Annotated in this window: 156 protein-coding genes and 1 riboswitch; of the genes, 94 read left to right on the top strand and 62 right to left on the bottom strand. The window is 67.5% G+C overall.

Features of this window, described 5'->3' with window-relative positions; all coding sequences use genetic code 11:
• Positions 1 to 388: 388 nt before the first annotated feature.
• Entirely contained in the window at positions 389 to 1,285 is an 897-nt protein-coding gene (gene phhA, locus AC1DCJ_RS07935) for a phenylalanine 4-monooxygenase (protein WP_478070704.1), read from the bottom strand.
• 127 nt (positions 1,286 to 1,412) lie between these two features.
• On the opposite strand from phhA, the gene AC1DCJ_RS07940 reads away from it, so the two are divergent.
• From AC1DCJ_RS07940 to AC1DCJ_RS07960, 5 genes are all read left to right on the top strand, one after another.
• Positions 1,413 to 1,895 (top strand): Lrp/AsnC family transcriptional regulator, encoded by a 483-nt coding sequence (locus tag AC1DCJ_RS07940; RefSeq protein ID WP_038691453.1) that lies wholly within the window; start codon positions 1,413 to 1,415, stop codon positions 1,893 to 1,895.
• A gap of 529 nt (positions 1,896 to 2,424) precedes the next feature.
• A complete protein-coding gene (locus AC1DCJ_RS07945) occupies positions 2,425 to 5,133 on the top strand; it encodes a type VI secretion system Vgr family protein (RefSeq protein WP_478070623.1) in 2,709 nt (902 codons plus the stop codon).
• Positions 5,130 to 6,041 carry a hypothetical protein gene (locus AC1DCJ_RS07950; protein ID WP_478070624.1) on the top strand — a complete coding sequence of 304 codons (912 nt, stop codon included), beginning with the start codon at positions 5,130 to 5,132 and terminating at the stop codon, positions 6,039 to 6,041. Before AC1DCJ_RS07945 ends, AC1DCJ_RS07950 begins: the two co-directional genes overlap by 4 nt.
• A 1-nt stretch (position 6,042) precedes the next feature.
• Positions 6,043 to 8,796: a T6SS effector BTH_I2691 family protein gene (locus AC1DCJ_RS07955; RefSeq protein ID WP_478070625.1), complete on the top strand. Its 2,754-nt coding sequence runs from the start codon at positions 6,043 to 6,045 to the stop codon at positions 8,794 to 8,796.
• A 19-nt stretch (positions 8,797 to 8,815) separates the two neighbouring features.
• Positions 8,816 to 9,883: a DUF6708 domain-containing protein gene (locus AC1DCJ_RS07960; RefSeq protein ID WP_478070626.1), complete on the top strand. Its 1,068-nt coding sequence runs from the start codon at positions 8,816 to 8,818 to the stop codon at positions 9,881 to 9,883.
• A 539-nt stretch (positions 9,884 to 10,422) separates the two neighbouring features.
• Here the strand turns inward: AC1DCJ_RS07960 and AC1DCJ_RS07965 are convergent.
• Positions 10,423 to 11,415, bottom strand: a complete 993-nt coding sequence (locus AC1DCJ_RS07965) for a patatin-like phospholipase family protein (protein WP_038691445.1) — start codon at positions 11,413 to 11,415, stop codon at positions 10,423 to 10,425.
• A 117-nt stretch (positions 11,416 to 11,532) separates the two neighbouring features.
• Complete coding sequence (locus AC1DCJ_RS07970) at positions 11,533 to 12,558, bottom strand: TIGR00266 family protein (RefSeq protein WP_478070627.1); 1,026 nt, start codon at positions 12,556 to 12,558, stop codon at positions 11,533 to 11,535.
• Positions 12,559 to 12,781: 223 nt separating this feature from the next.
• Here AC1DCJ_RS07970 and AC1DCJ_RS07975 point away from each other — a divergent pair, with 223 nt between their 5' ends.
• From AC1DCJ_RS07975 to AC1DCJ_RS07985, 3 genes are all read left to right on the top strand, one after another.
• The gene (locus AC1DCJ_RS07975) at positions 12,782 to 15,049 is read left to right on the top strand and encodes a TonB-dependent receptor (RefSeq protein ID WP_313423423.1); all 2,268 of its coding nucleotides are present in this window, start codon (positions 12,782 to 12,784) and stop codon (positions 15,047 to 15,049) included.
• Between the two features lie 280 nt (positions 15,050 to 15,329).
• A complete protein-coding gene (locus tag AC1DCJ_RS07980; protein WP_478070628.1) occupies positions 15,330 to 15,824 on the top strand; it encodes a hypothetical protein in 495 nt (164 codons plus the stop codon).
• Positions 15,812 to 16,291 carry a hypothetical protein gene (locus AC1DCJ_RS07985; RefSeq protein WP_478070629.1) on the top strand — a complete coding sequence of 160 codons (480 nt, stop codon included), beginning with the start codon at positions 15,812 to 15,814 and terminating at the stop codon, positions 16,289 to 16,291. The genes AC1DCJ_RS07980 and AC1DCJ_RS07985 overlap by 13 nt, the downstream gene beginning before the upstream one ends.
• 102 nt (positions 16,292 to 16,393) lie before the next feature.
• Here AC1DCJ_RS07985 and AC1DCJ_RS07990 read toward each other — a convergent pair whose 3' ends face one another.
• Positions 16,394 to 17,239: an acid phosphatase gene (locus AC1DCJ_RS07990; RefSeq protein WP_478070630.1), complete on the bottom strand. Its 846-nt coding sequence runs from the start codon at positions 17,237 to 17,239 to the stop codon at positions 16,394 to 16,396.
• A gap of 258 nt (positions 17,240 to 17,497) precedes the next feature.
• On the opposite strand from AC1DCJ_RS07990, the gene AC1DCJ_RS07995 reads away from it, so the two are divergent.
• On the top strand, positions 17,498 to 18,379 hold the full coding sequence (locus tag AC1DCJ_RS07995) for a lipase family protein (protein ID WP_478070631.1): 882 nt from the start codon (positions 17,498 to 17,500) through the stop codon (positions 18,377 to 18,379).
• 10 nt (positions 18,380 to 18,389) lie between these two features.
• Positions 18,390 to 19,595, top strand: a complete 1,206-nt coding sequence (locus AC1DCJ_RS08000; protein ID WP_478070632.1) for a DUF4785 domain-containing protein — start codon at positions 18,390 to 18,392, stop codon at positions 19,593 to 19,595.
• Positions 19,596 to 19,666: 71 nt separating this feature from the next.
• Here AC1DCJ_RS08000 and AC1DCJ_RS08005 read toward each other — a convergent pair whose 3' ends face one another.
• Entirely contained in the window at positions 19,667 to 20,497 is an 831-nt protein-coding gene (locus tag AC1DCJ_RS08005) for an ABC transporter ATP-binding protein (RefSeq protein ID WP_478070633.1), read from the bottom strand.
• A gap of 149 nt (positions 20,498 to 20,646) precedes the next feature.
• Here AC1DCJ_RS08005 and AC1DCJ_RS08010 point away from each other — a divergent pair, with 149 nt between their 5' ends.
• The 6 genes from AC1DCJ_RS08010 to AC1DCJ_RS08035 all read left to right on the top strand — a co-directional run bounded on the left by AC1DCJ_RS08010 (position 20,647) and on the right by AC1DCJ_RS08035 (position 28,313).
• A complete protein-coding gene (locus tag AC1DCJ_RS08010; RefSeq protein WP_128096470.1) occupies positions 20,647 to 21,849 on the top strand; it encodes a DesA family fatty acid desaturase in 1,203 nt (400 codons plus the stop codon).
• A gap of 72 nt (positions 21,850 to 21,921) precedes the next feature.
• Entirely contained in the window at positions 21,922 to 22,221 is a 300-nt protein-coding gene (locus AC1DCJ_RS08015; protein ID WP_478070705.1) for an EF-hand domain-containing protein, read from the top strand.
• Positions 22,222 to 22,275: 54 nt separating this feature from the next.
• Entirely contained in the window at positions 22,276 to 23,088 is an 813-nt protein-coding gene (mutM, locus tag AC1DCJ_RS08020) for a bifunctional DNA-formamidopyrimidine glycosylase/DNA-(apurinic or apyrimidinic site) lyase (RefSeq protein WP_141058997.1), read from the top strand.
• Between the two features lie 65 nt (positions 23,089 to 23,153).
• Positions 23,154 to 23,717, top strand: a complete 564-nt coding sequence (locus AC1DCJ_RS08025) for an ECF-type sigma factor (protein ID WP_038691429.1) — start codon at positions 23,154 to 23,156, stop codon at positions 23,715 to 23,717.
• 67 nt (positions 23,718 to 23,784) lie between these two features.
• Complete coding sequence (locus AC1DCJ_RS08030) at positions 23,785 to 26,616, top strand: protein kinase domain-containing protein (protein ID WP_478070634.1); 2,832 nt, start codon at positions 23,785 to 23,787, stop codon at positions 26,614 to 26,616.
• A gap of 95 nt (positions 26,617 to 26,711) precedes the next feature.
• Positions 26,712 to 28,313 carry an OpgD/OpgG family glucan biosynthesis protein gene (locus AC1DCJ_RS08035; protein WP_137191429.1) on the top strand — a complete coding sequence of 534 codons (1,602 nt, stop codon included), beginning with the start codon at positions 26,712 to 26,714 and terminating at the stop codon, positions 28,311 to 28,313.
• Between the two features lie 50 nt (positions 28,314 to 28,363).
• Here the strand turns inward: AC1DCJ_RS08035 and AC1DCJ_RS08040 are convergent, their stop codons facing one another.
• The gene (locus AC1DCJ_RS08040; protein ID WP_038691423.1) at positions 28,364 to 28,984 is read right to left on the bottom strand and encodes a thymidine kinase; all 621 of its coding nucleotides are present in this window, start codon (positions 28,982 to 28,984) and stop codon (positions 28,364 to 28,366) included.
• A 130-nt stretch (positions 28,985 to 29,114) separates the two neighbouring features.
• Here AC1DCJ_RS08040 and AC1DCJ_RS08045 point away from each other — a divergent pair, with 130 nt between their 5' ends.
• Positions 29,115 to 31,091 carry a UvrD-helicase domain-containing protein gene (locus AC1DCJ_RS08045; RefSeq protein WP_038691421.1) on the top strand — a complete coding sequence of 659 codons (1,977 nt, stop codon included), beginning with the start codon at positions 29,115 to 29,117 and terminating at the stop codon, positions 31,089 to 31,091.
• Positions 31,092 to 31,243: 152 nt separating this feature from the next.
• A complete protein-coding gene (locus AC1DCJ_RS08050; protein WP_478070635.1) occupies positions 31,244 to 31,807 on the top strand; it encodes a GNAT family N-acetyltransferase in 564 nt (187 codons plus the stop codon).
• Between the two features lie 140 nt (positions 31,808 to 31,947).
• On the opposite strand, the gene AC1DCJ_RS08055 is transcribed toward AC1DCJ_RS08050, so the two are convergent.
• Positions 31,948 to 32,616, bottom strand: coding sequence for a YceH family protein (locus AC1DCJ_RS08055; RefSeq protein ID WP_478070636.1), 669 nt, complete (start codon positions 32,614 to 32,616; stop codon positions 31,948 to 31,950).
• Between the two features lie 102 nt (positions 32,617 to 32,718).
• On the opposite strand from AC1DCJ_RS08055, the gene AC1DCJ_RS08060 reads away from it, so the two are divergent.
• The 5 genes from AC1DCJ_RS08060 to plsB all read left to right on the top strand — a co-directional run bounded on the left by AC1DCJ_RS08060 (position 32,719) and on the right by plsB (position 39,500).
• Positions 32,719 to 33,660, top strand: coding sequence for a 5'-nucleotidase, lipoprotein e(P4) family (locus tag AC1DCJ_RS08060; protein WP_478070637.1), 942 nt, complete (start codon positions 32,719 to 32,721; stop codon positions 33,658 to 33,660).
• Positions 33,657 to 34,388 (top strand): orotidine-5'-phosphate decarboxylase, encoded by a 732-nt coding sequence (pyrF, locus tag AC1DCJ_RS08065; protein ID WP_313423399.1) that lies wholly within the window; start codon positions 33,657 to 33,659, stop codon positions 34,386 to 34,388. The genes AC1DCJ_RS08060 and pyrF overlap by 4 nt, the downstream gene beginning before the upstream one ends.
• Before the next feature lie 375 nt (positions 34,389 to 34,763).
• Entirely contained in the window at positions 34,764 to 35,588 is an 825-nt protein-coding gene (locus AC1DCJ_RS08070) for a S1 family peptidase (protein ID WP_478070638.1), read from the top strand.
• A gap of 232 nt (positions 35,589 to 35,820) precedes the next feature.
• Positions 35,821 to 36,798 carry a hypothetical protein gene (locus AC1DCJ_RS08075; protein WP_141059609.1) on the top strand — a complete coding sequence of 326 codons (978 nt, stop codon included), beginning with the start codon at positions 35,821 to 35,823 and terminating at the stop codon, positions 36,796 to 36,798.
• A complete protein-coding gene (plsB, locus tag AC1DCJ_RS08080) occupies positions 36,798 to 39,500 on the top strand; it encodes a glycerol-3-phosphate 1-O-acyltransferase PlsB (RefSeq protein WP_478070639.1) in 2,703 nt (900 codons plus the stop codon). Before AC1DCJ_RS08075 ends, plsB begins: the two co-directional genes overlap by 1 nt.
• A 302-nt stretch (positions 39,501 to 39,802) precedes the next feature.
• Here plsB and AC1DCJ_RS08085 read toward each other — a convergent pair whose 3' ends face one another.
• Complete coding sequence (locus tag AC1DCJ_RS08085) at positions 39,803 to 40,006, bottom strand: YdcH family protein (RefSeq protein ID WP_038691406.1); 204 nt, start codon at positions 40,004 to 40,006, stop codon at positions 39,803 to 39,805.
• 96 nt (positions 40,007 to 40,102) lie between these two features.
• Here AC1DCJ_RS08085 and ttcA point away from each other — a divergent pair, with 96 nt between their 5' ends.
• The 3 genes from ttcA (at position 40,103) to AC1DCJ_RS08100 (ending at position 43,009) form a co-directional block, all read left to right on the top strand.
• Entirely contained in the window at positions 40,103 to 41,017 is a 915-nt protein-coding gene (ttcA, locus tag AC1DCJ_RS08090; RefSeq protein ID WP_478070640.1) for a tRNA 2-thiocytidine(32) synthetase TtcA, read from the top strand.
• A gap of 46 nt (positions 41,018 to 41,063) precedes the next feature.
• Entirely contained in the window at positions 41,064 to 41,969 is a 906-nt protein-coding gene (locus AC1DCJ_RS08095; protein ID WP_038691402.1) for a recombination-associated protein RdgC, read from the top strand.
• 251 nt (positions 41,970 to 42,220) lie between these two features.
• Positions 42,221 to 43,009: a M48 family metallopeptidase gene (locus tag AC1DCJ_RS08100; RefSeq protein WP_137191421.1), complete on the top strand. Its 789-nt coding sequence runs from the start codon at positions 42,221 to 42,223 to the stop codon at positions 43,007 to 43,009.
• A gap of 210 nt (positions 43,010 to 43,219) precedes the next feature.
• On the opposite strand, the gene AC1DCJ_RS08105 is transcribed toward AC1DCJ_RS08100, so the two are convergent.
• The gene (locus AC1DCJ_RS08105; RefSeq protein WP_478070641.1) at positions 43,220 to 44,092 is read right to left on the bottom strand and encodes a methylglyoxal synthase; all 873 of its coding nucleotides are present in this window, start codon (positions 44,090 to 44,092) and stop codon (positions 43,220 to 43,222) included.
• 168 nt (positions 44,093 to 44,260) lie between these two features.
• Between AC1DCJ_RS08105 and AC1DCJ_RS08110 the strand changes: the two genes are divergently transcribed.
• Positions 44,261 to 44,551, top strand: a complete 291-nt coding sequence (locus AC1DCJ_RS08110) for a hypothetical protein (RefSeq protein WP_137191419.1) — start codon at positions 44,261 to 44,263, stop codon at positions 44,549 to 44,551.
• Positions 44,552 to 44,653: 102 nt separating this feature from the next.
• On the opposite strand, the gene AC1DCJ_RS08115 is transcribed toward AC1DCJ_RS08110, so the two are convergent.
• The 3 genes from AC1DCJ_RS08115 to AC1DCJ_RS08125 all read right to left on the bottom strand — a co-directional run bounded on the left by AC1DCJ_RS08115 (position 44,654) and on the right by AC1DCJ_RS08125 (position 51,258).
• Complete coding sequence (locus AC1DCJ_RS08115; RefSeq protein WP_478070642.1) at positions 44,654 to 46,099, bottom strand: FAD-dependent oxidoreductase; 1,446 nt, start codon at positions 46,097 to 46,099, stop codon at positions 44,654 to 44,656.
• Between the two features lie 125 nt (positions 46,100 to 46,224).
• The gene (gene gltB / locus AC1DCJ_RS08120; RefSeq protein ID WP_478070643.1) at positions 46,225 to 50,679 is read right to left on the bottom strand and encodes a glutamate synthase large subunit; all 4,455 of its coding nucleotides are present in this window, start codon (positions 50,677 to 50,679) and stop codon (positions 46,225 to 46,227) included.
• 177 nt (positions 50,680 to 50,856) lie between these two features.
• Entirely contained in the window at positions 50,857 to 51,258 is a 402-nt protein-coding gene (locus AC1DCJ_RS08125) for an I78 family peptidase inhibitor (protein ID WP_137191416.1), read from the bottom strand.
• Between the two features lie 136 nt (positions 51,259 to 51,394).
• Between AC1DCJ_RS08125 and AC1DCJ_RS08130 the strand changes: the two genes are divergently transcribed.
• Positions 51,395 to 52,459 (top strand): DNA topoisomerase IB, encoded by a 1,065-nt coding sequence (locus AC1DCJ_RS08130; protein ID WP_314404011.1) that lies wholly within the window; start codon positions 51,395 to 51,397, stop codon positions 52,457 to 52,459.
• A gap of 9 nt (positions 52,460 to 52,468) precedes the next feature.
• Here the strand turns inward: AC1DCJ_RS08130 and AC1DCJ_RS08135 are convergent, their stop codons facing one another.
• Complete coding sequence (locus AC1DCJ_RS08135) at positions 52,469 to 52,810, bottom strand: hypothetical protein (RefSeq protein WP_128097639.1); 342 nt, start codon at positions 52,808 to 52,810, stop codon at positions 52,469 to 52,471.
• 158 nt (positions 52,811 to 52,968) lie between these two features.
• Here AC1DCJ_RS08135 and AC1DCJ_RS08140 point away from each other — a divergent pair, with 158 nt between their 5' ends.
• Together AC1DCJ_RS08140 and AC1DCJ_RS08145 are read left to right on the top strand one after the other, a co-directional pair.
• Positions 52,969 to 54,078: an SDR family oxidoreductase gene (locus tag AC1DCJ_RS08140; RefSeq protein ID WP_478070644.1), complete on the top strand. Its 1,110-nt coding sequence runs from the start codon at positions 52,969 to 52,971 to the stop codon at positions 54,076 to 54,078.
• A 96-nt stretch (positions 54,079 to 54,174) separates the two neighbouring features.
• Positions 54,175 to 54,570, top strand: coding sequence for a hypothetical protein (locus tag AC1DCJ_RS08145; RefSeq protein ID WP_478070645.1), 396 nt, complete (start codon positions 54,175 to 54,177; stop codon positions 54,568 to 54,570).
• Here AC1DCJ_RS08145 and AC1DCJ_RS08150 read toward each other — a convergent pair.
• Positions 54,507 to 55,652 carry a serine hydrolase domain-containing protein gene (locus AC1DCJ_RS08150; protein ID WP_478070646.1) on the bottom strand — a complete coding sequence of 382 codons (1,146 nt, stop codon included), beginning with the start codon at positions 55,650 to 55,652 and terminating at the stop codon, positions 54,507 to 54,509. The genes AC1DCJ_RS08145 and AC1DCJ_RS08150 overlap by 64 nt on opposite strands.
• A gap of 202 nt (positions 55,653 to 55,854) precedes the next feature.
• Between AC1DCJ_RS08150 and AC1DCJ_RS08155 the strand changes: the two genes are divergently transcribed.
• The gene (locus tag AC1DCJ_RS08155; RefSeq protein WP_038691382.1) at positions 55,855 to 56,241 is read left to right on the top strand and encodes a BlaI/MecI/CopY family transcriptional regulator; all 387 of its coding nucleotides are present in this window, start codon (positions 55,855 to 55,857) and stop codon (positions 56,239 to 56,241) included.
• Positions 56,242 to 56,244: 3 nt separating this feature from the next.
• Positions 56,245 to 58,041 (top strand): M56 family metallopeptidase, encoded by a 1,797-nt coding sequence (locus AC1DCJ_RS08160; RefSeq protein WP_478070647.1) that lies wholly within the window; start codon positions 56,245 to 56,247, stop codon positions 58,039 to 58,041.
• Between the two features lie 60 nt (positions 58,042 to 58,101).
• Here the strand turns inward: AC1DCJ_RS08160 and AC1DCJ_RS08165 are convergent, their stop codons facing one another.
• From AC1DCJ_RS08165 to AC1DCJ_RS08175, 3 genes are all read right to left on the bottom strand, one after another.
• A complete protein-coding gene (locus AC1DCJ_RS08165; RefSeq protein ID WP_141058275.1) occupies positions 58,102 to 58,422 on the bottom strand; it encodes an I78 family peptidase inhibitor in 321 nt (106 codons plus the stop codon).
• A 79-nt stretch (positions 58,423 to 58,501) separates the two neighbouring features.
• Positions 58,502 to 59,614, bottom strand: coding sequence for a ribonuclease H-like domain-containing protein (locus AC1DCJ_RS08170; RefSeq protein WP_478070648.1), 1,113 nt, complete (start codon positions 59,612 to 59,614; stop codon positions 58,502 to 58,504).
• Positions 59,611 to 62,091, bottom strand: a complete 2,481-nt coding sequence (locus AC1DCJ_RS08175; protein WP_448134949.1) for a DEAD/DEAH box helicase — start codon at positions 62,089 to 62,091, stop codon at positions 59,611 to 59,613. The genes AC1DCJ_RS08170 and AC1DCJ_RS08175 overlap by 4 nt, the downstream gene beginning before the upstream one ends.
• A gap of 204 nt (positions 62,092 to 62,295) precedes the next feature.
• On the opposite strand from AC1DCJ_RS08175, the gene AC1DCJ_RS08180 reads away from it, so the two are divergent.
• The gene (locus AC1DCJ_RS08180; RefSeq protein WP_137191408.1) at positions 62,296 to 62,733 is read left to right on the top strand and encodes a hypothetical protein; all 438 of its coding nucleotides are present in this window, start codon (positions 62,296 to 62,298) and stop codon (positions 62,731 to 62,733) included.
• A 38-nt stretch (positions 62,734 to 62,771) separates the two neighbouring features.
• On the top strand, positions 62,772 to 63,449 hold the full coding sequence (locus AC1DCJ_RS08185; RefSeq protein WP_478070649.1) for a hypothetical protein: 678 nt from the start codon (positions 62,772 to 62,774) through the stop codon (positions 63,447 to 63,449).
• Between the two features lie 60 nt (positions 63,450 to 63,509).
• On the opposite strand, the gene AC1DCJ_RS08190 is transcribed toward AC1DCJ_RS08185, so the two are convergent.
• The 11 genes from AC1DCJ_RS08190 to AC1DCJ_RS08240 form a co-directional block, all read right to left on the bottom strand.
• A complete protein-coding gene (locus tag AC1DCJ_RS08190) occupies positions 63,510 to 65,711 on the bottom strand; it encodes an IgaA/UmoB family intracellular growth attenuator (protein WP_478070650.1) in 2,202 nt (733 codons plus the stop codon).
• Positions 65,712 to 65,951: 240 nt separating this feature from the next.
• Complete coding sequence (locus AC1DCJ_RS08195; protein ID WP_478070651.1) at positions 65,952 to 66,290, bottom strand: hypothetical protein; 339 nt, start codon at positions 66,288 to 66,290, stop codon at positions 65,952 to 65,954.
• 116 nt (positions 66,291 to 66,406) lie between these two features.
• Positions 66,407 to 68,233, bottom strand: coding sequence for a hypothetical protein (locus AC1DCJ_RS08200; protein WP_478070652.1), 1,827 nt, complete (start codon positions 68,231 to 68,233; stop codon positions 66,407 to 66,409).
• Complete coding sequence (locus AC1DCJ_RS08205) at positions 68,230 to 70,410, bottom strand: hypothetical protein (protein WP_478070653.1); 2,181 nt, start codon at positions 70,408 to 70,410, stop codon at positions 68,230 to 68,232. The genes AC1DCJ_RS08200 and AC1DCJ_RS08205 overlap by 4 nt, the downstream gene beginning before the upstream one ends.
• Positions 70,407 to 71,528, bottom strand: coding sequence for a BatA domain-containing protein (locus tag AC1DCJ_RS08210; RefSeq protein WP_478070706.1), 1,122 nt, complete (start codon positions 71,526 to 71,528; stop codon positions 70,407 to 70,409). Before AC1DCJ_RS08210 ends, AC1DCJ_RS08205 begins: the two co-directional genes overlap by 4 nt.
• A 2-nt stretch (positions 71,529 to 71,530) precedes the next feature.
• Positions 71,531 to 72,427, bottom strand: a complete 897-nt coding sequence (locus tag AC1DCJ_RS08215) for a DUF58 domain-containing protein (RefSeq protein WP_478070654.1) — start codon at positions 72,425 to 72,427, stop codon at positions 71,531 to 71,533.
• Between the two features lie 7 nt (positions 72,428 to 72,434).
• The gene (locus tag AC1DCJ_RS08220; RefSeq protein ID WP_478070655.1) at positions 72,435 to 73,418 is read right to left on the bottom strand and encodes an AAA family ATPase; all 984 of its coding nucleotides are present in this window, start codon (positions 73,416 to 73,418) and stop codon (positions 72,435 to 72,437) included.
• Between the two features lie 61 nt (positions 73,419 to 73,479).
• Positions 73,480 to 74,181, bottom strand: a complete 702-nt coding sequence (locus tag AC1DCJ_RS08225; RefSeq protein WP_038691357.1) for a DUF4159 domain-containing protein — start codon at positions 74,179 to 74,181, stop codon at positions 73,480 to 73,482.
• Positions 74,182 to 74,188: 7 nt separating this feature from the next.
• Positions 74,189 to 75,523 (bottom strand): TldD/PmbA family protein, encoded by a 1,335-nt coding sequence (locus AC1DCJ_RS08230; RefSeq protein ID WP_038691355.1) that lies wholly within the window; start codon positions 75,521 to 75,523, stop codon positions 74,189 to 74,191.
• A 21-nt stretch (positions 75,524 to 75,544) separates the two neighbouring features.
• Positions 75,545 to 77,179 carry a TldD/PmbA family protein gene (locus AC1DCJ_RS08235; RefSeq protein ID WP_141058265.1) on the bottom strand — a complete coding sequence of 545 codons (1,635 nt, stop codon included), beginning with the start codon at positions 77,177 to 77,179 and terminating at the stop codon, positions 75,545 to 75,547.
• A gap of 134 nt (positions 77,180 to 77,313) precedes the next feature.
• Positions 77,314 to 78,942, bottom strand: a complete 1,629-nt coding sequence (locus AC1DCJ_RS08240; protein WP_478070656.1) for a TldD/PmbA family protein — start codon at positions 78,940 to 78,942, stop codon at positions 77,314 to 77,316.
• 142 nt (positions 78,943 to 79,084) lie between these two features.
• On the opposite strand from AC1DCJ_RS08240, the gene AC1DCJ_RS08245 reads away from it, so the two are divergent.
• The gene (locus AC1DCJ_RS08245; RefSeq protein ID WP_478070657.1) at positions 79,085 to 79,705 is read left to right on the top strand and encodes a DUF938 domain-containing protein; all 621 of its coding nucleotides are present in this window, start codon (positions 79,085 to 79,087) and stop codon (positions 79,703 to 79,705) included.
• On the opposite strand, the gene AC1DCJ_RS08250 is transcribed toward AC1DCJ_RS08245, so the two are convergent.
• The 3 genes from AC1DCJ_RS08250 to AC1DCJ_RS08260 all read right to left on the bottom strand — a co-directional run bounded on the left by AC1DCJ_RS08250 (position 79,706) and on the right by AC1DCJ_RS08260 (position 85,273).
• Positions 79,706 to 81,031: a type II toxin-antitoxin system HipA family toxin gene (locus AC1DCJ_RS08250; RefSeq protein ID WP_478070658.1), complete on the bottom strand. Its 1,326-nt coding sequence runs from the start codon at positions 81,029 to 81,031 to the stop codon at positions 79,706 to 79,708.
• 2 nt (positions 81,032 to 81,033) lie between these two features.
• Positions 81,034 to 81,291: a helix-turn-helix domain-containing protein gene (locus AC1DCJ_RS08255; RefSeq protein WP_137191396.1), complete on the bottom strand. Its 258-nt coding sequence runs from the start codon at positions 81,289 to 81,291 to the stop codon at positions 81,034 to 81,036.
• 280 nt (positions 81,292 to 81,571) lie between these two features.
• Complete coding sequence (locus tag AC1DCJ_RS08260) at positions 81,572 to 85,273, bottom strand: indolepyruvate ferredoxin oxidoreductase family protein (RefSeq protein WP_478070659.1); 3,702 nt, start codon at positions 85,271 to 85,273, stop codon at positions 81,572 to 81,574.
• 161 nt (positions 85,274 to 85,434) lie between these two features.
• On the opposite strand from AC1DCJ_RS08260, the gene AC1DCJ_RS08265 reads away from it, so the two are divergent.
• Positions 85,435 to 86,097, top strand: coding sequence for a tetratricopeptide repeat protein (locus AC1DCJ_RS08265; RefSeq protein WP_414715960.1), 663 nt, complete (start codon positions 85,435 to 85,437; stop codon positions 86,095 to 86,097).
• 104 nt (positions 86,098 to 86,201) lie between these two features.
• A complete protein-coding gene (locus tag AC1DCJ_RS08270; RefSeq protein ID WP_141058261.1) occupies positions 86,202 to 87,116 on the top strand; it encodes an AEC family transporter in 915 nt (304 codons plus the stop codon).
• Between the two features lie 730 nt (positions 87,117 to 87,846).
• Here the strand turns inward: AC1DCJ_RS08270 and AC1DCJ_RS08275 are convergent.
• Positions 87,847 to 89,331, bottom strand: a complete 1,485-nt coding sequence (locus AC1DCJ_RS08275) for an AAA family ATPase (RefSeq protein ID WP_137191393.1) — start codon at positions 89,329 to 89,331, stop codon at positions 87,847 to 87,849.
• 130 nt (positions 89,332 to 89,461) lie between these two features.
• On the opposite strand from AC1DCJ_RS08275, the gene AC1DCJ_RS08280 reads away from it, so the two are divergent.
• The 9 genes from AC1DCJ_RS08280 to AC1DCJ_RS08320 all read left to right on the top strand — a co-directional run bounded on the left by AC1DCJ_RS08280 (position 89,462) and on the right by AC1DCJ_RS08320 (position 98,465).
• Positions 89,462 to 90,094 (top strand): ParA family protein, encoded by a 633-nt coding sequence (locus AC1DCJ_RS08280; RefSeq protein WP_038691342.1) that lies wholly within the window; start codon positions 89,462 to 89,464, stop codon positions 90,092 to 90,094.
• 17 nt (positions 90,095 to 90,111) lie between these two features.
• The gene (locus tag AC1DCJ_RS08285) at positions 90,112 to 90,588 is read left to right on the top strand and encodes a SixA phosphatase family protein (RefSeq protein WP_038691340.1); all 477 of its coding nucleotides are present in this window, start codon (positions 90,112 to 90,114) and stop codon (positions 90,586 to 90,588) included.
• Positions 90,589 to 90,591: 3 nt separating this feature from the next.
• Entirely contained in the window at positions 90,592 to 91,182 is a 591-nt protein-coding gene (locus AC1DCJ_RS08290; protein WP_478070660.1) for a YceI family protein, read from the top strand.
• On the top strand, positions 91,179 to 93,233 hold the full coding sequence (locus tag AC1DCJ_RS08295) for a phospholipase D family protein (RefSeq protein ID WP_314403950.1): 2,055 nt from the start codon (positions 91,179 to 91,181) through the stop codon (positions 93,231 to 93,233). Before AC1DCJ_RS08290 ends, AC1DCJ_RS08295 begins: the two co-directional genes overlap by 4 nt.
• 25 nt (positions 93,234 to 93,258) lie before the next feature.
• Entirely contained in the window at positions 93,259 to 93,696 is a 438-nt protein-coding gene (locus tag AC1DCJ_RS08300; protein WP_137191389.1) for a hotdog fold thioesterase, read from the top strand.
• A 181-nt stretch (positions 93,697 to 93,877) separates the two neighbouring features.
• The gene (locus AC1DCJ_RS08305) at positions 93,878 to 94,669 is read left to right on the top strand and encodes a lysophospholipid acyltransferase family protein (RefSeq protein ID WP_137191388.1); all 792 of its coding nucleotides are present in this window, start codon (positions 93,878 to 93,880) and stop codon (positions 94,667 to 94,669) included.
• A gap of 56 nt (positions 94,670 to 94,725) precedes the next feature.
• Entirely contained in the window at positions 94,726 to 95,715 is a 990-nt protein-coding gene (locus AC1DCJ_RS08310; RefSeq protein WP_038692689.1) for a YheT family hydrolase, read from the top strand.
• Positions 95,716 to 95,773: 58 nt separating this feature from the next.
• Positions 95,774 to 97,843 carry a tetratricopeptide repeat protein gene (locus AC1DCJ_RS08315; protein ID WP_478070661.1) on the top strand — a complete coding sequence of 690 codons (2,070 nt, stop codon included), beginning with the start codon at positions 95,774 to 95,776 and terminating at the stop codon, positions 97,841 to 97,843.
• A gap of 10 nt (positions 97,844 to 97,853) precedes the next feature.
• On the top strand, positions 97,854 to 98,465 hold the full coding sequence (locus tag AC1DCJ_RS08320; protein ID WP_478070662.1) for a YbhB/YbcL family Raf kinase inhibitor-like protein: 612 nt from the start codon (positions 97,854 to 97,856) through the stop codon (positions 98,463 to 98,465).
• Between the two features lie 143 nt (positions 98,466 to 98,608).
• On the opposite strand, the gene AC1DCJ_RS08325 is transcribed toward AC1DCJ_RS08320, so the two are convergent.
• Both AC1DCJ_RS08325 and AC1DCJ_RS08330 read right to left on the bottom strand, forming a co-directional pair.
• A complete protein-coding gene (locus tag AC1DCJ_RS08325; protein WP_478070663.1) occupies positions 98,609 to 99,445 on the bottom strand; it encodes an META domain-containing protein in 837 nt (278 codons plus the stop codon).
• Between the two features lie 72 nt (positions 99,446 to 99,517).
• Positions 99,518 to 100,312, bottom strand: a complete 795-nt coding sequence (locus tag AC1DCJ_RS08330; protein WP_038692685.1) for an undecaprenyl-diphosphate phosphatase — start codon at positions 100,310 to 100,312, stop codon at positions 99,518 to 99,520.
• Positions 100,313 to 100,533: 221 nt separating this feature from the next.
• Here AC1DCJ_RS08330 and glnA point away from each other — a divergent pair, with 221 nt between their 5' ends.
• The 8 genes from glnA to AC1DCJ_RS08370 all read left to right on the top strand — a co-directional run bounded on the left by glnA (position 100,534) and on the right by AC1DCJ_RS08370 (position 108,141).
• A complete protein-coding gene (gene glnA / locus AC1DCJ_RS08335) occupies positions 100,534 to 101,943 on the top strand; it encodes a type I glutamate--ammonia ligase (protein ID WP_038691327.1) in 1,410 nt (469 codons plus the stop codon).
• A 408-nt stretch (positions 101,944 to 102,351) separates the two neighbouring features.
• On the top strand, positions 102,352 to 102,690 hold the full coding sequence (locus AC1DCJ_RS08340; protein ID WP_026070924.1) for a P-II family nitrogen regulator: 339 nt from the start codon (positions 102,352 to 102,354) through the stop codon (positions 102,688 to 102,690).
• An 18-nt stretch (positions 102,691 to 102,708) separates the two neighbouring features.
• Positions 102,709 to 104,145, top strand: a complete 1,437-nt coding sequence (locus AC1DCJ_RS08345) for an ammonium transporter (RefSeq protein ID WP_478070664.1) — start codon at positions 102,709 to 102,711, stop codon at positions 104,143 to 104,145.
• A gap of 191 nt (positions 104,146 to 104,336) precedes the next feature.
• Positions 104,337 to 105,077, top strand: a complete 741-nt coding sequence (locus AC1DCJ_RS08350) for an N-acetylmuramoyl-L-alanine amidase (protein ID WP_478070665.1) — start codon at positions 104,337 to 104,339, stop codon at positions 105,075 to 105,077.
• Positions 105,078 to 105,348: 271 nt separating this feature from the next.
• Positions 105,349 to 106,500 carry a murein transglycosylase A gene (mltA, locus tag AC1DCJ_RS08355; protein WP_478070666.1) on the top strand — a complete coding sequence of 384 codons (1,152 nt, stop codon included), beginning with the start codon at positions 105,349 to 105,351 and terminating at the stop codon, positions 106,498 to 106,500.
• Between the two features lie 92 nt (positions 106,501 to 106,592).
• Positions 106,593 to 107,498, top strand: coding sequence for an NAD(P)/FAD-dependent oxidoreductase (locus AC1DCJ_RS08360; protein ID WP_478070667.1), 906 nt, complete (start codon positions 106,593 to 106,595; stop codon positions 107,496 to 107,498).
• Positions 107,499 to 107,577: 79 nt separating this feature from the next.
• Entirely contained in the window at positions 107,578 to 107,928 is a 351-nt protein-coding gene (locus AC1DCJ_RS08365) for a VOC family protein (protein ID WP_478070668.1), read from the top strand.
• Between the two features lie 6 nt (positions 107,929 to 107,934).
• Complete coding sequence (locus AC1DCJ_RS08370; protein WP_478070669.1) at positions 107,935 to 108,141, top strand: hypothetical protein; 207 nt, start codon at positions 107,935 to 107,937, stop codon at positions 108,139 to 108,141.
• On the opposite strand, the gene AC1DCJ_RS08375 is transcribed toward AC1DCJ_RS08370, so the two are convergent.
• Complete coding sequence (locus tag AC1DCJ_RS08375; RefSeq protein WP_478070670.1) at positions 108,124 to 109,164, bottom strand: hypothetical protein; 1,041 nt, start codon at positions 109,162 to 109,164, stop codon at positions 108,124 to 108,126. The genes AC1DCJ_RS08370 and AC1DCJ_RS08375 overlap by 18 nt on opposite strands.
• Positions 109,165 to 109,703: 539 nt before the next feature.
• Here AC1DCJ_RS08375 and AC1DCJ_RS08380 point away from each other — a divergent pair.
• The 4 genes from AC1DCJ_RS08380 to AC1DCJ_RS08395 all read left to right on the top strand — a co-directional run bounded on the left by AC1DCJ_RS08380 (position 109,704) and on the right by AC1DCJ_RS08395 (position 113,560).
• On the top strand, positions 109,704 to 110,777 hold the full coding sequence (locus AC1DCJ_RS08380) for a two-component system sensor histidine kinase NtrB (RefSeq protein WP_478070671.1): 1,074 nt from the start codon (positions 109,704 to 109,706) through the stop codon (positions 110,775 to 110,777).
• Entirely contained in the window at positions 110,767 to 112,215 is a 1,449-nt protein-coding gene (ntrC, locus tag AC1DCJ_RS08385; protein ID WP_478070672.1) for a nitrogen regulation protein NR(I), read from the top strand. Before AC1DCJ_RS08380 ends, ntrC begins: the two co-directional genes overlap by 11 nt.
• Positions 112,216 to 112,307: 92 nt before the next feature.
• Entirely contained in the window at positions 112,308 to 112,874 is a 567-nt protein-coding gene (locus AC1DCJ_RS08390; protein ID WP_038691308.1) for a superoxide dismutase family protein, read from the top strand.
• 50 nt (positions 112,875 to 112,924) lie between these two features.
• Positions 112,925 to 113,560, top strand: a complete 636-nt coding sequence (locus AC1DCJ_RS08395) for a superoxide dismutase family protein (protein ID WP_137191375.1) — start codon at positions 112,925 to 112,927, stop codon at positions 113,558 to 113,560.
• A 131-nt stretch (positions 113,561 to 113,691) separates the two neighbouring features.
• Here the strand turns inward: AC1DCJ_RS08395 and AC1DCJ_RS08400 are convergent, their stop codons facing one another.
• On the bottom strand, positions 113,692 to 114,579 hold the full coding sequence (locus AC1DCJ_RS08400) for a hypothetical protein (protein ID WP_478070673.1): 888 nt from the start codon (positions 114,577 to 114,579) through the stop codon (positions 113,692 to 113,694).
• 92 nt (positions 114,580 to 114,671) lie between these two features.
• Between AC1DCJ_RS08400 and AC1DCJ_RS08405 the strand changes: the two genes are divergently transcribed.
• Positions 114,672 to 115,967: an acetyl-CoA C-acetyltransferase gene (locus tag AC1DCJ_RS08405; protein WP_123731054.1), complete on the top strand. Its 1,296-nt coding sequence runs from the start codon at positions 114,672 to 114,674 to the stop codon at positions 115,965 to 115,967.
• A gap of 187 nt (positions 115,968 to 116,154) precedes the next feature.
• Here the strand turns inward: AC1DCJ_RS08405 and AC1DCJ_RS08410 are convergent, their stop codons facing one another.
• The 3 genes from AC1DCJ_RS08410 to AC1DCJ_RS08420 form a co-directional block, all read right to left on the bottom strand.
• Positions 116,155 to 117,516, bottom strand: coding sequence for a heme biosynthesis protein HemY (locus AC1DCJ_RS08410; RefSeq protein ID WP_313423274.1), 1,362 nt, complete (start codon positions 117,514 to 117,516; stop codon positions 116,155 to 116,157).
• Entirely contained in the window at positions 117,513 to 118,496 is a 984-nt protein-coding gene (locus AC1DCJ_RS08415; protein ID WP_141058243.1) for a uroporphyrinogen-III C-methyltransferase, read from the bottom strand. Before AC1DCJ_RS08415 ends, AC1DCJ_RS08410 begins: the two co-directional genes overlap by 4 nt.
• Before the next feature lie 108 nt (positions 118,497 to 118,604).
• Positions 118,605 to 119,381: a uroporphyrinogen-III synthase gene (locus AC1DCJ_RS08420; RefSeq protein WP_478070674.1), complete on the bottom strand. Its 777-nt coding sequence runs from the start codon at positions 119,379 to 119,381 to the stop codon at positions 118,605 to 118,607.
• A gap of 43 nt (positions 119,382 to 119,424) precedes the next feature.
• Between AC1DCJ_RS08420 and AC1DCJ_RS08425 the strand changes: the two genes are divergently transcribed.
• The 5 genes from AC1DCJ_RS08425 to AC1DCJ_RS08445 all read left to right on the top strand — a co-directional run bounded on the left by AC1DCJ_RS08425 (position 119,425) and on the right by AC1DCJ_RS08445 (position 122,597).
• Positions 119,425 to 119,895, top strand: a complete 471-nt coding sequence (locus AC1DCJ_RS08425) for a YiiD C-terminal domain-containing protein (protein ID WP_478070675.1) — start codon at positions 119,425 to 119,427, stop codon at positions 119,893 to 119,895.
• A gap of 30 nt (positions 119,896 to 119,925) precedes the next feature.
• Complete coding sequence (locus AC1DCJ_RS08430) at positions 119,926 to 120,360, top strand: hypothetical protein (RefSeq protein ID WP_137191369.1); 435 nt, start codon at positions 119,926 to 119,928, stop codon at positions 120,358 to 120,360.
• Positions 120,361 to 120,491: 131 nt separating this feature from the next.
• The gene (locus AC1DCJ_RS08435; RefSeq protein ID WP_137191529.1) at positions 120,492 to 120,929 is read left to right on the top strand and encodes a rhodanese-like domain-containing protein; all 438 of its coding nucleotides are present in this window, start codon (positions 120,492 to 120,494) and stop codon (positions 120,927 to 120,929) included.
• A 106-nt stretch (positions 120,930 to 121,035) separates the two neighbouring features.
• Positions 121,036 to 121,551, top strand: a complete 516-nt coding sequence (secB, locus tag AC1DCJ_RS08440; RefSeq protein ID WP_137191368.1) for a protein-export chaperone SecB — start codon at positions 121,036 to 121,038, stop codon at positions 121,549 to 121,551.
• Positions 121,552 to 121,571: 20 nt separating this feature from the next.
• A complete protein-coding gene (locus tag AC1DCJ_RS08445) occupies positions 121,572 to 122,597 on the top strand; it encodes an NAD(P)H-dependent glycerol-3-phosphate dehydrogenase (RefSeq protein WP_478070676.1) in 1,026 nt (341 codons plus the stop codon).
• Between the two features lie 329 nt (positions 122,598 to 122,926).
• On the opposite strand, the gene AC1DCJ_RS08450 is transcribed toward AC1DCJ_RS08445, so the two are convergent.
• Positions 122,927 to 123,499 carry an OmpO family porin gene (locus AC1DCJ_RS08450; RefSeq protein ID WP_181406195.1) on the bottom strand — a complete coding sequence of 191 codons (573 nt, stop codon included), beginning with the start codon at positions 123,497 to 123,499 and terminating at the stop codon, positions 122,927 to 122,929.
• A 449-nt stretch (positions 123,500 to 123,948) separates the two neighbouring features.
• On the opposite strand from AC1DCJ_RS08450, the gene AC1DCJ_RS08455 reads away from it, so the two are divergent.
• Positions 123,949 to 132,159 (top strand): ESPR-type extended signal peptide-containing protein, encoded by an 8,211-nt coding sequence (locus tag AC1DCJ_RS08455; RefSeq protein WP_478070677.1) that lies wholly within the window; start codon positions 123,949 to 123,951, stop codon positions 132,157 to 132,159.
• Between the two features lie 94 nt (positions 132,160 to 132,253).
• Here AC1DCJ_RS08455 and AC1DCJ_RS08460 read toward each other — a convergent pair whose 3' ends face one another.
• The 5 genes from AC1DCJ_RS08460 to AC1DCJ_RS08480 form a co-directional block, all read right to left on the bottom strand.
• Positions 132,254 to 132,895 (bottom strand): response regulator, encoded by a 642-nt coding sequence (locus tag AC1DCJ_RS08460; protein WP_137191365.1) that lies wholly within the window; start codon positions 132,893 to 132,895, stop codon positions 132,254 to 132,256.
• Positions 132,896 to 132,923: 28 nt separating this feature from the next.
• Complete coding sequence (locus AC1DCJ_RS08465) at positions 132,924 to 136,079, bottom strand: hybrid sensor histidine kinase/response regulator (RefSeq protein WP_478070678.1); 3,156 nt, start codon at positions 136,077 to 136,079, stop codon at positions 132,924 to 132,926.
• A gap of 122 nt (positions 136,080 to 136,201) precedes the next feature.
• Positions 136,202 to 136,873, bottom strand: coding sequence for a response regulator (locus tag AC1DCJ_RS08470; protein WP_478070679.1), 672 nt, complete (start codon positions 136,871 to 136,873; stop codon positions 136,202 to 136,204).
• Entirely contained in the window at positions 136,870 to 138,090 is a 1,221-nt protein-coding gene (locus AC1DCJ_RS08475; protein WP_137191362.1) for an EAL domain-containing response regulator, read from the bottom strand. Before AC1DCJ_RS08475 ends, AC1DCJ_RS08470 begins: the two co-directional genes overlap by 4 nt.
• Entirely contained in the window at positions 138,087 to 140,912 is a 2,826-nt protein-coding gene (locus tag AC1DCJ_RS08480; protein ID WP_478070680.1) for a response regulator, read from the bottom strand. Before AC1DCJ_RS08480 ends, AC1DCJ_RS08475 begins: the two co-directional genes overlap by 4 nt.
• Positions 140,913 to 141,090: 178 nt before the next feature.
• On the opposite strand from AC1DCJ_RS08480, the gene AC1DCJ_RS08485 reads away from it, so the two are divergent.
• From AC1DCJ_RS08485 to AC1DCJ_RS08500, 4 genes are all read left to right on the top strand, one after another.
• Positions 141,091 to 141,822: a class I SAM-dependent methyltransferase gene (locus AC1DCJ_RS08485; RefSeq protein ID WP_478070681.1), complete on the top strand. Its 732-nt coding sequence runs from the start codon at positions 141,091 to 141,093 to the stop codon at positions 141,820 to 141,822.
• Positions 141,823 to 142,090: 268 nt separating this feature from the next.
• On the top strand, positions 142,091 to 142,372 hold the full coding sequence (locus AC1DCJ_RS08490) for a hypothetical protein (RefSeq protein WP_038691275.1): 282 nt from the start codon (positions 142,091 to 142,093) through the stop codon (positions 142,370 to 142,372).
• 13 nt (positions 142,373 to 142,385) lie between these two features.
• Entirely contained in the window at positions 142,386 to 143,006 is a 621-nt protein-coding gene (locus AC1DCJ_RS08495; protein WP_478070682.1) for a DUF3011 domain-containing protein, read from the top strand.
• A 73-nt stretch (positions 143,007 to 143,079) separates the two neighbouring features.
• A complete protein-coding gene (locus AC1DCJ_RS08500) occupies positions 143,080 to 143,559 on the top strand; it encodes a lysozyme inhibitor LprI family protein (protein WP_478070683.1) in 480 nt (159 codons plus the stop codon).
• Positions 143,560 to 144,007: 448 nt separating this feature from the next.
• Here AC1DCJ_RS08500 and AC1DCJ_RS08505 read toward each other — a convergent pair whose 3' ends face one another.
• Both AC1DCJ_RS08505 and AC1DCJ_RS08510 read right to left on the bottom strand, forming a co-directional pair.
• Positions 144,008 to 144,391 carry a nuclear transport factor 2 family protein gene (locus AC1DCJ_RS08505; RefSeq protein WP_478070684.1) on the bottom strand — a complete coding sequence of 128 codons (384 nt, stop codon included), beginning with the start codon at positions 144,389 to 144,391 and terminating at the stop codon, positions 144,008 to 144,010.
• A gap of 304 nt (positions 144,392 to 144,695) precedes the next feature.
• The gene (locus tag AC1DCJ_RS08510) at positions 144,696 to 145,799 is read right to left on the bottom strand and encodes an alkene reductase (protein ID WP_478070685.1); all 1,104 of its coding nucleotides are present in this window, start codon (positions 145,797 to 145,799) and stop codon (positions 144,696 to 144,698) included.
• Between the two features lie 102 nt (positions 145,800 to 145,901).
• Here AC1DCJ_RS08510 and AC1DCJ_RS08515 point away from each other — a divergent pair, with 102 nt between their 5' ends.
• The 3 genes from AC1DCJ_RS08515 to AC1DCJ_RS08525 all read left to right on the top strand — a co-directional run bounded on the left by AC1DCJ_RS08515 (position 145,902) and on the right by AC1DCJ_RS08525 (position 148,713).
• Positions 145,902 to 146,864 (top strand): LysR family transcriptional regulator, encoded by a 963-nt coding sequence (locus AC1DCJ_RS08515; protein WP_478070686.1) that lies wholly within the window; start codon positions 145,902 to 145,904, stop codon positions 146,862 to 146,864.
• Between the two features lie 293 nt (positions 146,865 to 147,157).
• Positions 147,158 to 148,069 carry a CPBP family intramembrane glutamic endopeptidase gene (locus tag AC1DCJ_RS08520; protein ID WP_478070687.1) on the top strand — a complete coding sequence of 304 codons (912 nt, stop codon included), beginning with the start codon at positions 147,158 to 147,160 and terminating at the stop codon, positions 148,067 to 148,069.
• Positions 148,070 to 148,314: 245 nt separating this feature from the next.
• On the top strand, positions 148,315 to 148,713 hold the full coding sequence (locus tag AC1DCJ_RS08525; protein ID WP_478070688.1) for a hypothetical protein: 399 nt from the start codon (positions 148,315 to 148,317) through the stop codon (positions 148,711 to 148,713).
• Between the two features lie 36 nt (positions 148,714 to 148,749).
• On the opposite strand, the gene AC1DCJ_RS08530 is transcribed toward AC1DCJ_RS08525, so the two are convergent.
• Complete coding sequence (locus AC1DCJ_RS08530) at positions 148,750 to 149,514, bottom strand: EAL domain-containing protein (protein WP_414715959.1); 765 nt, start codon at positions 149,512 to 149,514, stop codon at positions 148,750 to 148,752.
• 183 nt (positions 149,515 to 149,697) lie between these two features.
• Positions 149,698 to 150,645 (bottom strand): alpha/beta fold hydrolase, encoded by a 948-nt coding sequence (locus AC1DCJ_RS08535; protein ID WP_478070689.1) that lies wholly within the window; start codon positions 150,643 to 150,645, stop codon positions 149,698 to 149,700.
• 174 nt (positions 150,646 to 150,819) lie between these two features.
• Here AC1DCJ_RS08535 and AC1DCJ_RS08540 point away from each other — a divergent pair, with 174 nt between their 5' ends.
• The 6 genes from AC1DCJ_RS08540 to AC1DCJ_RS08565 all read left to right on the top strand — a co-directional run bounded on the left by AC1DCJ_RS08540 (position 150,820) and on the right by AC1DCJ_RS08565 (position 161,277).
• Positions 150,820 to 151,452 (top strand): TetR/AcrR family transcriptional regulator C-terminal domain-containing protein, encoded by a 633-nt coding sequence (locus AC1DCJ_RS08540; RefSeq protein WP_448135000.1) that lies wholly within the window; start codon positions 150,820 to 150,822, stop codon positions 151,450 to 151,452.
• A 50-nt stretch (positions 151,453 to 151,502) separates the two neighbouring features.
• Positions 151,503 to 152,603, top strand: coding sequence for an efflux RND transporter periplasmic adaptor subunit (locus AC1DCJ_RS08545; protein ID WP_137191352.1), 1,101 nt, complete (start codon positions 151,503 to 151,505; stop codon positions 152,601 to 152,603).
• Positions 152,600 to 155,677: an efflux RND transporter permease subunit gene (locus AC1DCJ_RS08550; RefSeq protein ID WP_478070690.1), complete on the top strand. Its 3,078-nt coding sequence runs from the start codon at positions 152,600 to 152,602 to the stop codon at positions 155,675 to 155,677. The genes AC1DCJ_RS08545 and AC1DCJ_RS08550 overlap by 4 nt, the downstream gene beginning before the upstream one ends.
• A 199-nt stretch (positions 155,678 to 155,876) precedes the next feature.
• The gene (locus AC1DCJ_RS08555) at positions 155,877 to 156,707 is read left to right on the top strand and encodes a carboxylesterase family protein (RefSeq protein WP_478070691.1); all 831 of its coding nucleotides are present in this window, start codon (positions 155,877 to 155,879) and stop codon (positions 156,705 to 156,707) included.
• Between the two features lie 74 nt (positions 156,708 to 156,781).
• Positions 156,782 to 159,142 carry a TonB-dependent receptor gene (locus tag AC1DCJ_RS08560; protein WP_478070692.1) on the top strand — a complete coding sequence of 787 codons (2,361 nt, stop codon included), beginning with the start codon at positions 156,782 to 156,784 and terminating at the stop codon, positions 159,140 to 159,142.
• Between the two features lie 17 nt (positions 159,143 to 159,159).
• Positions 159,160 to 161,277, top strand: coding sequence for a phosphocholine-specific phospholipase C (locus tag AC1DCJ_RS08565; protein WP_448136826.1), 2,118 nt, complete (start codon positions 159,160 to 159,162; stop codon positions 161,275 to 161,277).
• 66 nt (positions 161,278 to 161,343) lie between these two features.
• Here AC1DCJ_RS08565 and pnuC read toward each other — a convergent pair whose 3' ends face one another.
• From pnuC to AC1DCJ_RS08590, 5 genes are all read right to left on the bottom strand, one after another.
• Positions 161,344 to 161,928 carry a nicotinamide riboside transporter PnuC gene (gene pnuC, locus AC1DCJ_RS08570; protein WP_181406194.1) on the bottom strand — a complete coding sequence of 195 codons (585 nt, stop codon included), beginning with the start codon at positions 161,926 to 161,928 and terminating at the stop codon, positions 161,344 to 161,346.
• Positions 161,925 to 164,096, bottom strand: coding sequence for a TonB-dependent siderophore receptor (locus AC1DCJ_RS08575; protein ID WP_478070693.1), 2,172 nt, complete (start codon positions 164,094 to 164,096; stop codon positions 161,925 to 161,927). Before AC1DCJ_RS08575 ends, pnuC begins: the two co-directional genes overlap by 4 nt.
• 65 nt (positions 164,097 to 164,161) lie before the next feature.
• Positions 164,162 to 164,258: riboswitch (TPP riboswitch) on the bottom strand.
• A 39-nt stretch (positions 164,259 to 164,297) separates the two neighbouring features.
• On the bottom strand, positions 164,298 to 165,434 hold the full coding sequence (locus AC1DCJ_RS08580; RefSeq protein WP_478070694.1) for a phosphotransferase enzyme family protein: 1,137 nt from the start codon (positions 165,432 to 165,434) through the stop codon (positions 164,298 to 164,300).
• A 115-nt stretch (positions 165,435 to 165,549) separates the two neighbouring features.
• The gene (locus AC1DCJ_RS08585) at positions 165,550 to 165,954 is read right to left on the bottom strand and encodes a glycine zipper 2TM domain-containing protein (RefSeq protein ID WP_478070695.1); all 405 of its coding nucleotides are present in this window, start codon (positions 165,952 to 165,954) and stop codon (positions 165,550 to 165,552) included.
• Between the two features lie 164 nt (positions 165,955 to 166,118).
• Positions 166,119 to 166,757 carry a response regulator gene (locus AC1DCJ_RS08590; RefSeq protein ID WP_137191347.1) on the bottom strand — a complete coding sequence of 213 codons (639 nt, stop codon included), beginning with the start codon at positions 166,755 to 166,757 and terminating at the stop codon, positions 166,119 to 166,121.
• A gap of 78 nt (positions 166,758 to 166,835) precedes the next feature.
• On the opposite strand from AC1DCJ_RS08590, the gene AC1DCJ_RS08595 reads away from it, so the two are divergent.
• Positions 166,836 to 170,426 (top strand): ATP-binding protein, encoded by a 3,591-nt coding sequence (locus tag AC1DCJ_RS08595; protein ID WP_478070696.1) that lies wholly within the window; start codon positions 166,836 to 166,838, stop codon positions 170,424 to 170,426.
• 16 nt (positions 170,427 to 170,442) lie between these two features.
• Here AC1DCJ_RS08595 and AC1DCJ_RS08600 read toward each other — a convergent pair whose 3' ends face one another.
• The 3 genes from AC1DCJ_RS08600 to AC1DCJ_RS08610 all read right to left on the bottom strand — a co-directional run bounded on the left by AC1DCJ_RS08600 (position 170,443) and on the right by AC1DCJ_RS08610 (position 173,317).
• Complete coding sequence (locus AC1DCJ_RS08600; RefSeq protein ID WP_478070697.1) at positions 170,443 to 170,829, bottom strand: c-type cytochrome; 387 nt, start codon at positions 170,827 to 170,829, stop codon at positions 170,443 to 170,445.
• A gap of 89 nt (positions 170,830 to 170,918) precedes the next feature.
• Positions 170,919 to 172,595: an electron transfer flavoprotein-ubiquinone oxidoreductase gene (locus AC1DCJ_RS08605; protein ID WP_478070698.1), complete on the bottom strand. Its 1,677-nt coding sequence runs from the start codon at positions 172,593 to 172,595 to the stop codon at positions 170,919 to 170,921.
• A 221-nt stretch (positions 172,596 to 172,816) separates the two neighbouring features.
• Positions 172,817 to 173,317 carry a GNAT family N-acetyltransferase gene (locus AC1DCJ_RS08610; RefSeq protein ID WP_141058225.1) on the bottom strand — a complete coding sequence of 167 codons (501 nt, stop codon included), beginning with the start codon at positions 173,315 to 173,317 and terminating at the stop codon, positions 172,817 to 172,819.
• 117 nt (positions 173,318 to 173,434) lie between these two features.
• On the opposite strand from AC1DCJ_RS08610, the gene AC1DCJ_RS08615 reads away from it, so the two are divergent.
• Positions 173,435 to 174,598 carry an acyl-CoA dehydrogenase family protein gene (locus AC1DCJ_RS08615; RefSeq protein WP_313423220.1) on the top strand — a complete coding sequence of 388 codons (1,164 nt, stop codon included), beginning with the start codon at positions 173,435 to 173,437 and terminating at the stop codon, positions 174,596 to 174,598.
• 380 nt (positions 174,599 to 174,978) lie between these two features.
• Here the strand turns inward: AC1DCJ_RS08615 and trmL are convergent, their stop codons facing one another.
• Both trmL and AC1DCJ_RS08625 read right to left on the bottom strand, forming a co-directional pair.
• A complete protein-coding gene (gene trmL / locus AC1DCJ_RS08620; RefSeq protein ID WP_141058224.1) occupies positions 174,979 to 175,455 on the bottom strand; it encodes a tRNA (uridine(34)/cytosine(34)/5-carboxymethylaminomethyluridine(34)-2'-O)-methyltransferase TrmL in 477 nt (158 codons plus the stop codon).
• A 43-nt stretch (positions 175,456 to 175,498) separates the two neighbouring features.
• Positions 175,499 to 175,966 carry an XAC0231 family protein gene (locus tag AC1DCJ_RS08625; protein WP_137191340.1) on the bottom strand — a complete coding sequence of 156 codons (468 nt, stop codon included), beginning with the start codon at positions 175,964 to 175,966 and terminating at the stop codon, positions 175,499 to 175,501.
• Positions 175,967 to 176,370: 404 nt separating this feature from the next.
• Here AC1DCJ_RS08625 and AC1DCJ_RS08630 point away from each other — a divergent pair, with 404 nt between their 5' ends.
• The 4 genes from AC1DCJ_RS08630 (at position 176,371) to AC1DCJ_RS08645 (ending at position 181,737) form a co-directional block, all read left to right on the top strand.
• Positions 176,371 to 179,235, top strand: a complete 2,865-nt coding sequence (locus tag AC1DCJ_RS08630) for a M16 family metallopeptidase (RefSeq protein ID WP_478070699.1) — start codon at positions 176,371 to 176,373, stop codon at positions 179,233 to 179,235.
• Between the two features lie 101 nt (positions 179,236 to 179,336).
• A complete protein-coding gene (locus AC1DCJ_RS08635) occupies positions 179,337 to 179,654 on the top strand; it encodes a DUF4156 domain-containing protein (RefSeq protein WP_137191338.1) in 318 nt (105 codons plus the stop codon).
• Between the two features lie 114 nt (positions 179,655 to 179,768).
• Positions 179,769 to 180,785: a 3-oxoacyl-ACP synthase III gene (locus AC1DCJ_RS08640; RefSeq protein ID WP_038691210.1), complete on the top strand. Its 1,017-nt coding sequence runs from the start codon at positions 179,769 to 179,771 to the stop codon at positions 180,783 to 180,785.
• A 61-nt stretch (positions 180,786 to 180,846) separates the two neighbouring features.
• Complete coding sequence (locus AC1DCJ_RS08645) at positions 180,847 to 181,737, top strand: alpha/beta fold hydrolase (RefSeq protein WP_478070700.1); 891 nt, start codon at positions 180,847 to 180,849, stop codon at positions 181,735 to 181,737.
• 397 nt (positions 181,738 to 182,134) lie between these two features.
• On the opposite strand, the gene AC1DCJ_RS08650 is transcribed toward AC1DCJ_RS08645, so the two are convergent.
• Entirely contained in the window at positions 182,135 to 182,560 is a 426-nt protein-coding gene (locus tag AC1DCJ_RS08650; protein WP_038691207.1) for a YkgJ family cysteine cluster protein, read from the bottom strand.
• Between the two features lie 103 nt (positions 182,561 to 182,663).
• Between AC1DCJ_RS08650 and oleC the strand changes: the two genes are divergently transcribed.
• From oleC to AC1DCJ_RS08665, 3 genes are all read left to right on the top strand, one after another.
• Positions 182,664 to 184,319 carry an olefin beta-lactone synthetase gene (gene oleC / locus AC1DCJ_RS08655; RefSeq protein WP_478070701.1) on the top strand — a complete coding sequence of 552 codons (1,656 nt, stop codon included), beginning with the start codon at positions 182,664 to 182,666 and terminating at the stop codon, positions 184,317 to 184,319.
• On the top strand, positions 184,316 to 185,326 hold the full coding sequence (oleD, locus tag AC1DCJ_RS08660) for a 2-alkyl-3-oxoalkanoate reductase (protein ID WP_137191334.1): 1,011 nt from the start codon (positions 184,316 to 184,318) through the stop codon (positions 185,324 to 185,326). The genes oleC and oleD overlap by 4 nt, the downstream gene beginning before the upstream one ends.
• Positions 185,327 to 185,387: 61 nt before the next feature.
• Complete coding sequence (locus tag AC1DCJ_RS08665; RefSeq protein ID WP_038691201.1) at positions 185,388 to 185,543, top strand: DUF1328 domain-containing protein; 156 nt, start codon at positions 185,388 to 185,390, stop codon at positions 185,541 to 185,543.
• Between the two features lie 81 nt (positions 185,544 to 185,624).
• Here the strand turns inward: AC1DCJ_RS08665 and ddlA are convergent, their stop codons facing one another.
• Positions 185,625 to 186,731, bottom strand: a complete 1,107-nt coding sequence (ddlA, locus tag AC1DCJ_RS08670) for a D-alanine--D-alanine ligase (RefSeq protein ID WP_478070702.1) — start codon at positions 186,729 to 186,731, stop codon at positions 185,625 to 185,627.
• A gap of 143 nt (positions 186,732 to 186,874) precedes the next feature.
• Here ddlA and AC1DCJ_RS08675 point away from each other — a divergent pair, with 143 nt between their 5' ends.
• The 4 genes from AC1DCJ_RS08675 to AC1DCJ_RS08690 are packed head-to-tail and all read left to right on the top strand — an operon-like array spanning position 186,875 to position 190,544.
• Positions 186,875 to 187,516: a ubiquinone biosynthesis accessory factor UbiJ gene (locus tag AC1DCJ_RS08675; RefSeq protein WP_478070703.1), complete on the top strand. Its 642-nt coding sequence runs from the start codon at positions 186,875 to 186,877 to the stop codon at positions 187,514 to 187,516.
• Complete coding sequence (gene ubiB, locus AC1DCJ_RS08680; protein WP_038691196.1) at positions 187,513 to 189,171, top strand: ubiquinone biosynthesis regulatory protein kinase UbiB; 1,659 nt, start codon at positions 187,513 to 187,515, stop codon at positions 189,169 to 189,171. The genes AC1DCJ_RS08675 and ubiB overlap by 4 nt, the downstream gene beginning before the upstream one ends.
• A 1-nt stretch (position 189,172) precedes the next feature.
• Positions 189,173 to 189,757 (top strand): O-methyltransferase, encoded by a 585-nt coding sequence (locus AC1DCJ_RS08685; RefSeq protein ID WP_137191330.1) that lies wholly within the window; start codon positions 189,173 to 189,175, stop codon positions 189,755 to 189,757.
• A gap of 55 nt (positions 189,758 to 189,812) precedes the next feature.
• The gene (locus AC1DCJ_RS08690) at positions 189,813 to 190,544 is read left to right on the top strand and encodes a pseudouridine synthase (RefSeq protein ID WP_478070707.1); all 732 of its coding nucleotides are present in this window, start codon (positions 189,813 to 189,815) and stop codon (positions 190,542 to 190,544) included.
• Positions 190,545 to 191,488: 944 nt separating this feature from the next.
• On the opposite strand, the gene AC1DCJ_RS08695 is transcribed toward AC1DCJ_RS08690, so the two are convergent.
• Complete coding sequence (locus AC1DCJ_RS08695) at positions 191,489 to 192,052, bottom strand: DUF2059 domain-containing protein (protein WP_137191329.1); 564 nt, start codon at positions 192,050 to 192,052, stop codon at positions 191,489 to 191,491.
• A gap of 139 nt (positions 192,053 to 192,191) precedes the next feature.
• On the opposite strand from AC1DCJ_RS08695, the gene arfB reads away from it, so the two are divergent.
• The 3 genes from arfB (at position 192,192) to dcp (ending at position 195,530) form a co-directional block, all read left to right on the top strand.
• Positions 192,192 to 192,623, top strand: coding sequence for an alternative ribosome rescue aminoacyl-tRNA hydrolase ArfB (arfB, locus tag AC1DCJ_RS08700; protein ID WP_038691194.1), 432 nt, complete (start codon positions 192,192 to 192,194; stop codon positions 192,621 to 192,623).
• A gap of 4 nt (positions 192,624 to 192,627) precedes the next feature.
• Positions 192,628 to 193,230 (top strand): lysophospholipid acyltransferase family protein, encoded by a 603-nt coding sequence (locus AC1DCJ_RS08705; protein WP_137191328.1) that lies wholly within the window; start codon positions 192,628 to 192,630, stop codon positions 193,228 to 193,230.
• Positions 193,231 to 193,373: 143 nt separating this feature from the next.
• Positions 193,374 to 195,530 (top strand): peptidyl-dipeptidase Dcp, encoded by a 2,157-nt coding sequence (gene dcp, locus AC1DCJ_RS08710; RefSeq protein ID WP_313246881.1) that lies wholly within the window; start codon positions 193,374 to 193,376, stop codon positions 195,528 to 195,530.
• The last annotated feature ends 329 nt before the right edge of the window (positions 195,531 to 195,859 follow it).

The following is a 195,859-nucleotide window of genomic DNA, read 5'->3' on the forward strand; positions in this document are numbered from 1 at the left end:
CGGCTAGGCTGCTCCACATCCAACCCGCCCGCGGCACTGTCGCGCGAACGGCAGCCGACCAACGGTCGGCTCTACCGATCAGACGTCGCGGCCGTCTTCCAGCCTTCGCCGGTTCCCTTCTGAAGCAGGCCCAAGCCAGCGGGTAGAGCCGACCGTTGGTCGGCTGCTCCACATCCAACCCGCCTGCGGCACTGTCGCGCGAACGGCAGCCGACCAACGGTCGGCTCTACCGATCAGGCATCGCCGCCGTCTTCCAGCCTTCGCCGGTTCCCTTCTGAAGCAGGCCCAAGCCAGCGGGTAGAGCCGACCGTTGGTCGGCTGCTCCACATCCATACCGCCCGCGGCAATGTCGCGCGAACGGCAGCCGACCAGCGGTCGGCTCTACCGATCAGACATCGCCGCCGTCTTCCCAGCCTTCGCCGGTGCCCTTCTGGAACACCGTGTCGCCGTCGTGCACGTCACCGGCGGGCAGATGGTCCTTGGCTTCCAGCGCCGCATAGATCGGGGTGAAGTCCGGCGCGGTCGCCTCCATCAACTGCTCGAAGCTGTCGATGACGAAGTAGGTCTTCTGGAACGTGTCGATGCGGTAGCGGGTACGCATGATCCGCTCCAGATCGAAGCCGATCCGGTTCGGCGCCGCCGACTCCAGCGAGTACAGCGATTCGCCCTTGGACGACACGATGCCGGCGCCGTAGATGCGCAGGCCTTCGTCGGTGTTGATCAGCCCGAACTCCACCGTGTACCAGTACAGGCGGGTGAGGTGCTGCAGCGCCTCGGGGCCGATCGCATGCGCCTTGACGCCACCGCGGCCGTAAGCGGCCATGTAATCGGCGAACACCGGGTTCATCAGCAGCGGCACATGCCCGAACAGGTCATGGAACATGTCCGGTTCGGCGATGTAGTCGATCTGGTCGGGGCGGCGGATCCACCAGGTCACCGGAAAGCGGCGGTTGGCCAGGTGGTCGAAGAAATCCAGTTCCGGCAGCAGCCCTTCCACCCCCACCAGCGTCCAGCCGGTGGCGGCGCCCAGCACCTCGTTGAGCTGGTCGAAGCGCGGAATCATGTGCGCGCTCATGCCCATCTCGTCCTGCGCGTGCAGGAACTCCTTGCTGGCACGGCCTTCCAGCAGCGCACGCTGGCGCTGGTACAGCGTGCTCCAGGTGGCGTGGTCGTCGGCGGTGTAGGTGTCCCAGGGCTGTTCCACGATCGCGGTGGTATACACCGGCACGTAACCCTTGTCGGTCTGCTGGTGTTCGACGCGGCGCGGGGCGGTGGCGGTTTCCATCGTGGTGGTCTCCTGGGAAGTCATCTGACGATGCTAGGGCATGGGGCGCGCAAGAGGTTTGCAAAGTTGCGCGGATATGCCCAACTGGCGCAATATCATTGCGTCCACCTCATGTTGCGGAGCAGCAATGGCCGGAGAACCCCAGTTCGACCGCACGGATCTGCGCCTGTTGGCTGAAATCCAGCAGCACGGCCGTGCCACCAACGCCGAACTGGCCGCCCGGGTGAACCTGTCCCCGTCGGCCTGCCTCCGCCGCGTGCAGCGCCTGGAGAACGAGGGCGTGATCGCCGGCTACGGCGCGCGGCTGGAACCCCGGCGCATCGGCCTGGGCCTGCAGGCGTTCGTCCGCGTGCAGCTGGAAAAGCACGACCAGCACGCCATCGGCGTGTTCGCCGACAGCGTGGTGGAGTGGGACGAAGTGGTGGCCTGCCACGCCCTCACCGGCGACATGGACTACCTGCTGCACATCTACGTGCGCGACCTGGAGCACTTCTCCAGTTTCCTGTTGGACAAACTGCTCAACGCCGCCGGCGTGGCCGACGTCAATTCCAGCTTCGTGCTGCGCACGGTGAAGGATTTCCGCGCGCTGCCGTTGTCGCAGCTGGAATAACGCGGATCGCAAACACGATCACGTGGGGGAACCAACCGTTGGTCGCCCACACGGCCATTCCAACACGGTAGAGCCGACCGTTGGTCGGCTGCGCGACCACACCAAAGCGGTAGAGTCGACCGTTGGTCGACTGTGCACTGCGTCGCAATGCTCAACATTGAAACGCGTTTAATCCTGCTCCGATAAACAGGCGTCCTGCCGTTGTGTGCGCAGTATCCGCGGCCTCGCCCTTTCTCCTGCTGACGCAATTGCCTCTGTAACCCCCAACGCCGCGCGACGCACCATGCGCGCGTGCGTTAGGGAGATGACGGATGGAACAGGGTGCCGGAGCGCCACGCCACGGGGCAGTGGGAAACGGATCACAACATACGCCAGCGGATTCATGGTTGAATCCGTACTTGGATGAACGTGGCGGAGCCACGGCGGACCATTCCGCCGGCGGTGCCACGCGCAAGACAAACCCCAGCATTACACCGGCCGCTGAGCCGTTGAATGCGAAGGCTGTCGGCGAATCAACAAGGATGTGAACATGGACAGTTCAATGACGGCCGCCTTGGTGGCGGCGCTGCGGGCAGGTGACGCGCGCCGGTTCCTGCGCCTGCACACGGCGCTGGGCTCTGGCGTATTGGTAGCCGAAACATTCGATGGCCTCGAGCAGATCGATGGCGCGGGGTTTCAATGGTCCATCACCGCGCTCTCGCTGGAGGCCGGCCTCCCACTGGATGAGTTGATCGGCCAACCGGCGCTGTTGCAGCTGGAGCTGGCCAATAGCGACCTGCGCGCCTTCCATGGACGCATCACTGCTGTCGAACGCATCGGCAGCAATGGCGGGCTGGCGCGTTATCGCCTGCGCCTGCAGCCATGGCTGGCCTTCCTGGGCCAGCGCGTCGACAGCTACGTGTTCCATGACGCCAGCGTGGTCGACATCGTCGAGAACGTCTTCGCCGACTACAGTGGCCTGGTACCGGCATGGCGCTGGGACCTGACCGACCGCAGCCTCTACGCCAAGCGCAGCCTGACCACGCAGTACCAGGAAACCGACCTGGCCTTCGTGCAGCGCCTGCTGGCCGAAGAGGGCATCTATTACTGGTTCGAGCATGCGGGCGAGCCGGCCAGTGCGTCGTTGGGTGCGCATACCTTGGTGCTGGCCGACCACCAGCATGCGGCTGCGCAGCTGGGGCCGGTTCGCTTCCATCGCGGGGATGCGTCCGAACGCACTGACAGCGTGCAGCAGTGGTCGGTGTCGAAACGTTGGTGTACTGCGAAGGTGACCCGCACTACCTGGGACCATCGCAGTCTTGAACTGCGACACGCCAGTGCCGAAGCACTGACGCCCTATGAGGGCATCGGTGAGGACGCCGACACCTGCGGCCCGTACGGCTGGCAGGACAACGCGCGTGGCCAGCGTCGCGCGCAGCAGCACCTGGATGCGCTGCGCGTGCGCGCGCATACGATTGAAGGGCAGGGCAAATGGCGCCAGCTCGCGCCCGGGGCGCAGTTCCAGCTGGGGCAGCATCCCGGCGTGGATGCGGGCACCGCGTTCCTATGCCTGTCGGTGCAGCACCAGGCGCGCAACAATTTCGAGGCCGATGTGTTCGACGCGCTGGAGCAGCAGCTTGGGCCGGCCGCGCAGGCGCCGCTCAGCTTGCCGGGCGCGTTGAGTGGCTTGTCGGTGATCAACTCGACGGCGACTCTCACCACCACCTTCTACGACAACCGCTTCGTCGCCATTCCGGCCGACGTGGTGTATCGCCCGCAGACCGAAGACGGCCACGGCACGCGTTTGCATCCGCGTCCGTCGATCACCGGCACACTCAGCGCCATCGTGGTCAGCGACGGCGAGCCACTGCAGTCCGATCGGGACCATCGCATCAAGGTGCAGTTCCCGTGGCAGCGCGGTGGTGCATCGAGCACCGGCTTGGCCCATCCCGGCGGCGATGACAACGCCCCGGCCAACGGTGGAGCGTGGACCTGGATGCGAGTGATGACCCCCTGGGCCGGCGACAACTGGGGCGGCGTGGTGCTGCCCCGTCGCGGCCAGGAAGTGCTGGTGGCGTTCCTTGAAGGCGACATCGACCGGCCGGTCGTGGTCGGCGCGGTCTACAACGGCCGCGGCCAGACCGATGCCGCCCATAACCAGGTCGCCAGCGGCGGTGCCGACGCCACCGGCAATGCGCCGGCGTGGTTCGACGGCAATGAACACCCTGCGGTTTACACGGGTTTCAAGAGTCAGGCGCTAGCCGACAGCCAGGGCGGGCAGGGCGGTTACCAGCAGATGCGCCTGGATGACACGCCCGGTCAAGGCCGTGCGCAGCTGTCCACCACTCAACACGCAACCACGCTGACCCTGGGCCATCTGAAAGGCGGCGAAGACAACGTGCGCGAAACCGAGCGCGGCTTCGGCGCCGAGCTTTCTACGCAGGCCTTCGGGTCACTGCGTGCCGGGCAGGGGTTGCTGCTGAGCACCGAGTCTGGCGAACCGCAGCTGGCCGCCAATCAGGCACTGACCCAACTGCAGGAAAGCGCCGAACTGCTGCATTCGCTCAACGAATCGGCAGTGAACCAGCAGGCCCAACTGCCCGAGGAGCCGACCACGCTGCAGGCGCACGACGCGCTGGAACAACTGCAGGAAAGCCTGCGCGCCACCCAGAGCGGCAGCGCGGCGGGCAGCATCAGCGGCGGCGACGGCGATGCCCCCGGCTGGGACAAGCCGGTGCTGATGGGCAGCGGCGTGGCCGGTGTGATGAGCCTGACCCCGGCCGACCAGGTCTGGGTGAGTGGCACGCACACCACGCTGGCCTCAGGCGTGGCGTTGAACTGGCTGAGCCAGGGCTCGATCACGATGGCGGTGGCCGGCGGGCTGGTGCTGTATACCGCCGGTGCCGAGCCGAAACCCGACAGTCCGAACCAGGAACGCGGGATCGCGTTGCACGCCGCGCAGGGCAAGGTCAGTGCGCGTGCGCACAAGAACCAGGCGATCCTCGCGGCCAAGACCAATGTGAAGATCACCAGTACCCAGGCCGATGTGCAGTTGTCTGCGCCAAGCAAGCATCTGCTGGCGACGGCGGCCGGCGCCTACATCCGGATCGAGGGCGACAATATCGAACTGGGCGCGCCCGGGAAGGTGGAGTTCAAGGGCACGCAGCGGGAGTGGACCGCGCCTAGCGCAGCGACGCTGATTTCGGACCATAGCGATGGGCACCTAGGCGGCTGTGATTATAAGGACAGTGCCGGATGAGAGAAATCAGCATTGCTGTCCAATCGGCGGGGCGAGGTGAAGAACATCTGATCGCAGACACCTGCTATCTGATAAGCAGAACCACGTCGCTGCAAAGCGATCTGTATGTCTTACTCGATGCAACGGTCGGGCTCAGCTCGGTATTTGGCGCAGAAACATCGGCTGAACATGTCTCGATAAAGATCGATGGATACCGCAATGCACCTCTTCATCTGGTCAAAATCGAGCGCAAGAACGAACAGGTCTTGCAGGAGTCCGTATCGCTCTACCGGGCCGCAAGAAAGAGGAGGTCCAGGTCGCAGGTGATCGCGTGGATCAGGTCGTCAACAACTACTGAATGCCTCAAGGGAACTTTGGAGAGGGTGATAGACAACGAAAGACGCATGGGATCAGGCGACCCTATGAGAGTCTTCGACTCCAAGTCCGTGCCGCACTGGCCCTACGCGATGTCACGTCAGCAAGTGCAGTTTGTGAGTCGATCACTCTCTGGACTGGCCTTCTTGGACTTCCAGGCAGATTTGCAATGGTCGTGCATGGACGGTAGACCCGAGCAGGCAGTAGAACGGTCGATACGAAACTCCTTCAACTACGAAAGGGTGCAGTTGATCAATGAGACGCTTGAGACCTTGCGTAAACTCGATGTACTCGAAGTCAATATCGAAAAGGCCCACCGTTTTGCCCAGTCCATAATGAGCAGGCCGTGCCGAATGAACATCTTGGACAGTGTGATCCTTCTTGCTCACGCGCTCATGCTCGACTGCGACTTTCATACGTCACCGAGCATATCCGCGCTCCTCAATGGAAAGCCGAGTACGGGTAATTCATTGATCCAAACCCTTGGTAGGTTGGGGCCGGAAGAGCTTGATCGAATCAGAGATACGCTAATCATCAAGCATGGAGCAGGCTGATATGACGTGGATGAAGAACAGAATTGTGGAGGCGGCCGTCAATTCGACATCACCCTGCGAGCAAGGAGCCTGCAAGAATTGTGACAAGCCGGGTCTGCTGATCCATCCATTCCGTTACTCCGCGTTCTTTAGCGAAGACTCATACGTTATGGACATGGTTCCGAACCTCGGACCGAGCGCAGGGGAGTCTTTGCCGGAATTGAAGACCTCGAAGTATGCGATCAGGATGATGCGGGAAGGTTACATATACATAGTGCTGGACCGCGGCGGCTTTCGTCACTTGGACAGCTACTACGTTCGACCCAGTGGACGTCTGATGCGTTTTCGAGGTGAGCCGCCGGATAGGAAGACATCGGACATCGCCTGTAAACGGATGGCAGAATCGGCCAATGCACTCATGGTGGCTATTGAATCGCCCGAAGAGGTGAGCATGTCGTACTGGCTCTTCACGCCCGACCCTCTCTCTGAGAGCAAGGAAGCCGAGCTCATCGAGCAAGCGCCCGCGTTTCTTGCTAACGGTTCTCTACAGGGGTTTAGCCCACAACAATGGATGAATCAGCAAGGGGTTCAAGAGTTCGCGATCTCGCCACGAGCAATGTCATCCTTTGTCCTTGAGTACATGGCGACTACAGACATCAATAGCATCGCCAAACTCCGAGAACCGATGGTTGCAGCATTGAATGAACAACCCTTCCCCGCCCTTTGCGACTCGCAAGAGCCTCGGCCCGCACCGCAGTTTGCAGGGCGGCCAGGTGGACCCTATCGATCGAAGCTCGATGAATCCCTGAGTGTTCTGAAAGATGCACTGCAACTTCTGCAAAGCACTGGTGGGGTCGGAATCGCGCTACAGGATGCAATTGGGATTACCCAAGAGCTCAATGCATGGCGTAACCGCGCCATGGAGGGCGTTGAGGAGTGGATGCACATTGTCGACAAGAATGGTGTCGACAATGAATGGAAGTATTTGGCTGCACACCAGTATGCGGAGCTCAGAGACGGTGTGCTCGAAAATCGCCTCAAGGTGGCGACAGATTGGGCGGTTACGGTCAGCAATGCACCATACGACCAAACCGAGCGGGAGCTTGAGGAGCTAAAAAGAAAAGGTGGATTCATTGACCCAGGCCCGACCATAGCCATCGTTCGGGCGGCGCGCGAAGCAGACATATTTGGACAGCGGAAAAGATCGATCGAGGAGGCGCATGCGCTGACCAAGTCTCAGTTCGCCAAGATAGAATCGCTTTTGGATGGAGAGCAAGCAAGTATCCTGAACGAGTTCAACGTCTTGGCGACGCCTTGCGAGCAGAAAATGCGCGAACGAGCGCCTGATCATCTGGCGTGGTTGACGAGTCCGATGCTGAAGTTGGCATTGCGCAGCTACGATCAAGAAGATCTTGAAAGGGGTTGGGCCTTCGCGGTGCAGGTAGGTATGGCAATGTCCGGCATGGAGTCAGATGAGAGCTCGCGCCTGGTTCTGGACGGGTGGTGGAAGAATTTGCAGCTATTGGACGAGGGAGCGGATCAGATCGCTGAAGGGAATCTCGCCTGGCGAATATACTCGCTCAACCACCTCCCGCTGGCGAAGCAACTGCACCAAGCACTGGAGTTATCAAGACGCGAACACCCGTCGGTAGATGGCTGGGAGATCGCTGCGTCCGCACAGGAGTTCACATCCAAAGCGCTGGAGCTCTTTGACAAATCGAATGCTGCACTCCGTGCATGCGAAGACGCAGGACAAGTGACGTGGTTCAAGCGTAGTCTGCTTGGTGTGCTGATGAGCTGGTACGCACAGCTTGGACGAGTGGCATACAACACAGCGACCAACACGGTGGTTGATCAAGCACTGATGAGGCTGCTAGTGAGGGCAATGCAGCTTCGAATGGGGTCATATGCTCAGCAATTTYCGGTCGCGGAGTTCCATGCAAGCTCGGCCGGCAATGGCATGTCAGCCTACTGGCGAGGACAGATGAATCGGTTCATTCGCGAGGGCATCGAAAGAGAGTTGGCAAAGGGGCGTTCTGGTGGCGCCTACCAAGGGCGTGTCTTAGCAATGGCTACTCTATTCGAGTCTGTGAATCTCATCATCAAAGGGAAGAGCATATTCAAAGATGATGCCACCGCCCGCGAGGGAGCCGAGTTCATTGCCTCGGGTATGGCGCTTACTGGCGGGGTCATTGCTATTTTCGAAGAAGGGGCGAACTGGGTCGCAAACAACTTCAATAGGGGAGCGCAAACATCCGCGTACTCGCGGGTATGGGGGGGGCGGCTTGGTTTGTATGGTGGGGCTTTAGCCGGTACGGCAGGACTGATCGGTGCGGTGCTCGATGGGTCTTCCGCTCATGACAGCTACCGCCGGGGACACCAGATTCTTTCGCTGGCCTATGCGTCCAGAGGCGTAGTCGCGGCGTCTGCGGCCGCAATCGGCGCAACAATCTCCTTTGCCGGTTCGGCCCCATTTCTACGGGTAATGATGGGACGTGCGCGGGATCCACTTCTACGCATCATGCTGACGCATTCAAGCGGCTTGGCAGCTCGATTGCTCGCGCGCGAAGCAGTGATCCTAATGTTGAGGACGTGGGGCGCGCGTATGGGGTGGGCCGCCGCAGCACTCACAGTCTTTATAATTCTCTTGAGCCCAACGGATCTTGAAGAATGGTGCGACAGGAGTGTTTTTAGGAAAGACAAAAGTAGGCGGCAATATCGGAGCTCAGCGGAAGAACTTCTTGCGATTTTTCAACTTACAAAGCAGGGCGCGTAAGACGATGTACCTTTTGGAAATGATCTATTGGGAATCAAAAATCACCTGTTTTGATGAGGAATCAAAAGAGAATATTCGCATTTCAGCGGCAGAGGGCAATTCACAAATTCTGGTAGCATTGAATACAGCGCCTCACGATGAGCAGGCAATATTCGCAGTCAACGAAAGATTCATGGATGTGCAGGCTGCCTGGCAGGAGGATCGGCGAGGCGTAGTTGCATTCCTATTCATTGGATTGATGTATTTTCTTCAATGCCAGATATTTTTCAATCTAGTTCTCCCGGGCATTCGGAGCATCTTTTCGGGCATAGGCCCTATGGGATATCCCCTTACTACTGAGGGATATATATTCGCTCCCCTTTCTATCCTTGTTTGGCTTGCGGCCAACATTGTTCTGTTCCGATTCGGCTGGCGCTGGATTCGCTTGGAGATCTTCACTCAGCGACGGCTTGTGATTCGCTTTAACAGACTCACCCGGCAGGTGCACATAAATCGTCCCTCCTATGCCGGCGGAATCGTGACATTTCCCTGGGAGTCTACCGTTGCGGATATAAGCGGCGGTGACAAGGGCTCGCGTCTTGGCGATGGCGTGCTCGCACTAGTTTGGCCGGCGCGTTACAGCGGTGCAGGTTTCGACGATTTTAGTCTGGTCGGCGGTACTCTGTCAGACCGCGATAGGGCTGAAGCACTATGGGAGTACATCCGGCGTTACATGGAGGAGGGCATCAATGCCGTTCCTAGTCCGACCAGGCTTCGTTCGATGTTTCCTTGGCCATGGGATTCTGTTCGATCAACTTTGAGTTTTATGAAGCCTTCTTGGCACAACGGTGACAAGGGGATGGTGCTCACATTCGCGCTTCTGCTCTCGCCCTTGCTGCTAATGCACAGCATCTGCCATTGGCTCTCGCTGCTTCTGTGCTGGCCTGCATGGTGGCCCAGGATCATTCGTCGCGCCGGACTGCCCGGTGCGCCCGTGCCGAAGCTGACTACTGCCGACGACTACGGCCCGGAGATGGCGGCAAAGCTCAGAGCTTCGGCAGTCAAGGTTGTCGACAAGTCGGAAAGCTCTGTCGGTAGGCCAACCTAGACACAGTGCGTAGTAGGCAAGAACGCGTGAAGGCGCCCTTCGGCGATGCCCATGGCTGCCGAGGGAGTGTCTGCGCTGTGACAACACAAGGTCATGAACATAGCGGTGGTGATCTTCATTGGCTATCGGATAGGGCGACGCTTCAAGAAGATGATCCGTACGGCAGAGTCGATCTTCTCCATGCTCGGCTGGCCAGATGGGTGAACCTGCGCAAGGAGGTCGCGGCCCGTCGCCAATCCGGCGACCCGCCTCAACTGGGCGACACGTATTCAGATACTTACGTAGTTGAGGCTGACGGAGACGGTGCTCCAGAGCCCGCGTCCCCTTTGCCGGGGTCAGGAGCTTAAGACATCGGGTACTACGCGGCACCGGTTGCACTGTCCACGCGTCGTTCAATGGCATCTATCGGAACCGGCACTTTGCCGCTGGGTCCAATGGATTGAACGCGGCGAGCGGCAGTGCAGCGTAGGCAGGGGCCCGTGCCATTGCGTCGTTTGGGGGAGAGCAGCCGGGCAGAGCCCGGCGCTAAAGAACCTTGATCAGCACTTTTCCTTGCGCCCCATCAGCCGGCCCACGCGCGACGGTTCATCGCACTTGGGCTTCGGCGGCGGCGGCGCAACCGCGGCCGCCCGCGCCCGCTGCAGCTGCTGCACCTTCGCGCGGATCTGGGGCATCGCCGCCATCGCGGCCTTCTCGCCTTCCAGGATCGCGTAGCCGCGCTGGCTGAAATCGGCGGCGCCGATCTCCAGCACCTTGGGGCGGATGATGATGTCCGCGCGGGCAAGTTCCTGCTCGCCCAGGCGCTGGCCCATGATCGAGATGGACTGGTTGACGATGCCCAGCATGCCGGTCGGCGACTTGCCGCTGGCCTTGCTGGAAATGTCCACGGCGATGACGAAGTCGGCGCCCAGCTGGCGTGCGGCGTCCACCGGCACCGGGCTGACCACGCCGCCGTCGACGAAGCTGTTCTTGCCGATCTTCACCGGCTCGAATACGCCGGGGATGCTGCTGGACGCACGTACCGCCTGGCCCACGTTGCCGCGCACGAATACGGCGCGGTCGCCGGTGTCCAGGTTGGTGGCCACGGCCGCGAACGGCTTCTGCAGTTTTTCGGCGGGGCGGTTGCCCACCTGCGCGTTTACGTAGTCCTGCAGCTTCTGGCCCTGCACCAGGCCGCCGGAGAACAGGCGCACGTCGCGGATGCTGGCTTCGTCCAGGGCCACGGCCTTGGACTGCATCTGGAACGCGTCCATGCCGCTGGCGTACAACGCACCGACCACGCTGCCGGCGCTGGTGCCGGACACCACGACCGGCTCGAAGCCGTTGGCTTCCAGCATCTTGATCACGCCGATATGCGCAAAGCCCTTGGCCGCGCCGCCGCCCAGGGCGATGCCGATCTTGACTGGCTTGGCCTGCACCACCGGGGTGGCCACCGGTGGCGGGGTCGGGCGCACGGGGTCACCGCCGCAGCCGGCGAGCAGGCCGAGAGCGGCAACAGACAGCGTCAGGCGAATACGGTGCAGTGATTTCATCGGCGTGGCAGAAAGTGAATGGGCATCGAGGGCGTCAGCATACCGGTACTGCCGGCCGTTGGACGGCAATGGCGGGGCGCCGGTTTATATCGGGTTGCCGGCCATCGGCCAGCCCCCTCAGAACCGGTTGTCGCCGTCCAGGATCCGGCCGATGCCGCCCAGCACCGAACCCTCGCCACGGCTCTGACCGCCGGCCTGGGGCGCGGCCATCCACATGCGCCCGGCCAGGCGCGAGAACGGCAGCGACTGCAGCCACACCTTGCCCGGGCCGGTCAGCGTGGCCAGGAACACGCCTTCGCCGCCGAACACCATGCTCTTGATGCCGGCCACGCGGCGCACGTCCATGTCCACGCTGGCGTGGTAGGCCACGATGCAGCCGGTGTCCACGTCCAGTCGCTCGCCGGCAGCCAGTTCCCGCTCCACCACGCAGCCGCCGGCATGCACGAACACCCAGCCGTCGCCCTCCAGCTTCTGCATGATGAAGCCCTCGCCGCCGAACAGGCCGGTCATGATCTTGCGCTGGAACTGCACGCCGATCTGCACCCCGCGCGCGCCGGCCAGGAAGCTGTCCTTCTGGCAGATCAGGCGGCCGCCGTGCTGGTCCAGCTTCATCGGCAGCACCGTGCCGGGGTAGGGCGCGGCGAAGGCGACCTTGGCCTTGCCCTGGCCGGTGTGCGTGTACAAGGTGGCGAACAGGCTTTCACCGGTGAGCACGCGCTTGCCGGCGCTCATCAGCTTGTCCATGAAGCCGCCGCCCTGGCCGCTGTGCGAGCCGTCGCCGAACACGGTGTCCATCTGCACCGCAGCGTCCTTGAACATCAGCGCGCCGGCCTCGGCGATGGCGCTTTCGCCCGGGTCCAGCTCGATCTCCACGAACTGCATTTCATGGCCGACGATGCGGAACTCGATGTCGTCGGCGCGCTGGCTGCGGCCACCGGGGCCGGGCAGCGGTGGCGGCGCACCCTGCGGGGCGACGCTGCCGGCCAGCAGCTCGGGCACCTCGCCGATCGCCATCCAACCGCTCATGCCCTCGCACCAGACCAATGCCCGCGGGTTGAGGTGGGCGTACTGGCGGGCGGCGGCATTGTCGAGGGGGCCGGTGCGGTCGGCCTGGCCGGACGTATGGAAATACCACTGGGTCATGGCGGTGTGCCTGGCAGACGGAGGAGGGAGCCAGTCTAGGGCGGTCGACGGAGGGCTGAGTGGGCCGGAAGTCGTGATCGGCGTCGAAAACCGCAATCCGCCTTCACATCCGGGTGGCCGGATCTTGGTAATGAATGACCGGAATTTGCGACGCTGTTGCTGTACTGCAACAATTGTCTGGTAGCGCCGGTCCACCACCCCTCCCAACACAGCCTAAAACGCCATGTTCCCGAACCGCACTGCCCACGGCCGGTTTCCGTCCGTGCACCCGCTCGTCATCGCCCTTGCCGCCCTGCTGCCATTGACGGCCGCAGCCCAGGACGCCCCCGCCACCAAGGATCCGGTCGCCCTCGACACCCTGCAGGTGACGGCCCAGCGCCGTGTGGAAAACGCCAAGGACGTCCCGGTGTCGATTTCGGCCATCCAGGGCGAGAAGCTCGACGTGCTCGGTTCGGCCGGCGACGACATCCGCTTCCTGTCCGCGCGCGTGCCCAGCCTGAACATCGAATCGTCCTACGGGCGTGCCTTCCCGCGCTTCTACATCCGCGGCCTGGGCAATACCGACTTCGATCTCAATGCCTCCCAGCCGGTTTCGCTGGTGTATGACGATGTGGTGCAGGAAAGCCCGCTGCTGAAGGGCTTCCCGCTGTTCGACCTGGCCGGTGTGGAAGTGCTGCGCGGCCCGCAGGGCACGCTGTTCGGGCGCAACACCCCGGCCGGCGTGGTCAAGTTCGATTCGGCGCGTCCGTCGCAGGACGCCGACGGTTACGTCAAGGTGGCCTACGGCAGCTACAACACCTGGAACACGCAGGGCGCCTACGGCGGCCCGCTGACCGACCGCTGGTCGGCACGCGTGTCGGCGCTGTACCAGCGCCGCGATGACTGGGTGACCAATACCCGCGCCAATGCACCCGCGCAGGGCTTTGAAGGCTATGACGAAGCCGCCGCCCGCCTGCAGTTCCTGTACGAAGGCGACGACCTCGAAGCGCTGTTCAACGTGCACAAGCGCAAGCTCAACGGCACCGCGCGCCTGTTCCGCGCCAACATCCTCAAGCCGGGCACCAACCAGCTGGTCGAGAACTTCGACCGCGACGAGGTCTCCACCGACGGCCAGAACTTCTCGGAACTGGAAACCTGGGGTGCCAGCGCGCGCCTGAAGTGGGACCTGGGCCGGGTGACGCTGCACTCGATCACCGGCTATGAAACCGCCGAATCGCTCAACCATGGCGACATCGACGGCGGCTACGGCGCCAGCTTCCTGGGCGCGGGCAACTATGGCCCGGGCAACATCCCGTTCGCCTCCGAGTCGGCCGATGGCCTGCCGCACCACCGCCAGTGGACCCAGGAATTCCGCATCGAATCCAACGAATGGGGCCGCTTCGATTGGCAGGCGGGGCTGTTCTACTTCGATGAAGACGTCACCATCGACAGCTTCAACTACGACTCGCTGGCCCCGGGCAACCCGCAGAACGGCCATGCCGTGCAGAGCCAGCGCAACAAGGCCTGGGCGGCGTTCGTGTCCGGCGATTTCGACGTGACCGAGCGCTTCAAGCTGCGCGGTGGCGTGCGTTACACGCAGGACAAGAAGGACTTCAGCGCCAGTGTGCTGCAGGCCGTGCCGTTCGGTACGCCGGTCAGCGGCCCGTACCTGGCCAACACCGACGTCAACGACGTCAGCTGGGACCTGAGCGGCGTCTACCAGATCACCGACAACCTCAACGCCTATGCACGCGTGGCCAAGGGCTTCCGCGCGCCGTCGATCCAGGGCCGGCTGGCCTTCGGTGGCGTCTCCCAGGCCGACTCGGAGAAGGTGATTTCCTATGAAGCCGGCATCAAGGCCGACCTGTTCGACCGTCGCGCCCGCCTGGGCTTCAACGTGTTCCGCTACAACGTCGATGGCCAGCAGCTGATCGCGGTAGGCGGCAGCAACAACACCGCCACCCTGCTCAACGCCGACAAGACCCTGGGGCAGGGCGTGGAACTGGACTTCGAGGCCTACCTCACCGACCACGTGCTGCTCACCCTGGGCAGCAGCTACAACGACACCGAGATCAAGGACCGCGACCTGGCGGTGGCGATCTGCGGTGGCGGCTGCACCATCACCGACCCGACCACGGTCATCGACGGCGCCACCTACGCACTGGTCAACGGCAATTCGCTGCCGCAGGCGCCGAAGTGGATCCACAACCTGACCCTGCGCGCCGGCTTCCCGATCAACGACGCCAGCGAGCTGTACGTGTACACCGACTGGGCTTACCGCAGTGAAGTGAACTTCTTCCTGTACGAGTCGCCGGAGTTCCGCAGCCGCTCGTCGCTGGAAGGTGGCCTGCGCCTGGGCTACAACTGGGATTACGGCCAGTACGACGTGGCCGTGTACGGCCGCAACCTGACCGACCAGGTGCGCGTGGTGGGCGCGATCGACTTCAACAACCTCACCGGCTTCCTCAACGAACCGCGCACGTTCGGCGTGGAGTTCACCGCGAAGTTCTGATGCACGTCATGCGGTAGGTGCCCACCGTTGGTGGGCAGGCCCCTGAAAACGAAAACGGCGCGGAGAAATCCGCGCCGTTTTCTTGTGTGCCGCCATCGTCGCGCCGACCGCCGACCGCCGACCGCTGTATCGCTGTGTCACCAATCGGTACCGCCGTATCGGTAGTGCCGGGCCCCGCGTTGCAAGTTATTGCATTCCCGGCACCGTCCTACGCTCGGCATACTCGCGGATAAAATACCGGGTGCGGCACAGCGCGCCTTTCCCAGAGGCCGCTGGAACGATGGAAACTACTCAACGCAAACCATCGACACGCGGCGGGGCACTGGTGCTGTGGGGCTGCATGGATGCAGCCCAGATACTCATCTACCTCGTATCCGCGCTTCGGCAAGGCCGCACCCCGTACCTCCACGATATCAGTGGGTCGGTCGCGGTGCTGGACAGCCATGGATGGGCGGCACTGATGTTCCTCGCGCCCAGCTGGGTACTGCAGCTGAGTCTTTTCGCCTCCTGCGCGTTGCTGCTATGGCGCAGCAGGCTCGGTGCCTATCTTGCGTACGTGCAGATGCCGCTGCGGCTGATGGTGTTGATGCCATCCGTGCCGTTTGCGCTGACGCTGGTTCGCCATCTGGATGTCGCCCCAACCARCCTGTTGGTGCTGAGCGGGTGCCTGCTACTGCTCGTGGAGTTGCTGAAGTTGAGGATGCTGCGTCGAGAGCTCCGCCCGGTCTCTTCTGCCAGTGTCAACGCCAGGAAGGGCTCAGCATGTGGTATCTGAAAGAGCTTGTTTCAATGGTCTTTCTCCTACTCTTCGCACTCCCGCTGTACGTCATCTCGCGCCTCGTCAGCACGTTTCTCAAAATGATGTCCAGATTCGGTGCGGTGCAATCGGTGCGAAGCAGGCGAACGCTCGTCCGCGTGCTACGCGCTGTCCCATTCCGTCAGTTCTACCGGAGCGATGCTCGCATGCGTCGGCTGCTTGCCAGGCCATTTGCCTTGGATCTGCATGCTACCGATCCGGCTTCCTTCATTGGGAAAACAGAGTCAGAGATCACCCGGCTATTACGTGCGGAACCCGTGTTCAACAACAGTGAACGCGGGCATGAGCACATCGAATGGAGGAGAGGGAGCCAGCGCGTTGAGTGTCTCAGCTATTACGTCTGCACCGATTGCTACTTCTATGTGAGGGGCGGGGATGGGCACTGGGTGTTGATTGCCAAGGCACGAAAGGTCGATCTTCAATAGCAGTCACTGCCTAGCTCACGCCGGAACCACAAGCCCGGCGCCGCCGCATCTCATGACCATCGAGGAGCCGGCCAGCGGCCGGCCCTACCTCTCCCTGCGGCCTTACAACGCGCTCGCCGGCCGCACCTTCAACACCGCTTCTTCAGCCGCGCAATCCCGTGCCGAATGCAGCCCGGCCTTGCGTGCCGCGGCGATCTCCCTGCGCGCAGCCAGCAGATCTTTATTGAACGCGGCGTTGTCGTGCAGGCGTGCCACGGCGGCCGCGCCCATGAACCGCCCTTCCAGGATGTCGCTCTGCCAGTGCACGTTGCACACCAGGCGGCTCTCGCCGTAGTTGCGGCCCCGCAGCTGGATCGCATCGGCGCGGTCGGGGGCGATCTCGGACAGGATCAAGGCCCACGCCCAGCCGATGGACGTATGGCCGGACGGGTACGACCCGTTGCCGCGCAGGCCTTCTTCATCGTCGGGCGTGCAGGTGGGTTCGCCGTTGACCATGAACGGGCGCGCGCGCTGGTAGTGCTTCTTGGCGGTGCGCGTGGCCGAGCTGGCATCGATCCGGCTGCGTTCCAGCAGGCGGTACAGCGCGGGCGTCTTTACCGCGTCCACGTCCATGTCGATGGCGCAGGAGAACTGGTTGGCACCGGCCGGAAAGCCGAGTTCGGCATCGATATGGGCCTGCGCGAAACGGGGGCTGCCACGCAGCGCGCGGGCTTCACGGCTGACCTGTTCATCCAGCGCGAAGCCGGCCGAGCCGGCCGCCGGCGGCGCCGGCACCAGCGCCAGGCTGGCCGGCACTGCGTCGGCCTGCAGGTAACCCACCGCCTTGGTCGTGACCGATGCTTCCACGGCCGTGGTGCGCGGTATGCCGGTGGTCGTACAGCCGGCCAGGGCCACCAGCACGGCAACGGTCAGCAGGGGGCGCAGGACGGGGGCGGCAGACGACGACATCGGCAGGTCTCGCAAAGGGGGAGCCGGCATGATCGCAGCTTCACCCGGCCGCGACAGTGGCCGTTGGTCATGCGGCCAGATCCGGCACGCCCGGCAGATGGATGACGGAAACCCGCTACTGGTTCACGGAATTGAACCGCTGCGCGACATAGCTTCGGCGCAGGCGCCATCACTCGTCATATCTCTATGGATAGATGCACTGCATGGCAACGCGGTAGCGCCGGTCATCAGGGGGATCACCTGCAAGGGAGCAAACGGATGCGAAGCAACGCGGGATGGACGGGCGGTGGACTCGCCCTGGGCTTGATGCTGGCGTGCGGCACCACGCACGCGGCCGATGTGGTGGGCGTGGCGTTCGTGCACGGCACCGGCAAGCAGACCGACGCACGCACGGACTACTGGCAGCCGGGCATCATCGATACCGTGCGCCAGGGGCTGCCCAACAGCAGCAACTACACGGTCATCAACTGCGATTTCGAACAGTACATGTGGAAGCCCGAGGCGGCCGGTTGCCTGGCCGGGCAGCTGACCACCTTCATCAACAGCCGTGGCATCACCAAACTGGTGGTGATCACCCACTCCAACGGCGGCAACGTGGTGCGCTGGATCCTGTCCAACCCCACCTACGACAGCCGCTACCCGAAGATCATCCAGACCATCGGCAAGGTCACCGCGCTGGCACCGTCCTCGGCCGGTACGCCGCTGGCCGATGCCGCGCTCAACGGCAATACCTTCGAGACCTCGGTGGGCTGGCTGCTGGGCTACAAGAGCGATGCCGTGCGCCAGCAGCAGGTGGGTCACATGGCCACCTACAACGCGCAGAACCTGTATGGCACCGCCGGGCGCCCGGCCCTGCCGAAGCCGTTCCGCGCGATGGTCGGCTCGGACGTGGAGTCGGCGGTGTGGGACAGCAACAGCTACTGCGGCGGGTACGCGCAGAACGTGGGGCTGGAGTTCACCCAGAACTGGTTGAACAGCTGCTCGGACGGGTTCCTGGAGTGCAGCAGCCAGAAGGCCGCCGGCACCCTGTGGTTCACCGACAAGGCGCGCACCCAGGGCGCCGAGCCGCTGAGCCACAACCAGAGCCGCCGCGAGTGCTTCGGCCTGGGCACGATCCTGCGCAACGACCTGACCCTGTGAGGAGCACGCCATGACTTCAAGACTGACGATTGCCGTCGCTGTTGCCGCGGCGCTGGTGGCCCTCCCGCTGCACGCCGCGCAGCCGCTGCTGGCCCGCAGCAGCGACCAGCTGGCGCCGCGCGTGGAAAGCGCGCCCCTGCAGGCCGACGGCATCGAGCGGGCCCCGGTGAGTTTTGCCTGGGCACTGGACCCCACCGCGACGTTGACCGCGCCTGCGCCTTTCGTGGCCAGCAGCCGCAGCTACTGGGAAATGGTGGATGCGGCCACCCTGCAACGCGGTCTGGACCTGCCGCTGACCGCACCGGATGCGGTGATCCAGGTCAGCCCGGCGCCAGGCGCCCGCGCGCTGGCACCGCAGCAGTGGCAGGTGCGCGACCCGGCCGGCACGCTGGCGGTGGACAAGGTCGTGGATGACCAGCAGCTGCGTGCGGCCGGCATGGCGGTGGGGCAGGGCAGCGCGATGGTGCGCACCGGGCGCAGTGCAGCGGTGGGCACCTACCGCCTGCAGAGTGCCCAGGCGCAGGGCCGCTACGTGGTGCAGGTGCTGGAGCCCAACAGCACGGTGGCATTGCAACTGCAGGCCAGCCGCCAGCAGGTGCTGGCCGGTGGCAGCGTGGAACTGAGCGCGCGCCTGGTGGATGACCGTGGCACGGCCACGCTGGCCGGCGCCACGGCGGCCGCGCGCACCCTGCCGGCCGGCGGCGAGGCGTTGCTGGTGGCCCCGGATGGCCGCAGCTGGCCGGTGCCGCTGGTGGCCGGCAAGGACGGCCTGCGCGCACGCGTGACGATTCCGCAGGACATTGGCCCGGTGCAGGGGCTGTGGGAACTGCAGGCCTTCGTCAGCGCCAACGGGGTGCAGCGCGATGGCAAGGTGGCCTTCGCGGTGGCCCAGCCCACCGCGCGCTTCACCGGGCAGGCCGAGGTGGACCTCGCCCGGCGCACGGTGACGTTGCCGCTGCAGATTGGTGCGCCCGGTCGCTACGAGGCGCGCGGCACGCTGTACGCCACCGGCCCGGACGGCCAGCTGCGGCCGGTGGCGCAGGCGCACAGCGCGGCGTGGTTCGACCGCGTCGGCGCGGGTGCCATCGCGCTGCCCTTCGCCAGCGTGGCGTTGCCGCGCGGGTATGCGGCCCCGTTCGAGCTGCGCGACCTGCAGCTGCAGGACCAGGGCCGTATGGCACCGATCGAGTCACGCGCGGTGGCGTTGAAGTTCTAGGCAAGGCGGGCGACGGAGGCGATACCCTCCGTCGCCCGGCGGTAGAGCCACCCCATGGGTGGCTGCGCGACCTATCCCGCGAACGCGCTCAGCCGACCCTCATGCTCCACCACCTGGATCGGGCCGCCGAACACCTCCGACAGCGGCGCGTCGCGCAGCAGGTCGTCGCGGGGGCCATCGGCGATGATCCGGCCGCCGCGCAGCAGCACCACCCGCGCGATCTCCGGGATGACCTCCTCGATGTGGTGGGTCACCAGCACCAGGGTGATGCCTTCGGCGGCCAGCCGGCGCATGGTGGCGATCAGGTGCTGGCGGGCGATCAGGTCCAGACCGGTGGAGGGTTCGTCCAGCAGCAGCGCCTGCGGCCGGTTGACCAGCGCCCGGGCGATGAGCACGCGCCGGGTTTCACCGGCCGACAGCTCTGCATAGCCCCGCGCCAGCAGCGGCAGCGCGCCGGTCAGGGTCAAGGTTTCACGCACGCGCTGGCGCATGTCCTCGGTGACTTCACGGAACGCCGGCACCACGAAGCTGGCGAAGAAGCCTGACAGCACCGCTTCCTCCACGGTCAGCCCGGGCATGTCGGCCAGGTTGCTGCTCAGATCGCCGGTGACGATGCCCAGCTGCGAGCGCAGCCGGTCCACCTGCCAGCGGTTCTGGCCCAGCACCCGCACCGCCACGCTGCCGTCGGCATGCGCCAGCGGGTACAGCTCGCGGGTGATCAGCTTGATGAAGGACGACTTGCCGCAGCCGTTGGGGCCCAGCAGCGCGGTGTGCTGGCCCTGGGCGATGCGCAGGCTGAGGTCGTGCAGAACCCGGACCTGGCCGCGGATCACGCAGGCACGGTCCAGCTCGATCAGGGGGACGTTGGCGGCCTGGGGCGCCGAAGAGGCTGCGACTGTCATGAATGCGGGGGCATGCTCACGAAGGAGGAAAACAACTGAATGACTGCGCAAAAATCGCACCAGACGGATGAAGTTTGCAACTGCAGGCCCCATCATGTCCGAAGGTGTACCTGTTCCCTTGCTGGCCGTCCGCGGCCCGGAGTCCTGCGATGCTCGATACGCTCCTCAACTTCCTGACCGGCGGTGTCGTCGGCCTCGGCTGGTGGGGCATGGCACTGGTGCTGCTGGTGTTCACCCAGCTCACCATCTTCGCCGTCACCCTGTACCTGCATCGCAGCCAGGCGCACCGTGGCGTGGATTTCCACCCGGTCATCGCGCATTTCTTCCGCTTCTGGACCTGGCTCACCACCTCCATGATCACCAAGGAGTGGGTGGCCATCCACCGCAAGCACCACGCCAAGGTGGAAACCGACGAAGACCCGCACAGCCCGGTCACCAAGGGCATCGGCATGGTGTTCTGGCGTGGCGTGGAGCTGTACCGCGAAGCCCGCGCGATGCGCGCGGACATCGAACAGTACGGTCGCGGCGCACCGGACGACTGGATCGAACGCAAGCTCTACACCCCGCATGCCAACCTCGGCCCGGTCGCGCTGCTGGCCATCAACAGCCTGCTGTTCGGCCTGCCGGGCGTTGCCCTGTGGGCGATCCAGATGGCGTGGATCCCGTTCTGGGCCGCCGGCGTGGTCAACGGCCTGGGCCACTGGTGGGGCTACCGCAACTTCGAATCGGCCGACACCTCCACCAACCTGACCCCCTGGGCGTTCTGGATCGGCGGTGAAGAGCTGCACAACAACCACCACGCCTTCCCCAGCTCGGCCCGCTTCTCGATGCGCCGCTGGGAGTTCGACATCGGCTGGGCCGCCATCCGCGGCCTGCAGGCTGTGCGTCTGGCCAAGGTGCTGCGCGTGGCCCCGTCCATGGACGTACGCCCGAACATCGCCGTGCCCGATGCCGAAACCCTGAAGGCACTGCTGTCGCATCGCTTCCAGGCCATGACCGACTACCAGCGCAACGTGTTCGTGCCGGCCCTGCGCGAAGAGGCGGCGATGGCCGGCGCCAAGCTGCGCAAGCTGCTGCCGCGCCGCATGCGTCGCGGGCTGGTCAACGACGGCCGCTGGCTCAAGCCGGACTGCCGCGCCCAGCTCAGTACCTGGGTCGAGCAGCGCCCGCGCATCCGCGTGCTGGTCGAACACCGCGCGCGTCTGGCGGCCCTGCTGGAAGCGCGTGGCAACGATGCCGCCGAGCGCCTGAAGCTGCTGCAGGCGTGGTGCCACGAGGCCGAAGCCAGCGGCATCGCCGCGCTGCAGGCCTACGCCGCCCGCCTGAAGGGCTACGCGCTGACGGCGCACTGACCGGTGCGCCTTGGCGTGATGAACCGTGGAGAACGCCGCCTCGTGCGGCGTTTTTCCTGCGTGGCCCTGCTGATGGTCGCCGGCATGGCGCAGGCGCAGGTGGCCGACACCGGCAGCTACCTGCAGCGCATGGATACCGACGGCGATGGCCGGGTCAGCGTCGAGGAATACGTGCAGTGGATGATGTACGCCTTCGAGCGCATGGACCGCAACGGCGACGGCGTGCTCAGCGCCGATGAACTGCCCGGCGGCAAGGGTGCCCCGATCACCCGGGAACAGCAGCGGCAGACCCTGATGCAGCGCTTCCACAAGCAGGACGCCAATGGCGATGGGTACCTGAGCGCGAAGGAACTGGCCGCGCCGCCGCGGTGAGCGTGACGTTCGGACAGGCAGCGGTTCACCGGGGGGACGGCTTAGAATCGCGCCATGCCTGAACTGCCCGAAGTAGAAACCACCCGCCGCGGCCTGGCCCCGCACCTGGAAGGCCGCCGCGTGCATGGCGTGATCCTGCGCCGGCCGGACCTGCGCTGGCCCATTCCCGATGAGATCGGCGCGCTGCTGCCCGGGCAGGCGATCGAGGGCGTGCGCCGCCGCGCCAAGTACCTGCTGCTGGATACCGCCATCGGCAGCGCCCTGCTGCACCTGGGTATGTCCGGCAGCCTGCGGGTGCTGCCCGGCGATACGCCCGTGCGCGCGCACGACCACGTCGACATCAGCCTGGACAACGGCCGCCTGCTGCGCTTCAACGACCCGCGCCGGTTCGGCAGCCTGCTGTGGCAACCCGCCGGGGAAACCCACGAACTGCTGGCCGGGCTGGGTCCGGAGCCGCTCGACGACGCCTTCGATGGCGATTACCTGTTCCAGCGCAGCCGGGGCCGCAAGGCGCCGGTGAAGACCTTCCTGATGGACCAGGGCATCGTGGTCGGGGTGGGCAACATCTACGCCGCCGAAAGCCTGTTCATGGCCGGCATCAACCCGCTGCGCGAGGCCGGGAAGATCTCGCGCGCGCGCTACCAGCGCCTGGCCGATGCCGTGAAGCAGATCCTGGCCTACGCCATCACCCGCGGCGGCACCACCCTGCGCGATTTCATCAACCCCGACGGCGCCCCGGGCTATTTCGAGCAGGAACTGCTGGTCTACGGCCGTGAAGGCGAGCCCTGCCGCCAGTGCGGCCGGCTGCTGCGCCACGCCACCATCGGCCAGCGCGCCAGCGTCTGGTGCGGCTACTGCCAGCGCTGAACCCTCGCACGCCCGTCGCCTTGGCGGCGGTATAGTCCGCCCAACGTCACCGGCGGGGGTGTGCGATGGACGAAGCACCGGATATCACCGTATGGCTGGATTCAGCCCGCGCGGGCGACCGCGCCGCCCTGGACCGGGTGCTGACCCTGCTCTACCAGGAGCTGCACAGCATGGCCCGGCGCCAGTTGGCCGGCCAGCAGGGGCGCACGCTGGATGCCACCTCGCTGGTCCACGAGTCCTACCTGAAGCTGCTCGGCGCACGTGGCGCGGCCCGTTTCGAAGACCGCGCGCACTTTTTCGCCTATGCCGCCTCGGCCATGCGCAGCGTGGTCGTGGATTACGCGCGCAACCGGCTGGCGCGCAAACGCGGGGGCGACCTCAAACGGGTCGACCTGCCCGAGAACAGCAGCAGCGGCGTGCGCCTGGATGAAGACCTGCTGGCGCTGGACGTGGCCCTGGCCCGGCTGCAGGCCGTGGACGGCCACCTGGCCAAGGTGGTGGAACTGCGCTATTTCGCCGGGCTGTCCGAACAGGAGATCGCCGATCTGTGCCAACGCTCGGAGCGCAGCATCCGCCGCGACTGGCAGAAGGCGCGCATGTTCCTGCTGGCCTCGGTGCGCGACGACTGAGCACGGCGGGCAATGACGGTCCCGCGTGGCGGCGCGGGCGGTGGTACATCGTTCGGGGAGCAGATCGATGGAGGCGTCGCGCTGGCGGCAGGTGTCTTCGCTGCTGGACCAACTGCTGGAACTTGCCGACGGCCCGCGTGCGCAGCGGCTGGCGCAGCTGCGGCTGGCCGATCCGACGCTGGCCGACGATCTGGAGCGCCTGCTGGAACACGAGCGCGACAGCCACGAGTTCATGGCCCAGCCGTTGTGGACCGCGGCCCCGCCGGACAGCCGTGCCGGCACCCTGATCGGGCCGTACCGGCTGCTGCGCGCGCTGGGCGAGGGCGGCATGGGCGAAGTCTGGCTGGCCGAACGCGCCGATGGCCTGTACCAGCGCCAGGTGGCCCTCAAGCTGCTGCGCAGTGGCTATGCCGACCCGGGCCTGCGCCAGCGCTTCAGCCGCGAGCGCGAGATCCTGGCGCGGCTGCAGCATCCCAACCTGGCCGAACTGCTCGATGCCGGCGTCGACCTGCAGGGCCAGCCCTATCTGGCGCTGGCGTACGTGGAAGGCGAGCCGATCACCGACTACTGCCAGCGGTTGCAGCTGCCGCTGGAACGCCGCCTGCAGCTGATGCTGCAGGTGTGCGCGGTGGTCACCCACGCGCACGCCAACCTGATCGTGCACCGCGACCTGAAGCCCTCCAACATCCTGGTCACCGCCCAGGGCGAAGTGAAGCTGCTCGACTTCGGTATCGCCAAGCTGCTTGACGACCCGGAGGCACGCGACAACGCGCAGCACCCGGCCACCGAGGCGCGCGCGTTCACTCTCCACTACGCCGCCCCCGAACAGGTGCGCGGCGAACCGGTCACCACGCTCACCGATGTGTACTCGCTGGGCGTGGTGCTGTTTGAAGTGATCACCGGGCGCAAGCCCTACCGGTTGCGCCGGCACAGCGACGCCGAATGGGAGCGCTCGATCCTGGAGGTGACCGCACCACGCGCCTCGGCGGTGGTGCTGCGCGGCAGCGCCGGGAGCCCGCCCACGCTGGCCGATCGGCGGCTGGCCCGGCGCCTGCGCGGCGATCTGGACACCCTCCTGCTCAAGGCCCTCCAGAAGGAACCGGCACAACGCTATGCCTCCGCCGAAGCGCTGGCGCAGGACCTGCGCCGCTTCCTGGAAGGCCGCCCCATCCACGCGCGGCCGCAGCGCACGCTGTACCGCCTGCGCAAGTACATCGGCCGGCACCGCTGGGGCGTGGCGGTGGGCTCGCTGGGGGCCGTGGCGCTGGCCGGCCTGGCGGTGGTGGCGCTGTGGCAGATGCAGCAGGCACGGCGCGAAATCGCCCGCGCCCAGGCCATGCAGGAATTCACCGTGGGCCTGTTCGACCGCGCCGCCGGCGTGCGCCATGGCAGCTTCGACGTGCGCCAGCTGCTGGCCACCGGGCAGCAGCGCGGCGAGGCCGAGCTGGCCGACCAGCCGTTGTCGCTGGCCGATCTGCAGGGCGTGATCGGACGCCTGCGGATCGGCATGGGGGACTATCACCTTGCGCTGCAGACGCTGGACCGCCAGCGCGCACTGCTGGAGCAGGCGGGCGAGGTGCCGCCCCCGCTGCAGCTGGAAGCGGTGACCCAACGCGGACGCGCGCTGCGCATGCTGGGCCGCTCGCGCGAGTGCGTGGCGCACATGACCCCGATGCAGTCGCTGGCCGCGCAACAGCGCAGCGCGCTGCCCGGCCTGGTGGCCGAGTACCACGCCCAGCTGGGCCGCTGCCAGCAGCTGTTGGGCTACCGCGACGAAGCGCGCGCGGCCTTCGCGCTGTCGCTGGCGGTGCGCCGCGATGTGCTGCATGACACCGCCGGCACCGCCGAGAGCCTGTCCGACCTGGCCGCGCTGGACAGTGACGACGGCCGCCCGCACGCCGCCCTGGCCGGCTACCAGCAGGCGCTGCAGCTGCTGCAGCTGCGGCCCGGCGAGCGCCAACCGCAGCTGATCGTCCTGCGCCGCCACTTGGGTGAAACCCTCGCCGCGCAAGGTGACCTGGCGGCCGCCGAGCAGACCCTGCACATCGCCTGGTCCGATGCGGTCAGCCTGTATGGGCCGGACCATCCGGAGACCCTGTCGATCCGGCGCCTGCGTGGCGTGCTGGCCCTGCAGCGCGGTGACCTGCGCCAGGCGGACGCGACCCTGCAGCAGGTCCATCGCCTGACCCGGCTGGCGCTGGGCGAGCAGCACCGCGACACCGGCCTGAGCTGGCACGCGCTGGGCCTGCTGGCGCTGGAGCGCGGTGACAGCAATGAGGCCGTGGTCGATTTCGAGCATGCCGTGGCGATCTGGCGGCAACCGGACTGCGTGCGGTTGTTGCCGCAGGGCCTGTACGACTACGGCAGCGCCCTGGCCCAGGCCGGGCGCTGGCAGGCTGGGCTGGCTGCCCTGCATGAAGGCCGCCAATGGCAGGCCGCGCAACGCGGCGACCACGATCCGTCGGTGCTGCAGGCCGACCTGCGGATGGCCGAGATCACCAGTGCCTACGGCGACCCGCGCCAGGCCGGCGACCAACTGGCGCAGTTGATGCTGCGCCACCGGCAGGGCGGTGCCGAGGCCATGGCCGGGCAACAGGCCCTGCAGTTGGCGTGGGGCAGCAACCTGGCCCGCATGGGGCAGGACGTGGAGGCCGAGCGCGCCCTGTTGGCGGTGGCCGACAGCCGCGCGCCGGACCCGGCCAGCACCGCCGTGCGCTGGCAGGCGCGCACCCGCCTGGCCGCGCTGCACTGCGCGCAGGCGCCGCTGCGCAGCCGCGAGGCGCTGCTGCGGCTGCAGGGCGAGGCCCGGGTGCAGTGGCCGCAGGGCGGCGCCGTGCCGCGCGACATCGACCAGGCGCTGCAGGCCTGCGCCACCGCGACGCTGGCCACCACCCGCTGAGCGGCGGGCTGGCTGAACGCCCCGCGCACGCCACCTCGGCGATTTAACGTTCGCCTGCCTATGATGGCCGGCCCTTTCCTGCCAGTGCTGCCTGCATGCAACGTCGCGACTTCATCCGCAATGCCTCCCTGGCCTTGGCCGCGATCGGCTTCCCGGCGCTGCCTGCCTGCGCCGCGCAGGGCAGCCAGGTGGGCCTGCGCCGGCTCGGCCAGCCGCAGCCGTTCGATTTCGCCACCCTCAAGGGCCAGGCGCGCGCGCTGTCGCAGGCCGCCTACCAGACCCACAAGCGCACGTTGCCCGGGCCGTTGGAAGCGCTGGACTGGGACCAGTACCAGTCCATCGGCTACCGCCAGGACCATGCGCTGTGGGCCGACAAGCCCGGCAAGTACCAGGCCAAGTTCTTCCACCTGGGCCTGTACTTCCATTCGCCGGTGCGCATGTACGACGTGGTCGACGGCACCGCGCAGGAACTGGCCTACGACCCGGCCGCGTTCGATTACGGCAAGAGCGGGCTGAAGGGCAGCCACCTGCCGGCCGACCTGGGGTTTGCCGGCTTCCGGCTCAACACCCGCCAAGACACCAACCGTGATTTCGCCGCGTTCCTGGGCGCCAGCTATTTCCGTGCCGTGGGCAAGGAAGGCCAGTACGGCCAGTCGGCGCGTGGCCTGGCCATCGATACCGGCATGGGCAAGCCCGAGGAGTTCCCGGACTTCATTGCCTATTACCTGGAACAGCCGGCGGCCGATTCCAACACCCTGGTCGTCTATGCGCTGCTGGACTCGCCCAGCGTGGCCGGCGCGTACCGGTTTGCGATCACCAATGGCGACACCCTGCTGATGGACATCGACTGCGCCCTGTACCCGCGCAAGGCCATCGAGCGGCTGGGCATCGCCCCGTGCACCAGCATGTACCAGGTGGGCGAGAACGATCGCCGCATGGCCTGGGACTGGCGCCCGGAAATCCACGATACCGACGGCCTGTCGATGTGGACCGGCAGCGGCGAGTGGATCTGGCGCCCGTTGTGCAACCCGCACAACCTGCGCTTCAACATGTTCGTGGACAACAACCCGCGCGGCTTCGGGCTGCTGCAGCGCGACCGCAACTTCGACCACTACCAGGACGACGGGGTGTTCTACGAGAAGCGCCCGTGCCTGTGGGTGGAACCGAAGGGCCAGTGGGGCAAGGGCTCGGTGCAGCTGGTCGAGATCCCCACGGTGGATGAAACCTTCGACAACATCGTGGCGTTCTGGAACCCGGAGGCCAAGCCGCAGCCGGGCCAGGAGCTGTTGCTGGGCTACCGCCTGTACTGGGGCGCGCAGCCGCCGGCCCGCACGCCGCTGGCGCATTGCGTGGACAGCCGCACCGGGTTGGGCGGGGTGATCGGCAAGAAGCGGGCGTACTTCTCGTGGCGCTTCGCGGTGGATTTCGAAGGCGGCGAGCTGGCCGCGCTGATCGACAAGGGCGAGGTGGAAGCGGTGGTCCAGGCCAGCCGAGGCCGCGTGGAGATCGTGTCGGCGCGCCCGCTGCGCGAGATCAAGGGCTACCGCGCCATGTTCGACCTGGTCCCGCCGGACGATTCCACCGACCAGATCGACATCCGCCTGTACCTGCGCAGCGGCGGCAAGACCCTGACCGAAACCTGGCTGTACCAGTACAGCCCGCCGCCGAAGGGCGCGCCGGAGCGCACGCTGTACTGAGGGCAGGCGGACGGTTCCTGACGTAGCGCCGGGCTCTGCCCGGCTGCTGCTCACATCGGCAACTGTGCCTGGGCCGGTTCGATCTTGCCTTCGCCCCGCGTGATCTTCTTGAACTCGGCCCGGCTCACCGACACGTAGCGCTCGTTGCCGCCAATCTCCACCTGCGGGCCGTCCTGTACCGCATGGCCGTGCTCGTCCACCCGCACGGTCATGGTGGCCTTCTTGCCGCTGTGGCAGATCGTCTTGATCTCCTGCATCTCGTCGGCCCAGGCCAGCAGGTATTGGCTGCCTTCGAACAGCTCGCCGCGGAAATCGGTGCGCAGCCCGTAGCACAGCACCGGAATGCGCAGCTGGTCGACTACCTCGCTGAGTTGCCAGACCTGGCTGCGGCTCAGGAACTGCGCCTCGTCCACCAGCACGCAGCCGAGCTTCCCGTGGGCGTCCAGGTCCTGCGCAATCAGTCGCTGCAGGTCGGTGTCGCGGTCGAAGGCCACGCCGTCGGCCTTCAGCCCGATCCGTGAGGCCACCACGCCCCGCCCGGCGCGGTCGTCCAGCCGCGGGGTCAGGATGGCCACGCGCATGCCCCGTTCCCGGTAGTTGTGCGCCGACTGCAGCAGCGTGGTGGTCTTGCCGGCGTTCATCGCCGAATAATAGAAATAGAGCTTGGCCATCGGCCAATTCTAGACGCCCGGCCGGCTCCCGTGGCTGCCCGGCGTGGCCGGCGGACGCAATCGTCCGCCGTGGCCGGGCCCTCCGACCCGGCCTGACGGCCCGGTACAATGCTCCTCCCCCGGAGATGGCATGCACGGTCTCAATCCCCCCCAAAGCGCCGCAGTGCTGCACTGCGAAGGTCCTCTACTGGTGCTCGCCGGCGCCGGCAGCGGCAAGACGCGCGTGATCGTGGAAAAGATCGCCCAGCTGATCGCGACCAAGCGCTACCCCGCGCGGCGCATCGCGGCGATCACCTTCACCAACAAGTCGGCCAAGGAAATGCGCGAGCGCGTGGCCAAGCGCCTGCACGGCGGGGACGCCGAGGACGTCACCATCTGCACCTTCCACGCGCTGGGGCTGAAGTTCCTGCAGATCGAGCACGCGGCAGTGGGGCTCAAGCGCGGCTTTTCGATCTTCGATGCGGACGACGCCACCTCGCAGGTCAAGGACCTGATGTACGGCGCCAAGCCCGACGACATCGAGGACGTGAAGAATCTGATCTCGCGCGCCAAGAACGCCGGGCTGTCGCCCGAACAGGCCATGGCGGCGGCGCGCAGCACCCGCGAGAAGGAAGCGGCCAGCGTCTACGAGCGCTACCAGCTGCGCCTGACCGCGTTCAACGCGGTCGACTTCGACGACCTGATCCGGCTGCCGGTGCAGGTGCTGGAAGAGAACCCGGAGATCGCCGTGGCCTGGCGCGAGCGCATCGGCTACCTGCTGGTCGACGAATGCCAGGACACCAACGATGCGCAGTACCGGCTGCTCAAGCAGCTGGCCGGCAGCAAGGGCAACTTCACCTGCGTGGGCGACGATGACCAGTCGATCTACGCCTGGCGCGGCGCCAACCCGGAAAACCTGCAGCAGATGGCGCGCGACTACCCGGCGCTGGAAATCATCAAGCTGGAGCAGAACTACCGCTGCTCCAACCGCGTCCTGCGCGCGGCCAACGCGCTGATCGCCAACAACCCGCACGAACACCTGAAAAAGCTGTGGAGCGACCAGGCCGACGGCGAGCGCATCCGCGTGTGGGAGTGCCGCAACAGCGAGCACGAAGCAGAAAAAGTAGCCGCCGAGATCTCCTTCCTGGCGACCTCGAAAAAGATTCCGTGGAGCGATTTCTGCATCCTGTTCCGCGGCAATTTCCAGTCACGGCCGCTGGAAAAGGCGCTGCAGCTGGTGCGCGCGCCGTACCACATCACCGGCGGTACCGCGTTCTTGGAACGCCAGGAGGTCAAGGACACGCTGTCGTGGCTGCGCCTGCTGGTGAACCCCGACGACGATACGGCGTTCATGCGAGCGGTGCAGTCGCCCAAGCGCGAAGTGGGCGCCGGCACCCTGGCCAAGCTGGCTGAACTTGCCTCGGAAAAAGAGCTGCCGATGGCGCACGCGGCTGAAGCCATTGGCGCGCTGTCGCAGCTGCCACCGCGCGCGGCCAATGGCCTGAGCCGCTTCACCGACATCCTGCGCGACCTGCGCGCGGAGATGCCCAAGCTCAGTTCCGGCGACCTGGTGCGCAAGCTGGTGAAGGAATCCGGGCTGGTGTCCGAACTGCGCAGCGCGTGCAAGGAAGAGTCGGTCTACCAGCGCCGGCTGGGCAACCTGGAAGAACTGGCGCAGTGGTTCGAAGGCGGCCCGCGCGGCGCCACCACCGCCGACCTGGCCGCGCAGCTGGCGCTGCTGTCGCGCAACGACAAGGACGACGGCGGCAACCAGGTGCGGATGATGACCATGCACGCCTCCAAGGGCCTGGAATTCCCGTACGTGTTCATCATCGGCTGCGAGGATGGCGTGTTGCCGCATCAGGTCAGCCTGGACGAAGGCAATCTGCAGGAAGAACGGCGCCTGCTGTACGTGGGCATCACCCGTGCCAAGGTGCAGCTGTGGATGAGCTACAGCAAACTCACCCGCAAGTTCGGCGAGCACGTGCGGCTCAAGCCGAGCCGGTTCTTCGATGAAATTCCGGCCGAGGAAATGCAGCGCGACGGCGCAGACCCCGTCGCTGACGCCGCGCGCAAGAAAGAGCGTGCCAGCGCCGGGCTGGCGGCGATCCAGGCACTCTTCGACTGACCCACCGCACGGGTAGAGCCGACCGTTGGTCGGCTGCCCGAAGCGCGTCGGTTGCCGTATCCCGGCTCGAAGAGCAGCCGACCAACGGTCGGCTCTACCGTGTTCGGGGCGCGCATTGCACAATCGGTATATCGCCTTCCACCGGTACCCGCATGTCCGCCGTGATCCAGACCGAACGCCTGCACCTGCGCCTGATCGATCCTGATCACGATGCGGCCGACATGCTGGCCCTGCTCAACGAGCCGGGCTTCATCCGCAATATCGCCGACCGCGGCGTGCGCACCCTGGCGCAGGCGCGCGACTACACCGCCGAGCGCGTGCTGGGCAGTTACACCCTCAATGGTTTCGGCATGTACGCGATCATCCGCCGCAGCGACGGCGCGTGGCTGGGCAATGCCGGACTGGTGCGCCGCGACGGCCTGCCCGCCCCGGACATCGGCTACGCGCTGCTGGCCCAGTACGAGGGCAACGGGTACGCATTCGAAGCCGCGCGCGGGGTCATGCACTACGCCCGCGACGTGCTGGGCCATACCGATCTGTACGGCATCGTCTCACCGGACAACCTGCGTTCGGCCGCGCTGCTGCGCAAGCTGGGCATGGAAGACCGCGGCGACCTGCTGCTGCCGCCACCGCATGGCGGCGATGTAGTGCTGCTGTTCGCCACCCCGGGCGCCCCGGCCCCTGACGCCGACAACCGGGCACACATCAAGGGGTAGAGCCGACCGTTGGTCGGCTGCCCTTAGCCCGACAGACCACGCAAACACCACGAGGTAGCGCCGACCGTTGGTCGGCTGCCCTTAGCCGGACAGATCACACAAACACCACGAGGTAGCGCCGACCGTTGGTCGGCTGCCCCTCACCCCCCCAACTGCGCGCGCAACTCCGCCAGCTGTTCCTGCAACTCCGCCACCGTGGCCTCCAACTGCTGCACGCGCGCTTCCAGCGCCGGGCTGCCACCACCACCGCCACCGCTCGACGACGACCCCTTGTAGCTCTCCGCCAACGCCTGCACGTCCACCGGGCCACCCAGCAGGTGCATGTACCGGTCCTCGCGCTGGCCGCTGGCGCGCGGCAGCTGCACCGCCATGCCGCGCTGGATCATGCGTTCGATGTGGTGGCGCACTTCCTCGGCGTCCTGGAACTGGAACAGGCGCTCGCTGCGGGTCAGCAGCTCGTTCACCGTCTGCGGGCCGCGCAGCAGCAACAGGCCCACGATGGCCAGCTGTTGCCGGGTCAGATCCAGCGCGCTGCCGGCGCGGTGCTCGTAGCGCTCGGCCCGCGAGGAGAACTGCTGGCGGGCCAGGCCCAGGCTTTCCAGCTGGCGCAGCGCGTGGTGCACATCGCCGGCCGACAGCGCCATCACCGGCTCGCGCGCGGTCTTCTGGTTGGCGGCCACCTGGGCGGCATTGACCGTCAGCGGGTAGGCGTCCGGGGTGGTCGCCTCCTTCTCGATCAGGCAGCCCAGGGCGCGGGCCTGGGCCGCGTTCAGCACGGGCAGGGCGGGGGTCTGGGTGTCGTCGGTCATGGCGCGCTCCGGGGTGTTTCAGGGGCGTGCAGCATAGCCGAGCCCTGCCGATGGCATGAACCGGGCCGGACAAGCCGGTAAACTGGCGCGACTTTGTTGCTGGTGACCCCGATGCGTCGTACTGCTGCTGTTTCCCTGTCCGTGCTTGCCTGCGCCGTGATGGCGTTGAGTGCCTGCAAGCGCACCGAAGCCCCGGCCGATGCCGCCCCGCCCGCCGCCGCCGCCGCCGCTCCGGCAGGCGCGCCCGTTGCCAGCGCCGATGCCGCTGTGTCGGCCAACGACAACCTCAACGCGGTGCTGTGGATGCAGCGCGCGCAGGAATACCGGGCCATCACCGAGCAGACCTACCGCGCCGCCGCCGACCACCTGGACAAGGCGCTGAAGGAACCCAACTGGGACGCGCTGGTGTCCGAGGAGCGCGGCAACGCCGCCAAGGGCCTGAAGCCGGCCGTGGTGCTGGACGTGGATGAAACCGTGCTGGACAACTCGCCCTACCAGGCGCGCCTGGTGCGCGACGGCAAGGAATACGACGAGATGACCTGGGACCAGTGGGTGGCCGAAAAGAAGGCCAAGGCGATCCCCGGCGTGGTCGATTTTGCCAAGGCCGCCAATGCCAAGGGCGTGACCCTGCTGTACATCTCCAACCGCGCCGTGCACCTCAAGGAGGCCACCCTGGCCAACCTGCGCGCCGAAGGCCTGCCGGTGGCCGACGACAGCGTGTTCCTGGGCCTGGGCACCGTGGTGGAAGGTTGCGAGCAGGCCGGCAGCGAGAAGAACTGCCGCCGCCGCCTGGCCGGCCAGAAGTACCGCGTGCTGATGCAGTTCGGCGACCAGTTGGGCGACTTCGTGGAAGTCACCGCCAACACCAACGACGGTCGCGACGCACTGCTGCAGCAGTACCACGACTGGTTCGGCGAGCGCTGGTGGATGCTGCCCAACCCGACCTACGGCGGCTTCGAGCCGGCGCAGTTCAACAACGACTACAGCCAGTCGCGCCAGGCCCGCCACGACGCCAAGCGCGCCGCGCTGGACTACGCACCGTGAGCCGCGCCCCGCTGCCGCTGCGCGATGACGAGCGCCTGATCTTCGCGCTCGATGTGCCGGGCCGCGACGAAGCGCTGGCGTGGGTGGACCGGTTGGGCGACAGCGTGTCGTTCTACAAGATCGGCATGGAACTGCTGGCCTCCGGCGAATACTTCCAGGTGCTCGAAACGCTGGCCGCGCGCAACAAGCGCGTGTTCGTCGACCTGAAGTTCTTCGACATCCCGGCCACCGCCGCGGCGGTGATCAAACGCCTGTCGCAGTGGCCGGTGAGCTACGCCACCATCCACGGTTGGCACCCGGCCATGATGGAGGCGTGTGCGGCCGCCAACGGCAGCGACATGCGCCTGCTGGCGGTTACCGTGCTGACCTCGATGGGCCATGAGGACCTGCGCGGCATGGGCATCGACCGCGAACCGGTGGACGTAGTGGTCGAGCGTGCACTGGCCGCCCAGGCCGCCGGCATCGACGGCGTCATCGCCTCCGGGCAGGAGGCCGGGCCGATCCGCGCCGCCACCGGTGCCGGTTTCTCCATCGTGTGCCCGGGCATCCGCCCCGGCGGCCCGGTGGGCGACGACCAGAAGCGCACCGTGGGCGTGGCCCAGGCGTTCGCCGACGGCGCCGATGCCATCGTGGTGGGTCGCCCGATCCGCCTGGCCAGCGACCCGCGTGCCGCCGCCGACGCCATCCAGCTGGAAATCGCCACCGCCTGGCGCGCCCGCCAGGCCTGAGTCCGCGGGCCCGCTCGACCCGCCGCCGCGACGTTGTGCGGCGGGTGGGCGACCACCCGCCGGGCACGCCCCACGTGCCATGACGGCATGATCCCCGAACACCGCCGACGGCTTTCACAGCAGGCCATCGGCCGCCCGGCACACCGGTAGGGTCGCGCCCCAGCCGACCGCCGCGATGCACCCCACATGCGATGCCGGCATGACCTGGAACACCGCCGACGGCCTTCCCGGACGCCGCGCCCACGCATCAGGAAACGCCGCACTCCCGGTGAACTGGGATTACGCACCCGTTCCGCTGCCCCTCCCTGCGATGGAATCGATCCTGCCGGTGCATTCCTGCCCGGCCTGTTTCCATCAATGCAATGGAGGTGCCGCATGCATGTCTTCCCCCGACTGGCCCTGGCCGCCGGTTTCCTTGGCCTGTCCCTTGCCGCACAGGCGGCACCCGCGTCGCCCGGGGTGCCCACACGCCCGCTGATCATCGGCGGCGAAGACGCGCTGCCCGGGCAGTACCCGTTCATGGTCAGCCTGCAGCGGCTGGACTACGGCGACTCCGACCACGCCCGACACTGGTGCGGCGGCACGCTGATTTCCCCCTCCTGGGTACTCACCGCCGCTCACTGCGTCGAGCGCGCCCAGCCCGGCGGGTATGCGGTGCTGGGGGGCACCACGACGCTGGACACCACGGTCGGCAACCGGGCGTCCAACATCCGCGCGATCCATGTGCATCCGGCGTTCGACCGCAGCACCCTGGTCAACGATGTGGCCCTGATCCAGCTGCGCGAACCCCTGGCCGACGTCACCCCGGCGCAGCTGCTGGAGGGCAGCGACGCCGGCTACCTCCGAACCGGGCGCCGGTTCGATGTGATCGGCTGGGGCAACACCGGGCTGGAGGGCGATGCCGCGTCCCCCACGGTGCTGCAGACCGTCAAAACGCCGTTCGTGCCGTTCCGCACCTGCCGACAGGCCTATCCCGGGCTGCAGGCGGGGGCGGTCATCTGCGCGGGGGAAGAAGGCATCGACAGCTGCCAGGGCGACTCGGGCGGCCCGCTGCTGGTGCAGCGGCGCGGGGCCTGGGCGGTGCTGGGCGTGGTCAGCTGGGGGCAGGGCTGCGCCCAGGCCGGCTACCCGGGCGTGTACGCGCGGGTGGGCGATGGCTACATCAAGGACTTCATCGCCGCGACCTGGACCGGCGACTGACACGGGCGGGAAATACGTGGCGCTGTACTGTTGGCTGACGCAGCGTGGCAGCGGGAGGGCGGCGCAGGGGCGCCGCCGTCCGGCATGGTCGAGCATGAAGACATCCTGATCGCCACCGATCGGGTCGCGTTCTGTTCCATATCAGTGCGCTGGGCCGGGTTGGCCGGTGGGTGGCTTGCCGGTTCAGGGGCGTAGGCCGCAAGATGCGATCCGGTCCGGGGAGTCCGAATTCATGTCCATGTCGTCCAAGTCGTGGCAGTACCGGGGGCAGGCAATGGCCTTGGTCCTGTGTGGGGCGCTGTTGGTCGGTGCCTGCAAGCGGGACCGGATCGATCCGGATGCGCCGGCCGCCGAACCGGTAGCCGCGCTGCAGCAGCTGGCCCGGCATGTGGCCGACAACGACCTGCTCGGCTACGCCCGCGCGTCGGTACCGCCGGCCCACTACACGCGCCTGCAGGCCGCCTGGGCGCAGGGGCACAGCCGCTGGCCGCTCACCGAGCTGCCGCTGGATGGCCAGCTGTTGCCGATGCTGGCCTCGCTGTCCCGGCCGGACGCACCGCAGCGCCTGCAGCGCTCCTTCGATACCCAGATTGCCGGCCAGGCCACCGGCGTGCGCCAGGCGGCGCACTCGATGGGCCTGTTCGGCGTGCAGTATCTGCGCAACCAGAGCGACTACACCGATGCACAGCGCGCCCATTACAGCCAGGTCGTGGATGCCCTGAGCAAATGGGCGGCGGCCGCGCCGTTGACCGACAAGCAGCGCGCCCGCACCACCATCACCCTGCTCACCGCCACCGCGCGCACCGCCGGGCTGTCCACCGATGCGCAGCTGCAGGCGGCCGGCATGGAGGAATCGCTGCGCCGCCTGGCGCCCTTCTTCAAGGCATTCAAGACCGCGCTGGCCAGCTATGGCCTGCTGCTGGATGAGGCCCTGACCGGCCTGCGCGGCGAACTGGTGTCCGAACTGGGCAACGACGCCGTGGTGCGGGTGCAGTACCCGTTGGCAGGCGAGCAGATCGAGGCGCAGGTGCGCATGACCCGGCGGGATGGCCACTGGTACGTGGCCCGCACGCTGGAACAGGCCGACGCGCTGCTGCAGGCCGCCGACGCCGCGCAGGCCGCGCAAGCTGAACATGACGCCGCCGAGGCGGCCAAAGCAGAGGCCGCCGCGCAGGTCAAGGACGGTGCTTCTGCACCGGCTAAGCCATAATGAAGCCGATGCCGAACCAGAATCCCCTGCCTTTCCCCGGCGAAGAGCCGCCCAAGACCCCGGACGCTTCGTCCGCGTCGCCCGACAGCGTGGCCGCCACCGGCGCCCCGGCCGATCCCGGCCAGGCGACGGTTGCCCCCTCTGCTGAGGTCGACCCGGCCACCGTTGCGCCGTCCGCGATCGTGCCCGGCACCCGCGCCCCGGTTGGCCGCCGCCCGTGGTGGGCGCGCCTGCTTGGCCGCCTGGTCGAGCCGTGGCTGTCGCTGAAGATCGAACCCGAACACCCCGGCCAGTACAACGACGGCCGCCCGGTGGTCTACGTGCTGGAAGACTACGGGTTGTCCAACGCGCTGATCCTGGACAAGGCCTGCCGCGAGGCCGGCCTGCCGTCGCCGCTGGTGCCCATCGCCGGCGACCCCACCGGGCGCAAGCGCGCCTACGTGGCGCTGTCGCGGCGGAGCAGCAGCAACTCGCTGATTCCCGAGCAGCGTGGCGCCAAGACCCATTCCGATTCGCTGGCCAAGGTGCTGCAGGCCCATCGCGCGCGCGATGAGCTGGACGTGCACCTGGTGCCGGTGTCCATCTTCGTCGGCCGCGCCCCGGACAAGCAGAGCGGCTGGTTCGCGGTGCTGTTCTCGGAAAACTGGGCGCTGGTGGGCCGCTTCCGCCGCCTGCTGGCGGTGCTGCTCAACGGCCGCAGCACCATCGTGCGGTTCGCCCCACCGATCTCGCTGCGCAGCACGATCGACGAGGGGCTGGACCCCGAGCGCACCGTGCGCAAGCTGCAGCGCGTGCTGCGTACCCATTTCCGCCGCATCCGCGAGTCGGTGATCGGGCCGGACCTGTCCACCCGCCGCCTGCTGGTGGACAAGGTGCTGGACGCGGACACCGTGCGCGAGGCGATCGCCTCGCAGGCCAAGCGCGACAACTCCAAGCCGGCCGATGCCTGGAAGAAGGCGCACGCCTACGCCTGGGAAATCGCCGCGGACTATTCCAGCCCGGTGGTGCGTTCGGCCAGCTTCATGCTCAGCCATGTCTGGAACCGTATCTACGCCGGCGTGCTGGTGCATCACCTGGACAAGTTCAAGGCGGCCGCGCCCGGGCACGAAGTGGTCTACGTGCCCAGCCACCGCAGCCACATGGACTACCTGCTGCTGTCCTACCTGCTGTACGACCGCGGCATCGTGCCGCCGCACATCGTGGCCGGCATCAACCTGAACCTGCCGGTGGTCGGCACGCTGCTGCGCAAGGGCGGTGCGTTCTTCATCCGCCGCTCGATCCGCGGCAATGCGCTGTACTCGGCGGTGCTCAGCGAATACGTGGCCCAGCTGGTGGCCGGTGGCTATTCGATCGAGTACTTCGTCGAAGGCGGTCGCTCGCGTACCGGGCGCCTGCTGCAGCCCAAGGGCGGCATGATCTCGATGACGCTGCGCGCGTTCCTGCGCCAGCCGCGCAAGCCGGTGCTGTTCCAGCCGGTCTACATCGGCTATGAAAAGCTGATGGAAGGCGGCAGCTACCTGGACGAACTGTCCGGCCGGCCGAAGGAAAAGGAATCGATCTGGTCGCTGCTGTGGTCCATTCCCAAAGTGCTCAAGCAGAACTACGGGCAGGTGGTGGTCAACTTCGGCGAGCCGATCGCGCTCAACGACGTACTGGCCCAGCAGGCGCCGGACTGGAACGGGCAGCCGGTCAGCGAAGACGAGAAACCGTCGTGGCTGTCGGGCACCGTCGACCACCTGGCCGAACGTATCCAGGTGCACATCAACGGTGCCGCCGACGTCAATCCGATCAACCTGCTGGCGCTGGCGCTGCTGTCCACGCCCAAGCACGCGATGGGCGAAGCGGACCTGATCGCGCAGATCGAGCTGTGCAAGACGCTGCTGGTTGAAATGCCGTACTCGGACCGGGTCACGGTGACCCCGCATTCGCCGGACCGCATCATCGCCCACGCCGAGGAAATCAACGTCCTCACCCGCATCAAGCACCCGCTGGGCGACGTGCTCAGCGTCAGCGGCGACACCGCGGTGCTGCTCAGCTACTTCCGCAACAACGTCATCCACCTGTTCACCGCGTCGTCGTGGGTGGCGTGTTGCTTCCAGAACAACCGCCGCATGAGCCGCACCGGCCTGGTCCAGCTGGGCCGCACGGTGTACCCGTTCCTGCAGGCCGAGCTGTTCCTGCCGTGGACCGAGGAGGAGTTTGCCCAGCGCATCGAGCAGACCATCAACGTGTTCGTGCGCGAGGGGCTACTGCAGAACGTCAACGACGACGACGGCGGCATCCTGGCGCGCAATACCGGGCAGACCGATGAAGTGTTCCGCCTGCGTGCCATCGGCCATTCGCTGCAGCAGGCATTCGAGCGCTATTACATCGCCATCTCGGTGCTGGTAAAGAACGGCCCCGGCACGCTGGGTGCGGCCGAGCTGGAAAGCCTGTGCCAGCAGGCCGCCCAGCGCCTGAGCCTGCTTTATGCGCCGGCCGCGCCGGAGTTCTTCGATCGCACCCTGTTCCGCGGCTTCATCCAGAAGCTGCGCGAACTGCGCCTGGTGTGGCCGGACGAGAACAGCAAGCTGCTGTTCGACGACCGCCTGGACGCGTGGGCCAAGGACGCCAAGTTCATCCTCGGCCGCGAGCTGCGCCACACCATCGAACGGGTGAGCCCGGAAGCAGCCAAGCCGGAAGAGCCGGTCAGCACGGATTGACGGACGCGGATGCGCCAAGGCGCATCCAGACGTATCCCGACGCATCCGGACGTATCCGGATCTTATTGCGTTCGCCAGCAATTCGTAGGTACCGACCGTTGGTCGGTACCCGCGCGCAAGCGCGGCACAGCGTCCGGAGACGAAGCAACACGGCGTGCACCGGTTGTCCGGCGTTGACCACCGTCCAAAGCCGCATGACAGGGTTCATGTCGCCGGGACGGACGGCAGCCGACCAACGGTCGGCTCTACGCCCGGAACATGCGCGGTGATCGGGACGAACGGCAGCCGACCAACGGTCGGCTCTACGCGGGTTCGTCCGGGATCAGCATGTCCGCCAGCTTGGCGATGCAGTCTTTCAGCTGCAGCTTGCGCCGCTTCAGGCGCTTGGCTTCCAGTTCGTCTTCGCCGTTGGCGGCCATGCGCTGGATCTGCTCGTCCAGCACGCGGTGTTCCTGCCGGAGTTCGGCAAGGCGGACGCTGATCTGCTCGGGTGTGAGGGTATCCACAGCTGTCGAGCATACACATCTGCGATGACGCCCGGGAGTGAACGCAGTCACGTCGGGGTCCCTGTGAGCGTGCCCCCCAGCCGGTAGAATGACACCATGCATTCCGCCGTCATCCGCCTGCCCGATCCCGTCCCGCGCGCCCGCGATCCGCGCGCGGCCGACGCCGTGCAGGACAAGCTGGCGCGGCGCCTGCGCCGCCAGGTGGGCCAGGCCATTGCCGACTTCGGCATGATCGCCGACGGCGACAAGGTGATGGTGTGCCTGTCCGGCGGCAAGGACAGTTACACCCTGCTGGACGTGCTGCTGCAGCTGCAGAAGAAGGCGCCGGTGCGCTTCGAGCTGGTGGCGGTCAACCTGGACCAGAAGCAGCCGGACTTCCCCGCGCACGTGTTGCCGCAGTACCTGGAATCGATCGGCGTGGCCTACCAGATCATCGAGCAGGACACCTATTCGGTGGTCAGCCGGGTGATTCCGGAAGGGCGCACGATGTGTTCGCTATGCTCGCGGCTGCGGCGCGGCGCGTTGTACCGCCACGCGGCGGAAAACGGCTTCAGCAAGATCGCCCTGGGCCACCATCGCGATGACAGCGTGGCCACCTTTTTCCTCAACCTGTTCCACCACGCCAAGCTGTCGGCCATGCCGCCCAAGCTGCGCAGCGACGACGGCCAGCACGTGGTGATCCGCCCGCTGGCCTACGTGGCCGAGGACGACATCCGCGCGTATGCGCAGGCCCGCGCGTTCCCGATCATTCCGTGCAACCTGTGTGGCAGCCAGGACAACCTGCAACGCCGCCAGGTGGGCCAGATGTTGCAGCAGTGGGAGCAGCAGCACCCCGGCCGCATCGACCAGATCGCCCGCGCGCTGGGCACTGTGGAGCCGTCGCAGCTGGCCGACCCGGCCCTGTTCGATTTCATGGCGCTGGCCCGCAGCCCGGCCACCGCCGTGCCGTCCCCGCCGTCGGCCTGGACCGACGCCACCCCCGACATCGGCGGCGCGCGCGGGCCGGCCTGAGCCGCCCACCGCCCCGCCTTCCCTTCACGACCTACTTCGGACTTCCATGTTCTTTCGCAACCTGACGCTGTTCCGCTTCCCGACCGCCACCGATTTTTCCGAAGTAGACACCCTGCTGCCGCAGGTGCTGCTCAAGCCGGTGGGTCCGCTTGAAATGAATTCGCGTGGCTTCATCTCGCCGTTCGGCCGCGAGGAAAAGACCGTGTTCTCGCACCGCATCGGCGATGCGCTGTGGCTCACCGTGGGCGGCGAGGACAAGATCCTGCCGGGCGCGGTGGTCAACGACCTGCTGGCGCGCAAGCTCGAGGAGATCGAGGAGAAGGAAGGGCGCAAGCCAGGCGGCCGCGAGCGCAAGCGCCTCAAGGACGACCTGCTGCACGAACTGATGCCGCGCGCCTTCGTGAAGAGCTCGCGCACCGACGCGCTGATCGACCTGACCCACGGCTACGTGGCGGTGGACAGTTCCAGCCGCAAGACCGGCGAGAACGTGATGTCCGACATCCGTGGCCTGCTCGGCAGCTTCCCGGCGATGCCGCTCAACGCCGAAGTAGCCCCGCGCTCGATCCTGACCGGCTGGATTGCCGGTGAGGAACTGCCCACCGGGCTGAGCCTGGGCGAAGAGTGCGAGATGAAGGACCCGGCCGAGGGCGGTGCGGTGGTCAAGTGCCAGCACCAGGAACTGCGCTGCGACGAGATCGACAAGCACCTGGATGCCGGCAAGCAGGTGACCAAGCTGGCGCTGGTGTTCGAGGACAACCTGTCCTTCGTGCTGGGCGACGACCTGATCGTGCGCAAGCTGAAGTTCCTGGACGGCGCGCTGGACCAGCTCGAACACGCCGACGACGACGGCCGCCGCGCCGAACTGGACGCCCGTTTCGCCCTGCAGAGCGGCGAAGTACGGCGGCTGTTCCTGCTGCTGGAAGAAGCCTTCAAGCTCAGCAAGGCCGACTGAGCCACCGGCGCCATCGCGTAGAGCGGGGCTCTGCCCCGCTGCTTCAAGCACCAGGTAAAGCGGGGCTCTGCCCCGCTGCTTCCGCCCGGTACCAGACCCGGTAGAGCGGGGCTCTGCCCCGCTGCTTCACGCACGTGGCACCCGACCGGAAAGGCAGCGGGGCAGAGCCCCGCTCTACGTCCTGGGTACCCGGCAGCGCCCTGAACAGCGCGCAGTCATGCGCCGGTCACTGCCGGCGCTATGCTGTACCCATGTCCGGATTCCTCCGCCGCCTTATTTCGCCGGCTGCCCCCACCCTGCAGCGCGACACGGTTCGACTGCGGCTGGAAGATGCCGAGATCGACGTGCTGCGCGTGCGCGATCCGCGCGCGCGCCGGATCAAGCTCAGCGTCGATGAGCGGGGCGTGCGCCTGACGCTGCCGCCGCGGGCCAGCCTGGTGATGGGCGAGCGTTTTCTCGAACTACACCGTGACTGGTTGTCCACGCAGCTGCGCAGCTACCAGGCGCAGAACCTGCCGCCGCCGCTGGTGATCGGCGAGCCCGGCGTGCTGCCGTTGCGCGGTGCGTTGCTGCCGTTGCGGTGGGAAAGCGGTCGCTTCGCGCACATGCGCGTGGATGGCGAGGGCGCCTGCCTGCACTGGCCGGCGCGCGGTACCGACGCCACGCTGCGCCGCACCCTGCGCGAATTCTACGAAGCACAGACCCGTGCCGATGTGGGTCAGTGGCTGCCACGCTACCTGCCCGCGCTGCCGCGCGCACCGGCACGGCTGCGCTTGAAGGTGATGTCCTCGCAATGGGGCTCGCTGGCGCCTGACGGCAGCATGGCCCTGGACCTGGCGCTGGTACTGGGCCGGTCATCGGCCTTCGAATACGTGCTGGTGCACGAGCTCTGCCACCTGATCCAGGCCAACCATTCGCCGGCCTTCTGGGCCGAGGTGGAACAGCGTTTCCCGGCGTGGCGGCAGGAGCGCGATTATTTCCAGGCCGAAGGACGGCGGTTGAAGGCCATGCTGCGGCAGCTGCTGACCCCCACCCCGTAGAGCCGACCGTTGGTCGGCTGCGCATGACATCCAACCCCGCGATCCTGGCGTACCGACCAACGGTCGGTACCTACCGGTGTGTGGCGCATCGGCCGACCGTCGGTTCACCGGTGTTTGGCGTACCGACCAACGGTCGGTACCTACCGGTGTGTGGCGTATCGACCGACCATCGGTTCACCGGTGTTTGGCGTACCGACCAACGGTCGGTACCTACCGGGGGGCGCGGGCGGTGGCGGCCTGGGCCCAGCGGGCGGCCACGCGGGGGGCGGTGATGCACACGGCCTGGTCGGTGACGGTGGTGACGGCGCGTTCCAGCAGCTGGATGTCGGCCTCGTGCTGGCGCGCCACGTGCGGGTCTTCGAAGAAGATCGCGCGCTGGCAGTGGCCTTCCAGCACGCGGTCGGCGATCTGCGCGTCGCCGCCCATCGGGCCGCTCTGGTAGCGCTGCACCCATGGCCGGTCCTGCGGCCAGCCGCGGCTCCAGGCCAGCTCGTTGAGGCGCTGGCCGGTGGTGCCGGTGCCCACGCGGTGGGCGAAGCGTGAGAGCAGGTCGAAGTGCTCGTCGGCAAAGGCCAGGATGGCCGGCTTCATGGCGTCGTGCGCAATCAGGGCCAGGGTCTGCCGTTCGAACGCATGCAGGTCGTCGGCGCCCGGATCGGGGGCCAGCCCGGCGTGCACGCGCTCCACTTCCACCCAGTCGCGCGCGGTGGCCACGGTGGAAATGAACGGCTTGCCGTGGATCACGCACTGGCGCTTGAGCGCGGTGGCCTCGGGGAAGATCGACGAGGGGTCCACCGGGTCCATCAGGTAGATCGCGCCGTCCAGGGTGCGCTCGGGCGAGCCCATGCCGACCACTTCGGCCACCAGCTTCATCAGGCCGCCCTCGCGCCCGTTGGGATAGCGCTGCAGCGGGGTGAAATCGGGCAGGAAGCCCAGCCGCTGGATCGCATCGAAGGTGCGCCCGACCGCATGCAGCTCCACGCCCAGCTCGCGCAGGCCACCGTCGCAGGCGCGCAGCCAGCGGAACAGGGCGGCGTGCTTGTCGTGGTGGTGCAGGCGGTTGGCGGCCAGGCCGATACGCATGGGGATCATCCGGTAGGGAGGTGGGGCAATCGGCATTCTATGTCGCTTCCCGTGCTGCGGAACTGCGAACCCGGGCACGCGTCTTCACGCATTTTCGTATTAGTTGCATAGCCCGGCAGCGGGCCATAACCGACAGTGGAGGTCGTCAGTCAATCAGGAAAACCCGCCATGGCTCTCTCCCCGGTTCCCAAGGACATGTCGGTCCAGTCCCTAGCTGCCGACCGCAGTGCCCGCATCCGCGCGCTGGGCCGGCTGCTGCGGCATGCCGCCAGCGGCGATGCCGACGTGCTGCTGGCAGGGCTGGCACGCATGCTCGACGCGCACATCGACAACGACCATGCCGATGACGCCAGCAATGGACGTATCCGCGACCAGCTGGATGAAATTGAACTGCTGCTGGCGCTGGAGATCGAGCGGGCCGGGGTGCGCGCGGCCGCGCCGTTGTCGAAGGCGGCGTAAGGGCAGCCGGGCAGAGCCCGGCTCTACGGCGCCGCGCATTTCGTGGCCTGCCGGGCCACGTTCGGCAACCGCGCGCAGCGCGGCCGCTGCATCGGTCCTGCGTTACACCGCCAGCAGCTGCGCGATGCTGGCCGCCGCATCGCGGCCTTCGGCCACGGCAGTCACCACCAGGTCGGCACCGCGCACGGCATCGCCGCCGGCGAACAGGCGCGGGTGCGCGGTCTGGAACGGCAGGCGGTCCTTGCCACCGGCGATGATGCGGCCGTTGTGGCCGGCTTCCACGCCACGCTCGGTCAACCACACCGGGGTGCTGGGCGAGAAGCCGAAGGCGATGATCACCACGTCCGCTTCCAGCAGCGATTCGCTGCCTTCGATCGGCACCGCGTTGCGGCGGCCCTGCGCGTCGGGGTCGTCCAGGCGGGTTTCCACCACCATCACCCCGATCACCTCGTCGTCCGCGCCGGCTTCAATGGACAGCGGCTGGCGGTTGAACAGGAAGCGCACGCCTTCCTCGCGCGCATTGGCCACTTCGCGCGCGGAGCCGGGCATGTTGGCTTCGTCGCGGCGGTAGGCACAGGTCACCTTGGCCGCGCCCAGGCGCACCGCGCTGCGCACGCAGTCCATGCCGGTGTCGCCACCGCCCAGCACCACCACGCGCTTGCCCTCCAGGTCGGGCAGGGCGATCTGGTCTTCCCAGCCGGCAATCGGCCGGCCGTGCGCGTCGCTGCCGCCGACGATGCGGCTGTTCTGCACCAGGAACGGCAGCGCCGGGAGCACGCCCTTCAGGTCCTGGCCGAGCAGCCCGCCGTCGGTATAGCGGTAGGCGCCGGTACCGACGAACACCGCGTCGTACTCGGCCAGCAGCTGGTCCACGCTGACGTCGCGGCCGATCTCCACGCCCAGCCGGAACTGCACGCCCATGCCTTCGAGCACGTTGCGGCGGCGGCTGATCACCGCCTTGTCGAGCTTGAAGCTGGGGATGCCGAACTGCAGCAGCCCGCCGATCTGTTCGTAGCGGTCATACACCACCGCCTGGATGCCGGCATGCGCCAGCTTGTCGGCGCAGGCCAGCCCGGCCGGGCCGGCGCCGATCACCGCCACGCGCTTGCCGGTGGGCTCCACGGCGGTCATGTCCGGGCGCCAGCCGGTGGCCAGCGCGGTGTCCACGATGTACTTCTCGACGGCGCCGATGGTGACCGCGCCGAACTCTTCCAGCGTGCAGCTGCCTTCGCACAGGCGGTCCTGCGGGCACACCCGGCCGCACACTTCCGGCAGCGGGTTGGTGGAGTGGCAAAGCGTGGCCGCTTCGTGGATGCGGTTTTCCTGCACCAGCTGCAGCCACTGCGGGATGGCGTTGTGCACCGGGCACTTCCAGCTGCAGTACGGGTTGCCGCAGTCCAGGCAGCGGCCGGCCTGGAACTGGGCGTCTTCCTTGCCGAACTTGCCGTACAGCTCGCCCCAGTCGCCGGACGTGCGCAGTTCGACGGGAATGCGCTGCGGCATGGTCCGGGGCAGGTCGAGGAACTGGAAGGCTTGCTTGCGGCTCATGGGTGGGCCCTGCGTTGTTCGGTCGCCGGGCAGAGCCCGGCGCTACGGAATGTTCGGGTTGCCGGGCAGAGCCCGGCACTACGATTTTTGGGTTGCCGGCCAGCGGCCGGCACTACGTGGATGGGTCAGGCGGCGCGGCGCAGCGAGTCGGTGAGCGATTCGATGCTGGCGGCCTTGGGTTTGACCAGCCAGAACTTGCCTACGTAATCGCGGAACTCGTCGAGGATCTGCTGCGCCCAGATGCTGCCGGTCAGTTCGCGGTGGCGGCTGATCAGCGTATGCAGGTGCTGGCGATGGTTCTCGAAGCCTTCGGCGGAGATGCGGTGGATGTCGATGAGCTCGTGGTTGTAACGGTCCACGAAGTCACGGTCGATATCCAGCACGTAGGCCAGGCCGCCGGTGAAGCCGGCACCGAAGTTCAGGCCCACCTTGCCCAGCACCAGCACGATGCCGTCGGTCATGTATTCGCAGCAGTGGTCACCGGCGCCTTCGATCACCGCCAGCGCCCCGGAGTTGCGCACGCCGAAGCGCTCGCCGGCACGCCCGGCCGCGAACAACTCGCCGCCGGTGGCGCCGTACAGGCAGGTGTTGCCGATGATCGCGGTGTTGCGGGCTTCGAAGCGCGCCCCACGCGGCGGGCGCACCACCAGGCGGCCGCCGGCCATGCCCTTGCCGACGTAGTCGTTGGCTTCGCCTTCGACCTCCAGCTGCAGGCCACCCACGTTGAACGCCCCGAAACTCTGCCCGGCGGTACCGCGGAACCGCAGGGTCAGCGGTGCGTCGCTCATGCCCTGGTTGCCGTGCACGCGGGCGATCGCACCAGACAGGCGGGTGCCGATCGAGCGGTCGGTGTTGTGGATCAGGAAGCGGTGTTCGCCGCCGAGCTTGCCGGCAATGGCCGGGGCCAGCAGGCCGTCCATCTGCGTGGCCAGGCTGTCCGGCGATTCGTACAGGCGCTGCGCGGCGCAGTGGCTGCCTTCGTACCGGGCCGGATTGAGCAGGCGCGACAGGTCGACCTTGACCCCGGGGCGCGGCGCTACTTCCAGCTGCTGCAGCAGGTCGGTGCGGCCAACGATCTCGTCCAGCGAGCGCACGCCCAGGTAGGACAGCCAGCCCCGCACTTCCTCGGCCAGCAGGCGGAAGAAGTTCTCCACGCGCTCGGGCAGGCCGGTGAAGTACTGCGCGCGCAGGCGCTCGTCCTGGGTGGCCACGCCGGTGGCGCAGTTGTTGAGGTGGCAGATGCGCAGGTACTTGCAGCCCAGCACGATCATCGGCGCGGTGCCGAAGCCGAAGCTGTCCGCGCCCAGCAGCGCGGCCTTGATCACGTCCAGGCCGGTCTTCAGGCCGCCATCGGTCTGCAGCAGGGTGCGCCCGCGCAGATCGTTGGCCACCAGCGCCTGGTGCGATTCGGCCACGCCCAGTTCCCACGGCACGCCCGCATAGCGGATCGAGCTGACCGGGCTGGCACCGGTGCCGCCGTCATGGCCGGACACGGTGATCAGGTCGGCGCCGGCCTTCACCACACCGGCGGCAATGGTGCCCACGCCGGCATGGCTGACCAGCTTCACCGACACCAGCGCGTCGGGGTTGACCTGCTTGAGGTCGTAGATCAGCTGGGCCAGGTCTTCGATGGAGTAGATGTCGTGGTGCGGCGGCGGCGAGATCAGGCCGATGCCCGGCTTGGCATAGCGCAGCCGGGCGATCAGTTCGTTGACCTTGTGGCCGGGCAGCTGGCCGCCTTCGCCGGGCTTGGCGCCCTGGGCGACCTTGATCTGCAGCACTTCGGCGTTGACCAGGTACTCGGCGGTGACGCCGAAGCGGCCCGAGGCCACCTGCTTGATCTTGCTGCGCTTCTCGGTGCCGTAGCGCACCGGGTCTTCGCCGCCTTCACCGGAGTTGCTGCGCCCACCGAGCCGGTTCATGGCGATAGCCAGCGCTTCGTGCGCTTCGGGCGACAACGCACCCAGGCTGATGGCGGCGGTGTCGAAGCGACGGAACAGGTCTTCGGCAGGGGCCACCTCGTCCAGCGGGGTGGGCGTGGGCGCTGCCTTGAGCTGCAGCAGGTCGCGCAGCGCCGACACCGGGCGGCCGTGCACGGCCTCGCAGTAGCGCTGCCAGTCCGCGGCATCACCACTGCGCGCGGCACGCTGCAGGGTCATGACCACGTCCGGGTTGTACATGTGGTATTCGCCGCCGTGCACGTACTTCAGCACGCCGCCCACGTCCGGGCGCAGCAGGTCGTTCCAGGCACGCACGGTGAGTTCGCGGGCTTCGTCGTCCAGGCGTGCAAAGCCCACGCCGGCCACGCGCGAGGCGGTGTCGGGGAAGCACAGGTCGACCACCTCGTCATCGAGGCCGACGATCTCGAACAGCTGCGCGCCGCGGTAACTGGCCACGGTGCAGATGCCCATCTTGGAGATGATCTTGGACAGGCCCTTGTAGATGCCCTTGCGGTAGCGGCGGCCGATCTGCGACTGCTCGCCGCCCTTGCTCAGCTGCAGGATGCCGCGCCGGCCCAGGTCGAACAGGGTCTGGTAGGCCAGGTACGGATACACCGCGGTGGCACCGAAGCCGAGCAGGCAGGCCATGTGGTGCGCGTCGCGCGCGGTGCCGGTTTCCAGGATCAGGTTGACGTCGCAGCGCAGCCCGGCGTTGGACAGGTGGTGGTGGACCGCGCTGGTGGCCAGCAACGCATGCACCATCGGCCGGTCGGCGACCGGGTAGCGGTCGCTCAGCAGCAGCATCACGATGCCCTCGCGGGCAGCCGCCTCGGCCTCGGCGCAGATGCGCTCGATGCCCGCCTTCAGACCTTCGTCCAGGCTGTAGGACAGGTCGATCAGGCGGTTCTTCTCGACGTACTGCTCCATCTTGATCAGCTGGCGCAGCTTGCGCTGACTGAGCACCGGCGAATTGAGGATGACGTGGTTCACCGTCTCCGCGCCGGCATGGAAGATGTTGGTCTCCTTGCCGAGCTGGGTGGTCAGCGACATGACGCAGTCTTCGCGCAGCGGGTCGATCGGCGGGTTGGTGACCTGCGCGAACGCCTGGCGGAAGTAGTCGTAAAGCGGACGACTGTGCTGGCTGAGCACGGCCATGGGCGTGTCATCGCCCATCGAGCCGGTGGCTTCCTGCTCGGTTTCGGCCAGCGGCCGCAGGATCTGCTCGACCTCTTCGGTGCTCAGCTGGAACAGCTTGTGGTAGCTGCGCAGGGTGCGCTCGTCGAACGGTTCCTCGACCAGCGAGGGATCGATCAGCTCGGTCTGCAGGTAGGTCACGCCCTGCTGCAGCCACTGCTTGTACGGCGCGCGGCCGCGGTTGATGCGGTCGATGGCATCCGAGTCGAGCAGGTCACCGCGCTTGAGGTCGATGGCCATCATCTCGCCCGGCCCCAGCTTGCCCTTGCGCACCACGCGCTCGGCCGGCACTTCCCACACGCCCGCTTCGGAGGCGACCAGGAAATGACGGTCGGAGGTGAGCATCCAGCGCGCCGGGCGCAGGCCGTTGCGGTCCAGCGTGCAGGCGGCATAGCGCCCGTCGCAGGCCACGATGCCGGCCGGGCCGTCCCACGGCTCGCTGTTGAGGCCGTAGAACTCGTAGAACGCGGCCAGGTCGGGGTCCTTGAACTCCAGCGACTGGGTCGCCGGCGGCACCAGGATGCGCAGTGCCTGGATCAGGTCCATGCCGGCGCTGACCATCAGCTCCAGCATGTTGTCCAGGCTCTGGGAATCCGAGCCATGCATGGAGATCACCGGGTCGAACTCGCCGATGTCGAAGCGCGGGGTCTTCCACACCTTGCTGCGCGCCTGCGCCCAGCGGCGGTTGCCCTCGATGGTGTTGATCTCGCCGTTGTGGGCGAGCATCCGGAACGGATGCGCCAGCGGCCAGCGCGGCAGCGTGTTGGTGGAGAAGCGCTGGTGGAACACGATGGCGCTGGAGGCCAGATCGTTGCGCTGCAGATCCACGTAGAAGCGGCTCAGCTTGTCCGGCAGCACCATGCCCTTGTAGCTGATCGCATTCGGGCTGAGCGTGGTGACGTAGTAATCGGCGTGCTCGCGCAGCTGCTGTTCGCTGCGGCGGCGGGCCAGGAACAGGGCCAGGGTGAAGGTGGCCTCGTCCTGCTCTGCACCGGCATCCACGAACACCTGTTCGATGCGCGGCAGGGTGTCGCGCGCCAGTTGCCCGCACACGCTGGAGTCGGTGGGTACCAGGCGCCAACCGACCGGTCGACAGCCGGCATCGCGCAGCTGCTGTTCCAGGGTGTCGCGGCAGGTCTGGGCGGCCGCTTCGTCGTGCGGCAGGAACACCACGCCGGCAGCGAAACGCGCCCCCAGGCTGAGCCCGGCTTCGGCGGCAAGCGCTTTGAGGAACACGTCGGGGCGGCGCAGCAGCAGGCCGCAGCCGTCGCCGGTGATGCCATCGGCGGCCACGCCACCGCGGTGGGTCATGCGCGAAAGTGCCGCAATGGCGGTGTCCACCAGCAGTCGGGACGGCTGGTCGTCGAGCTGGGCAACCATGCCGAAACCACAGGCATCGCGCTCATCTTGCGGGTCGTAAAGCCCTTGGCGGTTGCGGGGGGCCATCTCTGCCTCAATGTCGGGTGAGCGGCGACACTCGTCCCCGCTCAATCCGTTGAGCGCATCTGGAGGCACCGGATGACTCGACTAGATCACAGTTGCTGCAACGCCGCAATACACGGTTGCAGGCGCAACCAAACCCCTTCAAAAACCGCCTGGAACCAAGGTTCCAGGCGTCCCTGTTCAGCCGCAGCGCAGGCCGCTGATGGCGCCCTTTTCGTCCACTTCGATGTTCAGTCGTTCACCGACGAACTCCATGGTGGTCATGTCGTTGGGCTTGAGCACCCGCAGCTGCTTGGCGCTGGCATCCTGCTGGGCCTGGCTGCCGATTTTGTCGGTATAGGCCTGGCCGACCAGGCTCTGCACCTGGGTGGCATCACAGGTGCCGACCGGCGGCGCTTCCAGCGCCTTGCCTGTTTCATCGGTCGGGGCCGCGGCGGCTTCGGCCGCCTTCTGGGCATGGGTGCCCACGGCTTCCTGCTCGTCCATGGGCGGCGCCTGGCAGGCGGCCAGTACGAGCAGGGCGGGAATGACGGCCACAAGGCCAATGGAACGCCGCAGGCGGCGGAACGACAAGGACGGCATCGAGACTCCAGACATCGAACCAGGGAAACCTTGGAGGATATCGCCAAGCGGGGCGTGAGGTGTTCGTGTTGTGTTATTGACGCGCCCTCGCACCGGTACCGGGTATCACTGCAGGCCCTTACCGCCGCCGCCTCCGATGAGCCCCAGTCGTCGCGTTACCCCCGAAGTCGCCGCCGCCCGCGAGGCCGGCCTGCGCTATGTCAGCGATGAAATGCCGGGCCTGCAGCGGCGCCGTGCCGGCAAGGGCTTCAGCTACCGCGACGCCGATGGCGCGGCGGTGCGCGATGCCGCTACCCTGGACCGGATCCGCGCGCTGGCGATTCCGCCGGCCTACACCGACGTGTGGATCTGCGCGCTGCCCAATGGCCACCTGCAGGCCACCGGGCGGGACGCGCGCGGGCGCAAGCAGTACCGCTACCACGCCGACTGGGCGCGGGTGCGCGGCGACGGCAAGTTCGACCGCATCATCGCCTTCGGCACTGCACTGCCGGTGCTGCGCCGCCGCCTGCGGCGCGACCTGAAGCTGCCCGGCTTCCCGCGCGACAAGGTGCTGGCCATCGTGGTGGCGCTGCTGGCGCAGACGCTGGTGCGCGTGGGCAATGAGGTTTACGCGCGCGACAACCGGTCCTACGGGCTGACCACGCTGCGCAACCGGCACCTGGCGCTGGTCAAGGGCGGGCGCGCGCAGATGCGCTTCCGCGGCAAGTCCGGGCAGGCGCATGAGGTGGACGTGGATGACCGCCGCCTGGTGACGTTGATCCGCGGCTGCCAGCAGCTGCCCGGGCAGGCGCTGTTCCAGTACCGCGATGATGCGGGGGCGGTGCAGCCGGTGGATTCGGGCATGGTCAACGACTACCTGCACGACGCGATGGGCGAGGATTTCAGTGCCAAGGACTTCCGCACCTGGGGCGGGACGCTGGAAGCCATCCGCCAGTTGGCCGTCACCGAGCTGCCCGAACCGTCCAGCGAACGTGCGCTTGCGGGGTTGCAGAAGCAGGTGGTGTGCGAGGTGGCGACCCTGCTGGGCAATACGCCGTCGGTGTGCAGAAAGTCCTACATCGATCCGTGCGTGTTCGACGGCTGGCGCGCCGGCTCGCTGAAGGCGCTGGCAGGCCTGCGCGGCGAGCGGCAGTGGGAGCAGGCCACATTGAAGGTGCTCAAGGCCGCACGGCGCACGGTCAAGCGCGCGCGGGCGGCCTGAGCGGGTCGATCAGCCGCAGTAGAGCGCGGTGATGTTGTTGGTGCGGCCGGTTTCGATGGTCAAACGCTCGCCGCCGGTTTCCGCGCCCGGAGTGGGGTTGGCCGCACCACTGGCGGTGGGGCCGCTCTCGGCGCGCTGCCCGCGCACCACGTTCACCTGCAGGCTGTCGCTGTCCACGCGGGCACGCTCGATGGTGGCCGCCGATGCGGCCAGGCCCACCGCACCGCGCACTTTGTCCACATGGCACTGGCCGGAGATCACGCCGTCGATGGGTTGCACCTGCGCCACCGGGGTGCTGCTGCAGGCAGAAAGGGTGGCCAGGGCGGCCGCGGCGAAAAGGGTGCGGTACATGGGGTGACTCCAGCAGGTTTTCCGGCCTGCAGCGTGCCCCGGCACGCGTATGCGGCGGATGAAGCCTGCACGGATTGCCCACATCGCACTCACTTTGCGTGGCCGCGCGGTTGGCCACACTGCCTGTGCACTTGAACGCTTTCGCAAAGGAGCCGCAGATGGCCACCCGCAAGACTCGCACGCCCACCTCGCCCGCCGCCGCCGACAAGGCCGCCAAACCCCAGGCTGAGCGCACGCCCGTGGTGAAGACCGCCACCCGCAAGGCGGCAGCGAAGGATCCGCGCGCCGCCCGCGTGGCCGCGCGCCAGCGTCGCCTGCAGGATCAGGAGAAGGCCAAGGATGCACGCGTGGCCAAGCAGGCCGCCAAGAAGCAGGTGGCGAAGAAGGCGACCAAGAAGGCCACCCAGGCCGGCGCGCGCAAGCAGCCGGAGACGATGCCGGCGCAGCAGATCGCCAAGCCGGGCAATGAGCACGAACTGGCGCTGGCGCCGCGCTTCCTTGCCCCTGACTACAAGGGCAGCGGCAAGCTCGCCGGCAAGCGCGCGATCATCACCGGCGCCGATTCGGGCATCGGCCGCGCGGTGGCCGTGCTGTTTGCCCGCGAAGGCGCCGACGTGGCGGTGCTGCACCTGGACGAAGCGGCCGACGCCAAGGTCACGCGCCAGCATGTGGAAGCCGAGGGCGGTCGCTGCCTGGTGATCGCCGGCGATGTGCGCGATCCCGCGTTCTGCAACAAGGCGGTCAAGCAGGTGGCCAAGGCCTTCGGCGGGATCGACATCCTGGTCAACAATGCCGCCTTCCAGCTGCATTGCGAGCGCCTGGAAGACCTCGAGGACGCGCACCTGCAGGAGACCCTGCAGACCAACATTGGCGGCTACATCCAGATGGCCCGCGCGGTGCTGCCGCACCTGCAGGAAGGCGACTGCATCATCAACACCGGGTCGGAGACGGGGTTGTTCGGCAGCAAGGCCCTGATCGACTACTCGGCCACCAAGGGCGCCATCCATGCCTTTACCAAGGCGCTGGCCAGCCAACTGCTGCCGCGCGGGATCCGGGTCAACGCGGTGGCGCCGGGCCCGGTCTGGACACCGCTCAACCCGGCCGACAAACAGTCCGCCGACGTGGCCGAGTTCGGCAACGACAGCGACATGGGCCGCCCGGCGCAGCCGGAGGAGTTGTCCCCGGCGTATGTGTTCCTTGCCTCGCCGGTGACCGCCAGCTATATCAGCGGGGTGATCCTGCCGGTGATGGGCGGGCCGCGCGGCTGAGCGCGGCGCGGTAGCACCGCAGGCTGACGCGCGCGATCTACGCCGCGTCAGCCGCCGGTGGGTGGAGTGGGACGGACATGGACAAGGAGCGCAACGATGGGGGTCGCCGCAATCGGGTTAGGACTGCTGCTGGCGGGCGTGGCTGCCGCGCCGCTGACGTCGATAACCACCGAGGACGGTGTGACGGCCACGCACTACGTCTCCCGCCACCAGCTGCACTGCGGTGACAGTCGCTTCGACATCACCGTGGAGGCGGGGCAGGCCGCGCCGGTGACTGCGTTCACGGTAAACGACGTGGCGCTGCCGCCGGAACAGGTACAGCAGATCAATGCTCAAATCGGTGCGCGCTCGGGCTTTCTGGGCCTGCGCAGTTCCTGCACGCGGCAGCGCCAGGCGCTGACCCTCCAGTTCACCTCACCGACGCGGACCTACGGGGTTGCCGTGCGCTTCGTCGATGGCCGCCTGGCATCGGTGGCGGGCGCAGCGCCGTAGAACGCGGCGATCGGGGCGATGAAGTCCTGCGGGTTGGCACCAACCAGGTTGGTCAACACGACTACCGCCAGGCGGCGTTCGGGATAGACGATGAACGCCGCGCGTGCGCCGCCCATGCCACCGACCTGCAGGTCGGGTGTGGTGCCCATGATCGGCCAGCCGGCTGACCAGGCGCCGGGCTCACCATTGTTCAGGCGTTCGGGCGTCCACATGCGGCGCACGCCCGTGGTCTTGAGCAGCTGCCCCTGCGACAGCGCGATGATCCAGCGGCCCACCTCGTCGGCGGTGGTGAGCATGCCCGCACCGGCCCACAGTCCCGGCGACAGGTCGTAGAACCAGTGCGACAGCCGTTGCGGTGCATCGGCGGCGTCGGTCCTGCGGGGAAACCAGCTGTAGATGGTGGCCGCGTCGGCGACCAAGTCGTAACTGTCGCCGAAGGTGGTGCGTGGCATGCCCACCACGTCGAACTGATGCCGGGCCATGTACTGCGGATACGGCATGCCGGCCTGCCTGGCGATGATCCGCGCCAGCAGCACGTAGTTGGTCTGGTTGTACCGGAAACGCTCCCCTGGCGCTGCTTCCACCGGCAGGGCGGTCACCTGCGTCCACGCCTGCTCTTCGGTGCTGCCGCCCAGCAGGCCCTGCGCATCGAGGATGTCCGGCAGGCCGGAGGTATGGGCGAGCAGCTGGCGCACCTGCACCTTGCCCCACGCCGGCGGCAGATCATCGAGGTAGCGCGACACCGGTGCCTGCAGATCCACGCGCCCGGCCTGGGCCAGCTGCGCCATCGCGACCCCGGTAAAGGACTTGGTGGCCGAGTTGAGCGGGAAACGCGTGTCGCGCGTGGCGGCCACGCCGTTCTCGACATTGGCCAGTCCATAGGCCTCGGACAACACCAGCTGGCCGTCCTTGACGACTGCGATCTGCAGGCCCGGAATGCGCCGGGCCTGCATCGTGTCCTGCACGAACCGGCGCGCCTGCGCGTTGGCGGGATCCCAAGCGGTGGAAGGAGCGGCGAAACACGCCAAGGGCACTGCGAGCGCGGCCAACAGGACGGGGGTGCGGAGGGCACTGAAACGCATGCAGCTTTCCTTGGGCGGGTGCACCGGTCGCCGCGCGCCGGTGGAGCGGCGGACAGTCCGGGCTCGCAGGCTTGGATGCGGCCCCGGGCGAAAAGGTTTAACCGGCGCGCAGGCGACCGTTCGTCGGCGCGCGCCGTCCGGCACTTGACGACAGTTGTAGTCACTGGCACGGTGACGACACGTGTAGTCATCGGAGAGTGTCATGCGCGGCAAAACCATCGGGGACCAGGAACTGGCCCTGTTGCAGTACGTAGCAGAGCAGGGCGGCGCCACCGTCGGTGAAGTGGCGGCGGGGTTTGGCGAAGAGCGCGGGCTGGCCCGCTCGACCGTGCTGACCATGATGGAACGCCTGCGCGGCAAGGCCTACCTGCAGCGCAAGCAGGTGCAGGGCGTGTACCGCTATGCGGCCACCAGCGGCCAGGACAGCGTGGTGCAGGGCGCGGTGGCCAGCTTCGTGGAAAAGACCCTGCAGGGCTCGGTATCGCCGTTCGTGGCCTTCATGTCGCACAAGGCCGAGGTCAGCGACCAGGAACTGGCCGAGCTGGAAGCGCTGGTCGCGCAGTTGCAGTCACGCAAGCGGGAGGGCTGAGCCATGGAGACGCTGATGATGGAACTGCTGGTGCGGCTGGGCTGGACCAGCGTGCAGAGCGCGGTGCTGGTGGGCCTGGTGTGGGGCGTGTGCCGACTGCTGCCGGGCCTGCCGCCGTCCACGCGGGTGCGTTTGTGGTGGCTGGTGGCCCTGCAGGCGGTACTGGGCCTGGTCTGGAGCAGTCCGCTGGAGCTGGCGGTGTTGCCCGCACCCGCGGCGCAGACCACGCAGGTGATCGCGCTGCCTGCCATGGACACCGCCGTTGCGGTGGCACCTGCGGCCGCCGACACGGTTGCGATGGCGGCGCCGGCCTCGGTGCTGTGGTCGTGGCCTGCCGTGCTGCTGGCGATGTGGGCGGCGGGTGTGCTGGTGATGCTGCTGCACAGCCTGCGTGGCTATCGCCACAGCCGCGCGCTGGTACGCGATGCAGTGGAGTGCACCGATGCCTCGCTGCAGGACGCATTGCAGCTGGCGGCCGAAGCACACGGCCTGCGCCGCGCGCCCGCCTTGAAGATCTCCGCGCAGATCCGCTCGCCGCAGCTGATCGGACCGTGGGCCCCGGTGCTGCTGCTGCCGGCGCGCGAACTGCCGGCGATGGCGGCCGATGACCTGGACATGGCGCTGACCCACGAGCTGGTGCACCTGCAGCGCCGCGACCTGTGGTGGGGCTTGCTGCCTGCGTTGGCGCAGCACCTGTTCTTCTTCCATCCGCTGGTGCATCTGGCCGCCCGCGAATATGCGCTGGCCCGCGAAGAAGCCTGCGATGGTGCGGTGGTGGCCGGGCATGGTCACTGCCGGCACGACTACGGCCGGCTGCTGGTGCAGCTGGGTGTGGCCCCGCGCCCGGCGGTGGGTGTGGCCAGTGCGTCGCCGAACTTCCGCAGCCTCAAGCGTCGCCTGCTTAGCCTGCAGCAGACCCGCCGGTTCCCGCGCATGGCGGCCGTGGCGATCACCGCGGTGTTCGTGCTGGTCGGTGTGGCGCCGCTGCGGCTGGTGGCGGCGGTTGCGCCACCGCCGCCGCCGCCGGCTGCACCACGCGCCCCGGCCACGCAGCCGCCGCCTGCGCCCTCTGCGCCTGTCCCTGCGCCGGCCCCGGAACCGATGACGGCCCCTGCGGCGCCGGCACCGCCGATGGCACCGCAGGCCCCGCGCGCGCCGGCCTCACCGCAGGCGCTGGACGATGGCATGCCGCTGGTCACCCACGGCCAGCTCACGCTGTCCCGGCAACCGACGCAGGCCTTCGTGCTGATGGGGGACGGCGACAACTTCGTGAATGCCTCGCTGGCCGACCTCAAGCAGGCGCGGCGCGATGCCCGCGACGGCGAACCGGTGCTGTGGGTTCGGCGCGGGCAGGCCCGCTACCTGATCCGCGATCCGGCCGTGCTGCGCCAGCTGGGACGCAGCCAGAGCGAAGTGGCCGCGCTGGGGGACGCCCAGGCGGACCTGGGCGATCGCCAATCGGAGATCGGCGAGCAGATGGCCAAGGTGAGCATGCAGGTCACCGCCGACGTCATGGCGCATCTGGATGTTGATGCAGTGACCCACGCGGCCGCGCAGCACGCCACCCTGGATGCGGCCGCCGAGGCCAACCAGGCGGCACGTCAGGCGCGCAAGGCCTCCGCCAAGGCCGTGGATGCGCAGCAGCTCGCCCGGGTGGCCCGCGAACAGGCCGAACTTGGCCGCGAGCAGGCGCGCCTGGCGCAGCAGCAGAGCCTGGCCTCGGCCCGCGCCGCACGTGACGTGCGCGCGGCGATCGACCAGGCATTGTCCAGCGGCAAGGCCGAGCGCCTGCGCGACTGACTGGACGGGAACGGCGGCCTGCGCAGCGACGCAGGCCGCCACCTTCATCGGCGCACGCGATCAACCGCAGTTGGCGCGGACGATCTTGTTCTGTTCGTCCACTTCGATGCTGACGCGGTCTTCGCGGTAATCCATGGTCATGGCCATGCCCGGCTTGAGCACGCGCGCATGGCGGGCGCCGCTGTCCTTGACCGCCTTGGCAACCACCGCCTCGCTGGCGGTCTGGCCCACCAGGCCATTCAACTTCTCCGCATCGCAGCGGGCGGCACTGTCGGCACCGGCGGCCATGGGTTCGGACGTGGGGGCGTTGGTTTTCGGCGGCTGGCTGCAGGCGGCCAGCGGCAACGCACAACCTAGGGTCAACAACAGGGCAAGGCGCATGCGGTACTCCTCCCGGGGTCAGTAGGGAGCAGTGTGGTGGGCGCGTGCTTCACACCGCGTCAAAAGCCCACCGCCGCGTTCATTCACCCTGCAGTGCCAGCGTTTCCCGCGCGCGCTGTTCCTCGGCCACCAGCCGCAGCATCAACAGCGACAGCGTCACCACGTCCTGGTGGTTGTGCTCGGCCACGCGGCGCAGGTTCACCGCGCTGCCGCCGCGCAGGTAGTTCAGCCATGCCGCCGGGGCTTCCGAACCGGGCAGGTCGTCTTCGCGGACGATCTGCAGCAGCTGCCGTTCGATGGTGGCCAGCCGGCAGTTCTCCCAGGTGCCGCGGTAGCGGCGGCGGGTCGGGAACAGCAGGTCCACGTGGTCCAGCGGGGTGATCGGGCAGCGCTGGCGGGCCAGCCGGTAGCGGGTCTTGAGCAGGGGCGCGTCGTAGCAGCGGCCGTTGTAGCTGGAGAACACGGTGGTGGGCTGCAGCCAACCGGCGAACTCGCGCAGCATCGCGGTTTCGGCAGCCATGGTGGTCATCAGCAGCTGGCGGATGCGCAGACCCTCGCCCTGTTCGGGATGGGCATGCCAGTCGGCCGCGCCGATCATGAAGGCGCGGGTGCCGGTACCGCCGGCCAGGCCGGTGGTTTCGGTATCGAAGAACATCAGGTCCTGCGGCTGCACCTGGTCACCCTCGCGTTTGGCGAAGGCCAGCGACAGCGGCTGGGTGGGAATGGGCTGGGGCAGGAACGATTCGATCAGGAACAGCCCGGGCGCGATCTCCTCGCCGGGCACATGGCGGTCCTGCGCGTTGGCACGTGGCGCGGGCGCGGCGGCGCCGCGACCACGCAGGCCCAGCAGCCGGTGCAGGCTGCCCACGTCGGGCGTGCGCAGCGCCGGCGTGGGCGCTGCCGGCGTGCTGCTGGCCGCACCGGTGGGCTTGTGGCGGATCTCCTGTTCGACCCAGGCAAACACCGAGGCCGGCGCAGGCGTACGTGCGCGCGCATCGTTGGCGGCCGCGGGGAGCGCGGCGGCGTGCGCGGGCCGAGGGTCGGCACCGGCCGTTTCGCTGGGGGCAGCCATGCCGGTGTCAGCGGCGCGCGGCGCACCCTCGGTCGCCTTCATCCGCTCCCCCGCAGGCGCGGGCGTGGCCTCACCGGCCTGCCGGCGCAGCAGGCGCAGCTTGTCCAGGCTCAGGCTCACTGCGGCACCACCTCGGCATGCACGCGGTCCTGCGCGTCGGCGCCGGGCAGCGCCTGGGCATCGAACAGGTCCAGCACCTTCAGCGCCAGCGCCCGGGGCGTGGTGGCATCGTCTTCCTGCCCGGCCAGCACCGGACCTACGCAGGCCGGGCAGCCGGCCTTGCAGTCGCAGCGCTGCACCAGCTCGCGCGCGCGCTGCAGCAGTTCGTCCTGGCGCAGCCACAACGGCTCGCTCAGGCCTACGCCACCAGGGAAGTTGTCGTACAGGTACACGGTGGGCACGAACTGCTGCTGCAGTTCGATCGCGCTGGCATCGAACTCGGCGCCACGCAGCTGACCACGGCCGCTTTGGTCGGCCACCGCGAACCACGCGCCGTCGCCGTTGCCCACCGCCTTCTGCAGGTCGCGCGCGTCGGCCATCACCGCCACGGTGGCCACGATGTGCAGCGCATATGCCGCGCCCAGGAAACCATCCAGCGCTTCCTGCTTGCTCTCGAACGCAGTCAGCAGCAACGCCTGCGGCAGCTGCCACCACACCGCGGTGGTGTGCAGTTCCTGGTCGGGCAGGTTGACCGGGCCGTAGCCGATGTTCTCGTGGGTGTAATAGCGGATCTTCTTGTAGCCGGCCACGCGGCGCACCACGTGTACTTCGCCATGGTGCGCATCGCCCTGCCCGGCAATGCAGCCGTCGAAGCGGTCCAGCACCTTGAGCTTGGTGAAGTCGATGCTGTCGGTGTAGTAGTCCACGTGGGTGCGGGTGACGTAGGCCTTGCGGCCGTCCCAATCCAGCCGCTCCACCTGGTACGGCGTGGACTGCACCATGTGGATGGCGCCCTCATACAGGGTGAGCGCGGCCGCCGAGTAATCCACCTCGGCGATGATCTGCTGCTTGCCGTCGCTGCGGTCGACCACCACGAAGTTGCCGTCGGCCACCGAGCGCAGGCTCACCGCGTTGGCCGGGTAGCTGTCGGCGATCCACTCCCAACGGTCGCCTTCGCGGTGGATCACCTCGGTTTCGGCCAGCGCTTCCAGGAACACCAGCGGGTCGATCGGTCCGAACGGGTCGCCGGCCAGGAACGGCAGTTCGAAGGCGGCGCAGCGGATATGGTCGAACAGGATCAGCGGCTGGTCCGGGGCGATGCGCGCGTGCTCGGGCGAGGCGTCGGCGAAGAAGTCCGGGTGGCGCACCACGTACTGGTCCAGCGGCTGCGAACTGGCCACCATCACCCCCAGCGCGGGCTGCTGGCGGCGCCCGGCACGGCCGAAGCGCTGCCAGGTGGCCGCCACGCTGCCGGGGTAGCCGTTGAGCACCACCACGTCCAGGCTGCCGATATCCACGCCCAGCTCCAGCGCCGAGGTGCTGACGATGCCGTCGATCAGCCCGGCCCGCATGGCACGCTCGGTCTCGCGGCGCTCGGTGGGCAGGTAGCCGCCGCGGTAGGCGCGGATGCGCGCGGGCTTGCGCGGGTCGTGGTCGAAAATGTCCTTGAGGTACTTGGTGAGTACTTCAACCATCAACCGGCTTTGCGCGAAGATCAGCGTCTTCAGCCCGGACTTGATCGCGATGCGGGCGATGCGGTTGCTCTGCGAACGCGCCGAGGCGCGCAGGCCGAGGTCGGCGTTGACCACCGGCGGGTTCCACAGCAGCACATGCTTCGGCCCGCTGGGCGCGCCGGATTCGGTGATGGCGGTGACCGGGGCTTCGATCAGGGCCTGCGCATGCGCCTGCGGGTTGCCGATGGTGGCCGAGCACAGGATGAACTGCGGCTCCACCCCGTAGAACGCGCAGATGCGCTTGAGCCGGCGCAGCACGTTGGTGACATGGCTGCCGAACACGCCGCGGTAGGTGTGCACTTCATCAATGACCACATAGCGAAGGTTCTCGAAGAACTGCGCCCACTTGGTGTGATGCGGCAGGATCGCCTGATGCAGCATGTCCGGGTTGGAAACCACGATGTCGCCATGCAGGCGGATCGCCTGGCGCGCATCGCCGGGCGTATCGCCGTCGAAGGTGAAGGCCTTCACCCCCAGGTCGCCAGCGCGGTTGAGCTCCAGCAGCTCGGCCACCTGGTCCTGGGCCAGCGCCTTGGTCGGGAACAGGTACAGCGCCTTGGCCTTGCCCTGCATGGCCGCACTCACCACCGGCAGGGTGTAGCACAGCGACTTGCCGCTGGCGGTGGGGGTGACGATGGCCACGTGCTCGCCGCGCTGGGTGGCGTCCCAGGCCTCGGCCTGGTGGCTGTACAGCTGCTCGATGCCGCGCGCCTTCAGGGCGGCGGTGAGCGCGGCCGGCACGTCGGCCGGGATCGGCGCATAGCGCCCTTCACGGCCGGGGATGGTGAAGCTGCCGGTGATGCGGTCGGCGTAGCGCTGCTGCAGGCGCGCGGTGAGCAGCGCGCCGTTGCGCGAGGGCAGCCCGTCGGTGGTGGACAGGCGGCGCTCGGCGTCTTCGGTGCGCTTGGCGAGTTCGTAGGCCATGGGAACAACGGTCAGCAAAGGACGCCATGGAACCACAGCGGCGTCTCAATGTTTGAGACACACCGGAAGCGCGGGTGAATAATTCAGTGCCGTGGCCGTCCAACGAAATCTGAAGGCGGCATCCGTATCCTTGGCGCCGTACGCAACGGACCAGGATGGGCAGCTGTGGCACGTGTGGGATATCAAGCAGCCGTATTGGCCGGCATGATGCTGGCCGCCCGGGCACAGGCCCAGCAGCCCCCGGTACCCGAGCCGGCCCCGGAACCGCCCGTGGCGCCGTCTGCGGCCGCGGGCGACGTCACCACGCTGGGCGAAGTACGCGCCATCAAGCCCGATGAAGACGTGCCGCTGGATCTGTACCGGTTCAAGAGCCCGGTGCAGGCCGAAAACAACCGCTTCAGTCGCTCCTGGCGCGAACCGCCCAGTCCGGAGCAGGTGGGCATCAGCGGCGGCTACGTGATGATGGGGATTGTGTACGGCATCGTCAAAACCGCGCAGGGCATCCACAAGATCACCGGCGCACCGGACCAGATCCAGTCGGCCATCGCCCGCCCGCCGCCGCAGCTGACCGAACAGCAGCAACTGCGCGCGTTGCAGTTCTGCGATCCGCAGCAGGGCTGCGTGGCACCGCCGCAGAAGTGACCGGCTATCCTGTCGCCCCGCCACGCCCGCTTACCGCCATGTCCCTGCGCTCTGTGTTCCTGCTTGCCGCCCTGCTTCCCGTCACGGCCATGGCCAGCGGCAGCGCCGACGACGGCAGCTGCCGCAACGGCGCCTTTCCCTCGGAACAAAGCGGCTTCGCGCTGGCCAAGGTGGTGGGTGTATCGCGGCTGTACCTGTTGAGCGACACGGAGGGCTGCCCGGCGCGCGGCGAACCGGCGTGTCGCCAGCGCAGCTACGTGGTGCCCGGCGATACGCTGATCACCGGGCGCGACAAGGATGGGTACCGCTGTGCGTTCTTCCCCAACAAGGGGGGCGGCAGTGCGGGCTGGGTAGCCAGCACGCGGCTGCAGCCGCAGCCGCTGCCACCGCCGACGCTGCAGGCATGGGCCGGCGATTGGCGCGATGGCGATGACCAGCTGGTCATGGGCGTGCGGGGTGGCCAGTTGCACGTGGAGGGCGATGCCTACTGGCCGTCGGCCAATCCCACCCCGGAGGTGCGCCCGTACGGGCCGAACATGGGCCAGGTGGAGGCGCTGGCCGCGCCGACGGGGAGCACGGTGACGTTCCAGGACGCCACCTGCACACTGCGCGCCCACCTGCTGGGCGACTCCCTGATCGTGGCCGACAACAGCGAATGCGGTGGCATGAACGTGCGGTTCAACGGTGTGTACCGGCGTACCCGCCCGCAGCGGTAACGCCGGACAGGGCCCGGCGCGAGGGTGGCCGGCCGGGCCAGTGCACGAAAACCATGTGTGTCAGCTTGCCAGCCCGGGTACCGGGCGGGTCTGCATGTCCGCGTCCAGCGCGCGGCGGCGCGCCCGGGCCCGGGCTACCCCGCGGCACAGCAGCACGGCTTGGCCCAGTGCCAGCGCACTGGCCAGCAACAGGGCCAGCGTGCTGGCAGCGGCGGCCACGATACGGCGCTGGTCGGCATCGGTATTCACCTCCAGGCGCAGCCCGGCGGCATCTTCGTGGCGGCCCACCACCAGGCCGTCCACCGTGAACGGCACCGGCGTGGCCAAGGTGGTCATCGCCTGCTCCCAGCGATCCAGCACCGATTCGGCACGCACGTCGGCCGCATCGTGCCGTATCGCGTCGGCATCGCCCCGCAGGTCATGCGGGGTGGCCAGCACCACGCCGCCCTGCTGCAGCGACAGCAACTGCGGGGCAAGCGTCTGCAGCTGCCGCGCGATGGCGGTACCGGCATGGCCACGGGTAATGTCCTGCAGCGCGCTCAACTGGCTCGATGGCATCAGCATGCCGTCGTTGCCTTCCTCGACGGCACGGCGCAGTTCGCGGGCCAGCAGTGGCCAGCTGTCCAGGGCGCGTTCCCGGCCGTCCACGTCTGCCGTGGCGGCAAGCTCATCGACGATCCCGCGCTTCAGCGCGTCGCAGTCCTCCAGGCCGGCGGCGCACGCCTGTTCGACGACCTCCACCAGGTTGCCCATGCCGCTCACGATCTTGCCGCCGCTATGGCGCGCCGACAGTGCGGCCTGCGCGTAAGGATCGGCACCGGCCTGCTGCAACATCAGCAGGCGCAGCATGGCCGACATGTTGTCTTCGCGGACGCTGACATAGTCGCCGCGATACAGCGACAGCAGCGCGGCCGGCATCTGCAGCCCGGGCAGCGTCACCGGTGTGCCGCCCCAGCGCACGCGGCTGCAATCGGGCAGCACGATGGCCGCATCGATGTCCTGCAGGGGAGTGAGGGCGAGTTCGCACTGGCCGTCGCCGCGCAGCCTGACCCGGTCGCCACCGCGCGGCGGCCGCTGCGCCAGCGAAGCCGCGGTGGCATCGCTGCGGGTCTCTCCGCCACGCACGCCCTGCCACGCCAGCGCCATGTCGTCGATGACGCCATGGCTGTTGAGCAGCGCGGCCAACAGTGCCACCAGCCCCACGGTCAGCAGCACCACATGTTGGCCCCAGCGCACCGCCGGGAAGCGACGTGCTTCGTCCACCTGCGACCACGCGCTGCCCATCGCCAGCACCTCGCCGCTGGTCGCCAGGATCTCCATCTCCACCGGCTGCCCGAGTGGCAACCGCCCGGAGTGCTGCCAGTGCGCCGGCATCTGTACCTGCAACGCATCGCCCAGGAAGTAGTGATAGGTGCGCAGGGCTGCATTGGTCGGATTGGGCAGCTCCACCAGGCGCAACGGCCCGTGGACGCGGTTCACCGCCAGCGGCTTCGTCGGCGCGGCCGGGGCGGGGCGCCGCCACTGCCACCACACCGCTGCGCCGGCCATCGCCAGTGCCGCCAGCAGCAGCGGCACGCGTGCACCGCCGAGATCGGCATTGGCCACTACCAGCATCAGGACGAACGCAAGCACCCAGAGGCCGGCCATCTTCCACACCCGCGAGGTGGGCTGCCGCAGTGTCGCTTCCTCGGGCGTTTCCACGCGCCGTTCCCGTATCTCCACGGGCGTCTCTGCGATGTGTTGCACGGGCCTGCTGAGGGTGGCGTCGGCGTCCGCAGGGTCGTTCTGACCGGGCAGGGGCGGCGGCAGGTCGTCATCGCCGTGGGCGCTTGCCTGCTGCAGGGTGCGGGCACGGCCGTCCACCACGGTGAAGCCGTTGAGCCGCACCACAATGGCCTGTTTGGCGCTCAGCACCACCTCGGCATCGTTGTCGTCGTCGTGCAGGAACGCCAGCGCGTCGTAGGGAAACAACACCTCCACGTTGCCCAGCGTGTCGTGCAGGGTCTGTGCGCCGTTGACCTCGATGCCGTGGCGGCTGAAACGTCCACGCAGCGCCCGTACCTCCGGCGCCCAGCTCAGACCGCCGGCCACCCGCAGCGGCTCCAGCGCCAGTGCTTCGTCCGGCGTCAAGGTACGCAGCACGGGCGCCTGGCGCAGCTGCGCCAGCGCACCGTGATTGTCGCTGCGCCGCGACTTGTAGGACAGGTAGCTGAAAAGGGCCAGGCCGATCAGCACCAGCTTCAGGATGATCCAGAACGTCATCGCGTCGCTCCCGCATGGGTGCGGTTGGGCCCGGACGAATGGGGCAGGAAACGCGTGCGATCGGCGCACGACATCATGTCGTTCATGGCTCCCTCCATTGGAGCGGCATTTGGCGGGCGCTAGTCTGCCGCGCGCGGCCGGATAGGGCAAATGGCATGCCTGCGTTTATCGCGTGATGCCACTCGCGGTGCAGCGGCGACAGCACGCCCACCGCTACGAATACGCAGCGTTGTAAACGCGTCAGCGCGGCGGCGGTGGCGGTGGGCTGTACCCGGCATCGGGGGTGACGGTCACCGCCTGCAACGTCATCGGCTCGGCATCGGGCTGTTCAACTGACGCGATTGGTGCGATTGGCGGGGGCTGCGCAGCCGCTTCCAGCGCCTGGATGATGGCCTGTTGGCGTCGCTGGCCTTCAGCCACCTGCATCGCCATCATCTGCGCGGCGAATTCACGCTGGCGCTGCTTGGCCACGTGGTCGCGCAGCAGCAGCCCGCCCACCATCAGCAGTGGTACGGCAAGAAGCAGCACGGAGGCGGTCAGCTGCGTGCGGTGCGAGGGGGTGTTCGATGGCGTTGCCATGTATGCGTGACCTGTCCTTGGTGTGCAGTGCGCAGTAGTGTGCACGAGGTGGTCATGGCATGCAGGAACGGAGCGCACGTTGTGGCGGAGGGGGGCGGTGCGGGCAGCGTGCCGGATTACGGTGTGCCGCGCGGGCGCCGACGCTCCAACCACCACAGCAGGCCGGCCACCACGATGAAGCCAAGCAGCCACGGCCAGCGCGGGCCGGGTACGGGAACAACCGCAGCGGTCGATGCGGTGATGTCAGTGCCCAGCCGCAGCGCGGTGGCATCGCGTGTCTGCTGGCGGTGCATGGCCTGCGCGCGCGCCGGGTCGACCACGTAGAAGGCCTGGGTGCGTGTGCCCATCTGCACCTGGTACCAGCCTGCCTGCTGCGGCCAGTAGCCGGCACAGCGGTCGCCGGCGGTGCCCGGATCGATGTGCAGTGCCACCGTGGTGCCCTGCGGGCTGCGTACGGTGGTGCCGTCGGCCAGCGCGCACAGCGCGATGCGTTCGCCTGCCCATGCCGTGGCACTGCCCAGGCGCACCGGTGCAGGGGTCGCCAGCGGACGCGCCAGGGTTGCCACCACGCTGCTCCACAGCTCGGCATGACGATCGTCGCGGCCGGCCAGTACCAGGCGGTAGCTGTCGGTGAGGGGCAGCAGCGCGAGGCGACCACGGCCCACATCGCGCCAGCCACCCAGCGCAGCACCGCTGGCATCGTGCAGCAGCGGCGTGGCATCCAGGGCGCGCAGGTTGAACTGCTCCAGCGCGGGCAACGGGGCGTTGTGCGAGGTGCTGTCCGCTTCGTCGATGGCGGCGGTGGGTGCGCTGGCCGCACGCTGCGGCCCGCGCCGCGCCTGCAGCAGCGCAGGATCCGGATCGGCGGTCAGGCGCAGCGGCAGGCTCTGGTTGCTGCCGCTTGTCGCCAGGCCCCAGCTACGCAGTGTCTGCCGCGTGCCGTCAGTGAGCGGGCCGCTGCTGCGCACCAGTACGCCGAGACCATCGCGCAGTGCCTGCTGCACGGCCGCGCGCTGGGCCGAGCCAAGCGCGGCCACGCTGCGCTCATCGAGGATCAGCACATCGGTCGCAGCCAGACGCGCGGCGGTCAGGGCCACCGGTGCGTCGCCGAGCACCACCCCGGCGCCCGCGCTGGCCTGGGCATGCAGCTCCAGGCCGGTATCGGTTGCCCATCGGCGCAGATATTTCAGCTCCGGCGTGGGGGCGCCAGCCAGCACCAGCACCCGCACGCCGGGGGCGTCGTCGGTCTGCAACGGCACGGGCACGGTATCCACCACGTGCCTGTCGGCGTCGAGCAGGCGCAGGCTGAACTCGCTGCGGCCGCTGGCACGGGCAACGCCGTCCAGCGCAACGCTGCCATCGCGGCCGGGCGTGGCGCGGTCCACGACGATGCCGGCCGGATCAAGCAGTTCGGCGCGCGCACCGGCCACGCCCTGGACCCGCGCCCGCACCGTGAACAGTGCGCCGGGAACGGTGATGGCCGGTGGTTGCAGAGCGACCCAGCCGCGGGGCGCGGCGGCAGGCTGCAGCGTGACCTGCCGGGGCAGCGCGATGTCGCGGTCACGCGCCGCCAGCCCGTCGCCCTGCAGTACCAGCGCCTGCGTGCCGGGGTGCTGGCGCAATGCCGTGGCCAGGTCGGGCGCGACGCGGGCGCCGCTGCGCGACGGCGCTTCCGGCAGTGCAATCACGCTGGCGTCGCCGGCTGCGTTCGATGTGGCCGTCGCGTGGCCGGTCAGGATGGTCAGGCGCTGGGCGGCGATGTGCACCGGCGGTGGCAGCAGGGTGAGGTACAGCAGCGCGGCCGCGCCGACCTGCAGCACCAGCAGCGCGACGATGCGCGCGGTACCGTGCGTGGGGTTGCGACGCTGCTGCAGCAGCGTGCGAACGCTGCCGATCAGCACGATGGCCAGCAGTGCCGACGCGATCCAGACGGCATCATTCATCGCGTGGCCTCCAGGGCATCCAGGTAGGCCTGGCCCATGCGATCGGGAGGCGTGCGTCGCGACACCTGCGGACTCGGCCGCGACAACGCCCGCCACAGGCGCGCGCGCAGCACCGCGCGGCACTCGCCGCAGTCCGGTGCAACCCGCAGCTCTTCGATGGCCGCGGCCAGGCTGAGCGGATCGGGCAGGCGGCTGTCGTTGCGCTGCAGCCACTGCGCGATGGCATCCAGGTCGGGCGTGTTGGCCGGGTCGGCAAGCTGTTGCCAGGCGCTCACGATGGCTGGCTCCGGCGCGGGCACCGCGGCGATGGGCAGGGTGCGGCTGCCGAGGTCGGTGCGGTCGCCGCTGAGCCGACGGCTTTCATCGATGGGCGGAAGTTCCGGGCCCACCCGCGCCAGATAGATGCGCTCGGCCTGCTGCACCTGCTTGATGAAGGCCAGGGCCTTGTTGGCGTAGGGCAGCGCGGCCTCGGGCCGGCCCTGGCGCAGCTCGCCTTCGGACGACCACATCTGGTCCAGGGCGGCTTTCAGCGTGGCGCGGGTCTGCGGGTCGAGCAGGGTGGCGGCTTCGGCGTGGTCGTGGGTGTGGCCGTACTCGGACAGCACGTCGGTGGCGCTGCCGAACACCGGCGGTGCCTCCGGTGTGGCGCCTGCATGGTCATGGCCGTCATGGCCGGCCTGCGCATGGTCGCTTTTTTCGGCCTGCGCATGGGCGTGCGCATCGGTGTCGTCGTGCGCATCGGCCGTGGGGGTGTCGCTGGTCGGCAGCGCGTCGCTGGTCGGCGGGGGCTTGGCGCCGCCTTCGCTTTCCTCGCCCAGGAACTGGCCGTAGCGCAGGCGCAGGATGCGCTGGTCCACGCCGATGGCATCGGCGCGCTTGATGAATTCTTCGGCAGGCAGCTGGCGACGCAGTTTGATCAGCGCCTCGGCGTCGATGATGATCTGGCGCTGGCTGCGGAAGTAGGCAGGCAACGTCTTCTTGACCATGCCTTCCAGTTCCGCGCCCTGCACCTGCTCCACGCTGGGCAGGCGCAGGATCACGCTGGTGCTCTGCGCGGTCTGTGGCGTGGGCGCACGGTTGTCGCGCACCTGCAGTTGGGCGATCACATCGTTGCCCGACTCGGCCCCCAGCGCGGCCAGGTCCAGCGTGCGCGCGAAGCGGCGCAGCGTGGGCGTGCCGCTGCCGGCCAGGGTAAGGGTGTGTTCGCGGAAGGTGATGTTCTCGCCGCTGCCCTGGGCCAGGGTGATCTTCAGCTGGGCATCGGCGGCCACGCCATGGTCGTCAGTGGCCTCGAACTGCAGCGCCCACTGCCGTTGCCCGGGCATGCCCAGCACCAGCGTGCGGTCCGGGGCGAGCACGCGCACGCGCGGTGGCTGGTCGGGCAGCACATCCAGGCGGTACAGGCGTGGCGCTGCCAGCGCCGGCATGGTGACCACGCGGTACAGCGCGGGGCGGTCGGCGGTCCATGTGCCAGTCCAGCTGTCGCCCTCGCGACGCAAGGCGACACGGCGGCCATCGTGGAACTGCAGCACGGCCTCGCGGGGCTGCGCGCTGAAGCGAAGCGACCACTGCAACGCGCTGCCCTGCGCGACCTTTGCATCCAGTGTGCTCTGCACCCGCGCCGGCTGCCCGGTGTAGGCCGGGGCGTTGATTGCCAGCCGGCTGGACTGCAGGCGGGGCGGTTGTGCGGGCGTGGCAAGTGGGGCGGTGACCGGCGATGGCCGCGCGGTGCCGCCGCTGGTACGCGGCCATCCCAGTGCCAGCGCGATCACCACCAGCGCACCCAGCCAGGCCGCCAGCAAGGCGCGGCGCGGCCACGCCGTGCGCAGGTCGGGCGTTTGCGTCTGCAACGTGGCGTGCACGTGCGCGCGCTGGCGGTGCTGCAGGGGGTTGAGCGCATCGTCGGGCGCGAACAGCAGGTCGGCGCTGTCCTGCAGTGGGGCGTGGCGGTCGAGCTGGCGTACCAGCCAGCGCCGGTCCAGCTGGCGGCTGCGCCAGGTGGCCAGTGCCACGCCAGCCAGCAGCGCCACCAGCAGCACCACCGTGGCGATATCGAACCCGCCCAGGCGCAACGCCACGGCCGTGGCGCCCAACGCGAGCGGCAACGCCAGCAGCAGCGTCGACCACCACCGGCGTCGGCGTGCCTGCTGCCAGCGCTGCTGCAGGGCGGCGATCATGCCGCGCCTCCACGCCGGGGCGACGTGGCCAGCCAGCGTTCAAGCGCGAACAGCAGCACGGTCAACGCCAGCAGCCACGGTGCAAGGTCCAGCGGTTGCGGCGTGGGCGCGTGGGCACCCTGCAACGGTGCGTGCGCGCGCGCGGCTACCCACTGTGGCGCAGCGACCGGACGAACCAGGTGCAGCAGCTGCCGCGGGAAGTCCGGGTCGCGCAGGCCCGGCGACGCGGTCGGCGACACCGCCGCGTGGAAGCGCAGCAGACGCCCGCTGCCGACCCGGTACTCGCTGAGCATCGCCGCGCCCTCCGCATCGCGCAGCACCACGACTCCGGCCGCACCGGGCGGCGGCGGTGCGCTGCCCAGCAACGTGCCGCCACCCGCCAGCCAGGCCTGCCAGGCCGGTGGCAGCGGGGTCGTGGACGGCCACACGCCGATCTCGTCGTTGCGGGGCACGGCCGCGTTGGCCGGCGAGAGCGGCGCGGCGCTCCAGGCGCGTTGCACCGCATCGAACACGCGCTGCGCCTGTGCATCGGCGTCCACGCCCAGGTGCAGGCGCGGCGCGCGTGCCGTTGGCTGCGCCGCGCGCGGCTTGGCGAACGCCAGCGGTTGCCACTGCACGGCGCGCGACAGTCGCGGGCGTTCGGCGTCCGCGCCCGGCATCGGGTCGGGCACGTAAACGGTCAAAGGGGTACCGGCAGGCAACTGCTCGTCCAGCTCGCGCAGCAGGCTGGCCAGCGGCTGCGCGTCGGTGGGGGCGGGCTGTCCCAGCGGCGGGAAGCCCGGTGCCAGCCAGCGCCAGTCGGCGTTCGGCTGTCGTGCATGCTGCGCGGCGACGTCCAGTCCGGGGGCCACCGCAACCACCGGATGGGTGTCGGCAGCGCTGCCCTGCAGTACCGGGCGCGCCAGCAGCAGCGCCAGGGCGGCCAGCAGCGCCAGCCGCACCAGCAGCAGCGGCCACTCGTCGAAACGAACGCGTTGGCGCGGCCGTACCTTGGCGCGCAGCCAGCGCAGGGCGGCAAACTCCAGCGGTGCGTACTGGTGGCGGCGCGCCAGGTGGACCAGCAACGGCACCAGCCACGCAGCCAGCGCCAGCAGGCCCAGCGGAAACAGCAGCGCCAGGCTCATGCGCCGCCGCCCGGGCCGAACAGCTGGCGCAGCGGTGCATCCAGCGGCTGGTCCAGGTAGCCCACCGCATGGGCAATGCCGCTGGCATGCAGGCGTGCCTGCAGGTCGCGCTGGGCCTGGGCGAAGCGGACCAGGTAATCGGCGCGGATCGCGCGCCCGTCACCCAGCAGTTCCTCGCCGGTTTCCGGATCGCGGAAGCGGTGGCCGTCGGTGAACGGGAAGTCGCGCTCGTCGGCGCCCAGCAATTGCACCTGCAGCACCTCGCGGCGCGCGGCGGCCAGGCGTTCCAGCAGCACGGTGCCGTCCGTGTCGAAGCCATCGCCGAGGGCCACCAGCAGATCGCCGGGCTGCACGCGCTCCCACACCGGGCGCAGCCTGTCGGCGGGCGGCCAGCTGCCCTGGGCGCGCAGCTGGCGCAGCAGCAGGTGCACGCGGTCGCGCTGGCGCGGGCCGCTGCCGGCGGGGATCAGCTGCACCCCCTGGCCGTTGACGGCGATCACGCCGAAGCGGTCACCCTGTTGCAGGGCCAGTTCGACCAGGCAGGCGGCCGTGGCGCAGGCGTGGTCCAGGCGCGACCAGTCCGGGCGGGCACGGTCGTGCTGGGCGGCCGAGGCGCTGGCGTCCACCAGCACCCAGCTGGTGATCGGGCTTTCGCGTTCGGATTCGCGCACGAAGAAGCGGTCCGAGCGGGCATACAGCTTCCAGTCGATCTGGCGCAGTTCGTCACCCGGCTCGTAGGCGCGGTACTGCGCGAACTCCAGCCCGGCACCGCGGCTGCGGCTGGCGTGCTGGCCGATGCCGTGCGCACCCCGCGCACGCCGCGGCAACAGGCGCAGCGCCTTCAGGCGGCTGCGCACGTCGGCGGGAATGGCGATGGGGGCGTGCAGCGTCACGGCGGGCTCAGGCGGGGAACGGCACGGCCTGCAGCAGCGCGGCGATCACATCGTCGGCACTCTTCTGCTCGGCCTCGGCGGCGAAGGACAACAGCAGACGATGGCGCATCACCGGTGACACCAGCGCCTGCACATCCTCGCGGGTGGCGGCGAAGCGGCCCTGCAGCAGAGCGCGCGCCTTGGCGGCCAGCACCAGCGACTGCCCGGCACGCGGGCCGGCGCCCCACTTCACCCACTGGTTGATCGCCTCCGGGGCGGTGGTGCCCGGGCGGCTAGCGCGCACCAGCCGGGTGATCCAGGTGAGCACGTCATCGCTGACATGCACCTGGCGCACGGCGGCCTGCAGAGCCAGCACGTCGTCGGCGTCCATCACCTTGGGCACGCTGCCACTGGCGCTGCCGGTGGTCTGCAGCAGGATGTCGCGCTCTTCCTGTTCGGTGGGGTAATCCACGCGCACGTGCAGCAGGAAGCGGTCCAGCTGCGCTTCGGGCAACGGGTAGGTGCCGGCCTGCTCGATCGGGTTCTGCGTGGCCAGCACGAAGAATGGGGCAGGCAGGGTGTAGGTGGTACCGGCGTAGCTCACCGTGCGCTCCTGCATGGCCTCCAGCAGCGCGGCCTGGGTCTTGGGCGGGGTGCGGTTGAGCTCGTCGGCCAGCAGCAGGTGGGTGAAGATCGGGCCCTGCTGGAAGCGGAAGTGGCGGTGGCCGGTGCCGTGGTCTTCCTCCAGCAACTCGGTACCCAGAATGTCGCTGGGCATCAGGTCCGGGGTGAACTGCACCCGGCGGAACTGCAGTTCCAGCGCCTGGCCCAGCGAGCGCACCAGCAGGGTCTTGCCCAGCCCCGGCGCGCCTTCGAGCAGGCAATGGCCGCCGGCCAGCAGGCCGATCAGCAGCTGTTCCACCACCGCGTGCTGGCCAACCACGGCCTGGCCCAGCGCGGTGCGCAGGTGCTGCAGTTTGGGTAGAAGGGCATCAAGGCGGTCGGGGGTCATAAGGCGCTCGCATCAATCGATGTAGAGCCACGCCATGCGTGGCTGAAGAATCAGGAAGAAACTAGTTGTTCAACGCATACATCACGATGTTGACCGCGAAACGGGTGTTGTCTTCGGCCAGGAACCGCTTGTTGCGCCAGTCGTAGTCCCACTCGCAGCCGTAATCCTTGTTGCTGTAGAGCAGGCCCAGCCGGCCATCCACCTCGATGCCCTTGAGGTAGTCATGCACCAGGTCGTCGCCCCAGCCGTTGAGCTCGAAGCCGGTGGCGGGCGGCCCGTCGGGGAAGCGGAAGAAGCTGCGGTACAGCGCGTGGCTGTTGGGCAGTTTGTTCAGCGCCTTGGGACCGAACAGCTTGGCCATCTGCGCCTCGAACGACTTGGCAAACAGCCCGTCGATGTCGTGGTTGCAGTCATCCACGAACACGAAGCCCCCGTTGCGCACATAGCGCACGAAGTTCTGCCGCTCGGCGGCGTTGAACTCGACCAGCTTGTGCCCGGCCAGGTAGCAGAACGGGGCTTCCAGCATGCGTGGGTCGGACAGGGCGATGACATGCTCGGTCGGGTCCACGCGCAGGGAGGTGTAGTCGATCAGCGAGGTGATCACGTTGGACGGCATGCGCGCATCCACGTCCCAGTCGCCGGAGTCGTACTTGAGGCGGGTGAACCAGAAGTCGTAACGACCGGCCTGGGCGCGCGCCAGTGAGGGCAACGCCGCGAATGCGGCGCTGCCCAGCAGCAGGCGCAGGAACTGCGCGCGGTTCATCCGTGCATCAGACCGCGTCGGACAACGAGGTGAAGGTGAAATCGCGCAGTTTCATCGGCGGAATCATCATCACGAAGTTCGACTCGTCACCGGCCACGCGCACTGGCTTGCCCAGCTCTTCGATGTTGTTGAGCATGATCACCGGCGACTCGTTGAAGCGGAAATTCTTCACCGGGTACTTGATCTGGCCGTTCTCGATGTAGAAGGTGCCATCGCGGGTCAGGCCGGTCAGCAGCACGGTCTGCGGATCGACCATGCGGATGTACCAGGTGCGGGTGACCAGAATGCCCTTCTGGGTGCCACGCACCAGATCGGCGGTGCTCTTGTCGCCGCCGCTCATCAGCAGGTTGCCCGGGGTGGCATTGGCGGTCTTGCCCTGCTTCTGCGCCCAGAACCGGGTGTACTCCAGGTTGGCGACCTTGCCGTTCTCGATGATCGGCAGCTTGCCGCGCGGCATGCCTTCGCCATCCCACGGCAGCACCGGGGCTTCGGGGTGCCACGGGTCGGCATGCATGTTCACGCGCGGGTCGTAGACCTGCTCGCCCAGCTTGTTGCCGCCGCCCTTCTTGGACAGGAAGCTGCGGCCTTCATCGGCCGAGCGCGCGCTGAAGAAGTTCATCATGAAGCTGATCAGGCCCGCCGCGGCGGCCGGCTCCAGGATCACCGTGTACTTGCCCGGTTCCAGCGCCTTGGCTTCCTGCGATTCGGTGGCCTTGCGCATCGCGATCTGGATGTCCTGGTCGGCCTTGAAGTCGGCGGCATCCTTGAGGTTGCGACCCACCCAGCCCGAACCGCGGCCATCTTCAGTGCGCACGGTGCAGGTGTAATCGAAGTTGGTGCTGCGCTGGTAGCCGAAGTTGCCGTTGCTGTTGGCGGTGGCGTAGAAGCCCTGCCCGTCTTCCAGGAAGCCGGCGGCGATCAGGCCCTTGCCGCGGCACGGGGCGATCGAGTCGGCGGCGACCTTGGCGCGGAACGCCGGGTCGATGGCGGCGGTGGACGCGCTGAAGGTGGGGCTGGCGGTGTAGGTCTGCTTGCCGATGGCCGGCATGAACTCCGGGTTTTCCGGGGCCAGACGGGCCAGGTCTTCGGCGCGGCGCACCACGCGTTCCAGCGCGGCGTCGTCGAACTCGTTGATCGAGGCGGTGCCCACGCGCTTGCCAAAGGCCACGGTGACGGCCAGTTCGGTGTTGTCCACGATGCCGCTGGTGGACACGTTGTTCAGCGCGAAACGGATGTTGCCGTTGATCGAGCCGGCCAGCACCGCGGTGCATTCATCGGCCTTGGACAGCGCGATGACCTTGTCGAGGATGGCCTTGGCTTGTGCTTCGGTGAAGATACTCATGATTCGTAGGCTCCTGACCGGTCAGCCGAGGCTGCGCGCGGTGTTGATGACGTTGATGCCGTTGAAGCGCGCGGTGGACGACCCGTGCGAGACCGCCGAGACCTGGCCCGGCTGGCCCTTGCCGTCGAAGAACGAACCGCCCAGGCGGTAGTCGCGTTCATCGGCCACGGCGCTGCAGGCGTTCCAGAATTCCGGCGTGCGGATCTGGTAAGCCACGTCTTCAAGCATGCGGGTGATCTTGCCGTTCTTGATCTCGTAGAACAGCTGGCCACCGAACTGCGCGTTGTAGCGCTGCTGATCGATCGAGAACGAGCCGTCACCGATGATGTAGATGCCGTTTTCCACGTCCTTGACCAGGTCGGCCACGCTCAGCGGGGTCTTGCCCGGCGCCATCGACACGTTGGCCATGCGCTGGAACTGCACGCTGGACCAGGAGTCGGCATAGCAGCAGCCGTCCGAGGCGGTCTTGCCCAGGATGTGGGCCTGGTCGCGGATGGTCTGGTAGTCCACCAGTTTGCCGTCGCTGATCAGGTCCCAGCGCTTGGTCTTGACGCCTTCGTCGTCGTAGGCCACCGCGCCGAGGCTGCCCGGCTGGGTCTTGTCGGCGAAGATGTTGACCTTGTCGCTGCCGTACTGGAAATGCTGTTCGCGCTTGTCCAGGGTGGCGAAGCTGGTGCCGGCGTAGTTGGCTTCGTAGCCAAGCACGCGGTCCAGTTCCAGCGGATGGCCGACCGATTCATGGATGGTCAGCCAGGTGTGCGAGGGGTCCAGCACCAGGTCGTACTTGCCCGGCTTCACCGACGGCGCCTTCAGCTTCTCCTGCGCCTGCTTGGCCGCCGCGATGGCGTCTTCCTTCATGTCGTAGGAGGAGCTGTAGTTGACCACCCCGTTGGGGGTGAGCACCTTGCCGGCGGCGGCGCCATCGAGGTATTCGTAGCCCATGCCCATCGGCGCGGACAGACCCTCGCGGGTGCGGAACTTGCCGCTGGCCTTGTCGATGGCGGTGATGGTCATCGGGGCCCAGATGCGGTGCACGTCCTGGTCGATGTAGGAGCCATCGGTGGAGGCGAAGTACTTCTGTTCGTTGACCAGGAACAGCATCGAGTTGACGAAGCTGGCGCCGGCGGCCATCGCCGCGGCATTGACGTCCAGCAGCAGGTCCACCTTCTCCTTGATCGGCACGTCCATCGCATTCTTGCGGATGGGGGTCTTCCAGCTCACTTCCCCCACGCCGGGCGCGGCGGCCAGCTGTACCGGCGCGGTCTGCACGCCCGCATTGGCCTTGGCGATGGCGGCCGCCTGCTGCGCGGCGCGCGCCACGTCGGCCGTGCCCAGCTGGTTGGTGGCGGCAAAGCCCCAGGCACCGTTGACGATCACGCGGATGCCCACCCCGGTGGATTCGGTGTTGACCACGTTCTGCACCTTGTCTTCGCGGGTGATCACGAACTGGCGCAGGTAGCGCCCGATGCGGACGTCGCAGTAGGTGGCGCCGGCCTGGCGGGCAGCGGCCAGCGCAGCGTCGGCCAGGCGCTTCTTCAGCCCCAGGTCCAGCGTGCTGTGCAGCTGCTCGGCGGCGATCACCTTGCCGAAGAATGACGGCACGATCAGTCCGCCAGCGGTAAGCCCGGTGAGGGCGAGGAAGTCACGTCTTTGCAAGGCAGCTCTCCACGTCGGTGTGGGGGTGGCAGGGAAACGGCGACATCACAGCGACCGCCGGGGCGGTGGCCCCGATTCTTGCGGCCATCGGAAGGGGGCGTCAAATGACGGAATGCACGGTGGGCAGGGCATGCTCATCCCAGGCTGCGCGCGGTGTTGATGATGTTGATGCCATCAAAGCGCGTGGTGGACGAGCCATGCGACACCGCCGAGACCTGGCCGGGCTGGCCCTTGCCATCGAAGAACGAGCCGCCGAAGCGGAAATCACGTTCGTCGCAGATCGCACTGCAGGCATTCCAGAATTCCGGCGTGCGGATCTGGTAGGCCGCATCTTCGACCATGCCGGCGATCTGTCCGTTCTTGATCTGGTAGTACAGCTGGCCGCCGAACTGCGCGTTGAAGCGCTGCTGGTCGATGGAGTACGAGCCGCGGCCGTGGATGTAGATACCGTTCTCCACGTCCTTGATCATGTCGGCCACGCTCAGCGGCGTCTTGCCCGGGGCCAGCGAGACGTTGGCCATGCGCTGGAACTGCACGCTGGACCAGGAATCGGCGTAGCTGCAGCCGTGCGATTCGGTTTCGCCGAGGATGTGCACCTCGTCGCGGGTGGCCTGGTAGTTGACCAGGATGCCGTCCTTGACCAGATCCCAGCGCTTGGTCTTGACCCCTTCATCGTCGTAGCCCACCGCACCCAGGCTGCCGGGGGCGGTCTTGTCGGCGAAGAAGTTGACCCGCTCACTGCCCCAGCGGTAGCCGGCATCGCGCTTATCCAGGGTGGCAAAGCTGGTGCCGGCGTAGTTGGCCTCGTAGCCCAGCACGCGGTCCAGCTCCAGCGGGTGGCCGACGTTCTCGTGGATGGTCAGGAACAGATTGGACGGGTCCAGCACCAGGTCGTACTTGCCCGGCTTGACCGACGGGGCCTTGAGCTTCTCGCGCGCATGCCGCGCCGCGGCGATGGCATCTTCCACCGGGTCGTAGGAATCACGGTAGGCGGTGATGCCGCCGGGCAGGGCGATCTTGCCGCTGGCGTCGCCATCCAGGAATTCGTAGCCCATGCCCATCGGCGAGGACAGCCCGGCGCGCGTGCGGAACTTGCCGCTGCTCTTGTCGATCGCGGTCGCGGTGAACGGCAGCCAGATGCGGTGCACGTCCTGGTCGATGAAGGAGCCGTCGCTGGAGGCGAAGTACTTCTGTTCGTTGACCAGGAACAGGGTGGAGTTGATGAAGTTGGCGCCGGCATTGAGCGCGGCGGCGTTCAAGCTCAGCAGCAGGTCGACCTTGTCCTGGATCGGCACGGCCATCGCGTTCTTGCGGATGGGCGTCTTCCAGCTCACCTCGCCCACGCCCTGCACGGGTGCCAGCTGGACCGGACGGGTCTGGATGCTGGCGTTGGCCCGGGCGATGGCCGCCGCCTGTTCGACCGCAGCCTTCACCGCGGCCGGCGTCTGCTGGTGCGTGGCGGCAAATCCCCAGGCACCGTTGACGATCACCCGGATGCCGATGCCCGACGATTCGCGGTTGGTGACGTTCTGCACCTGCGCCTCGCGGGTGATCACCGACTGGTTGAGGTACCGGCCGATGCGTACATCGCAGTAGCTGGCCCCCAGCCGTTTGGCGGTCGCCAGCGCCGCGTCGGCCAGCACCTTCTTGCGGGCCACGTCGCCCGGCTCGAGCAGCTGCTCGGCGGCGATCAGGCGGGAGTGCGGCAGCATCAGGCCAGCCAGGCCCATTCCAGACAGCGTCAGAAACTCACGGCGTTGCACAGCTTGCGATTCCCCGGGTACGGTCGCGGGCAAGACGCCGGCGACAGTGGACAAGTCCTCGACTTTCGGTGGCAGGCGGCAGTGGCACAAGTGACTGCGGTCATGGTTGGATGTGTCTTGTCCAATTCATCTTGAGCACTGCATGAGCCAGCAACGTTGGTCCGAGGCCTGCGAACGCAACCGTGAGCCGATCCTGGCCGTGCTGCGGCGGCACCTGCACGACCGCACGCGCGTACTGGAGATCGGCAGCGGCACCGGGCAGCACGCGGCGTACTTCGCCGCACAGCTGCCGCACCTGCACTGGCAGGCCAGCGACCACCCGGACTACCTGCCGGGCATCGCCGAGCGCCTGGTGGAGGCGGCGCTGCCCAATGCGCCCGCACCGTGGCCGCTGCAGGCGGTGCTGTCGCCGCACCCGGGCCTGGCCCCGCTGCCGGCGCCGCCGCGGGGCTTCGATGCGGTGTTCAGTGCCAACACCCTGCACATCATGAGCTGGGCGCACGTGCAGGCGTTGTTCGCCGGGTTGCCGGCGGTAATGGCGGACAACGCGCTGCTGTGCATCTACGGGCCGTTCAATGACGACGGTGCGTTCAGCAGTGACAGCAACCGGCAGTTCGATGCGTGGTTGAAGGCGCGTGATCCGGACTCGGGCATTCGCGATGCCGAGGCGGTGGACGCGCTGGCGGCTGCGCAGGGGCTACGGCTGGTGGAGGATGTGGCGATGCCGTCCAACAACCGGCTGCGGGTGTGGCGGCGGGGGTGATCAGGCGGTGGTGGACTGCGCGGCCAGCCGCGAGGCCGCGGTGCGAAGTCCTTGGAAGATCGGTTCGGCAACCTGCATCGGGAAGCCGTCCGGGAGCATCCCGCCGACGTGCCGGATGGCCGGTTCAACCTGAGCCAACAGTTCCTCGATCCATGGCTCGGCCCCGGCTGCAATGCCTGCGGTACGGGCGGTTTCATTCCAGTGACGACGGAGAATGGTGAGCAGCTTCCGGTGCCGGTTCTTGCCCCGCACCGACATGGCCAGCTGGGCATCGTGCGGATCCAGTTTCCCCGGACCGCGGCCCAGGATGGGATAGACCGAGAGCACGTCGTAAACCGGTGTGAGGCCGAACCTGCCCCCGGCGTGAATGTGGACACTGAAATTCTTGGCATGACCATCGGTGGCGGCCAGCATCCAGAACAAAAGCTGCGTCTTGAAGAAGTGCTCGCGATCCTGTGCGTGGTCCGATTGCCTCAACAGCGCCAGGATCTCGAGCATGCCGGGGCCGCCATCGGATTCGTACTTCTTTGCGCTGGGGAGTCCAAACACCTGACACATGTCTTCCTGTGGAAGCCGCAGCCACCACTGCCCGCTACGTGCCAGACGCCGATCGAAGCGTTCGACGATGAGTGCACGCTGGTCCTCGAAGCGGCCCATCTCCGTGTGCGCCGTCGGGATGTTGAACGCGCCGATCAGCTGCATGCACAGCCACTCGTTCTCTACCGACAGCTGCATGTCTGCGCGCATGTTGCCAACCAACCCAAGCGGCAGTTTGAAGATGTGCGTGGTGGGCGTGCTGCCCGCTGGCAGGCACCACGTGCCACCGTGCCAGAGCAGCGCGGTCTTTTCCTGCGCCCCCGCGATGGAGATGCGGAAATCATCGGCCTGGCGTGGCGAAGTGCCAGGCACGGGTAACCTGGTCACCCCACGCAGCACATCGGCAACCTCTGCATCGGAGAGCGGCCGGCACTGGATACTGTGCAGATCCGCAGGGCGCGTGCCATCGGGCAGCAGTTGCACCGCGCCCACGCAATCGCGGCCAATGGCCTGAAGCAGGTCGAAGGTTCCTGCGGTGTGCGTGCCGAAGCGGTCACGCAGGCGATTGCGGATGCCATGGTTGTCGGGGAGCAGATTGTCAAAGTAGTCCGAGACGACGTGACCTCGGTGGCTTGCCCCTGCAGGCAGCAGGGGCAGGGACAAGGACAACGGCCGTGGCGATTCCGACTCCAGCCAGGACGATGCGTAGGTCAGTTCCGGGGGCGCGTTGGCGCTATGGCGCCATGTGGCCACCTCGCTCCCGTTCATCCAGACCTTCAGCGCTGCCATCATTACCACTCCATCTCTGGCGGCTGTGCGGTGGGTGTGGCGCGCTGGAGCGACACCTCAAGACCCAACACGGCCCACACTTTCATCAGCCGCTCAAAGGTCGCGGCTTCGGGTTCGCGCTCAAGCGCGGTGATGGCCTGACGCGATACCCCCAACCGTTCGGCAAGCGCGGCCTGGCTGTAGCCCGCCTGTTTGCGAAAAGCGCGCATCAATGCGCCCAGTTGATGAGGCGTGCGTACGACGCGGCTGTCATTGCTCATGGGTGTCTGCTCTGCTGGACGACGAGTGCCGCCAAGCCACCGGGTGAACCATATCCGGGGTTCGACGCGCCGGTTGGGACCGCAATCCCGCTATGAAGGAAATCAATCGCAACCTCTTCGCAACCTATAGGTTGCTTGGGCCGAATGCAACCCATACGTTGCATTTACGAAATGCAATGTATACGTTGCTTTTCCCGTGGAAGGCGGGTCTCACCCCTGGCAATGCCCTACCGGTGTAGCCGAACGCTGACATCGCACCCGATGCCAGCGTTCGCTTGCCTCATGCCACCTGCACGATGTGCAAAGCGCGCGGATTCTTCCACTGGGCCAGCAGCGTGGCTTCGCGTGCCTTGGCCTTGTGCAGGTGGGCTTCCTTGACGTGCCCGTAGCCGCGGATGTGTTCGGGGATGCTGGCGATCTCCACCGCCAACGCCACGCGGTCATCGCGCAGCCCCTCCAGCAGCAGGGCCACGGTCTGTTCGTAGTCGGCGATGAGCTGGCGCTCGCCACGGCGTTCGGCGGTACGGCCGAACACGTCGAAGGTGCCGCCGCGCAGGAACTTCAGTTTGGCCAGCAGGCCGAACGCCTTGAGCATCCACGGGCCGTACTCCTGCTTGATCAGGCGGCCCTGCTCGTCCTTCTTGGCAAACAGCGGCGGGGCCAGGTGGAAGCGCACCTGGAAATCGCCCTCGAACTGCTGCTGCAGGCGGCGCTGGAAGTCGCCGCTGGTGTACAGCCGTGCCACTTCGTACTCGTCCTTGTAGGCCATCAGCTTGAAGTAATAGCGCGCCACGGTTTCGGTCAGCGCGGTGCTGCCCACCGCATCCCACTCGGCGGCCCGCACCTTGTCCACCAGCGCACGGTAACGCGCGGCGTAGGCGCTGTCCTGGTAGTCGGTGAGGAAGCGCACGCGGCGTTCGACCATCTCGTCCAGCGAGCGCGACAGGCGCTCGTCGTCCAGTGGCAGGAACGCCACATCCTCGCCCACGCCATGGCCGGGCAGGCCACGCAGCTCGCGCTCGTCGCCGGTATCGCGCGGAGCTGCGTTGGCGCCCCATTCGTTGCCTTCCCACTCGCCCGGCGGCAGGTCATGCAGCGGGCCGGGCGTGCGCTCGGCATCGGTGTGGCCGTTGCGTACCAGGCCGGCGGCCTGCTGCACGGCCTGCGGGTCCACGGCGGCCAGGCGGCCCCAGGCGAATGCCTGCTGGTTCATCTGCACGGCCGCGCCGTTGAGTTCCACCGCGCGCATCAGCGCCTCGAACGAGATCGGCACCAGCCCCTGCTGCCAGGCATAGCCCAGGATGAACAGGTTCGACGCGATCGCATCACCGAGCAGGGCGGTGGCCAACTGGGTGGCATCGAGCAGCAGCGGCTCGCGCCCGCCCAGCGCCACGCGGATGCCGGCGATGATGTCGGCCGCGGGGAACTGCATGTCCGGGCGGGTGGTGAAGGTGCCCGGCATCGCTTCATAGGTGTTGAGCACCACCTGCGAACGCTCGGCGCGCACCTTGGACAGTGCCCAGTAGTCGTTCACCACCACCATGTCGCAGCCCACCACCAGGTCGGCTTCGCCGGCGGCGATGCGCACCGCGTGGATGTCTTCGGGCGTACGTGCGATGCGGATATGGGTGGTGACCGCGCCGCCCTTCTGGGCCAGCCCGGTCTGGTCGAGCACGCTGGCGCCCTTGCCTTCCAGGTGCCCGGCCATGCCCAGCAGCGCGCCGATGGTGACCACGCCGGTGCCACCGACGCCGGTGATCAGGATGTTCCAGGGCTGTTCCAGCATGGTGCGGAAGGTCGGCGCCGGCAGGTTGTCCAGCAGCGCGGTCTTCGAACTGCGCGCGCCCTTGCGCGGCTTGCCGCCGTGCACGGTGACAAAGCTCGGGCAGAAGCCGGTGGTGCAGCTGTAGTCCTTGTTGCAGTTGGACTGGTCGATGTCGCGCTTGCGCCCGAACTCGGTTTCCTTGGGCAGCACCGACACGCAGAAGCTCTTCTGCCCGCAGTCGCCGCAGCCTTCGCACACCAGCGAATTGACCACCACCCGCTTGGGCGGGTCGACCAGCTTGCCGCGCTTGCGGCGGCGGCGCTTTTCGGTGGCGCAGGTCTGTTCGTAGATCAGGATGCTGGTGCCCTTCACCTCGCGCAGCTGCTTCTGCACCGCGTCCAGCTCGGCGCGGTCGTGGAACTCCACGCCCTCGGGGAACAGCTCGCGCTTGTTCCACTTGCCGATCTCATCGCTCACCAGCACGATCGTCTGCACTCCTTCGGCGCGCATCTGGTGGGCGATCTGCGGCACGCTCAGGGTGCCGTCCACCGGCTGCCCGCCGGTCATCGCCACCGCATCGTTGTAGAGGATCTTGTAGGTGATGTTGACCCCGGCCGCGATGGCCTGGCGGATCGCCAGCGAGCCACTGTGGAAGTAGGTGCCATCGCCGAGGTTCTGGAACACGTGCTCGGTGTCGGTAAACGCGGCCTGCCCGGCCCAGGTGACGCCTTCGCCGCCCATGTGGGTGAAGGTGTCGGTGCTGCGGTCCATCCAGGTGACCATGTAATGGCAGCCGATCCCGCCCAGCGCGCGCGAGCCTTCCGGCACGCGGGTGGAGGTGTTGTGCGGGCAGCCGGAGCAGTAGTGCGGCACGCGCGGGAAGCTGGCGCGCGGCAGGGCCAGCTCGGCTTCCTTTTCGTCCATCCAGCGCAGGCGCTGTTCGATGGATTCATTGCTGAAGAAGCGCTGGATGCGGCGGCCGATGACGCCGGCGATGGTGGCCGGGGTCAGCTCGTTGGTGGACGGCAGGATCCAGGTGCCGGCCTCGTCGTACTTGCCCACGATCGACGGGCGCGGACCGGCACTGGCCGGCCAGTTGTAGAACTGTTCCTTCATCTGGCGCTCGATGAAGGCACGCTTCTCCTCCACCACCACGATGTCTTCCAGACCCTGCGCGAAGCGCGCGATGCCCACCGGCTCCAGCGGCCAGGTCATGCCGACCTTGTACACGCGGATGCCGATGTCGGCGCAGGCCTGCTCGTCCAGGCCCAGGTATTCCAGCGCCTGCAGCACGTCCAGGTAGCTCTTGCCGGTGGTGACGATGCCCAGCCGCGCACGCGGGGAGTCCATGACCACCCGGTCGATGCCGTTGGCACGGGCGAAGGCCTGCGCGGCGGCAACCGCATAGCGGTGCAGGCGCATTTCCTGGTCCAGCGGCGGATCGGGCCAGCGGATGTTGAGACCACCGGCCGGCATCTCGAAGTCCTCGGGCAGCAGGATCTTCCGCGCGAACGGGTCGACCTGCACCGAGGCCGAGGATTCCACGGTCTCGGCAATGGTCTTGAAGCCGATCCAGCGCCCGGTATAGCGGCTCATCGCCCAGCCGAGCAGGCCCATGTCCAGGATGTCCTGCACGCCGGCCGGGTTGAGCACCGGCATCATCGCGCTGACGAACTCGTCCTCGCTGCCATGGGGCAGGGTCGAGCTGCGGCAGGCATGGTCGTCGGCGGCCAGCGCCAGCACGCCCCCGTGCACCGAGGTGCCGGCCGCGTTGGCATGCTTGAACACGTCGCCGCAGCGGTCCACGCCCGGGCCCTTGCCGTACCACATGCCATACACGCCCTGGACCTTGGCGCCCGGAAACAGGTTGGTCTGCTGGGTACCCCAGACCATGGTGGCGCCCAGGTCCTCGTTGAGGCCGGGGGTGAACTTCACCCGCGCCGCCTCCAGGTGCTGGCGGGCCCGCCACAGTTCCAGGTCGAAGCCGCCCAGCGGGCTGCCGCGGTAGCCGCTGATGAAGCCGGCGGTATCCAGCCCGGCCGCCTCGTCGCGCAGGCGCTGCATCAACGGCAGCCGCACCAGCGCCTGCACCCCGCTCAGGTAGATGCGGCCATCGGTACGGGTGTACTTGTGGTCCAGCGTATAGCTGGCGTCCAGGCCACCGGCGTCGGGCTGGTTGGCGGAGGAGGGCGAGGTGAGTTCGGCGGTACTGGTCATGGCTGGCCCGGGAAGTCGGCTGGCACGGCCGCAGCAAACACGACCGGAAAGGCGCGGATTGTACCAGTGGCGCCGAAATGGACCTCGGGCACTCGCATCCGGGCGCACGCTGGGGTTAGGATCGGGATGGGAGGTTGTTGTGACAACCCGGGGGAGTTTGCATGGCAGTGGCAAGACAGGGGCGCGCCGGCGTGATGCGGGCGGCTGGTTTGGCTGCGGCGTTGATCGCCGCAATGACGACATTCGGGTTGGCGGCACAGCCGCTGCCCGCGTTGCAGGAGTTCTACTTCGACACAGACCCGGCCGCCGTTCCGATGGTGGTGGTGCCTGCCGACAGTGGCGACCTGGTGGACCAGCTCATGAAGCAGCGCGAGCGTGGGCGCAAGGCGCTGGATGCCACCGTGCAGCTGGCGGGTGTCGCGTTCTCGCAGGGGCGTCCGGAGCTGGGCCGCACCCTGTACGCGGAGGCCAGCAGCAGCACGCAGCCGACCACGGCGGCGGGGCGCGCGGTGCGCTGGAACTACGGCTGGGACCTGTTCCGGCTGGGCGAGGTGGAGGCGGCGCTGGCGCAGTGGAGTACGGCCCAGGGCGGCATGCGCGGCAACCCGTCCTGGGTGCCGGCCACCTACGCATTGGCGTTGTGGACCCTGGGGCGCAAAGACGAGGCCGTGCAGTGGTACGCCGCGGCGGTACGCACCGAGCCGCAGCAATGGGGCAGTTCCGCCCGTTACGCCGACCTGCTGCCCAGCTGGCGCGACAGCGAGCGCGCCACCCTGGCCGAGGTGCAGAAGGCCTGGGCGGCGCAACCGCCCGCCTGGCCCTGAGTCGCCGGGCGCTGCCTGCGGCGGCCGCCCGGACCGGACCTGTGGCACGTCGCTTCGACCAAGGTCGGAGCGGCGGCAGCCTGCGCATCGGCTAGGCTGTTGCGATGGCTTTCGATGCGTTCGCCCTGATCCTGACCATGCTTGGCCTGGGCATGCTGTTCGCGCGCCTGCGCGCGCTGCCCGAGACCAGCGCCGAGGTGCTCAACCGTGTGGTGTTGTACGTATGCCTGCCTGCGGCGGTGCTCACCTACGTGCCGCGGCTGCACCTGGATGCCAGCCTGATCGGGCTGATGGCCACGCCCTGGCTGTTGATGCTGGCCAGTTGGGCCTTGGTGTCGCTGGCCACGCGCGTGTGCGGTTTTGCCCGCGACGTGCACGCGGTGCTGCTGATCTGCGTGACCCTGGCCAACTCCAGTTTCATCGGCTACCCGATGGTGCGCGCACTGCTGGGCGACGCCGCATTGCCCTACGCGGTGGTCTACGACCAGTTCGGCACGTTCCTGCTGCTGTCCACCTTCGGCCTGTACGTGATCGCCCGTTACAGCGGTGACACCCCGCCCACGGCGGTCCAGGTGCTGGCGCGCATCGCGCGCTTCCCGCCGCTGTGGGCGCTGCTGTTCGCGCTGCTGCTGATGCCCGAACAGCCGCCTTCCTGGATCGGTAATGGCCTGAAGCAACTGGCCGATGCGATGCTGCCGCTGGTGATGCTGGCGGTGGGCCTGTCGATCCGGCTGCGGCTGTCGCGCGAGGAACTCACCCCGCTGGGGATCGGGCTGGCGTTGAAGCTGCTGGTGATGCCCGCCTTGGCGGTGCCGATCTCGTGGCTGCTGGGCCTGCAGGGCACGATGCTGCAGGTCAACGTGCTGGAATCGGCCATGCCGACCATGATCACCGCCGCCGCCCTGGCGATCTCGCACCGCCTGGCCCCGCGCCTGGCCGCAGCGATGGTGGGGTACGGCATTCTGTTGTCGCTGGTGACGCTGCCCGCCTGGGTAGCCGTGCTGCAACAACCCGCATAAGAACGGTAGAGCCGACCGTTGGTCGGCTGCTCTCCCCARGGCCACCGACACCACCCGTGCGCGTCAGCCGACCAACGGTCGGCTCTACGTTGGCGGGTCGGCGAACGTTTACCTGAYAAGAACCGGTAGAGCCGACCGTTGGTCGGCTGCTCTCCCCAGGGCCACCGACACCGCCCGTGCGCGTCAGCCGACCAACGGTCGGCTCTACGGCGGCGGGTCGGCGAACGTTTACCTGACAAGAACCGGTAGAGCCGACCGTTGGTCGGCTGCTCTCCCCAAGGCCACCGACACCGCCSGTGTGCATCAGCCGACCAACGGTCGGCTCTACGTTGGCGGGTCGGCGAACGTTTACCTGATAAGAACCGGTAGAGCCGACCGTTGGTCGGCTGCTCTCCCCARGGCCACCGACACCACCCGTGTGCGTCAGCCGACCAACGGTCGGCTCTACGTCGGCGGGTCGGCGAACGTTTACATGACAAGAACCGGTAGAGCCGACCGTTGGTCGGCTGCTCTCCCCARGGCCACCGACACCGCCCGTGCGCGTCAGCCGACCAACGGTCGGCTCTACGTCGGCGGGCCGGCGAACGTTTACCTGATARRAACCGGTAGAGCCGACCGTTGGTCGGCTGCTCTCCGAAGGCCACCGACACCGCCCGTGTGCGTCAGCCGACCAACGGTCGGCTCTACGTCAGCGGGTCGGCGAACGTTTACCCGTCGGAGGCGGCGGGCATTACCCGTCGGCACTTACCGTGCGGCCGCGCGCCCATTCGCGCAGGGCGGTGACCTGTTCGGCCATCAATACCGAGAGCGGCCGGCTGCTGCGGATCTCGGCCATGAGCAGGTCGGTATCCAGCACGCGTTCCTCGGCGTGGGCGGCGTACAGCCCGGCGACGACGGCCTGTTCGATCTCGGCACCGGAGAAGCCGTCGGCGGCCGCGGCCAGGGCCGACAGCGCAAAATCATCAGCATTGAGCTGGCGCCGGCCCAGGTGCAGGCGCAGCAGCTCCACCCGGGTGGTGGCGTCGGGCAGGTCGACGAAGAAGATCTCGTCGAAGCGGCCCTTGCGCAGCAGTTCGGCAGGCAGCTCGTGCACCTGGTTGGCAGTGGCCACGATGAACACCGCGCCCTTGCGCTCGGCCAGCCAGGTCAGCAGGTAGCCCAGCACGCGCCGCGATACCCCGCCGTCTTCGCCACCGCTGGCCAGGCCCTTCTCGATCTCGTCGATCCACAGCACGCACGGCGCCAGCTGCTCGGCCGAGGCCAGGGCGTCGCGCAGGTTCTTCTCGGTCTCGCCGTGGTACTTGTCATACAGGCTGCCGAAATCCAGCCGCAGCAAGGGCACCCCGAAGCCGGCGGCGGTGGCCTTGGCCAGCATCGACTTGCCACAGCCCTGTACCCCCAGCAGCAGCATGCCCTTGGGCGGGTCCAGCCCGGCGGGGCCCTGGCCGCCCAGGAACACCGGGCGGCGCTGGTTCACCCAGCGCTTGAGCCGGTTGGCCCCGGCCACGTCGGCAAAGCGGGTGGTGTCGTATTCGAAGTGCAGGTGGCCGGCCCGGTTGAGCAGCTCGAACTTGAGCCGGGCCAGTTGCGGCAGGTCGTCCTGGCTGAGCGCGCCGTCGGCGAAGATCAGCTGCCGGCCGATGCGTCGCGCGTCCACCATGCTCAGGCCGCGCAGGTTGTGCAGGATCTTCTTGACCGCCTCGTTGTCCACTTCGACCCGCCGCCCGCCGTTCTCGCGGGCATAGGCCTCGGCCTCTTCGCGCAGCATCTTCAGCAGCGCGTTGAGGTCGGGCAGGCGTGGGTTGAAGCGGGTGGCCAGGGCTTCCAGTTCGGCCGGCAGCTCGACCTTGGCGCCGATCAGCACCAGCACGTGGGCTTCGCAGTGGCGGCGCTGGATCAGGTCGCGCAGTGCGCGCTGGTGGCTGGCATAGCCCAGGTAGGGATGGAAATCGAGCAGCAGGTAGATGCCGCGCTGCTCGGCCTGGCGGATCATCTGCAGGGCCGAACTGGCATCGGGCGGGCCAACCGCGTCGTCCTCGCGGTCCATGTCGATGCGGCGCAGGCCCTCGGTGATGGACCAGCGGTGCAGGGCCCGCCAGACATGCATCAGGGTCTGCCGGAACAGCTCCACGATGCGACCCTCGTCCTGGGTCTCGATGATGATCAGCGGGGTGTTGGCGCGGATCAGCGCGCTCAGGTCCTGTAACTCGCTCATGCCGGCTTGCAGTCCATTGGATCGCGCACGATAGCAAAGCGCCGCCCGGTGCAGGGGTTCAGCAGCGCGACTATCTCCGTCACGGACGGCGGTGTACGCTGCGACGACGTTCCCCGGAAGCGAGGCTGGCATGAAGACGATCCTGGTAGCCGGTTCCAAGGGTGGGGTGGGCAAGACCACCGTCGCCACCCACCTGGCGGCGCATGCCGCATTGGACGGCAAACGGACCGTGCTGGCCGACGCCGACCCGCAAGGCTCCAGCACCCGCTGGGCGCAGCGCCGCGCGGTGCTGGAAAGCGCCGTGCTGCCGGTGGACGTCTACCGCAAGAAGGCCTGGGAGAAACTCATCCCCGACGGCACCGACGAAGTGATCATCGACGCACCGGCCGGGGCATTGGCCGACGATCTGGGCCACTTCCTTGACGTTGCCGATGCCGTGGTGGTGCCGGTGCTGCCCTCGGCGCTGGACATCGAAGCCATCGTCGGCTTCCTCAACAGCCTGTCCAAGGTGCCGCGCGTGCACCGCCGCGCGCTGCCGGTGGGGCTGGTGCTCAACCGCACCAAGCCGTGGACCCAGACCTCCCAGCAGGCCATCCAGATGCTGGCCGAGTGGCCGTATGACGTGGTCGCGCAGCTGCGCGACAGCCAGAGTTACGTGGTGATGGTCGGGCTGGGACGCAGCCTGTTCGATTACCGCTCCGCGCAGGTGCGCGAGCACCAGAGTGACTGGGAGCCACTGTTGAAGTGGCTGAAGAAAGCCTGATCCGGAAGAGAGCCTTTATGCGAGAACTGATCCTGCTGCGCCATGCCCACGCCGAAGCCGCCAGTACCGGCCAGGCTGACCTTGACCGTCCGCTGTCACCGATCGGCTTGGCCGAAGCGGAAGCGGCCGGCCGCTGGCTGAAGGAGAACAACCTGCTGCCCGATTGCGTGCTGTGCTCGCCGGCGCGGCGCACCCGTGAAACCCTGGAGGCCGTGCTGGGCATCACCGGCTTTGTCGAAAAGCGCCTGGAAGATGCCGTATACGACGCCACCCCGGGCACCTTGATGGGCCTGATCGAGGCCCGTGGCGATGTCGACCGGCTGCTGGTGGTTGGGCACAACCCCGGCCTGGAACAGCTGGTGGCGCTGCTCAGTGAAGGCACCAGCAGCGATTACCGAGGCATGCCGCCGGGCGGCATCGCGGTGCTGTCGGTGGACGGCAAGGCCAGCATCGAGCCCGGCGTGGCCACCCTGACCGCGTTCTGGTGGCCGTAGCCCATGGCGGTAGTGCGCGTGTTGTTGGGCTGCCTGCTGGCACTGGCAGCCGAAGCGGCCTGCGCTGAACCACCGGCGCCTGCCCCGCGCCAGGTGCTGGAGTTCGATACCGCGCGCTCGCGCTTCGGTTTCGAGATCCGCACCCGGCTGGGGCAGCGCATCGAAGGGGTGTTCCCGCGCTTCGAGGGGCGCATCGAGGTGCTGTCCGACGGGCGCCACCAGGTGCACCTGCGGATGTTCACCCGCTACGTGGAAATCCCCGGCAAGACCCGCTACACCGGCTGGATGCGCGGCGAAGAGTTCTTCGATTCGGCGCGCTACCCGGTGGTCGAGTTCGACTCGGTGCCCTACTGGCCCGAGGTCGTGGAGAAGGGCGGCGGGGTGGAGGGCAGGCTGATCCTGCGCGGGGTAAGCCACCCGGAGACCCTGCGGGTGGAGCCGGCGGAGTGTCCCCGGGCCGGGTATGATTGCGACGTGGTCAGCCGCGGCAATGTGCAGCGAGGCCGGTATGGAATGGACAGCTGGCAGCTAGCCTTGAGTGATCGAGTGACCTTCGTATTGCGAGCGCGTCTGAGCGAGGCGCCGAAACCGTGAACCCATTGTTGAAGATCGTGCTGCTGGCACTGCTGTTGCTGGTCAGTGGTTGTGCGTCGCTGTCCAACGCCGAGCGCGAGCGTGCGGCCGGCATTGCCGTGCAGGCGCGTTCGACCGTGGTCGAGTGCAGCCAGCCGGACCGCTGCGCGCTCGATTCGCCGCTGCGCGGCCTGGGCGGCAAGGCCTTTGCCGCCTCCACCGAGGCCGCCCCGCAGCACTACGCCACGATCATCGACGAGGGCGAGGTGTCGCTGGTGGCGCGGCTGAACCTGATCCGCAGCGCCACCCGCAGCATCGACCTGCAGACCTACATCTTCGACAAGGACGACAGCGCCCGGCTGGTGCTGGACGAACTGCTGGGCGCGGCCCGGCGCGGGGTCAAGGTACGGGTGCTGATCGACCAGCTCTCGGCGATCTCGGACCTGGAAATCCTGGGGGCGCTGGCCAGCAGCCACCAGAACTTCGAGCTGCGGGTGTACAACCCCACCTTCGGCAAGGCGCGGTTGAACTACTTCGATTACGCCGGCAGCGTGCTGTGCTGCTTCCGCCGCTTCAACCAGCGCATGCACAACAAGCTGCTGGTGATCGACGATGCGCTGGGCGTGGTGGGCGGCCGCAACTACCAGGACGACTATTATGACTGGGACAGCGAGTACAACTTCCGCGACCGCGACGTTCTCGTGGCCGGCCCGGAAGTGCGCGAGATGGCGGCCAACTTCGACGCCTTCTGGCGCGCGCCGCGCAGCGTGCCGGCCGAACGCCTCAACGATGTCGGCGGCCTGCTGCTCAAGAACGGTGCGCCGACAATGCCGCCGGCCGAGTTCCGCCACCCGCAGCGGATCGCGCGGGTCAGCGCCGAAGCCGACGACCCGGCGTATGTCACCCGTGCGTTTGTCGACACCGCGATGCCGGTGGCATCGGTGCGCTACGTGGCCGACCTGCCGCGCAAGCACCGCCGCGAACGGGCCAGCCAACCGGCCAACGGCCAGCACGTCACCGAGCCGCAGCTGGACGCCCTGATTTCCAGCGCGCAGACCGAAGTGCTGCTGCAGACCCCCTACCTGGTGCTGTCCAAGCCCGCCCGCAAGCTGTTCTCCGACCTGCGCAAGCGCCCCCAGCCGCCGCGCATCGTGGTGTCCTCCAACAGCCTGGCGGCCACCGACAACCCGATCGTCTACGCGCTGTCCTACAAGTACAAGCGGCGCAACCTGCGCGAGCTGGGCTTCAATATCTACGAGTACAAGCCGTTCCCGCTGGATGCCCCTGTGGATTACCGCAACCTGCTGCCGGCCCCGCTGGGCGAAGCGCCGCCGTCGGACGGCAAGCGCAGCAGCCTGATCGGCGGCAGCGCGGCGGGGAGCAATGCACGCGGCAGTGCCGGCAGCGGCGAACGCCGACGCAGCGAGCCCGACGCCGACGCCACGGCCAGCGCCACCCCGCGCCAGACAACCCCCGGGCCGGCCGCGCGCCGCCGCACCGACGGCAGCGTGGTCGAACGCCGCGTGCTGCGCGCCGAAACCCGGCCGTCGTTTCTGGGCACCAAGGCCGTCAACAAGCCGCTGCCGGTCACCCGCACCGGTGCGCGCATGGGCCTGCATGCCAAGTCGATGGTGGTGGACCGCCGCATCGGCGTGATCGGTACGCACAACTTCGATCCGCGCAGCGAGAACTACAACACCGAAGGCGCGGTGATCATCGACGACCCGGTGTTTGCCGAAGCGCTGGCGCAGAGCATCCTGCGCGACATCCACCCGCAGAACTCGTGGGTGGTGGCGCCGCGCACCAAGCCGCCGGTGTTGTCCGGCTTGAACTACAGCGTCGGCAAGGCATCCGAAGCGTTGCCCGTGCTGGATTTCTGGCCGTGGCGCTACGCCACCGATTACGAATTCAAGCCCGGCCCCGACTGCCCGGCGCCCCTGCGCCGGCAGCACGAGGATTTCCATAAGTGCTACGTGGCCGTCGGCGACTTCCCCGAGGTCAACGTCGGCCCGAAATGGCTGCTGGTGCGCATGCTGACCGCCTTCGGCGCCGGCCTGGTGCCCATCCTGTAAACCCTTGGTTCCACGGAGCTGCTGCATGTCCCAGGTATTCCGCGAGGCGGTGTCGATCGACGCACTCAACGCCCTCAGCCGCAACACCCTCATCGACCACCTGGGCATCGTCTTCACCGCCGCCGGTGAGGACTGGATCAGCGCCACCATGCCGGTGGATGCGCGCACCCGCCAGCCGTACGGCATCCTGCACGGCGGCGCCTCGGTGGTGCTGGCCGAAACGCTCGGCAGCAGCGCCGGCAATCTGTGCGTGGACACCACCCAGCAGGTCTGTGTCGGCCTGGAGATCAACGCCAACCACATCCGCGCCATGCGCGGCGGCGTGGTCACCGGCACCGCGCGTGCGGTGCACGTCGGCCGCAGTACCCATGTGTGGGACATCCGCATCGAAGACGAGGGTGGCCGCCTGGTGTGCACCTCACGGCTGACGTTGGCCGTGGTTCCGGCGGTCGCCCCGGTCTGATCGCTGCACTGCATGGATGCTGTGTTGCGTCGGTCGCCACAGTGCGCCGGCGCACTGTCGGTGCGCGCGCTGTGCCGCAACCGGGCAGCGGCTTGACCCCTTGCGGTCACTGGCCCTCCCGCGTTATCGATTTGGCCGCCTGCGGCTGGCAGACCCTGCGGCGCTCGGGTATCGTGCGCGGATGAATTCCCCCACCCCGGCCTCACGTGGCGGCGTGGCGCGTGTGTGCCGTTACCTGTACCGCGTACCGCTGCTGCTGGTCCACCTGTTGCTGTTCCTGCCGATGCTGCTCATCGCCATGCTGCCCCCGTGGGGCCCCATGCGCGTGGGCAACCGTCCGTTCGAGCACGTCGCGGTCAACGCATGGTCGAGCGGCCTGATGTGGATCTTCGGCTTCCGCCTGCACCGGATCGGTACGCCGCTGCCGGGTGCGGTGCTGTTCGTGGCAAATCACGTCAGCTGGGTCGACATCAACATGCTGCACAGCCAGCGCATGATGGGGTTCGTGGCCAAGCGCGAGATCGCCAGCTGGCCGGTGGTGGGCTGGTTGGCTGCCCGCGGCCAGACCATCTTCCACCAGCGCGGCAGCACCGAATCGCTGGGTGGGGTGATGCAGGAAATGGTGGTACGCCTGCGCGAGGGCAAGGCCGTGGGCGTGTTCCCCGAGGGACGCACCCGGGGCGGCCATGAAGTGGGCCCGTTCCACGCCCGCATCTTCCAGGCCGCGGTGGAAGCCCAGGTCCCGGTGCAGCCGGTGGCGCTGCGCTATGGCTGGCGCGGCGACGCCCAGACCATCGTGGCGTTCGGCCCGGGCGAGAGCTTCTTCGCCAATTTCCTGCGCCTGCTCGGTGAGCCGGCCCGCCGCGCCGAGGTGCATTTCCTCGCGCCCATTGGTACGCACGACCTGGAAGGCCGTCGCCGCATCGCTGAAACGTCGCGGACGCGCATCCTGGCGGCCATGAACGCCGAGTAGCGCATGTCGGCTCTTCACGCGCCAGCGTCGCAACCGGGAGCAGGCTGCCGCCCATGTTGACTGCTGCCGACTATCGCCCCCCGCGTTGGCTGCGCAATCCGCACCTGCAGTCGATGCTCAGCTCCAGCCGCATGCGCATGCAGCGCGGCCTGATGCTGCTCGCTGCTACCGGGGCGATGACCGAAGAGCTGATCCTGGACGGTGGGCAAGGTGTGCGTCTGCAGGGCTGGCACAGCCATGTGGAAGGCCGCGAGCCGATCGGCATGGCGCTGCTGCTGCATGGCTGGGAAGGCAGTGCCGAGTCCAGCTACATGCGCATGACCGCCGCACGCATGCTGGAGGAAGGGTTTGACGTGGTGCGGCTGAATTTCCGCGACCACGGCAACACCCACCACCTCAACCCGGGCATCTTCCACTCCAACCGCATCGACGAAGTGGTGCAGGCCGCCGGCGACATCGCCCAGCGCTGGCCACAGTTGCCGCTGGTGGCGGCCGGTTACTCGCTGGGCGGCAACTTCGTGCTGCGCCTGGCGCTGCGCGCGCCATCGGCCGGGGTGCCGCTGCGCCGGGTGGCGTCGGTCTGCCCGGTGCTGGACCCGGCCATCACCATGGAGAGCATCGAGAACGGCCCGGCGATGTACGACTGGTATTTCCGGCGCAAATGGGCCGGTTCGCTGCGCCGCAAGCGCGACCTGTTCCCCGAGCTGAGCGACTGGGACGACCGCGTGCTCAAGCTGGACATCCGCGCCCTCACCGCCTGGCTGGTCGAGCACCACACCGATTTCGGCTCGCTGCAGGCCTACTTCGACGGGTATTCGATTGCCGGCGACCGGCTGGCCGGGCTGGCCGTGCCGGCCGACATCCTGATGGCCCAGGACGACCCGGTGATCCCGTTCGCCACCTTCGACGGCTGGCGCCTGCCGGCCCACGCCCACCTGGAAATCGCCCCGTGGGGCGGCCATTGCGGCTTCCTGGAGAACTGGCGCGGCGACGGCTTCTCCGAACGCTGGGTCTCCCAGCGGCTGCGCGCCGAAGCCGTGCGCTGAGCGAGCTTGGCCCGGCGGGCGTGCTCTACAATCGGGGTTTGACCCACGCTGGACCGTCATGCAAGACAAGATCCTCCAAGCCCTGCGCCGCAATGCGGCCGACGATGCCGTGCAGCTTGCGCGCCAGTGGACCGCCGACGAGCCGGAGCAGCCGCAGGCGCACCGCTGGCTGGCGCTGTCGCTGCAGCAGCAGGGCCAGTACGACGCCGCCCTGGAGAGCCTGCAGCAGGCGCTGGCGCTGGCCCCCGACAACGCCGAGCTGCACCTGCAGCACGCCGGTCTGCTGCTGGCCCTGCGCCAGTTCGAGGCCGCCGGGTCGGCGCTGGACCGCACCGCCTCGCTCAATCCCAACGAGCTTGCCGCCTACCTGATGCAGGCGCACATGGCGCTGCTCCGCAACGACGTGGACGAAGCCGAGCGCATCACCCGCACCGCGACCCGCCTGGACGAGGACAGCCCTGAGCTTGCCGCGTTGAACGGCATGATCGCGCTGCGCCGGGGCGAGGGCGACCGCGCGCTGGCCCTGCTGTCGGCCGCCGCACGGGCGCTGCCGGACGATCCGCGGGTGCTGTACGCGCTCGGGTTCGCCTACATGGGCAAGGACATGCTGGCCTTCGCCGAGCAGGCGTTCCGGCGCGTGCTGGAGCTCAATCCGGCCGTGACCTCGCTGCGCGCGCTGCTGGTGCAGCTGGCGCTGCGCCAGGGCAACAGCGAATCGGCCGCGGCCACGCTGCGCCAGGTACTGGCCGAGCCCGAGGGCGATTCCCCGGGCGTGCGCCGCCTGGCCGGTGAGCTGGAACTGCAGTCCGGCCAGCCGCTGCAGGCGCTGGAGCACCTGTTGCCGGTGCTGGAACAGTCGCCCGGCGATCGCCACACGCTGCAGCTGTTGCTGATGGCCTGGCAGCGCCTGGGCCGCGAACAGCAGGCCCGCGAGACCCTGGATGCGCTGCTGGAGACGCACCCCCAGCTGCACGACCTGTGGCTGGCGCGGCTGTCCATCGAAGTGGTCGGCGATGCCGAGGCGGTTGCCGTGGGCGAGCGCTGGCTGCAGGCCATGCCCGAGCACCTGCCGGCGCTGGAAACGCGCATGCGCCTGCACGACATGGCCGGCGAAGGCGAGGCGGCCGAAGCGGTTGCACGCCGCATCGTGGCCATTGAGCCGGGCCGCGCCAGCGGTGAGACCCGCATCGTGGGGGGGCTGCTGGCACGCGACCCGCAGGCGGCCATCGCCCACGTGCAGGCCATCCATGACAGCGCACCGGACACGGCCAAGTCGAGCCTGCGCGCGTGGCTGGGCGCGGTCCAGGACCAGGCCGGGCAGCATGCCGACGCCCTGCGCACCTGGCTGGGCGCGCATGCCGCAGACGCCGGTCAGCGCCTGCCGCTGCCGCCGCAGGCCAAGGCGCCGCTGAGCTGGCCGGACATGGGCACCATCGCCGAGGACACCCTGACCCGCCCGATGCTGGTCTGGGGTGCACCGGGGTCGGGCGTGGAGCGCGTGATCGCGGCCATCGCCACGGCCAGCAACGTGCTGCGTGGCGATCGTTTCGGCGAGACCCCGCCCAACGATGCCTTCCAGAATTACCACACCCTGCAGAACCTCTCGACCGGCACGCTCAGCCCGGAACAGCTGGTGGCGCAGTGGCGCGAACAGCTGCCCTCGCGCGGCCTGGCCGACGCCAACGTGATCGACTGGCTGCTGTGGTGGGACAACGCGCTGTTGTGGGCGCTGCGCCCGCAGCTGCCCGAAGGCCGCCTGCTGGTGGTCCTGCGCGACCCGCGCGACATGCTGCTGCACTGGCTGGCGCATGGCGCACCGGCGCCGTTCGCGGTCAACGGGATCGACGAAGCGGCCGAGTGGCTGGCGCGTTCGCTGGCCCAGGTGGCCACCCTGCACGAGCAGGACCTGTACCCGCATGCGTTGATCAACATCGATGGCATCGGCAACGATCCGGCCGTCATGGCCGAGCACCTCAGCCGTCTGTTCGGCATGCGCTTCCCGCCAGCGGCCACGCTGGGTCCGGCGCGCCTGCCTGCCGGCCACTGGCGCCAGTATCGCGAGGTGATGGCCGCGCCGTTCGCGCTGCTGACGCCGGTCGCCGTTCGTCTTGGCTACCCGGAAGAGTGAGGACCCCCGCATGCACCTGAGCAGCACCAGCCTTCAGAACGGCCAGCCGATCGCGGCGGAATTCGCCGCCGGCGACGCCGCGGGCTTCGCCCCCAACCGCAACCCGCAGCTGGCCTGGAGCGAGGTGCCCGCGGGCACCCGTTCGTTCGCACTGCTGTGCATCGACCCCGATGTGCCGACCGTGCCGGACACGGTGGGCCGGCAGGACTGCACCGTGCCCCGTGACCAGCCGCGCGCCGACTTCGTGCATTGGGCCATGGCCGACATTCCGGCCACGGTGCACGAGATCGCAGCTGGCAGCTGCAGCGAAGGCTTCACGGTCAAGGGCAAGACCACGCCGGTCGGCCCGGCCGGGTCGCGCCAGGGCCTGAATGACTTCACCGGCTGGTTTGCCGGCAACCCGGACATGGCCGGCCAGTACCTGGGCTACGACGGCCCGTACCCGCCGTTCAACGACGAACGCGTGCACCGGTATTTCTTCCGGCTGTTCGCGCTCGACGTGGCGCAGCTGGACCTGCCGACGCCGTTCACCGCCGCCGATGTACATCGGGCGATGCACGGCCATGTGCTGGCCGAGGCCGCGTTGCATGGGACGTATACGTTGAACCCGGCGCTGGGTTGATCAACGGTCTGGTTGGCGCGTGCTTCCGGTCCCGACCAACGGTCGGTACCGGCCGATGACGAAGAAGGGCGGCCCATGGCCGCCCTTCTTCATTGTTGGCGCATACGGCGCCCGGGGGGCGTGTACCGACCAACGGTCGGTAGTTACCGGACCGTTTCCGACTCGACCACCGTGTCCAGCACGTAGGCCAGCGACGAGGCGTCGGCCGGCGGGTTGGCGATCTTGTAGCGCTTCACGCGCACCACGTTGCGCACACCGTCTTCGTGGGTGTAGCCCTCGATGGTGCCGTAGAAGTTCTCGAACGCGCCCGGGGTGCCCTGCTTGAGGCCCTTGTCGTCGAAGGCCACTTCGCGGGTCTGCAGGCACTGCATGTCCGGGATCATCGGGTGCGAGCACGGCTTGGTCGTCGCGGCCACTTCCAGGAACACCGTCTCGCCTTCGCCGCCGTAGCGGGTTTCGGCGGTCGGCTCGGGGGTGAAGACCAGCACGTCGCCGGCGGCGGTGTGCAGGGTGAGCTGGCCCTGGCCGGCCAGTTCAGCCTTGAGTGCCCCTTCCAGCCGCGAGCCCACGGCCTGGTCCAGCGCCATCAGCGCCTTGTCGGTGCAGGCCATCATGGTCGAGGCCATCGGCGACACGGTCAGGGTGCCGTCGGCCAGCGTATAGCCGCCGCCCATGCGGTTGCAGGTGTTGCTGACCGACAGGCGGCCGTCGTTGAAGTCCAGCGTCACCGGCTTGTCGGCACGGGCGAACAGGGCGTCCACGCGCTTGCCGCTGGCATCGGTGGCGCTGTCGAGCAGCCAGTGGTTGCCCTGCAGGCGCTGCACGTCCAGCTTGGCAGCGGCCTGGGTAGTGGCGGCGGCCGTCGGCGCGGGGGCGAGGTCGTCGCTGCCGGTGCCGGCCGGTGCGGTGGTGGACGGGTTGCTGCAGGCGGCCATCAGGGCCAGCGGCAGGATCAGCATCAGGGTGCGGGTGCGGTTCATGGACATCTCCTTGGGAACCCGGGGAAAAACGGTGCAGCGTACGAAACGGGGTCAGGCAGCTACCGGCGGTGTTCAGTTGCCAGCAGGCAACCACAGCAGCAGTGCCGCGCCGAGCGCGATGCGATAGAACGCAAACGCGGTGAATTTGTGCGACTTGATATAGCCCAGCAGCCACTTCACTACGACGAAGCCGGTGACGGCGGCGGCAAGGAAGGCCACGCCCACGTCGGTCCAGTTCTCGTTGCCGAGCTTGCCGTCCTTGGCCATTTCCAGGAACGCGTAGGCACTGGCGGCGAACATGGTGGGAATGCCCACCAGGAACACGAACTCGGTGGCTGCCGCGCGCCGGCTCAGGCCAAACAGCATCGCGATGAAGATCGCCGCTGCCGAGCGCGAGGTGCCCGGGAACACCCCGGCCACCACCTGCGCCAGGCCGACCAGGATGGCCACTTTCCAGGTCACCTCGTCGCGGTCGGGCAGGCGCGCGCTGTAGGTTTCCACCAGGATCATCCAGATGCCGCCGATGATCAGCGCCCAGGCCACCGGGGTGACCGTCTCGGGCAGCTCCCAGCCGGCCAGGCGCACCGGCAGGCCCACCACGGCGGTGACCAGGAAGGCGGTGCCCAGCTTCATCACGTAGTCGCGGTTGGCGCGCTCGTGCAGGCCGGTGGCCAGCGTCCACAGCCGCTGGCGGAACACCAGGGTGATGGCCAGGATTGCGCCGGCCTGGATCACGATGTTGAAGAAGTCCGAGCGCGCGCCCAGCCAGTGCTGGGCAATCAGCAGGTGGCCGGTGCTGGAGATCGGGAGGAATTCGGTAAGGCCTTCGAGGATGCCCAACAACAGGGCAGAGAGCAGGTCGGACATCGGGTGCTGGGACTCGGAATGGATGAAATCGCGGTAAAGCATAAAACATCAAACGCCGCACCAAATGTGTGCGTGGTGCGGCCATTGCACCGTTGTGGTGCGGCGGCTTCCGCGGCGGGCAAGGTGCGTGCCCAATGAAATCAACAACTTGTGAAGAATGAAAAGTTGGCACGGCGATTGCTCTACTCACTTACGCAATCATCCATCCGAGGGTTTCACCGATGTCCGTGGAAAACGTTGAGAAGCTGATCAAGGACAACCAGATCGAGTTCATCGACCTGCGTTTCGTCGACATGCGCGGTATCGAACAGCACGTCACCTTCCCGGTGAGCATCGTCGAGCCGTCGCTGTTTGAAGAAGGCAAGATGTTCGATGGCAGCTCGATCGCCGGTTGGAAAGGCATCAACGAATCGGACATGGTCCTGCTCCCGGACCCGGCCAGCGCCTACATCGACCCGTTCTACGCCGACCCGACCCTGGTGATCAGCTGCGACATCCTCGACCCGGCCACCATGCAGCCGTACGGCCGCTGCCCGCGCGGCATCGCCAAGCGCGCCGAGGCCTACCTGAAGTCCTCCGGCATCGCCGAGCAGGCCTTCTTCGGCCCGGAGCCGGAGTTCTTCATCTTCGACTCGGTCCGCTTCGCCAACGACATGGGCCACACCTTCTTCAAGATCGATTCCGAAGAAGCCGCGTGGAGCACCGGTGACAAGTACGACGGCGCCAACAGCGGCTACCGTCCGGCGGTGAAGGGCGGTTACTTCCCCGTGCCGCCGACCGACTCGCTGCACGACCTGCGCGCTGAAATGTGCAAGACCCTGGAACAGGTCGGCATCGAAGTGGAAGTGCAGCATCACGAAGTGGCCACCGCCGGCCAGTGCGAGATCGGCACCAAGTTCAGCACCCTGGTGCAGAAGGCCGACGAACTGCTGCGCATGAAGCACGTCATCAAGAACGTCGCCCACCGCAACGGCAAGACCGCCACCTTCATGCCCAAGCCGATCGTCGGCGACAACGGCAGCGGCATGCACGTGCACCAGTCGCTGTCCAAGGGCGGCACCAACCTGTTCTCCGGCGACGGCTACGGCGGCCTGAGCCAGATGGCGCTGTGGTACATCGGCGGCATCTTCAAGCACGCCAAGGCCATCAACGCCTTCGCCAACTCCGGCACCAACAGCTACAAGCGCCTGGTGCCGGGCTTCGAAGCCCCGGTGATGCTGGCCTACTCGGCCCGTAACCGCTCGGCATCGTGCCGCATTCCGTGGGTGTCCAACCCGAAGGCGCGCCGCATCGAAATGCGCTTCCCCGATCCGATCCAGTCCGGCTACCTGACCTTCACCGTGCTGATGATGGCCGGCCTGGACGGCATCCGGAACCAGATCGACCCGGGCGCACCGAGCGACAAGGACCTGTACGACCTGCCGCCGGAAGAAGAAAAGCTGATCCCGCAGGTCTGCTCCTCGCTGGACCAGGCCCTGGAAGCGCTGGACAAGGACCGCGAGTTCCTGAAGGCCGGCGGCGTGATGAGCGACGACTTCATCGACGGCTACATCGCGCTGAAGATGCAGGAAGTGACCCGCTTCCGCGCCGCCACGCACCCGCTCGAATACCAGATGTACTACGCCAACTGAGCAACCGGTGACGATGACGAAGGACTTCCCTCCCACCTTCGTCATCGTCACTGCTTTTCCGGCTGGGGAGCCGGCAAGGCACGTCGTAGAACGGACCGCCGGTCCGTTATATGCGGTAGAGCGGACCGTTGGTCCGTTACACCCGGTAGAGCGGACCGTTGGTCCGTTACACCCGGTAGAGCGGACCGTTGGTCCGCTGCACCACCAGGGGCAAGAGAGACCGGACGCGTGCCATGGGCCCCTCCTCCCTCCCGCGTCACCGCTACCGTTGCCCGCAAGGGCCCCGGCAGTGGCGAGGCCCATGCATCGTTCGGCGCACCAGGGGGCGGCCATGTGCAAGTGGCCGCCCGCTGACCTGACACCGGCCAGCAACACACCGCCGGTTCCATCCACCATCGGGACATGCGCATGAAACTGATCTCCGCCATCATCCGGCCGTTCAAGCTCGACGAGGTCCGCGAGGCCCTCTCCGATGCGGGCGTGTCGGGCATCACAGTGACCGAAGTAAAAGGCTTCGGGCGCCAGAAGGGCCACACCGAGTTGTATCGCGGCGCGGAGTACGTCGTGGATTTCCTGCCGAAGATCAAGATCGAAACGGTGGTCACCGACGACCGCCTGGACGCGGTGGTCGAAGCGATCCAGAACGCGGCCGGCACCGGCAAGATCGGTGACGGCAAGATCTTCGTGACCGCGGTCGAACAGGTCGTTCGCATCCGCACCGGCGAAATCGGCGCTGACGCGCTCTAACCCCACTCGGAGCCCACAATGAAGACCTCTTTGTTCACCGGGTGGCAAGCCCGGTTCCATGCCGTGTGCCTGTTGATGCTGGTCAGCGCACTGGCCGTTGGCGCCTTCTCCAGCACCGCGCAGGCCCAGGCGCAGGTCACCCCGGCACCGTCGGAGACGGTCGCGGTCGAGCCGCTGCCTGTTGCCGCCGCGCCGGCCGCACCGGCCGTCGAGGCTGCCGCCGCTGCCGCGCCCAGTTTCGATCACGGCGATGTGGCCTGGATGCTCACCTCCACCCTGCTGGTGCTGCTGATGGTGGTGCCCGGCCTGGCCCTGTTCTACGGCGGCCTGGTGCGTTCCAAGAACGTGCTGTCCATCCTCAGCCAGATCCTGGTGGTGTTCTCGCTGATCCTGATCCTGTGGGTGGCCTACGGCTACAGCGCGGTGTTCAGTGAAGGCAACGCCTTCTTCGGCTCCTTCACCGAGTTCGCCTTCCTCAAGGGCTTCACGCCCGACTCGGTCGGCAACACCCCGATCAAGGGCCTGCCCGACTATCTGTTCGTCGCCTTCCAGTCGACGTTTGCCGGCATCACCACCGCGCTGATCGTCGGTGCCTTCGCCGAGCGCATCAAGTTCAAGGCGGTGCTGCTGTTCTCGGCGCTGTGGTTCACCCTGAGCTACATCCCGATGGCCCACATCGTGTGGGGCGGCGGTTACCTGGGTGCGATGGGCGCGATCGACTTCGCCGGTGGCACCGTGGTCCACATCAACGCGGGCGTGGCCGGCCTGGTCGGCGCGTACTTCGTCGGCAAGCGCATCGGCTACGGCCAGACCGCGCTGAAGCCGCACAACGTACCGTTCACCTACATCGGCGCGATGCTGCTGTGGGTGGGCTGGTTCGGCTTCAACGCCGGCTCGGCGGCCGCCGCCGACACCGTGGCGTCGCTGGCCTTCCTCAACACCATCCTGGCTACTGCCGCGGCGGTGCTGGGCTGGACGCTGGTGGAAGCGGTGAGCAAGGGCAAGCCGTCGGCCTTGGGCGCGGCGTCCGGCGCGGTGGCCGGCCTGGTCGGCATCACCCCGGCCTGCGGCACCGTGGGCCCGCTCGGCGCGATCGTGATCGGCCTGGTGGCCGGCGTGGTCTGCGTGTGGGGCGTCACCGGTCTCAAGCGTCTGCTGCGCGTGGATGACACCGCCGACGTGTTCGGCGTGCACGGCATCGGCGGCATCGTCGGCGCGTTGCTCACCGGCGTGTTCAGCGCCCAGTCGCTGGGCGGCACCAAGGCCGATCTCGACATCGGCCACCAGGTCTGGGTGCAGCTGGTCAGCGTCGGCTTCACCATCGTCTGGTGTGCCGTGGTCACCGCGGTGATCCTGCTGGTGGTCCGCATGGTGTTCGGCCTGCGCGTCACCGAGGAAGCCGAGCGCACCGGTCTGGACGTCACCTCGCACGGCGAGTCGGCCTACGAGGCCTGATCGCCACGCAATGAAATGCCGGGCGCTGCCCGGCAACCAGCCAACCGTAGTGCCGGGCTCTGCCCGGCAACGCACCAAACAAGAAACGAGAGAGAGACGCAGTACCTTCGCCGGCGGCCTCCGGGTCGCCGGCTTTTTCTTGGTCAAAGGCACCACCGGCACCCACGCGCAGAATCCCGCACAATGCGTACATGCGCCCGATCCGCACCGTACTGCCGCTGTTCGCCTGTCTGCTGCTCGCTGCCTGCGCCAGCACCGGCATTCGCAGCCCACTCGCCAGCTGGGTGCCGTCGCCCAACTACAACGCCCGCAGCCCGGTCATCATCGTGCTGCACCACACCGACCAGCACTCGGTGCGGGAAAGCCTGGACACCCTGCGGAGCGCCAACAGCGGGGGCAAAGTCAGCGCGCACTATCTGGTCGGTGCCGACGGCCACATCTACCAGCTGGTGGGCGACGACCGCCGCGCCTGGCACGCCGGGCCGGGCCGCTGGGGCACCATCACCGACCTCAACTCGGCCTCGATCGGCATCGAGATCGACAACGACGGCGACACCCCGTTCGCGCCCGCGCAGATCGACGCCGTGATCCGCCTGCTGGACGACCTGTGCACCCGCCTGCGCATTCCGCGTACGCAGGTCATCGGTCATGCCGACCTCGCGCCCACCCGCAAGCAGGACCCCAGCCGCTTCTTCCCGTGGCAGCAGCTGGCCCAGGCCGGCTTCGGCGTGTGGCCGCGCGACAGCGACGGCGCCGCACCGGCAGGATTCGATGCGTACCTGGCGCTGCAGACCTTCGGCTACCCGCTGGACGACCGCGATGCCGCGGTCGGCGCATTCCATCGCCGCTTCCGCGGCCGCGACGACCTGCCCGCCACACTGGATGCCGAAGACGCCCGCATCCTGCATTCGCTGCTGCGGCAGACGCCATAACGGCCGCGCGATCCCAGGACCAATGACGATCCCACGCCTCATCGCCGCACGCCCACGTCCTGTGGCACTGGCCCTCACGCGCACCCGTGAACCGGTAGAGCCGACCGTTGGTCGGCTGCTCTCCCTCACACACCGCGCGYGGTCGCACCGCCAGCCGACCAACGGTCGGCTCTACGATTTTCAGCTGCGGCAGCCGACCAACGGTCGGCTCTACGATTCCAGCCGCGTCAGCCGACCAACGGTCGGCTCTACCATTCCAGGACCMTCGCCCATGACGATCACACGCCTCACCGCCGCATGCCGACTTCCGGCGGCACTGCTCATGGGCCTGGCCCTGCTGACCAGCTGCGCGGTGTCCCCGCAGCGCCCCAGCGCGCCCGGCAACACTTACGTCAAGGCCGCCTGGACCGCGTTGCCCGCCGTCTCCGATGCTGACCTGCAGGCCGGCTTCGCCGCGTGGCGCAGCAGTTGCCCGCGCCTGAAGACCGACACGACCTGGGCATCCACCTGCACGGCGGCAGCGACGGTCGACACCACGCCGGCCGCTATCCGCCAGTTCCTGCAGGAGCGCCTCGACGTCTACGCGTTACGCGCCGCCGGCAACCGCGCTGATGGCCTGATCACCGGCTACTACGAACCCATCTACCCGGGCAGCCTGACCCGCACCGCGCAGGCCACCGTGCCGGTCTACGGCGTGCCCGGCGACATGGTCAGCGTGCAGCTGGACAGCCTCTACCCCGAACTCAAGGGCAAGCGCCTGCGCGGCCGCGTCGACGGCCGCGTGCTCAAGCCCTACGACGATGCCGCGACGATTGCCGCGCAAGGCGTCAAGGCACCGGTGCTGGCCTGGCTCACCCATCCGATGGACCTGCAGTTCCTGCAGATCCAGGGCTCGGGCCGCATCGTGCTGGCCGATGGCCGCCACCTGCGCATCGCCTACGCCGACCAGAATGGCCACCCCTACCGCCCGATCGGGCGCTGGCTGGTGGAGCAGGGCGAGCTGAAAAAGGACGACGTCACCATGGACGCCATCCGTGCCTGGGCCATCGCGCATCCGGCCCGCGTGCCCGAGCTGCTGGCCAGCAATCCCAGCTATGTGTTCTTCACCAAGGGCCCCGACGGCGACGAAGGCCCGCGCGGCTCGTTGAACGTGCCGCTCACCGCCGGCTACAGCGTCGCGGTGGACCGCAACGTGGTGCCGCTGGGCAGCCTGCTGTGGCTGTCCACCACGCGCCCGGACGGCAGCCCGGTGGTGCGCCCGGTGGCCGCGCAGGACACCGGCGGCGCGATTGCCGGCGAGGTGCGTGCCGACCTGTTCTGGGGCACCGGCGATGCGGCTGGCAAGCTCGCCGGGGACATGAAACAGAAGGGCTTCATCTGGATGCTGTGGCCCAAGGGCGCGGCGTTGCCGAAGGCGCCGTAGGGACCGGTGCGTGAGGCCTGCTTCACGCACCGGTCCTATGCTCGCCGTTCGCATCCCGTTGGGGAGGCTTCCTGGCAAGGTGACTCGACTCGATGAGCGCATTCCCCGACCGTTTCGACGTCATCATCGTGGGCGGCAGCTATGCCGGCATGTCCGCGGCCCTGCAACTGGTGCGGGCCCGGCGCAGCGTGCTGGTGATCGACAGCGGCACCCCGCGCAACCGTAACGCGGTGGTCGCCCATGGCTTCCTGGGCCGCGAAGGCATGGCCCCGGCCGAGATCGCCGCGCAGTCGCGTGGCGAACTGATGCGCTATCCCACCCTGGCCTGGCTCACCGGGCGCGCCATACGTGCCGAGGTCCTGGGCGGTGGCAAGCGCTTCGACATCCACTGCGAAGGCGGCCAGCGCTTCTCGGCACGCCGGCTGATTCTTGCCTACGGCGTCACCGATACGCTGCCCGCCATCGACGGCCTCGCCGAGCGCTGGGGCAGGAGCGTGCTGCACTGCCCGTATTGCCACGGCTATGAGCTGCAGGAAGGCCGCATCGGGGTGGTCGGCTGCTCCGATGACGGCGGGGCCGGGCAGGCGCTGCTGCTGTGCGACTGGGGCAATGTCACCCTGTTCTGCAGCGATGCCGCGCGGATCGATCCGGCGCAGAAGGTGCGCCTGGACGCGTGTGGCGTGGTCATCGAAACGACGCCTGTGCTGCGCGTGGATGAGCAGGCCACCGTCGTGCTTACCGATGGCCGCCGCGTCGTCACCGATGCGCTGTTCGTCGCCCCGGTGTCGCGCCTGTCCTGTGACCTGGCTCAGCAGTTGGGGTGTGAGTTGCAGGACGCCGGCTGCATCACCGCCGATTCGGCCAAGCAGACCACCGTGGAAGGCGTGTTCGCCTGCGGCGACGCAGCCCGCATGGCGGGCAACATCGCCCTGTCGGTCGGCGAGGGCGCGCTGGCCGGTGTGGCCGTGCATCATTCGCTGGTCGGCCTGTTGGACTGAGGGGCCTTTGGCGCTACATTCGCGCAAGCGGCCCCTGCAACCGCGCATGTCCGGCCGAAAAGAATGGAAGGGAACGTCCATGCAGGTCAAACGCATCATCGCCAACATGCGCACCGAAGACCCCACGCTCGCCGATCGGTTCTACCGGGACATCCTCGGTCTGGAGCTGGCGATGGACCATGGCTGGATCCGTACCTATGCCAGCCCGAACCACATGACCGTGCAGGTCAGCGTTGCGCAGGAGGGCGGCTCGGGGACCGACGTGCCCGACCTGTCCGTGGAGGTGGATGACCTGGAGGAAGCGCTGCGCAGGGTGAAGGCAGCGGGCATTCCACTGGTCTACGGGCCGACCAGCGAACCCTGGGGCGTGCGACGGTTCTACGTGCGCGACCCGTTCGGGCGGCTGGTCAACATTCTGCAGCACGCGTAGATGGTCATGGACGCGACGTATCCGACGTGCCTGGACACCGCCGATGACGCCACTGCCTGCGCCTTCTTCTGGACGGGCCTGGCGCTGGGCATCCTGCACGTGGATGCCAGCAAGGAATGGGCATACGCCAGGATCGACGCGCGGGACGCGCCGGCCATCGAGATCATCGAGATGGCCACGGCATGTTGGAGAACATCAAGGCAACCCATCTGAGCTGCTATCTGGACCGACGATGGGTCCTGGAAGAATCTTCGCCTTCGCGGGCGCAGCCCGAAGATCTCTGACTATATCCTCAAACGCTCGGCTGACTGCGATCTCATTGCGGTCACTGGCGATGAAGCGGTCGCACGAGGCAACATAGTCGAAGGCGAGCCCGTACCGTCCGCCAACATCCTTCATGGGTACGCCCCACGCTCGATTCGTGGACCGCTCCCAGAGCCAGCAGGCAACGCGGTTCAGGGGATCGCCGTCATGGGTATCCAGCAGAATCCAGTCGTCACGCAGCAGTACCACGTTCACCTGCGCCGGCATCCAGCGGGCGCTTGAGCCACGTGGCCCTCTCAGCAGCGCAGAAACATCTTGACGGCTGCTACTCCAATCCATCAGATCGATGTCGTAAAGGAATGCCTCGTCATGAGCATCCGTATGGGAGAACAGCAGGATGCTTCCATCGCGGACCCCGGACGGAGCGTGGGCCTGTACCGGGCCAACCCCTCGTGGCGCGGGCAGCTCGGTAACGCCCGCACCATCGAGTGCAAAAAACCTGTTCCATGCGTACGCGATGACACGATCACCCGCAGCCGCTGACCAGAACACGTCCCGTTCCGTGAACGACCTCCACCCTCTCTCGGAGGCCAGCAGCAGTTGTTTGCCTGCGATCATCTCGCCATCCCGGTTGTATCGGCTCCAGAAAAGGGCCTCCGGCAGGATGCGGCCGAATCGCGGCCGAACGGAAAACACCACAATCTCATCGCCGACCCAGGCACCCAGCACAGCGTCGGTCAACGGGGCGCCGTCGCAGCCTGGAGGTGGAGCGGCCAGCGTTGTCCATGTGCGTTTCTCTTCCGAGAAAAGCCGAAAGACAACGCATCTGGTTTGTCGACACCAGGCCTTGGCAAGCGCATGCGTCTGGGCAGCATTGCGGCTGAAAGAGGAAAGATCGGGAGAAAAGTTGTAGCCCAGGTCCCCGAAAAGCACCAGCACCGGCTGGTGTGGCAATCCGACTACATCAAACATGCGGCCGTCAGGGTCTGATACCAGCAACCGATCCCGAACGGCTACTGCCGGCCCGTGAGATGGAAGACGGTCGTGACCGTGATCGTCAACGTGCGTGAGGCGAAGTGAGTGAATGCTCTCAACTAGGGGGCGCATGCTTCCTCTCGTTGTGTCGAAACAGATATACGCGGCTATCGACCGTCCGCTACGCCACTGCGCTTGGGCGGGTCGGTGGTGACCGTGGCAATGCCGCCAAGCAACGCCTCACACAATTGTAGATAGGTCACGTGGCGTAAACAGGGCTCGCGCCGCTGATCCAACTGTGCTTCGGGGATCTTCTCGACATGGGACCTGGAGCAGCCGACCAACGGTCGGCTCTACCGGGATGTTGTGTAGCCGACCAATGGTCGGCTCTACCGGGATGTTGTGTAGCCGACCAATGGTCGGCTCTACCCCGGCACGCTGACCAGGATGAATGGAGACGCGAGAGACAGGGTGTCGTCCCCGGTTGCCCGCTGTTTGTGATTCAACCCCTTTCGCTTTTGCACTACATTGGTGCAATGACCTCCGCACTAGCCCCTCCCGCCCTTGACGTCCTAGGCACCCCGGTTGCCTGGGCCGACGCCAGCGGCCGCGTGGTGGGCTGCAACCCGGCGTTCGCGCGCTGGCTGGGGGTCAGCGTGCGCCGCCTGATCGGCCAGCCGCTGGCCTCCCTGGAAGTGCAGGGCGAGGCGCTGGCCCACTTCCTGGCCCGTGATGAGCGCGACACCCTGCGCCTGCACCGCCTGGCCCTGGCCTTGCCGGGCGACGCGCCGCGTTTCGCCGAAGGCTGGCTGAGCCGGTGGGACGAAGGCGGCTGGCTGCTCGAAGCGCATCCGGTGGACGAGTTCCCCGGGCTGGACCCCACCCAGGCCCTGCCCAGCGCGCTCAGTGCGGCGCTCAAGGGCCTGGCCCACGAGCTGCGCAATCCACTGGCGGGGTTGAAGGGCGCGGCCCAACTGCTGGCCAGGCGCAATGCGCAACGGGCCGCCGATGAGCGCGACCCGGACGAGCGCGAGCTGATCGAACTGATCGGCTCGGAGATCGAGCGCCTCAACGGCCTGCTCGAACAACTGCTGTCGCCGGCCCCGGCCGCGCCGCACGCGCCGCTCAACATCCACGCCTCGCTGGAGCGCGTGCTGCGCCTGGCCGAAAGCGAAGGCGGCTGGGCGGTGCGGCTGCAGCGCGACTACGACCCCAGCATTCCCGAATTCGACGGCGACGCCGACCGCCTTACCCAGGCGGTCTGGAACCTGGTGCGCAACGCGATCCAGGCCGGCGCCGGCAGTGTGACCCTGCGCACCCGGGTAGAGCACGGCGTGCGCATCGGCGACCAGGTGCACCCACTGGCGCTGCGCCTGGAGATCGCCGACGACGGCCGCGGCGTACCCGAGCAGCTGGCCGAGCACCTGTTCCTGCCGCTGGTGAGCGGCCGCGCCGAAGGTACCGGGCTGGGCCTGGCGCTGGCCCAGCAGGTGGCGCGCGAACACCGCGGCACGCTGACCTACCGTTCGCGACCGGGGCATACCGTCTTTACCGTGCTGCTGCCGATCGGCCACGGCACGCCCGCCGAGGAGACCGCCCATGGCGGATGACACCGACAGCACCGCCCAGCGCGTCTGGGTGGTCGATGATGACCGCGCGGTCCGCTTCGTGCTGTGTACCGCGCTGCGCGACGCCGGCTACCGCGTGGAGGGCTTCGACGGCGCGGCCTCGGCGCTGGCCATGCTCGAGACCCAGCCGCCACCGGACCTGCTGTTCACCGACGTGCGCATGCCCGGCGACGATGGTCTGGTGTTGCTGGACAAGCTCAAGGCCGCGCACCCGCAGCTTCCGGTGATCGTAATGTCAGCCTATACAGACGTGGCCAGCACCGCTGGCGCGTTCCGCGGCGGTGCACAGGAGTTCCTGTCCAAGCCGTTCGACCTCGACGATGCGGTGGCGCTGGCCCAGCGCGTGCTGCCCGCGCCCGATGCGCTGGCCGATGCGCCGGCACCCGCTGCCGTGGAGCCCATGCCCGACCAGCGCCCACAGCTGGTGGGCGACACCCCGGCCATGCGCGCGCTGTTCCGCGCGATCGGGCGGCTGGCGCAGGCGCCGCTGTCGGTACTGATCAACGGCGAAACCGGCACCGGCAAGGAACTGGTCGCACATGCGCTGCACCATGAATCGCCGCGCGTGCAGGGGCCGTTCGTGGCGCTCAACACCGCGGCGATTCCTTCCGAGTTGTTGGAAAGCGAACTGTTCGGCCACGAGGCCGGCGCGTTCACCGGCGCGCAACGGCGCCACGTCGGCCGCTTCGAGCAGGCCAACGGCGGCACCTTGTTCCTCGATGAGATCGGTGACATGCCGCTGCCGCTGCAGACGCGGCTGCTGCGCGTGCTGGCCGAGGGCGAGTTCTTCCGTGTGGGTGGGCGCGAGCTGATCCGGGTCGACGTGCGCGTGATCGCCGCGACCCACCAGGACCTGGAGTCGCTGGTGGCGCAGGGTCGCTTCCGTGCCGACCTGCTGCACCGGCTGGATGTGGTGCGGCTGCGCCTGCCGCCGCTGCGCGAGCGTCGCGACGATATCACCCAGTTGGCCGATACCTTCCTGGCCGCGGCGGTGCGCAAGCTGGATGCGCCGCCCAAGCGGCTCACCGCGGCCGCGCTACAGGCGCTGCGCGAACATGACTGGCCCGGCAACGTACGCGAGCTGGAAAATGTGTGCTGGCGCATGGCAGCCCTGGCCGCCTCGGACACCATCGGGGTGGCCGATGTGGACAGCGCGCTGCATCGCGGCGGTGGTCCGCGCACCCGCGCGGCGGGCGATCCGGGCCAGTGGGAAACCCTGCTGTCGGCCTGGGCGCGCCAACGCCTGGCCGAAGGCGCCGAAGGCCTGCACGCGCAGGTGCGCGACCGGGTGGACCAGGCACTGCTGGAAGCGGCCCTGCAGATCACCCACGGGCGCCGGGCCGAAGCGGCCGCGCGCCTGGGCATGGGCCGCAACACCCTGACCCGCAAACTCGGCGCCGGGCGCCGTCGGGGCGGATGAACCAGATGTCCACGGCATGTGTGCACGGCGTCCGTGCCGCTTTCATGGTGTGTGGACGAGCACGTCGTTAGTTTGCAACCAAGGAGTTTTCCATGCGCAGTTCTTCCATCGTCCTCGGTGCAGCGGTTGCCCTCGGCCTGGCCGCCTGCGGCAGCACGCCGCCACCGCGCCCCACCGCCCCACCGGTGCCGCTGGTGAGCACGGCAAAGATGGCCGAAGCCAACCTGTCGTCGGCGTCGGCCAGTCTGGTCAGTGGGCGCCTGGCGTTGGTGCCTGACGCGCAGGGCGTGCATATCACCGGCGTCATCGGTGGCCTGCAGCCGTTGCAGACGGCGGCGTTCCACGTGCATGAGCGCGGCGATTGCAGCGCGGTGGATGCCAGCAGCGCGGGCGGACATTTCAACCCGGGCGCGCAGCCGCATGGCCGCAACAGCGCCGGCGCGCACCACGCCGGCGACATGGACAACCTGCGCGCCGATGCGCAGGGACGTGCCAACGTGGATGTGCGGCTGCCAGCGGTGACGCTTGGCGGCGGCGCAGCCACTGATATCGCCGGGCGTGCACTGGTGGTGCATGCCAACGCCGACGATTACCGCAGCCAGCCCGCCGGCAATGCCGGCGCCAGAATCGCCTGCGGCGTCATCCGGGTCACGCGCTGATCGCGCAGCCCGACGCCGCTTTTTCCATCGCTACCCGCAAGGAGTTCCACATGCGCCTGATCCACACCTCGCTGTTCGCCGCCATCGCCGCGCTCGGCCTGACCGCCTGCAACAAGCCGGCCGACACCACCCCCGAAGCGACCCCGGCGGCTGAAGCCACGGCCGCCCAGCCGACCGCCGAATCCACCCCCGACGCACCGCCGGCCATGACCAGCGAAGCGCACGCCAACCACGGCGCCGCCGCCGAACTGGCCCCCACCAAGGACAGCACCGTCAAGGGCAACGTCACCTTCAGCGTGGTGGACGGCAAGGTGCACGTGAAGGGCGAGGTGAGCGGCCTCAAGCCCAACTCCGAGCACGGCTTCCACATCCATGAGAAGGGCGATTGCAGCGCACCGGACGGCGCCAGCGCCGGCGGTCACTTCAACCCGGGCAAGGAAGACCACGGCAGCGTGGCCGCCACCCCGCACCACGGCGGCGACATGCCCAACATCAAGGCCGACGCCCAGGGCAACGCCGTCGTCGACGCGGATGTGTCCACCAACGTCAACATCGGCAAGGGCGATGATTTCGACATCATCGGTCGCGGCCTGATCGTCCACGCCGACGCGGACGACTACAAGACCCAGCCGACCGGCAACGCCGGTGCGCGCCTGGCCTGTGCGGTGATCAAGGCCGCGCCGTAACCGACGCGATGCAGAATGAAAAACGCCGGCGACTGCCGGCGTTTTTTTGAGCGTTGGTAGAGCCACGCCATGCGCGGCTGCAATCGGCAATACCGATGTGCGGAGGAGCCGGCCAGCGGCCGGCACTACCGTCAGCGGGTGAGCAGCGCGCGCGCGTCCTGGCCGGCTTCGCAATGCACGAACAACACCGGCAGGCCATGCGCTTCGAGCACAGCGGCCATCTGCCGCTGGCGCATCAGGAACTGGTCGTAGATGCCCTGCAGGCGCTCGCAATCGCCGGTGCCGTGGTTGTAGAACGCGCACCAGCCGGCGGGATCGAACAGGGCCATACGCACTTCGCCATCAGCGTATCGAAGCAGCGGCTCCGGTGCGGCATCCAGCCATTCTTCAACGTGCGGCGCCATCAGGGCGGTTTCGATCACCGGCCACAGGGCGGCCAGGCCCTGGTTGTCGTACTGCATCGACATCATCGCGGCGAGGTCGTTCACCGTGAAGAAGCGCGCGTGCTCGATCTGCGCACCGAAGGCCGTCTGCGCCAGCAGCGCGGTGTCCGGCTGGGCCATGCCCTGGGCCAACAGCACGTCTTCCAGCGCCTCGGCCACGGCCTGGGTCTGCGCCACTTCGGTGCCGGTCAGCAGGAACGGCACCACGCGCAGGCCACCGCCGGTCAGTGCGGCCTCGGCCTGGAACGGCAGTGGCACATCGCCGTCTGCACCGGCACCGAACGCCAGCAGGCGCGGGCCCTGGCTGCGGCCGGGGGCGCGCATCTGCAGTTCTTCCAGGCGGCGGTGCACGGGCCAGCCCGGGCGCAGCACTTCGGCCGGATCGAAATGCGCGCCGGCGAACACGAAGTCCAGCCCACTGACGCCGGGGACCAGCTTGGCCAGGTCGCGGCCGACGCGCTCGGCCAGTTCGCCAGCCTGTTCGGAGGACAGCGCGGCATGGCGCGGCGCGTCGCCGCCGGCCAGTTCCAATGCCAAGACGCCAAGGGCATTCATGCCGGGGTCGGGTTTGCTCATGGTTTCACGGTTGGCCCATCACAGGGCGGCAGCTACACTTGCCCCCATTATGCCTGCTCCTTCGTGCAGGCCATGTTGCAGACACCCCTCCCATGCCAGGTATCTCCATGCCCAACGCCCGTCCCGTCGCCATCCTCGGTGGCGTCCGCATCCCGTTCTGCCGCCAGAACACGGCCTATTCGGACGTCGGCAACCTCGGCATGTCGGTACGTACGCTGGGCGCGCTGGTCGAACGCTTCGGCCTGCACGGCCAGCAGCTCGGCGAAGTGGCGATGGGCGCGGTGATCAAGCATTCCAGCGACTGGAACCTGGGCCGCGAAGCCACGCTGTCTTCCGGCCTGTCTCCGCTGACGCCCGGCATCACCATGCAGCGGGCCTGCGGCACCTCGCTGGACACCATCATTGCGGTGGCCAACAAGATCGCGCTGGGCCAGATCGACTCGGGCATCGGCGGCGGCTCGGACACCACCTCCGACGTACCGATCGTGTACGGCAAGAAGCTGCGCGCGCGCCTGCTGGCGGCCAACCGCGCCAAGAGCACCGGCGACAAGCTCAAGGCGCTGACCCGCGGCTTCAAGCTCAGCGAGCTCAAGCCCGAATTCCCCGGCGTGGCCGAGCCGCGTACCGGCAAGAGCATGGGCGACCATTGCGAGGACATGGCCAAGGAATGGAACATCTCGCGCGATTCGCAGGACGAATGGGCGGTGTCGTCGCACAAGAAGCTGGCCGCCGCCTATGAGCGCGGGTTCTTCACCGACCTGATCGCCCCGTTCCGTGGCGTCGAGCGCGACAACATCCTGCGCGCCGATACCTCGCTGGAAAAGCTGGCCACGCTCAAGCCGGCCTTCGACAAGGTGTCCGGTCGCGGCACGCTGACCGCCGCCAACTCCACCCCGCTCACCGACGGCGCCTCGGCGGTGCTGCTGGCCAGCGAGGAATGGGCGCGCGCGCACGGCCACGAACCGCTGGCCTACCTGCGCGATTCGCAGGTGGCCGCGGTGGATTTCGTGCACGGCGAAGGCCTGCTGATGGCGCCCACCATCGCGGTGCCGGAAATGCTCAAGCGCAACGGCCTGACCCTGCAGGATTTCGACATCTACGAAATCCATGAAGCGTTCGCCGCGCAGGTGCTGTGTACGCTGCGCGCGTGGGAAAGCGAAGACTACTGCCGCAACCGCCTGGGCCTGGACGCGCCGCTGGGCCGGATCGACCCGGCCAAGATCAACCCGCTGGGGTCCTCGCTGGCCACCGGCCACCCGTTCGCGGCCACCGGCGCGCGCGTGATCGCCACGGCGGCCAAGCAGCTGGCCGAACGCGGCGGTGGCCGCGCGCTGGTCTCGATCTGCACCGCCGGCGGCATGGGCGTGGTGGCGATCGTCGAACGCTGATCAGGCCGACAATCGCACACAAGAAAGGCCGCCCAAGGGCGGCCTTTCTTGTGGAGGTGGGTAGAGCCACCCCATGGGTGGCTGCACACCATCCCGAAGCCCGGTAGTGCCGGCCGCTGGCCGGCTCCACGCACCCCACCGAACGTCCATGAAGAGCCGACCAACGGTCGGCTCGACCGGTACGCCATCAAGGCAACCGCGGGTTGCCGAATTCGTCGCGCTCATCGCGCACGACCGGATCCACCGGATCAATGCGATCGACCGACTGCAACGGCTGCACCGGCAGCGGCTGCGACATCAGCGACTGCTCTTCCACCGTGGCGCGTTCGGGAACCACCGGGCCCAGCGGCGTGACCACCGCGTCGGCGCGCGCCAGCGCGATGCTGTCGTCGCCGCGCTGCTGGCGCAGCGCATTGGCGAAGCACTGTGCGGCCAACGCCGGCTCGCCACGCTCCACGAACAACTGGCCCAACGCTTCCCACGCGGCCGGACCGGCACCGGCGGCAATCGCGCGGTGCAGGTAGTCCTCGGCCTGGCTGTGCTGGCGCTGGCGGGTCGCGATACGGCCCAGCGCCAGCAGCAATGCCGGGCTGGCCGGCTGGTTGACCAGCCAACGCTGCAGGTTGGCCTGGCGCGTGGCCAGCTTGTCCACCGGCATCTGGCCGTACAGCTGCACCAGCGATTCGTCCCAGCGCGTGTCCAGCGCCTGCTCGATGTTGAGCAGGGCCGGTTCGTCCCAGTCCAGCGCCACGGCACGCAGCGCATACGCCGACACCACGTCCGGATCGCTGCGCAGCGCCTTCGGGGTGGCTTCCCATTGCGCCGCGAGTGCATTGACGTCGCCCGCTTCCAGCAGCGACTGCGCTGCCAGGCGGGTTTCCAGCTCGGCCACGGCCTCGTCGGGCAGGACCTTCTGTTTGCGCAGCGCGCCCAGCTGGCCGTACGCCTCGTGCGCGCGCTCGGCGCGGGCCAGCGCTTCGGTGCGCAGCCACAGGCCGCGCGGCGGCAGCGGTTGAATGGTGGCGGTGTCCAGCAGGTTGATCGCATCCACCGGGCGCTCCTGCACCAGCAGGCGCTCGGCCTGCAGCAGGGCGTGCAGGGTGGCGTCTTCACCGGCCAGGCGCTGCAGGTACTGGTTCACGGCCGCCTGGTCATCGCGTGCCTGCGCGCTGCGGACCGCGGTGACCATTGCAACGGCGGTCACTTCCTTGTCTTCGGCCGCGCTCTCCAGCAGCTTTTCAGCCCGCTGCCACTGGCCCTGTTCGTGCGCCTGGATGCCGTCGATCAGGCGCGCGCGGCCCTGCTTGCGACGGTAGCGGCCCCATGCGCGGAACGGCGAGGCCAGCAGGCTCCACAGCAGCCACAGCACCAGCAGGCCCACCAGCACCATCAAGGCCACCTGCGGCACCGTGGACCGGTAGTCGTTGCCGCCGTAGCGGTAGATCACTTCGCCGAACTGGCGCAGTTGTTCGGTGCCCAGGAATTGCGAGGCGATCACGCCAAGGGCTACCGCCAACAACAGCACCACCAGGGATTGGAAGGGTTTCATCGGTCATCTCCATCGCGCATCGCGCGCAGTTGCTGCAAGGTGCTGCCCAGTTCGGGTACCGCAGGATGCAGCACGCGCGTACGCAGTTGCTGCAGTTCAGCACGACGCTCGCGCAGGGCGGGTGAATCCGGCCACAGCCGCGGCAGCCATGCCGCCACGCGGTCCACGGCGTGGGTGAAGCCGTCCTGGTCGCCACGCTCCACCGCTGCGCGGGCCAAGGTGAGTTCCAGCTGCAGGGAATCCCAGCCGGCCACGCGCTCGGCATCGGTCAGCGGGCCCTGCGTGCGGGTGGGGGTGATGGTCACGAACGGCGCCAACACCTGTTGCCACCACGGCGTGCCGGCGGCTGCACCGGTACCAGCATCCACCTGTTCGGGGACCTGTTCCAACGCCGTGGCGAACGCGGCCAGCTGCGCGCCGGTGGTGGCACGCACGCCCGGGCCCAGCGCGTCCACCGCATTGCGCTCCTGCATCAGCGCCTGGCGCAGGTTGAGATAGTCGTTGCCCTGCACATCGGCCAGGGTGGTGGCGGCCAGCGCGTACAGCCGCTTGGCACCGTCCACGTCGTCGGCGTACGCCAGGCGCTGCGCGGCCTGGCCCAGCAGCAGTTCGGTCTCTTCCAGCTGCAGCGCCTGCGCGCCATGGCGGGTGCTGTCGGCCAGCTTGGCCAGGTTGTCTTCCAGCAGCGCGTTGCGCTGGCTCAGGCCCAGCATTTCATCGCGCAGCACGCGGTTGGTGGCGGCGGCGTCCTGCACCCGTTGCGAGGTCGAACGCTGGTCGCGGCGCAGCGCTTCCACGCTGTCCACCAGGCCCTGCAGCTGCAGCCCGGCATCGGCCTGCGCCTGGGCAGCGCGGGCCTGTTCGGCCTGCCAGCGGGTCCAGCCCCAGGCCACGCCCACGCCAATCACCAGTACGACCGCGAGCGGCACGATCCAGCGCAGGGAACGGGGGTCAGGCGGTGGCGAAACGTCGTCATTCATGCGGGCATCCTTGTCGCGCGCGCCGGGGTGTCCGCAAGCTGGCGTGCGACGTGGTGCACAGCATCACCCGGCGTGCGCGCGGCCCGCAAGGCCGGGAACGTCGCCTGTTCAGGTAGATGCGGAAGTGATGATCGCCGCGTGTGCGGCCTGCACCAACTGACGTGGTAGGGGGCCTTCGGCGACGCAGACCCGGGCGAACCCGGCCGCGCGGGCCTGCTCCGCAAGCCGCGCGCTGGCGGCCACCACCAGGGAGGCGCGCAGGCGCGGCAGCAGGTCCTGCGGCGCCCTGGCCAGCAGCAGGTCCAGCGCCTCGCCACTGCTGACCGCCACCACCCATGGCCCGGTACGGCGGCGCAGCCGCTGCAGGGCACGGGGCGGCAAGGGCAGGGGCACCCGCTGGTAAACATTGGCGCGGTGCAGCGTGGCGCCGCGTTCGATCAAGGTGGCGGCGATGATGCCGCGGCCACCCGGGGCGGTGACCAGGCCCGCGTCCAGCCCGTCCAGCCCGGTCAGCTCAGGCAAGGCCAGCAGGCCCTCGCTGTCCATCCGCGCCGGTGCCAGCACCGGGCCGGCGGTATGGGCGCGCAGCGCCGCCGCGGTACCGGTGCCCACCGCCAGCCAGATACCGGCACGCGCCGCGTTCAAGGGCAGCAGGCGCGCGGCCGCGTGCACCGCCGCCGGGCTGCTGAATACCACCCGCTGGGCAGCCAGCGCGCGCGCCAGCTGGGCGCGGCTGGCGTCGTCGTCGCGCACCTGCAGCGCCCACGGCGACAGCGCCACTACCGTGGCGCCGGCGGCCTGCGCAGCCCGCCGCAACGGCGCATGCTGGCCGCGCGGGCGCAGTGAAATCAGGGTCCATTCCGGCACATGTGCATCGCTGTTCATTGCGGGCATTATGCGAGCCCTTTGCCGTCACGTTGTCGTACCGATGTCCAATCCTGAATCCCTGCCCGCGCACCTGGCCGAACTGCAGCTCGTGCTGGACCGCATGCCCCCGGTGGCGGCCATGCAGATCCGCGTGGTGTCCTACCGCGACGGCATGCTCGACCTGGGCGCGCCGCTGGCCGCCAACGTCAACGACAAGGGCAACGCATTCGGTGGCAGCCTGGCCTCGGCGCTGACCCTGTCCGGGTGGGCGCTGGTGACCCTGCGCCTGCGCCTGGCCGGGTTCGATGCCGACGTTTACGTGGCCGACAGCCACGTGCGCTACCTGGCCCCGGTCTACGAGGACCTGCACGCCCAGGCCCAGGCCGCCGACCCGGCCGACTGGGACGGCTTCCTGGCCACCTTCGCCCAGCGCGGCAAGGCCCGGATCGGGCTGGTGGCCCGCCAGCCCGGCACTGCGGGCAAGCCGGCCGCTGAACTGACCGGGCGTTTCGTGGCCTTCGCAAGGCGGTAGGATGGGCGCCTTGCCGATTGGGGAATTCGCATGCGCCGTTTGTTTCAGATCCTGCTGCTGACCGTGTTCGCGCTGACCAGCGTCAGCGCGCTGGCCGCCGAGCCGAAAACCACCAAGAAGCAGCGCAAGGAGCTGGAAGAGACCCAGGTCAAGTACGACTCCACGATGCGCTGGGGCACCGTCGAGGACGCCCTGCCGTACCTGGACCCGGAATACGCCAAGGTCCACCCGCTCACCGACCTGGAGCTGCGCCGCTACGAGCAGGTGAAGATTTCCAGCTATCGGGCCGGCGACAACGTGCCCATGCCCGACGGCCGGGTGGGGCGCAACGCCGAGGTGCGGGTGATCAACAACAACACCCAGGCCGAGCGCACCCTGCGCGTGAAGGAAATCTGGCGCTGGGACGCCGAGGGCAAGCGCTGGCTCCAGGCCAACGGCCTGCCGGACCTCTGGCAGGAGCGCTGAGCCTCGTAGAGCCGGGCTCTGCCCGGCTGAAGCCATGATCGGCGAACGCTGAGCCACGCCCAGGCGGGGGCTGGACGCCGATTCGCCCGCATGTGCGACAATCGGCGCCCGATTATCGACCCGTGATCTTAGTGAATTACGAAGAGCTGCTGGCCTTTGCCGGCCGAAACCCGATGTTGTCGATGGCCCTGGTCGGCCTGACCGTGGCCATCATCGTCACCGAAGTCCGCCGCCTGTTCCGAGGCTTCAAGTCGCTCAAGCCGGCCGAACTGACCCACCTGATCAATGCCGGTGGCGCGATCGTGGTCGATCTGTCCTCCAGCAGCGATTTCGAGAAGGGCCATATCGCCGGCAGCCGCAATGTGCAGCCCAGTGCGTTCGGCCCGGAACACAAGCTGGTGGCCAACGCCAAGCAGAGCCCGGTGGTGCTGCTGTGCCGCACCGGCAACGCCTCGGAAACCGCCGCCAAGGCGCTGAAGAAGGCCGGCTTTGAGCAGGTCAGCGTGCTCGACGGCGGCATTCCGGCCTGGCAGCAGGCCGAGTTGCCGCTGGTCAAGGGCCGCAACTGATTTCCGCGCGATTGCGCTGCATGCCTTGTGCGCGGCGCCACACGCCCGCATAGCAGGGCATGTAACAATCCAACTTATTGCACTTAATTTCTGGGAGCTACAGGAAATGTCCGAAGAGACCACCAACGGCGCCGTCGCGCCGGCCGACGCCGCCACCGGCCCCGCGTTCACCGTCGAGAAGATCTACGTCAAGGACGTTTCGTTCGAGTCGCCCAATGCGCCGGCCGTGTTCAACGAAGCCGTGCAGCCGGAACTGCAGCTCAACCTCAACCAGCGCGTGCAGCGCCTGGGCGAGAACGCCTTTGAAGTCGTGCTGGCCGTCACCCTGACCTGCAAGGCCGGCGACAAGACCGCCTACGTGGCCGAAGTGCAGCAGGCCGGCGTGTTCGGCCTGGTCGGCCTGGACCCGCAGTCGATCGACGTGCTGCTCGGCACCCAGTGCCCGAACATTCTGTTCCCGTACGTGCGTTCGCTGGTGAGCGAGCTGATCCAGGCCGGCGGCTTCCCGCCGTTCTTCCTGCAGCCGATCAACTTCGAAGGCCTGTACGCCGAAACCCTGCGTCAGCGCCAGGAGCAGGGTGAAACCTCGCTGGCCGACTCCGAGCCGGCCGGCAACGCCTGATCGGCGCTGCTGTCGTTGCAATGAGCACCCACGCAGAAAAAATCGCGGTTCTCGGCGCCGGCTCCTGGGGCACGGCGCTGGCCAGTCTGCTTGCCCGGCACGGTCATTCGACCGTGCTGTGGGGGCGTGATGCGGCCATGGTCGAGGCCATCGACCAGCGCCACGAGAACTCCCGCTACCTGCCCGGCATTCCGCTGCCGGCGGCGTTGCGTGCCACCACCGACCTGGCCGCTGCCGTCAGCGACGCCACCTGGATCCTGGTAGTGGTGCCGTCGCACGCCTTCGGTGAAACCGTGCGCGCGCTGGCGCCGCTGCGTCCGGCAAACGCCGGCGTGGCCTGGGCAACCAAGGGCTTCGAGCCCGGGTCGGGCCGTTTCCTGCACGAAGTAGCGCGCGAGGTCCTCGGGCCGGACGTGCCGCTGGCGGTGGTGACCGGTCCGTCGTTCGCCAAGGAAGTCACCGAGGGCCTGCCCACCGCGATCACCGTACACGGTGACGCGCCGGCATTCGCCCAGCAGGTGGCCGACGCGATGCACGGCCCGGCGTTCCGCGCCTACACCGGTGACGACATGGTCGGCGCCGAACTGGGCGGGGCCATGAAGAACGTGCTGGCCGTGGCCACCGGCGTGGCCGATGGCATGCAGCTGGGCCTGAACGCCCGTGCCGGCCTGATCACCCGCGGCCTCAACGAGATGCTGCGGCTGGCCGCGGCGATCGGGGCCAAGCCGGAAACCCTGATGGGCCTGGCTGGCCTGGGCGACCTGGTGCTCACCTGCACCGGCGATCTGTCGCGCAACCGTCGTCTCGGCCTGGCGCTGGGACGCGGCCAGACCCTGCAGGACGCCGTGCGTGAAATCGGCCAGGTGGTGGAGTCGGTGCAGACCGCCGACGAAGTCATGCGCCAGGCCCGCCGCCACGGCATCGACCTGCCGATCTCCGATCGGGTACGCGCGGTGCTGCACGGCGAGCAGACCCCGGAAGAAGGCTTGCGTGCGCTGCTGGCGCGCGAACAGAAGCCGGAATATCCGGACACGCTGTTCAAGTGACCCACGAAAAACCCCGGCAAACGCCGGGGTTTTTTGTAGGCATCCACGCCCGGTCACACCGCCCGGAAACGAAAAAACCCGGCACAAGGCCGGGTTTCTTCGTGGCGTACCGACGAGGGTGTCGCCATGCCAACCGCAAAGAACGCGGCGGCCCTGCAGGTAGAGCCGACCGTCGGTCGGCTGCTGTCCGCGCAAAAAATGCGACGGCCAACACAGGTAGAGCCGACCGTTGGTCGGCTGCTCTAAAAGTGAAGCCCGACCTAAGCCGGGCTTCATGGCGCAGGGGAGAGAGACCACGCCATCCAACAACGTACCGCGGTGAAACGGTATTACCAGGTGAAGCGCGGACCGACGAACCATTCCTTGTCGCCGCCCTTGGCCAGCTTCACTTCGCCAGCAAGGCCCCAGTTCTGGTTGAGCTTGGCCTGGGCGCCGACGCGGCCGTAGAACTCGCCGTCCGGGTTGATACCGTGCTTCTTGCTGTAGTCCTCGTAACCGGCCATCACGTAACCCTCGATGTTCGGGGTGAACGCGCTGCGCACGCCCACTTCGGTCGAGTAGCCGTTGAAGTCCAGACCGTGCTTCGGGTCGAACTTCTGGTAGGCAACGCGGGCCACCAGGTCGGTGGTCGGGGCGATGCCGTAGTTGTAGCCGACACCGACCTTCCACTGGTCCACATCATTGCTGCCGCGCTTGGTTTCCTGCGCGTTGTAGTCGCCAAAGACATGGAAGTTCGGCGCCACGGCAACCGAGCCCTTCACGGCCCAGCCGTCGGCGTCGCCGCCCTTGGCATCGGTCTTCACGTAGCCGCCTTCAACATAGTTGTACGACAGGCCATCGGTTGCAGACGCAGCGAACGGCAGAGCAGCGAGCAGACCCAGGGCAAGCAAGGAAGACTTCATCATCGGGACACCTTTAATTATTTTTGGTTTTGCCGAACCGCCCCCCTTGGGAGGGGGAGAGAAGGGGCGGTCGACAGGTGTTAATTATTCATTTGTCGTCCCAATCGCTCCTGAATATTGAACTGACCGGTACATGAATGAAGCGCCCGTTCARGGAACTTGGGTGGTAGGTCGATTAGCCATGTCCCCATAGTTGGCGTCGCTTACACAAACTATGGGCGCAGCCGCCTGCACAAACTATGGGCGCAAGCCTGTCACCCCTTCTAGGAGAGCGCCGTGCCTTAACGGCAACGTAACATCGGCTTCGCAGCCAGCCTAAGACGCATTTTTAAGAAACCGCTGATATATCCCAGAGAGACAGGTGGGGAGGATGGAGCCATCCGGTCAGACCGGAACCAAGGCCCCTCCACTCTCACGCGCAGTTTGCCGCGCAGCTCCTGGGATACTCCATGAACTTTGTATACAAGTTGATCTTCAACATTTCGACGGGCACATGGGCAGTCGCCCACGAGCTCGCTGTTTCGCGCGGCAAGAAGAGCCGCACCCGGTTGGCGAAGGCCATGGCGATTGCACTGGCGCTGCCGGCAGGTGCAGCGATGGCGGCTGACTCGCCCGAAGTGATGCAGTGTGTCGCGGGACAAACAATGTCTCAGGACGGGCTGCGCTGTGAGGATACGGCTAATGCTGCTGGTATCGTTGCACCACGCGCTGGCACCGGGGCCGTATTCTTAGGTGGGACCGCAAATGGCGAAAATGCCGTAGCCATTGGAACAGGGTCAACGGCGAGCTACAAGGAATCAGCAGCGCTCGGCTTTAGGGCTCTCGCGCAACAAGAGGGCGCGGTCGCTGTGGGCCCACAGTCGGCTGTGTATGCTGTTGATGGAACAGCCGTTGGCTCATTCGCCACTGTTGCCAGTGGTGCAGTGGGAGGCGTCGCGCTCGGGACCCGTTCGACGTCTTCTGCCAATGGAGCGGCCGCGATCGGCGAAAGATCGATCGCCAACGCGGCAGACGCCACGGCGCTCGGCAAGAACGCACAGGCCAATGGTGCTAGGGCTGTAGCGTTGGGTGCAGCTTCCATTGCTGGCGCGGCGGACACGGTTTCTGTCGGCAATACAACGCTGAAGCGCGTCATTGTCAACGTTGCGCCCGGCAAGGCTGCGACTCACGCGGCTACGATTGGTCAGTTGTCGCCGCTTATCGCTGGTTTGGGCGGTGGCGCTGCCATCGACCCGACGACCGGCGCGGTTACCGGTCCGACCTACAAGGTGGATGGCAAGGATCAGAACCTCGGCGAAGCCCTCGCCGGGCTGGGCAATAACGCCCAGGCGCTGAAGGACAAGCTGACCAGCAGCGGGCTGCTCGCCGAAGATGGCAAGGCCATCGCACCAGTGACCTACGACCGGGATGTCAAAGGTGAAACCAACTTTGGTTCGGTCACCATGGGCAACGGTACTGGACCGGTCAAGCTGAAGAACGTCGCCGTTGGCACCGCCAACACGGACGCGGTCAACCTGGGCCAGCTCAACACTGCCCTTACGAATGCTGCGCAGGATGACGTGCACACGTTTGTGCAGATCGGCGGAAGCGGCGGCAGCGCCAGTGGAAATGCAATTGCTGGGGGAGTCGGGGCGGTAGCTGTCGGCCGGGGCTCAAACGCAGCTAAGTACAGCGTTGCCGTCGGTGGAAACACGAAAGCAACTGGCGAAGCAACCACGGCCGTCGGTATTGAAGCCTCCGCCGCAGGCACCAAGGCCTCTGCACTTGGCTGGAAGGCAAACGCTGCTGGCGACCGCGCAACCGCCGTCGGCTTTGGCGCGACCGCAGAAGGTGCCGCCAGCGTCGCGCTGGGCGGTGGCGTCAGCGAAACCCCGGAGGGCGTAGTCATCGCATCTGGCGCGTTGTCGTCGGGCGACAACTCTGTTGCCATCGGCGTCCGTAGCAAAGCGACCGCCAAAGACGCCGTCGCGCTCGGCTCGGACTCGGTGGCCGGGTCGGTCAACTCCTTCTCGATCGGTAACGATACCTTGAAGCGCACCATCATCAACGTGGCCGCCGGCAAGGCTGCAACCGATGCGGTCAATGTCAGCCAGCTGTCGCCGCTGGTGGCCGGCCTGGGCGGTGGCGCAGCCATTGATCCCAACACGGGCGCGGTCACCGGGCCGACCTACAAGGTTGACGGCAAGGAACAGAAGAATCTGGGCGATGCGCTGACCAGCCTCGACGCAGGTACGAGCGCACTGAAGGAAACGCTTGCAAGCAGTGGGCTGGTGGCAGCCGACGGCAAGGCACTGGCCGCTGTCAGCTACGATCGCGATATCAAGGGTGTGACCAACTATGGCTCGGTGACGCTGGGCAACGGCAAGGGTGCCGTTTCGCTCAAGAACGTGGCGGCGGGCACGGATGATACCGATGCCGTCAACATGACCCAGCTCAAGAACGCCATGGCGAATGCAACGCCGGCCGAAAGCACCTTCCTGGCCGGTAAGGGCGGTGGCACGGCAGCCAAGGCGACCGGCTTCAACTCGGTGGCCCTGGGCATCAACTCGGTGGCCGACCAGGCCAACACCGTGTCGGTGGGCTCGGCGTCGGGGAAGCGTCGCATCACGAACCTGGCGTCGGCCCAGGAAGAAAGCGATGCCGCAACCTATGGCCAGGTTACCGCCCTGGTGGGTAACGCCAGTTCGAGCGCCCAGCGTGCACTGAAGGACGTCAACACGCGCCTGTCGGCACTGAGCGAGCAGACGGGCCGTGTCGGTTTGGATAGCCCGTTCCTGAAGATCGATGCCCCGGAAGGCTCCGAAGCGGCTGTCGTCGATCTGAACAACTCCGCTGTGGCCATTGGTGCATCGACCAGCGCCATCGGCAGTATTGCCACGGCGATTGGTGGCGCCTCCTATGCGAAGGGTTCGCAGGCTGCGGCGATTGGCGGTGGCGCCTACGCCGAAGGTCAGGGCGCTCTGGCGATGGGCTCCGCACGGGCCGAAGCCGACAATTCCACGGCGCTGGGTAACGGTGCGCGTGCCACCGGTGCCTACACGCTGGCCATCGGCGCCAACGCGCGCTCGGCGGGCATGAATGGCGTTGCCCTGGGTAACAGCACCCGCGCGAACGCTGATAATGCAGTGGCCATCGGCACCTTGGCCAACATCGACGCCACGGCCACCAACTCCATGGCCTTTGGCCGTAACGCCAGCGTCGGCGCTGGCGCGACCAATGCGATGTCGCTGGGCAGCAACACGACCAATACCCGTGCCAATACGGTGTCGGTCGGCAGCCTCAAGAACGAACGGCAGATCACGAATGTGGCGGCCGGTACCGCTGACACCGACGCCGTCAATTTCAGCCAGCTGAAGAGCTTCGTCGGTTCCAATGGTGGTGGTCCGCTGATGGTGTCGTACGCCGATGAAACGAAAGCCTCGCTCGCCTTGGCCGGCGAAAACGGCACGACGATCAGCAACGTGAAGGCTGGCGCCGTCTCGGCCACCAGTACCGAAGCGATCAACGGCGCACAGCTGCAGGGCACGGCCTCCTCGGTTGCCTCCGCGCTGGGCGGCGGCTCGACGGTCAAGGCCGACGGCACCCTCGCGGCGCCGAGCTATACCGTGGGCGGTAACAAGCATGGCTCCGTCGGCAGCGCGCTGGGTGCTGTGGATACCTCGCTGACCGATCTGGACGGCCGTACCAATGACCTGGCCAGCCAGATCAAGGGCAGCGGCTTGGTGGACGACAAGGGCAACGCCCTGGCCGCCGTGACCTACGACAAGAAGGCGGATGGTTCGGCTGACCGGGCTTCGGTGACGCTCGGCACGCCGGGCACTGCCGTCAAGCTCTCGAACGTGGCCGCCGGCAAGGTGACCGCTGCCAGCACCGACGCCATCAACGGCGCTCAGCTGCAGGGCACGGCTGCCTCCGTGGCAACGGCCCTGGGTGGCGGCTCCACGGTCAAGGCCGACGGCACCCTCGTGGCGCCGAGCTACACCGTGGGTGGCAACAAGCATGGCTCCGTCGGCAGCGCTCTGGGTGCCGTGGATACGTCGCTGACGGACCTGGATGGCCGCACCAACGACCTGGCCAGCCAGATCAAGGACACCGGTCTGGTAGACGACAAGGGCAACGCACTGGCAGCGGTCACTTATGACCAGAAAGCAGACGGTTCGGCTGACCGTGCGTCGGTGACCCTTGGCACGCCGGGCACGGCGGTGAAGCTGTCGAACGTGGCCGCCGGCAAGGTAACCGCCGCCAGCACCGACGCCATCAATGGTGCGCAGCTGCAGGGCACGGCCGCGTCGGTTGCGGCCGCACTTGGCGGCGGCTCGACGGTGCAGGCAGACGGCACCCTTTCGGCGCCGAGCTACAACGTAGGTGGTAAGCCGCATGCCTCCATCGGTGGCGCATTGGGCGCTCTGGACACATCGGTCACGGCGCTGGATGGCAGGACCAATGATCTCGCCGAGCAGCTTGCCGGCAGTGGCTTGGTGGATGACAAGGGCAATGCCATCGCGGCAGTGACGTACGACCAGAAGAAGGACGGCTCGGCGGACTACGCGTCGGTGACGCTGGGCAATGCGGATACCGCCGTGAAGCTCTCGAACGTGGCCGCCGGCAAGGTGACCGCCGCAAGCACGGATGCCATTAACGGTGCACAGCTGCAGGGGACGGCCACTTCGGTGGCGGCGGCCCTGGGCGGCGGCGCGGTGATGAAGGCTGACGGCACGCTGACCGCGCCGAGCTACACCGTGGGAAGCGGCAAGTACAGCGACGTCGGCGGCGCTTTCGGTGCGGTGAACAGCTCGCTGACCGATCTGGATGGCCGTGCCAAGACCATGGCGGAGCAGCTCGCAGGTATGGGCGTGGTGGGCGAGGATGGCAAGAGCCTGGCTGCCGTCACCTATGACCAAAAGAAGGATGGTTCGCCTGACTATGCGTCCGTGACCCTGGGCTCGAAGGATGCTGCGGTGAAGCTGTCGAATGTGGCCGCCGGTTCGGTAGCCGCCACCAGCACCGAAGCGATCAACGGCGCGCAGCTGCAGGGCACGGCCTCTTCGGTTGCCTCCGCGCTAGGCGGCGGTTCGACGGTCAAGGCCGACGGCACCCTCGTGGCGCCGAGCTACACCGTGGGAGGCAATAAGCATGGCTCCGTCGGCAGCGCTCTGGGTGCTGTGGATACCTCCCTGACCGATCTGGACGGCCGTACCAATGACCTGGCCAGCCAGATCAAGGGCAGCGGCCTGGTGGACGACAAGGGAAACGCCCTGGCCGCCGTGACCTACGACAAGAAGGCGGATGGTTCGGCTGACCGGGCTTCGGTGACGCTAGGCACGCCGGGCACTGCCGTGAAGCTCTCGAACGTGGCCGCCGGCAAGGTGACCGCCGCCAGCACCGACGCCATCAACGGCGCTCAGCTGCAGGGCACGGCTGCTTCCGTGGCAGCGGCCCTGGGTGGTGGCTCCACGGTCAAGGCCGACGGCAGCATTGCGGCACCGAGCTACACCGTGGGTACCACCAAGCACGGCGATGTGGGCAGCGCCTTCGGCGCGGTCAACACCTCGCTGTCTGACCTGGATGGCAGAGCCAAGCAGCTGGACGAAAAGTTGTCCGGCACGGGCTTGGTGGATGACAAGGGCAATGCGTTGGCCGCCGTTGTCTACGGCCAGAACAAGGACGGTACGACCAACTATGGTTCGGTGACGCTGGGTAAGATCGCTGGCAGTGAACCGGTGCGCCTGAAGAACCTCGCCGCTGGCGTGGACAGCAGCGACGCGGTCAATGTCAGCCAGCTGACCGCTGCAACCGCAAATCCGTGGTTCAGTGGCAAGGGCGGCGGCACGGCGGCCAAGGTAAGTGCGTTCGGTTCGGTTGCCATCGGCATCAACTCGGTCGCCGACCAGAACAACACGGTGTCCGTTGGCAGTAGTGACCAGAAACGTCGCATCACCAATGTTGCCGACGGTGAGGGCAACTACGACGCGGTCAACTACCGCCAGCTGGTGTCGATGGTGTCCGGCCAGAACACGCGGACCCAGAGCGCGCTCAAGGATGTGGACAGCCGTTTCGCCGCGTTGGATGCACGCGGCGTCGTGGACGATTCATTCATCAAGATCGACGCCCCGGAAGGCTCCGAAGCGGCTGTGGTGGATCTGAACAACTCCGCTGTGGCCATTGGTGCATCGAGCAGCGCCATCGGCAGTATTGCCACGGCGATTGGTGGCGCCTCCTACGCGAAGGGTTCGCAGGCTGCGGCGATTGGCGGTGGCGCCTACGCCGAAGGTCAGGGCGCTCTCGCGATGGGCTCCGCCCGGGCCGAGGCCGACAATTCCACGGCGCTGGGCAACGGTGCGCGTGCCACGGGTGCCTACACGCTCTCGGTCGGCGCCAATGCGCGTTCGGCGGGCCTGAATGCCGTTGCATTGGGTAACAACACCCGAGCAAACGCCGACAACGCAGTGGCCATCGGCAACCTGGCCAACATCGACGCCACGGCCACCAACTCCATGGCCTTTGGCCGCAACGCCAGCGTGGGTGCTGGCGCAACCAATGCGATGTCGCTGGGCAGCAACACGACCAATACCCGCGCCAACACGGTGTCGGTCGGCAGCTTGAACAATGAGCGGCAGATCACCAACGTGGCGGCCGGCACGGCCGAAACCGATGCTGTCAACTTCAGTCAGCTGAAGAAGTACGTGGGTGAGAACGGTGGCAGCGGTGGTGCAGCCAATCCGCTGGCTGTGGCCTACACCGATGCCGACAAGGGCACGGTCAGCCTGGCGGGTGCCGAGGGCACGATCCTCTCCAACGTCAAGGCGGGTAGCGCAGACACCGACGCGGCCAACGTCGGCCAGGTGAAGGGCGTTGCCGCCGCGATCGGCGGAGGCGCCTCCATTGCGGCAGACGGTTCCGTCACCGCGCCGAGCTTCACCATCGGTGGCGGCCGCTACAGCAACGTCGGCGACACTTTCGCTGCAGTGGACACCTCGCTGACCGACCTGGATGGGCGTGTCACGGGCAATAGCAGCAGCGTGACCAACCTGACCAAGCAGTTCGAGGAGCTGACGGCAGGCACCAGCGGCATGGTCACCTTCGATGCGGCGTCCAACACCGTGAAGGTCGCTTCGGCCCAGGCTGGCACCACGGTCGACTTTGCCAACAGTGACAACGAAGCGCGCACGCTGACCAACGTTGCTGCAGGCAGCGCCGAAGGCGATGCGGTGAATGTTGCCCAGCTGAAGGGCACTGCACAGAGTGTGGCCGCAGCCATCGGTGGCGGTTCGGTGGTCAACGCGGACGGCACTGTCTCCCAGCCGAGCTACACGGTCGGTGGGACCACGGTGACCAACTTCGGCGATGCCATCACCAACATCGATGACCGCACGACCATCAACGCAACCGAGCTCACCACGCTGGGCACGACCATCAAGGAACTGTCCAACGGCACGTCCGGTCTGGTCACGGTTGATCAGGTCACCGGCAATGTACAGGTCGCTGCAGCGCAGGGCGGCACCCTCGTCGACATGGAAGGCACCGACGGCAAGCGTCGCGTCAGCGGTGTCGCCAACGGCACGGAGGAGGACGACGTGGTGACCATTGCCCAGCTGCGTGCAGCCGGTGCGATCGATCCGGTCAGTGGCCAGACGTTGAGCGTGCTGACCTACGACGGTGCCGATCTGTCGCGTGCCACCCTGGGCGGTAGCCAGGGAACCGTGCTGGCCAACGTCGCCAGCGGGTTCATCGGCGCGGGCAGCATGGAAGCGATCAACGGTGGCCAGCTGTTCGACATGAATGCCGCTATCCAGGGCAGGATGGATGGGCTGGATGGCCGTGTCGGCACCATTGAGAAGGGCATTGCCGAGGGCTCGATTGGGAGCGGCAATGGTTCCGGCAACGGCAACGGCAACGGCAACGGCAACGGCAACGGCAACGGCAATCCTGCCGGCGACGGTGCAGCCGAGGGCGGTTTGGTTGGTCCGGGTGCTGGCGAAGGTGCGCTGATTGTCGGCGGCGGTTCGGCCGGCGGTTCAGGTGCGGTGAGCGTCGGCGACGGCAGCAAGGCGGAGGGCAACAGCTCGATCGCCGTCGGCGGTGGCAGCTCGGCCGGCACCGGTTCCATCAGCGTCGGTGGTGGCAGCTCGGCCGGTGGTACTGGCGCGATCAGCGTCGGCGAGGGCAGCGCGGCCAGTGGTACCGGCTCGGTTGCCATCGGTGAGGGTGCGAAGGTGACGAACGACAACTCGGTTGCCATCGGCAGCGGATCCACCACCACCCGGGACAATGAAGTGTCGATGGGCTCGGCGGGTTCGGAACGTGTTGTCAGCAATGTCGCCGCGGGTATCCAGGGCACTGACGCAGTCAATCTGCAGCAGATGGATGACCGCTTCAAGGCCGAGCATGACTGGTCCAACAGCCGCTTCCAGTCGATGGACAAGCGCATCGACCGGATGGGTGCCATCAGTGCGGCCTACGCCGGTATGGCCATCAATACGGCCGGTCTGAGCGGCGACAACCGCCTGGGCGCCGGTATCGGGTCGCAGAACGGTCGCAGTGCACTGGCCGTCGGCTACCAGCGCATCCTCGGCGAGAAGAAGAACGTGTCGGTCTCGCTGGGCGGTGCTTTCAGTGGCAGCGACCAGAGCGTCTCGGCAGGTGCCGGCATCAGCTGGTAAGCGGAGAGAGCTTACCGTCGTAGTGTAAAAAGAAGCCCGCGGTCGAAAGACCGCGGGCTTTTCTACGTCTTCCTGCGAAGCAACCGCGACTCGATCAGCCGAAAAGGCCTGATTCCAGACAGAACGCGACCAGTTCCTGATCCGTCCGGGTGCCCAGCTTGCGCATGGCGCTGATCTTCTGCGTGCTGACGGTCTTGCTGCTGCGATTGAGCGCGCGCGCGATGTCACCAACGCTCTGGCCGCTGGCGAACAGCCGAATCACTTCGAACTCCCGGGGCGACAAGGTGGCGGCCGAGGTGGGCTCGCCAGCCTCAGGCACCATTTCTTCGCGAGGCAGTTCGGGGGAACGGTAGATCCGCTGTGCCAGCAGGCTGGTCAGGGCCCCGTCGAGCTCATTGAGATTCCCGCTCTTGCGCACCACACCGCTGGCACCCGCGCGATACATTTCGGCAACGATGGAGGGGTTGGACACCATCGTCAGTATCAGAACGCGAGTGTCCGGGAAATTGCGGGTCAGGTAGGAAATGAGCTTGATCCCATCCCCCATCCGCTCGTCACCAGGCATGCTGTAGTCGGTGATGATGATGTCCGGCCCATGCTGCTGTGCGAGTTCCACCAGCCCGGCCGGGTCCTGTGCTTGACCGACGACCTGGAAACGCGGGTCGCGATCAACAAGATCGGCGATGCCTGCCAGCACAATCGGGTGGTCGTCGGCAATGACGATCTTGGTCTTCAAGGCGGGGTCTCCGGATCGCGGGGAAAGGTCAAGGTGGATCGGTCGGGTCGGCGGATATCGACTCGAGATGGGCCAAGGCGCGTTCCAACCGGACAATGAACGCCTCGGTGCCAGATGCGCAGTCCTCCGCACTGGCGCCGTCGTCGATTCTATCCTCGATACGCTTGCTCTCATCGGCCAACGGTTCTGCCGACACTAGGACCAGCGCACCACGCAGGCGATGCAGCATGTGCTTGACGCCCGGCAGATCCCCGGTCTCCTGTGATCTCGCCAGCGCGGCCATATCATCACGCATGGTCTCCAGGAAGAGCGTCCGCATCCGCGGAGCGACCGAGAGGACATCCGGGCTGGATCCGGCAACAGCCAAGGGGCTCAGATGTCGGTACAGATCGTCCAGCCGGATGGGCTTCACCAGACAATCGGCCATGCCCACGCTGCGGCAACGCGCGCGCTCAGTGGGGTCGGCATTTGCGGTGGCACCGAATATCGGCGCCGTTATGCCATGCCCGTGCAGCCGCTCTGCCAGTGCGTACCCATCGACATGCGGCATGTTCAGATCGGTGATGACCACATCGAAATGGCGACGTGTCCAATAATCAAATGCCTCGGCGCCATCGCTGGCGACGACGGCATGGCACCCGAGACGCTCCAGCTGTTCGCGCAGGATCATCTGGTTGATGGGGTTGTCCTCTGCGACCAGAACGCTCAGGTGTAGCGGCTGGAACGCCTTGGCCGACGGTTCCCCCTGCAGTGGCAGTGGGCGGCCGGTCGCGAGGAGCAGTGCATCGACCATCGCATCGAGGCGGTGCATGGACACCAGCCATACGCCGTTGACCTGTTGGGGATGATCGCCACCGCCGGTGCGGGCGACCACGTGAGGGCCGTCCCATGCGCCGATCGGTCCATTCATGGGGACTTCCAGAAGTGGCGTGCCGGGGATCGCGTCCATGCCCGGTTCCCGGTGAAGCCCCTGCGCGAGGAAACCGCGCTTGCGCAGACGGGCGCACAGGGTGTCAACCAGCTCGCCGGCCGGCGAGCGCACGTAAACGCGCTGCTCTGCGTCGGCGGAACGTCCGGTCGGGGAGGAATCCTCTGGCCGGTCCAGCTCGAGCTCGAAACTGAAACTGCTCCCAAGCCCCGTGTCACTGACCACTCTCAGTTGGCCGCCCATCAGGCCCACCAGTTGCGCGCTGATCGCCAACCCAAGGCCGGTGCCCCGCTGCGCATCGGCGCCCGGATTGGCCTGATAGAACGCTTCGAAGAGATGCGCTTGATGGTGTTCCTCGATCCCGATCCCGGTATCGGCCACCTGCCAGGCGAGCGTCGCCTTTCGCCCGCTCACGTCCCGTGCCTGAAGCCGGATGACCACGCGGCCGGCCTCGGTGAACTTGATGGCGTTGCTGACCAGGTTGTTCAGGACCTGACGTATCCTCGCGCCGTCGCCGTGGACGTGCTCAGGCACGTCGCCATCAATGCAGGCATACAGCTGCAGGTTCTTCCGCGTCGCGGACGCGGCATATGAGCGGAGTACCTCTTCGGTGAGTTCGGCCGGAGAGAACAGCACGGGCTCCAGGACCAGCTGTCCGGCTTCGGCCTTGGACACGTCCAGGATGTCGCCAATCAACTGCATCAACGTGGAGGACGAATGCTGGATGGTGCTCAGGTAGTCTCTCTGCTGACTGTCCAACGCGGTGAGCCCAAGCAGCTCCAGCGTGCCCAGAACGCCGTACAGGGGGGTGCGGATCTCATGGCTCATGGTCGCCAGGAACAGGCTCTTGGCGCGGTTCGCCTGATCGGCCTCCTGCCGAGCCTGTTGTAGAACCTGCTCGGCTTCATGCTGTGCAGTGAGATCGATGAACAGGCAAAGGGTGACAGGCTCGCCGCGATACCGGGCTTGGGTGGTATTGATCAGCAGGTGGCGTCCATCCGGTGTCCGGTAGGGGATCGTGCGGCTCTGCCCGGATTTCACCAACGTCAGTGCATCTTGACGCCACGTGCCATCCCAGCCAGGAGCGTCGTGTCGAGCACCCAGCCACTCGCGAGCCAGCGCATTCTCCAGTACCACGCTGCCATCACTGCTGCGAAGAAGACACAGCCCTATCGGAGCGGCCTCCAGGACGGTACGGCTGAACGCCTCGCTCTCCTGCAGCCGTTCCTGATTCCTGCGCAGCGGCACCAAGACGGAGCGGCGGTAGCTGCGAAGCGCCACGATGCCACCGAGCGCAAGCAGGATGGCCGCAATCACGCCGCCGATCAGAGGCCAACGCTGGTGAAGCAGCACGCGCGCCCAGCCGACCTGATAGACCGCTTGCCAGCCTTCAGCGTCACGCATGCGATAGGTAATGCTCCCTGCGCTGTAGTGTCTGCTTTGCCCGCCGCCACCATCGACTTCCGGCCCGTAGAGCAGCCGCCCGTCGGGGGCCAGGATCGAAAGCCGGTCGTAAATAGGCTCTCCAAGCACCTGCTGGTGGTCGTCGATGCGGGACACATCCAGCATGCAGGAGATCGCCGGGGTCCCGCCATTGGCCCATAGGGCCGCATCCTGGGGAGAGCGCATGACGGACAGCAGCCAACGGCTCCCATCGGCCAGATCGCGTCGGTGCCACCCCATGCCGCCGTTCTGCGGGCTTGTGATCGAGGCTTCTGCGTGAATGATGCCCATCATCCGGCGCAGGCTTGGATCCGCAGTGTTATCGGAACCGCTTATGGGGAGCGCATGCGGCACCAGCGCTGCCATCGTGCCGGTGCCATCGAGCAGGAGGCAACGGGGCGATGGATAGCGCGAATCGGACCAAAAGCTGCCATAGAACCCTGAGAAAGCTCTGCCCAACTCCATTGCTGCGGGTGAAGGGGGTGATCCGTTGCTGCTTACGACGGAAAATGGAGAGAAGGCTGCAGGGTAGGGACTGGCATCCAGAAAGCGTGGTGTGGCACGCTTTGAATCTGCGGGATCCAGCTGATGCCCCTGCCAGCGCGCCATGAAGCGCTCTTGTTCGTGCAGCGCACCAGAAAGGCGCTTGAAGTGGAAATCAACCTTCTGCTGCTCTTCCCGAAGCAGCTGTAGCGAGCTGGAGAGAAGAAGACCGGCCTGAATGGTGGCCACGGCGATGGTGCCCACGAGCAGGCTGTGCAGCCACAGGGACCTGCGCGCAAGCAAGCGCACGGGAGTGGACTCGACCGGCATGCATATCTCGTCTGACGGGCGGAGCGGCCCTTGCGAAGGATAATCGATAGGAACCCGGGCGCGCACGGGACGGTGATGGTCCCCCCAGCGGTCTGGCCCCTGCAACCATTCACGGGCTCCCGTCAGGTGACCTGGTCACCCATCCCGACAAAGTTCAGTCCCAGCGCTACCAGCTCCTGGTCGCTCCTCGTACCGAGCTTGCGCTTCGCACTGGCCTTCTGGGCGCTGACGGTACAGCGGCTGCGATTGAATCTCGCCGCGATGTCACTCACGGTCTGGCCGTTGGAAAACAGCCTGACGACCTCCAGCTCCCGCGGCGACAGGCCGTGTCGAGGCGCTTTAGGGGGGGCAGTCGTTGCGCTGGAACGACCAGCGCTACCTGACCGATAAGTGCGCTGCATCCGTGCCGCTGTCAGTGCGCGGAGAAGTTCAGCCGGATCCCCCGATTTGGTGATCACGCAGTGCGCTCCGACTCTGTACATCTCATCGATCATCCACGGGGTGGTGATCATTGTCAGAACCAGAATGGGGAGTGAAGGAAACGCCCTGTGCAGCCTGCCGATGAGCACGGAGCCATCGCAGGTGCGGGAATCGCCGGGCATCACGTAGTCGGTGACCAGAATGTCAGGTTGTTGCGTATGGAGCGCCCTCATGAGTGCGGCGGAATCACTCACCTGTGCAACCACCCGGAATCGGCCGTCCTGCTCGATCAGTTCACGAACGCCCGCCAGTATGAACGGGTGATCGTCGGCAATCACAACGCGGGACGTCCCTCGGCCGTCCTGGCGTTTCATCGGCCGTCATTCCGCTGGGCGCGCGTCTCACCATTCAAAAGCTCTGCGAAGGAGTCTTGGGGGATCGCAGCGGAGATCAGATAGCCCTGCACTTGTGTGCAGCCGAGTGCACGGAGGGTAGACAGCTCTTCATCCGTCTCCACACCTTCGGCGACGATGTTGAGGCCGAGCTTCTGACCAAGCGTGATTACGGTGCTTAAGGCACTCCGCAGTGCAGAATCCCGCGTGCAACCATGTACCAGCGAACGATCGATTTTCACCTCGGTGAATGGAGCGCTCACCAGGTTGTGGACGGAGCTCAGTCCCTGTCCAAAGTCATCCTGGGCCAACCCGAAGCCTTTCATCCGCAGGCGGCAGGCACCAGCGTAATAGTCGCTCACGTGCCGGGTGGTGCTGCTCTCCATCAGCTCGAAACAAAGATCAGCAGGCGACCCGCCGTGCTCAATGGTCAGCTCCACCAGCTCCTCCGGCAAGGTGCTTCTCTCCAAGAGATGGGGAGGCAAATTGACTGATACGGGAATTCGAAAGCCCCTCGCGCGCCACTGGGCCTGCGCGCGAACGCTCATCTTCACCATGTGCCGCAGTAGTGCCAGCTCGAGTGAGTTTTCCTGGATCAGCGGGAGAAACTGACCGGGCGATATCAAGCCCTGTTCTGGGTGGCACCAGCGGACCAACGCTTCGGCCGCCACCACGAGGCCGGAGCCCAGCGATTTTTTCGGCTGGAACCACGCCGTGATCTCACCGCTCTTCATGGCCCGCCACAACGTGTCGCGGCTTGCTGCCAACGGGAGCTTGGCCTCCTTGCTGACGGCGGCGACGCGATGCGCGCCTTCCTGCTTTTGGCTCAACAACGCCATTACATCGGCAACATCGCCAGGGGATACGGGCTTTGGGAGTACCGCAAGCACGCTGAATCCCAAGGATTCGGCCATCAGACGGGCGGAGAACATCATGCGTGTCGACGCCGAGCTGACCAATACCAGTGCCGGCTTCCGATCCTGGGCAGCCAGGCTCTGGATGAACTGAATGCCGTCCACCCCGGGCATCATCATGTCGGTGACGACCAGGTCGTAGGGACGCCAGTGGCACATCGCCAGCGCATCGGCGCCATCGCCCGAGGTATCTGCGTGGGTTCTCGATGCGCTGTTGAAGAGCTGAGCCAGCATGCTGCGTTGGAAGGCCTGGTCTTCCAGGATCAGTACATGGCGGATGGTCATGCCGGTGCTCCGTGGGACAGTTGGGTCAGGGCGCGGCGCAAGGTACCGATGTCCACGGGCTTCGCCAGGCAGCCGGCCATGCCACTGGCAAAGCAGCGTTCACGCTCTTCGGGGGTGGCGCTGGCTGTCGCGCCGATCACTGGGAAAAGGATGTCGTGCTGACGCAGGCTTCTGGTCAACGCATGCCCGCTCATGCGCGGCATGTTGATGTCGGTCAAGACCACGTCGAACGGTTGCGACCGGCACAGCTCCAAAGCATTCTGGCCGTCGGTTGCTGTCAGGACGCTGCAGCCGAGTGTTTCCAGCTGCTCCTTCATGATGATGCGATTGATCGGATTGTCCTCGGCGACCAGCACCCGCAGATCCAGCGCGTCGGGTCGGGATACCGCTGCCATCGGTACAGGGGCGTCGCTCTGTTGCAGCCGCGCCAACGCGTTTGCAATGGCGCGGATGCTGAACATTGTGACGGTGAGGTGGCGGGGGTTCCCCGGATCAACGACGGGCGTATCGCCTGCATCAGGCAGTGCGGTGACGCGGGGACCCCGCCAGCTGACGGGGGGAGAGCCGCGTGGATCGCTGTCGAGCAGAATGGCGTTCTCGTCCGGCGCGAGCGGCATCCCCGGTTCATAGCGACGCACGGTGGCACCCCACCGCTGCAGCCATTCGCTTCCACTATCTGCCAATTCGGAAACAGAGCACCGGACATAGATCAGCGGTTGCGCCAGCAACTTGGGCGCACTTTCCTCGGGCGTGGCCCGCGAATCGGTCTTCAGCGGCAGCACCATCGTGAAACTGCTGCCCAGGCCGGGCTCGCTGACCAGACGGATGTCGCCGTTCATCAGCCGCACCAGTCGGTCGCTGATGGACAATCCCAGCCCGGCACCTTCCAAGCGGTTGTGTGTGCCGATCTGACGGAAGGGTTCGAACAGACGCGCATGCTCGGCTTGGGCGATGCCTACGCCGGTATCGGTGACCTGCCAGCTCACGGACACCATATCCGCCTCACGTGCGACCAGCCGGACGCGCAGGCAGATGTTCCCGCTGTCAGTGAATTTGATCGCGTTGCTCAACAGATTTCCCAGAATCTGCCGAATCCGACCGGCGTCGCCCAGGACCTGGTCCGGCAGCGCGGGGTCGGTGCATACCATGATCCGTATTCCCTTTCGTTCAGCGGCTGCCGCATACGCACGAAGGGTCGACTCCGCCAGATCCAAAGGGGAAAACGGTGCCACGACCAAGGTGAGCTGACCCGATTCAATCTTGGTCACATCCAGAATCTCGCTGATCAGCTGAAGCAGGGCCGAAGAGGATTGCTCGATGGTTGCAAGGTACTGGCTCTGTCGAGCGTCCAGTGACGTATGCGCCAAAAGCTCCAGCGTGCCGAGCAGGCCATACAGAGGGGTCCGGATCTCGTGGCTCATCGTGGCAAGAAAGGCAGTCTTGGCTTGACTGGCGGCGTCAGCCGCCTGCTTTGCCGCGGACAAGGCCGCCTGGATCTGACGATGTCTGCTCACGTCGTTGAAAACGCACAGCAGGACATCTTCGCCGTGATAGCGGGTCCGCGCGGCCAGCACCTGGAGTTGTCGGCCATCGCTGGTGGTGTAGTCCGCGCTGCGACGTTCGCCCAGCGGGTCCGCATTGCCGGTTCGCAGATTGCCCAGCCAGTCGCCTGCTGCGGCATCGTTGCCAAGCCAGTCACGTGCAAGCTGGTTCTCCACCATCGGGGTGCCATCGTGGCCGCGCAGCACGCAAACTCCGACCGGCGCCATCTCGATCACTGTGCTGCCGAAATCGAAGCTCTCCAGGAGTTGTCGATGCTGTAGCAGCGCCGGCTGGATCAACTGGCGGTCGATGCGTCGGGTCAGCGCACGCAGCGCAACCACGCCAGCCAGGGACATCAGCAGCGAAATGCCCAGATGGGGCGCGATATCAACCAGCAGCAGGCTCAGGGGCGCGTGGTACACCAGCCGCCAGCCGTCTTCGCCAATGCCCTTGACCAATGCCAGGCCCTCGGGACGAGCGCCATCCCAGATCCATCCGAACTCGTCCTGCGCATGCCGACGCATCCAGCTTGCGGAAGGGGAGCGCTCCCCTTGCGTCAGGACTGCCTCCCCGTGCTTGTCCAGCAAAGCAAAGTCGCCAATGCCGTTGCCATTCAGGGTCTTGATCATGGCGTCCGAGTCAATCGCCAATCCCAGCCAGTGGGAAGCGTCTGGTTCCGCGCCGCCGATCGCCCGATAAAGATAAATAGGCGATCCCGTCTGTGTTGGTGCAACCCAGCGCACCCGGCTATCGCTAGGACGTTCACCATCCGGCGCCAGCGGGCTTCCCACGGTGTGTTGTCGAGAGATGAAACTGGCGCTCGGCTCCTCGTGAGCAGCCGAGCGAACGGCCACTGAGGTGCCGTCAATGTGCACCAAGCGCACGCCAAAATCGGCCAAGGTCTGTTCAGCCCGTGCCGACAGGAGCAGAGTCAATTCCTGTCCGTCGCCCGCCGTACCCAATCGGAGTCGACGAACGTTCCGGTCATCGTCATGCCTCGAGGCGCGCGCCTTCTGGCTGGAGGTGTGGACGTTGACGACCGAGTCGACCAGATAGTTCAGGAGGGCCTCGCGCTGGTCCACATAAAGCTGCGCTCGATACGCAGCAGCGTTCATCCCGCGCCTGTGTACGGAGACGTCATCGCCAAGCTGAACGAGGACGTAGAAGATCCCGGTACCGACCAGGCACACCAGGATGCACGCCGACAGCCACCGCAGCAGCACGGTGGCTGCGACGGCAGGAGCGTCAATCGCGGGGTGCTGTGGAAGGAGGCGATGCATGAAAGCATGCTATGGAGACGCATCAAGCCACTCCATCAGCCAATCCTTAAAGGCCGTCTCCTCACGCGGAGGTCGGCATGTCCGTTCAGCTCCGGCCAGACGGGGGCTGGAACTGCCAATAAGGGTGTTTCCTGTGGCGTTGACCGGTTCTAGAATTGAATTCGATTCGGAGTCCAGCGTGTCCCAGAACATCTACGACAATCAGGCCTTTTTTGATGGCTATGCCCGACTGCCGCGCTCGCAGTTCGGTCTGGAGGCCGCTCCCGAGTGGCCGGCCATCCAGGCTATGCTTCCTGTGCTGACGGGAAAACGGGTTCTGGACCTTGGCTGTGGATACGGTTGGTTCTGCCGCAGGGCACGAGTCGCAGGAGCCGCCAAGGTGCTCGGTATCGACTTGTCCGAAAAAATGCTCGCACGAGCTCGAGAGCTCACCGAGGACACCGACATCAGTTACCAGCGTGGCGATCTGGAGCAGCTCGTACTGCCGAGCAAGGCGTTCGACGTGGTCTACAGCCAACTGACGCTGCACTACCTTCCGGACATCGGCCCGCTGTTTGCTTCCATCCATCAGGCACTGCCGCCTGGCGGTTGGTTTGTGTTCACGGTGGAGCACCCGATCTATACGTGCTCACCACGTCAGGCTTGGCTCACCGATGAAGAAGGTCAGCGTTCTTGGCCGGTCAATAATTACCAGAACGAAGGCAAGCGCGTCAGCAACTGGCTGGCTGACGGGGTGGTGAAGTATCACCGGACATTGAGCACGACATTGAACGCGTTGATTGCCGCTGGCTTTACTATTCGCCACGTCAATGAGTGGGGGCCGGCTGCGGAGCAGATTGAAGCTAACCCAGCACTTGCCGAAGAGGCGGAGCGGCCCATGATGGTTTTGTTTTCCGCACAGCGATTGTAGCCATTCTAACTGCTGCGGCCAAAGGCTCTGTAAAGGAATCGCCACGCGCCCCGACAACCTCAATCATCGTTGGCCGCATCAAAGGGCCATCTGACTTCTTTAGACGCTTTCCTTCGCCTCCGCTCTCGACGCCTGCGCCTAGGGAGGCGATGCGCTTCGGCCCGCCTATGTGAACGGACCACCAGCAGGCAGCTCACAGATCTTTCACCCATTGGCGTCGTTAATTAGCCGTGGCCAACCGGGCCATCTCAGATTGACTGGAGCCCTCATGCGGACCACGTTGATTGGCGCGTTTGCCGTGCTCTCTGGTGCAGTGATGCTGGCTGGATGTGGCACCACCCAGATCAAGGCATGGAGCAAGCCGGGTGCAAGCGAAGAGCAGAAGCAGCGCGATCTGGCCGAATGCGATTACGACGCCTCCAAGGCTACGACCGGGGATGGAAAAGCGCCAAAAAGCACCGGCGACGCAGTAGGGGATGGCGTGGTCCGCGGCATGGAAAAATCGGATCTCATCAAGAAGTGCATGCGCGTCCGCGGCTATAGCGGTTGAGTTGGATGCAGGCGTGAACCTTCCTTCCACGTGCAAGGAGCGTCGTATGCGAGGTTTGCTTTCCTTGGTGGTACTGATCGGTCTGGTTCCCATGGGCCAGGCTGCAGCGGGCGAAACCGTCGAGTGCGCGTCGCGCCATTTCGAGTACAACGAGTGCGGTGCCGGACCTCTCAGATCCCCGCAGCTCATTCGCCAATCTTCGTCCAGCGCCTGCATCGTCAACAGTACGTGGGGCTTCAACAGGCGCAGTGGTTACATCTGGGTGTCGGACGGCTGCGCGGGCGTATTTGCGGATGTCGGCGGATACCACCATGGCAGGGGCGACGGATACGACTCCAATGCGCGTCGCTACGACGACCACGGTCATGACGTGGGGGCGGTGGCTGCCGGCGTGGTACTCGCTGCGCTGTTGGCGGGAGCGGCCGATGACAATTCGCACAAAAGCCACAAACACCACAGCAGCAGCGACTACGACGGCTGCCATGGCAATGGTTGCCTCGTCGACAACCCGGACGCGATCGATACACGGCCCCAGTTCGACAAGGACGGCAATCCAAACTTTGACACCCATGGCAACTACCAGGGCTGCCACGGCGAGGGCTGCAAGGTCGACAACCCGGACGCCAACAACTGATTTTCCGTGCGGGCGCGCCTAACGGTCGCCAGTCTGTTGGCACCCTATGCGCGTCCTTGAAGGAGTGACCCGAATGAGAGTTTCTGTCGCAGTACTTTCTCTCGCGTGCGCCCTCTCCGTTGGGAGCGTAGCTCACGCCGAGGTGAACAAAGGCAGCGCTACGCGTGCAGCGGCACCGCATACCTCCGATGGCATGGCCTGTGACAGCCCCAACCAGTCGCAGGCGGGCCTCAACCAGTGTGCAAGTAACAGCGCCAAAAGCGCTGACGCCGAGCTCAACCGGATCTACGCAAAAGTCCTGGCCGCCAATGCAACCGACCCCGCCTTCCTGCAGAAGTTCAAGGCCGCACAACGTGCCTGGATAGTGTTTCGCGATGCACAGATTGCGGCGCGATACCCGAGTCCCGCCGATTACGGGAGCGTCCTGCCGATGTGTGAAAGCGGAGAGTACGAGCAGCTGACGCGTGATCGGATCAAACAGCTCAATGCGTGGGTAGCAGGGACGGAGGAAGGCGACGTCTGCGCGGGCTCCTATCCTATGAGCGGACAGTAGACGGCGCAGTGGGACGTGCCAGCGTCACAGCGCAGTTGGTGCTCCAGGGAAAGCGATGATCAAGCTGAGAGAGCTCACGGGATGGAGGGGCCGTGATTTCCCGCCCACGTTGATCCTGAGTTGCCGTGGCGCCTGCGCCGCTACAAGCACTTGGCGTGCATCGGCTGGCGTCATGGCCTCGAGCAATTGACCGCCCGCCAATGCCTGTAGGAATCTTGCCGAGCTTTGTTCAACGCCGTAGAAGGCTGCTGTAGAGGCACCTTGGACTGAAACACTCTGGTCGGAGCGGGGATTGATCGGGCTCGAGCGGTTTCATGATGTCTAATCGGGCAGTTTCTTCAGCAGACGAACAATGCGTGCCCAAAACGGGTGTGCTGCATCAGTCGACGGCATGCGCCGACTGATCGAGGCACCTACGCGGGTAGGAACTGGCCGTGCGGATGAGCAGTCAAGGTGCCGAGTGGGTCTGAAACACCTTGCTGACTACCATCCACTTGCCGTCGACCTTCAACAGATGGAAGAAGTCAGTGAACGAGATGCCGGACATGCCATTGGCGTCAATGCGAGCGCTGGCTGCCGTGCCGACGATTTCGATTCTGGTGATTGCGGCCTCTGCGTCAGGAGATGGCCGGAAGTCCTTGTCGATAGCTTCAAAGAGAACTGTGATGGAGCCACCCACCAGCTTGCCCTCGGGGTCGATGCTGTACATCGTCGCCTCGGGAGCAAATGCAGGCTTCATGATGCTGCTCTTGGCCTGCTTGCAGCCCTCGATGTACTTGTTCAGCACCTCGGAGATGGCGCGGTAATCCTGGACGTAGGTCGAATCGCTCATGGCTGTTCCTTGATTGACTTGGGGGGTGGACTGAGACACTGCTGTCTGGGCAGTTGCAGCGCTGACGCCTGCGGCAATTGCGGTAAACATCAGTGTCTTGATGAGTATCATCTTCACTCGACGTCCTCTCTGTAGCTTTGGCGATGAGCCTGCAACTCAGACGCGAAAGGCGAGCGGGGCCGCCGGGGTCGAATGGGAAGTCGCCGCGGAGAGCGAATCTCTGCTTTCGCGGAAATCCACGTTGAGAGAGCACGCTGTTCGTAGCTTGCGGCGTCGTATCTGGGCCGGTCGGTACGCTTTCGACTTAGTCGGCGAGCGCCGGCCAGTCGGTGTAGCCCTTCTCGCCATTTCCGTAGTAGCTGTCACGCGGGGCTACAGTGAGGGCGGCACCTTCTTTCAATCGACGCACAAGATCTGGATTCGCGATGAAAGGCCGGCCAAATGCCACCGCATCTATCTTGCCTTCTTCTCGGCGCTTCATTGCCAACGGAAGGTCATAGTTGTTGTTTCCGATATAGGGGCCCTTGAAGAGGGCGCGCAGTGCGTCCAGATCAACGTCTTCCGGTACTGCACGCGACGTCGCCGTGGCACCTTCCACGAAGTGCATGTACGCCAGTTCGAATCGGTTGAGTTGCTCGATCAGGTAGCCGTAGGTTTTCATCACCTGGCTGTCCAAAGGCGTGTTGCCTGCATCCGGCGTCACCGGCGAGATCCGGATGCCGACGCGGTCGTGCCCCCAGACTTCAACCACCGCAGCAGTGACTTCCAGCGTCAATCGGCTGCGATTCTCGATGCTGCCACCGTACTCGTCGTCACGTTGGTTGGTGGAGTCACGCAGGAACTGATCGAGCAGGTAGCTGTTTGCAGAGTGCACTTCCACACCATCGAAGCCGGCGCGTTTTGCGCATTCGGCGGCGTGCCGGTACTGCTGGATGATGCCGGGAATCTCGGATGTCTCCAGCGCCCGGGGTTGCGAGACATCCAGCATTCCATTTGAGGTATAGGTTTGCCCTTCTGCCCGAATCGCGGAAGGCGCGACGGGCGGGGCTCCATCCGGCTGCAAGTCCACGTGGGAGAAACGCCCCACATGCCACAGCTGGCAAACGATCAGGCCGCCCGCCGCGTGCACCGCATCAGTCACCACTTTCCAACCGGCTACCTGTTCTTCCGACCAGATGCCTGGCGTGAGGTCGTAGCCCCGCCCTTGGGCGGAGATGTTGGTGGCTTCACTGATGATCAGACCGGCGCTCGCCCGCTGCGCGTAGTACCGGGCATGCATCTCACTCGGGACCCCATCGGCGCCCATGCGGCTGCGCGTCAGCGGTGCCATCACAATTCGGTTCGCCAGCGTCAGCGCTCCAAGGTCTACGGGGGAGAAGAGATCGCTGGGAGAGCTGCTGCGCGTCATCGCTGTTCCTTTCGGCAACCAGGTTGCCCGCTGAATTCATTTGATTCCAGGAGTATGGGAGCATGCGACAATGACTTGAATAGACACAAAAGTAGGTATGGTATGAACACTAAGTTCACAATCCAAGCCGGAGCGGAGGGTGAAAGGTCAGCGGAAAGCCACGCTGCTCCACCGGTATATCTCCAGGGACTTCTGACGTTCGAGTCAGTGGCCCGGCATCTGAACTTCTCCAAGGCGGCGAGCGAGCTAGGCGTTACGCCGACTGCGGTGTCCCGCACCATCAAGACAGTCGAGGGTCAATTGAATGTTCGGCTCTTCAACCGGACCACGCGCAGCGTCAGCCTGACAGAAGCAGGAGCAACACTCAGTTCCAAGTTGTCACCCGCGCTTGCGCTGATCAGAGATTCCTTGTCGGAGACGCTGCTTGCGACCGACCAGCCCTCTGGCACCGTGCGGGTCAACTCTTCCTACGTGGCTTACCGGACGTTGATCGAGCCTCATCTTCCCGAGTTCCTCGCTGGATTTCCTTTGATCCATGTCGAGATATCACTGGACAACGTGCTTGGCGACATCGTCAACAGTGGCTATGACATCGGCATCCGCATGGGCAAAAGAGTCCAGAACGATATGGTGGCAAAGCAGCTCGGGGCCGCGCAAAGAAGAATCGTGGTGGCTGCGCCGGACTACTTTCGCGGGCGAACGGAGCCCAAGGCGATCGATGATCTGCTGAAGCATGACTGCATTCGGCAGCGCTACTCAGGGGGTGGGCGCTGGTTCGAGTGGAAGTTCGATGCCGATGGGCAGACAGTCCAGATCGAGGTTCATGGACGCCTCCTTTTTGATGAAATGAAGTCTGTCGTGGATGCCGCTGTCCAAGGCCAAGGTATCGGCTTCGTATTTGAGGACTTCGCGAAGCAGGAGTTGGCTGGCGGCCAATTGCGGCGCGTACTGAAACAGCACAGTGGAATGGACGATGCGTTTCATCTTTACTACCCACATCGAACGCATATGCCGGGAAAGCTCCGTGCATTCATTGATTTCATGACGGACGCAAATGCAGCCTAGTGAGCGTCGTTGAGCCACTCATGGCCGGTGCACTGGGCGATGCTGAACTGTCTGCTTTTGGCCGGAAGTGGACCTTCGGGGAGGACGGAGGCGCCGACCGCTGGTAATGTCCGCTTTCGACGGCGGTTTCAACTGGTCACCCAAAGCGGACACCACGGGCAACGACTTAGCGCCATTTCGTCGGCGATCCGGGTGATTCATCGGCGGCTTCTGTGGCTTGGTCGCAAACGGGTTGCCACGCCCACGCGCGGGTGGCAACTTGCCGCGGCGATCACGTCGACCTGGAGCCCCGCATGACCCCCGTTGCCCTGTATTCGCCCGATGCGGCCCGCGGCTGGCTGCCCTGGGCCTGGCTGACGCCGATCCTGATGATCCTGTTCAACGCGGTACCGGTGTTCGCGCTGGACGGGTGGATGCAGTCGCAGCATTGGTCGACGCCGCGCGGCGATCCGATCGGCCTCACTGGCTTGTATGCGCTGCTGTGGATCGGCTTCGCGCCGACGCTGGCGGCCGTACTCGCCTGGGTACGCTTCGTCGAAGGGCGCTCGCTGGCGAGTATCGGGCTGACCGGTCCGGCGCCACTGAAAACCTTCCTGCGCGGACTGGCCGTTGGATTCGGCACGATCGCGCTGGTCGTACTCGCGATCTGGATGGCTGGCGGCATGCAGGCGGCGGGCTTGGGGCAGGCCTGGCGGTCGCCCGTCAGTCTGCTGCACATCGGCCTGCTGCTATTAAGTTTCATGTTCCAGGCGAGCGTGGAGGAAGTCATCTTTCGCGGCTGGATGCTGTCGGTGGTGGCGCGCAAGACCAATGTCACGGTGGCAGTGTTGCTGGTGTCGCTCGTTTTCTGCTTCCTGCATTTCAGTCCGCACCAGCCGCCCCGGGTCATGCTCGGCACGTTCCTGTTCTCGCTGTTCGCCTGCGCCTGGGCGCTGCGGACCGGCAATATCTGGGGCGTGATGGGCTGGCACGCGGGGTGGAACTGGTTGCTCGCAACCGGCTTTGAACTGCCCGTCACCGGCATGGATTCGCACTTGCCGGCGCTACTGGTGGCGCTGCGCCCGCAAGGACTCGACATCCTGACCGGTGGCGCGGAAGGGCCGGAAGGCAGTTACCTGTGCAGCGTCTTCTTCGTCGCCGCGATCGCGTGGATCCAGTGGCGAAAGACGCGCGGAGCTCAGAACTTCTCGCCGACCAGCAGGTAACGCAAGCTCATCCGGAAGCAGCGGGTGCTCGTTTTGCAATTTGCTACTGGTGCGGATTCCGCTCCAGATATTCAGTCAACTAGAGGCAGCTCAGGTTGGGGATGCGAGTGCCACTACCGGCTGGAACCGAGACCGCCTTCGCGACGACTGCTTCTGGCCGGAAGCGGACGCCTCGCTGGGCGGGTCGTTGCGCTCGTGGTAGTGTCCGCTTCCGACCAAAAACGCACGTACGGACGCATAACTTCATGGAACCCGGCAAGATCGATCCGGCGTGGCCGAATGCCCTTCGTTGGTTTCTCAGTCAGGGACTGACCCGGTTCACGCCTTGGCATTTTTTGTCCGACGCCTCTGATTTTGCATTCGCTTCCCGCGCTTTCCAGCGCGAGGACGTAAGCGGCGGAGAGGTCTTTGTTTTTGCCGCCCGACAAGATCGCGACGACTTCGCGGGTCTATTGATCGTTGATGGCCGCATCACAGATCGGGTTGTGTACTTCCATCCGGTTTTTGCCGACAGCAGCCAGCCATCGCCCAGGACATGGAACATCGTCTGCGACGCCTACGAAGACGTGTTCGAGTTCGTCAAGGCGCGGGTGATTGAGGACATGAAGGATTGCGCGCTCGACGAAGACGCTGCGGATCTTTGAGCGACGATCGCTTCTGGCCGAACGCGAACGCGCCTCTCATATTGCCCAGGGTATGTCCGCCTCGCGCGCCGCGCTCTCGAACTGCGGCCGGCCGAACCAATAGCCTTGCATCAGGCGGATGCCGAGGTCGGACAGGCAGCGGGCCTCATCGCGGGTCTCTATGCCTTCGGCGATTACGCCAATAGACAGTTGCTCACACATGGACACCACGCCGGCCACGATCGCGCGACGCGGCGGGCTATGGTCGATTCCGCGGATCAACGCCATATCCAGCTTGACCATGTCCGGCTGGAAGTCGGCCAGCAGGTTCAGGCCGGCAAAACCGGCGCCGAAATCATCAATGGCCGTCTTGAAGCCGATGCGTTTGTACTCGCTCAGGATCTCCGCCAACCACTTTCCATCGCTGACCTGCTCTCCCTCCACGGTCTCAAAAATGATCCGCTCAACAGGAAAGCCATACCGTTTCGCTGCCTGAAGCGTGGAGCGTATGCACACCTCGGGTCGGTAGATCGCATTGGGCAGGAAATTGATGGAAAGATGGGAGGGCAGATTCAACGAGGCGGCGATCCGGATCGCCTTCTCACGGCAAGCCTGGTCGAACGAATAGCGGTTGTCCGCCGTGATACGTGACAGCACCGAACTTGCGGGCTCGCCGGCCGGGCCGCGTACCAGCGCTTCATGCGCAAACACCTTGCGTGCATGCGTATCGACGATGGGCTGGAATGCGTAGCTGAACTCGAACTGCAGCGGATCCGCATCGCGGCACTGTGCACATCCGGCACGCATATCGGGGGAAGGCATGCGGTTGATTCCATGTTCGGGCTAACGCCATGAGGATAACTGGGCGCCCATCAGCGCCATGTAGAGGCGACCGGGGCGTCCATGCCTGGACGCTCACGATCAGCCGGGAAAGGATCGTCCGCGTCGGGCCGAACGCGGACGTCCCTTCACCGCCTGCAACTACGGGTACCGTCGGCGTCTCCGCTAGCGCTTCGCCGCCACAGGCGTATCCAGGAACGTCACCAGCGCCGGTATTGTCTGCTGCGGCGCCTCTTCCATCAGCCAGTGGCCCGACCCTTTGATGATGATGCCCTGCACGTGGGTGTCCACCAGGCGCGCCTGGTCGATCAGAAACTGCCCCCCGGCCTTCTCGCCTGACAGCACCAGCATCGGCATCTGCAGCGGCGTCCTGGCGAAGCCGGCGAAGTCCTTGGCGTCCTGCTCGAAATTGCGGAAGTACTCGAAGCCGGCGCGCATGCCGCCTGGCCGGGCGTACTCGGCGGCATAGAACTGGCGGTCGGCTTCGGGGATGGAGTGGGTGCGGTCGGCGGCGAAGTCGTTCCAGAAGTGCTCGAAGTAGATCCGCTCGCGGCCGTCGACCAGCTTCAACGGTGTTTCGCCATAGAAGTGGAAATGCCACAGGTCGCGCAGCAGCCACACGTGGGTCCAGTCGCCCACGCCCGGCAGGAAGGCGTCCATGAGCACGATGCTGTCCACCTCATCGGGATACTGCGCGGCGTAGGCATAGGCCACCATCAGGCCGATGTCGTGGCCCACGATCTTGATCTTCCGGTAGCCCAGCGATGCCACCAGCGCGTGGATGTCCTGTGCCATCGTCTTCTTGTCGTACCCGCCGTCCGGCTTGGACGACGTGCCGGCGCCGCGCAGGTCCGGGGCGATCACCACGTGGCGGTCGGCCAGCTGTGGCATCAACGGCCGCCACATGTGGCTGGTCTCGGCGTAGCCATGCAGCAGCACCACCGGCGACTGGCTGCCCTGGCCTGCCTGTAGGTAATGCAGGGTGACCCCGTTGACGTTGGCCGAGTGGCTCTGGATCGCATCAGGGGCGGCCGCATGCGCGCTGAGCTGCATCGACAGCAGCACCAGCAGGGCGCTGGACGTACGTTGGAACGAACGCAGTAGCGTGTTCATGGCGATCTCCTGGGACAAGGGGGCGGACGGGCGCCCCGAGGGGCGGGCGCCACCCTGCAACGTGGAACCGGGGTGCCAGCGGCCATGGCGGGGCGCCGGTGCCCTGCACGCGGTTGCGCGGCCCTCCCTAACACTGTTAGATTCGCCCCCTAACAGCGTTAGTCCAGGTCCCCCGTGCGCCAACCCATCGCCCGCGAGAACATCGTCGAGGCCGCTTTCCGGATCCTCGACGAAGCCGGCCTGGAAGGCATCACGCTGCGCAAGGTGGCCTGCTCGCTGGGCATCCGTGCGCCGTCGCTGTACTGGCACTTCAAGAGCAAGCAGGCGCTGATCGACGCCATGGCCGACGCGATGATCTGCGACGTCGCCCGTGACATCCCCGCCGGCCAGCCCTGGCGGCAGACCCTGCTGCAGATCGCGCGCGAGTTCCGCCTGGCGTTCAAGGCCCGTCGCGACGGCGCGCGGGTGTATGCCGGCACCTTCCTGGCCACCGAGAACGTGCTGCGGGTGGGCGAGGCCAGCCTGGCCGCGCTGGTCGGCGCCGGGTTGCCGGCGCGCTTTGCCGCGACCACCGCGATGGACCTGGTGTACTACACGATGGGCTTCGTGATTGAAGAGCAGTCCTGGCCCGGCGACGGCAGCATGGAAGCCCTCGGTGAGACGTTCATGGCATTGGCCGAACAACGTTTCCCGCATTGCTGGTCCGCCCGCGAGTTCTGGAGCGAGGTCGATTTCGATGCGCGCTTCGAACAGGGGCTGGGGCTGATGCTGGACGGCATCGCACTGCGCCTGGCCGCTGCCCCCTGATTCCGCTGTTTCCCCGCTGTTCCCGCTGCTCCGACACGGAAGCCCCACCGATGCGTGACCGAATTCTCCGCTGCTCCTCCCTGATCCTGGTTGCCGCGCTGCTCAGTGCCTGTGGCGGCAAGGACGACACCCCGTCGGCCGAGGCCACCGCCGAGACCTCGGCGTTGCCGGTGTCGCTGGCCACCGCCCAGCAGCAGACCATGGCGCGCACGGTGCTGGTGTCCGGGCCGGTCAGCGCCTACGAAGAGATGCAGCTGGGCGTGGAAATCAGCGGCCAGCGCGTCACCGCGTTGCCGGTGGACGTGGGCCAGTGGGTCAAGAAGGGCCAGGTGCTGCTGCAGCTGGACCACCGCACCCTGGACAGCGAACTGGCCCAGGCCGACGCGTCGCTGCGCCAGGCGCAGGCCTCGCAGGAGCTCGCGCGGCTGAACTACCAGCGCAGCGAGAAACTGGCGGCGCAGCAGTTGATCAGCGCCAGCAGCCTGGACGAACTGCGCGCTGCCCGCATCAATGCGGAGGCGCAGACCGCCACCGCGCGCGCGTCGCGCGATGCCGCCCAGCTGCGGCGCGACTTCGCCGACCTGCGCGCGCCGGCCGACGGGCTGATCTCCAAGCGCCTGGTGCAGCCCGGCCAGGTCGTCTCGGCCGGTACCGAGCTGCTGCGGCTGATCCGGGATGGCCGCCTGGAGTGGCGCGCCGAACTGCCGGAGAACCAGCTGGCCGAGGTGGTGGTGGGCAACACCGTGGAACTGCCCTATGCCGGCCAGGTGGTACGCGGCCGCATCCGTGCCGTGAGCCCCGGGGTGGATGCACAGACCCGCACCGGCACCCTGTACGCCGACCTGCCCACGCCGGAGCCGCTCAAGCCGGGCATCTACGTGGAAGGGCGCATCGTCACCGGTGACGGCCAGGTGCTCACCATTCCGACCGCGGCGATCGTGCAGCGCGATGGCCACAGCTACGTCTTCAGCGTGAATGACAAGCAGCAGGCCACCCGCCACCGCGTGCGCACCGGCCAGGCCGTCAACGGCCACACCGCGATCCTGGAAGGCCTCAAGGCCGGTGATCGCGTGGTGGTGGACGGCGCCGGCTTCCTGGGCGAGGGCGACCGCGTGCGCGTGGTGGCCAACACCAAGGCCGCCGCCCGATGAATATCTCCGCCTGGGCAATCAAGCGCCCATTGCCCGCGCTGCTGATCTTCTTCGTGCTGTGCGTGGCCGGCCTGTGGGGCTTCTACCAGCTGCCGGTGGCGCGCTTCCCGGACATCGCCTTCCCGATGACCACCGTCACCGTCACCCAGCCCGGTGCGTCGCCCAGCCAGCTGGAAGCGGAAGTCACCCGCAAGGTCGAAGACTCGGTGGCCACGGTCAACAACGTCAAGCGCGTGATCTCCTCGGTCAGCGAAGGCGTCAGCACCACCACCATCGAATTCCAGCTCGAGGCCGACCTGGCCACGGCGCTGGATGACACGCGCGATGCGGTGACGCGCATCCGCACCGACCTGCCGCAGGACATCCAGGAACCGGTGATCTCCAAGGTGGATATCGGCGGCTCGCTGATGACCTACGCCTTGGTGGCCCCGCACATGACCCCCGACGAGGCCAGCTGGTTCGTCGACCGCGACGTGTCACGTGCCATGTACGGCGTACCGGGCGTGGCCCGGGTGACCCGCGTGGGGGGCGTGCAGCGCCAGGTGCGGGTGGACCTGGACCCCAACGCGTTGATCGCCATGGGCATCACCGCCGGCGACGTCTCACAGCAGCTGGCTCGCATCCAGGTGGAGCGTGCCGGCGGCAAGGCCGAGATCGAAGGCGCGCAGCAGACCATCCGTACGCTGGGTACCGTGGGCAACGCGCAGGCCCTGCGCGACTACTCCATCGCGCTGCCGGACGGCCGCGCGGTGCGCCTGTCCACGCTGGCCACGGTTACCGATGCCGCCGCCGATCCCACCGAAGCGGCGCTGCTCGATGGCGGCGAGGTGGTGGCGTTCTCGATGTCGCGCACACGCGGCTCCAGCGAAGTGAAGGTGGAGGCAGGCGTGCATGCCGCGCTCGACACCATCAAGGCCGCCCATCCCGGTATCGACTTCCGCCTGGTCACCACCGCCATCGACGAGACCCACCGGTCCTACGATTCGTCGATGACCATGCTCTACGAAGGCGCGCTGCTGGCGCTGCTGGTGGTGTGGTTGTTCCTGCGCGACTGGCGCGCCACCTGGGTGGCCGCGCTGGCGTTGCCGCTGTCGATCATCCCCACCTTCGCGGTAATGTACTTCTTCGGCTTCACCCTCAACATGATCACGCTGCTGGCGTTGTCGGTGGTGGTCGGCATCCTGGTCGACGATGCGATCGTGGAGATCGAGAACATCGTGCGCCACCTGCGCATGGGCAAGCCTCCGCTGGAAGCGGCGCGCGAGGCTGCCGGCGAGATCGGCAACGCGGTGATCGCCACCTCGCTGACCCTGGCGGCGGTGTTCGTGCCGGTGGCGTTCATGCCCGGCATCGCCGGCAAGTTCTTCCGCGAGTTCGGCTGGACCGCGGCCACCGCCGTGCTGTTCTCGCTGCTGGTGGCGCGCCTGCTCACTCCGATGATGGCCGCCTACCTGCTCAAGCCCCACGGCGAAGAGAAGCCCGACTCCAGGCTGATGGTCTGGTACCTGGGCTGGGTGGACGCCGCCCTGCGCCATCGCGGCCGCACGCTGTGGCTGGCCACCGGCCTGTTCGTGGCCTCGTTGGCGCTGGTGCCGTTCATCCCGGCCACCTTCATTCCGCAGTCCGACCTGGGCCGCAGCAACCTGAGCCTGGAACTGCCGCCGGGCACGCGCCTGCAGGACACCGTGGCCGTGGCCGAACAGGCACGCGCGCTGCTCAAGGACATGCCCGAGCTGAAGCAGGTCTACACCGCCGTAGGCAGCGTGCTTGACCTCGGCGACCCCAGCGCGACTGGTGTGGGCGAGGCACGCAAGGCCACGCTGGTGCTCGACTGGGGCACCACCGACACCCGCGACCGTGACCAGCGCGTGCTGGAACGCGACGCGCGCGCCCGCTTGGCCAACCTGCCCGGCGTACGCGTGAGCTACGTCAGCTCCGAGCCGGGCAACCTGCTGCAGCTGGTGCTGTCCGGCGATGATCCGCAGCGCCTGCAGGACGCATCCACCGCACTGGAACGCGACCTGCGTGGCATCCAGGGGCTGGGCAGCGTCACCTCCACCGCTTCGCTGCTGCGCCCGGAAGTGCAGATCGTGCCGAACGCGGCGCGCGCGGCCGACCTCGGCGTGACCACGGCCGACATCGCCGAAGCGGCGCGCATCGCCACCGCCGGCGACTACGAACAGCGCCTGGCCAAGCTCAACCTGCCTGATCGCCAGGTGCCGATCCGGGTGGGCTTTGCCGAGGCCACGCTGGCCAACCCGGCGTTGATCGGGCAGCTGCGTGTGCCCGGCCGCAACGGCCCGGTGCCGCTGGCGGCGGTGGCCGACATCCAGCAGGGCAGCGGCCCTTCGCAGATCTCGCGGTACCAGCGCCAGCGCAACGTCACCCTCACCGCCGAACTCAACGGCCGCCCGCTGGGCGAGGTGATGACCCAGGTGCAGGCGCTGCCCAGCGTGAAGCAGTTGCCGCCGGGGGTGAGTTTCCTCAACACCGGCGATGCCGAGGTGTTCGTCGAACTGTTCATCGGCTTCATGCTGGCGATGGCGGCCGGGTTGATCTGCATCTACATGGTGCTGTTGCTGCTGTTCAACCATGCGCTGATGCCGGTCACCATTCTGGCGGCGGTGCCGTTGTGTGCCGGTGGTGCATTCGGCGCGCTGCTGATCACCCAGAACATGCTGTCGCTGCCGGCGCTGATCGGCCTGTTGATGCTGATCGGCATCGCCACCAAGAACTCGATCCTGCTGGTCGACTACGCGGTGATCGCCGAAGACGAACACGGCATGAGCCAGCACGATGCGCTGATCGATGCGTGCCGCAAGCGCGCCCAGCCGATCATCATGACCACCCTGGCGATGGGCGCCGGCATGATGCCGATCGCGCTGGGCTTCGCCGGCGATTCGAGCTTCCGCGCGCCGATGGCCATTGCGGTGATCGGCGGCCTGATCACCTCCACGCTGCTCAGCCTGATCGTGATCCCGGCCGCGTTCACGGTGATGGACGACCTGGGCGAATGGCTGTCGCGCAAGTTCCGTCGTCGCTCATCGCATGCGGTGGCCGGGCACACGGAGTAGAGCCACCCCATGGGTGGCTGCGCGGTCCGCTTCGATCATCCCGTCCATGCCGATGCAGCCCAGGCGCGTAAGCGCGGCCACCCGGCGGCGGTGGTATGAGCACAATGCATAGGTGGCATGCGGAAATACCGTGGCGGGCGCAGCGCGCCGGCCACGCCGCGTCGATACACTGCGTGCACGTTCTGACCGGTTGCCCGCCATGCCCCTGCGTCCCCCTGTTGCCCTGCTGATGTGTCTGGCGCTCGCCGCCTGTCCGCCAGCATCGGCGACGCATGCACCGGTGACGGGGGTTGGCCCACTGGCGACCGATGCCGTGGACGCGGTGGATACCGAATTGTTCGCACGCGGCAGCTTCACTGCCGCCGACGGCACGGTGCTGCCGTACCGGATCCTGCCGCCGCGCCACGTGCGCGCGGGCCAGCGGTATCCTCTGGTACTGCAGTTCCACAGCTCCGGTGGCATCGGCACCGACAATGCCGCGCAGCTGGATCGCCTTGCCAGAAGCTGGGCGATGCCTGCCACGCGCGAACGCTACCCCGCGTACGTTCTGGTGCCGCAGTTCGCCGGGCGCAGCGCGAACTACGGTCCTGCCGCCGCGGACCAGGCCGCCACGGCGGCACCGGCACTGCACGCGGCCCTGGCGTTGGTGCGGCATGTTGCGGCAACGCATCGGGTCGACACCTCGCGCATCTACGCCGTGGGATTCTCGATGGGCGGCTCGGCAGCGTGGCTGTCGCCGACACTGGCACCGGGCCAGTTCGCGGCCATCGTGCCCATCGCCGGTATCGCCCCGCCCAACACTGCAGCATCGGCCTATACCCACCTGCCGGTGCTGGCGATGCACGGCGATACGGACGAGGAGAATCCGATCACGGCTGATCGGCGATTCGTGCGCGCGCTCCGTGCGCGCGGTGGTCAGGCCGTGCTCCGCGAGTACCACGGCCTGGCCCATCAACCGCCCGCCGACATCGTGCCGGGTACGTGGTGGCGCGACTGGTTGTTCCAACAGAAACAAACTCCACCGCGCTAACTGCAAGCGCAATGTCATGGGGAAGTCACTGCGGGCACCAATACTCCGCCGGTCCTCCACTACCCCGTCGACCCATGCGCGCTTCCGGCCACGCCCCTCGTGTTTCCCTGCTTGCTGTGTTGCTCACCGCTGCCGTCCAGGCCACGGCCGCCGAACCTGCACCTGCCGCCGACGCACGCACGCTGGACCAGGTACAGGTGATCGGCCAGGCCACCAGCTACGCCAAGACCACGGTGAGCCAGGAAACCCTCAACCGCCAGCAGGTCATCAGCAGCGTCAACAACGCGCTCAATGAACTGCCGGGCGTGGTGGTGAGCGAAGCCGATGCCACCGGCTCGTCGGTATGGGGCACGCAGATCAGCATGCGCGGCTTTGTGACCAACCGCGACACGCAGCAGATCGGCACCACCATCGACGGCCTGCCCAACGGCGGCTCCGGCTACGGCGGCGGCTCGCTGGCCAACCGCTACATCGACACGCTCGATCTGGAAACGGTGGAAGTCAGCCAAGGCACCGCCGATATTTCCTCGCGGTCCAACGAGGCGCTGGGCGGCACCCTGAACTTCCTCACCAGCGACCCGCTGGCCGAGCAGCGGCTGCGCATGGTGGTTGGTGGTGGCGACCACGACGCGCGCAAGTACTACGTGCGCTACGACACCGGCCTGCTCGGTGGGCATACCCGTGCCTGGGTGAGCGCGTCCTCGGCGCGCGTGAATGACTGGATCGACGGCACCGGCCATGTCAGCAACGACAACCTGGCCGCGAAGTTCGTGACCGAGCTGGACCGCTGGACGCTCAGCGGCTACGCCTCCTACAACGACGCCGACGAACCGGAGTACACCAGCGTCACCCCGGCCGCGTTTGCGACCAACCCCGACCGCGACGGCCTCACCGGCACGCTCACCGGCATTCCCTACCTGGACCAGAACTTCCGCTCCGGCTCGCGCGCGCTGCGTGAAAATACCTTCGGCTACCTGCGCGGGGCGTTCGACAGCGGCAACGGCTTCAAGGCCACGCTGACCGGCTACGCGCACAAGATGGAAGGCCGCGGTGACTGGCTGCCGCCGTATCTGGTGCAGGCGCGCAACGATGGCGCCGGCCGGCCCGAGTCGGAGTACCTGGGCGGCAGCACCGTGTATGGCGGCAGCGCGCTGGGCCAGTTCTACTTCGTCAATCCCGATGGCAGCGCCGCGCAGATGCGCGCCGGCTGTGTACCGCGCGCCGGCTTCAGTGCCGAGTACGACCCCAACTGCTACGCTGCCGGCGTGCAGGGCGTGCAGTCCTACCGCCATTCGCACTACGACAACGACCGCGCCGGTGCCACCGCCGACGTGGAATGGAAGCAGACGCTGGGCAGCGTGGACAACATCGTGCGCGGTGGCGTGTGGGTGGAACAGTACGACCGCAGCGTGCGTCGCGACTGGCACCGCCTGCTCAACGTGGGCACCGACATCGGTTTCGATCACCAGCCGTACTGGGTGCAGTTCGAAGACCGCTACAAGACCAGCGAGCAGATGTACTACGTGGAAGACGTGGCGCGCTTCGGTCCGTTCAGTGCGCGCGTGGGCGTCAAGCAGTTCTTCGTCGACCAGAAGCGCAACCGCGTGATCGGCAATGCCGAAAGCGTGCGGTCGGATTCCAAGTCCGACCCGCTGCTGTCGGCCGGTGCCACCTGGACGTTGCCGGTCGACGGCCTGGAGCTGTTTGGCGGCTACTCGCAGAACTTCGCCGCCATTCCGTCCGGCGTGCTCGGTGAAACCGATGCGCAGCGCTTCGCCCGGGTCGAACCGGAAACCGCCGACAACATCGAGCTGGGCCTGCGCGTGAGCCGCTGGCCCTTGACCGGCTCGTTGACCCTGTACAACATCAAATTCGACAACCGCATCGTCTACCTGCCCGCGCGGCTGGCCGACGGTATCGACTATCTGGACGAAACCGATGGCGTCTACGAGAACTTTGGTGGTGTGGAAAGCACCGGTCTGGAAGCGGCGCTCGGCTATGGCTGGGACAACGGCTGGCGAATCAATGGGGCCTACACCTACAACCGCTCCAAGTACCTGGGCAGCGGCAACGCCGCGCGCGATACCGAGCTGGGCATCGTCGACGGTGCCCAGGTGATCGGCCAGCCCAAGCACGTGCTGGTGGTGTCGGCCGACTGGCAGGGCGACAGCTGGAACGCCGGCATTTCCGGGCGCTACCTGGGCGAACGCTACCTGGATGCGTCCAATACCGCCAAGCTGCCGTCGGCCACGGTGTTCAATGCCAACATCGGTTTCGACCTGCAGAGCCTGTCGCCCAGGCTGAAGGGCGTGGGCGCCAGCCTGGTGGTGAGCAACCTCACCGACCGCAAGTACCTTGCCGGCGTGGACGGCAGCAATTCGGCCTTCATCGGCGCGCCGCGTACCGTCGGGTTCTCGGTGCGGGTCGACCTGTGAGTCCAGCGCGGCCGCCACTGACCGACCCGGTACGCCGCCGCCTGCTGCAGGGCGGCCTGGGGGCCGGTGTGGCCGCGCTGCTGCCCAGCATCGCGCGGGCGGCGGCGATCGCCCCGCATGCACGCAGCGGCAGCCTGGAGGACGTGCAGCACATCGTGGTGTTCATGCAGGAGAACCGGTCGTTCGACCACTACTTCGGCACGTTGCCCGGTGTGCGCGGGTTCGGCGATCGCTTCGTTGCGTCGGCCCCACCGCTGGCGCCCGGGCAGCCGCCGCGCACGCTGTGGTTGCAGCCCAATGCCGCCGGCACGCGCGGCATCACGCCGTTCGCGCTGGATACCGCCGCGCAGTTCGGCCTGATGCGCGTGGAAGGCACCCCGCACACCTGGCCCGACGCACAGCGCGCCTGGGACCACGGGCGCATGGCGCACTGGCCGGCTGCCAAGCAGGACCACGCGATGGGCTACTTCCGCCGCGACGACATGCCGTTCCAGTTCGCGCTGGCCGAGGCATTCACCGTGTGCGATGCCTACCACTGCGCGATGCAGGCCGGCACCAATCCCAACCGCCTGTTCCTGTGGACCGGCCACAACGACCCGCACGCCCGTGCGGGCGGCCCGGCCGTGGCCAACTCGCACGACAACTTCCCCGAGCTGGGCGGCCACCCGGCGTCGTACACCTGGACCACCTACGTCGAACGCCTGCAGCAGGCCGGCGTGCGCTGGCAGATCTACCAGGACATGGCCGACAACTTCACCGACAACCCGCTGGCCGGCTTCGCGCCGTTCCGCCAGGCCTGGCGCGGCGCGCCGGGGCATGATGCGGCGCTGCGCGCGCGCGGGGTGAGCACGCGCGGGCTGGCCCAGCTGCGCGAGGACGTATTGAAGGGGCAGCTGCCGCAGGTCAGCTTCATCATTGCCGATGCCGCCGGCAGCGAGCACCCCGGCCCCTCCAGCCCGGCCCAGGGCGCGGCCTACACCGCGCGCGTGCTCGACGCGCTCACCGCCGACCCGGCGGTGTGGAGCCGGACCGCGCTGCTGCTGATGTTCGACGAGAACGACGGCTTCTTCGACCACATGCCGCCCCCGGCACCGCCGTCGCGCGATGCGGCGGTGGCCGGTGGCTGGGCCGGTGCATCGTCGGTCTCCACCGAGGGCGAATACCACCAGCATCCGTCGCCCGGCAACGAGAAAGCCGATCCGCTGGACCTGCGCGGCCGCCCGTACGGGCTGGGCCCGCGGGTGCCGCTGTATGCGATCTCGCCGTGGAGCCGTGGCGGCTGGGTCGACTCGCAGGTGTACGACCACACCTCGGTGATCCGCCTGATCGAACGCCGCTTCGGCGTGGCCGCGCCGGAACTGTCGCCGTGGCGTCGCGCGGTGTGTGGCGACCTCACCGGTGCTTTCGATTTCTCGCAGCGCGACACGCGGCCCTTCGTGGCCTCGCTGCCGGCCACGGCGGCGGTGGCCGCACGCGCGGCGGCCCTGCCGGGGCGTACCGTGCCGGTGCTGCCCGAGGGCCTGCAGCCGGCACGGCAGGAACCCGGGGTGCGCCCGGCGCGCGCGCTGCCGTATCGCCCGCAGGTGGATATCGCGATGGACGACGACCACGTCCGCCTCGATCTGGCCTGCGATGGCGCCGCAGCGGTACTGCACGTCTACGACCGCATGCAGTTGGGCGCGATCCCGCGCCGTTACACGCTGGCCCCGGGCATGCCACAGCACGCGCGCTGGGTGATGGATGCGCAGCGCGGCTACGACCTGTGGCTGCTCGGCCCGAACGGGTTCCACCGCCACTACCGCGGCCAGCCCGGCACGGCCGCGCCGCTGCAGGCACGCATCGACCGCGACGGCGACCGCCTGCAGCTGTGGCTGCACAACCCCGGTACGGCGGCGCTGGCGGTCAGCGTGCGCCCGGGGGCCTATGTCGATGCCGCCCCGGACAGGCAGCTGCAGCTGGCGCCCGGTGCGCGTACCGCACTGCACTGGGATGCCGCCGCCAGTGGCGGCTGGTACGACCTTAATGTCGAGCAGCCCGGGGCCTCCCAGCGCCTGGCCGGGCGCGTGGAAGACGGCCGCCCGGGCAGCACCGACCCGGCCATGGGCACCGAGCCGATGCGCCTGCTGCTGGACTGAGGGCTACGCCGACTTGCTGTCAGGCGGGACCGCGCTCCGACCGGGCGCGCCCGCCAGCAAGGCGCGTCAGCGGCGCTGCATGGCGCCCGGTGCCTCGTCTGCTGCCGTCCAGGCGCGCAGGCCCATCACCGCCAGCCCGACGAACACCAGGTACAGCCCGGCGGTGACGTCCAGCGACTTGACCAGGTACATGCCCACATAGACCACGTCGACGATGATCCAAAGCCACCACGTGGCGATGTGGCGACGTGCCTGCCACCACTGCGCCACCAGGCTCAGCGCGGCGAGCATGGCATCCAGCCAGGGCAGCGCGGCATCGGTCCAGGTGTGCATGGCAGCGCCCAGCGCGATGCCGAACACCACGCCCAGACCAAGATCGCGCAGCAGCTGTCGGCGCGGCAGCGGCGCGATCACGATCGCACCGTCCTGCTGCGCGTGCCGGCGCCAGCTCAGCCAGCCGTACAGCAGGAAGCCGCCGAACACGACCTGCAGCAGCGTGTCCGAATACAGCTTGGCCTCGATGAACACCACCGCATACAGCGCCACCGCCACCAGCCCCACCGGCCAGGCCAGCATGCGCCGGCGCGCCATCAACCACACCCCGAGGATGCTGGTGGCTACCGCCGACCATTCCAGGATCGCCGCGTTCATAGCCCGAACGTCACCGACAACCGGGCCTGGCGCGGCGCACCGGCAAACAGGTAGTAGTCGCCGGCGGTGCTGCCGGTATCGCGCCAGTAGAAGCGGTCGAACACGTTGTCCACCGACAGGTTCCAGGTCACCGGATGGTCGGCCAGCGCGTGCTTGAAGCGCAGGCCCAGGTCGACCACGTGGTAGGCCGGTGCGCGCACGCTGCCATCCACCGTGGCGGCGTTGGCCGAGGCGTAGCGCCAGCCGCCGGTGAGCGACAGCCCGCTGGCGAACGGCAGCGCGTAGTCGGCATGCACGCTGGCGCGCAGCTTGGGCACGTTGACCAGCTGGTGGCCTTCATACAGCGCGGTGCCACTGCTGCGCGCGCGTGCCTGCAGCGCGCTGACGCTGGCGTTGAGCACCAGGCCGTCGGCAACACGGCCATTGGCGGTCAGTTCCAGCCCGGTGTGGGTCTGCTGGCCTTCGGCCACGAAGGTGTAGCCGGCGTCGCTGCTGTCCGGCTTGGCGTACTGGAACGGCTGCGAGGTGCGGAACAGCGCCGCGCCCAGGGTCAGCGCGTCGGCGGCGGCGAACTTGACGCCCACTTCGGTCTGCCGCGACAGCACCGGCGCCAGGAACGCACCGTCGTTGGAGGTCCAGAACGGGGCTTCCTGGCCCAGCGAAATGCCGCGCACGTAGCTGGCGTAGACATTCACCTGTTCGGTCGCCTTCCAGACCAGCGCGGTCTGCGGCAGGAAGCGCGACAGCGTGCTGTGACGCTCGGGGTTGCCGCGCTTGTCGAACGCGCGCTCATCCAGGCGCACGAACCGGCCACCGGCCAGCCACTGCCAGGCATCGCCGAACTGCATGCGGTCCATCGCGAACACGGCCGTCTGCGCGCTGTCCAGGCGGCGCACCGAGGGGCCGGGCTGCAGCGGCGACGGCGCGAACACCGGCACCTGCGCGTCGTGGATGTTGGCCGTGYCGACGTACTCGTTGACGTTGCGGCGCTTGTCGATGGTGCGCTCGAAGCGGTCCGCGCCGACAGTGAGTTCGTGGCCGATGCGGCCGGTGTCGAAGCTGCCGCGCAGTTCGGCGCGTGCCTCCAGGTTGCGGCGGGTGTCGTCGGGGCTGCGGTAGTCGTAGATGTCGTAGTCGCCGTTGGGCGCGAAGTAGTTGCCCGGCACGCTGCCATCGGCACACTGCGCGGCGTAGTAGCAGCCGTAGGCGAAGGCCACGTTGTCATCGATCACCGAGCGGCTGTAGCCGGCCGACACGCGCGACTGCCACTGCGCGTTGAACTGGTAGGTGTGCAGTGCGGTGATGTTGGTGCTGTCGATGCCCACCGGCCGCTGCCACGGCTGGTAACCCAGCATGTGCTCGCGGTCCACCCCGCGCGGCAGGTCGCGCGCGCCCAGCAGCTGGTAGCCGGAGGCCGAGCGCTGCGAGCTGGTCTGGTAGTTGGCATCGACCTCGAGCTTGCTGCGGTCGGTGATCAGCCAGTCGGTGGCCAGCGAGTAGAAATTGCGGCGGCCCTCGGCGTGCTCGATATACGACTCGCTGCCGTCCCACGCCGCGTTCAAGCGCACGCCCAGGCGCGGGGTCAGCCAGTGGCCGACATCCACCGCGGCATAGCGCGAGCCTTCCGAATCGGTGCCCAGGGTGACGTTGCGGACCTCGGTCGGGCGCTTGCCGACGTAGTTGATGATGCCGCCGGGTGCCATCACGCCAGCGGCAAGGCCGGCTTCGCCCTTCAGGATCTCCACCTGCTGCACGTTCTCCAGCGCCAGCCGCTGTTCGCCGGTGGTGCTCAGGCCGTTGAAGCGGTAACCGGTGCCGGTGTCCAGCGGGAAGCCGCGGATGGCGATGTTCTGGTAGTAGCCCACCGGGGCGTAGCTGTCGCCGAGCGAGGCGTCGCTGCGGGCGAGTTCGGACAGGCTGCGCACCTGGCGGCTGTCGAGCAGGTCGCGATCGAGCACGGTCAACGAAGCCGGCGTGTCCTTCCAGTCGCCACTGCCGAAACTGGTGGTCTGCACGGTGTCGGCCACCGGCTGGCGGGCCTGCACGCGCACGGCGGCAAGCTCGGTCGGGGAACGGTCGGGCGCGTCCGGGGCGGCGTCGCTGGCATACAGCGGCAGGGCGGCGCACAGGGCGGCGGTCAGCAGGGCAGGGCGATAGCAGCGGTTCATTCGATTCGTCATCAGCCAGAAGAGACGAAGCGACGGCGCGCACGCACCGACCCATCCGGTCGTTGCGCCCACTGCACAAAGCTCCCTACGCCGGTATCAACCGGATCAGGTTCCAAGGGACTCTCTCAGCCTGGTTTTGTCCAGGCACCCCCGCTTCGGCGACCATTTCACCACAAACCGCCCCGCGATGCCCGCCACGGCTCAGGCGGCGGCGTGCAGCGCCTGGAGCAGGGCCTGGCCGTGGCGGCCCTTGAACCACAGGGCATGGCCCAGCAGGAAGGTGTGATAGGCCACGTCCGCATTGCCCGGCGAGGCGGTGATGCCGTTGAAGTACTCCACTTCGGACAGTGCAAAGTCCAGGTGCACGATGGGCAGCAGGTCGGCCAGCAGCTGCACCCGCGCATCCGACACCGGCAGCACCTGCCGGTAGCCCTCGACCAGGGCCAGTGCAATGGCGATGCGCGCCGCATCGGTCTGCTGCTCCAGCGCCAGCCAGGCAATGGCATTGCGTTCGATCGCGGTGGCCAGGTCGAACAGCGCGCTGGTGGGCGAGGCCAGGCCGAAGTCGAACACGGTGTGCACCTGCGGGGCCTTGCTGTCGGCACGCCAGAGCAGGTTGGACACGTGCCAGTCGTTGTGGGCCCACAGCCGTGGCTCGGCGTGCAGGCGCCCGGCCAGGCCGGCGTGCCAGGGCAGCACCGCGCGCTGCAGGTCGTCCTGCCAGCGTTGCCGGGCCAGGTAGGCGGCCAGGCCCGGGCGCTGGTCCAGGTCGGCCTGCAGCATCGCCAGCGGGTCGGCGGCGCGGATCAGGTCGTCGCGTGCCACCAGCAGGTGGGTGCTGCGCTGGGGCGCGTGGTAACCGGCCGAGGCCTGGTGCAGGGTGGCCAGCATGCGCCCGGCCTCGCGTGCGGCGGCCGGGTCGGCCAGCGGTGTCCAGGACGGCGCATCGCGATACAGATCCTGGCCTTCGCCCACGCTGTGCAGCTCGTAGGTCCAACCGTCATGTTCGGGGGCGGTCCCACCGTCGGCATCGCGCAGTACCTGCACCACGGGCACGCCGGCGGTCGCCAGGTGGGCGATGAAGCGGTGTTCTTCGCCCAGCGAAGCGGCGTCGCGCACGCTGTGGTGGTGGCGTTTGACGAACACCCGCCCGCGGCTGCTTTCCAGGAGGGCGGCCGCCGACAGGGGGCGCGGGCTGTGCCAGGCCACGCCGACATCCGTGCCCAGCTGCGGGTAGCGCCCACGCAGCCAGGCCACGTCGCGCGCATCGATGGCAGGCCAGTCGGCGGCCACGGCATCGTTGTCCAGGCCTTGCACGAGGTGGGCGGTGTGGGTCATCGGCGAGCAGGCACAACGTGCGTCGGGGTGGGGGGCAGACAGGGTAGCCGAACGCACAACGGGCGGGTCATCGACCCGCCCGTTGAAGGCGCTGCACACGGCGGTGGGGTGGTATTTACCAGCCGCGGCCGTGCTGGCGGTCCCAGTTGCGGCGATCGCGCTGTTCGCGTTCCCAGCGGCCACGGTCGTTGCGACGGTCATAGCCACGGTCGTAGCCGTAGCGGCGGTCATGGCGACGATCGTCATAGCGGCGGTTGTCGTAGCCACGGTCGTACCGGTGGTTGCGCTTGTCACGGGTGGTCAGGTTGCCGATGGCGCCGCCGGCCACCGCGCCGCCGACGGTGGCAGCGGTATCGCCATTGGAGAGCAGGTGGCCGGCCACGCCGCCCACCACCGCGCCTACCACGGTGCGCTTGTCCTTGCGGGACATCGCGCTGGCGTCACCGACGGCGGCCAGGCCGACCGTCAGGGCCAGGGCCACGGCCAGGCCACGAAGGCTGAGTGCGGAAATGTTGAGCATGTTCGGTTCTCCAGTCGGGTACAGGCCACGCTGGGGTTCCAACATTGTCGGAACATTGCCGCGCGGCCCGGGTGGGTCTGCGTATTCATCTAGCGGCAATGCGGATGAAGCGAGGCTGAAAGTGACCGCGTCCGCTCAGGGTCCAGCAAGGAATGGCGCGGGGATCAGAGCTCGCCGTCGCGCAGGTAATCAAACAGTTCGGCATCGCCCTTGAGGCCCAGCTTGAGCATCGCATCGCCCTTCTGGCGGCTGATCGTGCTGACGCTCTTGTGCAGCTGCAGGGCGATCTCCTTCACGGTCTGGCCGCTGCCGAGCAGGCGCAGCACCTCGATCTCACGCGGCGACAGCGGCTTGGTGCCGACGTCATCGACGGTATTGGTGCCGATTGCGTCAATGCGTTCCTTCAGCGTGCGGCTCACATACGGCAGGCCGCGCTGCACGGTCTGGATCGCCAGCGGCAGCTCTTCCATCGAGGAGGTCTTGTCGACCAGTCCAAGCACGCCGGTGGCGGCCACCATGCGCAGGATGGCCAGGTTGTTGGACACGCTCAACATCAGCACCGGCAGGTCGGGAAAGCGGCGCCGGATGATGCCGATCATGGTGAACCCGTCGGCCTGCTGGCTGCCGGGCATCGAGTAGTCTGTCACCAGCACATCGCAGGGCTGGGTGGTCAGCGCGGCCATCAATTCGTCGGCGCTGCTGGCCTCGGCCACCACCACGCCCACGCCGCTGGATTCGATCACCGCCTTGGTGCCGATCCGGACCACCGGGTGGTCGTCGGCGATGATGATGCGAAGTGTCATGGGCTGGTATGGTTGCCGGGGCGGATGCCGCACGGACCGGGCCGTGGGCGAGAGATCATTCTACGGAGATGGGACTGCATGCGTACTCCGGTTGTCCGCTGGCTGCTGCTGATCGTCCTGGCCTGCGTGCCGATGCTGGCCGCAGGGGCCGATGCACCCGCCACCGGCCCGACGCTTTCGCCTCGCCAGAGTGAATGGCTTGGTCGGCACCCTACCATCATCCTTGGCCTCTACGACAGCGGCTGGCCGCCCTTTGAATCGATTCGGGACGGTCGGTTGGAGGGGTTGGGCTACGACTACATGACGCTGGTCGCACAACGGCTGGGCGTGCAGGTGGAGGTACGCCGGTACAACGACTGGAGCGAAGTGCTGGACGCCGCCTGCCGTGGCGAAGTGGATGTGGTGATGAACATCACCCTCACCGCAGACCGCACGCTGTGCATGGTCTACACCCGCGGCTATGTCGACGCGCCCCTGGCGGTGGTCGGCCGACTGGACGATACCCGGACCTCGACCGATCCGGACCTGCAGGGTCTGCGTGTGGTGACCGAGCGCGACTTTGTGACCAGCACCCAGGTGCGCGCCCGGTTTCCGTCGGCGCGCCAGGTCGATTCGGATGACACCTTGAGCGCGCTGCGCATGGTCGCCCATGGCGAGGCCGACGTGTACATCGGCAACGCCTATGTCGCCAGCGCATTGATCCGCGCCCACGGCCTGGATCCGGCCACCCTGTTGCGGCCCAGCGACCTGCCGCCCGAGCGCCTGCATTTCGGCGTGCCCCACGCCAAGCAGCCGTTGGCCGAAGCCATGGACAGCGTGCTGGCCCAGCTGTCACAAGCCGACCGCGATGCGCTTGCGCGGCGCTGGCTGTCGCCCCTGAGCTGGTCCAGCCAGTCGCGGTTGATCCTGGGCAACGCGGAGAAGCGCGTGTTGTCGCGCTCGCTGCGCATGGGGTTCGCGCCCAACGCCGTGCCGTTGGCCTTCATCGATCGCGGCGGCCAGCCCAGTGGCGTGGCCGGCGACTATCTGCGCCAGTTGCGTCTGGTCGGCGCCCACCTGGTGAACGTTCCCGCCTACGACTGGTTCGAGGTGCGCGAGCAGGCGCGCAAGGGCGAGGTCGACGTGATCATGGGCGTTCCCAATGATTCGGCCTATCTGGGCCGCGATTGGGTGTTCAGCCAACCCTTCATCACCGTGCCCAACGTGATCGTGGTGGGCAGCGACAGCCCGGCGGTACTGGGCCTGGATGACCTGGATGGGCGCAGCATCCTGCTGTCCGATCCGGACCGCCTGCGCGGCTATGTGCTGCAGCGTGCACCGAACGCGCGGATCGTGCCGGCGCGCAGTGCCGAGCAGGCGCTGGCACGGCTGGCCGATGGCGACGCCGACGCGTATGTCGGCAACCTGGCCATGGTCGACCGGCTCGTGCGCGAGCGCTATCCGGCGCAGTTGCATGTCACTGCCCCGGCCGGGTTCAACGACGCGCTGTCGCTGGCGGTGCGGCGTGAATATGCGCCACTGGCCACCACCTTCGATCGCGTGCTGGTGGGCATGACGCCGCGCGAACACGAAGCGATCCGCAGTGACTGGCTTGCCGCCGAGTACCGCAATGAACTGGATTGGCGGTCGATCGCGCGCTGGGCCGTGCCGCTGGCCCTGGTGCTGCTCACCGCCATCCTGGTGCACGGCTGGGGGCATTGGCGGCTACGTCGTGAAGTGGCCATGCGGCGCAGCCTGGAGCAGCGCCTGGCCGAGGTCACCGACAACCTGCCCGCGACGGTCTACCAGGCCCGACGTGACAGCAGGGGCCGGTTCTCCTTCCCGTACATCGCCGGTGACATGGAAGCCCTGTTCGGGCTGACCGTGGCCGACGCGATGAGCGACGAATCCCGCGTGATGGCGCAGATCGATCCGCAGGATCGGCAGCGCGTGCGGCATGCCCTGGAGCAGGCGTCGCGCGATTTCGCGCCACTGGACATGGAGTTCCGCACCAGCCCCCACGGTGACGTGCGCTGGGTGCGGTCGCGCGCCTTGCCGTATGCCATCGACGACGGCGCCATGCTGTGGAGTGGCTATTGGGTCGACGTCACCGAGGCCCGCGCGCAGGCCGATGCGCTGGCCGTGGCCAAGGCGGCGGCCGAGCGCGCTGCCGCCGCCAAGGCCGACTTCCTGGCCACGATGAGCCACGAGATCCGCACGCCCATGAGCGGCGTGCTGGGCATGGTGGAAGTGCTCTCGCACACGCCCCTGGATGGTGAGCAGCGGCGCATCATCGCGGTGATCGAGGACTCCGCGCAGATGCTGCGGCACATCCTCGATGACATCCTGGACTACTCGCGCATCGAAGCCGGCGGGCTGCGCCTTGAGCTGCAGCCCGTGGGCCTGCGCGGCCTGCTCGACAACGTGCGCCAGCTGCTGTCGCCACAGGCATCGGTCAAGGGCCTTGCACTGCAGTTGCAGGTGGACCCGGCGGTGGCCCCCATGCACCTGGGTGACGGCATGCGGTTGCGCCAGATCGTGTTCAACCTGCTCAGCAACGCCATCAAGTTCACCGAACAGGGGCGCGTGTCCATGGCCCTTGCCGTGGTGCGCGAGGAAGACGGCGCGCAATGGCTGCGCCTGGCCGTGACCGACAGCGGAATCGGCATCTCTGACGAACAGCGCGAGCGCCTGTTCAAACCCTTCGCCCAGGCCGACGCGGCCATCTCCCGCCAGTACGGCGGCACCGGGCTGGGCCTGAGCATCTGCCAGCGGCTGGTGGCGTTGATGGGCGGCCAGCTGGACCTGTCCAGCGTGCCTGGCGAAGGCACCGAGGTGGTGGTGCAGCTGCCGCTACCGGTGGTGCCGGCCGCCGAACCGAGCGACGCAGTGACCGGCAACGACCCTGCGGCGGATACCCTGCCGGAGACGCTGCGCCGGCGACGCATTCTGGTGGTCGAAGACCACCCCACCAACCAGGCGTTGATGCGATGGCGGCTGCAGCAGCTGGGCCTGACCCACGAGGTGGCCGTGCACGGGCAGGCCGCGCTGGACCTGCTGGAGGATGCCGCCTTCGACCTGGTGATCACCGACTGCCGGATGCCGGTGCTGGATGGCTATGCCATGACCCGGCGGCTGCGCGAACGCGAGCGCGAACGTGGCACCCCGCGCATGCCAGTGGTGGCGCTGACCGCCAGTGCACTGGCCGAGGACCTGCAGCGCTGCCGCGAGGCCGGCATGGACGACCTGCTGGCCAAGCCGGTGGCGCTGGCCACGCTGCGCCAGATGCTGCTGCGCTGGCTGCCGGCCGACGGTGACGCACCGGTCGACGCGACGACGGCGTCGGCACTTCCCGCCCCGGTGCCGGCGGCCCCCAGCCGCGAGGCGATCACCCAGCGTTTCGGCTCGGCGCACGTGGCCGACGTGATGATCCAGAGCATGCTCAGCACCACCGAGGACGACCTGCAGCGCGGCCAGCTGGCCCGCGCTCAAGGGGACAGCGCGACGGTGGGCGACGTGCTGCACCGGATCGTCGGCGGGCTGGGCACGCTGGGCGCCACCACCCTGGCCGAACAGGCCCGCGCGCTGATGCAGCATGTCCAGGAGGATGGCGCGGACGCATGCACCGCACAGCTGGATGCCTTCGAGCAGGACCTGCGGACGTATCTGGCGCTGCTGCAATCGGCGTGATTGGCCGCCGCGTCGCTCAGCGCGCCTGCTGCAGGTATTCGATCACCTGTTTGCGCCGCTCCGGATCGGCGGTGGCGTTGAGCATGCGCGAACCGGGCACCACGCGGGACGGGGCGCGCAGGAACGCATCCAGGGTCGCCTCGTTCCAGGTGATGTTGGCCTGGCGCATGGCGTTGGAATAGGGGTAGTCGCCCAGGCTGCCGGCACGCCGCCCGATCACCCCGTGCAGGTTGGGGCCGAACCGGTGTACGCCGCCGGGGGTGACGGTGTGGCAGCCGGCGCAGATCGCGAACGCGCGCTGCAACTGCTGCTGGTGCTGTTGTTCGGGCGTCTGCGGCGCACGCGCGCAGGCGGCCAGCCCCAGGCAGGCAACAAGCACACAGCACAGGCGCAGCAACGGCATCGTCGGACTCGTCGGGCAAGGGCGAGCGCAGATGATAGCCAGCGCCCGCGCCGCCGCGGCCTGCGACCAAAGGCCGCAGGCCGGGTGCATCACATGCCGGTGTAGTTCGGGCCGCCACCGCCCTGCGGGGTCACCCACACGATGTTCTGGGTGGGATCCTTGATGTCGCAGGTTTTGCAGTGCACGCAGTTCTGCGCGTTGATCTGCAGCTGTTCGCTGCCCTGCGCACCCACGAACTCGTAGACGCCGGCGGGGCAGTAACGCGCTTCCGGGCCGGCGTATTCGGCCAGGTTGACCTGCACCGGCACGCTGGCGTCCTTCAGCGTGAGGTGGCTGGGCTGGTCTTCGGCGTGGTTGGTGCTGCTCAGGAACACCGAGCTGAGCCGGTCGAAGGTGAGCACGCCATCGGGCTTGGGATAGACGATTTTGGTGTGCTTGTCGGCCGGTTCCAGGCAGGCATGGTCCGGCGTGCTGTGGCGCAGCGTCCACGGCGGGTTGCGGATGCCCAGCTTGGGCAGCAGCCACTGTTCGATGCCGGTCATCAGCGTGGCCATGGTCTGGCCCTTCTTGAACCACTGCTTGAAGTTCTTGGACTGCTTGAGCTCGTCATGCAGCCAGCTGCCCTCGAACGCGGCCGGGTACGCGCTCAGTTCGTCGTGCTGGCGGTCGGCGGCCAGCGCATCGAAGGCGGCATCGGCGGCCAGCATGCCGGTCTTGATCGCCGCGTGGCTGCCCTTGATCCGGCTGACGTTGAGGTAGCCGGCTTCGCAGCCCACCAGCGCGCCACCGGGGAACACGGTCTTGGGCAGCGACATCAGGCCACCGGCGGTGATCGCGCGGGCGCCGTAACCGATGCGCTTGCCACCTTCGAGGTGCTTGCGGATCGACGGATGGGTCTTGAAGCGCTGGAACTCCTCGAACGGGCTCAGCCACGGGTTCTTGTAATCCAGGCCGACCACGTAGCCGATCGATACCTTGCCGCCGTCGGCGTGGTACAGGAACGCGCCGCCGTAGGTGTCGTTGTCCAGCGGCCAGCCGGCGGCGTGCACCACCAGGCCCGGCTCATGCTTGGCCGGGTCGATCTGCCACAGTTCCTTGATGCCGATGCCGTAGGCCTGCGGGTCCTTGCCGGCATCGAGCTGGTAGCGGGCGATCAGCTGGCGGCCGAGGTGGCCGCGCGAGCCTTCGGCGAAGATCGTGTACTTGGCATGCAGTTCCATGCCGCGCTCGAAGTTCGGGCCGGGCTGGCCGTTCTTCTCGATGCCCATGTCGCCGGTCGCCACGCCCATCACCGCGCCGTCGGCGGTGTACAGCACTTCGGCGGCGGGGAAGCCGGGGAAGATCGACACTTCCAGCGCTTCGGCCTGCTGGGCCAGCCAGCGGGTGACCTCGCCCAGGCTGACGATATAGTTGCCGTCGTTGTGGAAGCACTCGGGCAGCAGCGCGTGCGGGGTGCCGCGCGCGCCGGTTTCACTCAGGAACAGGAACTCGTCACGAGTGACCTTCTGCTTCAGCGGTGCGCCGCGCTCGGCCCAGTCCGGGAACAGTTCGGTGAGCGCGCGCGGGTCCATGATGGCGCCGGACAGGATGTGCGCGCCGGGCTCGGAGCCCTTTTCCAGGATGCATACCGACAACTCGCGGCCGGCCTCGATGGCGCGCTGGCGCAGGCGGATGGCGGTGGCCAGGCCGGCGGGGCCGGCACCGACGATCACCACGTCGAATTCCATGGCTTCACGCGGGGGCAGGGCGGGGGTCTGTTCGCTCATGGGGTGCGTAACTCTTGGGTAGTGCCGTCGGCCGAAGCCGGCGGCGGTTGCCTGGGAATCGCGCGCGGGACACACGGCGCAACGGCTGGATCAGGTGAGCAGGGTACCGGGACGCGGCGTTTACGCCTAGATCGCCGACGTTGGCACCACGTCGCGACACCGTTCGCGGGTGTTTTTGTTGCGCTGCATCAATGTCCGGATGCGCGTGCTGCCGCCGGGTGTCATGCGCTGGCTTCGAAGCCGGCGTGGTAGCGCACATCGGCATCGGGGCTGTCCCCGCGCAACCGGCGTGCCTGGAAGAACGCGGGCGGGATGCCCGGCAGGCGCAGGCGCGGATCGGCCTCGAACCCGAACCGCCCGTAGTAGCCCGGATCGCCCAGCACCACGCAGCCGGCGGCCTGGCGCTGCTGCAGGGCCTCGATCGCGGCGTGCATCAACGCGCTGCCGATGCCGCGGCCCTGCTTCTCCGGCGCCACCGAGATCGGCCCCAGCCCGTACCAGTGCAGGCTGCCGTCGCTGAGCTGCACTGGCGACAGCGCCAGGTGGCCCACGATGCCATCGTCGTCTTCGGCCACCAGCGACACCGCCAGCGCGCCGGCGTCGCGCAGCGCATCGACAATGAACTGTTCGGTGCCGCTGCTATGCGGGGCGTCGGCGAAGGCCGCGCGGGTGAGGGCATGGATGGCATCCCGGTCGGCGGGGTGTTCGTCGCGGATCCGCATGTCCGGCTCCTGTACGAGGGAAGCCACAGTGTAGGCCGTGCTGCGGCGTGCCTTGGCCCGGCGCGGCGCAGCGACCACAATGGCCGCCTGTTTGATCGCCATCACGCCCGGGTAGCCATGTCACTGAATCCGTATGACCTGTTTGATGTCCGCTCCCTGCTCAGCGACGAGGAGCGCGCCGTGCAGGCCACGGTGGCGCGCTTCACCGACGAGCGCGTGCTGCCGATCATCGGTGACGCCTTCGACCAGGGGCGCTTCCCGGACGAGTTGATCCCGGAGATCGCCGCGCTGGGCCTGCTCGGCTGCAGCCTGCCCGAGCAGTACGGCGGCGGCGGGCTCAACGCGGTCAGCTACGGGCTGATCTGCCAGGAACTGGAACGCGGCGATTCGGGCCTGCGCAGCTTCGTGTCGGTGCAGAGCTCGCTGTGCATGTACCCGATCTACGCCTACGGCAGCGAAGAACAGCGCACGCGCTGGCTGCCCGACATGGCCGCCGGCAAGGTGATCGGCTGCTTCGGCCTGACCGAAGCGCACGGCGGCTCCGACCCGGCGGCGATGAAGACGCGCGCGGTGCGCGATGGCGGCGACTGGCTGGTCAACGGCAGCAAGATGTGGATCACCAGCGGCCCGGTGGCCGACATCGCCATCGTCTGGGCACACACCGAAGACGGCATCCAGGGCTTCGTGCTGGAAAAGGGCATGGCCGGCTTCACCACGCAGGAGATCAAGCACAAGATGAGCCTGCGCGCCTCGCTCACCGGTGCGCTGTTCTTCGACAACGTGCGCGTGCCCGAGCGCAACCGCCTGCCCAACGTGCAGGGCCTGAAAGGCCCGCTGGGCTGTTTGAATCAGGCCCGCTACGGCATCAGCTGGGGCCCGATCGGCGCGGCGGTGGCCTGCCTGGACGAGGCGCTGAACTACACCAAGCAGCGCGTGCTGTTCGGCCGGCCGGTGGCCGCCACGCAGAGCGCACAGATCAAGCTGGCCGACATGGCCCGGCGCATCACCACCGCGCAGCTGCTGGCCTTGCAGCTGGGGCGGTTGAAGGACGCCGGCCAGCTGCAGCCGCAGCAGGTCAGCCTGGCCAAGTGGAACAACTGCCGCATGGCCATCGACATCGCCCGCGAATGCCGCGACCTGCTCGGCGGCGCGGGCATCACCACCGAGCACATGGCGATCCGCCACGCGCTGAACCTGGAATCGGTCATCACCTACGAGGGCACCGAAACCGTGCACCAGCTGGTGATCGGGCGGGAGCTGACGGGCATCAACGCGTTTTAAGGGTGTCGGCGGTGTCGGGAGCCGGCCAGCGGCCGGCACTACCGTTGAAGGGGTCACCTGACCAACGGTCAGGTGCTACCAGTGGGCGATGCTGATGTTCAACCCGGTCGATGCGGATCACCACCTGCCGCTGTAGGTGCCGACCGTTGGTCGGTACCGCAGCAGGTGCGGCCGCCGGCAATCCCTTTGTTCCATAAGCACCGGGAACGTGTCAGGCGCTGGGGAGGGTGGGTTGGCGGGACCGTTGGGCGCCATGGATGGCGCCCACGAGCCCCCAAGGATGGGTTTACGGCGTGTCCCGCCAACCCACCCTCCCCAGCGCAGCCGAGAAGCAACCGGCGTGCGGCTTTGCGCTCCGGCTTTGCAGCTTCTGACAGCTCTTATTCCCCGCCGGCAAACCCGTTCTGTCGCCAAGCCTCGTACATCACCACGGCGACCGTGTTGGACAGGTTGAGGCTGCGGTTGTCCGGCTGCATCGGCAGGCGCAGGCGCCGGCCATCGGGGAGCGCGTCGAGCAGGTCCTGGGGCAGGCCGCGGGTTTCCGGGCCGAACAGGAAGGCATCGCCATCGGCGAACTGCGGGGTGTCGTAACGCACGCTGCCGCGGGTACTCAGGGCAAACAGGCGCGTGGGTGCAATGGCCTGCAGGGCGGTATCCAGGTCGGGATGGACCTGCAGTCGAGCGTATTCGTGATAGTCCAGGCCGGCGCGCTTGAGCTGCTTGTCGCTCAGGTCGAAACCGAGCGGCTCGATCAGGTGCAGCCGCGCGCCGGTGTTGGCGCAGAGGCGGATCACATTGCCGGTGTTCGGCGGAATTTCGGGTTGGAACAGGATGACGTGGAACGTGGGCGCGGTCATGGCCGCAGTTTACGCGGCTGCTGCGTGTTACCGCAGCAACCGATTACGGGCGGACCAGCACCTGGGCAGCGGTTTCCAGCGCCAGGGCCTGCAGATCGGCAGACGACGGGCGCACCTGCAGGGCCGGCAGATTGACGATCACGTCGCGGGCCACGGCGGTGGCAGCGGCGGCCAGCGTGGCCACGTAATCGCGGTGGGTCACCTGCTCGGCCGCCAGCGCCTGGTACTGCTCGGCGGTCGGACGGACTTCGACGGCGGCCAGCGTGGTCACGCGGCGGCTGCCGGCCAGCTCGGCGCGGTAGTCGGCGATCAGGCCGGCGCCCGGGCGGACTTCCACCAGCGACAGGGTCGGAATGGCGCTGGTGCGCTCGATCTCGGCCTGGGCGATCTGGTCGGCCGACGGACGCACCTGCACGGTGTCCAGGGTGGTGATGGTGGCGGCCTGCACGTTCGAAGCAAACGCGGCGCCGGCGGCGAGGGCGATGGCAATGGCGAGGGTCTTGGTGTTCATGGTGGGCCTATTTAGTGTTGGTGGGCAGTGGTGTGGTAGTAAGGTAGTACACCGATTCGGGGCACGCAAGAACAATTTCAACTTTCTCGATTCGGTTCAGCGGGCAGTCATGTTGGATCTGCTTCTGCCTTTGCCACAGCCAGTACCAAGCAGGTGCCGTGCCAACTTTTTCTTGTTGATTCGTAAGGGTTTTTCGCCAGTGACGCGGTGTCCGCTGTCCGGACACCTGTCCGATGGCGGTGCGCCGGTGTCCGCGCCCAGGCGTTCAGGCAGCACCGAACTGACCGCTGCCCGGGCCGTCAACCCCGAAAACACCCACGGCACCCGCAGTGACTGTTGGCCGATGCCGCAGGCGCCCGTCACGCGCTAGGATCGGCCTTCACTTTCATGACCAAGGAACCGGAATGACCGTCCAATTTCGCCCGCGTGCCGCGCTGCTGGCTGTAGCGCTCTCCGCCGCTCTGGGCAGCGTCGTGCCGGCCCCTGCGCTGGCCAAGCCCGCCGCGCCGGCCAAGGTCGACATTCCGTTCGAGCAGTTCACCCTTCCCAATGGCCTGCGCGTGGTGGTGCACACCGACCGCAAGGCGCCGATCGTGGCGGTCAACGTCTGGTACCACGTGGGCAGCAAGGACGAACCGGCCGGTCGCACCGGCTTTGCGCACCTGTTTGAACACCTGATGTTCCAGGGCAGCGAAAACCACGACGGCGAATATTTCGAGCCCTTCAAGCAGGTCGGCGTGACCGGCCAGAACGGCACCACCAATACCGACCGCACCAACTACTTCGAGAACGTGCCCACCACCGCGCTGGACATGGCGCTGTGGATGGAGTCCGACCGCATGGGCCACCTGGTCGGCGCGATCGACCAGGCCGCGCTCGACGAACAGCGCGGCGTGGTCCAGAACGAGAAGCGCCAGGGCGAGAACCAGCCCTATGGGCAGGTGTGGGACAAGCTGACCCGTGCCATGTACCCGGAGGGCCACCCGTACCACCACGGTGTGATCGGTTCGATGAACGATCTCAACGCCGCCTCGCTGGATGACGTCAAAACCTGGTTCCGCACCTGGTACGGCCCCAACAACGCGGTGCTGGTGCTGGCCGGCGACATCGACGTGGCGACCGCCAAGGAAAAGGTCGCCCGCTACTTCGGTGACATCCCGGCCGGCCCGACCATGGCCCAGCCCAAGGTGGACGTGGCCCAGCGCGAGCAGAGCACCCGCGAGGTGATGACCGACAAGGTGCCGCAGGCGCGCATCTACCGCGCCTGGAACGTGGCCCAGGTCGGCACCACCGACATCGACCAGCTGCAGCTGTTCGCCCAGGTGCTGGGCGGGGCCAAGTCCTCGCGCCTGGACCAGCGCCTGCTGCACCAGGACAAGCTGGTGGACAACATCAGCGCCGGCGCCTACAGCTCGCAGCTGGGCTCCAACTTCGTGGTGATGGCCACGGTCAAGCAGGGCGTGGACCCGGCCAAGGTGGAGGCGATCATCGATGAAGAGATCAAGCGCCTGGCCAAGGACGGTCCCACCGCCGACGAACTGAGCCGCGGCAAGACCGCCTTCCGCGCCGGCTTCATCCGCGGCATCGAGCGCATCGGCGGGTTCGGCGGCAAGGCCGACGCGCTGGCCGAGTGCACCGTGTTCGAAGGCGACCCGGGCTGCTTCCGCCGATCGCTGGCCAACATCGATGCGGCCAGCGCCGCCGACGTGCGGGCGGTCGGTGCCAAGTGGCTGGGCGTGGGCGACCACACCATCGTGGTGGAACCGGGCGCGCGCGTGGCGCTGGCCGAACTGCCGTCGCAGTCGCCCAAGCCGTTCACCGTGCCGGCCGTGGATACCAAGTACACCACCCTGCCCAAGCAGGTCGACCGCAGCACCGGCGTACCGCAGACCAAGACCTTCCCGGAACTGAAGTTCCCGCAGCTGCACCGCGCCACGTTGAAGAACGGCACCCAGGTGATCCTGGCCGAGCGCCATGACATCCCGGTGGTGCAGTTCAGCTATGAGTTCCCCGGTGGCTTCACCGCCGACCAGGGCCGCAAGCAGGGCACCGCCAACTTCACCATGGACCTGATGGGCGAAGGCGCCGGCAAGCTCGGCGCGCTGCCCTTCGCCAACGCCGCCGACGCTCTGGGTGCCACCCTGGGCGCCTCGGCGTCGCTGGACAGTGCCAGCGTCTACCTGTCGGCCTTGAAGGAAAACCTGGCGCCGTCGCTGGCCCTGTACGCGGACATGCTGCGCCAGCCGCGCTTCGAGCAGGGCGAGATCGACCGGGTCAAGGCGACCTGGATCGCCGGCATCCAGCAGGAGAAGGTCAACCCCAGCGCGGCCGCAATGCGGGTCATGCCCACCCTGCTCTACGGCGCCGGGCATCCGTATGCCATTCCGTTCACCGGCAGCGGCAACGAGGCGGACATCCAGTCGCTGACCCGCGACGACCTGGTCAGCTTCCACCGTGACGCGCTGCGCCCCGAACAGGGCACCCTGATCGTGGTGGGTGACACCACCCTGAAGGACATCGTGCCGCTGCTGGAGCGCCAGTTCGGCGACTGGAAGAGCACCGGCACCGCGCCGGAGGTCAAGGCACCGGCCGACGTGGCCCGTCCCACCCATGCCCGCGTGTACCTGATCGACCAGCCCGGCGCGGTGCAGGCCAACCTGTTCGCCAGCCAGCTGGTGCCCTCGGCGATGGACCCGGGCAGCACCCGCTTCGATATCGCCAACGGCGTGCTGGGCGGCGACTTCACCTCGCGCCTGAACATGAACCTGCGCGAGGAGAAGCATTGGTCCTACGGCGCCGGCAGCAGCGCCCCGGCCACGCTGGGCCAGCGTCCGTGGGGCGCGCGTGCCCCGGTGCAGATCGACAAGACCGCCGAGTCGATGCAGGAACTGCAGAAGGACATCCGCGACTTCGCCAGCGGTGCCAAGCCGGCCACGGCGGCGGAAGTGGCGCGCATCCGCAACATCCAGACGCTCAGCCTGCCCGGTGCCTATGAGACCGCCAGCGCGGTGCTCGGGACCATCAGCGGCATCGTGCGTTACCAGCGCCCGGACGACTACGTGTTCAAGCGCAAGGCCGAGATCGAGGCGATGACCCCGGCGCAGGTGCAGCAGGCCGCGGCCACGCTGGACCCCAACACCCTCACCTGGGTGGTGGTCGGCGACCTGAAGCAGACCGAGAAGGAAGTCCGCGCGCTGAACATCGGCGAGGTCCACGTGATCGACGCCGACGGCAAGGTAGTGCCGGCCGCTGGCCGGCAACCTCGCTGACCTGCCGAAGCAGGGTGCCGGGCCACCGCCCGGCACCCCATCACCCCCGATTCAGCCGTTTCCCGCACACTCCTTTCTCGTCGCCCAGCCAGGTCTCCCACATGCGCGTTCTTCTGCTTTCCCTGCTCACCCTCAGCGCCACCGCCTGCACCTGGGTGCCGATCGAACCGGTGGGCAAGACCGTGCGCGTGCTGCCGGCCGGGCAGGTGCCCAGCGGCTGCCAGACCAAGGGCGAGGTGGTGGTGACGGTCAAGAGCAAGGTGGGCTTCTACAACCGCAACCCCTTGCGCGTGCAGGAAGAACTGGAAACCCTGGCACGCAATGAAGCCCCCAGCGCCGGGGCCAATGCGGTCCAGGCCGCCGGCCAGCCGGCCGATGGCAGCCAGCGCTTTCTGGCCTTCCAGTGCCCGCCGCGCTGAACCCTTCAGGCCGCCCGGCCGCACCATACGCCCGGGCGTGAATTCGTAAAGGTGCGGTGAAGGCAGCGCCGGCTTACAATAGCGCCCCCTTTGCCTGAGCCTTGGCGCTAACTGATGCTCTTCAAGAATGTCTCTATCGCCGGCCTGGCGCACATCGACGCGCCGCACACGCTGACGTCCAAGGAAATCAACGAACGTCTGCAGCCGACGCTGGATCGTCTGGGCATCCGTACCGACGTGCTCGGCGACATCGCCGGCATCCACGCCCGCCGCCTGTGGGACGCGGATATGCTCGCCTCCGACGCGGCCACCCTGGCGGCCCGCAAGGCGCTGGAAGACGCCGGCATCGGCGCCGACAAGATCGGCCTGCTGGTCAACACCTCGGTCAGCCGCGACTACCTGGAGCCGTCCACGGCCAGCATCGTCTCGGGCAACCTGGGCGTGGGCGACGAATGCATGACCTTCGACGTCGCCAATGCCTGCCTGGCCTTCATCAACGGCATGGACATCGCTGCGCGCATGCTTGAGCGCGGTGAGATCGACTACGCCCTGATCGTCGACGGCGAAACCGCCAACCTGGTCTACGAGAAGACCCTCGAGCGCATGGCCCTGCCGGGCGTGACCGCCGACGACTTCCGCAACGAGATGGCTGCCCTGACCCTGGGCTGCGGTGCCGCTGCCATGGTGATGGCGCGTACCGAGCTGGTGCCCGATGCCCCGCGTTACCGCGGTGGCGTGACCCGCTCGGCCACCGAGTGGAACCAGCTGTGCCGCGGCAACCTGGACCGCATGGTCACCGACACCCGCATGCTGCTGATCGAAGGCATCAAGCTGGCGCAGAAGACCTTCGTCGCCGCGCGTGAAGCACTGGGCTGGGCGGTGGACGAGCTGGACCAGTTCGTCATCCACCAGGTCAGCCAGCCGCACACCGCCGCGTTCATCAAGAACTTCGGCATCGACCCGAAGAAGGTCATGACCATCTTCGGCGAGCACGGCAACATCGGCCCGGCCTCGGTGCCGATCGTGCTGAGCAAGCTCAAGGAGCTGGGCCGCCTGAAGAAGGGCGACCGCATCGCGCTGCTGGGCATCGGTTCGGGCCTGAACTGCTCGATGGCCGAAGTGGTCTGGTAAGCAGACCGCTGCGTTGATTCCAAGGGCCGGTACTACCGGCCCTTTTTACAGGTGCGATTGCATGCCCAAGCTTCCCGGTTACCCCGCCCACCCGCAGCGTTTCGAGGTCCGCCCCGGCCTGTCGATGAATTACCTCGACGAAGGCCCGCGCGACGGCGAGGTGGTGGTGATGGTCCACGGCAACCCGTCGTGGAGCTATTACTGGCGCACGCTGGTGGCCGGGCTGTCGGACAAGTACCGCTGCATCGTGCCCGACCACATCGGCATGGGCCTGTCGGACAAGCCCGATGACGCGCATTACGACTACACGCTGCAGTCGCGCGTGGACGACCTGGACGCGCTGCTGGCGCACCTGGGCATCACCGGCCCGGTCACCCTGGCCGTGCACGACTGGGGCGGCATGATCGGCTTCGGCTGGGCGCTGTCGCACCATGCGCAGGTGAAACGGCTGGTGGTGCTCAACACCGCGGCGTTCCCGATGCCGGCGGCCAAGAAGATGCCGTGGCAGATCGCGCTGGGCCGGCACTGGGCGGTGGGCGAGTGGATCATCCGCACGTTCAACGCGTTCTCCTCCGGCGCCTCGTGGCTGGGCGTGGAGCGGAAGATGCCGGCCGACGTGCGCCGTGCCTACGTGTCGCCGTACAACAGCTACGCCAACCGCATCAGCACCATCCGCTTCATGCAGGACATCCCGCTGACGCCGGCCGACAAGGCGTGGTCGCTGCTGGCGCGCGCCGGTGAGGCGCTGCCGTCGTTCGCCGACCGCCCGGCCTTCATCGGCTGGGGCCTGCGTGACTTCGTGTTCGACCACCACTTCCTGGCCGGCTTCCAGGCCGCGCTGCCGCAGGCCCAGGTGCATGCCTTCGAGGATGCCGGGCATTACGTGCTGGAAGACAAGCACGAGGTGCTGGTACCGAAGATCCGGGCGTTCCTGGACGCCAACCCGATCTGACCGGTGGTGTGACGACCAACGGTCGTCACCTACCCAGCAAGCGGTTGATGCCGACGTTCGGTCGGGTCGGACCCCGTCACCGGGCACCGACGTTCGGTCGGACCGGAACCCATCGCCGGGTACCGACGTTGGGGTCGGATCGAAACCCGTCACCGGGCACCGACGTTCGGTCGGATCGGAAACCCGTCACCGGGCACCGGCGTTGGTTCGGATCGAAACCCGTCACCGTGCACCGCCGTTGGTTCGGATCGAAACCCGTCACCGGGCACCGACGTTCGGTCGGATCGAAACCCGTCACCGTGCACCGACGTTTGATCGAATCGGAACCCCTAACCGGTAGAGCCGACCGTTGGTCGGCTGCTCTTCGCTCCGGGCCATCACCCCCGGACGCACACCCTCACGCCGCGATCGGCGCCTGCGGGGCCGGCGAACTGCCGTTGTCGTCGGGATGATCATCGTCGTTGTCCGCCGCGTCCCGCCAGCGCCAATCGGCCAGGGTCAGGGCCGGCATGCCGTGCGCTACCCGCGCCTTGTCGCACTGCGGGCTGGCCTTGCCGTACTCCCACGAGGCGTCCACCTCGCGGCACACGCTGGGCCGGTTGGGGTGGATGGTGCAGCGGGAATACACGCCGATCTCCGCATCCAGCGCCACGCAGTACACCGGCTTGGACAGGGTGCCGCGCATGCACAGCCGGTGCGGGTCCAGCACCTGGGTCAGTTCATGCGGCACGCCACCGGGGGTGACCTCGTCCGATTCCATCCAGTGGAACGCCACACGGTACTGGGTGCAGCAGGCGCCGCAGGTGAGGCAGGGATGGGACATGGGGTACCGGCCTTGGGCGGCAATCGAGCAGGAGGGAAGGGCGCGAATTTTCCACGCCGTTGGCCGTCGCGCAAGATTTTTCTGCAGCGGCGACAATGAACGGATGAACAGCCCCGTCAACATCGCCGCCCGCCTGCCCGAGCTGGCCCGTGAGCGCCCCGACCAGATTGCCATCCGCTGCCCGGGAAAGCCCGGCCCCGGCGGCATGGCGGCCTATGACGTCACCCTGGACTACCGCACCCTCAACGCGCGCAGCGACGCCCTGGCCGCCGGCCTGGCCGCGCATGGCATCGGCCGTGGCGTGCGCGCGGTGGTGATGGTGCGACCGTCCCCGGAATTCTTCCTGCTGATGTTCGCGCTGTTCAAGAACGGCGCGGTGCCGGTGCTGGTCGACCCCGGCATCGACAAGCGCGCGCTCAAGCAGTGCCTGGAAGAGGCCCAGCCGCAGGCGTTCATCGGCATCGGCCTGGCCCACGTGGCGCGGCTGGTGCTGCGCTGGTGCCCGGGGGTGAAGACGCTGGTGACCGTGGGCCGGCGCTGGGGCTGGGGCGGCACCACGCTGGCCCGCATCGAGGCCGATGGCGCGCGTGCACCGCAGCCGATGGCCGCCACCGACGGCGAGGATGTCGCCGCGATCCTGTTCACCAGCGGCTCCACCGGGGTGCCCAAGGGCGTGGTCTACCGCCACCGCCACTTCGTGGGCCAGGTCGACCTGCTGCGTGCCGCCTTCGGCATGGAGGCCGGCGGCGTCGATCTGCCGACCTTCCCGCCGTTTGCCCTGTTCGACCCGGCGCTGGGCCTGACCTCGGTGATCCCGGACATGGACCCCACGCGCCCGGCCAAGGCCGACCCGCGCAAGCTGCACGACGCCATCGCCCGCTTCGGCATCACCCAGCTGTTCGGCTCGCCGGCGCTGATGCGCGTGCTGGCCGACCATGGCCAGCCGCTGCAGGGTGTGCGCCGGGTCACCTCGGCCGGTGCGCCGGTGCCGCCGGACGTGGTGGCACGGATCCGCCGGCTGCTGCCCGATGACGCGCAGTTCTGGACCCCGTACGGCGCCACCGAGTGCCTGCCGGTGGCGGTCATCGAAGGGCGCGAGCTGGACAGCACGCGCCAGGCCACCGAGGCCGGCGCCGGCACCTGCGTAGGCCGCGTGGTGGCGCCCAACCAGGTGCGCATCATCGCCATCGACGACGCGCCGCTGCCGCAGTGGTCGCAGGTGCGCGAACTGGCGGTGGGCGAGGTGGGCGAGATCACCGTGGCCGGCCCGACCGCCACCGACAGCTACTTCAACCGCCCGCAGGCCACGGCCGCGGCCAAGATCAGCGAAGCGCTGGCCGATGGCCGCATCCAGGTGGTGCACCGCATGGGCGATGTGGGCTACTTCGACACGCAGGGCCGGTTGTGGTTCTGCGGGCGCAAGACCCAGCGGCTGGAAACCGCGCACGGCCCGCTGTACACCGAACAGGTGGAGCCGGTGTTCAATGCGCTGGACGGCATCGCCCGCACCGCGCTGGTCGGCGTGGGGCCGGCCGGCCGGCAGCGGCCGGTGCTGTGCGTGGAGCTGCAGCCCGGCGCGGCCGACACGCCGGCGCTGCGCGAGCGCCTGCGCCACGAGGCCGACGCGCACCCGCACACCACCCGCATCGAACAGTTCCTGATGCACCCGGGCTTCCCGGTGGATATCCGCCACAACGCCAAGATCGGCCGCGAGAAGCTGGCCATCTGGGCCGCAACCCAAGTGGAAACGCACGCATGAAGATCCTGGTGACCGGTGGTGGTGGCTTCCTCGGGCAGGCGCTGTGCCGCGGGCTGGTGCAGCGTGGCCACCAGGTGCTCAGCTTCAACCGGGGCGATTACCCGCCGCTGGCCGCGTTGGGCGTGGGCCAGATCCGGGGCGACCTGGCCGATGCCGATGCTGTGCGGCACGCGGTGGCCGGCGTCGATGCGGTCTTCCACAACGGTGCCAAGGCCGGTGCGTGGGGCAGCTACGACAGCTACCACCAGGCCAACGTGGTGGGCACCGACAACGTGATTGCCGCCTGCCGCGCGCATGGCGTGGGCAAGCTGATCTACACCTCCACGCCGAGCGTGACCCACCGCGCCACCCACCCGGTGGAAGGGCTGGGGGCCGACGAGGTGCCCTACGGCGAGGACTTCCAGGCGCCCTACGCGGCCACCAAGACCATTGCCGAACAGCGTGTGCTGGCCGCCAACGACGCCACCCTGGCCACCGTGGCACTGCGCCCGCGGCTGATCTGGGGCCCGGGCGACCAGCAACTGGTGCCGCGCCTTGCCGAACGCGCGCGCGCGGGCCGGCTGCGCTTCGTCGGCGACGGCACCAACCTGGTCGACACGACCTACATCGACAATGCCGCGCTGGCCCACTTCCTGGCCTTCGAACACCTCGCTCCGGGCGCGGCGTGCGCGGGCAAGGCGTACTTCATCTCCAACGGCGAACCGTTGCCGATGCGCGAGCTGCTCAACAAGCTGATGGCCGCCGTGGGCGCCCCGGCGGTGGAGAAGTCGATCAGCTTCAAGACCGCCTACCGCATCGGCGCGGTGGCCGAACGCCTGTGGCCGCTGCTGCGCCTGCGCGGCGAACCGCCGATGACCCGCTTCCTGGCCGAGCAGCTGTGCACGCCGCACTGGTACAGCATGGAACCGGCGCGCCGCGACTTCGGCTACGTGCCGCAGGTGAGCATTGACGAAGGCCTCACGAGGCTGAAGTCTTCATCGCGCGCAGAGGGCGCCATCACTTCCTGAACACCGCGGTTTGGTGAAGATTGCAGCACGCCAATCCGGCACGCATTACGCGAGGATCGACATGCTGCATTACGCCGTAATCTTTTTCGTCATCGCCATCATCGCGGCGGTGCTCGGCTTCTCCGGCATCGCCGGCGCTGCCAGTAACATCGCCTGGATCCTGTTCGTCGTGTTCCTGATCCTGGCGGTGGTGTCGATGTTCCGCAAGCGAGGGTAGTTCGCCGGGCAGCCCGCGCTACCTCTCTCCAGCGCGGGGTGCCCAGCGGCGCCTGACGACGGCCTGATCCTCGAAAGGGGGTCAGGCCGTCGTCGTGATGGAGCTCTGCAGCGCACGTTCGCGCGCATGCCGCTCCAGCGCCAGTTCCAGCAGGCGGGTGATCAAGGCGGTGTAGCCCAGCCCGCTGGCCGCCCACAGCTTGGGATACATGCTGATCCGGGTGAAGCCGGGCAGGGTGTTGATCTCGTTGATGACCACCTCGCCATCGCGGCCGAGGAACACATCCACCCGCGCCAGCCCGGCGCAGTCCAGGGCCTGGTAGGCACGCACGGCAATGTCGCGGATGCGCTGCTGGTCGGCGTCGCTGATCGCCGCCGGCACCACCACGTCGGCGCCGTGCTCGCGGATGTACTTGGTGTCGTACGAATAGAATTCGTCGTGCACCACCACCTCGCCGCAGACGCTGGCCTCCGGCGTTTCATTGCCCAGCACCGCGCACTCGATCTCGCGGCCGTCGATGGCCGTTTCCACCAGCGCCTTGTGGTCGTAGGACAGCGCCAGCGCCAGGGCCTCATGGAACTGCTGCGCGGTGTGCACCTTGCTCACGCCCACCGACGAGCCCTGGTTGGCCGGTTTGACGAACAGTGGCGCGCCCAGCTGCGCCACCAGGGCCGCGTAGTCGGCGTTGGCCGCGCTGGCGCGGTTGAAGCAGACGAACGGGGCCACGGCCAGGCCGGCATCGCGCAGCAGGCGCTTGGCCACGTCCTTGTCCATCGCCACCGCCGACCCCAGCACGCCGGCGCCCACGAACGGCAGGTTGGCCATGCGCAGCAGGCCCTGCAGCGAACCGTCCTCGCCCAGCGTGCCGTGCACGATGGGGAACACCACGTCGATCTGTTCCAGCGCGGTGGCCGGGTCGGTGGGCACCAGCTGCTGGCGCGCCACGCCCGGATGCACGGCCACCGCATTGCCCGACGGGTTCAGCGCGATCCGCGCCGGGTCCTCGGCGTGCAGCAGGAAGGCCTGCGGGTCGCTCACATGCCACTGGCCCTGCTTGTCGATGCCGATCAGGGTGACGTCGAACCGCTCCTTGTCCAGCGCATCGACGATGTTCTTCGCCGACTGCAACGACACTTCATGCTCGGCCGAACGGCCACCGAAAATGATGCCTACCCGCGTCTTGCCCATGCCTGCTGCTGCTCCTGCGTGTGTATGTGGACCCCTAGCATGAACCGGTCCGCCGGCCGTGGCGCACCCGGCCTTCATCCACGCGTCAGGCTGGGCAGCGCAGCGACGGTCTCCGCCTGCCATGGGGCGGTTAGAATGCACCGATGGCCCGTTCCCTCCTCAGTTCCCTCAAGCCGCTGGCCGGCAATGCGCTGCAGCTGGCGCTCAACCGCGCGCTGGCGCTGGACCCGGACACCCGGGGCGCACTGGCCGCGCTGGATGGCCGCCACATCGCGCTCACCCTGGAATCGCCCGCGCTGGCGATGCGGATCGGGGTGGACGGGGGGCGGCTGACGGTGGGCCCGGTGGATCCGCAGCAGGAACCGGACCTGGCGGTGCGCAGCACGCTGGGTGGGGTGCTGGCGCAACTGCCGTTCCTGGCCAACGCACGCCGTGGCGGCACCGCCCCGGCCGGGCGGGTCAAGGTTTCCGGCGATGCCGAGCTGGCGCGTCGCCTGCAGCAGCTGGCGAGCCGTTTCGATCCGGACTGGCAGCAGCCGTTCGTGCGTGTGTTCGGCGAGGTGCTGGGGGTGCAGGTGGCCAACAGCCTGCGTTCGGCCCTGCAGCACGCGCGCCGCGGCGCGTCCGACCTGGCGCACAGCGCCGCTGAATTTGTCACCGAGGAGTCCCGCGACGTGGTACCGCGAGCAGAACTGGAAGCCTTCCACGACGACGTGGATGTGATGCGCGACGATGTGGAACGCATTGCCGTGCGCGTGCAGCGCCTGCGCCAGGTGCGCGCATGAAGGCGATGTTCCGCGCCACCCGCATTGGCCGCGTGATCCTGCGTTACCGCCTGGACGACCTGCTGGAAGGCACCGTGGCCGAGCGCTGGCTGCGCGTGGCCAAGCCGTTCGTGCCGCGTGCCTCGGCCGACATCGCCGCCCAGTCGCGCGGCGCGCGCCTGCGCCTGGCGCTGCAGGACCTCGGCCCGATCTTCGTCAAGTTCGGGCAGATCCTGTCCACCCGCCGCGACCTGATCCCGGCCGACATCGCCAACGAACTCACCCTGCTGCAGGACCGGGTGAAGCCGTTTGACGGTGCCACCGCGCAGCGCATCGTCGAGCAGGCGCTGGGCCGCCCGGTCAGTGAAGCGTTCGCCAGCTTCGACCTGCAGCCGCTGGCCTCGGCCTCGATCGCGCAGGTGCATGCGGCCACCCTCGCCGATGGCCGCCAGGTGGTGGTCAAGGTGCTGCGCCCGGATATTGAAAAGCAGATCGGCGCCGACATCGCGCTGCTCAACTCCGCTGCCGCGCTGGTCGAGCGCACCCACCCGCGCGCCGACAAGATCCGCCCGCGCGAAGTGGTGGCCGAAGTGGAGAACACCCTGGCCGCCGAACTGGACCTGCAGCGCGAAGGCGCCAACGCCAGCGTGCTGCGCCGCAACTGGGTCGACTCGGACGACCTGTACGTACCGGAAGTGATCTGGAGCCACACCGCCGAGCGCGCGCTCACCCTGGAACGGGTGTGGGGCATTCCGTCGGACGACATCGCCGCGCTGGACAAGGCCGGCATCGACCGCAAGGCACTGGCCGCCAAGGGCGTGCGCGTGTTCTACACCCAGGTGTTCCGCGACAACTTCTTCCATGCCGATGCGCACGCCGGCAACATCTGGGTCGACATCGATCCGGCCCGGCGTGACAACCCGCGCTTCATCGCGCTGGACTTCGGCATCATGGGCCAGCTGTCCGAGCAGGATCAGTACTACCTCGCCGAAAACTTCATGGCCATCTTCAACAAGGACTACCGGCGCATGGCCGAGCTCCACGTTGAGGCCGGGTGGATGCCCAACAACGTGCGCATCGACGAGCTGGAAGCGGCGGCGCGTTCGGTCTGCGAACCGTATTTCACCCGCCCGCTGTCGCAGATCTCGCTGGCCGAAGTGCTGATCAAGCTGTTCCGCGTTGCGCAGCGCTACGAGCTGACCCTGCAGCCGCAGTTGATCCTGCTGCAGAAGACCCTGCTCAACATCGAAGGCGTGGGCCGCCAGCTCGACCCGGAGCTGGACATCTGGGCGGTGGCGCGACCGGTGCTGGAACGCATTCTGCGCGAACGCTACAGCCCGCGCCGGGTGCTGAAGGAGCTGCGCAAGCGGCTGCCGGAAATCATGACCCACACCCCGGACATGCCGCGGCTGGTGCACGCCTGGTTGAAGCAGCAGGTGGAAGGCGGGCACGAGCTGTCGATGCGCTCGCAGGACCTGGTGGCGCTCAACACCAACCTGCAGAAGCTGCAGAAGCGCGCGGTGGCGGCGATCGCCGGTGTCGGCCTGTTGATCGTGGCGGCGGTGCTGTACGGCATGCAGCCGGGCGGCTGGTACTTCGGTGATGCACCGGTGTGGAGCTGGGTGAGTGGCGCGGCCGGTCTGTTCTCGTTGGCCAGCGCGTGGTGGCGCCGCTGAGATGACGCTGCAGGCACTGAAGGACGAACTGGCCCGGTTCGGCGCCGACCACGATGCCAGCCATAGCGAGCGTGCCCAGCGCATGCTCAACATCACCCCGGACACCGGCGAGCTGCTGGGTGTGCTGGTGCGTGCCACCGGCGCGCGGCGGGTGCTGGAGATCGGCACCTCCAACGGCTATTCCACGCTGTGGCTGGCCGAGGCCGCTGCGGCTGTCGGCGGGCAGGTCACCACGCTGGAGTACGCCGCCGACAAGATCGCCCTGGCGACGGCCACCTTCGCGCGCAGCGGCCTGGCCGCGCAGATCGACCTTATCCACATCGATGCGGGTGTGTGGCTGGGTGCCGCGGCCGAGGCCAGCATCGACCTGCTGTTCCTGGATTCCGAACGCAGCCAGTACCTGGGCTGGTGGCCGGACCTGCGTCGCGTGCTGCGCCCCGGTGGCTTGCTGGTGGTCGACAACGCCGTCTCGCATGCCGAACAGATGGCGGCCTTCGAGGCGCAGGTACGCCGCGATCCGCAGTTCCATTGCGTGCGGGTGCCGATCGGCAACGGCGAACTGATCGCGGTGCGTGACGTCGCCTGAATCGCCTTTGTTGGCGCTGCCTGCAGTGGGCGGGGATAATCGGTCGGTGAACGACATCGATACCGACACCGCAACCGACCTCGCGCCCGCAGTGGCGCCCCTGCAGTTGCTGCACCTGGACGACCGCCTGGCCGTGGTCAACAAGCCCGCCGGGCTGATGGTCCATGACAGCAAGCTGGCCCGTGGCGAAGACGACTTCCTTGCCGACCGCCTGCGCGAGCAACTCGGCAAGCCGATCTTCCTCGTGCATCGCCTGGACCGTGCCACCAGTGGCTGCCTGCTGCTGGCCTTCGACCGCGAAAGCGCCAGCGTGCTGGGCAAGGCGCTGATGGGCGGCGACGTCACCAAGGACTATCTGGCCATCTGCCGCGGTTGGCCGGCCGAGGAGGCGTTCACCGTCGACCATGACCTCGACGGTGGTCCCGGCAAGCCGGTCAAGAAACAGGCCATCACCCATTTCCAGCGCGTGGCCGTGGGCGAGATCGCCGTGCCCGTCGGCGAGTTCGACACCTCGCGCTATGCGCTGCTGCGCTGCCAGCCGCAGACCGGCCGCTTCCGTCAGATCCGCCGCCACCTCAAGCACCTGTCGCATCACCTGATCGGCGACACCAGCCATGGTGATGGACGGCACAACCGCAGCTTCCGCATGCAGGGCATCCACCGCATGCTGCTGCACGCCGAACGCCTGCGCTTCCCGCACCCCGATGGCACCGCGATGGACGTCAGCGCGCCGGCGGAAGGGGAGTTCCGCAAGGCGATGGATCTGTTGGGGTGGGGTGCGGTTTGAGCGGGGTCTGGTCGGGCTGAAATGTGCCCGGAATCCAACCGGGTAGAGCCGACCGTTGGTCGGCTGCTCTACGCGCGGCACCTGGATTATCCGTGCAGCCGACCAACGGTCGGCTCTACCCCCTGGGGTGGCCGCGTGTATCCAACTGCCCGCGATCCAACCCGGGTAGAGCCGACCGTTGGTCGGCTGCTCCACGCGCGGCGCCCGGGTTATCCGTGCAGCCGACCAACGGTCGGCTCTACCCCCTGGGGTGGCCGCGTGTATCCAACTGCCCGTGATCCAACCGGGTAGAGCCGACCGTTGGTCGGCTGCTCTACGCGCGGCGCCTGGGTTATCCGTGCAGCCGACCAACGGTCGGCTCTACCCCGGGGTGGCCTGCGTGTATCCGACTGCCCGTGATCCAACCCGGTAGAGCCGACCGTTGGTCGGCTGCTCCACACGCGGCACCCGGGTTATCCGTGCAGCCGACCAACGGTCGGCTCTACCCCCGGGGTGGCCTGCGTGTATCCGACTGCCCGTGATCCAACCGGGTAGAGCCGACCGTTGGTCGGCTGCTCCACACGCGGCGCCCGGGTTATCCGTGCAGCCGACCAACGGTCGGCTCTACCTCCGAGGTGTTGCGCGTGTATCCGACTGCCCGCGATCCAACCCGGTAGAGCCGACCGTTGGTCGGCTGCTCTACGCGCGGCGCCCGGGTTATCCGTGCAGCCGACCAACGGTCGGCTCTACCCCCCGGGGTGGCCGCGTGTATCCGACTGCCAGTGATCCAACCCGGTAGAGCCGACCGTTGGTCGGCTGCTCCACGCGCGGCACCCGGGTTATCCGTGCAGCCGACCAACGGTCGGCTCTACCCCCGAGGTGGCCTGCGTGTATCCGACTGCCMGTGATCCAACCCGGTAGAGCCGAGGTGTGTGCAGGTAGCCGACCAACGCGGGTGGGGTGCGTTACCGGGTGGGCGGCGTGGCCGGCGCCGGGGCTTCGTTCATGATCGCCTCCAGGTCCTTCTGCAGGTCCACGAACAGCGGCTGCATCTTTTCCTGGATGGCCACCATCACGTTCTGCATCAGCGCCGGGGTCTTGTCGAGCAGGCTCTGGCCGGCCGAGCTCTCGTAGAACTCGGCCATCGCCAGTACGTCTTCCTTGCTGAAGCTCTTCTTGTACAGGTCCACGTACATCGGTCGCAGCTGCTGCCACGACAGCGCCTGGCGGATGGTCTGGGTGGTGCGTGCCTCCATCCGCTTCATCTGTTCCTGCTGCTGCGCGTCCAGCTGGCGCTGCTGGGCCACCTGCTGGAACTGCTGGCGCTGCATCGCCTCGATCTGCGGCAGCATGCTGTCCAGCATGGTCTGCGCACGCGAGGCGGCCAGCAGCCGGTTGATGTCGGCGTCGGACGGCGGCGCGGCCAATGCCGGCGCGATCGCGGCCAGGCCGAGCGCCAGGACAAGGCCGACACGGGTCAGCGCACGGCGGGGAGTGGTGGCAATGGCCAGGGAGCGGATCAAAAGCATGTGCGGGGCATCCTGCGTGGCATGGAACCCCGAGGATACCTGCGATGGCGTCAGCAGGCCGTAGTTTGCGGACGTTATCGGCGTCATCGGGGATGTTTGCCCCACCCCTGGACCCGGTCCTGCCTTTACAATGCCGCCCATGGCTTCCGCACCCGTCATCATCAGCGCGCACCTGTCGATTCCCGATGCGGAACTCGTCGAGCGGTTCGTGCGCGCCAGCGGCGCCGGCGGCCAGAACGTCAACAAGGTCTCCACCGCCGTGGAACTGCGCTTCGACGTGGCCGGCTCGCCGTCGCTGCCCGAACCGCTGCGCTCGCGCCTGCTGGCCCGGCGCGACCGGCGCATGACCGGCGAGGGCGTGCTGGTCATCGACGCCCAGCGCTTCCGCACCCAGGACCGCAACCGCGACGATGCCCGCGAGCGGCTGGCCGCCTTCATCCAGGAAAGCCTCAGCGTGCCCAAGCCGCGCGTGGCCACCAAACCCTCGTATGGCGCCAAGCTGCGCCGCCTGGACGAGAAAAAAGGCCGCGCGCAGATCAAGCGCGGACGCACCACACGCAATTGGGAGTGAATGCTTGAACAACCGAAGTCCGCTGTTGCCGGCCGTTCCGCCCAACATGCCGCAGGTCAAACCGAACCGCTTCCTCCGCTGGCTGGCCCGCTGCACGTTGCGCCTGGGCGGTTGGAGAGTGGTGGGCACCTTCCCCGACGTGCCCAAGCTGGTCTTCATCATTGCCCCGCACTCGTCCAACTGGGACGGGTTCTGGGGCATGGCGGCCAAGATCGCGCTGGGCATGCAGGTGAAGGTGCTGGGCAAGGCCTCGCTGTTCTGGTGGCCGCTGTCGCCGCTGCTGCGCGCGCTGGGCGTGATCCCGCTGGACCGCAGCTCGCCGCAGGGCACCGTCGAGCAGGCGGTCAGCCTGATCCGCGGGTCCGAACGCATGTGGTATGCCATCACCCCCGAAGGCACCCGCAAGGCGGTGACACACTGGAAGGCCGGGTTCCTGAAGATCGCGCGGATGGCCGACGTGCCGGTGCTGGCGGCGTACTTCCACTACCCGGAGAAGGTCATCGGAATCGGCCCGCTGTTCCACTCCAGCGGCGACGACGCGGCCGACATGGCCGCCATCCGCGCCTATTACCAGCCGTGGCAGGGCAAGAACCGCGGCACCGTCTGAGCCCCGCCAGGCCCCGCCGCGACGGGCGCCGGGGCCTGCACAGCCATACGCCACGTCCGGCACATGCCGGTCCCGGGCAATCGGAGTAGGGTGATCGGCTGCGGTTTTTCCGCAGTCGCATCCCATTCCAAGGAGCCCGTTTCATGTCGCGTACCGTAGTTTTGGCCGCTGCCATCAGCCTGGCGCTGGCGGCCTGTTCCGGCAAGGAGTCCACCCCCGTGTCCGACACCCAGACCCCCGCCGCGCAGCAGCCGGCCGATGCCTCCACCAATCCCCTGTTGAGCGCCAGCACGCTGCCGTTCCAGGCGCCGCCGTTCGACAAGATCAAGGACAGTGACTACCTGCCGGCCTTCAATGAAGGCATGAAGCAGCACCTGGCCGAGGTCCGCAAGATCGCCGACAACCCCGAGCCGGCGACCTTCGACAACACCATCGAAGCGCTGGAGCGCAGCGGCGAGACCCTGACCCGCGTGTCGCGCATCTTCTTCGGCCTGGTCCAGGCCGATACCAACGACGCGCGCCAGAAGATCCAGGAAGAAGTCGCGCCGAAGCTGGCCGACCACCAGGACGAGATCAACCTCGATCCGAAGCTGTTCGCCCGCATCAAGACCATCTACGACCAGCGCCAGTCGCTGGGCCTGGACCCGGTGCAGCTGCGCCTGGTCGAGCGTGACTACCAGGAGTTCGTGCGCGCCGGCGCGCAGCTCAACGACGCCGACAAGGCCTCGCTGCGCAAGCTCAACGTGGAAGAAACCACGCTGGCCACCCAATTCCACACCCGCTTGGTGGCCGCCACCGCCGCCGGTGCCGTGGTCGTCGACGACAAGGCCAAGCTGGCCGGCCTGGACGAGGACGCGATCAACACCGCCGCGGCCGACGCCAAGGACCGCAAGCTGGACGGCAAGTACCTGCTGCCGCTGCAGAACACCACCCAGCAGCCGGTGCTCGGTTCGCTGAGCGACCGCGAACAGCGCGCCGCCGTGCTCAAGGCGTCGGAAACGCGCGCCGAAAAGGGCGATGCCAACGACACCCGCCAGACCGTACAGCGCCTGGCCCAGCTGCGTGCGCAGAAGGCCAAGCTGCTGGGCTTTGACAACTACGCCGCCTACAGCCTGGCCGACCAGATGGCCAAGACCCCGGCCGCCGCGCTCAAGCTGCTCACCGACACCGTGCCGGCGGCCACCGCCAAGGCGCGCGGCGAGATCGGCGAGATGCAGAAGGTGATCGACGCCCAGAAGGGCGGTTTCAAGCTGGCCGCGTCCGACTGGGACTTCTACGCCGAACAGGTGCGCAAGGCGCAGTACGACCTGGACGAGTCGCAGATCAAGCCGTACTTCGAGATGGACAACGTGCTGCAGAACGGCGTCTTCTACGCCGCCACCCAGCTGTACGGCATCACCTTCAAGCCGCGCACCGACATCCCGACCTACCACGCGGACATGAAGGTCTACGAAGTGTTCGACAAGGACGGCACCTCGCTGGCCCTGTTCTACACCGACTACTTCAAGCGTGACAGCAAGTCCGGTGGCGCCTGGATGGACGTGTTCGTCGAACAGGACGGCCTGACCGGTGCCAAGCCGGTGGTCTACAACGTGTGCAACTTCACCAAGCCCGCCGCCGGCCAGCCCGCGCTGCTGAGCTTCGATGATGTGACCACGATGTTCCATGAGTTCGGCCACGCCCTGCATGGCATGTTCTCGAAGGTGAAGTACCCGTCCATCGCCGGCACCAGCACCTCGCGCGATTTCGTCGAGTTCCCCTCGCAGTTCAACGAACACTGGGCGCTGGACCCGAAGGTGTTCGCCAACTACGCCAAGAACTACAAGACCGGCGAGCCGATGCCGCAGGCACTGGTCGACAAGATCCTCAAGGCGCGCACCTTCAACCAGGGCTATGCGACCACCGAGTACCTGTCGGCCGCGCTGCTTGACCTGGCCTGGCACACCCAGCCGGCCGACGCGCCGCTGCAGGACGTGGCCAGCTTCGAAGCGGGCGCGCTGAAGAAGTTCAAGGTCGACCTGCCGCAGGTGCCGCCGCGTTACCGCACCACCTACTTCGACCACATCTGGGGCGGTGGCTATTCGGCCGGGTACTACGCCTACTTCTGGGCCGAAGTGCTCGACCATGACGCCTTCGAGTGGTTCAAGGAAAACGGCGGCCTGACCGCGCAGAACGGCCAGGTGTTCCGCGACAAGATCCTCTCGCGCGGCAACAGCGTGGAGCTGTCGGACCTGTACCGCGATTTCCGCGGCAAGGACCCGTCGGTGGAACCGCTGCTGGTCAACCGCGGCCTGAAGTAACCGCGGCCCGGTACAACAACAACGGCAGGGGAAACCCTGCCGTTTTTTTTTTGCTTGCCGCGCGCGTGAGGGCCCCGTAGCGACCGGTAGGCCCCTGGCGCAAATGTCCCCCGGCCGCGTTGCGGCCTCCTCCTTTATTTTGCCCAAGCGACTACCGGCCGCTACGGGGCTCGGCTTTCGGTAAGCAGGTAGAAGTCAGGCCTTTTTGGCGTTGGTCGGTGGGTCGGGCGCTGGGCCCCGATGCCCTTGGAGGCGAAATAAAGGGGGAGGGGGCGGCCGCAGGCCGACGCCGGAGGACATTCGCCGGAAAGGGCATGGGGGCCCAGCGC

It is taken from the genome of Stenotrophomonas sp. 10N36 (assembly GCF_056395005.1).

Bases quoted from the DNA above. Each gene is read 5' to 3' on its own strand.
- phhA (WP_478070704.1), bottom strand. From the start codon at position 1,285: ATGGAAACCGCCACCGCCCCGCGCCGCGTCGAACACCAGCAGACCGAC.
- AC1DCJ_RS07940 (WP_038691453.1), top strand. From the start codon at position 1,413: ATGGCCGGAGAACCCCAGTTCGACCGCACGGATCTGCGCCTGTTGGCT.
- AC1DCJ_RS07945 (WP_478070623.1), top strand. From the start codon at position 2,425: ATGGACAGTTCAATGACGGCCGCCTTGGTGGCGGCGCTGCGGGCAGGT.
- AC1DCJ_RS07950 (WP_478070624.1), top strand. From the start codon at position 5,130: ATGAGAGAAATCAGCATTGCTGTCCAATCGGCGGGGCGAGGTGAAGAA.
- AC1DCJ_RS07960 (WP_478070626.1), top strand. From the start codon at position 8,816: ATGATCTATTGGGAATCAAAAATCACCTGTTTTGATGAGGAATCAAAA.
- AC1DCJ_RS07965 (WP_038691445.1), bottom strand. From the start codon at position 11,415: ATGAAATCACTGCACCGTATTCGCCTGACGCTGTCTGTTGCCGCTCTC.
- AC1DCJ_RS07970 (WP_478070627.1), bottom strand. From the start codon at position 12,558: ATGACCCAGTGGTATTTCCATACGTCCGGCCAGGCCGACCGCACCGGC.
- AC1DCJ_RS07975 (WP_313423423.1), top strand. From the start codon at position 12,782: ATGTTCCCGAACCGCACTGCCCACGGCCGGTTTCCGTCCGTGCACCCG.
- AC1DCJ_RS07985 (WP_478070629.1), top strand. From the start codon at position 15,812: ATGTGGTATCTGAAAGAGCTTGTTTCAATGGTCTTTCTCCTACTCTTC.
- AC1DCJ_RS07990 (WP_478070630.1), bottom strand. From the start codon at position 17,239: ATGTCGTCGTCTGCCGCCCCCGTCCTGCGCCCCCTGCTGACCGTTGCC.
- AC1DCJ_RS07995 (WP_478070631.1), top strand. From the start codon at position 17,498: ATGCGAAGCAACGCGGGATGGACGGGCGGTGGACTCGCCCTGGGCTTG.
- AC1DCJ_RS08000 (WP_478070632.1), top strand. From the start codon at position 18,390: ATGACTTCAAGACTGACGATTGCCGTCGCTGTTGCCGCGGCGCTGGTG.
- AC1DCJ_RS08005 (WP_478070633.1), bottom strand. From the start codon at position 20,497: ATGACAGTCGCAGCCTCTTCGGCGCCCCAGGCCGCCAACGTCCCCCTG.
- AC1DCJ_RS08010 (WP_128096470.1), top strand. From the start codon at position 20,647: ATGCTCGATACGCTCCTCAACTTCCTGACCGGCGGTGTCGTCGGCCTC.
- AC1DCJ_RS08015 (WP_478070705.1), top strand. From the start codon at position 21,922: ATGGTCGCCGGCATGGCGCAGGCGCAGGTGGCCGACACCGGCAGCTAC.
- mutM (WP_141058997.1), top strand. From the start codon at position 22,276: ATGCCTGAACTGCCCGAAGTAGAAACCACCCGCCGCGGCCTGGCCCCG.
- AC1DCJ_RS08025 (WP_038691429.1), top strand. From the start codon at position 23,154: ATGGACGAAGCACCGGATATCACCGTATGGCTGGATTCAGCCCGCGCG.
- AC1DCJ_RS08030 (WP_478070634.1), top strand. From the start codon at position 23,785: ATGGAGGCGTCGCGCTGGCGGCAGGTGTCTTCGCTGCTGGACCAACTG.
- AC1DCJ_RS08035 (WP_137191429.1), top strand. From the start codon at position 26,712: ATGCAACGTCGCGACTTCATCCGCAATGCCTCCCTGGCCTTGGCCGCG.
- AC1DCJ_RS08040 (WP_038691423.1), bottom strand. From the start codon at position 28,984: ATGGCCAAGCTCTATTTCTATTATTCGGCGATGAACGCCGGCAAGACC.
- AC1DCJ_RS08045 (WP_038691421.1), top strand. From the start codon at position 29,115: ATGCACGGTCTCAATCCCCCCCAAAGCGCCGCAGTGCTGCACTGCGAA.
- AC1DCJ_RS08050 (WP_478070635.1), top strand. From the start codon at position 31,244: ATGTCCGCCGTGATCCAGACCGAACGCCTGCACCTGCGCCTGATCGAT.
- AC1DCJ_RS08055 (WP_478070636.1), bottom strand. From the start codon at position 32,616: ATGACCGACGACACCCAGACCCCCGCCCTGCCCGTGCTGAACGCGGCC.
- AC1DCJ_RS08070 (WP_478070638.1), top strand. From the start codon at position 34,764: ATGCATGTCTTCCCCCGACTGGCCCTGGCCGCCGGTTTCCTTGGCCTG.
- AC1DCJ_RS08075 (WP_141059609.1), top strand. From the start codon at position 35,821: ATGTCCATGTCGTCCAAGTCGTGGCAGTACCGGGGGCAGGCAATGGCC.
- plsB (WP_478070639.1), top strand. From the start codon at position 36,798: ATGAAGCCGATGCCGAACCAGAATCCCCTGCCTTTCCCCGGCGAAGAG.
- ttcA (WP_478070640.1), top strand. From the start codon at position 40,103: ATGCATTCCGCCGTCATCCGCCTGCCCGATCCCGTCCCGCGCGCCCGC.
- AC1DCJ_RS08095 (WP_038691402.1), top strand. From the start codon at position 41,064: ATGTTCTTTCGCAACCTGACGCTGTTCCGCTTCCCGACCGCCACCGAT.
- AC1DCJ_RS08100 (WP_137191421.1), top strand. From the start codon at position 42,221: ATGTCCGGATTCCTCCGCCGCCTTATTTCGCCGGCTGCCCCCACCCTG.
- AC1DCJ_RS08105 (WP_478070641.1), bottom strand. From the start codon at position 44,092: ATGCGTATCGGCCTGGCCGCCAACCGCCTGCACCACCACGACAAGCAC.
- AC1DCJ_RS08110 (WP_137191419.1), top strand. From the start codon at position 44,261: ATGGCTCTCTCCCCGGTTCCCAAGGACATGTCGGTCCAGTCCCTAGCT.
- AC1DCJ_RS08115 (WP_478070642.1), bottom strand. From the start codon at position 46,099: ATGAGCCGCAAGCAAGCCTTCCAGTTCCTCGACCTGCCCCGGACCATG.
- gltB (WP_478070643.1), bottom strand. From the start codon at position 50,679: ATGGCCCCCCGCAACCGCCAAGGGCTTTACGACCCGCAAGATGAGCGC.
- AC1DCJ_RS08125 (WP_137191416.1), bottom strand. From the start codon at position 51,258: ATGCCGTCCTTGTCGTTCCGCCGCCTGCGGCGTTCCATTGGCCTTGTG.
- AC1DCJ_RS08130 (WP_314404011.1), top strand. From the start codon at position 51,395: ATGAGCCCCAGTCGTCGCGTTACCCCCGAAGTCGCCGCCGCCCGCGAG.
- AC1DCJ_RS08135 (WP_128097639.1), bottom strand. From the start codon at position 52,810: ATGTACCGCACCCTTTTCGCCGCGGCCGCCCTGGCCACCCTTTCTGCC.
- AC1DCJ_RS08140 (WP_478070644.1), top strand. From the start codon at position 52,969: ATGGCCACCCGCAAGACTCGCACGCCCACCTCGCCCGCCGCCGCCGAC.
- AC1DCJ_RS08145 (WP_478070645.1), top strand. From the start codon at position 54,175: ATGGGGGTCGCCGCAATCGGGTTAGGACTGCTGCTGGCGGGCGTGGCT.
- AC1DCJ_RS08150 (WP_478070646.1), bottom strand. From the start codon at position 55,652: ATGCGTTTCAGTGCCCTCCGCACCCCCGTCCTGTTGGCCGCGCTCGCA.
- AC1DCJ_RS08155 (WP_038691382.1), top strand. From the start codon at position 55,855: ATGCGCGGCAAAACCATCGGGGACCAGGAACTGGCCCTGTTGCAGTAC.
- AC1DCJ_RS08160 (WP_478070647.1), top strand. From the start codon at position 56,245: ATGGAGACGCTGATGATGGAACTGCTGGTGCGGCTGGGCTGGACCAGC.
- AC1DCJ_RS08165 (WP_141058275.1), bottom strand. From the start codon at position 58,422: ATGCGCCTTGCCCTGTTGTTGACCCTAGGTTGTGCGTTGCCGCTGGCC.
- AC1DCJ_RS08175 (WP_448134949.1), bottom strand. From the start codon at position 62,091: ATGGCCTACGAACTCGCCAAGCGCACCGAAGACGCCGAGCGCCGCCTG.
- AC1DCJ_RS08180 (WP_137191408.1), top strand. From the start codon at position 62,296: ATGATGCTGGCCGCCCGGGCACAGGCCCAGCAGCCCCCGGTACCCGAG.
- AC1DCJ_RS08185 (WP_478070649.1), top strand. From the start codon at position 62,772: ATGTCCCTGCGCTCTGTGTTCCTGCTTGCCGCCCTGCTTCCCGTCACG.
- AC1DCJ_RS08190 (WP_478070650.1), bottom strand. From the start codon at position 65,711: ATGACGTTCTGGATCATCCTGAAGCTGGTGCTGATCGGCCTGGCCCTT.
- AC1DCJ_RS08195 (WP_478070651.1), bottom strand. From the start codon at position 66,290: ATGGCAACGCCATCGAACACCCCCTCGCACCGCACGCAGCTGACCGCC.
- AC1DCJ_RS08200 (WP_478070652.1), bottom strand. From the start codon at position 68,233: ATGAATGATGCCGTCTGGATCGCGTCGGCACTGCTGGCCATCGTGCTG.
- AC1DCJ_RS08205 (WP_478070653.1), bottom strand. From the start codon at position 70,410: ATGATCGCCGCCCTGCAGCAGCGCTGGCAGCAGGCACGCCGACGCCGG.
- AC1DCJ_RS08220 (WP_478070655.1), bottom strand. From the start codon at position 73,418: ATGACCCCCGACCGCCTTGATGCCCTTCTACCCAAACTGCAGCACCTG.
- AC1DCJ_RS08225 (WP_038691357.1), bottom strand. From the start codon at position 74,181: ATGAACCGCGCGCAGTTCCTGCGCCTGCTGCTGGGCAGCGCCGCATTC.
- AC1DCJ_RS08230 (WP_038691355.1), bottom strand. From the start codon at position 75,523: ATGAGTATCTTCACCGAAGCACAAGCCAAGGCCATCCTCGACAAGGTC.
- AC1DCJ_RS08245 (WP_478070657.1), top strand. From the start codon at position 79,085: ATGAGCCAGCAACGTTGGTCCGAGGCCTGCGAACGCAACCGTGAGCCG.
- AC1DCJ_RS08250 (WP_478070658.1), bottom strand. From the start codon at position 81,031: ATGGCAGCGCTGAAGGTCTGGATGAACGGGAGCGAGGTGGCCACATGG.
- AC1DCJ_RS08255 (WP_137191396.1), bottom strand. From the start codon at position 81,291: ATGAGCAATGACAGCCGCGTCGTACGCACGCCTCATCAACTGGGCGCA.
- AC1DCJ_RS08260 (WP_478070659.1), bottom strand. From the start codon at position 85,273: ATGACCAGTACCGCCGAACTCACCTCGCCCTCCTCCGCCAACCAGCCC.
- AC1DCJ_RS08265 (WP_414715960.1), top strand. From the start codon at position 85,435: ATGGCAGTGGCAAGACAGGGGCGCGCCGGCGTGATGCGGGCGGCTGGT.
- AC1DCJ_RS08270 (WP_141058261.1), top strand. From the start codon at position 86,202: ATGGCTTTCGATGCGTTCGCCCTGATCCTGACCATGCTTGGCCTGGGC.
- AC1DCJ_RS08275 (WP_137191393.1), bottom strand. From the start codon at position 89,331: ATGAGCGAGTTACAGGACCTGAGCGCGCTGATCCGCGCCAACACCCCG.
- AC1DCJ_RS08280 (WP_038691342.1), top strand. From the start codon at position 89,462: ATGAAGACGATCCTGGTAGCCGGTTCCAAGGGTGGGGTGGGCAAGACC.
- AC1DCJ_RS08285 (WP_038691340.1), top strand. From the start codon at position 90,112: ATGCGAGAACTGATCCTGCTGCGCCATGCCCACGCCGAAGCCGCCAGT.
- AC1DCJ_RS08290 (WP_478070660.1), top strand. From the start codon at position 90,592: ATGGCGGTAGTGCGCGTGTTGTTGGGCTGCCTGCTGGCACTGGCAGCC.
- AC1DCJ_RS08300 (WP_137191389.1), top strand. From the start codon at position 93,259: ATGTCCCAGGTATTCCGCGAGGCGGTGTCGATCGACGCACTCAACGCC.
- AC1DCJ_RS08305 (WP_137191388.1), top strand. From the start codon at position 93,878: ATGAATTCCCCCACCCCGGCCTCACGTGGCGGCGTGGCGCGTGTGTGC.
- AC1DCJ_RS08315 (WP_478070661.1), top strand. From the start codon at position 95,774: ATGCAAGACAAGATCCTCCAAGCCCTGCGCCGCAATGCGGCCGACGAT.
- AC1DCJ_RS08320 (WP_478070662.1), top strand. From the start codon at position 97,854: ATGCACCTGAGCAGCACCAGCCTTCAGAACGGCCAGCCGATCGCGGCG.
- AC1DCJ_RS08325 (WP_478070663.1), bottom strand. From the start codon at position 99,445: ATGAACCGCACCCGCACCCTGATGCTGATCCTGCCGCTGGCCCTGATG.
- AC1DCJ_RS08330 (WP_038692685.1), bottom strand. From the start codon at position 100,312: ATGTCCGACCTGCTCTCTGCCCTGTTGTTGGGCATCCTCGAAGGCCTT.
- glnA (WP_038691327.1), top strand. From the start codon at position 100,534: ATGTCCGTGGAAAACGTTGAGAAGCTGATCAAGGACAACCAGATCGAG.
- AC1DCJ_RS08340 (WP_026070924.1), top strand. From the start codon at position 102,352: ATGAAACTGATCTCCGCCATCATCCGGCCGTTCAAGCTCGACGAGGTC.
- AC1DCJ_RS08345 (WP_478070664.1), top strand. From the start codon at position 102,709: ATGAAGACCTCTTTGTTCACCGGGTGGCAAGCCCGGTTCCATGCCGTG.
- AC1DCJ_RS08350 (WP_478070665.1), top strand. From the start codon at position 104,337: ATGCGCCCGATCCGCACCGTACTGCCGCTGTTCGCCTGTCTGCTGCTC.
- mltA (WP_478070666.1), top strand. From the start codon at position 105,349: ATGACGATCACACGCCTCACCGCCGCATGCCGACTTCCGGCGGCACTG.
- AC1DCJ_RS08360 (WP_478070667.1), top strand. From the start codon at position 106,593: ATGAGCGCATTCCCCGACCGTTTCGACGTCATCATCGTGGGCGGCAGC.
- AC1DCJ_RS08365 (WP_478070668.1), top strand. From the start codon at position 107,578: ATGCAGGTCAAACGCATCATCGCCAACATGCGCACCGAAGACCCCACG.
- AC1DCJ_RS08370 (WP_478070669.1), top strand. From the start codon at position 107,935: ATGGACGCGACGTATCCGACGTGCCTGGACACCGCCGATGACGCCACT.
- AC1DCJ_RS08375 (WP_478070670.1), bottom strand. From the start codon at position 109,164: ATGTTTGATGTAGTCGGATTGCCACACCAGCCGGTGCTGGTGCTTTTC.
- AC1DCJ_RS08380 (WP_478070671.1), top strand. From the start codon at position 109,704: ATGACCTCCGCACTAGCCCCTCCCGCCCTTGACGTCCTAGGCACCCCG.
- ntrC (WP_478070672.1), top strand. From the start codon at position 110,767: ATGGCGGATGACACCGACAGCACCGCCCAGCGCGTCTGGGTGGTCGAT.
- AC1DCJ_RS08390 (WP_038691308.1), top strand. From the start codon at position 112,308: ATGCGCAGTTCTTCCATCGTCCTCGGTGCAGCGGTTGCCCTCGGCCTG.
- AC1DCJ_RS08395 (WP_137191375.1), top strand. From the start codon at position 112,925: ATGCGCCTGATCCACACCTCGCTGTTCGCCGCCATCGCCGCGCTCGGC.
- AC1DCJ_RS08400 (WP_478070673.1), bottom strand. From the start codon at position 114,579: ATGAGCAAACCCGACCCCGGCATGAATGCCCTTGGCGTCTTGGCATTG.
- AC1DCJ_RS08405 (WP_123731054.1), top strand. From the start codon at position 114,672: ATGCCAGGTATCTCCATGCCCAACGCCCGTCCCGTCGCCATCCTCGGT.
- AC1DCJ_RS08410 (WP_313423274.1), bottom strand. From the start codon at position 117,516: ATGAAACCCTTCCAATCCCTGGTGGTGCTGTTGTTGGCGGTAGCCCTT.
- AC1DCJ_RS08415 (WP_141058243.1), bottom strand. From the start codon at position 118,496: ATGAATGACGACGTTTCGCCACCGCCTGACCCCCGTTCCCTGCGCTGG.
- AC1DCJ_RS08420 (WP_478070674.1), bottom strand. From the start codon at position 119,381: ATGAACAGCGATGCACATGTGCCGGAATGGACCCTGATTTCACTGCGC.
- AC1DCJ_RS08425 (WP_478070675.1), top strand. From the start codon at position 119,425: ATGTCCAATCCTGAATCCCTGCCCGCGCACCTGGCCGAACTGCAGCTC.
- AC1DCJ_RS08430 (WP_137191369.1), top strand. From the start codon at position 119,926: ATGCGCCGTTTGTTTCAGATCCTGCTGCTGACCGTGTTCGCGCTGACC.
- secB (WP_137191368.1), top strand. From the start codon at position 121,036: ATGTCCGAAGAGACCACCAACGGCGCCGTCGCGCCGGCCGACGCCGCC.
- AC1DCJ_RS08445 (WP_478070676.1), top strand. From the start codon at position 121,572: ATGAGCACCCACGCAGAAAAAATCGCGGTTCTCGGCGCCGGCTCCTGG.
- AC1DCJ_RS08450 (WP_181406195.1), bottom strand. From the start codon at position 123,499: ATGAAGTCTTCCTTGCTTGCCCTGGGTCTGCTCGCTGCTCTGCCGTTC.
- AC1DCJ_RS08455 (WP_478070677.1), top strand. From the start codon at position 123,949: ATGAACTTTGTATACAAGTTGATCTTCAACATTTCGACGGGCACATGG.
- AC1DCJ_RS08465 (WP_478070678.1), bottom strand. From the start codon at position 136,079: ATGCCGGTCGAGTCCACTCCCGTGCGCTTGCTTGCGCGCAGGTCCCTG.
- AC1DCJ_RS08470 (WP_478070679.1), bottom strand. From the start codon at position 136,873: ATGAAACGCCAGGACGGCCGAGGGACGTCCCGCGTTGTGATTGCCGAC.
- AC1DCJ_RS08475 (WP_137191362.1), bottom strand. From the start codon at position 138,090: ATGACCATCCGCCATGTACTGATCCTGGAAGACCAGGCCTTCCAACGC.
- AC1DCJ_RS08480 (WP_478070680.1), bottom strand. From the start codon at position 140,912: ATGCATCGCCTCCTTCCACAGCACCCCGCGATTGACGCTCCTGCCGTC.
- AC1DCJ_RS08490 (WP_038691275.1), top strand. From the start codon at position 142,091: ATGCGGACCACGTTGATTGGCGCGTTTGCCGTGCTCTCTGGTGCAGTG.
- AC1DCJ_RS08500 (WP_478070683.1), top strand. From the start codon at position 143,080: ATGAGAGTTTCTGTCGCAGTACTTTCTCTCGCGTGCGCCCTCTCCGTT.
- AC1DCJ_RS08505 (WP_478070684.1), bottom strand. From the start codon at position 144,391: ATGAGCGATTCGACCTACGTCCAGGATTACCGCGCCATCTCCGAGGTG.
- AC1DCJ_RS08510 (WP_478070685.1), bottom strand. From the start codon at position 145,799: ATGACGCGCAGCAGCTCTCCCAGCGATCTCTTCTCCCCCGTAGACCTT.
- AC1DCJ_RS08515 (WP_478070686.1), top strand. From the start codon at position 145,902: ATGAACACTAAGTTCACAATCCAAGCCGGAGCGGAGGGTGAAAGGTCA.
- AC1DCJ_RS08520 (WP_478070687.1), top strand. From the start codon at position 147,158: ATGACCCCCGTTGCCCTGTATTCGCCCGATGCGGCCCGCGGCTGGCTG.
- AC1DCJ_RS08525 (WP_478070688.1), top strand. From the start codon at position 148,315: ATGGAACCCGGCAAGATCGATCCGGCGTGGCCGAATGCCCTTCGTTGG.
- AC1DCJ_RS08530 (WP_414715959.1), bottom strand. From the start codon at position 149,514: ATGCCTTCCCCCGATATGCGTGCCGGATGTGCACAGTGCCGCGATGCG.
- AC1DCJ_RS08535 (WP_478070689.1), bottom strand. From the start codon at position 150,645: ATGAACACGCTACTGCGTTCGTTCCAACGTACGTCCAGCGCCCTGCTG.
- AC1DCJ_RS08545 (WP_137191352.1), top strand. From the start codon at position 151,503: ATGCGTGACCGAATTCTCCGCTGCTCCTCCCTGATCCTGGTTGCCGCG.
- AC1DCJ_RS08550 (WP_478070690.1), top strand. From the start codon at position 152,600: ATGAATATCTCCGCCTGGGCAATCAAGCGCCCATTGCCCGCGCTGCTG.
- AC1DCJ_RS08555 (WP_478070691.1), top strand. From the start codon at position 155,877: ATGCCCCTGCGTCCCCCTGTTGCCCTGCTGATGTGTCTGGCGCTCGCC.
- AC1DCJ_RS08560 (WP_478070692.1), top strand. From the start codon at position 156,782: ATGCGCGCTTCCGGCCACGCCCCTCGTGTTTCCCTGCTTGCTGTGTTG.
- pnuC (WP_181406194.1), bottom strand. From the start codon at position 161,928: ATGAACGCGGCGATCCTGGAATGGTCGGCGGTAGCCACCAGCATCCTC.
- AC1DCJ_RS08580 (WP_478070694.1), bottom strand. From the start codon at position 165,434: ATGACCCACACCGCCCACCTCGTGCAAGGCCTGGACAACGATGCCGTG.
- AC1DCJ_RS08585 (WP_478070695.1), bottom strand. From the start codon at position 165,954: ATGCTCAACATTTCCGCACTCAGCCTTCGTGGCCTGGCCGTGGCCCTG.
- AC1DCJ_RS08590 (WP_137191347.1), bottom strand. From the start codon at position 166,757: ATGACACTTCGCATCATCATCGCCGACGACCACCCGGTGGTCCGGATC.
- AC1DCJ_RS08595 (WP_478070696.1), top strand. From the start codon at position 166,836: ATGCGTACTCCGGTTGTCCGCTGGCTGCTGCTGATCGTCCTGGCCTGC.
- AC1DCJ_RS08600 (WP_478070697.1), bottom strand. From the start codon at position 170,829: ATGCCGTTGCTGCGCCTGTGCTGTGTGCTTGTTGCCTGCCTGGGGCTG.
- AC1DCJ_RS08605 (WP_478070698.1), bottom strand. From the start codon at position 172,595: ATGAGCGAACAGACCCCCGCCCTGCCCCCGCGTGAAGCCATGGAATTC.
- AC1DCJ_RS08610 (WP_141058225.1), bottom strand. From the start codon at position 173,317: ATGCGGATCCGCGACGAACACCCCGCCGACCGGGATGCCATCCATGCC.
- AC1DCJ_RS08615 (WP_313423220.1), top strand. From the start codon at position 173,435: ATGTCACTGAATCCGTATGACCTGTTTGATGTCCGCTCCCTGCTCAGC.
- trmL (WP_141058224.1), bottom strand. From the start codon at position 175,455: ATGACCGCGCCCACGTTCCACGTCATCCTGTTCCAACCCGAAATTCCG.
- AC1DCJ_RS08625 (WP_137191340.1), bottom strand. From the start codon at position 175,966: ATGAACACCAAGACCCTCGCCATTGCCATCGCCCTCGCCGCCGGCGCC.
- AC1DCJ_RS08630 (WP_478070699.1), top strand. From the start codon at position 176,371: ATGACCGTCCAATTTCGCCCGCGTGCCGCGCTGCTGGCTGTAGCGCTC.
- AC1DCJ_RS08635 (WP_137191338.1), top strand. From the start codon at position 179,337: ATGCGCGTTCTTCTGCTTTCCCTGCTCACCCTCAGCGCCACCGCCTGC.
- AC1DCJ_RS08640 (WP_038691210.1), top strand. From the start codon at position 179,769: ATGCTCTTCAAGAATGTCTCTATCGCCGGCCTGGCGCACATCGACGCG.
- AC1DCJ_RS08645 (WP_478070700.1), top strand. From the start codon at position 180,847: ATGCCCAAGCTTCCCGGTTACCCCGCCCACCCGCAGCGTTTCGAGGTC.
- AC1DCJ_RS08650 (WP_038691207.1), bottom strand. From the start codon at position 182,560: ATGTCCCATCCCTGCCTCACCTGCGGCGCCTGCTGCACCCAGTACCGT.
- oleC (WP_478070701.1), top strand. From the start codon at position 182,664: ATGAACAGCCCCGTCAACATCGCCGCCCGCCTGCCCGAGCTGGCCCGT.
- oleD (WP_137191334.1), top strand. From the start codon at position 184,316: ATGAAGATCCTGGTGACCGGTGGTGGTGGCTTCCTCGGGCAGGCGCTG.
- AC1DCJ_RS08665 (WP_038691201.1), top strand. From the start codon at position 185,388: ATGCTGCATTACGCCGTAATCTTTTTCGTCATCGCCATCATCGCGGCG.
- ddlA (WP_478070702.1), bottom strand. From the start codon at position 186,731: ATGGGCAAGACGCGGGTAGGCATCATTTTCGGTGGCCGTTCGGCCGAG.
- AC1DCJ_RS08675 (WP_478070703.1), top strand. From the start codon at position 186,875: ATGGCCCGTTCCCTCCTCAGTTCCCTCAAGCCGCTGGCCGGCAATGCG.
- ubiB (WP_038691196.1), top strand. From the start codon at position 187,513: ATGAAGGCGATGTTCCGCGCCACCCGCATTGGCCGCGTGATCCTGCGT.
- AC1DCJ_RS08685 (WP_137191330.1), top strand. From the start codon at position 189,173: ATGACGCTGCAGGCACTGAAGGACGAACTGGCCCGGTTCGGCGCCGAC.
- AC1DCJ_RS08695 (WP_137191329.1), bottom strand. From the start codon at position 192,052: ATGCTTTTGATCCGCTCCCTGGCCATTGCCACCACTCCCCGCCGTGCG.
- arfB (WP_038691194.1), top strand. From the start codon at position 192,192: ATGGCTTCCGCACCCGTCATCATCAGCGCGCACCTGTCGATTCCCGAT.
- dcp (WP_313246881.1), top strand. From the start codon at position 193,374: ATGTCGCGTACCGTAGTTTTGGCCGCTGCCATCAGCCTGGCGCTGGCG.